General features: G+C 71.6%; 202 protein-coding genes, 1 tRNA gene and 17 pseudogenes (2 of these 220 only partly in view). 107 read left to right on the top strand and 113 right to left on the bottom strand.

Annotation, left to right across the window (positions count from 1 at the left end; genetic code table 11):
• From Prum_RS11055 to Prum_RS11040, 4 genes and pseudogenes are all read right to left on the bottom strand, one after another.
• Positions 1-1,562 carry the 5' portion of an AAA family ATPase gene (locus Prum_RS11055; protein WP_173076181.1) on the bottom strand. 925 nt of this gene lie to the left of the window's left edge, so the window shows 1,562 of its 2,487 coding nt (coding positions 1-1,562); its start codon is at positions 1,560-1,562; its stop codon lies off the left edge, out of view.
• Positions 1,559-2,710, bottom strand: coding sequence for an exonuclease SbcCD subunit D (locus Prum_RS11050; RefSeq protein WP_173076179.1), 1,152 nt, complete (start codon positions 2,708-2,710; stop codon positions 1,559-1,561). The genes Prum_RS11055 and Prum_RS11050 overlap by 4 nt, the downstream gene beginning before the upstream one ends.
• Positions 2,710-4,457, bottom strand: a pseudogene (locus Prum_RS11045) (ATP-binding protein). The gene Prum_RS11050 and the pseudogene Prum_RS11045 overlap by 1 nt, the downstream one beginning before the upstream one ends.
• Positions 4,458-4,723: 266 nt before the next feature.
• Positions 4,724-5,454: pseudogene (locus Prum_RS11040) on the bottom strand (pyrimidine reductase family protein).
• Positions 5,455-5,618: 164 nt separating this feature from the next.
• Here Prum_RS11040 and Prum_RS11035 point away from each other — a divergent pair.
• From Prum_RS11035 to Prum_RS11000, 8 genes are all read left to right on the top strand, one after another.
• Positions 5,619-6,164: a plasmid pRiA4b ORF-3 family protein gene (locus Prum_RS11035; RefSeq protein ID WP_173076177.1), complete on the top strand. Its 546-nt coding sequence runs from the start codon at positions 5,619-5,621 to the stop codon at positions 6,162-6,164.
• 346 nt (positions 6,165-6,510) lie between these two features.
• Positions 6,511-7,803, top strand: coding sequence for an ABC transporter substrate-binding protein (locus Prum_RS11030; RefSeq protein WP_173076175.1), 1,293 nt, complete (start codon positions 6,511-6,513; stop codon positions 7,801-7,803).
• A gap of 115 nt (positions 7,804-7,918) precedes the next feature.
• A complete protein-coding gene (locus Prum_RS11025) occupies positions 7,919-8,890 on the top strand; it encodes a carbohydrate ABC transporter permease (RefSeq protein WP_173076173.1) in 972 nt (323 codons plus the stop codon).
• A 10-nt stretch (positions 8,891-8,900) separates the two neighbouring features.
• Positions 8,901-9,752: a carbohydrate ABC transporter permease gene (locus Prum_RS11020; protein ID WP_371871215.1), complete on the top strand. Its 852-nt coding sequence runs from the start codon at positions 8,901-8,903 to the stop codon at positions 9,750-9,752.
• On the top strand, positions 9,749-11,176 hold the full coding sequence (locus Prum_RS11015; RefSeq protein ID WP_173076172.1) for a GH1 family beta-glucosidase: 1,428 nt from the start codon (positions 9,749-9,751) through the stop codon (positions 11,174-11,176). The genes Prum_RS11020 and Prum_RS11015 overlap by 4 nt, the downstream gene beginning before the upstream one ends.
• Before the next feature lie 29 nt (positions 11,177-11,205).
• The gene (locus tag Prum_RS11010) at positions 11,206-12,252 is read left to right on the top strand and encodes a LacI family DNA-binding transcriptional regulator (protein WP_173076170.1); all 1,047 of its coding nucleotides are present in this window, start codon (positions 11,206-11,208) and stop codon (positions 12,250-12,252) included.
• 111 nt (positions 12,253-12,363) lie between these two features.
• A complete protein-coding gene (locus Prum_RS11005) occupies positions 12,364-13,110 on the top strand; it encodes an ACT domain-containing protein (protein WP_173076168.1) in 747 nt (248 codons plus the stop codon).
• A 10-nt stretch (positions 13,111-13,120) separates the two neighbouring features.
• Positions 13,121-14,167, top strand: a complete 1,047-nt coding sequence (locus Prum_RS11000; protein WP_173076166.1) for a GNAT family N-acetyltransferase — start codon at positions 13,121-13,123, stop codon at positions 14,165-14,167.
• 183 nt (positions 14,168-14,350) lie between these two features.
• On the opposite strand, the gene Prum_RS10995 is transcribed toward Prum_RS11000, so the two are convergent.
• Positions 14,351-15,886 (bottom strand): aldehyde dehydrogenase family protein, encoded by a 1,536-nt coding sequence (locus Prum_RS10995; RefSeq protein WP_173076164.1) that lies wholly within the window; start codon positions 15,884-15,886, stop codon positions 14,351-14,353.
• A 338-nt stretch (positions 15,887-16,224) separates the two neighbouring features.
• Here Prum_RS10995 and Prum_RS10990 point away from each other — a divergent pair, with 338 nt between their 5' ends.
• From Prum_RS10990 to Prum_RS10970, 6 genes are all read left to right on the top strand, one after another.
• The gene (locus Prum_RS10990; protein WP_173076162.1) at positions 16,225-18,582 is read left to right on the top strand and encodes a glycoside hydrolase family 9 protein; all 2,358 of its coding nucleotides are present in this window, start codon (positions 16,225-16,227) and stop codon (positions 18,580-18,582) included.
• Between the two features lie 95 nt (positions 18,583-18,677).
• Positions 18,678-19,904 (top strand): AAA family ATPase, encoded by a 1,227-nt coding sequence (locus Prum_RS10985; protein ID WP_218577204.1) that lies wholly within the window; start codon positions 18,678-18,680, stop codon positions 19,902-19,904.
• 77 nt (positions 19,905-19,981) lie between these two features.
• On the top strand, positions 19,982-20,533 hold the full coding sequence (locus Prum_RS10980) for an RloB family protein (protein WP_218577203.1): 552 nt from the start codon (positions 19,982-19,984) through the stop codon (positions 20,531-20,533).
• A gap of 97 nt (positions 20,534-20,630) precedes the next feature.
• On the top strand, positions 20,631-21,431 hold the full coding sequence (locus Prum_RS10975) for a helix-turn-helix domain-containing protein (protein ID WP_281368886.1): 801 nt from the start codon (positions 20,631-20,633) through the stop codon (positions 21,429-21,431).
• Positions 21,401-21,469, top strand: coding sequence for a hypothetical protein (locus Prum_RS55020; RefSeq protein ID WP_503826941.1), 69 nt, complete (start codon positions 21,401-21,403; stop codon positions 21,467-21,469). Before Prum_RS10975 ends, Prum_RS55020 begins: the two co-directional genes overlap by 31 nt.
• A complete protein-coding gene (locus Prum_RS10970) occupies positions 21,466-22,278 on the top strand; it encodes an SAM-dependent methyltransferase (protein WP_173076156.1) in 813 nt (270 codons plus the stop codon). Before Prum_RS55020 ends, Prum_RS10970 begins: the two co-directional genes overlap by 4 nt.
• Positions 22,279-22,334: 56 nt before the next feature.
• Here the strand turns inward: Prum_RS10970 and Prum_RS10965 are convergent, their stop codons facing one another.
• Complete coding sequence (locus Prum_RS10965; protein ID WP_173076154.1) at positions 22,335-22,541, bottom strand: DUF397 domain-containing protein; 207 nt, start codon at positions 22,539-22,541, stop codon at positions 22,335-22,337.
• Between the two features lie 184 nt (positions 22,542-22,725).
• Between Prum_RS10965 and Prum_RS10960 the strand changes: the two genes are divergently transcribed.
• Positions 22,726-23,574, top strand: a complete 849-nt coding sequence (locus Prum_RS10960; protein ID WP_173076153.1) for a GGDEF domain-containing protein — start codon at positions 22,726-22,728, stop codon at positions 23,572-23,574.
• Between the two features lie 14 nt (positions 23,575-23,588).
• Here the strand turns inward: Prum_RS10960 and bsaP are convergent, their stop codons facing one another.
• Positions 23,589-23,774: a biotin synthase auxiliary protein BsaP gene (bsaP, locus tag Prum_RS10955; protein WP_173072733.1), complete on the bottom strand. Its 186-nt coding sequence runs from the start codon at positions 23,772-23,774 to the stop codon at positions 23,589-23,591.
• Positions 23,775-23,899: 125 nt separating this feature from the next.
• Entirely contained in the window at positions 23,900-24,895 is a 996-nt protein-coding gene (gene bioB, locus Prum_RS10950) for a biotin synthase BioB (protein WP_173076151.1), read from the bottom strand.
• A 56-nt stretch (positions 24,896-24,951) separates the two neighbouring features.
• Here bioB and Prum_RS10945 point away from each other — a divergent pair, with 56 nt between their 5' ends.
• Positions 24,952-26,169: an 8-amino-7-oxononanoate synthase gene (locus tag Prum_RS10945; protein WP_173076149.1), complete on the top strand. Its 1,218-nt coding sequence runs from the start codon at positions 24,952-24,954 to the stop codon at positions 26,167-26,169.
• Positions 26,166-26,890: pseudogene (gene bioD / locus Prum_RS10940) on the top strand (dethiobiotin synthase). Before Prum_RS10945 ends, bioD begins: the two are co-directional and overlap by 4 nt.
• A gap of 14 nt (positions 26,891-26,904) precedes the next feature.
• Here the strand turns inward: bioD and Prum_RS10935 are convergent.
• Positions 26,905-28,116 carry a cytochrome P450 gene (locus tag Prum_RS10935; protein WP_173076147.1) on the bottom strand — a complete coding sequence of 404 codons (1,212 nt, stop codon included), beginning with the start codon at positions 28,114-28,116 and terminating at the stop codon, positions 26,905-26,907.
• Here Prum_RS10935 and Prum_RS10930 point away from each other — a divergent pair.
• Positions 28,115-28,912 (top strand): AAC(3) family N-acetyltransferase, encoded by a 798-nt coding sequence (locus Prum_RS10930; protein WP_173076145.1) that lies wholly within the window; start codon positions 28,115-28,117, stop codon positions 28,910-28,912. The two genes, Prum_RS10935 and Prum_RS10930, sit on opposite strands and share 2 nt — an antisense overlap.
• A gap of 3 nt (positions 28,913-28,915) precedes the next feature.
• Here the strand turns inward: Prum_RS10930 and fxsT are convergent, their stop codons facing one another.
• The 13 genes from fxsT to Prum_RS10865 all read right to left on the bottom strand — a co-directional run bounded on the left by fxsT (position 28,916) and on the right by Prum_RS10865 (position 45,307).
• The gene (gene fxsT / locus Prum_RS10925) at positions 28,916-31,012 is read right to left on the bottom strand and encodes an FxSxx-COOH system tetratricopeptide repeat protein (protein ID WP_173076143.1); all 2,097 of its coding nucleotides are present in this window, start codon (positions 31,010-31,012) and stop codon (positions 28,916-28,918) included.
• Positions 30,988-32,853 (bottom strand): KGGVGR-motif variant AAA ATPase, encoded by a 1,866-nt coding sequence (locus tag Prum_RS10920; protein ID WP_173076142.1) that lies wholly within the window; start codon positions 32,851-32,853, stop codon positions 30,988-30,990. Before Prum_RS10920 ends, fxsT begins: the two co-directional genes overlap by 25 nt.
• Complete coding sequence (locus Prum_RS10915) at positions 32,840-33,532, bottom strand: TIR-like protein FxsC (protein ID WP_173076140.1); 693 nt, start codon at positions 33,530-33,532, stop codon at positions 32,840-32,842. The genes Prum_RS10920 and Prum_RS10915 overlap by 14 nt, the downstream gene beginning before the upstream one ends.
• A gap of 64 nt (positions 33,533-33,596) precedes the next feature.
• Complete coding sequence (gene fsxC / locus Prum_RS10910) at positions 33,597-34,781, bottom strand: FxsC protein (RefSeq protein WP_173076138.1); 1,185 nt, start codon at positions 34,779-34,781, stop codon at positions 33,597-33,599.
• Between the two features lie 90 nt (positions 34,782-34,871).
• Positions 34,872-36,041, bottom strand: a complete 1,170-nt coding sequence (locus Prum_RS10905; RefSeq protein ID WP_173076136.1) for an FxsB family cyclophane-forming radical SAM/SPASM peptide maturase — start codon at positions 36,039-36,041, stop codon at positions 34,872-34,874.
• 4 nt (positions 36,042-36,045) lie between these two features.
• Positions 36,046-36,219, bottom strand: coding sequence for a hypothetical protein (locus tag Prum_RS10900; protein WP_173076134.1), 174 nt, complete (start codon positions 36,217-36,219; stop codon positions 36,046-36,048).
• Positions 36,220-36,314: 95 nt separating this feature from the next.
• Entirely contained in the window at positions 36,315-36,956 is a 642-nt protein-coding gene (locus Prum_RS10895; RefSeq protein ID WP_173076132.1) for a class I SAM-dependent methyltransferase, read from the bottom strand.
• A 1,304-nt stretch (positions 36,957-38,260) separates the two neighbouring features.
• Positions 38,261-39,133 carry a carbohydrate-binding protein gene (locus Prum_RS10890; RefSeq protein WP_173076130.1) on the bottom strand — a complete coding sequence of 291 codons (873 nt, stop codon included), beginning with the start codon at positions 39,131-39,133 and terminating at the stop codon, positions 38,261-38,263.
• A 65-nt stretch (positions 39,134-39,198) separates the two neighbouring features.
• On the bottom strand, positions 39,199-40,644 hold the full coding sequence (locus tag Prum_RS10885; RefSeq protein ID WP_173076128.1) for a rhamnulokinase: 1,446 nt from the start codon (positions 40,642-40,644) through the stop codon (positions 39,199-39,201).
• On the bottom strand, positions 40,641-42,698 hold the full coding sequence (locus tag Prum_RS10880; protein WP_173076126.1) for a bifunctional aldolase/short-chain dehydrogenase: 2,058 nt from the start codon (positions 42,696-42,698) through the stop codon (positions 40,641-40,643). The genes Prum_RS10885 and Prum_RS10880 overlap by 4 nt, the downstream gene beginning before the upstream one ends.
• Before the next feature lies 1 nt (position 42,699).
• Complete coding sequence (gene rhaI / locus Prum_RS10875) at positions 42,700-43,860, bottom strand: L-rhamnose isomerase (protein ID WP_173076124.1); 1,161 nt, start codon at positions 43,858-43,860, stop codon at positions 42,700-42,702.
• Positions 43,853-44,197: an L-rhamnose mutarotase gene (locus Prum_RS10870; protein WP_173076122.1), complete on the bottom strand. Its 345-nt coding sequence runs from the start codon at positions 44,195-44,197 to the stop codon at positions 43,853-43,855. Before Prum_RS10870 ends, rhaI begins: the two co-directional genes overlap by 8 nt.
• Positions 44,198-44,272: 75 nt before the next feature.
• Positions 44,273-45,307, bottom strand: a complete 1,035-nt coding sequence (locus tag Prum_RS10865) for a LacI family DNA-binding transcriptional regulator (RefSeq protein WP_218577202.1) — start codon at positions 45,305-45,307, stop codon at positions 44,273-44,275.
• 77 nt (positions 45,308-45,384) lie between these two features.
• Here Prum_RS10865 and Prum_RS10860 point away from each other — a divergent pair, with 77 nt between their 5' ends.
• A complete protein-coding gene (locus Prum_RS10860; protein ID WP_173076121.1) occupies positions 45,385-46,173 on the top strand; it encodes a DUF6807 domain-containing protein in 789 nt (262 codons plus the stop codon).
• 254 nt (positions 46,174-46,427) lie between these two features.
• Positions 46,428-47,003 carry a TIGR03086 family metal-binding protein gene (locus tag Prum_RS10855; RefSeq protein ID WP_173076119.1) on the top strand — a complete coding sequence of 192 codons (576 nt, stop codon included), beginning with the start codon at positions 46,428-46,430 and terminating at the stop codon, positions 47,001-47,003.
• 261 nt (positions 47,004-47,264) lie between these two features.
• On the opposite strand, the gene Prum_RS10850 is transcribed toward Prum_RS10855, so the two are convergent.
• A complete protein-coding gene (locus Prum_RS10850) occupies positions 47,265-47,606 on the bottom strand; it encodes a type II toxin-antitoxin system PemK/MazF family toxin (protein ID WP_281368884.1) in 342 nt (113 codons plus the stop codon).
• Positions 47,603-47,848, bottom strand: a complete 246-nt coding sequence (locus tag Prum_RS10845) for a ribbon-helix-helix protein, CopG family (protein ID WP_173076115.1) — start codon at positions 47,846-47,848, stop codon at positions 47,603-47,605. Before Prum_RS10845 ends, Prum_RS10850 begins: the two co-directional genes overlap by 4 nt.
• Positions 47,849-47,923: 75 nt before the next feature.
• Between Prum_RS10845 and Prum_RS10840 the strand changes: the two genes are divergently transcribed.
• Positions 47,924-49,315, top strand: a complete 1,392-nt coding sequence (locus Prum_RS10840; RefSeq protein ID WP_173076113.1) for a class II 3-deoxy-7-phosphoheptulonate synthase — start codon at positions 47,924-47,926, stop codon at positions 49,313-49,315.
• Positions 49,308-50,342 carry a threonine aldolase family protein gene (locus tag Prum_RS10835; protein WP_173076111.1) on the top strand — a complete coding sequence of 345 codons (1,035 nt, stop codon included), beginning with the start codon at positions 49,308-49,310 and terminating at the stop codon, positions 50,340-50,342. The genes Prum_RS10840 and Prum_RS10835 overlap by 8 nt, the downstream gene beginning before the upstream one ends.
• Here the strand turns inward: Prum_RS10835 and Prum_RS10830 are convergent.
• Positions 50,317-50,898, bottom strand: coding sequence for a GNAT family N-acetyltransferase (locus tag Prum_RS10830; RefSeq protein WP_173076109.1), 582 nt, complete (start codon positions 50,896-50,898; stop codon positions 50,317-50,319). The genes Prum_RS10835 and Prum_RS10830 overlap by 26 nt on opposite strands.
• Before the next feature lie 77 nt (positions 50,899-50,975).
• On the opposite strand from Prum_RS10830, the gene Prum_RS10825 reads away from it, so the two are divergent.
• Complete coding sequence (locus Prum_RS10825; protein WP_173076107.1) at positions 50,976-51,806, top strand: dioxygenase family protein; 831 nt, start codon at positions 50,976-50,978, stop codon at positions 51,804-51,806.
• Positions 51,807-51,868: 62 nt separating this feature from the next.
• Here Prum_RS10825 and bfr read toward each other — a convergent pair whose 3' ends face one another.
• The 5 genes and pseudogenes from bfr to Prum_RS10800 form a co-directional block, all read right to left on the bottom strand.
• Positions 51,869-52,351 carry a bacterioferritin gene (gene bfr, locus Prum_RS10820; RefSeq protein ID WP_173076105.1) on the bottom strand — a complete coding sequence of 161 codons (483 nt, stop codon included), beginning with the start codon at positions 52,349-52,351 and terminating at the stop codon, positions 51,869-51,871.
• A gap of 53 nt (positions 52,352-52,404) precedes the next feature.
• Complete coding sequence (locus Prum_RS10815; RefSeq protein ID WP_173076103.1) at positions 52,405-52,596, bottom strand: (2Fe-2S)-binding protein; 192 nt, start codon at positions 52,594-52,596, stop codon at positions 52,405-52,407.
• Between the two features lie 58 nt (positions 52,597-52,654).
• Complete coding sequence (locus Prum_RS10810) at positions 52,655-53,518, bottom strand: deoxyribonuclease IV (RefSeq protein WP_173076101.1); 864 nt, start codon at positions 53,516-53,518, stop codon at positions 52,655-52,657.
• Positions 53,509-55,472 (bottom strand): annotated as a pseudogene (gene pknB, locus Prum_RS10805) (Stk1 family PASTA domain-containing Ser/Thr kinase). Before pknB ends, Prum_RS10810 begins: the two are co-directional and overlap by 10 nt.
• Positions 55,473-55,483: 11 nt before the next feature.
• Positions 55,484-56,038, bottom strand: a complete 555-nt coding sequence (locus Prum_RS10800) for a hypothetical protein (protein WP_173076099.1) — start codon at positions 56,036-56,038, stop codon at positions 55,484-55,486.
• 68 nt (positions 56,039-56,106) lie between these two features.
• Between Prum_RS10800 and Prum_RS10795 the strand changes: the two genes are divergently transcribed.
• The 4 genes from Prum_RS10795 (at position 56,107) to Prum_RS10780 (ending at position 57,716) form a co-directional block, all read left to right on the top strand.
• Positions 56,107-56,460 carry an Rv2175c family DNA-binding protein gene (locus tag Prum_RS10795; protein WP_246277805.1) on the top strand — a complete coding sequence of 118 codons (354 nt, stop codon included), beginning with the start codon at positions 56,107-56,109 and terminating at the stop codon, positions 56,458-56,460.
• Positions 56,461-56,471: 11 nt separating this feature from the next.
• Positions 56,472-56,786, top strand: a complete 315-nt coding sequence (locus tag Prum_RS10790) for a lycopene cyclase domain-containing protein (protein WP_173076097.1) — start codon at positions 56,472-56,474, stop codon at positions 56,784-56,786.
• Complete coding sequence (locus tag Prum_RS10785) at positions 56,783-57,082, top strand: lycopene cyclase domain-containing protein (RefSeq protein WP_173076095.1); 300 nt, start codon at positions 56,783-56,785, stop codon at positions 57,080-57,082. Before Prum_RS10790 ends, Prum_RS10785 begins: the two co-directional genes overlap by 4 nt.
• A gap of 172 nt (positions 57,083-57,254) precedes the next feature.
• Positions 57,255-57,716 carry a barstar family protein gene (locus tag Prum_RS10780; protein WP_218577201.1) on the top strand — a complete coding sequence of 154 codons (462 nt, stop codon included), beginning with the start codon at positions 57,255-57,257 and terminating at the stop codon, positions 57,714-57,716.
• Positions 57,717-57,976: 260 nt separating this feature from the next.
• Here Prum_RS10780 and Prum_RS10775 read toward each other — a convergent pair.
• Positions 57,977-58,974: pseudogene (locus Prum_RS10775) on the bottom strand (polyprenyl synthetase family protein).
• A gap of 96 nt (positions 58,975-59,070) precedes the next feature.
• Entirely contained in the window at positions 59,071-60,558 is a 1,488-nt protein-coding gene (locus tag Prum_RS10770) for a helix-turn-helix domain-containing protein (RefSeq protein ID WP_173076093.1), read from the bottom strand.
• A gap of 185 nt (positions 60,559-60,743) precedes the next feature.
• Here Prum_RS10770 and Prum_RS10765 point away from each other — a divergent pair, with 185 nt between their 5' ends.
• Genes Prum_RS10765 through Prum_RS10755 form a run of 3 tightly spaced genes read left to right on the top strand, consistent with a single transcriptional unit; the run spans position 60,744 to position 62,950 of the window.
• Entirely contained in the window at positions 60,744-61,388 is a 645-nt protein-coding gene (locus Prum_RS10765) for a Uma2 family endonuclease (RefSeq protein ID WP_308785348.1), read from the top strand.
• Complete coding sequence (gene metF / locus Prum_RS10760; protein WP_173076089.1) at positions 61,331-62,248, top strand: methylenetetrahydrofolate reductase [NAD(P)H]; 918 nt, start codon at positions 61,331-61,333, stop codon at positions 62,246-62,248. Before Prum_RS10765 ends, metF begins: the two co-directional genes overlap by 58 nt.
• Positions 62,249-62,272: 24 nt before the next feature.
• Entirely contained in the window at positions 62,273-62,950 is a 678-nt protein-coding gene (locus Prum_RS10755) for a CDP-alcohol phosphatidyltransferase family protein (protein WP_173076087.1), read from the top strand.
• Here Prum_RS10755 and Prum_RS10750 read toward each other — a convergent pair.
• The 6 genes and pseudogenes from Prum_RS10750 to Prum_RS10730 form a co-directional block, all read right to left on the bottom strand.
• Complete coding sequence (locus Prum_RS10750; RefSeq protein ID WP_173076085.1) at positions 62,918-64,258, bottom strand: phytoene desaturase family protein; 1,341 nt, start codon at positions 64,256-64,258, stop codon at positions 62,918-62,920. The genes Prum_RS10755 and Prum_RS10750 overlap by 33 nt on opposite strands.
• The gene (locus Prum_RS51275; protein ID WP_246278551.1) at positions 64,255-65,316 is read right to left on the bottom strand and encodes a glycosyltransferase family 2 protein; all 1,062 of its coding nucleotides are present in this window, start codon (positions 65,314-65,316) and stop codon (positions 64,255-64,257) included. Before Prum_RS51275 ends, Prum_RS10750 begins: the two co-directional genes overlap by 4 nt.
• Before the next feature lie 42 nt (positions 65,317-65,358).
• Positions 65,359-66,000: pseudogene (locus tag Prum_RS51270) on the bottom strand (carotenoid biosynthesis protein); the annotation flags it as partial.
• Positions 66,000-66,542, bottom strand: a complete 543-nt coding sequence (locus Prum_RS10740) for a GNAT family N-acetyltransferase (protein ID WP_173076081.1) — start codon at positions 66,540-66,542, stop codon at positions 66,000-66,002. The pseudogene Prum_RS51270 and the gene Prum_RS10740, both read right to left, overlap by 1 nt.
• A 22-nt stretch (positions 66,543-66,564) precedes the next feature.
• Positions 66,565-67,242, bottom strand: coding sequence for a monooxygenase (locus tag Prum_RS10735; protein ID WP_173076079.1), 678 nt, complete (start codon positions 67,240-67,242; stop codon positions 66,565-66,567).
• Positions 67,239-67,727 (bottom strand): YbaK/EbsC family protein, encoded by a 489-nt coding sequence (locus Prum_RS10730; RefSeq protein ID WP_173076077.1) that lies wholly within the window; start codon positions 67,725-67,727, stop codon positions 67,239-67,241. The genes Prum_RS10735 and Prum_RS10730 overlap by 4 nt, the downstream gene beginning before the upstream one ends.
• A gap of 313 nt (positions 67,728-68,040) precedes the next feature.
• On the opposite strand from Prum_RS10730, the gene Prum_RS10725 reads away from it, so the two are divergent.
• The 6 genes and pseudogenes from Prum_RS10725 to Prum_RS10700 all read left to right on the top strand — a co-directional run bounded on the left by Prum_RS10725 (position 68,041) and on the right by Prum_RS10700 (position 76,091).
• Positions 68,041-68,490, top strand: a complete 450-nt coding sequence (locus Prum_RS10725; protein ID WP_173076075.1) for an SAV_6107 family HEPN domain-containing protein — start codon at positions 68,041-68,043, stop codon at positions 68,488-68,490.
• A 40-nt stretch (positions 68,491-68,530) separates the two neighbouring features.
• Entirely contained in the window at positions 68,531-69,373 is an 843-nt protein-coding gene (gene imuA', locus Prum_RS10720; protein ID WP_246277804.1) for a DnaE2-dependent mutagenesis accessory factor ImuA', read from the top strand.
• 223 nt (positions 69,374-69,596) lie between these two features.
• Positions 69,597-70,895 (top strand): hypothetical protein, encoded by a 1,299-nt coding sequence (locus tag Prum_RS10715; protein ID WP_173076073.1) that lies wholly within the window; start codon positions 69,597-69,599, stop codon positions 70,893-70,895.
• A 22-nt stretch (positions 70,896-70,917) separates the two neighbouring features.
• On the top strand, positions 70,918-71,217 hold the full coding sequence (locus Prum_RS10710; RefSeq protein WP_173076071.1) for a hypothetical protein: 300 nt from the start codon (positions 70,918-70,920) through the stop codon (positions 71,215-71,217).
• Between the two features lie 9 nt (positions 71,218-71,226).
• A pseudogene (locus tag Prum_RS10705) lies at positions 71,227-72,761 on the top strand (DNA polymerase Y family protein).
• Positions 72,761-76,091, top strand: a pseudogene (locus tag Prum_RS10700) (error-prone DNA polymerase). Before Prum_RS10705 ends, Prum_RS10700 begins: the two co-directional pseudogenes overlap by 1 nt.
• A 500-nt stretch (positions 76,092-76,591) precedes the next feature.
• Here Prum_RS10700 and Prum_RS10695 read toward each other — a convergent pair.
• The 4 genes from Prum_RS10695 to Prum_RS10680 form a co-directional block, all read right to left on the bottom strand.
• A complete protein-coding gene (locus tag Prum_RS10695) occupies positions 76,592-78,703 on the bottom strand; it encodes an MMPL family transporter (protein ID WP_173076069.1) in 2,112 nt (703 codons plus the stop codon).
• A 131-nt stretch (positions 78,704-78,834) separates the two neighbouring features.
• Entirely contained in the window at positions 78,835-79,251 is a 417-nt protein-coding gene (locus tag Prum_RS10690; RefSeq protein WP_173076067.1) for a hypothetical protein, read from the bottom strand.
• 10 nt (positions 79,252-79,261) lie between these two features.
• Positions 79,262-80,821: a hypothetical protein gene (locus tag Prum_RS10685; protein ID WP_173076065.1), complete on the bottom strand. Its 1,560-nt coding sequence runs from the start codon at positions 80,819-80,821 to the stop codon at positions 79,262-79,264.
• Positions 80,818-81,162: a PadR family transcriptional regulator gene (locus tag Prum_RS10680; protein ID WP_173076063.1), complete on the bottom strand. Its 345-nt coding sequence runs from the start codon at positions 81,160-81,162 to the stop codon at positions 80,818-80,820. Before Prum_RS10680 ends, Prum_RS10685 begins: the two co-directional genes overlap by 4 nt.
• Before the next feature lie 126 nt (positions 81,163-81,288).
• Here Prum_RS10680 and Prum_RS10675 point away from each other — a divergent pair, with 126 nt between their 5' ends.
• From Prum_RS10675 to Prum_RS10660, 4 genes are all read left to right on the top strand, one after another.
• Positions 81,289-81,972 carry a methyltransferase domain-containing protein gene (locus Prum_RS10675; RefSeq protein WP_246277803.1) on the top strand — a complete coding sequence of 228 codons (684 nt, stop codon included), beginning with the start codon at positions 81,289-81,291 and terminating at the stop codon, positions 81,970-81,972.
• The gene (locus tag Prum_RS10670; RefSeq protein ID WP_246277802.1) at positions 81,969-83,114 is read left to right on the top strand and encodes an alkaline phosphatase family protein; all 1,146 of its coding nucleotides are present in this window, start codon (positions 81,969-81,971) and stop codon (positions 83,112-83,114) included. Before Prum_RS10675 ends, Prum_RS10670 begins: the two co-directional genes overlap by 4 nt.
• A gap of 9 nt (positions 83,115-83,123) precedes the next feature.
• Positions 83,124-84,428: a DNA polymerase IV gene (locus Prum_RS10665; RefSeq protein ID WP_173076059.1), complete on the top strand. Its 1,305-nt coding sequence runs from the start codon at positions 83,124-83,126 to the stop codon at positions 84,426-84,428.
• Between the two features lie 80 nt (positions 84,429-84,508).
• Positions 84,509-84,892, top strand: a complete 384-nt coding sequence (locus Prum_RS10660; RefSeq protein ID WP_173076057.1) for an SCO2097 family morphological protein — start codon at positions 84,509-84,511, stop codon at positions 84,890-84,892.
• A gap of 372 nt (positions 84,893-85,264) precedes the next feature.
• On the opposite strand, the gene Prum_RS10655 is transcribed toward Prum_RS10660, so the two are convergent.
• From Prum_RS10655 to Prum_RS10645, 3 genes are read right to left on the bottom strand one after another with little or no spacing between them, the layout of a single operon-like run.
• Positions 85,265-87,739 carry a transglutaminase TgpA family protein gene (locus Prum_RS10655; protein WP_173076055.1) on the bottom strand — a complete coding sequence of 825 codons (2,475 nt, stop codon included), beginning with the start codon at positions 87,737-87,739 and terminating at the stop codon, positions 85,265-85,267.
• A 5-nt stretch (positions 87,740-87,744) separates the two neighbouring features.
• Positions 87,745-89,046, bottom strand: coding sequence for a DUF58 domain-containing protein (locus tag Prum_RS10650; RefSeq protein ID WP_173076053.1), 1,302 nt, complete (start codon positions 89,044-89,046; stop codon positions 87,745-87,747).
• 2 nt (positions 89,047-89,048) lie between these two features.
• Entirely contained in the window at positions 89,049-90,104 is a 1,056-nt protein-coding gene (locus Prum_RS10645; RefSeq protein ID WP_173076051.1) for an AAA family ATPase, read from the bottom strand.
• 294 nt (positions 90,105-90,398) lie between these two features.
• Here Prum_RS10645 and leuS point away from each other — a divergent pair, with 294 nt between their 5' ends.
• Positions 90,399-93,227 (top strand): leucine--tRNA ligase, encoded by a 2,829-nt coding sequence (gene leuS / locus Prum_RS10640; protein WP_173076049.1) that lies wholly within the window; start codon positions 90,399-90,401, stop codon positions 93,225-93,227.
• Between the two features lie 102 nt (positions 93,228-93,329).
• Positions 93,330-93,536 carry a heavy-metal-associated domain-containing protein gene (locus Prum_RS10635; RefSeq protein WP_173076047.1) on the top strand — a complete coding sequence of 69 codons (207 nt, stop codon included), beginning with the start codon at positions 93,330-93,332 and terminating at the stop codon, positions 93,534-93,536.
• On the opposite strand, the gene Prum_RS10630 is transcribed toward Prum_RS10635, so the two are convergent.
• A complete protein-coding gene (locus tag Prum_RS10630) occupies positions 93,533-95,056 on the bottom strand; it encodes an MFS transporter (RefSeq protein ID WP_173076045.1) in 1,524 nt (507 codons plus the stop codon). The two genes, Prum_RS10635 and Prum_RS10630, sit on opposite strands and share 4 nt — an antisense overlap.
• Before the next feature lie 71 nt (positions 95,057-95,127).
• On the opposite strand from Prum_RS10630, the gene dinB reads away from it, so the two are divergent.
• The gene (dinB, locus tag Prum_RS10625; protein ID WP_173076043.1) at positions 95,128-96,309 is read left to right on the top strand and encodes a DNA polymerase IV; all 1,182 of its coding nucleotides are present in this window, start codon (positions 95,128-95,130) and stop codon (positions 96,307-96,309) included.
• Between the two features lie 91 nt (positions 96,310-96,400).
• On the opposite strand, the gene Prum_RS10620 is transcribed toward dinB, so the two are convergent.
• Positions 96,401-97,369 (bottom strand): zinc-binding dehydrogenase, encoded by a 969-nt coding sequence (locus Prum_RS10620; RefSeq protein ID WP_173076037.1) that lies wholly within the window; start codon positions 97,367-97,369, stop codon positions 96,401-96,403.
• Between the two features lie 842 nt (positions 97,370-98,211).
• Between Prum_RS10620 and Prum_RS10615 the strand changes: the two genes are divergently transcribed.
• From Prum_RS10615 to Prum_RS10595, 5 genes are all read left to right on the top strand, one after another.
• Positions 98,212-101,781 (top strand): S8 family serine peptidase, encoded by a 3,570-nt coding sequence (locus Prum_RS10615; protein WP_173076035.1) that lies wholly within the window; start codon positions 98,212-98,214, stop codon positions 101,779-101,781.
• Positions 101,778-102,755, top strand: coding sequence for a transcriptional regulator TrmB (locus Prum_RS10610; RefSeq protein WP_173076033.1), 978 nt, complete (start codon positions 101,778-101,780; stop codon positions 102,753-102,755). Before Prum_RS10615 ends, Prum_RS10610 begins: the two co-directional genes overlap by 4 nt.
• A 165-nt stretch (positions 102,756-102,920) precedes the next feature.
• The gene (locus Prum_RS10605; RefSeq protein WP_173076031.1) at positions 102,921-105,923 is read left to right on the top strand and encodes an AfsR/SARP family transcriptional regulator; all 3,003 of its coding nucleotides are present in this window, start codon (positions 102,921-102,923) and stop codon (positions 105,921-105,923) included.
• Positions 105,924-105,939: 16 nt separating this feature from the next.
• Positions 105,940-106,788 carry an SAM-dependent methyltransferase gene (locus tag Prum_RS10600; RefSeq protein ID WP_371871363.1) on the top strand — a complete coding sequence of 283 codons (849 nt, stop codon included), beginning with the start codon at positions 105,940-105,942 and terminating at the stop codon, positions 106,786-106,788.
• A gap of 948 nt (positions 106,789-107,736) precedes the next feature.
• Entirely contained in the window at positions 107,737-110,553 is a 2,817-nt protein-coding gene (locus Prum_RS10595) for a helix-turn-helix transcriptional regulator (RefSeq protein WP_173076029.1), read from the top strand.
• A gap of 134 nt (positions 110,554-110,687) precedes the next feature.
• Here the strand turns inward: Prum_RS10595 and Prum_RS10590 are convergent, their stop codons facing one another.
• From Prum_RS10590 to Prum_RS10565, 6 genes are all read right to left on the bottom strand, one after another.
• The gene (locus Prum_RS10590) at positions 110,688-110,900 is read right to left on the bottom strand and encodes a hypothetical protein (RefSeq protein WP_173072731.1); all 213 of its coding nucleotides are present in this window, start codon (positions 110,898-110,900) and stop codon (positions 110,688-110,690) included.
• 65 nt (positions 110,901-110,965) lie between these two features.
• Positions 110,966-111,169, bottom strand: a complete 204-nt coding sequence (locus tag Prum_RS10585; protein ID WP_173076027.1) for a hypothetical protein — start codon at positions 111,167-111,169, stop codon at positions 110,966-110,968.
• Entirely contained in the window at positions 111,169-112,044 is an 876-nt protein-coding gene (locus Prum_RS10580; RefSeq protein ID WP_246277800.1) for a substrate-binding domain-containing protein, read from the bottom strand. The genes Prum_RS10585 and Prum_RS10580 overlap by 1 nt, the downstream gene beginning before the upstream one ends.
• A 231-nt stretch (positions 112,045-112,275) precedes the next feature.
• Positions 112,276-112,887, bottom strand: coding sequence for a hypothetical protein (locus Prum_RS10575; RefSeq protein WP_173076025.1), 612 nt, complete (start codon positions 112,885-112,887; stop codon positions 112,276-112,278).
• Positions 112,888-113,259: 372 nt separating this feature from the next.
• Positions 113,260-113,493: a hypothetical protein gene (locus Prum_RS49445; protein ID WP_218577200.1), complete on the bottom strand. Its 234-nt coding sequence runs from the start codon at positions 113,491-113,493 to the stop codon at positions 113,260-113,262.
• A gap of 146 nt (positions 113,494-113,639) precedes the next feature.
• Positions 113,640-113,831 (bottom strand): hypothetical protein, encoded by a 192-nt coding sequence (locus Prum_RS10565; RefSeq protein ID WP_173076023.1) that lies wholly within the window; start codon positions 113,829-113,831, stop codon positions 113,640-113,642.
• A gap of 193 nt (positions 113,832-114,024) precedes the next feature.
• Between Prum_RS10565 and Prum_RS53705 the strand changes: the two genes are divergently transcribed.
• From Prum_RS53705 to Prum_RS10555, 3 genes and pseudogenes are all read left to right on the top strand, one after another.
• Positions 114,025-114,606, top strand: a complete 582-nt coding sequence (locus Prum_RS53705) for a hypothetical protein (protein WP_218577199.1) — start codon at positions 114,025-114,027, stop codon at positions 114,604-114,606.
• Complete coding sequence (locus tag Prum_RS10560; RefSeq protein WP_218577198.1) at positions 114,603-116,303, top strand: sialidase family protein; 1,701 nt, start codon at positions 114,603-114,605, stop codon at positions 116,301-116,303. Before Prum_RS53705 ends, Prum_RS10560 begins: the two co-directional genes overlap by 4 nt.
• Positions 116,304-116,432: 129 nt before the next feature.
• Positions 116,433-118,594, top strand: a pseudogene (locus Prum_RS10555) (HelD family protein).
• Here Prum_RS10555 and Prum_RS10550 read toward each other — a convergent pair.
• Positions 118,551-119,510, bottom strand: a complete 960-nt coding sequence (locus Prum_RS10550; RefSeq protein WP_173076021.1) for a nucleoside hydrolase — start codon at positions 119,508-119,510, stop codon at positions 118,551-118,553. The pseudogene Prum_RS10555 and the gene Prum_RS10550 overlap by 44 nt on opposite strands.
• Before the next feature lie 19 nt (positions 119,511-119,529).
• Here Prum_RS10550 and Prum_RS10545 point away from each other — a divergent pair, with 19 nt between their 5' ends.
• On the top strand, positions 119,530-120,642 hold the full coding sequence (locus tag Prum_RS10545) for a geranylgeranyl reductase family protein (protein ID WP_173076019.1): 1,113 nt from the start codon (positions 119,530-119,532) through the stop codon (positions 120,640-120,642).
• 50 nt (positions 120,643-120,692) lie between these two features.
• On the opposite strand, the gene Prum_RS10540 is transcribed toward Prum_RS10545, so the two are convergent.
• Positions 120,693-122,465: a hypothetical protein gene (locus tag Prum_RS10540; protein ID WP_246277799.1), complete on the bottom strand. Its 1,773-nt coding sequence runs from the start codon at positions 122,463-122,465 to the stop codon at positions 120,693-120,695.
• Between Prum_RS10540 and Prum_RS10535 the strand changes: the two genes are divergently transcribed.
• Entirely contained in the window at positions 122,458-123,741 is a 1,284-nt protein-coding gene (locus Prum_RS10535; RefSeq protein ID WP_308785347.1) for an alpha-L-fucosidase, read from the top strand. The genes Prum_RS10540 and Prum_RS10535 overlap by 8 nt on opposite strands.
• A 162-nt stretch (positions 123,742-123,903) precedes the next feature.
• Here the strand turns inward: Prum_RS10535 and Prum_RS10530 are convergent, their stop codons facing one another.
• Complete coding sequence (locus Prum_RS10530) at positions 123,904-124,491, bottom strand: hypothetical protein (RefSeq protein WP_173076013.1); 588 nt, start codon at positions 124,489-124,491, stop codon at positions 123,904-123,906.
• Positions 124,492-124,562: 71 nt separating this feature from the next.
• Here Prum_RS10530 and Prum_RS10525 point away from each other — a divergent pair, with 71 nt between their 5' ends.
• The 5 genes and pseudogenes from Prum_RS10525 to Prum_RS10505 all read left to right on the top strand — a co-directional run bounded on the left by Prum_RS10525 (position 124,563) and on the right by Prum_RS10505 (position 131,366).
• Complete coding sequence (locus tag Prum_RS10525) at positions 124,563-127,250, top strand: helix-turn-helix transcriptional regulator (protein WP_218577197.1); 2,688 nt, start codon at positions 124,563-124,565, stop codon at positions 127,248-127,250.
• A 95-nt stretch (positions 127,251-127,345) separates the two neighbouring features.
• A pseudogene (locus Prum_RS10520) lies at positions 127,346-128,161 on the top strand (MurR/RpiR family transcriptional regulator); the annotation flags it as partial.
• Between the two features lie 38 nt (positions 128,162-128,199).
• Entirely contained in the window at positions 128,200-129,504 is a 1,305-nt protein-coding gene (locus tag Prum_RS10515; protein ID WP_173076009.1) for an extracellular solute-binding protein, read from the top strand.
• Between the two features lie 66 nt (positions 129,505-129,570).
• Positions 129,571-130,527 carry a carbohydrate ABC transporter permease gene (locus tag Prum_RS10510; protein WP_173076007.1) on the top strand — a complete coding sequence of 319 codons (957 nt, stop codon included), beginning with the start codon at positions 129,571-129,573 and terminating at the stop codon, positions 130,525-130,527.
• Positions 130,527-131,366 (top strand): carbohydrate ABC transporter permease, encoded by an 840-nt coding sequence (locus Prum_RS10505; RefSeq protein WP_173076006.1) that lies wholly within the window; start codon positions 130,527-130,529, stop codon positions 131,364-131,366. Before Prum_RS10510 ends, Prum_RS10505 begins: the two co-directional genes overlap by 1 nt.
• A gap of 289 nt (positions 131,367-131,655) precedes the next feature.
• Here Prum_RS10505 and Prum_RS10500 read toward each other — a convergent pair whose 3' ends face one another.
• On the bottom strand, positions 131,656-132,117 hold the full coding sequence (locus Prum_RS10500) for a group II truncated hemoglobin (RefSeq protein WP_173076004.1): 462 nt from the start codon (positions 132,115-132,117) through the stop codon (positions 131,656-131,658).
• A gap of 64 nt (positions 132,118-132,181) precedes the next feature.
• On the opposite strand from Prum_RS10500, the gene Prum_RS10495 reads away from it, so the two are divergent.
• On the top strand, positions 132,182-132,517 hold the full coding sequence (locus Prum_RS10495; protein WP_173076002.1) for a winged helix-turn-helix transcriptional regulator: 336 nt from the start codon (positions 132,182-132,184) through the stop codon (positions 132,515-132,517).
• Here Prum_RS10495 and Prum_RS10490 read toward each other — a convergent pair.
• From Prum_RS10490 to Prum_RS10480, 3 genes are read right to left on the bottom strand one after another with little or no spacing between them, the layout of a single operon-like run.
• Complete coding sequence (locus Prum_RS10490) at positions 132,507-135,362, bottom strand: ATP-binding protein (protein ID WP_173076000.1); 2,856 nt, start codon at positions 135,360-135,362, stop codon at positions 132,507-132,509. The two genes, Prum_RS10495 and Prum_RS10490, sit on opposite strands and share 11 nt — an antisense overlap.
• A 55-nt stretch (positions 135,363-135,417) precedes the next feature.
• Complete coding sequence (locus Prum_RS10485; RefSeq protein WP_218577196.1) at positions 135,418-136,326, bottom strand: hydroxymethylglutaryl-CoA lyase; 909 nt, start codon at positions 136,324-136,326, stop codon at positions 135,418-135,420.
• A 20-nt stretch (positions 136,327-136,346) separates the two neighbouring features.
• The gene (locus Prum_RS10480; protein ID WP_173075996.1) at positions 136,347-137,111 is read right to left on the bottom strand and encodes an exodeoxyribonuclease III; all 765 of its coding nucleotides are present in this window, start codon (positions 137,109-137,111) and stop codon (positions 136,347-136,349) included.
• A gap of 49 nt (positions 137,112-137,160) precedes the next feature.
• Between Prum_RS10480 and Prum_RS10475 the strand changes: the two genes are divergently transcribed.
• Positions 137,161-138,663: a M1 family metallopeptidase gene (locus tag Prum_RS10475; RefSeq protein ID WP_173075994.1), complete on the top strand. Its 1,503-nt coding sequence runs from the start codon at positions 137,161-137,163 to the stop codon at positions 138,661-138,663.
• Here Prum_RS10475 and Prum_RS10470 read toward each other — a convergent pair.
• Complete coding sequence (locus tag Prum_RS10470; protein ID WP_173075992.1) at positions 138,646-139,056, bottom strand: DUF2000 domain-containing protein; 411 nt, start codon at positions 139,054-139,056, stop codon at positions 138,646-138,648. The genes Prum_RS10475 and Prum_RS10470 overlap by 18 nt on opposite strands.
• A 64-nt stretch (positions 139,057-139,120) precedes the next feature.
• On the opposite strand from Prum_RS10470, the pseudogene Prum_RS55015 reads away from it, so the two are divergent.
• Positions 139,121-139,333: pseudogene (locus Prum_RS55015) on the top strand (AraC family ligand binding domain-containing protein); the annotation flags it as partial.
• A gap of 125 nt (positions 139,334-139,458) precedes the next feature.
• Positions 139,459-142,263: a helix-turn-helix domain-containing protein gene (locus Prum_RS10460; protein WP_246277798.1), complete on the top strand. Its 2,805-nt coding sequence runs from the start codon at positions 139,459-139,461 to the stop codon at positions 142,261-142,263.
• Here Prum_RS10460 and Prum_RS10455 read toward each other — a convergent pair.
• From Prum_RS10455 to srmL, 5 genes are all read right to left on the bottom strand, one after another.
• The gene (locus tag Prum_RS10455; protein ID WP_173075990.1) at positions 142,241-142,795 is read right to left on the bottom strand and encodes a DedA family protein; all 555 of its coding nucleotides are present in this window, start codon (positions 142,793-142,795) and stop codon (positions 142,241-142,243) included. The genes Prum_RS10460 and Prum_RS10455 overlap by 23 nt on opposite strands.
• Positions 142,795-143,559 (bottom strand): MBL fold metallo-hydrolase, encoded by a 765-nt coding sequence (locus Prum_RS10450; RefSeq protein ID WP_173075988.1) that lies wholly within the window; start codon positions 143,557-143,559, stop codon positions 142,795-142,797. The genes Prum_RS10455 and Prum_RS10450 overlap by 1 nt, the downstream gene beginning before the upstream one ends.
• Before the next feature lie 166 nt (positions 143,560-143,725).
• On the bottom strand, positions 143,726-144,148 hold the full coding sequence (locus Prum_RS10445) for a type II toxin-antitoxin system VapC family toxin (protein WP_173075986.1): 423 nt from the start codon (positions 144,146-144,148) through the stop codon (positions 143,726-143,728).
• Complete coding sequence (locus Prum_RS10440) at positions 144,138-144,404, bottom strand: type II toxin-antitoxin system Phd/YefM family antitoxin (protein ID WP_173075984.1); 267 nt, start codon at positions 144,402-144,404, stop codon at positions 144,138-144,140. Before Prum_RS10440 ends, Prum_RS10445 begins: the two co-directional genes overlap by 11 nt.
• A 37-nt stretch (positions 144,405-144,441) precedes the next feature.
• Complete coding sequence (srmL, locus tag Prum_RS10435; protein WP_218577194.1) at positions 144,442-145,353, bottom strand: PheS-related mystery ligase SrmL; 912 nt, start codon at positions 145,351-145,353, stop codon at positions 144,442-144,444.
• Positions 145,354-145,710: 357 nt separating this feature from the next.
• Here srmL and Prum_RS55010 point away from each other — a divergent pair.
• The 4 genes and pseudogenes from Prum_RS55010 to Prum_RS10420 form a co-directional block, all read left to right on the top strand.
• Positions 145,711-145,869: pseudogene (locus Prum_RS55010) on the top strand (nucleoside hydrolase); the annotation flags it as partial.
• Between the two features lie 56 nt (positions 145,870-145,925).
• The gene (locus Prum_RS10430) at positions 145,926-146,576 is read left to right on the top strand and encodes a nucleoside hydrolase (protein WP_218577193.1); all 651 of its coding nucleotides are present in this window, start codon (positions 145,926-145,928) and stop codon (positions 146,574-146,576) included.
• A 51-nt stretch (positions 146,577-146,627) separates the two neighbouring features.
• Entirely contained in the window at positions 146,628-147,533 is a 906-nt protein-coding gene (locus Prum_RS10425) for a diacylglycerol/lipid kinase family protein (protein WP_173075982.1), read from the top strand.
• Positions 147,534-147,693: 160 nt separating this feature from the next.
• Entirely contained in the window at positions 147,694-147,900 is a 207-nt protein-coding gene (locus tag Prum_RS10420) for a hypothetical protein (protein WP_173075981.1), read from the top strand.
• 71 nt (positions 147,901-147,971) lie between these two features.
• Here the strand turns inward: Prum_RS10420 and Prum_RS10415 are convergent, their stop codons facing one another.
• Entirely contained in the window at positions 147,972-148,229 is a 258-nt protein-coding gene (locus tag Prum_RS10415; protein ID WP_173075979.1) for a hypothetical protein, read from the bottom strand.
• A gap of 281 nt (positions 148,230-148,510) precedes the next feature.
• Here Prum_RS10415 and Prum_RS53700 point away from each other — a divergent pair, with 281 nt between their 5' ends.
• The 5 genes from Prum_RS53700 to Prum_RS10395 all read left to right on the top strand — a co-directional run bounded on the left by Prum_RS53700 (position 148,511) and on the right by Prum_RS10395 (position 151,629).
• Positions 148,511-148,774: a cellulase family glycosylhydrolase gene (locus Prum_RS53700; RefSeq protein ID WP_218577192.1), complete on the top strand. Its 264-nt coding sequence runs from the start codon at positions 148,511-148,513 to the stop codon at positions 148,772-148,774.
• Positions 148,771-149,493 carry a glycoside hydrolase family 5 protein gene (locus Prum_RS10410; protein WP_218577191.1) on the top strand — a complete coding sequence of 241 codons (723 nt, stop codon included), beginning with the start codon at positions 148,771-148,773 and terminating at the stop codon, positions 149,491-149,493. Before Prum_RS53700 ends, Prum_RS10410 begins: the two co-directional genes overlap by 4 nt.
• A gap of 166 nt (positions 149,494-149,659) precedes the next feature.
• Positions 149,660-149,884, top strand: a complete 225-nt coding sequence (locus tag Prum_RS10405) for a hypothetical protein (protein WP_246277797.1) — start codon at positions 149,660-149,662, stop codon at positions 149,882-149,884.
• Positions 149,885-149,938: 54 nt separating this feature from the next.
• On the top strand, positions 149,939-151,303 hold the full coding sequence (locus Prum_RS10400) for a DUF4331 domain-containing protein (RefSeq protein WP_173075977.1): 1,365 nt from the start codon (positions 149,939-149,941) through the stop codon (positions 151,301-151,303).
• A complete protein-coding gene (locus tag Prum_RS10395) occupies positions 151,300-151,629 on the top strand; it encodes a phospholipase (RefSeq protein WP_173075975.1) in 330 nt (109 codons plus the stop codon). The genes Prum_RS10400 and Prum_RS10395 overlap by 4 nt, the downstream gene beginning before the upstream one ends.
• A gap of 48 nt (positions 151,630-151,677) precedes the next feature.
• Here Prum_RS10395 and Prum_RS10390 read toward each other — a convergent pair whose 3' ends face one another.
• Together Prum_RS10390 and Prum_RS10385 are read right to left on the bottom strand one after the other, a co-directional pair.
• Complete coding sequence (locus Prum_RS10390; RefSeq protein WP_173075973.1) at positions 151,678-151,896, bottom strand: DUF397 domain-containing protein; 219 nt, start codon at positions 151,894-151,896, stop codon at positions 151,678-151,680.
• Entirely contained in the window at positions 151,893-152,765 is an 873-nt protein-coding gene (locus Prum_RS10385) for a helix-turn-helix domain-containing protein (RefSeq protein ID WP_173075971.1), read from the bottom strand. The genes Prum_RS10390 and Prum_RS10385 overlap by 4 nt, the downstream gene beginning before the upstream one ends.
• 627 nt (positions 152,766-153,392) lie before the next feature.
• On the opposite strand from Prum_RS10385, the gene Prum_RS10380 reads away from it, so the two are divergent.
• Positions 153,393-153,713, top strand: coding sequence for a periplasmic binding family protein (locus tag Prum_RS10380; RefSeq protein ID WP_173075969.1), 321 nt, complete (start codon positions 153,393-153,395; stop codon positions 153,711-153,713).
• Entirely contained in the window at positions 153,710-154,006 is a 297-nt protein-coding gene (locus tag Prum_RS10375) for a hypothetical protein (RefSeq protein WP_173075967.1), read from the top strand. Before Prum_RS10380 ends, Prum_RS10375 begins: the two co-directional genes overlap by 4 nt.
• A gap of 169 nt (positions 154,007-154,175) precedes the next feature.
• On the opposite strand, the gene Prum_RS10370 is transcribed toward Prum_RS10375, so the two are convergent.
• A complete protein-coding gene (locus Prum_RS10370) occupies positions 154,176-154,457 on the bottom strand; it encodes a hypothetical protein (protein ID WP_173075965.1) in 282 nt (93 codons plus the stop codon).
• Between the two features lie 29 nt (positions 154,458-154,486).
• On the opposite strand from Prum_RS10370, the gene Prum_RS10365 reads away from it, so the two are divergent.
• Positions 154,487-154,744, top strand: coding sequence for a DivIVA domain-containing protein (locus Prum_RS10365; RefSeq protein WP_173075963.1), 258 nt, complete (start codon positions 154,487-154,489; stop codon positions 154,742-154,744).
• A 423-nt stretch (positions 154,745-155,167) separates the two neighbouring features.
• On the opposite strand, the gene Prum_RS10360 is transcribed toward Prum_RS10365, so the two are convergent.
• The 3 genes from Prum_RS10360 to Prum_RS10350 are packed head-to-tail and all read right to left on the bottom strand — an operon-like array spanning position 155,168 to position 158,020.
• Positions 155,168-156,010, bottom strand: coding sequence for an ABC transporter permease (locus Prum_RS10360; RefSeq protein ID WP_173075961.1), 843 nt, complete (start codon positions 156,008-156,010; stop codon positions 155,168-155,170).
• Complete coding sequence (locus Prum_RS10355; protein WP_173075957.1) at positions 155,997-156,929, bottom strand: ABC transporter ATP-binding protein; 933 nt, start codon at positions 156,927-156,929, stop codon at positions 155,997-155,999. The genes Prum_RS10360 and Prum_RS10355 overlap by 14 nt, the downstream gene beginning before the upstream one ends.
• Entirely contained in the window at positions 156,926-158,020 is a 1,095-nt protein-coding gene (locus Prum_RS10350; RefSeq protein ID WP_173075955.1) for a LolA family protein, read from the bottom strand. The genes Prum_RS10355 and Prum_RS10350 overlap by 4 nt, the downstream gene beginning before the upstream one ends.
• Before the next feature lie 97 nt (positions 158,021-158,117).
• Between Prum_RS10350 and Prum_RS10345 the strand changes: the two genes are divergently transcribed.
• Positions 158,118-158,774 carry a response regulator transcription factor gene (locus Prum_RS10345; protein ID WP_173075953.1) on the top strand — a complete coding sequence of 219 codons (657 nt, stop codon included), beginning with the start codon at positions 158,118-158,120 and terminating at the stop codon, positions 158,772-158,774.
• A 110-nt stretch (positions 158,775-158,884) separates the two neighbouring features.
• Positions 158,885-160,196: pseudogene (locus Prum_RS10340) on the top strand (sensor histidine kinase).
• A gap of 6 nt (positions 160,197-160,202) precedes the next feature.
• On the opposite strand, the gene Prum_RS51260 reads toward Prum_RS10340, so the two are convergent.
• From Prum_RS51260 to Prum_RS10330, 4 genes are all read right to left on the bottom strand, one after another.
• Entirely contained in the window at positions 160,203-160,457 is a 255-nt protein-coding gene (locus tag Prum_RS51260; protein ID WP_246277796.1) for a hypothetical protein, read from the bottom strand.
• Positions 160,458-160,653: 196 nt separating this feature from the next.
• Positions 160,654-160,908 carry a hypothetical protein gene (locus tag Prum_RS51255; RefSeq protein WP_246277795.1) on the bottom strand — a complete coding sequence of 85 codons (255 nt, stop codon included), beginning with the start codon at positions 160,906-160,908 and terminating at the stop codon, positions 160,654-160,656.
• Positions 160,905-161,543: a tetratricopeptide repeat protein gene (locus tag Prum_RS51250; RefSeq protein WP_246277794.1), complete on the bottom strand. Its 639-nt coding sequence runs from the start codon at positions 161,541-161,543 to the stop codon at positions 160,905-160,907. Before Prum_RS51250 ends, Prum_RS51255 begins: the two co-directional genes overlap by 4 nt.
• A 41-nt stretch (positions 161,544-161,584) precedes the next feature.
• Positions 161,585-162,076 (bottom strand): MarR family winged helix-turn-helix transcriptional regulator, encoded by a 492-nt coding sequence (locus Prum_RS10330; protein WP_173075951.1) that lies wholly within the window; start codon positions 162,074-162,076, stop codon positions 161,585-161,587.
• Here Prum_RS10330 and Prum_RS10325 point away from each other — a divergent pair.
• Positions 162,065-162,586, top strand: a complete 522-nt coding sequence (locus Prum_RS10325) for a VOC family protein (RefSeq protein ID WP_173075949.1) — start codon at positions 162,065-162,067, stop codon at positions 162,584-162,586. The two genes, Prum_RS10330 and Prum_RS10325, sit on opposite strands and share 12 nt — an antisense overlap.
• A gap of 16 nt (positions 162,587-162,602) precedes the next feature.
• Entirely contained in the window at positions 162,603-163,469 is an 867-nt protein-coding gene (locus tag Prum_RS10320) for a hypothetical protein (protein ID WP_173075947.1), read from the top strand.
• A 79-nt stretch (positions 163,470-163,548) separates the two neighbouring features.
• Here Prum_RS10320 and Prum_RS10315 read toward each other — a convergent pair whose 3' ends face one another.
• The 4 genes and pseudogenes from Prum_RS10315 to Prum_RS10300 all read right to left on the bottom strand — a co-directional run bounded on the left by Prum_RS10315 (position 163,549) and on the right by Prum_RS10300 (position 166,966).
• On the bottom strand, positions 163,549-163,920 hold the full coding sequence (locus Prum_RS10315; RefSeq protein ID WP_246277793.1) for an RrF2 family transcriptional regulator: 372 nt from the start codon (positions 163,918-163,920) through the stop codon (positions 163,549-163,551).
• Positions 163,921-163,927: 7 nt separating this feature from the next.
• Positions 163,928-164,785 (bottom strand): helix-turn-helix domain-containing protein, encoded by an 858-nt coding sequence (locus Prum_RS10310; protein ID WP_246277792.1) that lies wholly within the window; start codon positions 164,783-164,785, stop codon positions 163,928-163,930.
• Between the two features lie 46 nt (positions 164,786-164,831).
• Positions 164,832-166,199 (bottom strand): S15 peptidase family protein, encoded by a 1,368-nt coding sequence (locus Prum_RS10305; RefSeq protein ID WP_246277791.1) that lies wholly within the window; start codon positions 166,197-166,199, stop codon positions 164,832-164,834.
• Between the two features lie 336 nt (positions 166,200-166,535).
• A pseudogene (locus Prum_RS10300) lies at positions 166,536-166,966 on the bottom strand (SsgA family sporulation/cell division regulator).
• 278 nt (positions 166,967-167,244) lie between these two features.
• Between Prum_RS10300 and Prum_RS10295 the strand changes: the two are divergent.
• The 3 genes from Prum_RS10295 (at position 167,245) to Prum_RS10285 (ending at position 168,496) form a co-directional block, all read left to right on the top strand.
• A complete protein-coding gene (locus Prum_RS10295; RefSeq protein ID WP_173075945.1) occupies positions 167,245-167,730 on the top strand; it encodes a TIGR02611 family protein in 486 nt (161 codons plus the stop codon).
• 50 nt (positions 167,731-167,780) lie between these two features.
• Positions 167,781-167,852 (top strand) — tRNA-Val (locus tag Prum_RS10290).
• A gap of 104 nt (positions 167,853-167,956) precedes the next feature.
• Complete coding sequence (locus Prum_RS10285; RefSeq protein ID WP_173075943.1) at positions 167,957-168,496, top strand: CchlQ; 540 nt, start codon at positions 167,957-167,959, stop codon at positions 168,494-168,496.
• A 25-nt stretch (positions 168,497-168,521) separates the two neighbouring features.
• On the opposite strand, the gene Prum_RS10280 is transcribed toward Prum_RS10285, so the two are convergent.
• The 7 genes from Prum_RS10280 to Prum_RS10250 form a co-directional block, all read right to left on the bottom strand.
• Entirely contained in the window at positions 168,522-170,144 is a 1,623-nt protein-coding gene (locus Prum_RS10280) for an FAD-dependent oxidoreductase (protein ID WP_173075941.1), read from the bottom strand.
• A gap of 11 nt (positions 170,145-170,155) precedes the next feature.
• Positions 170,156-170,662: a monooxygenase family protein gene (locus Prum_RS10275; RefSeq protein WP_173075939.1), complete on the bottom strand. Its 507-nt coding sequence runs from the start codon at positions 170,660-170,662 to the stop codon at positions 170,156-170,158.
• Between the two features lie 10 nt (positions 170,663-170,672).
• Positions 170,673-172,853, bottom strand: a complete 2,181-nt coding sequence (locus tag Prum_RS10270) for an MMPL family transporter (protein ID WP_173075937.1) — start codon at positions 172,851-172,853, stop codon at positions 170,673-170,675.
• A 21-nt stretch (positions 172,854-172,874) separates the two neighbouring features.
• A complete protein-coding gene (locus Prum_RS10265; RefSeq protein ID WP_173075935.1) occupies positions 172,875-173,672 on the bottom strand; it encodes an alpha/beta fold hydrolase in 798 nt (265 codons plus the stop codon).
• A gap of 149 nt (positions 173,673-173,821) precedes the next feature.
• Positions 173,822-174,712, bottom strand: coding sequence for a carbohydrate ABC transporter permease (locus tag Prum_RS10260; protein WP_173075933.1), 891 nt, complete (start codon positions 174,710-174,712; stop codon positions 173,822-173,824).
• A gap of 1 nt (position 174,713) precedes the next feature.
• Positions 174,714-175,598 (bottom strand): carbohydrate ABC transporter permease, encoded by an 885-nt coding sequence (locus tag Prum_RS10255; RefSeq protein ID WP_173075931.1) that lies wholly within the window; start codon positions 175,596-175,598, stop codon positions 174,714-174,716.
• Positions 175,599-175,614: 16 nt separating this feature from the next.
• Positions 175,615-176,925 (bottom strand): ABC transporter substrate-binding protein, encoded by a 1,311-nt coding sequence (locus Prum_RS10250; RefSeq protein WP_173075929.1) that lies wholly within the window; start codon positions 176,923-176,925, stop codon positions 175,615-175,617.
• A 217-nt stretch (positions 176,926-177,142) separates the two neighbouring features.
• On the opposite strand from Prum_RS10250, the gene Prum_RS10245 reads away from it, so the two are divergent.
• Genes Prum_RS10245 through Prum_RS10230 form a run of 4 tightly spaced genes read left to right on the top strand, consistent with a single transcriptional unit; the run spans position 177,143 to position 181,576 of the window.
• On the top strand, positions 177,143-177,937 hold the full coding sequence (locus Prum_RS10245; protein WP_173075927.1) for a FadR/GntR family transcriptional regulator: 795 nt from the start codon (positions 177,143-177,145) through the stop codon (positions 177,935-177,937).
• Complete coding sequence (locus Prum_RS10240) at positions 177,934-178,986, top strand: enolase C-terminal domain-like protein (protein ID WP_173075925.1); 1,053 nt, start codon at positions 177,934-177,936, stop codon at positions 178,984-178,986. The genes Prum_RS10245 and Prum_RS10240 overlap by 4 nt, the downstream gene beginning before the upstream one ends.
• Positions 178,983-179,408: a hypothetical protein gene (locus Prum_RS10235; protein ID WP_173075923.1), complete on the top strand. Its 426-nt coding sequence runs from the start codon at positions 178,983-178,985 to the stop codon at positions 179,406-179,408. Before Prum_RS10240 ends, Prum_RS10235 begins: the two co-directional genes overlap by 4 nt.
• A gap of 17 nt (positions 179,409-179,425) precedes the next feature.
• Positions 179,426-181,576 carry a discoidin domain-containing protein gene (locus Prum_RS10230; RefSeq protein ID WP_173075921.1) on the top strand — a complete coding sequence of 717 codons (2,151 nt, stop codon included), beginning with the start codon at positions 179,426-179,428 and terminating at the stop codon, positions 181,574-181,576.
• Between the two features lie 17 nt (positions 181,577-181,593).
• On the opposite strand, the gene Prum_RS10225 is transcribed toward Prum_RS10230, so the two are convergent.
• The 4 genes from Prum_RS10225 to Prum_RS10210 are packed head-to-tail and all read right to left on the bottom strand — an operon-like array spanning position 181,594 to position 184,616.
• On the bottom strand, positions 181,594-182,397 hold the full coding sequence (locus Prum_RS10225) for a class I SAM-dependent methyltransferase (protein WP_173075919.1): 804 nt from the start codon (positions 182,395-182,397) through the stop codon (positions 181,594-181,596).
• Positions 182,394-183,254: a TauD/TfdA dioxygenase family protein gene (locus Prum_RS10220; RefSeq protein ID WP_173075917.1), complete on the bottom strand. Its 861-nt coding sequence runs from the start codon at positions 183,252-183,254 to the stop codon at positions 182,394-182,396. The genes Prum_RS10225 and Prum_RS10220 overlap by 4 nt, the downstream gene beginning before the upstream one ends.
• The gene (locus Prum_RS10215) at positions 183,235-184,224 is read right to left on the bottom strand and encodes an L-tyrosine/L-tryptophan isonitrile synthase family protein (RefSeq protein ID WP_173075915.1); all 990 of its coding nucleotides are present in this window, start codon (positions 184,222-184,224) and stop codon (positions 183,235-183,237) included. The genes Prum_RS10220 and Prum_RS10215 overlap by 20 nt, the downstream gene beginning before the upstream one ends.
• Positions 184,225-184,262: 38 nt before the next feature.
• Complete coding sequence (locus tag Prum_RS10210) at positions 184,263-184,616, bottom strand: hypothetical protein (RefSeq protein ID WP_173075913.1); 354 nt, start codon at positions 184,614-184,616, stop codon at positions 184,263-184,265.
• 86 nt (positions 184,617-184,702) lie between these two features.
• On the opposite strand from Prum_RS10210, the gene Prum_RS10205 reads away from it, so the two are divergent.
• Positions 184,703-185,020: a hypothetical protein gene (locus Prum_RS10205; RefSeq protein WP_173075911.1), complete on the top strand. Its 318-nt coding sequence runs from the start codon at positions 184,703-184,705 to the stop codon at positions 185,018-185,020.
• Between the two features lie 555 nt (positions 185,021-185,575).
• Here Prum_RS10205 and Prum_RS10200 read toward each other — a convergent pair.
• Together Prum_RS10200 and Prum_RS10195 are read right to left on the bottom strand one after the other, a co-directional pair.
• A complete protein-coding gene (locus Prum_RS10200) occupies positions 185,576-186,808 on the bottom strand; it encodes an RNA polymerase sigma factor (RefSeq protein ID WP_173075909.1) in 1,233 nt (410 codons plus the stop codon).
• Positions 186,805-187,128, bottom strand: coding sequence for a YciI family protein (locus tag Prum_RS10195; RefSeq protein ID WP_173075907.1), 324 nt, complete (start codon positions 187,126-187,128; stop codon positions 186,805-186,807). The genes Prum_RS10200 and Prum_RS10195 overlap by 4 nt, the downstream gene beginning before the upstream one ends.
• A gap of 398 nt (positions 187,129-187,526) precedes the next feature.
• Between Prum_RS10195 and Prum_RS10190 the strand changes: the two genes are divergently transcribed.
• The 4 genes from Prum_RS10190 (at position 187,527) to Prum_RS10175 (ending at position 189,889) form a co-directional block, all read left to right on the top strand.
• The gene (locus Prum_RS10190) at positions 187,527-187,841 is read left to right on the top strand and encodes a hypothetical protein (protein ID WP_173075905.1); all 315 of its coding nucleotides are present in this window, start codon (positions 187,527-187,529) and stop codon (positions 187,839-187,841) included.
• A gap of 9 nt (positions 187,842-187,850) precedes the next feature.
• The gene (locus Prum_RS10185) at positions 187,851-188,648 is read left to right on the top strand and encodes an SMI1/KNR4 family protein (protein ID WP_173075903.1); all 798 of its coding nucleotides are present in this window, start codon (positions 187,851-187,853) and stop codon (positions 188,646-188,648) included.
• A 149-nt stretch (positions 188,649-188,797) separates the two neighbouring features.
• On the top strand, positions 188,798-189,091 hold the full coding sequence (locus Prum_RS10180) for a putative quinol monooxygenase (RefSeq protein ID WP_246277790.1): 294 nt from the start codon (positions 188,798-188,800) through the stop codon (positions 189,089-189,091).
• Positions 189,092-189,136: 45 nt separating this feature from the next.
• Positions 189,137-189,889: an AraC family transcriptional regulator gene (locus Prum_RS10175; protein WP_173075899.1), complete on the top strand. Its 753-nt coding sequence runs from the start codon at positions 189,137-189,139 to the stop codon at positions 189,887-189,889.
• A gap of 620 nt (positions 189,890-190,509) precedes the next feature.
• On the opposite strand, the gene Prum_RS10170 is transcribed toward Prum_RS10175, so the two are convergent.
• Complete coding sequence (locus Prum_RS10170; RefSeq protein ID WP_246277789.1) at positions 190,510-191,034, bottom strand: DinB family protein; 525 nt, start codon at positions 191,032-191,034, stop codon at positions 190,510-190,512.
• Between the two features lie 254 nt (positions 191,035-191,288).
• On the opposite strand from Prum_RS10170, the gene Prum_RS10165 reads away from it, so the two are divergent.
• The 3 genes from Prum_RS10165 to Prum_RS10155 are packed head-to-tail and all read left to right on the top strand — an operon-like array spanning position 191,289 to position 193,483.
• Positions 191,289-192,371, top strand: a complete 1,083-nt coding sequence (locus tag Prum_RS10165; protein WP_173075897.1) for a hypothetical protein — start codon at positions 191,289-191,291, stop codon at positions 192,369-192,371.
• The gene (gene rnhA, locus Prum_RS10160) at positions 192,361-192,822 is read left to right on the top strand and encodes a ribonuclease HI (protein WP_173075895.1); all 462 of its coding nucleotides are present in this window, start codon (positions 192,361-192,363) and stop codon (positions 192,820-192,822) included. The genes Prum_RS10165 and rnhA overlap by 11 nt, the downstream gene beginning before the upstream one ends.
• Positions 192,823-192,862: 40 nt before the next feature.
• Positions 192,863-193,483, top strand: a complete 621-nt coding sequence (locus Prum_RS10155) for an L-threonylcarbamoyladenylate synthase (RefSeq protein WP_173075893.1) — start codon at positions 192,863-192,865, stop codon at positions 193,481-193,483.
• A 3-nt stretch (positions 193,484-193,486) separates the two neighbouring features.
• Here Prum_RS10155 and Prum_RS10150 read toward each other — a convergent pair whose 3' ends face one another.
• Entirely contained in the window at positions 193,487-194,140 is a 654-nt protein-coding gene (locus Prum_RS10150; RefSeq protein WP_173075891.1) for a hypothetical protein, read from the bottom strand.
• Positions 194,141-194,404: 264 nt separating this feature from the next.
• Here Prum_RS10150 and Prum_RS10145 point away from each other — a divergent pair, with 264 nt between their 5' ends.
• The 4 genes and pseudogenes from Prum_RS10145 to Prum_RS55870 all read left to right on the top strand — a co-directional run.
• Entirely contained in the window at positions 194,405-196,093 is a 1,689-nt protein-coding gene (locus Prum_RS10145) for an ABC transporter ATP-binding protein (RefSeq protein ID WP_246277788.1), read from the top strand.
• Positions 196,090-197,818 (top strand): annotated as a pseudogene (locus Prum_RS10140) (ABC transporter ATP-binding protein). Before Prum_RS10145 ends, Prum_RS10140 begins: the two are co-directional and overlap by 4 nt.
• Positions 197,819-198,208: 390 nt before the next feature.
• Positions 198,209-199,138, top strand: a pseudogene (locus tag Prum_RS55875) (hypothetical protein); the annotation flags it as partial.
• Positions 199,027-200,181 (top strand): annotated as a pseudogene (locus Prum_RS55870) (DUF5005 domain-containing protein); the annotation flags it as partial. The pseudogenes Prum_RS55875 and Prum_RS55870, both read left to right, overlap by 112 nt.
• Positions 200,182-200,385: 204 nt before the next feature.
• On the opposite strand, the gene Prum_RS10125 reads toward Prum_RS55870, so the two are convergent.
• From Prum_RS10125 to Prum_RS10105, 5 genes are all read right to left on the bottom strand, one after another.
• Positions 200,386-201,036 (bottom strand): class I SAM-dependent methyltransferase, encoded by a 651-nt coding sequence (locus Prum_RS10125; RefSeq protein ID WP_173075885.1) that lies wholly within the window; start codon positions 201,034-201,036, stop codon positions 200,386-200,388.
• A gap of 46 nt (positions 201,037-201,082) precedes the next feature.
• Positions 201,083-202,222 (bottom strand): RNA polymerase sigma factor, encoded by a 1,140-nt coding sequence (locus tag Prum_RS10120; RefSeq protein ID WP_173083608.1) that lies wholly within the window; start codon positions 202,220-202,222, stop codon positions 201,083-201,085.
• A complete protein-coding gene (locus Prum_RS10115; RefSeq protein WP_173075883.1) occupies positions 202,215-202,634 on the bottom strand; it encodes a YciI family protein in 420 nt (139 codons plus the stop codon). Before Prum_RS10115 ends, Prum_RS10120 begins: the two co-directional genes overlap by 8 nt.
• Before the next feature lie 95 nt (positions 202,635-202,729).
• Positions 202,730-204,331: a D-glucuronyl C5-epimerase family protein gene (locus Prum_RS10110; RefSeq protein WP_173075881.1), complete on the bottom strand. Its 1,602-nt coding sequence runs from the start codon at positions 204,329-204,331 to the stop codon at positions 202,730-202,732.
• A complete protein-coding gene (locus Prum_RS10105; RefSeq protein WP_173075879.1) occupies positions 204,319-205,611 on the bottom strand; it encodes an MFS transporter in 1,293 nt (430 codons plus the stop codon). Before Prum_RS10105 ends, Prum_RS10110 begins: the two co-directional genes overlap by 13 nt.
• 123 nt (positions 205,612-205,734) lie before the next feature.
• Here Prum_RS10105 and Prum_RS10100 point away from each other — a divergent pair, with 123 nt between their 5' ends.
• Together Prum_RS10100 and Prum_RS10095 are read left to right on the top strand one after the other, a co-directional pair.
• Positions 205,735-206,673: a LysR family transcriptional regulator gene (locus tag Prum_RS10100; protein WP_173075878.1), complete on the top strand. Its 939-nt coding sequence runs from the start codon at positions 205,735-205,737 to the stop codon at positions 206,671-206,673.
• Positions 206,674-206,700: 27 nt separating this feature from the next.
• Positions 206,701-207,897, top strand: coding sequence for a hypothetical protein (locus Prum_RS10095; protein WP_173075876.1), 1,197 nt, complete (start codon positions 206,701-206,703; stop codon positions 207,895-207,897).
• Here the strand turns inward: Prum_RS10095 and Prum_RS10090 are convergent.
• Complete coding sequence (locus Prum_RS10090; RefSeq protein WP_173075874.1) at positions 207,857-208,288, bottom strand: VOC family protein; 432 nt, start codon at positions 208,286-208,288, stop codon at positions 207,857-207,859. The genes Prum_RS10095 and Prum_RS10090 overlap by 41 nt on opposite strands.
• A gap of 109 nt (positions 208,289-208,397) precedes the next feature.
• On the opposite strand from Prum_RS10090, the gene Prum_RS10085 reads away from it, so the two are divergent.
• The 3 genes from Prum_RS10085 to Prum_RS10075 all read left to right on the top strand — a co-directional run bounded on the left by Prum_RS10085 (position 208,398) and on the right by Prum_RS10075 (position 210,906).
• The gene (locus tag Prum_RS10085) at positions 208,398-208,829 is read left to right on the top strand and encodes a cellulose binding domain-containing protein (RefSeq protein WP_173075872.1); all 432 of its coding nucleotides are present in this window, start codon (positions 208,398-208,400) and stop codon (positions 208,827-208,829) included.
• 127 nt (positions 208,830-208,956) lie between these two features.
• The gene (locus Prum_RS10080) at positions 208,957-210,393 is read left to right on the top strand and encodes an FAD-binding oxidoreductase (RefSeq protein WP_173075870.1); all 1,437 of its coding nucleotides are present in this window, start codon (positions 208,957-208,959) and stop codon (positions 210,391-210,393) included.
• A gap of 15 nt (positions 210,394-210,408) precedes the next feature.
• A complete protein-coding gene (locus Prum_RS10075; protein WP_173075868.1) occupies positions 210,409-210,906 on the top strand; it encodes a hypothetical protein in 498 nt (165 codons plus the stop codon).
• A 7-nt stretch (positions 210,907-210,913) separates the two neighbouring features.
• Here Prum_RS10075 and Prum_RS10070 read toward each other — a convergent pair whose 3' ends face one another.
• Together Prum_RS10070 and Prum_RS10065 are read right to left on the bottom strand one after the other, a co-directional pair.
• Complete coding sequence (locus Prum_RS10070) at positions 210,914-211,603, bottom strand: tetratricopeptide repeat protein (RefSeq protein ID WP_173075866.1); 690 nt, start codon at positions 211,601-211,603, stop codon at positions 210,914-210,916.
• Entirely contained in the window at positions 211,600-213,318 is a 1,719-nt protein-coding gene (locus tag Prum_RS10065) for an NB-ARC domain-containing protein (RefSeq protein ID WP_173075864.1), read from the bottom strand. Before Prum_RS10065 ends, Prum_RS10070 begins: the two co-directional genes overlap by 4 nt.
• A 107-nt stretch (positions 213,319-213,425) precedes the next feature.
• On the opposite strand from Prum_RS10065, the gene Prum_RS10060 reads away from it, so the two are divergent.
• Complete coding sequence (locus Prum_RS10060; RefSeq protein WP_173075862.1) at positions 213,426-214,769, top strand: hypothetical protein; 1,344 nt, start codon at positions 213,426-213,428, stop codon at positions 214,767-214,769.
• A 134-nt stretch (positions 214,770-214,903) separates the two neighbouring features.
• Positions 214,904-217,087, top strand: a complete 2,184-nt coding sequence (locus Prum_RS10055; protein WP_173075860.1) for an MMPL family transporter — start codon at positions 214,904-214,906, stop codon at positions 217,085-217,087.
• A gap of 14 nt (positions 217,088-217,101) precedes the next feature.
• On the opposite strand, the gene Prum_RS10050 is transcribed toward Prum_RS10055, so the two are convergent.
• Together Prum_RS10050 and hrpB are read right to left on the bottom strand one after the other, a co-directional pair.
• On the bottom strand, positions 217,102-218,436 hold the full coding sequence (locus tag Prum_RS10050; RefSeq protein WP_218577190.1) for a TolB family protein: 1,335 nt from the start codon (positions 218,434-218,436) through the stop codon (positions 217,102-217,104).
• A gap of 118 nt (positions 218,437-218,554) precedes the next feature.
• Entirely contained in the window at positions 218,555-220,963 is a 2,409-nt protein-coding gene (gene hrpB, locus Prum_RS10045) for an ATP-dependent helicase HrpB (protein WP_246277786.1), read from the bottom strand.
• A 181-nt stretch (positions 220,964-221,144) separates the two neighbouring features.
• On the opposite strand from hrpB, the gene Prum_RS10040 reads away from it, so the two are divergent.
• The 3 genes from Prum_RS10040 to sigJ are packed head-to-tail and all read left to right on the top strand — an operon-like array spanning position 221,145 to position 223,001.
• Positions 221,145-221,666, top strand: coding sequence for a hypothetical protein (locus tag Prum_RS10040; protein WP_173075858.1), 522 nt, complete (start codon positions 221,145-221,147; stop codon positions 221,664-221,666).
• Positions 221,663-222,097 (top strand): DUF1707 SHOCT-like domain-containing protein, encoded by a 435-nt coding sequence (locus tag Prum_RS10035; protein WP_173075856.1) that lies wholly within the window; start codon positions 221,663-221,665, stop codon positions 222,095-222,097. Before Prum_RS10040 ends, Prum_RS10035 begins: the two co-directional genes overlap by 4 nt.
• Before the next feature lie 4 nt (positions 222,098-222,101).
• On the top strand, positions 222,102-223,001 hold the full coding sequence (sigJ, locus tag Prum_RS10030) for an RNA polymerase sigma factor SigJ (RefSeq protein ID WP_173075854.1): 900 nt from the start codon (positions 222,102-222,104) through the stop codon (positions 222,999-223,001).
• Positions 223,002-223,010: 9 nt separating this feature from the next.
• Here sigJ and Prum_RS10025 read toward each other — a convergent pair whose 3' ends face one another.
• The 7 genes from Prum_RS10025 to Prum_RS09995 all read right to left on the bottom strand — a co-directional run.
• A complete protein-coding gene (locus tag Prum_RS10025) occupies positions 223,011-224,180 on the bottom strand; it encodes an MFS transporter (protein WP_173075853.1) in 1,170 nt (389 codons plus the stop codon).
• Positions 224,177-225,595 carry a hypothetical protein gene (locus tag Prum_RS10020; RefSeq protein ID WP_173075851.1) on the bottom strand — a complete coding sequence of 473 codons (1,419 nt, stop codon included), beginning with the start codon at positions 225,593-225,595 and terminating at the stop codon, positions 224,177-224,179. The genes Prum_RS10025 and Prum_RS10020 overlap by 4 nt, the downstream gene beginning before the upstream one ends.
• Positions 225,592-226,674, bottom strand: a complete 1,083-nt coding sequence (locus tag Prum_RS10015; protein ID WP_173075849.1) for a substrate-binding periplasmic protein — start codon at positions 226,672-226,674, stop codon at positions 225,592-225,594. The genes Prum_RS10020 and Prum_RS10015 overlap by 4 nt, the downstream gene beginning before the upstream one ends.
• A 24-nt stretch (positions 226,675-226,698) precedes the next feature.
• Complete coding sequence (locus tag Prum_RS10010; RefSeq protein WP_173075847.1) at positions 226,699-227,583, bottom strand: bile acid:sodium symporter family protein; 885 nt, start codon at positions 227,581-227,583, stop codon at positions 226,699-226,701.
• Between the two features lie 70 nt (positions 227,584-227,653).
• Positions 227,654-229,063, bottom strand: coding sequence for a hypothetical protein (locus Prum_RS10005; RefSeq protein ID WP_173075845.1), 1,410 nt, complete (start codon positions 229,061-229,063; stop codon positions 227,654-227,656).
• A gap of 23 nt (positions 229,064-229,086) precedes the next feature.
• Positions 229,087-229,389 carry a DUF1905 domain-containing protein gene (locus Prum_RS10000; protein WP_173075843.1) on the bottom strand — a complete coding sequence of 101 codons (303 nt, stop codon included), beginning with the start codon at positions 229,387-229,389 and terminating at the stop codon, positions 229,087-229,089.
• Positions 229,390-230,004: 615 nt separating this feature from the next.
• A protein-coding gene (locus Prum_RS09995; RefSeq protein ID WP_173075841.1) for an arabinan endo-1,5-alpha-L-arabinosidase crosses the window boundary here: on the bottom strand, positions 230,005-230,156 show its end. The gene runs 838 nt beyond the window's last position; only the last 152 of its 990 coding nucleotides appear in the window; its start codon lies off the right edge, out of view; the stop codon is at positions 230,005-230,007.

Raw genomic sequence — 230,156 nt, 5'->3', positions numbered from 1 at the left:
GCCCGCCGCTGCGCCTCCCGCGCCGCCCGCACCGCGGCGCCGGCCTCGTCCAGCCGGCCCTGCAGGACATCCAGCGCCTTCAGCTCGCGGCGCAGCGCGGCCGGGCCGGGCGACTCCGCGACCTTGTCTGACAGCTCAGTCAGCCGCGCGCCGAGCTGGTCGTGCTGCGCGCGAGCCCGTTCCAGCACCCGGTCGAGCTCGCGCAGCGCCTTGTCGCGCTGCTCCACGACCGCGGCCGCGCGGTCCGCGGCCCTGCGGGCGGCCTTTCCGGCCGCTTCCGCGTTGGCCACGACCGATTCGACCACCTCGGGCACCGCCGGCACCGCCTGCTCACACACCGGGCAGGGCTTTCCGACAACCAGGTGTACGCGCAGCGAGGCGGCCCGGTCAGCCGCCTGTGCGTCCTGATAGGAGCGTCTGGCCTCCTCCAGCATTTCGGCCGCCCGGGCGGCATCCGCTTTCGCCTCGTCGAGGGACTGTGCCGCGGTGGCATGCTCCCGACCGGCCGCCGTCACCGCGTCGGCGAGCGTGGCGGCCTGGCCGGTCAGCCGGTCGTGCTCGGCGTGCGCCTCCAGCAGCATGCGGAGGGCGGCGGCGTCGGGCGCCCCGGCCACCTCGCCGCGGACCTTCTCCTCGCGCTCCTCGGCGACCGCGACCGCGGCGGTCGCCTCCGCGACGGCGGCTCGGGCGGTCGCCACCGCCCCGGCCACGCCGGCCAGGTCGTCCGGCGGCCGGATCGCGGTGAGGTCTTCGATCTCGCGGCCGAGGTCGTGCAGTGTCGCGGACGCGCCCTCCGCGGCCAGCTCGGCTTCGCGCAGCGCCGGCACGTCGGCCTCGACCGCGGCGGCCAGCTCGCGCATCGCGGTGACCCGGTCGGCGGCCTGGGCCAGCGCGTCGTCGTCGGCGTCGGACATGTCGCCCAGGAGCTTGTCGACGGCGGCGAGCTGGGCGTCCGCCTGCATCGCCCGCCCGGATGCCCTTTTCTGGATCGCCTCGTAGACGTGCAGCCCGAGCAGGTTGACCAGGATCTCCTGGCGGGCGGCCGGCTTGGCGTGCAGGAAGTCGGCGAACTGCCCCTGCGGCAGCACCACACAGCTCGTGAACTGCTCGTACGGCAGGCCGACCGCGTCCAGCACCGCGTCGTCCATCTCGCCGGGTGTGCCGGCCAGCACCTCGCCCAGGTCGTCGGGGGTCAGCCCGGCGTCCAGCTTGGACGGATCGAACCCGGCCGGCATGAGCTGCAGGCCGGCCCCGCCGGTGGAGACCCGCCCCTTGCCGTCCCGGCGCACGACCCGGGTGGCCACGTAGCGCGCCCCCGCGGACTCGAACACCAGCCGCACCCGCGCCTCGGTGGCGGACGGGGCGAGCGCGTTCACGATGCCCCGGCTGCTCGCCCACCTGGGCACCTGGCCGTACAGCGCGAAGCAGATGGCGTCGAGCACCGTCGACTTGCCCGAGCCGGTCGGGCCGACCAGGGCGAAGAAGTCGGCGTCGGTGAAGTCGACCGTGGTCTCGTCGCGGAAGACGGTGAACCCGGCCATGTCCAACCGCAGCGGCCTCATGTCGAAGACACCTCCTCGTACAGCTTGTCGAAGAGGTCCCGCACCCCGTCGTCGGCGTGGCCGCGGCTGTCCAGGTAGTCGGCGAACAGCTCGCGCGGGGAGCGGCCGGACCGCTGGGCGGCGCGGGCGGCGGCATCGCTGCTGGGCAGCATGTCCGGGTCGATGCGCACCTCCAGGGCGCGGGGCAGCAGCGCCTGGACCTCCTCGCGCAGGCCGGCGCGGGGTGCCTCGCGGACGTACACGCGCAGCCAGCCGGGCTGGTCGGGATCCATCGTGGACAGCTCGTCGAGCGTGCCCCGGACGGTGCGCAGCGGGACGGCCGCGGTGATCGGCACGTCGCGCACCTTGGCCGTGGTCTCGGCGGTGACCTCCACCACGGCGACCGAGGGCGTGTTTTCCCCCTCGCCGAAGTCGATGGCCAGCGGGCTCCCGCAGTAGCGGATCGGGCACGGCCCGATCACCTGCTGGGCCCGGTGCAGGTGGCCGAGCGCCACGTAGTGCGCGCTGCCCGGGAAGACGGTCGCGGGCACGGCGTACCCGAGGACGGAGTGCGCCTCGCGCTCGCCGCCGCCCATCGTCGCGCCGACCACCGTGAGGTGGGCGGCGACCAGGTTGACGGTGCCGGACCCGAAGTCCCGGGCGAGCACGCCGATCAGCCGTCCGATGTGGTCGGCGTACGTCTGGGTGGCCTCGGCGGCGGTCAGCTCGTACATCTCGGCGGCCCGTACGGCGTACCGCTGGGACAGGAACGGCAGCGCGACCAGCCGCCACGGCTCGCCGCCGGCGGTCTCGCCGGTCAGCACGTGCTCGGCGGCCGAGTCGCGGACGGTGCCGCGCAGCGTGATGCCGGCGGCCTCGGCCCACGGGCGCAGCGCGTCGAGCGCGGCGCCGTTGTCGTGGTTGCCGCCGATCGCCACCACCTGCGCCCCGGTGCCGCGCAGCGCGGAGAGCGCCCGGGTGACCAGGCGCGTCGCCTCCGGCGTGGGGGCGGCCGTGTCGTACAGGTCGCCGGCCACGATGACCAGGTCGGGCCGCTCGGTGCGGGCCACGTCCACCACCTGGGCGAGCACGGCGATGTGCTCCTCCACCCTGGACTGTCCCTTGAGGACCTTGCCGACGTGCCAGTCGGACGTGTGCAGAATCTTCATCAGAAGGGGATCTCATCCTCGGAGCGCCCGCCGACGACCGCGAACGGGTCGGCGGACTGGACGATCGACCGCAGCGTGGCCGATGGCGCCGGACCGGCCTCGGACGGCCGGGTCGCCCACGCCGGGAACGGGAACTCGATGCACAGCGGCACCGGGATGTCGGGCTGGTTGACGAACATCGTGCCCGGCTTGGCCAGCAGCGCGCGCTGGCGCTGGGCGGGCGGCAGGAAGCCGTACTCCGGTCTGGACGCCTCGGCGGGGTCGAGCCGGCCGACGACCCGGATCGCGGAGTTGGTGACGATCCGCCGCTCCACCTCGCTGGCGGTCTGCTGCGCGCCGATCAGGATCACGCCGAGCGAGCGGCCGCGCTCGGCGATGTCGAGCAGCACCTCCTTGATGGGGGAGGAGCCATCGCGCGGCGCGTACTTGTTGAGCTCGTCGAGCACGACGAAGAGCAGCGGCTTCGCGGTGCCGGCCTTCTCCTTCCGCTCGAACTCGGTCTTGAGGGTCACGCCGACCACGAAGCGCTGCGCGCGGTCCGGCAGGTTGTGCAGGTCGACGACCGTGACCTGGGCGCTCTCCGCCGTCTTGATCGCGTGCGGCCGGCGCGCGGCAAGGTCGCCGCGGATGAGCCGGGCCAGGTCCTTCTTGCTGGCGATGAGCCGCCGGGCGAACGCGTTGACCGTGCCCGTGTTGATCGCGCTGCCGGCCCAGGTGCCGCGGGTCTCCTCGTCGGTGAGCCGCTCGACGATGAAGTCGACCAGGTCGGGGTAGGAGCCCAGCCGCGTGCCGTCGATGCTCACGCCCCCGTCGGCGGGCTGCGCGTAGCGGGCCAGGTGGGCGGCCACCGAGTGGACGACCATCGTGTACTGCTGGCGCTCGTCGTCGGCGTCGGCGAACACGTACGGCAGGAGCCGGTGCTCGCAGAACTCGGCGAGCGTCCAGTAGAAGCTGTCCACCCCGGCGAGCCGGCTGCTCACGTCGGGCGTGCCGGAGGAGTCCCCGGTACGCGGCGGCGCGTACACCCGGACGTCGGGGAACGGGGTGGCGGGCAGGCCGAGTGTCGCGTACGCCGCGGTGGTGGCCTCGTCGAGCCGCGCGTTGGGTGGTCGAGAAACAGCAGGTCCTCGCCCTTGACGTTGAAGATCAGCGCCTTGGCGTTGATCGCGTCGCCGCCGAGGACGCCGGAGCGGAACACGGAGTACAGCAGGAACGTGGCGAAACTGGTCTTGGTGGCCACGCCGGAGATGCCGGAGATCGACACGTGCGCGCCGCGGCTGCCGTCGAGGAAGTCGCCGTTGAGGTAGGCCGGGGCGCCGTCGCGGCCGGTGCCCATGGGTATCCGCTTTTCCATCCGGTCGAAGTGCAGCGCGGCGGCGCGGGCGTCGCCCCGGGCCCGGTGCACGACGGCGCCGGGCGAGGGCGGCACGTACAGCTCCGGGTCGACCCGGGTGGTGGTGATCTCGGCGGCCTCCTGCACCATCGCGGGCAGCGTGCCGTCGGCGATGGCGAAGACGTCGGAGTCGAACTGGGCGCCCTCGTGACGGGCCCGCACCTGGGTCACCACGCCAGCGATCGTGACCGGCCCGCGGTCGGGCAGCTCGCGCCGGGTCACCACGACGTCGTCGAGCTGCAGGTAGCTGCCCGGCGCCACCGCGGTCCAGAACTGCAACGGGGTGGCGTCGGCCGTGCCGAGGACCCGCCCCACCACGTCTACGAGCTCAGCCTCACCGGTCTCATCTGCCACGCCAACATCGTGCCCCACCCCACCGACATCCCGGCAGCCGACTCACCGATATCCACAAGAACTTGTGGTAATCCACAGCTCTATCCACAAGAAGCTGTGGTCGCCGCCCGCCCCGCCTTTGCTTCAAAGGGCGGCCCGGCGGGCTCGCCGATCAAGGATTTTCGCGTCGATCAAGGGCAAATGGCCGTGGTTTGGAGATCAAAGCACGACCATTTGCCCTTGATCGACGCGAAAAGGGGGCCGTGGGCGACGCGAAAAGGGTGCCGTTAGGGGCGGGTGTAGCGGAGGAGGAGGGTGTCGTCCGACTGCAATGCGTGGTGGAGGGCCAAAGGACGGGGAGGGTTGGCGGGCCGGCGGTGATGCGGCCGGCGCCGGGGCCGGTGAGCAGCGGTGACACGGTCAGGCACACCTCGTCGACCAGGTCCGCGGCGGTGAGCGTGCCGAGGAGATGCGGCCCACCCTCGCACAGCAGGTGGCGCAGGCCGCGTTCGCGCAGGCGTACCAGGGCGTCGGTGAGATCGACGGCGTCGGCACCCACGGTCAGCACCTCCGCGACCGGCTCCAGCGCGGCCCGCCGGTCGGCGGGCGCCCGGCCGTGCGTGAGCACGATCGGGCGCACGGGTGCGTCGGCGAACGCGGCCTGCGCCGGGTTGAGGTCGAGCGCGCCGGAGACGACGACCAGCGTCGGGTAGTCCGGGAGCCCGTGCTCCCGGCGCCAGGCGCGCCGCTTCTCGTCCAGGCGCAGCGCGTTGTAGCCCTCGTGGCGCAGCGTGCCGGCGCCGACCAGCAGCCCGTCGCAGAGCATCCGGAGCAGGGCGAAGACCCGCTTGTCCGAGCCGCCGGACAGGCCCGCGGAAAAGCCGTCCAGCTCGACCGCGCCGTCCGCGCTCGTCACGAAGTTGACCCGTACGCCCGGCTCGTCCATGGCGTACAGGTCGGTCAGCGCGGCGTCGTCGAGCGGCTCGCCCGACGAAAGCCGGACCAGTGCGGCGCTCATTCGCCGGCCGGACCAGTGACCGGTGGGGTCGGTGCCGGGGTACGGTGCTGACAGTCGCACCAACTGCCACCCCGGCAGTCCGCGTGTCGCTTCGCCCGGCACGCCCGGCAGATCATGTGGAAACCCTACGGCTCGTAAGTCAAGAACGGGGGACCGTGCCAACCATGCCGCGCCAGATCTTCCAGCTGAGGGTGTCTTTGGCGGACGTCGCGCCGCCGGTGTGGCGGCGGGTGCTCGTGCCGGGCGGCTACACGCTCGACCGCCTGCACCGGGTCATCCAGCTCGCGATGGGCTGGCAGGACTGCCACCTGCATTCGTTCGACATCGACGGGGTGCAGTACGGCGAGCCCGATCCGGACGGTGAGCTGGCCCTGCGCGACGAGCTGGACGTGCGGCTCGACGCGGTGGCGGCGAAGGGCGGCCGGTTCCTCTACACGTACGACTTCGGGGACTGGTGGGAGCACGAGGTCACGGTGGAGGACGTCGTCGGTGCGGAGCCGGACGAGCGCTACCCGGCCTGCGTGGGCGGCGAGCGCGCGTGCCCGCCGGAAGACGTCGGCGGGGCGTTCGGGTACGCCCGGTTCCTCGCCGCGATCGCCGACCCGGAGCACCCGGAGTACGAGGCGATGGTCGGCTGGATGGGCCGTTCGTTCGACCCCGCAGATTTTCCTATGGAGCGGACTTCGACGCTCTTACGCCGGTTGGCGTAGCCGAATTCCCGTGATATAGCCGGTATTCGGCAGTACCTTTTGTGGCTTTTGTACTATTTTCTCGTCCTAGTTTGATCCCATATACCGCGCATATGGCGGTTCATCCCGCTGCGGCGAGTAACGAAATGGGAACGCTCCCACTTGGGCCTTGACACCCCAGAAACGTGCCGGCAATCTCATGGGAGCGCTCCCGGCGGGGTGTGGTGAGAGCCACACACCGGGCACCGTGTGGCGCCAGGCATGCCCCCAGAAACGGTCGCGGGCCCCTTTGTTGTGCGACTGCCGATGGTGGCGTGCATCGGGCACACCCCCACCACACACATCAAAGACCTGAGAGGGGTCAGGGATGAGCGTTTCGACGCGCCGGCGGTTTGCGGCGGTCGCGCTCGCTTCGGTCGCGGTGCTCGCGGTCGCGGCTTGCGGCGATGACGACAACAGCGGATCGAACACCGGACAGAAGCCAGACAAGCTGGTCGTGGACACCTTCGGCGAGGCTGGCTACGACGACCTGGTCAAGCAGTACGAGCAGCAGTCCGGCATCAAGATCGAGCTGCGCAAGGTCGCGCAGTTGAACGAGTTCCGGCCGCGGATCGTGCGCGCACTCGCGACCGGCAAGGGCGCCGCCGACGTGATCATGCTGGAAGAGGGCATCCTCAACGAGCTCAAGTCGAACCCGGCCAACTGGGTCGACCTGGCCCCGCTCGTAGGCGACAAGAGCAAGGACTACCTGTCCTGGAAGTACGAACTGGGCAAGGCCCCCGACGGCCGGCTGATGGGCCTGCCGACCGACGTGGGCAGCCTCGGCATCTGCTACCGCTCCGACCTCTTCAAGGCCGCCGGCCTGCCGACCGAGCGTGACAAGGTCGGCGCGCTGTGGCCGACGTGGGAACAGTTCATCCAGACCGGCAAGGACTACAAGGCCAAGACCGGCAAGGCGTTCGTCGACTCGTCGACGATGGCGGTCAACGCGGTCATGTTCCAGCAGAACGGCGCCGACCTGTTCTACGACAAGGAAAACAACGTCATCGCGGACAAGAGCCCCGCGGTGAAGGCGGCGTGGGATCAGGCGGTCGCGCTTGCCGACGCCGGCATCACGGCCAAGATCACGACGTGGTCGCCGGAGTGGAGCGCCGGCTTCAAGCAGGGCACGTTCGCCGTCACGTCGTGCCCGTCCTGGATGCTCGGCATCGTCGAGAGCAACTCCGGCCCGGAGAACGCCGGCAAGTGGGACCTCGCCGCGGTGCCCGGTGGCTCCGGTAACTGGGGCGGCTCGTGGCTCGGCGTGCCGAACCAGAGCAAGCACCACGCCGAGGCCGCGAAGCTGATCGAGTTCCTGACCAACGCGCAGGGCCAGGTCGCCGCGTTCAAGAAGAGCGGCCCGCTGCCGACGAACCTGAAGGCCCTGGAGGACCCGGCCTTCACGTCGTACACGAACAAGTACTTCAGCGACGCGCCGACCGGCAAGATCTTCGGCGACAGCGTCTTGAAGATCGTGCCGACGTACATGGGCCCGAAGCACCAGGCGGTGAAGGAGAACGCGCTCGAGCCAGCTCTCCGGGCGTACGAGAAGGGTGAAGCCAGCAAGGCCAAGGCATGGGAGCAGTTCACCAAGGACGCCGCTACCCAGGGCGCCTTCTAGCACCCATCAGCGCCAATGACGGCCTCGGTGGCGTCCGGGCACTGCCCGGGCGCCACCGAGCCCCGTGCCCACCCACCCTCCCCTCACGCCGGCCGCACCCGGGAAGGACATCCCCATGAGCCTGTCGGCCACCCAGGCACCGCCCTCCCGCGGCGCACCCCACAGACATGCCCAGCCCAAGCGCCACCGGTTCTCGACCCGGCTGGCCCGCATCGACCTCAAGTACTCGCCGTACCTCTACATCGCCCCCTTCTTCGTGCTCTTCGCGATCTTCGGGTTTTACCCGATGGTGTGGACGCTGTGGATGTCGCTGCACGACTGGGACCTGGTCGGCGCGCACACGTTCATCGGGCTGGACAACTACACGGCCCTGATCAAGGACGAGTACTTCTGGAACGCCGTCCGCAACACGTTCGGCATGTTCTTCCTGGCCACCATCCCGCAGCTGCTGCTGGCGCTCTTCCTGGCCAACCTGCTCAACCGGCCGCTGCTGCGGATGCGGACCTTCTTCCGGATGGCGATCTTCGTGCCGAACGTCGTCTCGGTCGCGGCCGTGGCGATCGTCTTCGGCATGCTCTTCCAGCGCGACTTCGGCGTCATCAACTGGGGGCTCGACCTCGTCGGCATCAGCCCGATCGACTGGCGTCAGGAGCGGTGGTCGTCGTGGACGGCCATCTCGGTGATGGTCGACTGGCGCTGGACCGGCTACAACACGCTGATCCTGCTGGCCGGCATGCAGGCGATCCCGCGCGACCTGTACGAGGCGGCCGCGATCGACGGCGCCGGGCCATGGCGGCAGTTCTGGACCGTCACGCTGCCGATGCTGCGGCCGACGTTCATCTTCGTCGTGATCTTGTCGACGATCGGCGGGCTGCAGCTCTTCGTCGAGCCGCTGATCTTCAACAACGGCAACATCCTCGGCGGCACCCAGCGCGAGTTCCAGACCGTGCAGATGTACATGTTCGAGAAGAGCATCCACAACCTGAGTACGGCCGGCTACGGCGCCGCCGTGGCCTGGGCGCTCTTCCTGATGATCGTGATCGTGTCGGTGCTCAACTTCCTGATCACCCGCCGTTCGGTCAAGTGAGGAGACTGCGATGACCACCATCTCGGCGGGATCGAGGCGGCTGTGGCGTACCAGCCCGCTCACCTACATCGCGCTCATCCTCGCGGTGCTGAGCTCGCTGTACCCGCTCTACTACATGTTCGTGATCGCGACCCGCAGCAACGACGCGATCAACGACACGCCGCCGCCGTTCACCCCGGCCGGCGCGTTCGGCCACAACCTGGGCCGGGCGCTGGACAACGAGACAGCCAACCTGCTCCAGGGCGTCATCAACTCGATCCTGGTCTCCAGCGTGGTGACCGTGTCGGTGGTGCTGACCGGCTCGCTGGCCGGGTTCGCGTTCGCCAAGCTGCGCTTCCGCGGCCGCAACGCGCTGCTGCTGTTCGTCGTCGGCACGATGATGGTGCCCACCCAACTCGGCATCATCCCGCTGTGGAGCCTGATGCAGGACTTCGGCTGGTACGACTCCCTGCTCGCTGTCACCGTGCCGTTCATGACCAGCGCGTTCGGCGTGTTCATGATGCGCCAGTACGCCAGCTCCGCGGTCTCCGACGAGCTGATCGAGGCCGCCCGCATCGACGGCTGCTCCACCTGGCGCGTCTACTGGAACGTCGTGCTCCCCGCCCTGCGGCCGGCCGCCGCGGTGCTGGGCCTGCTCACGTTCATGCAGACCTGGAACGAATTCGTCTGGCCGTTCGCGATCCTGAGTTCGGAGAACCCGACGCTGCAGGTGTCGCTCGCGACGCTCTCCTACGCGTACTACACCGACTACTCGATGGTGTTCGCGGCGACGGCGGTCGGCACGGTGCCACTGATCGTGGTATTCATCCTGTTCGGCCGCCAGATCATCGGCGGCATCATGGAAGGTGCAGTTAAAGCGTGATCAGCCCCAACGGCCATGGTGTGGCCTTCCCGCCGGACTTCCTCTGGGGCGCGGCTACCGCCGCCTACCAGATCGAGGGCGGCGCCACCGAAGGCGGCCGGACGCCGTCGATCTGGGACACGTTCAGCCGTACGCCGGGGAAGGTCACGGGAGGGCACACCGGGGACGTCGCGTGCGACCACTACCACCGGGCGCCCGACGACGTGAAGTTGATGGCCGAGCTGGGCCTCAAGTCGTACCGCTTCTCGCTGGCCTGGCCGCGGATCCAGCCGGACGGGTCGGGCCGCCTCAACTCCGAGGGCCTCGACTTCTACCGGCGGCTGGTCGACGACCTGCTCGAGCACGGCATCGAGCCGTGGGTGACGCTCTACCACTGGGACCTGCCGCAGGCACTGGAGGACGCCGGTGGCTGGCCGGTGCGCGACACCGCCGGCCGGTTCGCCGAGTACGCCGAGCTGGCGCACGGCGCACTGGGTGACCGGGTGCGGTACTGGACCACGCTCAACGAGCCGTGGTGCTCGGCCTTCCTGGGGTACGGCTCGGGCGCGCACGCCCCGGGTCGCAGCGACGGCGCCGACGCGCTGCGTGCGGCGCACCACCTGATGCTCGGCCACGGGCTGGCGGTGCAGGCCATGCGCGCGGCCCGCCCGGACGACCAGCTCGGCATCACGCTCAACCTGTACGCGATCTCGCCGCAGACCGACTCGCCCGGCGACGCCGACGCCGCCCGGCGCATCGACGGGCTCGCCAACCGGTTCTTCCTCGACCCGGTCCTGCGCGGGCAGTACCCGGCCGACGTGCTGCGGGACCTCGCCGAGGTCAGCGACTTCGGGCACGTCCGGGACGGCGACCTGGCGGTGATCTCCACGCCGCTGTCCGTGCTGGGGATCAACTACTACAGCCGGTACGTCGTGGCCGCCCCGGACGGCGGCGCGCCGGAGTCCTACTGGCGGGCCCCGTCGAACTGGCCCGGCAGCGAGGGCGTGCGCTTCGTCACCCGTGGCGCCCCGGTGACCGACATGAACTGGGAGATCGACGCCCCGGGCCTGGTGGAGGTGCTGGAGCGGGTCCACCGCGAATACCCGGCGCTGCCGCTCTATGTGACCGAGAACGGCTCGGCGTTCGTCGACACGGTGGTCGACGGGGAGGTGGACGACCCCGACCGGCTGGCCTACTTCGACTCCCACCTGCGGGCATGCCACGAGGCCATTTCGGCCGGTGTCCCGCTACGCGGTTACTTCGCGTGGTCGCTCATGGATAATTTCGAATGGGCGTGGGGTTATTCGAAGCGCTTCGGCATGGTCTACGTCGACTACGAGAGCCAGCTTCGGATCCCCAAGTCGAGCGCGAAGTGGTATGCCGGGGTGATTCGACAGAACGGGCTGGGCCGCAGCGGCCAAGAACGGCCGCAACGCGCACAATAGGCAAGGTCAGCCGACATGAGGAGCAGCCGATGACTACGCAGCGGACCCGGTCGCTCGGCCGTCCCACTCTGGACGCGGTCGCGGCCCGCGCCGGTGTTGGCCGGGGCACGGTGTCCCGCGTGGTCAACAGCTCTCCGCAGGTCAGCCCGGAGGCCCGCGCCGCCGTCCTACAGGCGATCGAGGAACTCGGATACGTCCCGAACCGGGCGGCGCGGGCGTTGGTTACTCAGCGTACTGATTCGGTGGCGCTGGTCATCTCCGAGTCGGGGGAGCGGCTGTTCGGCGAGCCGTTCTTCGCCGGCATCGTCCGCGGCATCCACGCCGGCCTGCTCGACACGCCGATGCAGCTGTGGCTGGCGCTCGCCCAGTCCCCCGCCGAGCGGGACAAGGTCGAGCACCACCTCACCACGCAGCACGTCGACGGCGTACTCCTGCTGTCGCTGCATGACGCGGACCCGCTGCCGACGCTGCTGGAGCAGCGCGGCCTGCCCACCGTGCTCGGCGGCCGCCCGGCGCGGATGCTGCAGCCCGGGGCGCAGGCGGCCAACTTCGTCGACGTGGACAACGCCGGCGGCGCGCGGCAGGCCGTCGAGTTCCTGATCAACCGGGGGCGCACCCGGGTCGCGACCATCGCCGGCCCGCAGGACATGGGCGTGGGCATGACCCGGCTGGCCGGCTACGAGCAGGCCATCCGCGACCACGGCGGCCAGGTGAGCGAGGACCTCATCGCGTACGGCGACTTCAGCGAGGCCAGCGGCACGGCGGCGATGCGCCGGCTGCTGGAGCACACCCCCGACCTCGACGCGGTGTTCGTGGCGTCCGACCTCATGGCGAGCGGCGCGCTGCGGGCGCTGCGCGAGTCCGGCCGAAGGGTCCCAGACGACGTCGCCGTCGTGGGCTTCGAGGACGCCGAGATCGCCCGCCAGGCCGACCCGCCGCTGACCACGGTCTACCAGCCGGTCGAGGAGATGGGTCAGCACATGGCACACCTGCTCATGTCGCTCATTCGGCGCGATGAGCTAGAAGAGCCATTCGTGCTCCTCAACACCCACATGGTGCAACGCGCCTCCGCTTAACGGCTGGTGAACGCGCCGAGACATGGCTATGCAACAGGGACGAAATGGTCATCAGGCACCCTGGTAGGGGACACCGGCGCTGGACGCCGGCCCACCGACGGGAGGCTTGCCATGTTGTTGCGGGTTCGGGTGACCCTGCCGGACCGGCCTGGTGCGTTGGGGCAGGTGGCGCGCACGCTCGGCGTCGCCGGAGCGGACATCGTCCAGGTCGTCGTCCTGGAACGGCTGGGTGGCCGGGCCGTTGACGACTTCACCGTGGTGTGGCCGGGCGCGTCGCGCATCGACCGCCTGCGGGCCGGCCTCGCCGCGATCCCGGGTGTGCAGGTCGACGGTATCTGGCGGGCCATCGGCGCCCCGGTGACCAGTGGGCACGACGCGGAGCTGCTCGCCCAGGTCGCCGCCAACCCGGCCGACGGGCTCGCCACGCTCGTGGACGCCGTCCCCGGGCTGCTCGCCGCCGACTGGGCCGCCGCTGCCGTCGTACCCGCTGACTGGGCCGCACGGAGCGGGACCGCCCCGCGTGCGCTGGCGAGCGACGACCCGCTCGTGGCCGGTGGCGGTGAGCCCGCGGTGGCGTACGCGAGCTGGCGTGCCCCGGCGCCGCTGCTGCTGCCCGAGGTGACCCCGCTGCGGGCACGGTCGCTGACCGGGCCGGACCGCACCCGGTACGCGGTGGCGCCGTTCGGCCGCGCCGGCCTGGTGCTGATGGTGGCCCGCGGCGAGGTCGAGGACCTGCCGGCGGCCGCGTTCCACGTGACCGAGGTCGACCGGGTCGCGCAGCTCGTACGCGCCGCCGCGGTGATCCTCGGCGATCGGCTCGACCTGGTCACGGCGTCACCGGCGGCAACCACCGGGTAAGGAGGTCCTCATGGGACTGTGGCGGATCAGGGCGACCGTGGACGACCGGCCGGGCTACCTGGCCGTGCTGACGGCGAGCCTGGCACTGAAGTCGGTCAACATCCTGGCGGTGCAGGTGCACACGACGACGGCGGGGGCCGTCGATGACTTCCTGGTGGACGCGCCGGACGCGATGACCGAGGCCGACCTGATCGCCGCGGTGGAGAAGGGCCGCGGCCGTGACCCCTGGGTGAGCCGCACCGAGGCCCGCGAGCTGGCCGATTGGCCGACGAAGACGCTGTCCCTGGCCAGCCGGCTGGTCCGTGACCCGCACTCGCTGGGCGACGTGCTGTCCGCGCTGCTCGGCGCCGAGGCGGTCATCTGGCGGCCCAGGCCCGGCGACGACCGGTACGGCGCGAACCGTGGCCAGATGCGGTTGGTCGACCCGACCGGCGGCACGTACGAGATCAGCCGCCCGGCGCCGGCCTTCACGCCCGCCGAGTACGCCCGCGCCCAGGCCCTGGTCGACCTGGCCGCCACCGTCGTACGCCAGGCGGCCGACCAGGTCACGCTGGTCCTGCCGGACGGCGTCGAGGTGCGGGTACGCCCCGCGGTCCGCGACGACCTGGCCGCCGTGCGCGCGATGCACGAGCGGTGCACGCCGCGCAGCCGGCACCGCCGCTACCTCGCCGGTACGTCCGGCCCGTCGCCCGCCCTGCTCGCCCGCCTGATCGAGCCGGCGCGCGGAGTGACCCTGGTGGCGCTCGCCGAAGACGACCGCGTGGTGGCGGTCGGCAACCTGGTGGCGGAGGGCGCGATCGGCGAGATCGCGCTGCTGGTCGAGGACGCGTGGCAGCGGCGCGGGGTCGGCACGGCCCTGCTGCGCCGGCTGGTGGCCCACGCGAGCCGGGCCGGGTACGCGGCCGTGGTCGCCCACACCCAGGCGGACAACGTTGGCATGCTGGCGACGCTGCGCCGCCTGGACCGCCCCGGCCCGGTGGACCGCGACGGCACGATGCTGAGCGTGACCGTCCCGCTGGCCGCCGCCCGAGCCACCACCACCGCTCCCGCAACGTAGCGCCCCGCCACGCGTGCGCCGCGCCGTGCCCCGTGCCGCGCGCTCGTGCGCCGCGCCGATCAAGGACACTGCCGTCGATCAAGGGCGAACGGTCGTGCTTTGATCTCTGATCCACGACCGTATGCCCTTGATCGGCGCGGAAGTCCTTGATCGCCGCGGGGCGCGGGCGCTAACCCCGGCCGGTCAGGTCGCCGGGTACGAGGAGTAGTCGGGGAAGTTGCCGTACAGGGGAGTGGGACCCTCGGTCACGGCGGACACGAGGAGGTCGCCGCCGACGAAGGCGCCCTTCCAGGAGGCGCCCCGCCCGCCGAACGGCTCCTCGCGGTCGCCCCGGGACCGTGGCTTGTTGATCCCCACCTTGAACGCCTGCAGGTCCACCGCCAGCTTGCCGGCCTCGTCCCCGTCGTCGCAGGCCAGGCTGGCGACCAGCGCGCCGTTGGAGGCGTTCATCTGGGCGAGCAGCTCGTCCTCGGTGTCCACCACCACGATCGTGTCGACCGGGCCGAACGGCTCGGCGTGCATCAGCCGGGACCGGCCGGGCGGGGCGAGGAGCACGGTGGGCGCGACGTACGCCGACCGGTCCTGCCCGTCCAGGAACGGCGCCCCGTCCAGCCGCCCGCGGTAGAGCGGGACGGCGCCGCCGCGTACCGCCTCGTCGACCTTGCGGCGCAGCTCGTCGGCCTTGGCCGCGCTGATCAGCGGCCCGAAGTCCAGGTCGGGTAGCGGGTCGCCGGCCGCGGCCACGGCCAGCGGGTGTCCGAAGCGGACGGAGCGGACCACCGGCAGGTACATGTCCAGGAACGAGTCGACCAGGTCGCGCTGCACCACGAACCGCGGGTACGCGGTGCAGCGCTGCTTGGCGTACTCGAAGCCCTTCTTGAGGTGGGCGGCGAGCGAGTCCCATTGGGAGAAGTTCCAGATGCCCCAGGCGTTGAGGCCCTCCTGCTCGATCATGTGGCGCTTGTTCGTGTCGAGCAGCGCGGCGGCGACCTTGCCGCCGTTGGAGCGCCCGCCGACGAACGCCACCGCGCCGATCTCCGGCGCCCGCACGAGCACCTCGGACAGCTCCTCGCCGCCGCCGGACAGCAGGGTGACGGGCAGCCCGGCGCGGTGCATCAGGGCGTGCGCCACCGTCAGGCAGACCGCGCCGCCCTGCGACGGCGTCTTGGCGATGACCGCGTTGCCGGCCAGCAGCTGCACCAGCTCGGCGTGCACGAGCACGCTCATCGGGTAGTTCCAGCTCGCGATGTTGCTCACCGGCCCGGGCAGTGGCTGCCGGCCGGCGAGCTGGCGGTCGATCTGGTCGACGTACCAGCGGACGCCGTCGAGGGCGCGGTCCACGTCGGCGCAGGCCAGCCGCCACGGCTTGCCGATCTCCCAGACCAGCAGGGTGGCGAGCAGGTCGCGGTGGCGGGCCAGCTCGTCGAGGGCCGCGACGACCCGCGCCTTGCGCTCCGCCAGCGGCGTCGCGGCCCAGGCGCGGTGCGCGGCCGCCGCCGATGCCACCGCCGCACGCGCGGCCGCCGCGTCCACACGGGACAGATTCACGAGTACGCCGTTGTCGATCGGAGTTCGCACAGGGCTGGGCGTGCCGACGGGCTGCCATCCGCCCTCGACCAGGTTTCGCAGGGTCCCACCGGTGAACGCTTCGGGCGTTGTGGCGACCGCGCGGGTGAGTACGTCCTCCCACGCGGTGCCCGGGGCAAGGCGCAAGCCCATCGCTGCCTCCTCGGCTCGGCTGTCGTTGGGGTGAGGGTGGCGGCTACGCGGGGTGTCGGCAACCGTACGCTCGTATGCCAAGACGGCCTGACCTGCACTTTTGTGGGTTACTTAGCGGTAGTTAAGCCTCGTGATCAGGGCTTTTCGAGGCCCATTCGGAGATGGGCGTCGATGGTGTGAGGTTGCCCGCTGTCGATCCCTTCACAAACGCGAAACAGTGTGGGAACATTGCTGTCTATATATGGGAGCGCTCCCATAACGGACATAAATGAGGGGCGGATGCGCCCACATCCACCCCTCGACGCGTGGTTGTGACTCCACGGACAGGAGCGATTCTAATGTCTGCCCGGATCATCTGGTACCGCCGAGCGGTCGCCCTCGTCGTGGCCGCGCTGCTCTTGGCCACCGCCGCGATCTGGGCGGCGGCCCGGTCGGAGGCCGCCGCCGCGTACAACTACGGCGAGGTGCTGCAGAAGTCCCTCCTCTTCTATGAGGCCCAGGTGTCCGGTCGGAAACCGGCGTGGAACAGGGTTTCCTGGCGCGCCGACTCGGCGCTGACCGACGGGTCAGGCACCGGCCTCGACCTCACCGGCGGCTGGTACGACGCCGGCGACCACGTCAAGTTCGGCTTCCCGATGGCGTTCACCACGACGATGCTGGCGTGGGGCGCGGTCGAGTACCGCGACGCGTACGCCGCCTCGGGGCAGCTGACCCACCTGCTCAACAACCTGCGTGTGCCCAATGACTACTTCATCAAGGCGCACCCGTCCGCCAACGTCCTCTACGGGCAGGTGGGCAAGGGCGACGACGACCACAAGTGGTGGGGTCCGGCCGAGGTGCTGCCGATGGCGCGCCCGGCGTACAAGATAGACGCGAGCTGTGGCGGCGCGGACCTGGCCGGCGAGACGGCGGCCGCGATGGCGGCTTCGTCGATGGTCTTCCGGCCGACCGACCCGACATACGCCAACACGCTGCTGACCCACGCGCGGCAGCTCTACACGTTCGCGGACACCGTCCGCCGGATGTACCACGAGTGCATCACCGACGTCACGAACTTCTACAAGTCGTGGAGCGGGTACGCCGACGAGCTCGTGTGGGGCGCGATCTGGCTCTACCGGGCGACCGGCGAGGCGAGCTACCTCGCGAAGGCCGAGGCCGGCTACGACGCGCAGGGCAACGAAAACCAGACCACCACGAAGATGTACAAGTGGACGATCTCGTGGGACAACAAGCAGTACGGCAACTACGTGCTGCTGGCCAACCTGACCGGCAAGCAGAAGTACGTCGACGACGCCAACCGTTGGCTGGACTGGTTCACCGTCGGCGTCAACGGCGAGAAGGTGCGCACGTCGCCCGGCGGCATGGTGGTTGTGGACAGTTGGGGCGCGCTGCGGTACGCGGCCAATACGGCGTTCGTCGCGCTGCTCTACAGTGACCGGACGTCGGATGCCACCCGCAAGGCGCGCTACCACGACTTCGCCGTCCGGCAGGTCGACTACGCGCTCGGCGCCAACCCGCGCAACTCCAGCTACGTCATCGGGTTCGGCAACAACTACCCGAAGAACCCGCACCACCGCACCGCGCACGGCTCGTGGTGGGACAACATGACCGTGCCCACCAACACCCGCCATGTCCTCTATGGAGCGTTGGTCGGCGGTCCGTCGTCGCCGGACGACGCGTACAAGGACGAGCGCAACGACTACGTGATGAACGAGGTCGCCACCGACTACAACGCCGGCTTCACGTCCGCGGTGGCGCGCCTCTACCAGGAGTACGGCGGCACGCCGCTCGCCAACTTCCCGCAGCCCGAGACGCCGGACATCGACGAGTTCACCGTGGAGACCACGGTGATGCAGAACGAGCCGCGCGCCACCGGCATCAAGGCCATCGTCTACAACAAGTCCGCGTTCCCGGCGAAGGCGCTGACCCGCTCGGTGTTCCGCTACTACTTCACCCGCGAGGGCACGCTCGCGCCGGTGGTGACCGCCGGCTACACCCAGGGCTGCCCGTCGCCGACCACCGCCCGCCAGCACTCCGGCGACATCTGGTACGTCGAAATCGACTGCACCGGTTACAGCATCGCGCCGGCGGGGCAGTCGCAGCACCGGATGGAGGTCCAGTTCAAGGTCGGCGTGCCCGAGGGCGGCACGTGGAACCCGGCCAACGACCCGTCGTACCAGACGGCCACGGGGCCGAACCGCGCCGTACCGCTCTACGAGAACGGCGTGAAGCTCTGGGGCGACCCGCCGTCGTCGACCACACCGGGACCCACCACGCCGGCCCCGACGACCCCCGCCCCGACCACGCCCGCTCCGACGACGCCTGCCCCGACGACGCCAGCGCCCACCACCCCGGCCCCGACGACGCCCGCGCCCGGCGGGCCGTGCTCGGTCACCTACACCACGAACGACTGGTCGAACGGCTTCACCGGCAGCGTGACGATCCGGAACACCAGCACGACCGCCTGGACGTCGTGGACGCTCGGGTTCTCGTTCACCGGCGGGCAGCGCGTCACGCAGGGCTGGAGCGCGCGCTGGACCCAGACCGGCACGGCCGTCACGGCGGCGAACGAGTCGTACAACGGCGCGGTGGCGGCCGGTGGCTCGGTCAGCGCCGGCTTCAACGCCACCCACACCGGCACGAACCCGCGCCCGACCACGTTCACCGTGAACGGCGCCACCTGCACCGTCGCCTGACCAATGCGCCGACTTGCTGCGCTCAGGCCGCTGTTTTCGTCAGATCTTGACGTACAGTGGTCTGGGCGTGCGGTCGTGGTGCAGGAAGTGGGCGAATGGTGCTGCTGCGGTTCGAGGTCTCCAACCACCGTTCGATCATGGATCCAGTGGAGCTGTCGATGATCGCCGTCGATGCGGACCGGCCGGCGGTGCGGTCCTTCGACCGGCTCAACGAGGGCGTCCTCACCGTCGCGGGCATCTATGGCTCCAACGCTTCCGGAAAATCCAATGTGCTGGATGCCATCGCCTGGCTTTCGGCGGCGGTGAGCAGGTCGCTGCGGGAGTGGGACCGGACGATCCCGAGGGAGCCCTTCAAGTTCGGCGGCGGGCCCAGCGCCCCGTCGACGTACGAGCTGGAATTGGTGGTCGACGGAGTCAGGTACGAATACCAGGTCGAGGTGGACGACGCCCAGGTCCGGTTCGAGGGCCTCTACGGCTATCCCGAACGCCGGCGGCGCTCGCTCTTCGAGCGCGAAGGCTTGGAGATCAGCTTCAGGCGGGGTCTGGGCGGGCTGTCGGGAACGCGGGAGCTCCTGACGCCGACGACGCTCGCTCTCTCGGCCGCCATGAGACTTGACGAGCCCGAGGTCAGCGGCTTCGCCCGCGCCCTGGCCGGCATCGGTGTGCTCGGCCTTCGCCACAACACGCAGGGTCTGCTGACCACCGGGCGGCTGTTCTTCGACCGCACCGAGGTCGAGCCGGCGCTGGCCCTGTTGCGGTTCGCGGACCTGGGCATCGACGAGGTGCTCGTCGTGGACGAGTTCGCCGGCTCGGCCGGGGAGACGGGGCGCGGGCTGCGGTTCATGCACCAGGTCGAGGGCCAGCAGGTGCCCTTCGGCTTCGACGAGGAGTCCGAGGGCACCCGGACCTGGTTCGGGCTCATCGGGCCGATCCTGCAAGCCCTTCGCGCGGGCCAGGTGCTGCTGTTCGACGAGATCGACGCCAGCCTGCACCCTCGGTTGTCGGCACGGCTCGTGGAGCTCTTCCAGGATCCCGACACGAATCCTCGCGGCGCGCAGCTGATCTTCACCACGCACGACACCAGCCTCCTCAACCACCTCAACCGGGATGAGGTCTGGCTGACGGAGAAGGGCCCGAACGGTGCCACGACGCTAACCGCGCTGGCCGAGTACGGCGGAGACAAGGTGCGTCGCTCCCTGAACCTCGAGAAGGCGTACCTCCAGGGTCGGTTCGGGGCCGTCCCGGAGCTGGATCAGCGGCTGCTGCGAAGCGCCCTGGGCGCGGCGGCCCGCTCACGAGATCGCCGGGCAGGCGAAGGCTGATGGGGCACGGGCGTCGCAAGACCGGAAAGCCGCTTCGGCGCAAGGTAGCTATCCGAGAGCCCCGCAAGACCGTTGTGGTGTTCTGCGAGGGCCGGCGCAGCGAGCCCGAGTACCTCGAAGCGCTGAAGCGCGAGCCCGCGGTCCGCGACGTGGCCGCGGTCGACCTCCGGATCGAGCGGCACGCTGGTGAGTCGGCCCCACTGGCCCTGGTACGGATGGCGGTGGCGGCCAAGGACCGGGCCGACCGCGAAGAGGGCGAGGTCGATGAGGTCTGGTGTGTGTTCGATGTGGAGTGGCCGACGAACCATTCCGGGCTCGTCGAGGCGCTGGAGCTGGCCCGCAAGCACGGCATCGAGGTCGCGGTCTCCAATCCATGCTTTGAGTTGTGGCTCGTCCTTCACTTCCGGGACCACCGGGCTTGGCTGGACAACGACGCGGCGCGCAGGCTTCGGCGTTCCTGCGACGGCCAGGGGGACAAGGGTGTCGACGGCGCGACCTACATGGCGAGCCGGGACGTGGCGACCAGACGGGCCGCCGCGCTGGAGCGGATGCACCTTCTGAACGGCGTCCGCTTCCCGCACGACAACCCGTCGTCCGGTATGTACCACCTGGTTACTGCGGTGTCATAAACTCCTGCTTAGAACCCGACCCCGGGTCGCCTGTTGACGACACCGCGTTGCGGGTACGGTATTCGGCGTCACATTTTTCGTCGGAGCAGACCGGACCATGGGGCGGAGGTGGGGTGTGCCGGTCACAGGGCAGCGCGTCGTAAGGCGGACGCTGGGCCGCCGGTTGACGCGGCTGCGCACAGCCGCTGGGATGAGTCGTCGCGAGGTAGCGGAGCAGCGGCTCGGCATCTCGGAGCCGACGCTGCACCGGATCGAGACCGGAAAGGTCCCGGTGACGGCGGCCAACGTGCGCGCCCTCTGCTGGCTGTACGGCGCCGACCAGAGCATCACCGACGCGCTGGCGGAGTTGGCGTTGGGCACCTCCCAGCCGGAGTGGTGGGACGCCAGCCCGGTCATCCCGGAGTGGTTCAAGCTGTACGTCGGCCTGGAGGCGTCGGCCTCCCGGATGTTCAGCTACGAGGGCGAGGTCGTGCCGGGCGAGCTGCAGACGCCGGACTACGCGCGGGCGCTGTTCGGCGCGGAGCAGCCGCAGGACCCGGAGGTCGGGGAGCGCCACATCAAGCTGCGCATGCAGCGGCAGAAGACGCTGTTCGGGCGCAAGCCGCCGCCCCGGCTGGTGACCGTGCTCGGCGAGGGTGTCCTCGTGCGACCGGTGGGCGGCGAGCAGGTGCTGAAGGCGCAGATCGAGCATCTGCGGCGGCTGTCCCAAGAGGACACGGTGGACGTCCGTGTGCTGCCGTTCGGGGTGGGGGCCCATGCGGCGATGGCGGGCGCGTTCCGGATACTAGAGTTCGATGACCCGACGATCCGGACGTCGTCTATCTGGAGTCCCATGTGGGCGCCCTGTACCTGGAAGAGCAGGCCGAGGTGGACGAGTACCGTCGGATCTTCGACCTGATCAACAAGAACGCCGTGCCGGTGGAGGAGTACCGATGACCGGGGGACCGGGTACCAACCAGAAGCCAGCCACCGCGGCCCGCATCTACGACTACTACCTGGGCGGCATCCACAACTTCACCGCGGACCAGGAGGCGGCCAAGGCCATCCTGGCCAAGGCGCCGTCCATCGTGGCCATTGCGCGCGCCAACCGGGCGTTCCTGGGCCGGGCCATCCGTTACCTGGCCGACTCCGGCGTACGGCAGTACCTGGACATCGGCTCGGGCATCCCGACCGAGGGCAACGTGCACGAGGTGGCGCAGCAGGTCGTCCCCGACGCCCGAGTGGTCTATGTGGACATTGACCCGGTGGCGGTGGCGGAGAGCCAGGAGCTGCTGGAGGGCAACCCGTACGCCACGGCGGTCCGCGGTGACCTGCGCGAGCCGGAAAAGATCATCGAGCACCCGCAGGTCCGCAAGGTGCTCGACTTCACCCAGCCCGTCGCGGTGCTGCTGGTGGGCGTTCTCTACTTCGTGCCGGACGACGCCGAGGCGTACCCCGCGATGGAGCGGCTGCTCGCACCGTGCGTGCCGGGCAGCCACGTGGTGATTTCGCACGGCACGGTCGACGGCGAGCCGGTCGACGAGCGCCAGCTCCAGTCCACGACGGACATCTGGCGCCGGCAGACCGCGACGCCGCTGTCGGTGCGTTCCCGGGCCCAGATCGAGCGGTTCTTCGGCGGCTTCGAGCTGATCGAGCCCGGACTGGCGTGGCTGCCCGAGTGGCGCCCCGAGCCCACCGACCCGGCGGACTTCCGCGACGAGCCTTGGCGTTCGCGGATGCTGGCGGGCGTTGGCCGGCTGCCTTAGCTAGCCGGCCTTTCGCTCCGTTCGAGTGGCCCGCCGTAGCGGGCTGTAACCGCGTCTCAGTCGCCCAGTAGCCGGTCGAACTCGCCGCGCTTGGCGCCGTACAGGAACGAGTCCCACTCCTCAGTGGTGAACTGTACGGTGCCGGCTTGCCGTGCCTTACTGTTGCGGACCTCGATGAGACCGTCGTGCCGCCGGGCCTCGACGCAACTACCGCCGTTGCCGGTTGACCTGCTGGACATGATCCAGCTGGTGTCGCTGCTCATGGTGACTCCCTCGTGCGTCCCAACGTCTTTCTTTCACCACGAAAGATAGACGCACCTAGCGTAGCCGAATCCGGTCGGCATGCACGATGTCATTTTGGAGAGTTGTCGGCATGAAATCTTGCACGAGCCCATGCTTGCTGTCATGATTCAGATGAGGTTCACCACACTCACGAGGGGATGGCCGATGCAGATCCACCACCCCACCGCGGATGGTGGACAGCTGGGGGCCGAGGCCGACGCGGCCCGGCTTCAGGCACGCATCGACCAGCTTGAGGCGCATGTCGCGCGGCTGGAAACCGAGCGGAGCGCGCTGCGCTGGATGGCCGGTCACGATGCGTTAACCGGACTGGCGAACAGGCGCCTCTTCGACGTGCTCGCCCCGACCCTGCTGCGGCAGGACGAGGCGGCCGCGATGGTGGTCCTGGACCTCAACGGCTTCAAGCCCATCAACGACACCTTCGGCCACGACGTCGGCGACGAGGTGCTCTGCACCGTCGGCCGGCGGATCGTCGCGTGTCTGGGCGACAACCTCGTGGCGCGGTTCGGCGGCGACGAGTTCGCCGCGCTGGTGGTCGGCCCGCGGGTGAACTGCGCGGAGATCGCCGCCACGCTGTGCGCCGCGGTCGCGCCGGCGATGGTGGTGGGCGAGCACACGCTGACGGTCACCGCGTCGATCGGTGTCGTACCGGCCGGGTCTCCCGCCGACCTCGCCGACCTGCTGCGCCGGGCGGACCAGGCGATGTACCGGGCGAAGCGGCGGGCGCGAGCCACCGGCCAGGTCGCTACGGCGTGGCTGGTCGGTCCGGGCGACAGCGTGCCGCCCTCGGCCACCTACCGCCGGGGCGACCTCGTCTGGGTCTACCGGAACGGCATCCGGCGGGCCGGCGTGGTCGAAGGCGCGTCGGGCTGGGCCGCATTGGTCCGGTACCGCTGCTCCGACGGTGCCGGCACCGCCGTGGACACGATGTCCGCCGAGTGCCTCGCCGTACGTGTCGAAGCCGACCCGCACCTGGACCGGGCCCCGGCGGCGTAGCCCCGAGGAGCTTGCTACGCGCGTACCGTCCCGTGTTCCACGCACACGGCCGACCAGCCGGCCGGGAGCACCTGCACCTTCATCCGGCGGCGGCAGGCGGGGCAGAAGCGGGGCGGTTCGAGCTGGCGCGCGGCGGCGCAGGCCGCGTGGTCGCCCTCGGCTCGCGGGGCGCCACAGCGGTCACACCACACTTCGTTCACAGAGTCCGATGGTTCGTTCGCTCCGCGGCGCCCCGAAGGTGGCGCGTTCCCAGCCGCGGTGGGGTCCGTGGTTGGCGGGGTTCGTGACGCGGCCGGGAACGCGCCACCGGCGCCGCTCCGCTCGCTCACAGTGTCGCCGACAGGGCCTTGACCGGCATCTTCAGGTCGTCGAGCAGCGCCAGGTCTTCGCCGGCCGGCCGGCCGAGCGTGGTCAGGTAGTTGCCCACGATCACCGCGTTGATCCCGCCGAGGAGGCCGTCACGGGTGCCCAGGTCGCCGAGGGTGATCTCGCGCCCGCCCGCGTACCGGAGAATCGTGCGCGGCATGGCGAGCCGGAACGCGGCGATGGCCCGCAGCGCGTCCTTGCCCTCGACCACCGGCCGGTCGCCCAGCGGCGTGCCCGGCCGCGGGTTGAGGAAGTTGAGCGGCACCTCATGAGGATCCAACGAAGCGAGCTGCGCCGCGAACTCGGCCCGCTGCTCCACCATCTCGCCGAGGCCCAGGATGCCGCCGCAGCACACCTCCATGCCGGACTCGCGCACCATGCGCAGGGTCTCCCAGCGCTCCTCCCAGCTGTGCGTGGTGACCACGTTCGGGAAGTAGGAGCGGCACGTCTCCAGGTTGTGGTTGTAGCGGTGCACGCCCATCTCCACGAGGTCGTCGACCTGCTCCTGGCTGAGCATGCCCAGCGACGCGGCGACCTGGATGTCCACCTCGGCCTTGATGGCGGCGACGCCCTCGCGCATCTGCTTCATCAGCCGGTCGTCCGGACCGCGTACGGCGGCGACGATGCAGAACTCGGTCGCCCCGGTGGCGGCGGTCTGCTTGGCGGCCTCGACCAGCGACGGGATGTCCAGCCACACCGACCGCACGGGCGAGGTGAACAGGCCCGACTGCGAGCAGAAGTGGCAGTCCTCGGGACAGCCGCCGGTCTTCAGCGAGACGATGCCCTCGACTTCGACCTCGGGCCCGCACCACCGCATGCGTACCTCGTGGGCGAGCTGCAGCGCGTCCGGCACGTGCTCGTCGGGCAGCCGCAGCACTTCCAGGACACCGGCCTCGTCGAGACCGACGCCCTGTTCGAGCACCTGGGTACGGGCACGGTCGAGGATCTCTGGCATGGTCGTACCTTACAAGCACGACGTGAGGGGCTAACTCACGCGACCCAGGAGGCAACGTGAGCTGGCTGGAGGCGCTGGACCGGCGCGCGGACCTGCGTGCCAAGGCCGGCCTGTCCCGGCGGCTGCGGCCGCGCGGCGCCGGCGACGCGGTGGTCGACCTCGCCGGCAACGACTACCTGGGCCTGGCCGCGCACCCCGACGTGGTGGCGGCGGCGGGGGAGGCGCTGTCCGCGTACGGCCTGGGCGCCACCGGCTCCCGCCTCGTGCGCGGCTCCACCGATGTGCACCGCGAGCTGGAACGGCGGCTGGCCGACTGGCTGGGCGTCGAGGCGGCGCTGGTGTACTCCTCCGGCTACCTGGCCAACATGGGCGCCGTGCGGGCGCTCACCCGGCCCCGTACCGTGCTCGTCTCCGACGCGTACAACCACGCCTCGCTGATCGACGGTTGCCGGATCAGCGGCGCGCGGACCGAGGTCGTCCCGCACGCCGACGTCGAGGCCGTCGAGAAGGCGGTGCAGGGCGACCCGGCGGTCGTGGTGACCGAGTCGATCTTCTCGGTCGACGGGGACCTGGCCCCGCTCGCCGAGCTGCACGCGGCTGCCCGCCGGCACGGCGCGCTGCTGCTGGTCGACGACGCGCACGCGCTCGGGGTGATCGGTCCGGGCGGGGCGGGCGGCGTCGCGGCCGCGGGGCTGTCCGGCGAACCGGACGTCGTGATCACCGCCACGCTGTCCAAGTCGCTCGGGGCGGCCGGTGGCGTCGTGGCCGGCCCCGCCGCGCTCATCCGCCACCTCGTCGACACCGGCCGGACGTTCATCTACGACACCGCGCCGCCGCCGGCGGTCGCGGCGGGCGCACTCGCCGCGCTGGACCTGGCCCGCGCCTCCGACGGCCGCCGCGCGGAGCTCGCGGACCGCGCCGCCACGCTGGTACGACGGCTGCGTGCCGCCGGGTTCGAGGTGTCCACGCCCGCCGGTGCGGTCGTCTCGGTGATGGTCCCCGGGCCGGCGCCGTCTGGACTGAGGAGCGAAGCGACGAGGGAAGACGGCGCCTCCCTGGATCGGGGACCCGCGCGAGCGGAGCGAGCGCCAGCTGGCTCCGCGGCCGCGGTGGCCTGGGCGGCGGACTGCCTCGACCGCGGTGTGGCCGTAGGCTGTTTCCGTCCACCATCCACTCCGGACAGTCGGGCCCGGCTGCGGTTGACGGTCAACGTCGGCGTGCCGCGGGCCGACTTCGACCGGGCCGTCGACGTAATCGTGGAGTGCGCACCATGACGGAATGGCGCGGTCCCATCGTGGTGACCGGCACCGACACCGACGTCGGCAAGACGATCGTGACCGCGGCGATCACCGCCGCGGCGCAGGCGGCCGGCCTGCGGGTCGCGGTGGTCAAGCCGGGCCAGACGGGTACGGCCGCCGGCGGCACCTCCGACGTCGACGTGGTCAACCACCTGGCCGCCCCGACGACGGCACGGACGCTGGCGTCGTACCCGGATCCGCTGGCGCCGCTCGCGGCGGCCCGGGTGGCGGAGCTGCCTCCGCTGGAGCTGTACACGGTGGTCGACGAGGTGCGGGCCGAGGCGGAAAAGCACGACCTGGTGCTGGTCGAGGGCGCCGGCGGGCTGCTCGTGCCGATGGGGCTGCGCCCGTCCGGCGAGCCATGGACGGTCGCCGACCTGGCGGTGTCGCTGGACGCCCGCGCGATCGTCGTCAACCGTGCCGGCCTGGGCACCCTCAACCACACCGCGCTCACCCTGGAGGCCCTGTCCCGCCGGAGCGTGGCGGCCGGCGTCGTCCTGGGCGCCTGGCCCCCGGAACCCGAGCTGGTCCACTGGGAAAACCTCGCCGAGCTGCTCCCCACCCTGGTCGGCGCCCTGCCGGACGGCGCCGGCTCCATGGACCCGGGCGTCTTCCAGCGGAGCGCCCCGGTTGGCTGACCCCACCGCTGTACGGCGTGCTGGACGACTGGCGCGTCTGGGCCGAGGACGCCGTCTAGCCAGCGTTTCACCCCTACTGGGGGCGGGAGATGACGAAGGCGTCTGGCATGCGGAAGCTCAGGTTGTCGGGGCACCACGGTTCGCGGATCACTACCGCGTCGCGGAGCAGGGGGAACGTCTCCGCCACCACCACGGACGCCTCCATCCGGGACAGCTGGGCGCCGACGCAGCGGTGGGCGCCGGCGCCGAACGCGAGGTGGCGGCGGGATCCGCGTTGACCCGGGCGGAACTCGTCCGGATTCGACACGACCGCCCTGTCGCGACCGGCCCGGGCCAGCCACAACACGATGCTCGTGCCGCGCGCGACCGGCGTACCCCCGATGCTCGTGTCGCGGGCCGCGACCCGGCGCCAGGTGACGATCGGCGGCTCCAGACGGAGGCCCTCCTCGACGACGTCGTCGACGCTGACCGTACCGGCCCGCAGGCCGTCGAGCACCGCCGGCTCGCCGGCCAGCCGGTGCAGCAGCAGGGTCAGGAACTGCGACGTCGTCTCCTGCCCGGCCACCAAGAGGAAGAAGAGCGCGCCGACCACGAGGTCGTCGTCGCCGGCGTACGCCCGCAGGCGCGCCGGCAGCCCCGGAGCCGACGCGGCGAACTCCCGCAGGACCGCGTGGAACCGTCCCACCGCCTCGGCCAGGGCCACCTGCCGGTCGAGGTCGACCGGCGCCCAGAAGAGCTCCAGCGCGGCCCGCGCGAACTCCTTCACCACCGCCGCGTCCGCCTCGGGCAGGTCGACCAGCCGGGCCAGGACCAGCAGCGGCAGGTCGGCTGCCAGCTCCGCGTACACGTCGACGCTCTTGCCGGTGTCGAGGTCGGCGCCGAGGCGGCGGACCCGCTCCCGCACGACGGCGGTCAGCCAGGGTCTCTGCTCCTCGACCCGGTGCGGGTGCAGCGCGTCGGCGACGATCGCGCGGATCGCGGGGTGGCTGGGGTGGCCGTTGTTGGCCAGGGTCGGCGGGAGGCGGAAGCCGTGGTGGGTGAGGATCCGGAGCGCGGCGACCGGGATCGGGCTGACCGCGTCGAGCGCGTTGTCGGGGCGGAACGCCTCCTGATCGGCCAGCACCGCGCGGACCAGCGCGTGCTGGGTGACCACGAGGTGATCGACACCGGTGTGGTCGGCGACGGTCGCGACGTCGGGCCACTCCCGCGCCACCGGCTCGGCCCAGGTCCGGAACAGCACGCCGGCCACGCTACCGCGCCGGTCGCTTGGCAGAATCCGGCCCATGGCTCCTCCCCATACGCGCTCCTCGTTGGCGGCGGATCTGTCGGCGCTGGGCGTGCGGGCGGGCGACACGATCCTGCTCCACTCGTCGCTGCGGGCCGTCGGATGGGTGTGTGGGGGCCCGGCGGCGGTGGTGCACGCGTTCCTGGACGTCCTGGGTGACCGCGGAACGCTCGCCGTCTTCGCCCAGACCTCGGACAATCGCGACCCGTCGCGCTGGTCACACCGCCCGGTGCCGGAAGAGTGGTGGCCGGTGATCCGGGACCATCTGCCCGGGTTCGATCCCGCCATCAGCGACTGCCGGGCGATGGGCCTGGTCGCCGAGACGGTCCGGACCTGGCCAGGCGCCGTCCGCAGCGCTCATCCCCAGACGTCGTTCGTCGCGATAGGGGCGCGGGCCGCCGACCTCATGGCGGTGCACGACCTCGAATCGGAGCTGGGCGAGTCATCCCCACTGGCGGCGCTGGAGGCCGCCGACGCGCGGACGCTGCTGCTCGGCGTCGGGTACGACCGGTGCACCGCCCTGCACCTGGCCGAGTACCGGCTGCCCTGGCAGCGGCGCCGGCCGAACCGATGCGTCGTGCTGGGCCCGGCGGGCCGGCGCTGGCTGGATTACCAGGGCATGGAACTGAACGCGGACGATTTCCCCGTGATCGGAGCGGAACTCGAACGCGGCAACGGATCCGTTGTCAAGGGTGCCGTCGGGGGAGCGGCCGCCCGATTCCTGCGCATCCGCGAAGCGGTGGCTTACGCGGTGACGTGGATGTCGGAGCACCGGCGGCCGCCGGGTACCGGGTGATTTCTACGTCGTCGTCTCGGCCGGCTCGATGTCGCTGTTGATGCGGGCGCCTTCTTCGATGGCGACCGTCCTCGGGTGCTCCGCGCCGAGCACCCGCCGGGAGATCTCCAGGGCCTCGTCGGATCGCACGTCGGCCTCGTGCCGGGCGCCGGTGGCTCGGAGCGAGGCGGCCAGGTTGCCGGTGGCGGCGAGCACGGTGGGGTGCTCCTTCTTGAACTTGCCCGCCAAGTGCCGGTGGCAGTGCTGGTCGAGGCGGAGCGCCTCGGTGATCTCGCCAGCCGCGAAGTGAGCGTTGGCCACGTTCATCTGGCAGACGAGCGTGTACGGGTGGTCGGCGCCGACGGCGTTGGCGAACCTGGTGGCGGTGTCCGCGAGGATGGGCCGGGCCTCCTCGTGGCCTTCGGCGCGCATGAGGAAGATGCCGACGTCGTTGGCGGCGGCGAGGGTGTACGGGTGGTCGGGGCCGAGCTGCTCCCGGCAGCTCTCCAGGACGTCCCGGGCGAGCGTGTGCGCCTCGTCGTGGTCGCCGCGCGCGGACCGGACGCAGGCCGCCTCAAGGGTGCACGCGAGAACGGCCTCCGGCGTCGTCGGCCCCATCGGCGGAATGGTGCGCGCATAGCCCTGCCGTACCGCGGTGATCAGCTCATGGGCCTCGTCGATGCGCCCACGCCGGCGCCGGGTCACGACGAGATTCTTTCCGGCGATCAGGGTGGTCGGGTGGTCGGCGCCGAACTCCTTGTGGCTCAGCTCGAAAGTGGCTTGCAGCCGCTCCTCGGACTTTTCCAGCTCGCCGACTTCACGCAGGTCGCGACCGTACATGGTGGCGACCTGCAGGGTCAGCACATCGGCGGGACCAAACTGCGTGACCCGCCGGCGGAGGGTGTCTTCATCGAGTTCGAGTGCGCGGTCGAAGTCGCCCACCAATCGGCAGGTCACGGCCAGGTTATTCGACGCCTTGAGGGTCTCGTCGTGATCGTCGCCGTGGGTCTCCCGCCAGGTCGGCAAGGTCTTTTCCGCCAGCTCGAATGCCCGGCGGTATTCGCCGAGACCGGCCAGGTCGAAGGCGAGGCCCTGGCGGGCCCGCAGCGCGTACGGATGCTCGGCGCCCAGCCTGCTCTCCAGGCGCGGCAGGATGTCGTTGTCGATCTCGTACGCGTCGCGGCTCTGGCTCAGCGACTTCAGGGTGTTGGCCAGTTCCAACCGGATCCGGAGCACGTCGACGTCGTCGGGACCGAGCCGTGGCTGCCAGCTGGCGACGGCGTGCTCGGCCAGCTCGCGGCTGCCGGCCAGGTCGCCGCGGTAGCGCAGGTAGCGCACCATGTCGATGACCAGCGCGTGGACCTTGGGATCGTCGGATTCGAGCGCTCCGGACGGCTCCAGGTGGATGCGGAGCGACTGGTACGTAGGCCAATTCGCCCGAGTCCTCGGGTCTCCGCGCCGCTCGGCCGCCAAGATCAGCTGCACTTGTCTCCGTCTTTCCTCTTGAACGGTCACCGACAGATCACTCCTGACGACACTCTGCACCAAGCGGTGAATTCGTATCGCCGGAATCGCCGGATCCACCCGGGCCAGGCCGTAACGGTTGATATCCCGGATGAGTGAACCATGCAGGAGCGGATCGCGCAGCCCTGGGTCGAACTTTTCGAGCGTGTCGATCATTCCGGGGCTTTCCAGCAGTTTCGTGGGAATCGGTTCCGGCGCGAAGAAGGCGAACAGTTCTAGCAGTTGAGCAGCGGCTCTGTTCGACTGGCGCAGCCGCTCCTGGGAAAGCCGCCAGGTATTCGCGGCCGGATGCGGATATCCGGGTGGCGGCGGCTCGTTGAGGATGCGGGGCAGGTGCTCGTCGAGTAGCTCCAAGTAGCCGCGCGCGGTCATGGCGGTGGTGGCCAACCAGGTGGCCGCCTGCTCCACCGCGAGGGGCAGGTCGCCCAGCTTCTCGGCGATCGCGTCCGCGTCGGCGGCGGCGAGCGTCTCGACCCGGCGGGCGAGCAGGGCCACGCTTTCGGCGCGCTCGAAGACGTTGACGTCGATGGTCCACGCCTCCCGTACCCACTCCCGTCCGGGCGTCGTGATGATCACGTCGCCCAGCCCGCTGGGCACGAACTCGCGGATCTGATCGGGGTCCCCGCGTTGTCGAAGACCACGATCCAGCGGCTGGACGGCTTGCCCAGCCGCAACGCCTCAAGCACCGCCTGCACCTGCTCCGCGGCGCCGCCGGTGACCGGCAGCTCGAGCTCGATGGCGAGATCCGCCAGGGCGGTACGGATCAGCGTGGGCTGGTCCGCGGAGATCCACCAGACGATGTCGTAGTCGGCGGCGAACCGGTGGACGTACTCGGTCGCGATCTGGGTCTTGCCGACCCCGCCGATGCCCTGCAGCACGGCCGGACCGGTGAGGGCGGTGCTCGCGTTCAGCCGCTCGCGCAGCAACTCCAGGATGGCGTCCCGCCCGGTGAAGGACGAGTTGCGGGCGGGGGCCCGCCAGACCCGGGCCGGCTCGGCCGGGAACCGCGGCTGCGGGCCGCTGCTCATGGACGGGGTCACGGCCAGGGCGGCGTCGCGCAGGTTCAGCTTGGCCAGCAGCGCCTCGCGGGCGTGCCCGGCGGTGATGTTGAACAGGTCGACCGGCTCGCGGTTGTCGAACGGCGGCGGCACCCGGAACCCCTCCAGCCGCAACGGGACCAGGAACCGGCCCGGACCGGGCGTCTCCCGGGCCATCGCGGCCTGCCAGAACAGGCGAGTGTGCGGCAGCCGGACCGACTCGCGGGACAGCAGCACCAGCACCCGGCCGACCTTGTCCAGCACCGGCGGGCTGGAGAGGTCCTGCAGCGTGCTGCGCTGGCCGATCTGCCGGAGCTGGAACGCGATCCACTCCGCCCAGACCCGGTCCCGTGGCGTGTACGCGATCAGGAGCGGCGCCGAGTCCGCGGACCCGCGCTGCTCGAACTCCGCGAGCCAGCCCCGGCGTACGTGCTCGGCCGGTCCGCTGAACTCGATCGGCTCGCCGATCAGCTCACCGGTGAGTCGTTCGTACGCCGCCAGCAGCGAACTCTCCTGCTGTGGCCGGTCGCCGAAGGTCGCCAGCGTCTCCTCGTACGCGTAGAAGACCTTGTACGGGATCTCCACCAGTCCCCAGTACTTCTCCGGGTCGGGGTGCCCCAGCAGGCGGACGAACTCCTCGAAGCGGTGCCGCGCGTAGTTTCGGCCGCGTTCCAGCTTGCCGAGCTCGCCGTCCTCCACCCGGGTCGGCACGGGGTAGATCTGCACGCCGTCGCCGCGCTGGTGGCGGATCGAGTTGGCGACCGCCACCGCGCCGTCGATGCTCTGGTTGTTCATGGTGAAGCAGCTGACGACCGCGTCGGGGAGCTGCACGGTACAGATCCCGGCGTTGTCGCTCAGCCCGGTCCGGCTGTCGATGAGCGTCACGTCGTAGTGCCGCCGCATGTCGTCGGCGAGGGCGTCGAGGAACGCCGCGCCGTCGAGCCGTTCGTAGAAGTCGTCCCAGTTGAACGTGCTCACCGCGGGCGAGTAGGCCCGATCCTGCCGGCCCGCGGGCACGAAGTCGATCGAGCCGCCGTAGGGGAACTCGTACCGTTCCAGGGAGCTGGCGTACCGCTGGATCTGCGCCGCTTCGTGGACGTCCTCCGGGCGCAGGTCGCGCACCACCTCACCGGCGTCCGGGCGGGTGCTGAGCCGGGCGAACTCGCGTACCGCGTCGATGACCCCGGGAGACTCGCGCAGCTGCCGGTCGAGCAGGAACGGCGCGAAGTAGCGGTGCAGCCCGGGAGACTCCAGGTCCCAGTCGACGGTGAGGACCTTGCGGCCGGTGCTGGCGAGGATCCAGGCGACGTTCGCCAGCGCCATCGTCCGTCCTACCCCGCCCTTGAACGAGTAGAAGGTGATGATCCGTCCATTGCGGTCGGCGGACTCAGCGATATCCATCTTCGTCCCTGGTTTCGTCGTAGCTGACAAGGGGGAGCTTCGCCCGTGGACCGCGGGTACTCGCGGGTCTGGTGGCGGACCGGGGCGGCGAGTTTCGCTCGGGTGGCGCGGGGAGGAACGCGTTGACCGCGCTCGCGAACGTCGGCGGCGGGGCGAGCGGCGGCGGGTTGCGGGCATGCGCCGTGGCGGTCACCCGGATCGCGAGGGAGGCGAGGAATTCGAGGTAGTCGTCGCGGTACTTCCGCAGTTGGAGCAGCTTTCGCAGCCCGTGCTCCGCGTAGGGCGCGCCGAACGACCGGTCGCGGTATTGCAGGTCGGAAAGGTGCGCGGGCACCTCGGCGGGCAGCCAGAAAAGCGGGATCAACGCCGGCGACGGCGGGCCGGGCCACGGGTCGGCGGCCAGCCGCCGGGAGAAGACGCCCCATTCCTTTCCACAAGGGACGCTGCGGAAGTACCGCGGCGAGCAGAGCGCGATGAACGTGCGGCAGGTCTGCAGGGCCTCGATGAGCGTGGGCGGCCAGCGGTCGCCGGCGTGGAGGTGGATGCGGTCGAGGAAGCCGACCTCTTCCTGGCGCTCGCGCCCCGCGTGCTCGCGCACCTCGCCGGAGAGATCCGCGAAGAACTCCTCAACCAGGTGGTCGCTCGATCCGTGCGCGTAGCTCAAGAAGAAGTACCGCATCCCTCCTCCTCGCACCGTGGGTAGCTGGCGCGGCACGCCCACAGGGTATCGACGCCAGTCACGCCTAGGGTCCTTCGAGGATGGGGCGGGCGCTGGCCGGGCCACCCGGCGGCCGGCGGAACACCCGGCCCTTCGCGAAGATCCGATTTTGTGCCTCCTCCAGGGCCGCGGCCAGGTCCTCGTCGAACCCGCCGGGCGTCTCGATCTCCGTCCGGAAGAGGGGATCGCGCCGCCGTGCGTAGCGCGGGAACGCGTTCAGCAGGCTGACGTGGAGCGCGGAGCGGTGGTCGGTGGTCTCGGCGTCGTCCCGGCTGGTGGGGACGAGGATCGCGACGGCTGACTCGCCGACCTGGTCGAATGAGGCCAGCGCCGCCCGGAACGGCTCCACGTCGGCGATCCACGCGTCGACCAGGAGGACGATGATCTCGTTTCGCTCCCGGGCGCGTGCGATCCGCTCACCGATCGCTCCGATGGGGATGACCTCCGACTCGAACAGCTGCTCGGCGGCCACCCCGCGTGCCCGGCTGGCCAGCGGCAGCGGGGTCGAGGGCTGGTACGGCGCCCAGTCCTCCTGCCGGTCGCCGTAGAAGCCCACATCCCGGCGCACCACCCGCATCTGGTCGCGGGTGCCGGCGGCCACGACAATGTGGATCTGCTGGGGGCGCTCGGCGCGGGCGACCTTGCTCCGCCACGACGCGAAGGCGTCCCGCGCGGTGGGCAGATCCGCCTCGGGCGGCGCGGCTGGGATGCGGTGCGCGCGGGTGGTCTCGACGATCCGCCGGGCGAGGGAATTCACCAGTTCGCGGTACGCCGGTTGGCGGCTGTGCAGGCGGATCAGCACCCGGACGTCGTCGTCGGTGGGCGGGTACGGCGTCGCCGCGCCCTCCGGGTCCAGGCCCTTCGGCAGTCCGCTGCGGGACCACGTCACGGGGATCAGCGCCGGGGCGCGCCGCCCGGTGGCCCGCTCGTACCGGCGGAGGCGGTCACCGAAGACCGTCCAGACCCGACCGCAGCGCTCGTCCAGGAACAGCTTGGGCGAGTAGAGCACGACGAGCGTCTGGCAGGTGGCCAGCTCGTTGCGCACTTCGTTGGGCCAATGGTCGCTGGTATTGCCGTTGTCGAGAAAGCCGACCGCACGGTCCGGCTCTAGATCGAGTTCGCGTCGAACGGCCGCGGATAGATCCAAAAAGAACCGGGCGACATAGAGATCATCGGTGCCGGGGGAGTAGCTGAGGAAGAAATGTCGCATGAGCCAGCCCCTTCCGGGCCGTCAAGCGCTGCGGATACGGCCAGGTAGGAGTGCCGCTGCATCCCTCTATTAGTACCGCATGGCGGCGTGCTACACGAGCGTCGAATTCAGGTCGGCGGACATCGTGACGGCGATGTGCCGGATCATCGCGAGCAGATCGGCGCAGTACACGGACGGGTTGTCGAATCCATTGTCGATGCGATACCGATGGGCGTACAGGCCGCCGCCGCAGACCGCCACGGCGGGACAGTCCCGGCAGGTCGCGCAGAGTCCGGTCAGGCCGCTCTGCCGGCTGGCGATCGCGGGGTGCGCGAGGGCGCGGTCGAACGAATCCCGGGCGACGTGCAGCCCGGTCGCCGCCATTCCCTCTTCCGTGGTCTTGAGGGCGTCGCCCTGCTCGATGGCGCCGTCGGTCTCGACGGTGATCAGATCGATCTTGCTGAGCCCGACGGCCTCGGTGCCGCTGCGACCGCCGAGGAGCAGGGCCATGATCGACTCGAACAGTCGGATCCTGGTACGGCGTTCGGGCGCGCGGTACCACCGGTCGAAAACGGTGATCAGCCAGTCGGCGTACGGCGTCGCGATCGGGTCGTCCACCCGTCCCGGCGGCGGCTTGGTCCAGTTGCCGTGCGGCAGCAGAAAGTCGATCTCCGGTGGCTCGAAGTCGAGCAGGTGGGCGTAGACGCCTTCCGGGTCGCTCGCGAGGTCCACTGTGCACAGGATCCCGCCGTACAGGTGCCGGTAGCGCTCGTTCCTGAGCAGGTGCAACGCCGGCACGACGCCGTCGTGGCTGCCGCGCCCGTCCGCGTACCGGCGGTGCCGGTCGTTGTCGTCCGAGGGACCGTCGAGGCTCACCCCCACGCCGATCTCGTGCTGGGCGAATAGGTCGAGGAACCGTTCGTCCAGCAGAAGGCCGTTCGTCTGGAGCCCGAAGCGGACCTCGGCGCGGTCGCCCACGGCACGCTTTATCGCGCGGACCGCGTAGTCGATCGTGTGCGCACCGGCCAGCAGCGGCTCGCCGCCGTGCAGGATCACGGCGACGGAGCGCAGGTCATGCTCGATGGCGTGGTCGGCGATCCGGGCCGCTGTGTGATCCAGCGTCCGCTTCGACATCACGAACGGCCGGTGCCGCCAGCTTTGATCGGCGTGCTGGTACATGTAGCAGTGGTCGCACGAGAGGTTGCAGCGACTGTGGATTTTGAGTAACACCTGCCGGAACGGCGCCGGTCTGCCGGCGTCGCCGTACCGCCCGGGGGTCATCGGCCTATAGCGACAGGTAGTTCGAAAAGCGTGCCATCTTGTCGTCGGCCGCGGATTTCTCGATCTCGTCCCGGATTACGTCCGCGAGCACCGGGCGATCAAGCGCGAGTAACTGTCGCGGTGAGAGATCTTCCAATCTCGGGAGGCAGATGACATCGGAATCGTCGTTCTGCGTCATTTGGCTGCCTCCCGGTCACGTTTGCGAAGGGATCCCACAGCGGTGGCGGCATCGTTCAAACGAATGTACCTGGAATCGGCGCCGATGCATATGCGTTATCCGGCCCGGACCTGCCATATAGTCGTGCGCTTCACGGACGCGTCCTCCAAGGTCGCCACCACGGGCACGTCGTACGCCGCCACCTCGTGCAGGCCCACCGGCCGGTAGGCACGGCCGGGGTCGCCGACCAGCACATGCGCGCCGCCCTTGGCGGCCCGCCGCAGGTAGGCCATCATCCGCTCGGCCATCTCGCGGCTGTAGAAGACATCGCCGGCGAGGACCACGTCAGCGTCCGCGTCCTGGTCCAGCACGTCTTCTTCCAGACCATTCACTGGTACGCCGTTCGCCGCGGCATTGGCGGCGACGGCGGCCAGCGAGAGCGGGTCGATGTCGACGGCGGTCACCTCGGCGGCTCCGGCGCGCGCGGCGGCGACCGCGACCAGTCCCGAGCCGGCGGCGAGGTCGAGCACCCGCTCGCCGGCGACCAGGGCGGGGTGGTCCAGGACGTACCGGGCGAGCGCCTGCCCGCCAGCCCACGCGAACCCCCAGAACGGCGGGGGCTGCTGCTCGGCCGAGCCGCTCTCCGTCTGCTCCCAGAGCGCGATCGCCTCTTCGGCCTGGTAAAGCACGACCTCCGGGACGAGCGGGACGGGCGCGAGCCGGGTGTGCGCCCGTACAAAGGCGGCGTGGTCGTTCACCCGCCGATCCTAGTCACGCCCCGCCCCCGCCCCCGCCCGCCCCGCCCGCCCTGCCCGCCCTGCCCGCCCTGCCCGCCCTGCCCGCCCTGCCCGCCCTGCCCGCCCTGCCCGCCCTGCCCGCCCTGCCCGCCCTGCCCGCCCTGCCCGCCCTGCCCGCCCTGCCCGCCCTGCCCGCCCTGCCCGCCCTGCCCGCCCTGCCCGCCCTGCCCGCCCTGCCCGCCCTGCCCGCCCTGCCCGCCCTGCCCGCCCTGCCCGCCCTGCCCGCCCTGCCCGCCCTGCCCGCCCTGCCCGCCCTGCCCGCCCTGCCCGCCCTGCCCGCCCTGCCCGCCCTGCCCGCCCCCGCCCCCGCCCCCGCCCCCGCCCCCGCCCCGCCCCCGCCCCGCCCCCGCCCCCGCCCCCGCCCCGCCCCCGCCCCCGCCCCGCCCCCGCCCCCGCCCCCGCCCCCGCCCCGCCCCCGCCCCGCCCCCGCCCCCGCCCCCGCCCCCGCCCCCGCCCCGCCCCCGCCCCCGCCCCCGCCCCCGCCCCGCCCCGCCCCCGCCCCGCCCCCGCCCCGCCCGCCCCGCCGATCAAGGGCATACGGCCGTGCTTTGATCTCTAAACCACGACCGTTTGCCCTTGATCGGCGCGGGAATCCTTGATCGGCGCGCCGCGCGAGCCCGGCGGGCTGTACGGGCTTGTACGGGACGAACCGGGCCCAGCCTTGCGTGAGTGGGGCGCCCTCAAGGCCGGGTGGTTAAGGGAATCAGGTCCATGTCGAGCGCTGATGTGACGCGGCCATCGCCCTCGACTTTGGCGACTGTGTCGAGAAATTGCCCGCCCAGGGGCAACTGCTCGCCACAGTCACGGCGTAGGTCGGCTCCGCCGTCGAACACATCACCGGCCCGGTGGGTGGACCCAGATCCAGCGGCCGGTTATGTCGGATACATCCGGGTGCGGGCCCGGCCCACCCCCAGCCAGGTCGAAGCTGGCAGTAGATCCAGACGAGTTAGGGCTCGATCTCAGCCGTAACTCGTCTAGATCTACCCCGCCTCGTCGTCGCGGCCTTGACGTCCGCACCGGCCCCTGATGTTGCGGCCATGGAGGGCGCCCCTGTTGTGCGCTGCCAGGTGACCGCGTCGTTCCCGATCACCCGGACGGTGACCCGGCTCCTGCGGTGATCATGAAGTTGGCGCCGGGGAGAGCCCTTTCCCTGCCGCTAACTTCATGATCACCTCAGCGAACGGGGAGCGGCGCGGTCACCGGTGACGCATCTTGCGCTGGACCGGGTTTCCACTAACTTCCCGGCCTTGAGGCGCTCTACTCGCTCACGGTCGGGGGGCGACGATGATGCGGTCGAGGTCGGGGGTCCAGGCGTACGGGTGGCCGAACTGGATGGTGTTGTCGCCGGCCTTCAGGGTCAGCGTGATGGTGTAGGAGCCGACCGAGACCCAGTCCCGCACGGCAGGGAACTCCGCGACGGTCGCGAAGTCGCCGTTCACCTCGACGGTCGCGTACCGGCGCTCGCCGGCGATGTAGAAGATCGTCACCTGGTACTGCCCGGCCTGCGCGGCCTTGATGTCGCCGAACCGCAGCGTGTTCTCCCGCCGGCCGCCCACCCAGCCGACGACCTGTCCGCCGGAGGCTCCGCCGTGCCCGCGCCGGGCCGCCTGCCCGCGCAGCCGGTTCTCCGGGGCTTCCGCCTCGTACGAGATGGGCGCTTGCACCGACGCGGACGGTGACGGCGTGGCGGAGGTCGTGGTGCGGGGTTCGGTGCCGGCCGCGTTCGACCGCGCCGGTCCGGATCCGGCCGGGCCGGGCTGGCCGCCCGGCACGCCGGTGTCCGGGGGCGGCGGGGCGCTCGACTCCGGGGCCAGGACGGTTGGCGGCACCGGCCACTGTGGCGCCAGCACCTCGTTTTGGCTGGGGGCCGAGTCGGACGTCGCGAACAGCGCGATCGGGACGCTGGCCAGGGCGGCCACCGCGGCGGTGACGAGGGCCCAGCGGGCGGGGCGGGGCAGCCGCGACTCACCGTGCGCCGGCACGTCCGCCGGCTGCGTGGTGACAATCGGGATCAGCTCGGTCACGGACTCGTCGACCACGCGGGGCAGCGCCTGCGTCGGCACGTCGCCCGGCCCCATGGGCGGCAGCCAGCCGCCGATGCGCAGCTCAGCGGTCTTCTCGTTCCCCGTTTGGTCCAATCCCGCCTCGCTCTGTCCACTGTGGAAGATCAGCTGCGGTGCCCGGGAAAGGATACGGCTACGGTTTACGACTTGATAAGGCGGGCCTCGGCTTCGCGCCACGCGGCCTCCGCGCCGGCCGCCGGCTCGTATACCCGCAGTTCCTGGGTACGCCGGAGCAGCGCGCGCAGGTCGTCGAGCTCGCCGCCAACCACGCCCAGTGCGCGCGCCTGCACCAGCGCGTTACCAAGTGCGGTCGCCTCCACCGGCCCGGCGACCACGCGCAGCCCGCACGCGTCGGCGGTGAGCTGGCACAGGAGCTCGTTGCGGGCGCCGCCGCCGACGATGTGCACCGTGTCCACGTCGCGGCCGGACAGCTCCTGCGCCTGACGTACGGCGCGGCGGTGGGCCAGCGCGAGACTGTCCACTATGCACCTTGTGTACGCCGCTGGCGAGCCGGGCACGGGCTGGCCGGTCGCGGCACAGGCGGCGGCGATCCGCGCCGGCATGTCGCCCGGCGGCAGGAAGACCGGGTCGTCCACGTCCACCACGGTCGCCAGTGCGGGCTCGCGGGCGGCGTCCGCCAGCAAGGCGGGCAGGTCAACCGGGCCCCACGTGCGGAGCGACTCCTGCAGCACCCACAGGCCCATCACATTGCGCAAATAGCGCACGGTGCCGTCGACGCCGGCCTCGTTGGTGAAGTTGGCCTCCCGGCTCGCCTCGCTGAGCACCGGCTCAGGCAGCTGGACGCCCACCAGCGACCACGTGCCGCAGGAGATGTACGCGAACCGGTCGCCCTCGGCCGGCACCGCGACCACCGCGGAGGCGGTGTCGTGCGAGCCCACGGCGGTCACCGGCACGGCGGCGTCCACCAGTCCGGGCAGCAGCACGCCCGCCGGGTCACCGGGCCGGCGCAGGTCGCCGAAGAGCCGCGCCGGCAGCCCGGCGCGCGCGATCAGGTCGGCGGACCATTCCCTGGTACGCACGTCGAGCAGCTGGGTCGTGGAGGCGTTGGTGACCTCGGTGCCCGCCACCCCGGTGAGCCAGTACGACAGCAGGTCCGGGATCAGCAGCATCCGCTCGGCGACCGCCAGGGCCGGGGTGTCCAGGGCCGCGACGAGCTGGAAGAGCGTGTTGAACGGCAGCAGTTGCAGGCCGGTCGTGTCGTACAGGGACTCGGCGCCGAGCTTGGCGACCACAGTGGACATCACACCGTCGGTCCGGGCGTCGCGGTAGTGGACCGGGTTGCCCAGCAGCGCGCCATCCCGGTCGAGCAGTCCATAGTCGACCGCCCAGGAGTCGATGCCGACACTGGCCAGGTCGGGCCGCCGGGCCACCGCCGCGCGCAGCCCGGTGAGGACCTCGGCGTACAGCCGCGGCGCGTCCCAGTGCAGCGTGCCGAGCAGCCGCACCGGCCCGTTGTCGAACCGGTGCACCTCCTCCAGCGCGACGCCGTCGGGCGACACCGCGGCGAGCATGACCCGGCCGCTCGCGGCGCCCAGGTCGACGGCGGCGACCGGGATCGGGCTCATCGCAGGAACGCCGCTGCCACGCCCGCGTCGACCGGGATGTGCAGCCCGGTCGTGTGCGACAGATCGCCGGCCGTCAGCGCGAACACCGCGTTGGCGACGTGCTCGGGCAGCACCTCGCGCTTGAGGATGGTGCGCTGCGCGTAGTAGGCGCCGAGCTCCTCCTCGGGCACGCCGTACACGGCGGCGCGCTTGGCGCCCCAGCCGCCGGCGAAGATGCCGGAGCCGCGGACCACGCCGTCGGGGTTGACCCCGTTGACCCGGATGCCGTGGCCACCCAGTTCGGCGGCGAGCAGACGTACCTGATGGGCTTGGTCTGCTTTAGCGGCGCCGTAGGCGACGTTGTTGGGCCCGGCGAAGACGGAGTTCTTGCTGGAGATGTAGACGATGTCGCCGCCCATGCCCTGGTCGATGAGGGCCTTCGCGGCGGCCCTCGACACCACGAACGAGCCGCGTGCCATCACGCCGTGCTGCAGGTCCCAGTCGGCGTCGGTGGTCTCCAGCAGCGGCTTGGAGATGGACAGGCCGGCGTTGTTGACGACCAGGTCGACGCCGCCGAAGGCGAGGACCGTGGCCTGGATGGCGGCGCGGACGGCCGCCGAGTCGGTGACGTCCACAGTGACCGGTACGGCGACGTCGGTGCCGCCGATCTCGGCTGCCACGGCCGCGGCGGAGGAGGCGTCGCGGTCGGCCACGACGACGCACGCGCCCTCGGCGGCCAGCCGGTGGGCGATGGCCCGGCCGATGCCGGAGCCGCCGCCGGTGACCAGGGCGATCCGGGTGGCCAGCGGCTTGGGCTTGGGCATCCGCGCCAGCTTGGCCTCTTCCAGGGCCCAGTACTCGATGCGGAACTTCTCCGCCTCGTCGATCGGGGCGTACGAGGAGACGGCCTCGGCGCCGCGCATCACGTTGACGGCGTTGACGTAGAACTCGCCGGCCACCCGCGCGGTCTGCTTGTTGGCGCCGTAGGAGAACATGCCGACGCCGGGGACGAGCACGATGGCCGGGTCGGCGCCGCGCATGGGCGGGCTGTCCGGGGCGGCGAAGCGCTCGTAGTAGGCGGCGTAGTCCGCGCGGTAGGCCGCGTGCAGCTCGCGGAGCCGTTCGACCACATCGGACAGTGGCGCGGTCGGCGGCAGGTCGAGCACGAGCGGGCGCACCTTCGTACGCAGGAAGTGGTCCGGGCACGAGGTGCCCAAGGCGGCCAGGCGCGGGTGCTCGGCGGCGGCGAGGAAGTCCAGCACCACGTCGCTGTCGGTGTAGTGACCCACCTGGGGCCGGTCGGTGCTCGCCAGCCCCCGGATCACCGGAGCGAGGGCGGCCGCCCTTTCCCCGCGTTCGGCGGCCGGCAGTGCGGCGTACCCGTCGATGGCCGGGCCGAAAGGCGCGGACCTGCCGCGTTCGTCGATGAACGCCTGCGCGGTCCGGATGATTTCCAGCGAGTTGGCCTCGCACTCCTCGCTGGTGGCGCCCCAGGCGGTGATGCCGTGCCCGCCCAAAATGACGCCGATCGCGCGCGGGTTTGCCTGCTTGACCGCGGCGATGTCCAGGCCGAGTTGGAAGCCGGGCCGGCGCCAGGGCACCCACACCACCCGGTCGCCGAAGCACTCCTTGGTCAGCGCCTCGCCGTCCGCGGCGGTGGCGAACGCGATGCCCGCGTCCGGGTGCAAGTGGTCCACGTGCGCGGCGTCCACCAGGCCGTGCATCGCGGTGTCGATCGACGGGGCGGCGCCGCCCCGCCCGTGCAGGCAGTGGTCAAGAAGAGGAACCATCTCGTCCTCGCGCGCTGCGCCGCCAGAGCCGGCGGAGCCGGCGAAACCCAGGTAGGTGGCGACCAGCCCTCGCAGCCGGTCCAGCCGCAGCACCGCCAGCCCGGCCGGGGTCAGGGTGCCCAGGTCACCGCCGGAGCCCTTCACCCACACCAGATCCACCGGCTGCCCGGTGACCGGGTCCACATCGGAGCCCTTCGCCGACGTGTTTCCGCCGGCGTAGTTGGTGTTGCGCGGGTCGGCGCCCAGCCGGTTCGAGCGGGCGACGAGCTCTTCCACAGTGGACATCTCAGGCGCCCCATCCGGCCTGCTGGCCGCCGACCCGGTCGGCGGCGATCTTCTCGAAGTACCCGGATCGGGCGTACGCGCCCATCGGGTCCGGGTCCAGGCCCATCTCCTGCCGCACATCGGCGAGCAGCGGCCGCACGTCGGTGTTGTACGCGTCCATCAATACCCCGTTGGAGCCGAGGACGTCACCGGCTAGCTGGGCGGCGTCCAGGGCGGCGGCGTCGACCAGCAGGGCCTTGGCGGTGGCCTCCTGGACGTTCATCACCGAGCGGATCTGGGCCGGGATCTTCGGCTCGATGTTGTGGCACTGGTCCAGCATGAAGTTCACCCCCGAGGAGGCGTCCAGGGCACCCGCGGACACGATCTCGTGCATGATCCGGAAGAGCTGGAACGGGTCGGCCGCGCCCACCATCAGGTCGTCGTCGGCGTAGAACCGCGAGTTGAAGTCGAACGCGCCGAGCTTCTCCTCGCGCAGCAGGAACGCCACGATGAACTCGATGTTCGTCCCCGGCGCGTGATGCCCGGTATCGATCACCACCTGCGCCTTCGGGCCGAGCCGCAGGCAGTGCGCGTACGCCGTGCCCCAGTCCGGTACGTCCATCGTGTAGAAGGCGGGCTCGAACAGCTTGTACTCCAGCAGGATCCGCTGCCCGTCGCCCAGCCGCTCGTACACGGCCTGCAGGGCGTCGGCGAGGCGGTCCTGCCGGGCCCGGATCGAGTCCTGCCCCGGATAGTTGGTGCCGTCGGAGAACCACAGCTTGATGTCCCGCGACCCGGTCAGATCCGCGATGTCCACGCATTCGAGCAGGTGGTCCAGGGCCTTACGGCGTACCGCCGGGTCCGGGTTGGTGACCGAGCCCAGCTTGTAGTCGTCGTCCTGGAACACGTTCGCGTTGATGCCGCCGATCCGCACGCCCAGGTCCTCGGCGTGCTTGGCCAGGGCGGCGTAGTCGTCGACCTTGTCCCACGGGATGTGCAACGACACCACCGGCGCCACACCCGTGTACTTGTGCACCTGCGCGGCGTCGGCGATCTTCTCCTGCGGCGTACGCGGCACCCCCGGCTGGGCGAACACCTTGAACCGGGTACCCGAATTCCCGTACGCCCACGACGGCACCTCGATCCGCTGGGCGCGCAACGCCGCCCGTACCGCGTCAGTCATTGAGGGCCTCCAGTTGCGCGTCGAGGTTGAAGATCTCGTCGAGGACCACGAAGCCCTCGTCGGGGCGCTTGCCATCCAGGTTCTGGAAGAACGGGGCCATCTCGGCCTGCCAGCGCGCGTTGACGCCGGTGCGTTCCATCGCGGCCAGCGACGCCGCCAGGTCGTCGGTGCGGAAGTGGCCGACCAGCAGCCCGTCCTCGTGCAGGAAGAGTGAGTAGTCGTGCCAGCCGGCGTCGCGCAGGGCGATCAGCATCTCCGGCCAGACGGCGGCGTGCCTGTCCTGGTACTCGGCCAGCCGGTCAGGCTTGACCCGCAGGATGAAGCAGACGCGTCGCACGGGCGCCTCCTCGTAAAATGAACCGTTTCAACAGCCTGCCACCTCGGTCGCGCCAGTGTCAAGAATTAGTACGGGTCAGGGGCGGCGGGTGAACTGGCTGGACTCGCGCACGACCAGCTCCGGCTCGAAGATCACCTGCTGGTGGCGGTGGGCCTCCGGCTCGTTCGCCTCCTCCAGCAGCAGGGTGGCGGCGGTCTGGCCGAGGCGCTGGCGCGGTTGGCGTACCGACGAGAGCGGGACGGCGGCCGCGGCGGCGAAGTCGATGTCGTCGTACCCGACCAGGGCGATGTCGTCCGGCACCCGGACCCGCTGCCGGGTCAGGCCCTGCAGGACGCCGAGCGCGAGCAGGTCGTTGGCGCAGAAGACGGCGGTGGCCCGGACGTCGCGGGGCTGGCCGAGGATGCGGGCGGCGGCGTCGCGCCCGGCGGTGACGGTGAGCGCGGGGGTCTCGAAGCGGCGCAGGTGCTGCTCGGCGCCGAGCCCGGCCTCGGTGAGCGCCTGCACCGCGCCGTCGTACCGGTCGCGCACCTGCTCCAGCCGGTGCGGGCCGCCGACGAAGGCGATCCGGCGGTGGCCGTTGTCGACGAGGTGGCGCATGGCCAGTTCGCCGCCCAACCGGTCGTCGACCGAGACCGAGCACAGGTCGGCCTGCGGCGACTTGCGGTCGAGCAACACGACCAGCACGCCGCGGTCGCGCAGCCGGTGCAGGCGCTCGCTGGCGTCGTCGATCGGGGTGATCAGTACGCCCTGGACCCGCTGCTCCTCCAGCAGGTCGAGGTAGGCGTTCTCCTTGCTGAGGTCGCCGTCGCTGTTGCAGAAGATGACGGCCATGCCGGCCTTGCCGGTGGTCTCCTCGACGCCCTTCGCGACGTCGGTGAAGAACGGGTTGGCGACGTCGAGCACGACGAGGCCGAGCGTGCGGCCGCGGCCGCGGCGCAGCTGCCGGGCCGCGTCGTTGGGCACGAAGCCCAGCTCGCTGATGGCGGCAAGGACCCGGGAACGCGTGGTGGGGGCCACGATGTCCGGGCGGTTGAGCACATTGGACACCGTGCCGACGGACACGCCGGCGTGGTTGGCCACGTCGCGGATGCTGACCGTCGGTAGTGCCACTGTCGCCCCCTCGCTCCTTCGCCTTCGCACACCGTAGTCTGTCGGGAGCAGGGGTAAGCGCTTTCCAGGAGGGCCGGATGGTCGAGTTACGGGTGGACGGGCGGACAGTCGCCGAGTACGTGGTGGAGCCGGACCTCGACCCGACCCTGTCGCCCCGGCCGTACCTGCACCCGGTGCGCACGCTCGGTGGCGTGACGGTCACCGACGTCCTGCCCGAGGACCACCGCTGGCACCTCGGCGTGAGCGTCGCCGTCCAGGACGTCTCCGGGACGAACCTGTGGGGCGGGCGCACGTATGTCCGGGACGCGGGCTACACCTGGCTCGACGACCACGGGCGGATCGTGCACGACGAGTGGCTCGAACGCACCGAGTCCCGGCTGGCGCACCGGCTGCGCTGGCTCGACCGGGCGGGGGAGACGCTGCTGACCGAGGAACGGGTCATCGCGGCGGAGCCGGCCGAGGGCGGCTGGGCGCTGGCATTCTCGTACGCGCTGACCGCGCCGGCCGACCGCGACATCGAGCTGGGCAGCCCGGCCACCAACGGGCGCCCCGGCAACGCCGGCTACGGCGGGTTCTTCTGGCGGCTGCCCCCGGGCGAGCCGGCGGTCCGCACCGCCACAGTGGACGGTGAGGAGAAGTGCCACGGCAGCGAAGAGCCCTGGCTGGAGGTACGCACCGACGCGTACACGCTGGTGTTTTCGGGGCTTGGGGAGGGCGACCACTGGTTCGTCCGGGTGAGCGGCTACCCCGGCGTCTGCGCCGCCCTGGCCTGGGAAACGCCGTTGGTGGTCCCCGCGGGGCAAACCCTCCGCCGCGGACACCGCGTCCTGGTCGCCGACAGCCCGATCACCTTGCCGCGCCCGTAACCCATCCGCCGCGCGCCGCGCGCCGCTCGTCGATCAAGGCTTTCCGCGTCGATCAAGGGCAAATGGTCGCGCTTTGATCTCCGATCCACGACCGTATGCCCTTGATCGACGCGGAAAGCCTTGATCCGCGCGCCGTGCGGCTGGCGCGTCCGGGGCGGGGCGGCGTCCGGGGCGGGGCGGTGATCAGGGAAAGGCTCTCTCGGCGCGCCGAGAAACGCGGGACAAACTCCCTGATCAACGGGGACGATCGGCCCATGGACGTGTTGGAGTTGTATCGGCGAAGCCTCGACTGGTACGTCGGGACGGTGCGGGGAGCGGGACGGTGGGACGCGCCGACGCCGTGTGCGGGGTGGGACGTGCGGACGCTGGTCAACCACGTCGCGAGCGAGGACAGGTGGACCGCTCCGCTCTTCGGCGGCCAGACGATCGAGCAGGTGGGCGACCGGTTCGAGGGCGACCTGCTCGGCGCCGACCCGGTGGGCAACGCCGTCGACGCGGCGCAGGAGGCCGGGCGGGCCGTTGCCGAGCCGGGCGCGATCGACCGCACCGTGCGGTTGTCGTTCGGGGCCACGCCGGCGGCGGAGTACGCGTACCAGCTAGCGGCCGAGCACCTGATCCACGGCTGGGACCTGGCCGTGGCCATCGGCGCTGACCGAAATCTGGACCCGGACGCGGTGCACGCCTGCGCCGAGTGGTTCGCCAGCCAGGAGGACCTCTTCCGGAGCTGGGGTGTGATCGGCCCGCGCGTGGAGCTGCCGGCCGGGGCCACCGAGCAGGACCGGCTGCTGTCCTCCTTCGGCCGTGACCCAGCCTGGCGGCCGAACACGTAAGACGATCTTTCCCAACGGGGTATCTGGCGCTTTCGGCGCTTGACGTGGACCGGGGCGCCCTAGTCCTGGGCCGGCCGCACCCCGGGGTCTTGGCCGACCTCGCCGATCAAGGATTTCCGCGTCGATCAAGGGCAAACGGTCGTGGATCGGAGATCAAACCACGACCGTTTGCCCTTGATCGACGCAGAGACGGGCGCGGGCGGGAGGGGCCGCGGGCGGGAGAGGGCGGCAGGGGGCGGAGGGCGGCGGGGCGGAGGGCGGTTAGAGGGCTAGGGCTTGGCGTAGGCCGCGGTCGACCTTGTTCATCAGCTCGTCGGGGGCTTGGCCGACGGGCCCTTGGAGATCGGCCTTGTCGAGGGTGACGAGGGCGGTCACGTTGACGACCGAGTCCTTGGGGAGCCCGGTGGCGACGGACGGCAGGAACACGTTGCCCGGCATGGTGGCCAGCGCGGTGTTGGACGTGATGACCGCGGCCACCACGGTGGCGAGCCGGCTCGCGTTGTAGGGGTGGGACTGGATCACCAGCACCGGGCGGCGGTTGGCCGGCCGGCTGCCCGCCGCGGGACCGAGGTCGACCCAGTAGACGCCGCCACGGCGGATCACCACTCGTCCTGGTCCGCCGCCAGGCGGTGCCAGCCCGCTTCCACGGCGGCGCGGGATGTGTCGTCGTCGCCGGCCAGGTCCAGCGCGGCGTTGATACGGTCGGTCAGCGACTCGGCGTCGAGCTGGTCCAGGTAGCGCTGGGCGGCGCGCACGAAGAACTCCGACCTGCTCATGCCGAGCGCGGTGGCACGCCGCTCGACCCGCTGGAAGGTCTCGTCGGGGATGGAGATCGCCGTCTTCACCCTGTGAGTATAACTTGGTATAACTCAGCTGGCCCCGCTACGTATCCCGCACCGGCCAGCCGTAGGCTTTGGGCCATGCGCCAAGAGTGGCACCAGGTACGTAACCCCGGGCTCGAGATCGGACGCCCGACCGACGACTCTCCCGAGGTCAAGGCGTTGGGCCTGGACCAGTGGCGGTCCCTGCCCCGGGCGCAGATGCCGCCGTGGCCGGACCTGGCCGTCGTCGACGAGGTGTGCGCCGTGCTCGACAGCGTGCCGCCGATCGTCGCGCCGTACGAGGTGGACAGCCTGCGCGAGCGGCTGGCGCTGGTGGCGGCGGGCAAGGCGTTCCTGCTGCAGGGCGGGGACTGTGCTGAGACGTTCGCGGACAACACGGACAGCCACCTGTCCGCCAACGCGCGCACGTTGCTGCAGATGGCGGTCGTTCTCACATACGGGGCGTCGCTGCCGGTGGTCAAGGTGGCCCGGGTGGCCGGCCAGTACACCAAGCCGCGTTCGTCGCCCAACGACTCGCTCGGGCTGCCGGCGTACCGCGGTGACATGATCAACTCGCTGGAGGCGACGCCGGAGGCGCGGGTCGCCGACCCGCAGCGCATGATCCGGGCGTACGCCAACTCGGCCGCCGCCATGAACATGCTGCGCGCCTACCTCGGCGGCGGCCTCGCCGACCTGCACGCCGTGCACGACTGGAACAAGGACTTCGTCCGCCAGTCGGCCGCCGGCGAGCGCTACGAGGCCATCGCCCGTGAGATCGACCGGGCGCTCGCGTTCATCCAGGCGTGCGGGATGACCGACGAAGAGGCCCTGCGCACGGTCACCCTCTACTGCTCGCACGAGGCCCTCGCCCTGGAGTACGACCGCGCGCTCACCCGGGTCGCCGGTGGCAAGGCGTACGGGCTGTCCGGGCACTTCCTGTGGGTCGGCGAGCGCACCCGGCAGATCGACGGCGCACACGTGGACTTCATGTCCCGGCTGGCCAACCCGATCGGCGTCAAGCTCGGCCCCACCACCTCGCCGGAGCAGGCCATCGAGCTGTGCGAGAGGCTCAACCCGGACAACGTCCCGGGCCGCCTCACCCTCGTCGCGCGGATGGGCAACCACAAGGTACGCGACGCGCTGCCGCCGATCGTGGAGAAGGTCACCGCGAGCGGCGCCAAGGTGGTGTGGCAGTGCGACCCGATGCACGGCAACACCATCGAGTCGTCCAACGGCTACAAGACCCGGCACTTCGACCGGATCGTCGACGAGGTGCTCGGGTACTTCGAGGTGCACCGCACCCTCAACACCCACCCGGGCGGCCTGCACATCGAGCTGACCGGCGAAGACGTCACCGAGTGCCTCGGCGGTGCGCAGGCGATCGAAGACGTGCACCTGCCCGACCGGTACGAGACCGCCTGCGACCCGCGCCTCAACACGCAGCAGTCGCTGGAACTGGCCTTCCTGGTGGCGGAGATGCTGCGTGGCTGAGAAACCGGTCGACCTGCGTTCGGACACCGTCACCAAGCCGACGCCGGGCATGTGGCGGGCCATCACCGAGGCCGAGCTGGGCGACGACGTGTACGGCGAGGACCCGTCCGTCAACGCGCTCGAAGCCGAGGTCGCGGCGCTCTTCGGGCACGAGGCGGCGCTGTTCACCCCGACCGGCTCGATGGCCAACCAGATCGCGCTGCAACTGGTCACCCCGCGGGCGACCGAGCTGCTGTGCGACGCCGACGCGCACGTCGTGACGTACGAGATCGGGGCGGCCGCGGCCCTCGGCGGCATCTCCACGCGCACCTGGCCGGCCGTGGGCGCCGACCTCGACCCGGACGCGGTGGCCGCGATGATCCGGCCGGAGGGCTACCACGCGGTGCCGACCCGGGCCATCGCCGTCGAGCAGACCCACAACCGCCGCGGCGGCGGGGTCATCCCGTTCGCCACCCTCCGGCAGCTGCGCCGGGTCGCCGGCGACGCCGGGGTCGCGCTGCACTGCGACGGCGCCCGGATCTGGAACGCCTACGTGGCCGACGGCGTGCCGTTCGCCGAGTATGGGGCGCTCTTCGACACGCTGTCGGTCTGCCTGTCGAAGGGGCTCGGCGCGCCCGCCGGCTCCCTGGTGATCGGCAGCGCGGAGCGGATCGCCGAGGGGCGGGTCATCCGCAAGCGGCTCGGCGGTGGCATGCGCCAGGCCGGCATCCTCGCCGCCGCCGGCCGGTACGCCGTCGCCCACCACGTCGAGCGGCTCGCCGACGACCACGCCCGCGCCGCCCGGCTCGCCGAAGCGCTGGCACCCTTCGGGATCGTGGCCGGCGCCGTGCGTACCAACATCGTGCCGCTGGACCTTTCCAAAGCGGCGTTGGACGCGGGGAGGCTGGGTAAGGCGGCTCAGGCGGACGGCGTACTCATATCTGTATTGGGACCGCGGACCGCGCGTTTGGTCACGCACCTGGACGTCGACGACGCCGGCATCGATCGGGCGATCGAGGTGCTCACCCGGGTATTGGCCGCCGCATGATCACCCGCCGGCCGGTCGGCGGCCGGCGGTGTTCGGTGAAGCCGGCGCGCTCGAAGAGCGCGACCGTGCCGGTGTAGAGCTCGGCGGGCGGCGGCACGCGGCCCTGGCCGGTGTCGACCGGGTAGCCCTCCAGCGCCGACGCGCCCTGGGCTCGCGCGTGGGCGACGGCCGCCTCCAGCATCGCGGCCGCGACGCCGCCGCCGCGCTGCCCGCGCCGGGTGAAGAAGCACGGCACCGACCACACGCCGGCGTCCGCGGGCACCTCGGGCTTGAGCGCGGGCGAGCGCAAGATTCGCGGGTACGCGGGGCGGGGCGCGACCGTGCACCAGCCGACCGGCTGCCCGTCGGCGTAGCCGAGGAGGCCGATCGGTTCGCCGTCCGCGACGAGGGATTCGAGGGCGGCGCGGTTGCCGGCGTTGCCATTGCGGCTGAACTCGCCGCTCGGGATCCGGAACCACATGCACCAGCAGCCGGAGTACGCGCCGCTGGGCCCGAACAGGTCGACCAGGTCGTCCCACCGGTCCTTGTCGACCGCATGCACCTCGATGCCGGTCACGGGGCCAGCCTAATCGTCACATGGAGTGGACAGCTCGCATTGATGGTTCTTGGAGGCGTCGTTCATACCTTCTGTCGATGCATACAGACGATGAGCAAGTTGGTCGGGTACTCAACCGGCGGCATGCCCTGGCCCTGCTGGGCCTGGCGGGCGTGGCCGCGACCACGGCGGCGGGCACCGGCATCGCGTCCGCCGGCTCGGCGGGCACCGGCGGCACCGCCAGGACCGCTGGCGTGGTCGACTGCGTCGCCAAGCCCGAGATGACCGAGGGGCCGTACTTCCTGGACGAGGTGCTGAACCGGTCCGATATCCGGATTGAGCCGTCCGACGGTTCGGTGGTCGCCGGCACCCCGCTGCGGCTCAACCTCACCGTCACCCAGATCACCAACGGCAGGTGTACGCCGTTGCCGGGTGCCACCGTGGACATCTGGCAGTGCGACGCGCTCGGCGTCTACTCCGGGATCGAGCAGCAGGACACGGTCGGCAAGCAGTTCCTGCGCGGGTACCAGGTCAGCAACCGGGCCGGGCGGGCCGTGTTCACCACGATCCTGCCGGGCTGGTACCAGGGCCGGACCGTGCACATCCACGTCAAGATCCAGACGACGGGCACGGACGGAAACGCGTACGAGTTCACCTCGCAGCTGTACCTGCCGGAGGCGTTCACCGCCGCGTATCTGGCGACGGAGCCGTATGCGAGCAAGGGCACGCCGGACACGACCAACTCCACCGACATGCACTACGCGGACATCGGCGACCAGATGCTGCTCAACCCGACCCGGCAAGGTCCCGGGTACGCGGCGAACTTCGGGATCGCGCTCGACCTGTCCGACACGGCGGTGGGTGCGGACGACTCGTTCCAGATGCCCGGCGGCGGGACCCCGCCGGAGGGCACGCCGCCCCCCGCCTAGGGTGCAAGGAAGGGCCCCTTGTTATGCAAAAAGCGATAACAAGGGGCCCTTCCTTGCAGTGGCTAGGAGGCTTCTGGGTGCTCCGTGACGTTCTGGAGGTAGAGGGGCTCGCCCAGCTTTTCGATCAGGCCGAGCTGCGTCTCCAGGTAGTCGACGTGGTGCTCCTCGTCCTCGAGGATGGACTCGAAGATGTTGGCCGAGGTCACGTCGCCGATCGAGCGCATGTACTCGATGCCGCGGCGCAGGCGCTCAACTGCCTCCAGCTCGATCTTCATGTCGCACTCGAACTGCTCCTTGACGGTCTCGCCGATCCGAAGCGCTAGGAGCTTCTGGTAGTTCGGCAGGCCCTCGAGGAAGAGGATGCGGTCGGTCAGCACCTCGGCGTGCCGCATCTCGTCGATCGACTCGTGCTTGGTGTACTTCGCCAGCTTCGTGTAGCCCCAGTTCTCCTGCATCTTGGCGTGCAGGAAGTACTGGTTGATCGCGGTTAGCTCCGCGGTGAGCTGTTCGTTGAGAAACTCGATGACCCGAGCGTCGCCTTGCATGCCGAAGACCCCCACAGTGAACGTGTGGGGGTGAGCCTACGCTCCTGCGCAGGTCAGGCAGCCATCGGGAGCAGCGTGTCGGCTGGCTTCTCCTCTTCGATCAGGTCACTGATGCGGTCCAGGCAGCTGCCACAGCCGGTGCCGGCGCCGCACGCGTCGCCGATGGTCTCCTCGCAACGCGCCCCGGCGCGGATGGCGGTGCGAACCTCGCACTCGCGGACCCGAGCGCAGATGCAGACGTACATGAGGGGTGCCCTTACTGTGCTTAGCCTGGCCTCAGTAAGGGTGCCCTAAAGCTCCTGCTCACGCAAGTGTTCGAAGTCTCTTCAGGGTGGCTATGTCGCGGTCATGGCCCACAAATCCCTCGGTGGGCGTTTCCACGATCACGGGCACGCCGGCCATCGCGGGATGCCGCATCAGCTCGCCGAAGGCGGCCTCGCCGATGGTGCCCTTGCCGATCGTCTCGTGCCGGTCGCGGGTCGACCCGCACGGGTCGCGCGAGTCGTTCGCGTGCACCAGCCACAGCCGGTCCGGGCCGACCGCGGCCACGAGGGCGTCCAGCGTCGCCGACATGCCGCCCGGCGTCGCGAGGTCGTGACCGGCCGCCCAGGCGTGGCAGGTGTCGAGGCAGACGCCCATCCAGGGGTGCCAGTCCACCGCCGCCAGGTACGGCGTGAGGTCCTCCACCCGGGCCGCCAGCGAGCGGCCGCCGCCCGCGCTCGGCTCCACCAGGAGCTTCGGGCCGCCGGTCGCCGCGGCCCGGTCGAGCAGCGGCAGCAGCGCCTCGCGTACCTGCTTCATGGCCGCCTCGGCGTACGTGGCGTCGACGGCGCTGCCGGCGTGGTAGACCACTCCGCGCGAGCCGATGACCGCACCCCGCTCCAGGGCGTGCGCCAGGGTGGCCGTCGAGCGCTCGACCGTGGCCGGCGTCGGCGAGCCGAGGTTGACCAGGAGCGACGCGTGGACGTACACGGGAATGTCGCGCTCGGCGCAACCGGCGACGAAGGCCGCGTCCTGCGCGGGGATGCCCGGCGACAGGGTCCAGCCGCGCGGGTTGGACACGAAGATCTGCGCGACCTCCGACCCGGCGCCGTCGAGGTACGGCAGTCCCGCCTTCGCCATGCCGCCCGCGGTCGGAGTGTGCGAACCGACCCGGCTTAGAGGCACGTGAGCACAACCTCGGTGTTCGGCGGCACCTGGCTGTTTTCCCCCGGGTTCTGGATCCGGACCACGCCCTGCGGGTTGAGGTCGACGCGCACCCGGAAGCCCTGGCCCTCCAGCACCTGCTGGGCCTGCTGGCAGGGCAGGTCGACGACGCGCGGCACGATCACCTGCTGCGGGCCCTTGCTGACCTCGAGCTTGATCTCGGCGTTCTGCTCCACACCGGAGCCGCTGGCCGGGCTCTGCCCGATGACCTCGTCCTTGGGCTTGTCGGGGAGTCCTTGTACTGCTCGACCACCGTCAGGCCCAGGCCCTGCAGGATGCTGCGCGCCTCGTTGATGTTCTTGCCGACCACCTCGGGCACGGTGATCGGCGCCCGGCCCTTGCTGACCGTCAGGGTCACCTGGGTGCCCGGCTTGACCTGCGTGCCGGCCTTCGGGTCGACCGCGATCACCACGCCGGCCGGCAGCCGGTCGTCGAACCGCTGGCCGCCGTCCTTGACGACCAGCTTCGCGCCCTCCAGGTCGGCGCGGGCCTGCGCGAGGTCCTTGCCCACCACGTCCGGCACCGGGTACCGCTCCGGGCCGAGGGACAGCGTCAGCGTGATCGTGCCGCCCTTGACGATCCGCTCCGTCGAGGGCGGGTCCTGCGCGAGGACGACGTCCTTGGCGACCTGCTCGTCGTACCGGCCGCTGGCGTACTCGATGGTGAAGCCGTCCCGCGCGGCTTGGGCCTCCGCCTCGGCCTTGGGCATGCTGACGAACTGCGGCGCGGTCGTGTACCGGCCGAGGCTGAGCCACCAGATGCCGACCACGGCGAGCAGCAGCAGGACCGCGGCGCCGGCCACGACCGCGATGCGGGAGCGCGGGTCGCCGAGGAGGCGGTGGCGCAGGCCGCCCAGCGGGCCGCCGGTGCTCCCGGACGGCGGTGGCGCCGCGGCCCGTCGCCGCCCCGGCGCCGGGCGGTCCTTCTGCTCGGGCAGCCGGGCCCAGGACGGCCGGGCCGTGGGTGCGACCGCCGGGACCACCTGGGTCGGCTGTGCCACCTGGCGGAGCACGGCGGTGCTGGCGTTGGCGGAGGTGCCGAGATCGTCGCGGACCTGCTGCACCTCGGCCAGCATCGCGCCGGCGTCGGTCGGGCGCGCGCCGGGATCGCGGCGGGTGGCGCGGGCGACCAGGTCGTCGAGCGCCCCGGACAGGGTGGGCACGAACGACGAGGGCGCCGGCACGTCCTGGTCGACGTGCTGCCAGGCGACCTCGACGGGCTGGTCGCCGTCGTACGGCACGCGGCCGGTGAGCATCTCGAAGAGCACGATGCCCGCCGAGTACACGTCGGTGCGCGCGTCGGCGTGGCCGTTCGTGACCAGCTCGGGAGCCACGTACGCCACGGTCGCCATCAGCTGGCCGCCGGCCTCGTCTTCGGCGCTCGCCTCCACGGCCTGCGCCAGGCCGAAGTCGGCGACCTTCACCACGCTGTCGATCAGGTTGCCCGAGCCGCCGCTGGGCGCCTCGGCGACCAGCACGTTTTCCGGCTTGACGTCGCGGTGCACCAAGCCGGCCCGGTGCGCGGCGGCGATCGCGGCCAGCATCTGCTCCAGGATCGCGAGCGCCTCGCCCGGATTGAGCCGGCCGCGCTCGGCCAGCACGTCCCGCAGCGTGCGGCCGCGGACGTACTCCATGACGAGGTACGGCAGGCCGCCGTGGGTGCCCTGGTCGTAGACGGCTACCACGTTCGGGTGAGTGAGCAGGGCGATGGTCTTGGCCTCGTCGGTGAAGCGCTCGACGAAGCGCGGCTCGCGCACCTGGGTCTGGTTGATGATCTTCAGGGCGACCGTGCGCTCGAGCCGCTCGTCGACGCCCATGTACACGGTCGCCATGCCACCACGGGCCACGCGACCACGGATGCGGTAGCGCCCGTCGATCAGCGAGCCCAGTAGCGTGTCGGCGACCTGTATCTCCATCGGCAGGCAGTCTATGTCTTCGCAGCGCCAGGTGGGTCACTTGGTGCTTCAGTCGGCTCCGGGGTCGGGTCCGGCGACGGCGGCGCGGTGCTCGGCTCCGGGTCCGGCGGCTGCGTCACCGGCGGCGCCGAGGTCGGTCGCGGCACCGGGGGAGTCACACACGCGCAGGTCGGTGTGGGGGCCGGCGGGCGTACCGTCGCCCGGCCCAGGACCGCGCGGTGGCTGGGTGTCGGCTTCGGCTTGACCCTCGGTGGACTCGTGACCGGGGCCGGCGTGCTCGCCTCGGGCGCCGGCGCGGGCGTCATCGCGGGCAGCCGCGCCGGCGGCACCGTCTCCTCACTCGCCAGCGCGCTCAGGCCGCTGACCACGGCGAAGTACGTGCCGCCCGCCCCGGTCAGCGCCAGCACCCCGAACGTGGTCGCGGCCAGCAGCCGGCGCCGCGGCCGGTGGGCCGGCTCGTACTCCGGGTAGATCAGGTCGGTCGGGTCGTCCGGAGCCGGCCGACGGGCCAGGTCGTACCGCAGCGAGCGCCAAGCGCCCGCCACCTCACGGCCTACGTTTCTCACGACAGGGTCCTTCCGGCGTAAGTCGGGGGTGCTGGTGCTGATCCGGCCCGCCATGGGAGGGTGATCGGGTGACCGATTCGCCGCCGGCCTCCGAGCCATCGTCCTGGCTGACCCTGCCGGAGGTCGCCGAGCGTCTCGACGTACCTATCAGCAAGGTGCACCAGATGGTCCGTGATCACACGTTGCTCGCCGTGCGCCGCGACGGAGTCCAGCGGGTGCCTGCCGAGCTGGTGGCCAATCGCACCGTGCTCAAGCACCTTCCCGGCGTACTCACGTTGCTGCACGACGCTGGGTACAACGACGAAGAAGCCCTCCGGTGGCTGTACGAGGCGGACGACACCCTTCCGGGGGTTCCCGCGGCGGCGCTGGGCACCGGCCGGGCCACCGAGGTCAAGCGGCGGGCGCAGGCACTGGGCTTCTAGGTGCATTTGTCGTGGAGCGGTTGACCTACCTGGCTGTCCTCGCCGGGTGCCTGGCCGGCGCGCTGTGGCTCGAACCGGTGCTGCGGGTGGGCGTACTGCGCCGGTGGCGGCGGCTGTTGCTGACCCTGGTGCCCGTCGTCGTGGTGTTCGCCGCGTGGGACATCGCGGCGATCGCGGCCGGCCACTGGACCTTCGATCCGGCGCAGACCACCGGCGTCGTCCTGCCCGGCGGGCTGCCCCTGGACGAGCTGCTCTTCTTCATCGTGGTGCCGGTGTGCGCGGTGCTCGGCTTCGAGGCGGTACGCAAGGTGCTGCGCGACCCATGACGTACACGGTGGCTGCCCTGCTGGGTGTGGCCGGGGCGGTGACGGTGGACCTGTTCGTCCTGCGTACGCGCCTGCTGCGCCGGCGGGTCTTCTGGGCGACGTACCCGATCGTGTTGTTTTTCCAACTCCTCGCCAACGGCATCCTCACCGGCCGCAAGATCGTCCGCTACAACCCGGACGCCATCCTGGGCATCCGCCTCGTGTACGCCCCGCTGGAAGACGTTTTCTTCGGCTTCGCCCTGATCCTGCTGACCCTGTCGGTGTGGGTACGGCTCGCCTCGGTGATCAGGGAGTGACTCTGGCGTGTTGCGGCGTGGCGGGGGAGGAGGTCCCTGATCAACAGTGTCGGGGACCGGCTTGCAGAGGAGCCGCCGTCCGGGGACACTGCGCCAACAGGCGTGCGTACCGGTGGGTCGGGGGCCCGATAGCCGGTACGGCGTGGGGGTGAGGCTCAGGAGGGGGAGCCTTGTGACGACGGCTCGTCTTGCCGTGGTGCTCGATGGCGCCCGGCCAACGGGGGTCTACCGCTGGCTGTCCCGGGCCCATCCGAGCGCGGTCCGGCGCGAGTTGGCGGGCGCCGGGTGGGCCACCCACCTGGTCGACGGCCGCACCATGAACGGGCGGATGGACCTCTTCGACCGGTGCGCCGAGGAGCTGGCGTTTCCCGGCTGGTTCGGGCGCACGTGGGAGGCGTTCACCGACTGCCTCGGCGACCTGTCCTGGCTGCCCGGGGCGGGTCACGTGCTGCTGTGGGAGCAGTACGGCGTACTGGCCCGCGCGGACGCGAAGGCGTGGCGCCTGGCGTACCAGGCGTTCGGGCAGGCCATCGAGGCGCGCCGGGCGGCGGGGGCGGCCCCGCTGTACGTCCTGCTCCGCGGCTCCGGCCCGGCGGACGAGCCAGACGGCTCCGGCCTGATCCCGACCCTCTGACGTCCCGCCCTCGCCGTGCGCGGCCCACCGCCCGCGCGGCCTCGCGCGGCCCCGCGGCCCGCGGCCTCGCGCCCGCGGCCCGGCGCCGTGCGTCGATCAAGGACTTTTCCGCCGATCAAGGGCGAATGGTCGTGGATTAGAGATCGAACCACGGCCGTTTGCCCTTGATCGACGCGAGAGTCCTTGATCGACGCGAGCCCGCGAGCCCGCGAGCACGCGAGCCGCAAGGCCGCGCACGGCGTGGGGGCGGGAGCGGAGGGCTACTCGGTGCGGGTGGTGGCGGCGGCGGCCAGGGTGACTAGGACCTCGCGCGCCTCGGGCTCGATGGGGGCGGTGGACAGGGCGGTCAGGGCGCTGCTGGTCAGTTCGGCGATGCGCTCCTCGGTACGCGCGAGCGCCCCGCTGGCCGTGATGATGTCGCGGAGTTCGGCCACGCCGGCCGCGTCCAGGGTGGGGTCGCCGAGGCTGGCGGCCAGTACGGCGCGCCGCGCTTCGTCGGCGGCGGCGAAGGCGGCCGCCACCAGGTAGGTGCGCTTGCCCTCGCGCAGGTCGTCGCCGGCGGGCTTGCCGGTCTGGGCCGGGTCGCCGAAGACGCCCAGTACGTCGTCGCGCAGCTGGAACGCCTCGCCCAGGGGCAGGCCGTACGCGGAGTAGGCCGCGGGTACGCCGGCGGGCGCGTCGGCCAGCGCGGCGCCCAGCAGCAGTGGCCGCTCGACCGTGTACTTGCCGGCCTTGTAGCGGGCCACCTTGCCGGCCCGCTCGACCGAGGTGTCCCGGTGGCCTGGGTGAGCACGTCGAGATACTGGCCGACGGTCACCTCGGTGCGCATCTCGTCGAAGACCGGCCGGGCGCGGGCGATCGTGTCCGCGGGCAGGCCGCCGGTGTGCAGCAGCTCGTCGGACCAGACCAGGCACAGGTCGCCGAGCAGGATCGCCGCCGAGTCGCCGAACGCGTCGGGGTCGCCCCGCCACCCGGCCGTACGGTGGCGGGCCGCGAAGCGCCGGTGCACCGCCGGCTCGCCGCGCCGGGTGTCGGAGCGGTCCATGAGGTCGTCGTGGATCAGCGCGCTGGCCTGCACCAGCTCCAGGGCGGCGACGGTCGTGACCACTCGGTCCGAGTCGGCGCCGCCGGCTCCCCGGTAGCCCCAGTACGCGAACGCGGGCCGCAACCGCTTGCCGCCCCCGAGCACGAAGTCTTCGACGGCGTCGGCGACCGGCAGCAGTGCCTCGTCGACGGTCGCCAACCAGGCCCGCCGCATCCCGAGGAACTCGGCGAGCGCCTTGTCGACCCGGGACCGCAGGTCGGCGCGGTCGAGCGGCGTCGCTGAGGGTACGTCTGCTGGCACGTCATGACGCTAGTCGCTGCCCACCTCCCCGGCGGCCGGGCCCCCACCTACCGCAACTTCCGGCAGATAGGGGCGGCACGCGGCGGCCAGCTCGGCGTACCGCCGGACCTCGGGCAGGTCGCGGTGGGCGGCCAGCCGCGACCGCACGGCATCGACCTCCGTGGCCGCCCGCGCCGACCCGGCGCGCACCGCGTCGAGCAGGGCGGCCTCGGCCACCTCGCAGGCCCGCTCCACCTCGCCGAGGTCGAGGCACACCCGGGCGAGCCAGGCCCCGTACAGCGCGGCGGTGCGTGGCTGGTCGGTGCGCCCGGTCGCGGCCGTGAGCAGGGGCTCCGCCCGTAGCGGCCGGCCCAGGGCGGCGAGGCAACGGCCGGTCATCGCCGTCAGCTCCGCCTCGTCGAGCCAGTACAGCCAGGGCGGGTCGTTGCTCGGGTCGCGGTGGGCGGCCGCCTCGCCGGCCTCGCCCAGCGCGGCGTGTGCTGCCCGCCGCTCCCCGCACCGGGCGGCCGCGAACGCCACCCGGTGCAGCAGCAGCGCCCGCAGCGTGGCGGACGCCGAGCGCCGGGCCCCGGCCAGCCCGGTGCGCGCCAGCAGGAGCGCGCCCCGCGGGTCGCCCTGCCCGACGAGCAGGTGGCTGGCGGAGCCCAGCACGTGGGCGGCGAGCGGACGGTCGCCGGCGCCGGCCGCGGCGGCCAGCGCCGTCCGGTACGCCGCGAGCGCCGTGTCCGCGTCGCCCGCGTCGGCGGCCACCCACCCGGTGAGCTGGGCCGCCTCGGCGACCAGCCCGAGCAGCCGGCGCCGGGCGCGCGCCGGCGCACCGGCCGGTGACCCGAGCGCCGCGTCTAGCGCCCGCTCGGCCGGGCCGGCCAGGTCGGCGCCGCCGACCAGGTCGTCCTGCCGGCGCAGCACGCCGACGGCCGCGGCCACCGCGTCCAGGTCGGTCGCCGTCGCGTCGCGGTCCTGCTCGGCCTTCGGGCACGGCCCACCGCCGGCCAACCAGGCCGCCAGCGTGTCGAGGCGGGAGACGGCCGGACCGGGTGCTCCGCCGGCCCGGGGCGCGCCCGGTGGTCCGCCACCGGACCGGCCGGCCGAGGCGCGGCCGGCGCGGCCCAGGCTGCCCGCGGGCTCGGCGAGCCACGCGTGGGCGAGCTGGAGCAGGTCGGCCGGGCCGGTGGCGAGCACCGCCGGAGCCGCCGGGCGGGCCGGACCCCGCCGGGCGGCCTCGGCGGCCACCGCCAGCTCGTCGCGCGGCACGTCGAGCACCGCGGCCAGCCAGCCGAGCCAGAAGTCGCCGGGAACCCGCTCGCCCCGCTCCCAGCGGGAGATCTCGTGCCGGCTCACGGTGGACAGGCCGGTGGCCGCCGAGAGCTGCTCGGCGACCCGCAACTGGGACCAGCCGCGCGCCAAGCGGAGCGCGGCCAACAGGGTGCCCAGCGAACCGGGCGGGTTGAGCGGTGGTGCGCTGCCCGGGTCCTGGGCAGATCGTGTTTCGGACACGGTGTCTCCAGCCCCTCTTCAGTCGCGACCCCCCACGACGCGCGGTGCTGACCCCACGGCCGTCCGGCGGCGCCCCCTACCCAGGCGCCGCCGGGCGCCCCCGTTTCCCACCGTGTGTCCGCCTCCGGCCCCAACTGGCCCCGGGGCCAGGAGCGGGCACACCGTGTTGGCTCTTTCTCTACCGCATGGGTACGACGTTTTCTGGCGGCATGGCATCCCCCGATTTCGCCGGCCTCCGGTGTCAAGTGATCGACGGCTGTCTCGTCCTCACCCCGGCCCCGCCACCCGAGCACCGGCGGATCCGCGACCGCCTCCGTGAGCTGCTGACCGCCGCCCTCCCCGCCACCGCACGGGCGATCGCCCCGGTCGTCGTACTCCTGCCGGACGGCGACCGGCCGGCGTCGGACCTGGCGGTGTGCGACGCGGCCGGTGTGGTGGTGCCGGCGCGGCGGGTGCACACGGTCGTGGACGTCGTGGCGCCGCGGACCCGGCGGTTTACCCGCGGCCGCAAACGCGACCTGTACGCCGAAGCGGGCATTCCGTGCTTCTGGCGCATCGAGCCGGAGGCGTGGCCGGGCTACGACGGCCCACTGCCGGTCATCGCCGTACGTGTCAGGGAGCGCGGCCGCTGGCGGGAGCTCGTCGTGCCGGCCGGACGGGAGCGGGACGTGCCCGTGGTGGTCGGGCGGTCACCCGGGCGTGCGGAGGTGGTGACTGTCCGGTTTGACCCGGCCGTACTGACTGCCGATGGGTCAGCCGTTACAGTCGCACCATGGCGCTCGGTCTCCCCTCCGTCTTCCCCGGCTCACAGCCGTCGATCGGTGACCTGATCCGCGGGCCGGCGCCGACGTTCTCGTTCGAGTTCTTCCCGCCGAAGACGGCGGAGGGCGAGCGGCTGCTGTGGCAGGCGATCCGGGAGCTGGAGTCGCTGCGGCCGACGTTCGTGTCCATCACGTACGGAGCGGGCGGCTCGACCCGCGACACCACGGTGGCCTTGACCGAGCGGGTCGCCACCGAGACCACGCTGCTGCCGATGGCCCACCTGACCGCGGTCAACCACTCGGTGGCCGAGCTGCGGCACGTGATCGGCCGGCTGGCCGCCGTGGGCGTGCGCAACGTGCTGGCCGTGCGCGGTGACCCGCCGGGCAACCCGATGGGCGAGTGGGTGCGCCACCCGGAGGGCGTGCTGTACGCCGACGAGCTGGTCCGGCTGGTGAAGGCGTCCGGCGACTTCAGCGTCGGGGTGGCCGCGTTCCCGTACAAGCACCCGCGGTCGGCGGACGTGGCGACCGACACGGCCCGGTTCATCGACAAGTGCCGCGCCGGCGCCGACTTCGCGATCACGCAGATGTTCTTCGACGCGGACGACTACCTGCGCCTGCGCGACCGGGTCGCGGCGGCCGGCTGTGACACGCCGATCGTGCCGGGCGTCATGCCGGTGACCAAGATGGCGACGATCGAGCGCTCGGAGCAGCTGTCCGGTGCGCCGTTCCCGCCCGCGCTGGCGGCCCGCTTCGAGCAGGTCGCGGACGACCCGGAGGCGGTGCGCCGGCTGGGCATCGAGCAGTGCAGCCAGATGTGCCAGCGGCTGCTCGACGAGGGCGTGCCGGGCATCCACTTCATCACGCTCAACCGCTCGACGGCGACCCGGGAAGTCTGGCAGAACCTTCCGGTGACCGCCCGCGTCTGAAGCGCCCGCTCGACGGTTGATCCAGTGGTGGGCACCCGGCAGCTGTTGAACTGGGACGAGTACGCGGTCGCGTGGGCCCGGCTGCACGGCGGGTTCGACCCGCGGCGCGCCGGGCCGGCGGTCGGCGGCTGGCTGCGCCTGGCGTACGGGATCGGCGCCGGCCTCGCCCGCGCGCGGGTGGCACCGGCCATGGTCACGCTGGTCGGCCTGGGGCTGTCGGTGGCGGTGCCGCTGCTGGCCGACCGGCCGGCCGTGGCGGGGGTGTTCGTGCTGCTCGCCGCGATGGCGGACAGCGTGGACGGCGCCGTCGCCGTGGTCTCCGGGCGCGCCACCCGGCTCGGCTACCTGTACGACTCGCTGGTCGACCGGCTGGGCGAGGGCTGCTGGCTGATCGCGTTCTGGCTGGTCGGGGCGCCGGGGTCGCTCGTGGTGGCGGCGGGCGCGCTGTCCTGGCTGCACGAGTACATCCGGGCCCGGGTCACGGCGGCCGGCATGAAGGACATCGCGGTGGTCACCGTCGGCGAGCGCCCGACCCGGGTGTCCGTCGCCGTGGTGGGGTTGGTGCTGGCCGGCTGGGTCGGCGCGCTCCAGTCCGACCTCCCGGCGGGCACGATCACCGTCGTGTGCGCGGTGTGGGTCCTGCTCGCCGTCGTGGGCGTGGCGCAGCTCCTAGCCGCCGTCCATCGCGGCCTTCGCGACTAGCTCCGCGCCCAGCGTCACCATGGGTAGGCCGCCTCCGGGGTGGACCGAGCCGCCCACGAGGTACAGGCCCGCCACGGGGCCGCGGTTCGACGGGCGCAGCAGGCTCCCCGCGGTGCCGTAGATCGGCTCGCCGGGCGGGCGGACCTCGCGGAAGAGCACCCGCTCCCGCACGTCCAGCCCGCGCGCGGCCAGCACGTCGAGGAGGTGGTCGGCGTACGCCTCGGCCAGGTCGGGGCGGCGCCAGTGGGGGGCCGCGTTCACCAGCACGGTCCACGCCTCGTGCCCCGCGGGAGCGGTGTCCGGCGGCACCGTCACATAGATCGCCGGATCCACCGCGGGACGACCCCCGAACACCGCGTCGAACTCGGCGTCGTAGTCGGCCGGGAAGTACACGGTGTGGTGGGCCAGGCCGGAGCGCCCGCGCACGCCGAGCAGCAGCACGAAGCCGGACAGGCTCCGGTCGGCCAGCCGGGCGAGCCGCCGCGGCGTGGGCAGCAGGTCCCGGTAGACGGTGGCGGCGTCCACATCGGTCACCACGAGGTCGGCGGCGACGCGCGCGCCGCCGACGCGTACCCCTTGGACACGGCCGCCCGCCGCGTCGATCGCGGTGACCGCGGACCCGGTCCGGACGACCACGCCGAGGTCCTGGCAGCGCGCGAGCAGCGCGTCGGCCAGCGTGGCCAGCCCACCGCGCAGGTACCAGCCGCCGAAGGCCAGCTCCGCGTACGCGACGGCGAGCAGCGCGGCGGGCGCCCGGCGGGGATCGGCGCCCGCGTACGTGGCGTACCGGTCCACGAACATCCGCAGCCGCGGGTCGCGCACCCCCACCCCGCGCAGCGTCTGCCCGGGACGCACCGCCCACAGGTCGCGCAGCCGCCACGCCAGCGGCGCCAGCGACCGCACGCCCGCGATCTCCCGGCGCAGCACGTGGCGCCAGGACGTCTCCCACACCCGCGCCGCGCGCCGCCACAGCCCGTCCCACTCGGCGGCCGCGGCGGGCCCCAGCGCGAGGCGCACCCGCGAAGCGAACTCCGCCGGGTCGCGGCACGAGTCGAGCGTCGCGCCGTCCGGAAAGACGTGCCGCACGATCGGGTCGAGCGGCACCGGCATGAGCCCTTCGAAGACCTGCGGCAGCGTCAACAGGCTCGGGCCGGTGTCGAAGACGAAGCCGTCCCGCGCGTACCGGGCCAGCTTTCCGCCCACCACGCCGGCGCGCTCGAAGACGGTCACCCGGTGCCCGCGCGCGGCCAGCCGCGCGGCCACGGTCAGCCCGCCGACACCCGCGCCAACCACCACCACCCTGCTCACGGCACACTCCTCCCGCGCCAGGTCAGCCGGCCCTGCCGGTGCAGCCGCCGGGACCGCGCCACCAGCCACGCGAAGGCAACGACCGACGCCGGCTGGGCCAGCGCGTCCGGCCAGGCCCGACCGCCGGTCGCGGCCGCGCTGATCACCCTTCCCGCAACACCCAGGAGGTACGCCGTGAGCCCGGCCGCCGGCGCGACGGTGACCAGGAGCGGCGGCAGGGCGTACAGGGCGAGCAGGAGCAACACGACCGGCCAGCCGACCGCGGCCCACAGCGACTTGGCGTAGCCGTCCGCCAGCTCCCGCCAGCCCGCGTACATCCGGCAGCTGGCCAGGGCGGACGCGTCCGCGAGCGCGATCCGCCCGCCGGCGCGCTTGACCGCCCGGGCCAGCGCCACGTCTTCGAGCACCTGGTCGTGGACGGCCGCGTGGCCGCCCGCGCGGTCGTACCCGGCCCGGTCGGCCACCAGGAACTGCCCGCCCGCCGCCGCGAGCGACGGCCGCGCCGAGCGCTCCATCGCCCGCAGCGGCAGGAACGTCAGCCACGACCACTGCAACAACGGCTGGATCAGCCGCTCACCCGCCGTCCGCGCCACCATCCGGGGGTACGGCGAGAGCAGGTCGGCGCGGGCGGCACGCAGACCCGCGACGGCGGCGGCCACCGCGTCCGGGGCGAGGACCACGTCCGCGTCGACGAAGACCAGCACGGACGCGTCCGGCACGAGGTCGGCGAGCTGCTGGCAGGCGTACGGCTTGCCGAGCCAGCCGGCCGGCGGTGGCGCGCCTTCGACCACCCGGATTCCGTGTTCCTCGATCATGCCGGCGGTCCCGTCCGTCGAGCCGTCGTCGAGCGCGACGATCCGCAGCCGGGGTACGCCCCGCTGGGCCAGCAGGGCGCGCAGGCAGGGCTCCACCCGGCCGGCCTCGTTGCGTACCGGCAGCAGCACGGCGACCGGCTCGTCCACCGCTTCGCCCGGTGCGCGGAGGCGGCGCAGAAGCAGCGCGTTGACGGCGGTGTGCAGGGTGAGCGCGCCGACCGTGGCGGCCAGGAGCCAGCTCAGCGGCGTGAGCACGGTGCCGGGGAGGTCGAGGAAGACCGCCTGCGCTACGGCGCTGCTGGCGTATGCCCATGTAAGTGCAAGGAAGGGCACCCTGTTATCGCTTTTTGCATAGCAAGGGTCCCTTCCTAACAGCTGGGAGAGCGCCGACATCATCAGCAGGGCTACTAGCAGCCAGGCGAGGTAGTTGGTCAGGGGGACGCCGGGTACACCGGGCAAGGCCGGATGGGGGTCGGACCAGGTCCAGTAGCCCTCGGCCACCATCTGCGGGTCGAGGAAGAGGTCCCATCCGGCGAGCGCGATCGCGGCGAGCGGTACCCGCCATCTCGTCGTGACCCGGCCGGCCACCACCCACGCCGGCCAGGCCATCCAGGTCCACGCCAGCGGTATGACCAGCGGCACCCCGGCCAGCTTCGGCCCGAGGTCGCCGGCGTACGCGTACGCGCCGAACGGGAAGCCGGTCGCCACACCGAGCGCCTCGACCGCCAGCCCGCCGCCGGTGGTCACCGCCACCAGCACGGCGGTGACCCGTACGCCCCGGCTGACGAGCGCGTGGGTCACCGATGTGGCGTACCCGATGAGGACGGTGACCACCGTCAACCCGGCGCGGCCGGACCCGCTCGTGAGCGGGTAGCCGATCTGGGCCAGCACCAGCGCGCCCAGCAGCAGCCAGGGCAACCGTCGCATTACTGAGGCAGTGGCAGCTGCCGCCCGAGCACCGCGAAGGCCCGCTCGTCGCCCGGGAAGCGGAAGTCCCGCAGCACGTCCACGAACTCGAACCGGCGGTAGAGGCGCCAGGCCCGGGACGCCTGCTCGTTGGCCTCCGGTGTGGACAGCAGGGTGGTGGCCCCGCTCGCCATCCGCAGCAGCGCGCGGAGCTGGCGGGCGCCCACGCCGTGCCCCTGCGCGGGCGGGCGCACGTGCAGCTCGACCACCTCGAAGCAGTCGGTGAGCCAGGTCTTGCGGGACTCCTCGCTCAGCGCACCGCGCACCTGGTCGTGCCACCACTGCCCGCCGGCGGAGGTGTAGCCGTATCCGAAGCCGGCCAGGTGCCCGTCGCGGGTGAGCGTGGCGACCGCCCGGAACCCGGGCCGGCGGGCGTGCGTGGCGATGTAGCCGCGCCGCGCCTCCAGCAGCTCGGCACGGTAGCCCATCGCCTCGCCGTACACCGCGACCACGTCGTCCAGCCGCCTGGTGAGGTCGTCAGGCATCCACGGCACCAACCTCATGCGCGCCCGCGCTCCCCTCCGGTCACCAGCCCACGACCCTACGGTCGCCCACCACGTCCAGCACCGCGAACCGGGCGAACAGCTCCTCCGCGTACCACCCTTCGGCCGGTGTGCGCAGGATCGCGGCCCGGTGCTCCGGGTGACGGTACGCGAACTCAACCAGGTCTGCGTCGTTGCGCCACACGGTGATCGTGCCTTGCCAGCCGATCGGTGCTTCGCCGATGCCGAAGCGGGTGAGGAGCCCCGGCGCGCCCGCCACGGCCGTCGCGATCGGCGGGATCGCGCGCCAGAACGTCACCGCCTTGCGCGGGCGCAGGCGGGCCCGGGTGAGCGCGAGGACGGGGCCTTCGGCCGGGTCGGCCGTGCTCTCGAACGGCTCCACGCCGGCCCAGCGCCCCCGGCTGGCCAGCGGGCGCAGGACGATGCGGGCGTGTGCCGTGGCGATCCGGGCCCACCCCCGCCCGACCGGGGTGTCGTCGAGGCCCTTGTTTGGCTCGGCCCAGACCGCCAGGGCCGCGTACCGGGTGAGGTCGGCGTCGGCGGGTCCGAAGCTCGTGCCCGTACCGGTCCCGAGCAGCTTCGCGAAGCGCACGCCGGGCGCGGCCCGCAGCCGCCGCCGATCAAGGGCCATCCGGGCCAGGGCGCGCGGGACCGCGCGGCGCCGCACCCGCCACACATCCAGCGTCACGAGTACGCTCACGCCACTTCGGCGGCCGTGCCTGCCGTGATCCGGAGCAGCTCGGCGTACGTGGTGGGAAAAACCGCCTGGGGTACGCCGCCGGCGGCCCAGATCTCGCCGTACTGGGCCAGGGCGGTGTCGACGAGCGTGCGGACCGGCTTGGGGTGGCCGAGCGGGGCGACGCCGCCGATGACCTGGCCGGTGTGCGTCTTGACGAAGTCGGGCGTGGCCCGCTTCAGCGTGCCGAGGCCGAGGTCGGCGGCCACCCGGGCGGTGTCGACCCGGTGCGCGCCGGACGTCAGGATCAGCAGCGGCTCGCCGTCCGCGTTGAAGATCAACGAGTTGGCGATCTGGCCCACCTCGATGCCGAGCGCCGCAGCCGCCGCGACGGCGGTGTGTACGGCGTCGGGCAGCAGCCGTACCTCGGAGGGCCGGCCGGAGCCGTCGACGGAGCCGGCGTTCTCCAAGGCGTCCTGGACGGCTTGCACGTTGGGGTGAGCTGGCATGCCGACCATTCTGCCCCGGACGCGCGCGGCGTTTTTGTCGTAGGGGAGGTGTACAGTTCTCCGTAATCGAACTACTGTTCGAATAGCTCGGGTGGAGCGGTTCGCGACGCGGCACCCGAGAGCGGTTCGCGGAAACCGCGTGCGGGTCCGGGCATTCGCGGGTTCGGGCCCACAGGCAGGACCGTTGCCCGCTGCCCCCGACCCCCGGGTGGCGGGCAACGGACCGGCCGGCTGAGCCGGTCGGGTGTGAGGAGGGGAAGCATTCACGCCCGGCCGGCACCGTCGAACTGGACAACGCCGAGGAGACAGTTCCATGCCGACCAGTACGGCTCAGGCACCCACCGTGCCGGCCCACGTGATGCCGCACCGCACACCTGCTGAGCTGCTCGTGCTCGCCCGGCACGGGCTCGCCGAAGCGGCCGAGACCCGCGCCGACGGCCTGCGCTACGCGGCCGCCCACCTGTCCGCCCTGCGCGCCGCGGCCGCCATGCTCGCCGCCCGGGCGCAGCCCTCGCCCACCCGGCGCAACCGGGTCACCAGCGTCTGGGCGCTGCTGCTGATGGTGGCCCCCGAGCTGCGCGAGTGGGCCAACTACTTCGCCGCCGGGGCGAGCAAGCGCGCCGCCGCCCAGGCCGGCATCCCCCGCGTGGTGACCGCCCGGGAGGCCGACGACCTGCTGCGCGCGGCCGAGCAGTTCGTGGCGGTGGTCGAGGTCGCGCTCGGCGTGGCCCACCAGCCCGCCCTCGACGGGCTGGCCGCCTGACCCTCCGTAGTAGTTAGTACACACAGGAAAGCGAGAGGCCATGGCGGGCCTGGCGACGCTGCGGTCCGCCGCCGTAACAGGGCTGGTCCGACCGGCGAGTGACCCGGAGTCGACCGGGCGGCACCGGGTGCTCCCGGTGCTGCCCGAGCTGGGCGTGCTGCTGCCGGGCGGAGGGCTGCGCCGGGGCACCACGATCGCGGTGGTCGCCACCCCGCCAGTCGCGGCCCTGGGGCCGGCGCCGTCTGGACTGAGGAGCGAAGCGACGAGGGAAGACGGCGCCTCCCAGGCCCCTGGGCCCGCGCGAGCGGAGCGAGCGCCAGCCAACTCAGCCGGTGGCTCCTCGCTGGTGCTCGCCCTGATCGCCGAGGCGTCCCGGGCCGGCTCCTGGTGCGCGCTGGTCGGCATCCCCACGTTCGGTGCGCTCGCCGCCGCCGACGCGGGCATCGCGCTCGACCGGCTCGCCGTGGTGCCCAACCCCGGGCCGGAGTGGGCCGCGGTGGTCGCCGCCCTCATCGACGGGCTCGACGTGGTGGTCGCCGCCGTCCCCGGCACGGTGTCCGCCACGGTCGCCGGCCGCCTGGCCGCCCGGGCGCGCCAGCGGGGGAGCGTGCTCGTGCCGTACGGCCGGTGGGAGGGAGCCGACGTCACGCTGCAGGTGACCCGGAGCGTGTGGGAGGGGCTGGAGCAGGGCCGGGGGCGACTGCGCCAGCGCAGGGTCACCATCGTCGCGCGCGGCCGAGGAGCAGCCGCCCGCCCCAAAGAGATCACCGTCTGGATGCCCGGCTCCGGCGGCCGACCGGTCGTGGCCATCGTCGACCTCGAGCCGCCGAGCCGTACGACCGCCCGCCGAGCCACCCTCACCCTCCTCCGCCAGGTCTCCTGACCCCGCCCATGTGGTGATCATGGAGTTAGCGGCGCAGGAAGCGCTCTCCGCGACGCTAACTCCATGATCACCACATGGGCGGGGTCAATGATCCGTGCAGTGCCCGACTCACGGACGTGCTGGCCCGGGAGCCGGAGTGACATCTGGGTGGTCGCGTGCGCGGGGTTTCTATGGTGGGCACGTGTCCGAATATCGGCCCGGCGACCGCGGTTGACGAGGCGCCATGTCGCTGGTCGACGACCTTCGCAACGGGGGCGATTGGGCCCGGCTCCAGGCCGCGCGCGCGGCACACGCGGCGACCGAGGGTGATGAGCCCGGCCTGGTGCCGGTGCTGCTGGAGGTCGCGCTGACCGACGACACCGAGGTGCGTACCGCCTTCGGGCTCAACGACGACACGGAGCACATCGGCGACACGGCGGCCAGCTCGCTGATGCGGGTTCTGGAGCGCGTGGACGGCATCGACCCGCGGGTACGCGCCGCCGTGACCGATCCCGGGGCGGACGACGATCGGGTGGGCCGCCTGCTGCACCATCTCGGGCCGCGCTACGAGCCGCTGCGGCGGGAGCTGGCGGCGAGTCCCGAGGGCCGGCTGCGGCTGCGGGCGCTCAAGGCCGACCCGGACCGTACGGCCGACGTGAGCATGCGCTTCCTCAGTGACCCGTCGCCGGCTGTACGGGCGGAGGCGGTCCTGCGGGTGCCGAAGGGCCTGGACGTCGAGGTGTTGCAGCGCGTGCTGGCGACGGATGCCGCCGCCGAGGTACGCCGCGCGGCGGCCTCGTGCCTCGTGTTCACCCCCGCCGGCAGCGCGCCATTTCTGGCCGCCCTCCGGGTGGAGACCGACCTGCTGACCAAGGGCAGGCTGCTGTCCGGCCTGCAGCGTCGCATCCAGGAACCTGGCGTCCTGCCGGCCGTCGTCGGACTCCTCGCCGACGAACCGCTGCTGCAACAGTGGACGTCCAGCGTGCTTTACAACCTGGCCGACGCCGGAGTGGCCGCCGCGTTCGCCTCACGCATTCTGGTCGAGGACGACTACCAGGTCCTGTCGTCGATGCTGCGCTACCAGCACCTGATGGCGTACGTCCCCGAGCTGCGCGGCCTGCTGGAGCGCATGCTGCGTAACACCGACCGCGACGGCCATGTCTTCCACCTGACCCGGGCGCTCGCCAAGCCGGACGGCCGGCCGGTCGCCGTGGACCCGGCCGCCGGTCTGGACTCCGGGCAGCGGGACCGCTTGCTCAGGGAGGTGGTGGGGTGGGCGGTCGCGGCGCTCGAACCGTACTCGCCGGACGAGGCCGCGGACCTGCGCCGCTGGCTGGCCAGCCCGCCCGGCGACCTGCGTCAGACGATGGACGAGGGGTCCGGGTGGCCGTGGCGGCAGCGGGTGGGGACCCGGCGGCCGGCTGGGCGGCTGAGCAGACCCGGCTCGCACACCTGTTTACCGCCGCCCAGATCCGGGCCGGCCTCGAACCGCTGCCACCGGGTCCGCTGCGCCACCTGTTTCTGGAAGGCGAGCCGTTGGTGATCCACCACTCCGGCGGGGTTCGGTGCTGCTGGAGCTGGGCGATCCCGCCCCGCTGGCGGCTGGCGTCCGGCCCGAGCGTGCCGAGGTGCGCGCGCCTTGCCTGAACTGTGGCATCCAGCGTCGCGTCGCGGCGGCGTTGACCTGGCAATACCGCGACGACGACCGCTACGCCGAATCCGAGGACGGCTTCGTGGGCGAGCTCACCGGCGCCTGCCCGGTGTGCCGTACGCCCGGGCGGGCGGACGTCCGCGTCTCGCTGACCAGGAGCCGTGCGGACGGCGCCGGACAGATCACCTGGGACGCGATCGAACAAGTGTACTAAGATCCAGGGATGCGTACGCTGCTGGTCTGGTGTCCGGACTGGCCGGTGCTCGCCGTCGACATCGTCGAGGGCATTCCGGCGTCCGGGCGGGTGGCCGTGGTGCACGCCAACCGGGTGATCGCCTGCTCCGAGGCGGCGCGCGCCGAGGGGGTACGGCGCGGGCTGCGCAAGCGGGAGGCGCAGAGCCGGTGCCCGCGGCTGACCGTGGTGGAGCACGATCCGGACCGGGACGCGCGGGCGTTCGAGCCGGTGGTCGCGGCGGTCGAGGAGATGGCGGTCGGGGTCGAGGTGATCCGCCCCGGCTCCTGCGCGCTGGCGGCCCGCGGCCCGGCGCGCTACTTCGGCGGCGAGGAGCGGGCCGCGGAGCAGATCGTCGAGCGGATCGCCGAGGCGTGCGCGGTGGAGAGCCAGGCCGGTGTCGCCGACGGGGTGTTCGCCGCCGGGCTCGCGGCGCGCGCCGGGCAGATCGTCCCGCCCGGTGGTACGCCGGAGTTCCTCGCCGGCCAGCCCGTCGAGACGCTCGACCGTCCACAGTTGACAGACCTGCTGCGGCGCCTCGGCGTGCGTACCCTCGGAGATTTTGCGGCATTGCCCGCCGCGGACGTCCTGTCCCGGTTCGGGTTTGACGCGTCGCTGGCGCACCGCCTGGCCGCGGGCCGCGACCACCGCGGGCTGGCGGTCCGGCGGCCGCCGCCCGACCTGGACGTCGCCGAGACGTACGACGAACCGCTCGACCGGGTCGACGTGGCCGCGTTCGCCGCCCGGTCGCTCGCCGAACGGCTGCACGCCACGCTCGCCGGGCACGGTCTGGCCTGCACCCGGGTGGCGATCGAGGCGGTGACCGCGGACGGGCAGGAGCTGCACCGGGTCTGGCGGCACGACGGGCTGCTCACCGCGGTGGCGATCGCCGACCGGGTGCGCTGGCAGCTCGACGGGTGGATCTCCGGGCGCAGGGACCGGCCGGTCTCGGGCATCATGCGCCTGCGGCTGATCCCGGAGGGAGTGCTCGCGCACGCCGGGTTGCAGCCGGGACTGTGGGGCGAGACCGGCGAGGAGCGCGAGCGGGCGCACCGGGCGCTGAACCGGGTGCAGGGCATCCTCGGGCCGGAGGCGGTGCTCACCGCGGTGCTCGGGGCGGGCGTTCGCCGGGCGACCAGGTGCGCTTCGCCCCTTGGGGCGACGAGCGGACCCCGGCCCGGCCCGCGCCGCCGCCGTGGCCCGGCCGGCTGCCGGCACCGGCGCCCGCCGCGGTGCTGCCGGCGCCGCTGCCCATCAGCGTGTACGACGCGACCGGCGCGCCGGTGAGCGTGAGCGCCCGGCTGGAGGTGAGCGCGCCGCCGGCCCGGATCGTGATCGGCTCGACCCGGCGGGCGCGGACCGTCGAGGTCACCGGGTGGAGCGGCCCGTGGCCCGTCGAAGAGCGCTGGTGGGCGATGGAGGAGGCGTCCCGGCGGGCCCGGTTCCAGATCGGCCTGCCACACGGCTGGGCGATGCTGCTGTCCCTGTCCGGCGGCGTCTGGGTCATAGAGGCGGTGTACGACTGATGGGGTGGCATAACCCGCCGGTGCCGTGGGCGGATTTAGAGCGGGCGATGTCGGGGAAGCCGCACGTCGTCGACCCGTTGGCGATCGACGCCGACGGTGGGGACTCGCCGGCCTGGACCCGCAAGCGGCCGCCGTACGAGGCGCCGGCCTTCGTCCGCACCGAGGGCGCCGTGCCGTACGCGGAGCTGCACTGCCACACCAACTTCAGCTTCCTGGACGGGGCGAGCCACCCGGAGGAACTGGCCGAGGAGGCGGCCCGGCTGGGGCTCACCGCGCTGGCGGTGACCGACCACGACGGGTTCTACGGCGTCGTGCGCTTCGCCGAGGCGGCTAGGGCGATCAAGCTGCCCACGATCTTCGGCGCCGAGCTGTCCCTCGGCCTGCCCCGCCCGCAGAACGGCGAGCCCGACCCGGTCGGCCGCCACCTGCTGGTGCTCGCCCGCAACCCCGACGGGTACGCCCAGATCGCGCGCACGGTCAGCAAGGCGCAGCTGGCCGGAAAGGAGAAGGGCCGCCCGGTCTACCCGTCGCTCCCGGAACTGGGCGAGGCGCTCAAAGACGTCGTAGTCCTCACCGGCTGTCGCAAGGGGACGGTGCCGGCGGCGCTGCGGATCGGCGGGTCGGCCGCGGCGGCCGAGGAACTGGACCGGCTCGTCGACGCCTTCGACCGCGACCGGGTGGTGGTGGAGCTGATCGACCACGCCGACCCGTACGACGGCGACCGCAACGACGCGCTCGCCGACCTCGCCGACGCGGCCGGACTGTCCATTGTGGCCACCAACAACGTGCACTACGCCAAGCCCAGCCGGCGGCGGCTGGCCACCGCGCTGGCGGCGGTACGGGCCCGGCGCAGCCTCGACGAGATCGACGGCTGGCTGCCCGCCGCGGCCACCGCGCACCTGCGCAGCGGCGAGGAGATGGCGGCCCGGTTCGCCGCGTACCCGGGGCGGTGGCGCGGGCCGCGGAGCTCGGCAAGGAGCTGGCCTTCGACCTCCAGCTCGTCGCGCCCAACCTGCCCGACTGGGAGGTCCCCGCCGGCCACACCGAGATGAGCTGGCTGCGCGAGCTGACCATGAAGGGCGCGCTGCGGCGGTACGGCCCGCGTGCGGCGGCGACAAAGGCGTACGACCAGCTCGACCGAGAGCTGAAGATGATCGATGAGCTGGGTTTCCCCGGCTACTTCCTGATCGTCCACGACATCGTCTCGTTCTGTCACCGGGAGCGGATCTTCTGCCAGGGCCGGGGCTCGGCGGCCAACTCCGCGGTCTGCTACGCCCTGGGCATCACCAACGTCGACGCGGTGGAGCACGGGTTGCTCTTCGAGCGCTTTCTCGCGCCCGAGCGTGACGGCCCACCGGACATCGACGTCGACATCGAGTCCGACGAGCGCGAGCGGGTCATCCAGCACGTCTACGAGAAGTACGGCCGGGAGCACACCGCGCAGGTCGCCAACGTGATCTCGTACCGGCCGCGGTCGGCGGTGCGCGACATCGCCAAGGCGTTCGGCTTCTCACCCGGCCAGCAGGACGCGTGGAGCAAGCAGATCGACCGCTGGGGAGCGTCGCGGCCGTCGACGTCGACGACATCCCGGGCCACGTCATCGAGTTCGCCAACGAACTGCAGACGTTCCCCCGGCACCTGGGCATCCACTCCGGCGGCATGGTGATCTGCGACCGGCCGGTCATCGACGTGTGCCCGGTCGAGTGGGCGCGGATGGAGAACCGCACCGTCCTGCAGTGGGACAAAGACGACTGCGCCGCCGTCGCGCTGGTCAAGTTCGACCTGCTCGGGCTGGGGATGCTGTCCGCGCTGCGGTACGCGTACGACATGATCGAGGACGACCTGGAGCTGAGCGAGATGCCCCTGGACGACACCGAGATCTACGCGATGCTGCAGAAGGCCGACTCGGTGGGCGTGTTTCAGGTCGAATCGCGTGCCCAGATGGCCACGCTGCCGCGGCTGAAGCCCGAATGCTTCTACGACCTGGTCGTCGAGGTGGCGCTGATCCGGCCCGGCCCGATCCAGGGCGGCTCGGTGCACCCGTACATCCGGCGCAAGAAAGGGCTGGAGGCCGCGGAGCCGCCACACCCGGCGATGGCCAACGCGCTGTCCAAGACCCTGGGCGTGCCACTCTTCCAGGAGCAGCTCATGCAGCTCGCCATCGACGTGGCCGGCTTCAACGGCGCCGAGGCCGACCAGCTGCGCCGGGCCATGGGGTCCAAGCGCTCCGACGAGCGGATGGCCGCGCTCAAGGAACGGCTCTACGCCGGCATGGCCGAGCGCGGCATCACCGGCGCGGTCGCCGACGACGTGTATCTCAAGCTGTCGTCGTTCGCCAGCTTCGGCTTTCCGGAGAGCCACGCGATCAGCTTCGCCTACCTGGTGTACGCCAGCTCGTGGCTCAAGCGGTACTACCCGGCGCCGTTCCTCGCCGCACTGCTCAACGCCCAACCGATGGGCTTCTACTCGCCGCAGACCCTGGTCGACGACGCCCGGCGGCACGGCGTGGAGGTGCGCCGGCCCGACATCAACCTCAGCGACGCCAAGGCGACCCTGGAGCACACGCCGGACACCCGCTGGGGCAGCGAGCGGGACGAGCCGCCGCACCAGTGGGGGCAAGGCGGGCCCGCCGTCCGGTTAGGACTGTCCTATGTGCGCACCATCGGCGACGACCTCGCCAAGCGCATCGCGGAGCACCGGGCCGGCGGTGGGCCGTACCGGGACATGGCGGACCTCGCCCGCCGGATAGGTCTCACGACCGCGCAGCTGGAGGCGCTGGCCACCGCGGACGCCTTCGCCAGCCTCGGGCTGTCCCGGCGCGCGGCGCTGTGGGCGGCCGGCGCCGCCGCCCAGGAACGGCGCGGCCGCCTTCCGGGTACGGCCACCAGCCCCAATCCGCCGCCCACGCTGCCCGGCATGGACGCCGTCGACCGCCTCGTCGCCGACGTGTGGGCGACCGGGCTGTCCCCGGAAAGCCACCCCGCGCAGTTCATCCGGCCGCGGCTCGACGACGCCGGCGCGGTGCCGATCGCGCGGCTCGGCCTCCTCGACGACGGCACCCGGGTACGCGTCGGCGGCATCGTCACCCACCGGCAGCGGCCCGCGACGGCCGGCGGCATCACGTTCCTGAACCTCGAAGACGAGACCGGCATGCTCAACGTCACCTGCTCACCGGGCCTGTGGCAGCGCTACCGCAAGGTGGCGCGCACAAGCGCCGCCCTCATCGTGCGGGGGCGACTCGAAAAGCACGACGGCGTCATCAACGTGACCGCCGACCGGCTCGACCCGATCACCCCGCCGGTGAGCCCGGCATCCCGCGACTTCCGCTGACCCCGCGGCGTGCGTCGCGCCGGCGGCGTGCGTCGATCAAGGGATTTTGCGTCGATCAAGGGCATATGGCCGTGGTTTGGAGATCGAAGCACGGCCATTCGCCCTTGATCGACGGCAAAGTCCTTGATCGCGCGCAACGCGGGCCGGCATGGGGTGCCCTGCCGCCGCGTGGATGTGCGTGCGGCCTACGCCGCGTCGCGTTCCCGCGGCCGTGCGCCGCGCTTCGCGGCGTGCGTCGCGCCGGCTGCGTGCGTCGCGCCGGCGGCGTGCGTCGATCAAGGGATTTTGCGTCGATCAAGGGCATATGGCCGTGGTTTGGAGATCGAAGCACGACCATTCGCCCTTGATCGACGGCAAAGTCCTTGATCGACAGCGAGGTCCTTGATCGACGCACACCCCGGCGGCGGGGTGTGCGGCGGCGGGGCGTGCGGCAGGCGAGCCGGGGGTGGGTGTGGCCCGGCGCGCTGCCGGGGGCGGCGCGCCGGGCTACCGGGGAGGGACTATGCGGGGACTTCGGTGGGTTCGCGGGCTGCCTCGGCGGGCGACTCGTCGGGGACCTTCGCCAGGCGGCTGGGGTGCCACATGTGGCGGCCGATGTCGAGGTTGAGGGAGGTCACCAGGACCGCTCGTACGACGATCGTGTCGAGCAGCACGCCGAACGCCACCGCGAACCCGATCTCGGCGAACGCGGTCAGCGGGAGCGTGGCCAGCACCGCGAACGTGCCGGCGAGCACCAGACCCGCCGACGTGATCACGCCACCGGTCGCGGCGAGGCCGATGAGCGCGGCCCGCTTGGTGCCGTGTCTCGCCGCTTCCTCGCGTACCCGGGTCATCAGGAAGATGTTGTAGTCGATGCCCAGGGCGACCAGGAAGACGAACACGAACAGCGGCAGCGAGCTGTCGGCCCCGCCGAAGCCGAATAGGTGCTTGAACACCAGGGCGCTCACGCCCAGCGCGGCTCCGAAGGACAGCACCACGGTCGCGACCAGCACCAGCGGGGCGACGATGGCTCGCAGGAGCAGGCACAGGATCACGAGCACCACGAGCAGCACGATCGGGATGATCAGGTTGCGGTCGTGCCGGGCCGCCCGTTGCAGGTCCAGGTTGATCGCGGTGTTGCCGCCGACCAGGGCGTCCGCTCCGGATACGTCGTGCACACGGTCGCGTACCCGGTCGACCGTGTCGTACCCCGCCTGGCTGTCCGCGGGCGCGGTGAGGGTGCCCTCCAGGTAGGCGACGTCGCCCTTGACGACGGGCTGCGGCACGGACGCCGCGTCGATGCCCTCGGTGGAAGCCAGCACCGCACGGACCTCTGGTGCCTGGGCGGCGTTGCTGATCACGACGACCGGGTTGCCGGAGCCGGCCGGGAAGTGCTGGGCCAGCACCTCCTCGCCCACGATCGAGTCGGGGTTGCCGCGGAACGACTCCTTGTTGGTCAGGCCGGTCGCGTCGAGCTGCACGATGCCGATGGCCAGCACGGCCAGCACCAGCGACGTGGTGACCCACGTGGTGCGCGGCCGCTGGGCGATCCGGTTGCCGATCTTCGCCCACACGCCGGTGGCGGTCGGCTCGGCGGAGCCCTCCTTGGGGCGTACCGGCCAGAAGATCCAGCGGCCGACGGTCACCAGCAGCGCGGGGAGCAGGGTCAGCATGACGGCGAGGGCAACCACGACGCCGATCGCGGCGACCGGGCCGAGTCCGCGGGTGGAGTTGGTCTCGGCGAAGAGCAGGCAGATCATGCCGATCGCGACGGTCGCCGCGCTCGCGATGATCGCCGGGCCGGCGCGGTGCAGCGCCACGCCCATCGCCTCGTGCCGGTCGTGGTGGCGGCGCAGTTCTTCCCGATATCGCGCGACCAGCAGCAGGGCATAGTCCGTCCCCGCGCCGAACACCAGCACGGTGAGGATGCCGGCGCTCTGCGCGTTGACCGTGAGGCCGGCGTGCTTGGCCAGCAGGTAGATCACGCCCTGGGCGGTGGTCAGCGCCACGCCGGCCGAGATGACCGGGAGCAGCCACAGGATCGGGCTGCGGTACGTGAACAGCAGGATCACCACAACCACGCCGATGGTGGCGAACAGCAGTGTGCTGTCGATGCCCTCGAACGCCTCCGCCGAGTCGGCCGCGGTGCCGGCGGGCCCGGTGATGTGCACGTTCATGCCGTTGGCGTTGGTGGTCGCCGTCTCCTTCATGGAGTCGACGATGGTGCCGGCCTTGTCCCAGCCCTCGGGGCCGAGGTTCAGCGGTACGAGGATCTGGGCGGCCTGCCCGTCGTCGGACGGGATCGGGCCGGTGATCTGCCCGTCGAGCTCGGAGAGGCCGGCGTACTGCCGTGCGTCCTCTGCGATCTTGGCCTGGTCGGCCGGGGTGAGCCCGGATGTGCGCTGGTAGACGACGATCGCCGGGATCGTGTCGGGCGACGCGAATTCGGCCTGTTTGTCCAGTGCCTGCGTCGACTCCGCGCTGCCCGGCAGCCAGGACTTCGCCTCGTTGTCTTCGACGCTGGTGAGCTTGCCGGCGAGTGGGCCGGCGAGCGCGACGACTATGAGCCAGAAGACGATAATGAGGTACTTTGTCCGACGCCCGGTTATCAACCCAGCAAATGACCTGGTCATGAGGCCCCCCGCATGCATGCTCTCTGCCGATCGGGTACATGCTGCGCCGTCCCGACCACTCTGCGCATCCTCAATACGCACCCTGTTACCACCCCGAAACCCCTAAGGGACGCCGGGCGTAGGTGTCCGTTTTACGAAAGCGCCCGATCCAGTAGCACCGTTAGGGGGATGGATTCGCCATCCTTTCCGCCCCGGCCGACCACCAGCGGTGGGTCCTGTGGGACCAGCGTGACGCCGGTGAACCGGGCCCAGAAGCTCGGCGCCACGCTGAGCAGGTAGAACGAGCCGTCCGCGGCGACGGCCATCGACCGGTCGGCCTTCAGGTACCAGCCGTGCAGTCCCGTCCGGTATCGCGCCCGGCCGGTGTAGGCGCGGGCGACCAGAGCCGCGGTGGGTACGCCGGCCGCCCGCGCCCGGCGTACAAAGTCGTCGACAAGTTGGCGTGCCTCGGCGGCCTCGGCGGCCCGGCGGCGCTCATCGGCAGCGGCGTGGGCGGCGACCGCGAGGCGCCGGCGTTCGCGCCAGGCCGCCTGGTCGTCCGTGTCCATGCCGCCGACTCTACGATCCCAGCCGGAGGCGGCGGAGGCCGCGAACGGCCAGCCCGCCGAGCGGGATCAGGATGGCGGCGCCCCCGAGCAGGACGATGAGGCCGTAGCTGCTGAAGTACGCCGGAGCGACGGCGCTGAGGTTGGCCGCGGCGATCCAGACAGCGACGAGCGCGGCCCGGCGGTGCCGGCCCGGCTGGCGCAGGCTGAGCCCGGCGGCCGCCGCGGCGACGGCCATCGGCAGCGCGGTGATCGCCGTGACCGTCGTGCTGACCTCCAGGTACTCGATCGCCTCCGGCCGCCGGGTGAGCAGCAGGCCGATCGCGGCGACGGCGACGGCACCGGCCGCGACGGGCACCGGCCGTGGCCGCGCGGCCGTGCCGGTCATGGCGGCAGTGGCCAGGAGCCCGAGGGCGAGCAGCGGCGCGAGCAGGATGAGGCCCGGCGTCGGGCCGCCGAACGCGGGCAACACGACCGCCGTCACGATGGCCAGGATGGTCGCCGGCAGGGCGAGCCGGCGCCCGGCCAGGGGATAGAGGAGCGCGGCGAGCAGGAACGCCGCGTACGCGACCGGGCCGGTCGTCCGGACGCCGATGAGTGCCTCCATGCCCCAGTACGCCAAGCCCAGCCCTGCCGCGCCGGCCAGCGCCGCCGCCGCGGCGGCCCCGAGCAGCTGATCCGGGCCGGGTATGCCGCCGGGACGCCCTTGGTGCTGGCCGGCCCACCAGATCGCCACCGCCGCGCCGAGCCCGAGCGCCCCCAGCAGCAGCCAGGTCGGCGTGCCCCAGGGCGGCGACACCGGGTCCGAACTGGTCAGCAGGAGCGCCTGCTGCGCCTGCGGTCCGGTCGGCACCAGTATGAGGAGCGCCGCCCAGCCCCAGCGACCACGCCGGACCGCCGCGACGACAGCCAGCCCGACCAGCACCAGGAGCAAGGGAAGCGCGGCCGCCCACGGGTCGAACGGCGGGTCGCCGGGGTCGAGCATCCCCGGCACCGGGAACGGCGCGTACGTGCCGTACGGGTACGCGGCGCCGACCGCGTACGTCGTGGTGGCTAGTGCGGTCGCGCCGAGGACCAGCGCGGCGCGGGCCCGGCCGGGCGCACCCGACCGCCAGCCCAGCAGCGCGAGGAGCCCGAACGACAGCACGGTCGCCATCGCCAGCGGCGAGTTGCCGTCCGCAACGACCGTCCACACGAGACCGGTGAGCACCGCCACCGCGATGGCCACCCGGCCGCGGCGCGGATACGCCGCCGCGGTGACGGCGGCCAGCGGCCACACGGCGAAGACCGGGTCGCCCACCACGGCGCAGTAGGCCCCCAGGCCGCCCGCGATCGCCAGCGCGACCACGGCCGCGATGCCGGCACCGGCGGACAGGTCCCGGACGTACCCGAATCGGAGCCGGCACAGGAGGCCGGACCCGACGATGTCGGCGGCCTCGGCGAGCGTGGGCCGGGTCTGGTCGGGTCGAGCCCCGTCCAGCAGCGTGCCCAGCAACTCCTCGCCCCGCTCGGCCCGGTAGTGCGCGGGATAGGCGCGCATCAGCAGCAGATAACGCCGGCTCAGCGCGGTCACGCGGTCACCGGCCGCGTGGTGCCGGTGGTCCGCGGGGCGCGCGCCCGGAGCCGGGCGGCGACGGCGTCGGCCTGCGACCGCATCCGCTCCGCCTCGGCGGCCAGGGCCGCGGCGCCGTCGTCGGTGAGCTCGTAGTAGCGCCGCAGCCGCCCGGCCACGACCTCCTCGCCCGCCACGGCCACCAGCCCTTCGCCGGTCAGCCGGTCGAGCGCGCGGTAGAGCGTGCCGGCGCTGAGCCGCAACCGGCCGCCGGACAACTCCTCGACGTCGCCGATCACGCCGTAGCCATGCCGTGGACCGCCGGCCAGCGCGGTGAGGATGAGCAACGTGGGCTCCTGCATGCGAACCAATATAGCCGCAGTCGCTATATAGCGTCCAGCGCTCGGCGCGCGAAACGGTTAGGCTGCGTCGGTGGAGTTGACACGCCCCACCGCAGCGGGCCGCGCACCGCCGTCGTCTGGGCGGCATTGCGCCGCGAGGTCGAGCGACAGGGCGGGCGCGCGCTCACCGTGCTCGACGTGGGCGGGGGGACCGGCGGATTCGCGGTCCCGCTCGCCGAGGACGGCCACCGGGTGACGGTGGTCGACGCCAGCCCCGACGCGCTCGCCGCGCTGACCCGCCGGGCCGCCGAGGCCGGTGTCGCCGATCGGGTACGCGCGGTGCAGGGCGACGGCGACGCCCTCGCCGGGTTGGTCGAGCCGGCCGCCGTCGACCTGGTGCTCTGCCACGCCGTGCTCGAAGTCGTGGACGATCCGGCCAGCGTGGTGGCGGCGGTGGCGACCGCGTTGCGTCCGGGCGGCGCGGCGAGCGTGCTCGTCGCGGGCAAGGCGGCCGCGGTACTGACCCGCGCGGTCAACGGTCACCTGGCCGACGCCGCCGCGCTCCTCGCCGACCCGCACGGCTGCGCCGGCCCCCGCGACACGCTGCGGCGGCGCTACGACGCCGACACCGCCGCCGCGCTCCTGCGCGCCGCCGGGCTCGTCGTGTCCGAGATCCACGGGGTACGCGTGCTCGCCGACCTCCTGCCGGCCGCGGTCGCCGACGGGGACCCGCAGGCGGTGGTGGACCTGGAGATGGCGGCGGCCGCCCACCCGCCGTACCGGGACATCGCGGCCCAGTTGCACCTCTTCGCGCGCCGCCCGCTGCCGTGACAGCGCCCTTCGACGTCGTCCGGCCGGCGTACGGCACGGGCAGCCTCGCCGAGGTCATGCCGAGCGTGCTGGCCACCCTCGGCGTGCCCGGGGCGCCCGACCCGCTCGGGCTCGCCGCGCGGCTCGACGGTGTACGGCGGGTCGCCGTGCTGCTCGTTGACGGGCTCGGCGCGTACCAGATCCCGCTGGCGGCCCCACATGCGCCGACGCTGGCGGACGTCGCTCGCGGAGCGACGGACCTGACCTGTGGTTTTCCGTCCACGACGCCGGCGGGTCTCGCGAGCCTCGGCACGGGAGCCGTGCCCGGGGCGCATGGGCTGCTCGCGTTCACCGTGAACGTGCCGGGCACCGACCGGGTGCTCAACCACGGCGAGTGGTGGGACGACCCCGACCCGGTCCACTGGCAGCCGGTGCCCACGCAGCTGGAGGCGGCGCGCGCGGCCGGCGTGGTGGCGACGATGGTGAGCCGGCCGGAGTTCGCCGGGAGCGGGATGACCAAGGCCGCCTGGCGCGGCGGCGCCTATCGCGGGGCGGCCGACGCGGACGCGCTCGCCACCGAGATGCTCGCCGCCCTGCGTGCGGGGCCCGGGCTGGTCGGCGGCTACCACCCGGACGTGGACAAGGCCGGCCATATCTACGGCCTGGACTCCCCGCAGTGGCGGGCCGCGGTGTCCGAGGTGGACACGCTGATCGCCCGCCTGGTGGCCGGGCTGCCGGCGGACGCCGCGCTGCTCGTCACGGCCGACCACGGGCAGCTCGACGTGCCGCTCGACCGGCGCTGGGACATCGACACCGACCCGCGCCTGTCCGCCGGCGTGCGGGTGGTGGCCGGCGAGCCCCGGGTGCGCTACCTGCACACGCTGCCGGGCGCGCGCGACGACGTGCTGGCCGCGTGGCGGGCGGTGCTCGGCGACACCTCCTGGGTGGTGCCGCGCGAGGAGGCGGTCGCGGCGGGCTGGTTCGGGCCGGTGCGCGAAGAGCACCTGGCGCGGATCGGTGACGTGGTGGTCGCCTGTCACGCGCCGGTCGCCGTGCTCGCCACCGCCCACGAGCCGCCGTCGGTGGCCAACCTGATCGCGTACCACGGCTCCTACACGGCCGTGGAGATGACGGTGCCGCTGATTGTCGTACGTGGTGGTTAGCCTGCGGGAGTGGGTAGGAGCCAGGTAGTTCCCCGGGGTGACTCCGGCTTCGGGGCGGACGGTGACGACAGCGGCTCCCCGATCCTGCACGTCGACATGGACGCGTTCTTCGCCTCCGTCGAGGTGCGCCGCGACCCGTCGCTGCGCGGCAGGCCCGTCGTGGTCGGCGGGGTCGGCCCGCGCGGCGTCGTCAGCTCCGCCAGCTACGAGGCCCGGGAGTACGGCGTACGCAGCGCGATGCCGATGATGCGCGCCCGAGCGCTCTGTCCCGCCGCCGTGATCATCCCGCCCGACTTCGCCGCCTACTCGGCCGCGTCCCGCACGGTCATGGGCATCTTCCACGACGTCACCCCGCTGGTGGAGCCGCTGTCGCTGGACGAGGCGTTCCTCGACGTGGCCGGCGCGCGGCGGCTCCTCGGCCGGCCCGCCGAGATCGCCGAGCTGATCCGCTCCCGGGTGCTCGCGGAGGTGGGGCTGACCTGCTCGGTGGGGGTGGCGCCGACCAAGTTCGTGGCGAAGCTGGGCTCCACCCGGGCCAAGCCCGACGGGCTGCTCGTCGTCCCCGCCGACCGGGTGCTCGACTTCCTGCACCCGCTGCCGGTGGCGGCGCTGTGGGGCGTGGGGGAGCGGGCCGCCGAGACGCTCGCCCGCCTCGGCCTGCGTACCGTCCGGGACGTCGCCCAGGCGCCCACCGGCATGCTGCGCGGCGCGCTCGGCGAGGCGGCCTCCGCGCACCTGCACGAGCTGTCCTGGGGCCGCGATCCGCGCCGGGTCTCACCCGAGCAGGTAGACAAGTCGATCGGGGCGGAGGTGACGTTCGACACAGACGTGGCCGAAGAGGCAGTGATCCGGCGCTCGCTGCTCGCCCTCTCCGACAAGGTGGCCATCCGGCTGCGCCGCTCGGGGCAGGTCGGCCGCACCGTGACGATCAAGGTGCGGCTCGCCGACTTCCGCACTGTCAACCGGTCCCGTACCCTGCCCGGCCCCACCGACGTCGCGCGGGAGGTGTTCGACACCGCTTGGTCCCTTTACGAGGCGCTTCGCCCCGGTGACCGTATCCGCCTCGTGGGCGTACGGGTCGAGGGGCTGGCCGTAGCCGGGGCCACCCCACGCCAGCTGACCCTGGGGGAGCCCGAGCACGGCTGGCGGGACGCCGAGGCGGCCGCCGACGCCGCGGCCGTCCGATTCGGGCGCTCTGTCGTGGGCCCGGCGAGCCTTCTGGAGAGCTCTTCTGAGCGGCGTGAGCTGCGGCGGACGGAAAATCCCGGAGGGCCGTGGGTCGTCCCGCTTTCCGAGCCGCGACGCCCCTCGTAGACTGGCGGGTAAGCAGTCGGTTTGGCTGCCACGGTCTGTCAGTCCGCCCGGGCTGACCTACGTGACCGGGGAGGAGTGCCGTGCCGCTCTCAGAGCATGAGCAGCGGCTGTTCGAGCAGATCGAGCAGTCGCTAGCCGAGGACCCGAAGTTCGCCTCGGCTGTGCGCGCCAGCGACCCGCGCTTCCACGCGCGTCGTCGGCTGCTCGTCGCTGTCGGCGTCATCGCCGTCGGCCTCGCGTTGGTTGTCTACGGCACGGTTACACAGCTAACCCTGCTCGGCGTGGCGGGGTTCGTGGTTATGCTCGGCGCGGCGGCGTTCGCCATGCGGTCGCACCGCAAAGGACAGACGCCCGACCTGCGAGTCGTCGGAGGCAGCACCTCCCGACGTGCGCGTGGACGTCGAATGGGCCTGCTCGACCGCCTAGAGGAAAGGTGGCGTCAGCGCCCCGAAGGCCACCGCTGACGTTTCTCCCTCCCGCTCCACCTACGCGCGTGCGCCCCTTCGCGGTGCTCCGCGCGCCCCTTCCTTGCTCCCGCCTCCGTGCGCCCGCTCCGTGCGGCGCTTCTTGCGCGTGCGGCGCTTCTTGCGGCGCTTCTTGCGCGTCGATCAAGGACCTCCCCGCCGATCAAGGGCGAACGGTCGTGGATCGGAGATCAAAGCACGACCGTTCGCCCTTGATCGACGCGAAAGTCCCTGATCGACGGTGCGGCCTGGGTGCGCTGGCGCGGGCTGCGGTGCGCCCTACTCACGCCCCGAGCGCCGCCCACCCCTCAGCCTGCGGTGATCATGGGCTGTGCAGCGAGATGAAGCTCGAATCTGCTGCACAGCCCATGATCAACGGGAGGAGTCGGGCCGGGCCGGGCGGGAGGAGGTGAGGAGGCGGCGAGGGCTCCAGCGGAGCATCGTGTCGCGGAGCCGGCCGGAGCGGAGCACCGTACGGATGGAGCTCTCCACGATCGCCTGGCGCCAGCGCATCAGCACCGACGGCGGTAGCAGGAAGGCGGCCAGCCGGGTACGGCGGTTGGCGCGGCCGGCCAGGGAACGGCGTACCGCGCGGAGCCCGTCGCCGAGCCGCCCGGCCTGGAGGGGGTCGCGGGCGTACCGGGCGCGCTCCTCGGCCCGGCCCAGCAACTGGGCCGCCTCGGCGGACGAGCCGTCCACCAGGCCGTCCTTCTGGAGGCGGTCGGCGGTGGCCCGGGGCGTCTCGGTCGGGTCGATCGGCACCCGGAAGTCGACCATCGTGTCGAGCAGCTCGGCCCAGGCGGCGTGGGCGTCCTCGCGGGCCCGCCCGGCGGCCGCCACGTCGGTGACGATGATCCGGGGTGCGTCCGGCCCGCCGACGTCGACGGCGGCTCCCGCCCCGGCGAACGCGGTCCGCCGTTGCCGGCGCAGCAGGCTGCGCCGCATCGCGGGTACGCACAGCAGCGCGAGCAGCAGGATGACGGCCGAGATGGTGAACCACGGCCACTTCGGGCTGGTCGGGGTCGACGAGCCGACGCCGGCGCCGAGGTCGGACTGGTCACCGAGGTCTTCCTGCGGGCCGGTGGTGCCGCCGGTGGCGCCCGGCACCGGGCCGGTGCTGCCGCTGGCCGAGGGAGCCGGGGTCTCGGGGGCGTCGACGTCGGGCGCGTAGTCGGTGCGGATCGAGCCGGCCACCCCGGCGGCCGGGGTCGCGTCGAACGGGATCCAGCCCAGGTCGGCGCCGAAGTAGACCTCGGTCCACGCGTGCAGGTTCTTGTTGGTCAGCGTGAACGTGTTGCCGCTGCGCTTGTTGCTGCCGCTGCTGAAGCCGAACGCGACCCGGGCCGGGATGCCCGCGGCGCGGACCATCCACGCCATGGCGGCGGCGTACTGCTGGCAGAAGCCCTTCCGGTCTGTCAGGAAGTCGACAATCGCGTTGCCGCTGGTGCCGTCGCCGGCCTGCAGGCTGTACGTGAAGCCGTTGTCGGCGGAGAAGAAGTCGTAGATCGCGCGGACCTTGTCGTACGCGTTGGTCTTGCCCCTGACCAGCTGGTCGACCCGGTCCTGGACCTGCTGGTTCTCGGGCATGGTGGTGAACTGCTCGGCCGGGTCGGTGCTCGGCACCGGGTCGGCGTTGCGCAGGGCGGCGGCGCTGTACGACGTTCGGACGAAGTTGAACGTGTACTTCTGGCCCTTCGAGCGGGTCCGGCTGGAGGTGGAGTAGACGATGCCGCGGCCCGGGTCGTAGAACCACGTGCCCTTGATGCCGTCGGCGTCGACGGGTGCCGCGTAGACCGGCAGCAGCCCCATGTCGAAGTCGTCGGTGATCTCGACCTGCGCGGTGTGCCGCTGGTTGCTCACGCCGGTGATGCCCTGCTTGTCGGCGGCCGGCAGCCCGTCGTCGATCGGCTGGCCGACGGACCGGCCGCCGCTGCGGAAGCCGTCGTTGGTGAGCTGGTCGGCCACGCCGAAGCGCAGGTACTGCGGGTTCGGGTCGTCGGTGGTGACCTTGACGAGGTCCTTCTCCTCGGACTGGAGCAGCTCGCCGCTGAGGTTGGCGAAGAGGTCGACCCGGCCGCCGGTGCCCCGGCCGGTGCCCGGCCCGGTGCCGCCCTGGCCGAAGTTGGCGAGCAGGCCGTTGGTCATGCCCGGTACGGCGAGCGGCAGCAGCACGGCCAGCGCCACGCCGACCACGGCGAGCCGCCGCCCGGCGGCCGCGAGCGGGGACGGCTCCCACACGTCGACGTCCCGCCCGTCGCCGGTGAACCGGCGGCCGAAGCGGCGTACCCGGTCGACGTTGTCGGCGACGAGCAGCCACAGGAAGCCGACCGCGCCGATCACGAACGGCAGCGGGTGCACGCTCTCGGTGTAGACGGCCACCGGCACGGAGTAGATCGCCAGCATGGGCAGCCCGGCGAGGGCGGGGCGGCGCAGGCCCACGGTGAGCAGGTCGACGAGGATGCCGACCGAGCCGACCCCGAGCACGGTGATGAACTGCAGGCCGGGGCGGTCCGGCACCGGTACGCCGAAGGACCGCATGTCCTCCACGGCGAAGCTGAGCATCGAGCCGAAGTGCGAGAACGTGCCCGGCGTCGGGATGACGGCGAGCAACTCCTCGCCGCTGGAGAACATCAGCGTCAGCACCATCACGAGCGTGCCGACCATGGCGAGGAACTGCGCCCATACCGGACCGCGCAGCGTGCGGGTCAGGGTGGCGGCGCCGGCGATCAGGGCGACGGCGACCGCGCACTGGATCAGCCAGGTCCACCGCTCGTAGATGGTCGACAGCGGAGCCGCGGCGAGCAGGGTGGCCGCCGCCGCGACAAACCCGAGATGCCGATCACGCACGCTAATTAACTCCTCCCGGGCGCGATGCCCACGGTCTCAGCCATCGCCGCCCGCCAGGTGAAGCCCTGCGAGCCGCGGGCCGCCTGCGGCCAGAGCGTGGGCAGCTTCGTGCCGTGCGTGACGCCGACCACCCGCCAGCCGCTGCGCATCAGGCCGAGCGCGGCGGCGCCATGTGCCCGGCCGGCCTCGGCGCGGGCCTCCGGCGGCAGGGTCAGCCAGGTCGACGAGTCGATCAGGAACGCCACGCAGGTCGCGTTGTTGGCGCGCAACCCGGACAGCAACTCCGACTCGGCCGGGGTCAGCGCGCCCAGCATCGCGATCACCAGGCCGCCGTCGTTGCGCCGGCGCACCCCCTCGACGAGCTGTCCGATGTCGCCCCGCTTGTCCAGGCGTACGTCGGCCAGGTGGTCGAGCAGCAGGCCCTCGCCGGCCTCGACCGCCTCGGTGTCGACGCCGACGTCGGTGACGAGGCGCAGCTTGTAGCCGGCCTGGCTCAGGTGGACGGCCACGCTCGCCGCCGCCGAGACGGCCCACTCGAAGCTGGCCGTCGGCCCTTCGCCGCGGTGGGCGTACGCCCGGGTGTCCAGGACCACCGTCGCCCGGCTCTCCCAGGGCTGCTCCTCGCGGCGCACCATCAGCTCGCCGGTGCGGGCGGTGGACTTCCAGTGCACCCGGCGCAGGTCGTCGCCGCGCCGGTACTCGCGGGTCGCCGCGTCGTCCTCACCGTGTACGGCCACCGAGCGGGCCCGGCTGTCACCCGCGCCCGCGTACTCGCCGGCGAGGCGGACGGTGGGCAGCGGGTGCACCTGCGGGATCACGGTGAGCCGGTCGACGCTGGGGAACGACCGGGTCAGCTCGCACAGCCCGAACGGGTCGGTCAGGCGTACCACCAGGGGGCCGACCTCGTACTTGCCGCGCACGTCGGCCCGCACCGTGTACGCCACGGAGCTGGCCTGGCGGGCGCCGAGCCGTTCGAGGACGACCCTCGGGCGGCTGCCCAGGGCGTACGGCAGCCGGTCTTCCAGCAGCAGGGTGCCGGTGGGCAGCCGGGACATGTTCTGCAGGCGGAGCACCACCCGCGCGCTCGCCCCGACCGGGGCGCGCTGCGGCTGGAGCGACCGGCTGCAGGCCAGCCGGTAGCGGCTCCGGCCCACGTAGGCGGCCGCCAGGATGGGCAGGATCGCCAACAGGATCGCGACCCTGAGCAGGTCTTTCTCGCCGAGGATGAGCGCGGACACGGCGGCGGCCGCGGCCGCCGCCAGGAACGAGCGACCGCGCGTGGTCAGCCCGCGCAGTGCCTCGCGCACGCTCATCCCCTCCGGGGGTCGTACTGGGCCCGACCGTCGCCGGTCGCCGGTCGGTTGTCGTACGGCGAACTGCGCTGGCGGTCGTGTGGCAGCGGCAGCCGGTGCACGATGTCCGCCATGATCGCGTCGGTGGTGCGCCGGGCGAGCTGGGCGTCGGCGGTCGGGATGATGCGGTGGGCCATCACCGGCACGGCGAGGGTCTGCAGGTCGTCGGGGAGCACGTAGTCGCGGCCCTCCAGCGCGGCGACCGCCCGGGCGGTGCGCAGCAGCTGCAGGGTCGACCGTGGCGACGCGCCGAGCCGCAGGTCCGGGGCCTCACGGGTGGCGGTGACCAGGTTGACCGCGTACTGCTTGACGGCGTCGGCGACGTGCACCTCACGTACCGTCGAAATCAGGCGGCGGACGGTGGCGGCGTCCGAGACCGGCTTGAGCGCGACGATCGGGTCCCTGGTGCCGTGGACGTCGAGCATCGCGAGCTCGGAACGCGGATCGGGGTAGCCCATCGCGATCCGGGCGGTGAACCGGTCGCGCTGCGCCTCGGGCAGCGGGTAGGTGCCCTCCATCTCGATCGGGTTCTGGGTCGCGATCACCATGAACGGCGTCTGCAGCTCGTAGGTGACACCGTCGACCGTGACCTGCCGTTCCTCCATGCTTTCCAGCAGGGCGGACTGCGTCTTCGGCGAGGCCCGGTTGATCTCGTCGCCGACCACCAGGTTGGCGAAGACCGCGCCCGGCTTGAACTCGAAGTCGTGGGTCTCCTGGTTGTAGACACTGACCCCGGTCACGTCGCTCGGCAGCAGGTCGGGGGTGAACTGGATCCGGCGGACGGAACAGTCGATCGACCGAGCGAGGGCCTTGGCGAGCTTGGTTTTGCCGACACCAGGCACGTCCTCGATCAGGAGGTGACCCTCGGCCAGCAGGACCGCCAACGCGAGCCGTACCGTCGCGGTTTTGCCCTCGATGACCTGCTCGATGTTGGCCACGATGGCGTCGCTGGCGGCACGGAACTCGGCGCTGGACAGGGCCCCGCCAAGCTCGTCCCAGGATTGCTGTGTCACTGGCCTCCTCCTCGAGGTACCGCGGCTTTCCCTAATAGATACGTAGGGGCGGCCGGAAGGTTCGCGGGAGTGCAGGCCGGGGTTTGTGACGGACCACCCGCATGACCACAGGCTAGCCCGGACGGTGGAATTCGCCGAGTCGGTCTTGAAGCGGGCGTTGTACACTGTGCGACATGGCCAGGGCCTTCCTGCTTCTTGGAGGGCCGCGCTGACATCGACGCATCAGCGCGGCCGACCCCTCCTGCGTGAGGGGTTTTTTCATGCCTGAACGAGAATGGCCCTGGAGGGTGAAAGATGACCGAAGAACCTGACGTCCCGCGGCACCGATACACCGCCGCGCTGGCCGATGAGATAGAAGTGCGCTGGCAGGACTTTTGGGACGAGCACGGAACATTCAACGCGCCCAACCCGGGCGGCGAACTGGCCGACCCGACGCACCCCCGCGCGGGCGCCCCCAAGCTGCACGTGCAGGACATGTTTCCGTACCCGTCCGGCGCCGGGCTGCACGTCGGCCACCCGCTGGGCTACATAGGCACCGACTGTTACACCCGGTACAAGCGCATGGCCGGGTACAACGTGCTGCACCCGATGGGCTTCGACGCGTTCGGCCTGCCGGCCGAGCAGTACGCGGTGCAGACCGGCACCCACCCACGGGTGACCACCGAGGCGAACGTCGAGCGCTACCGCGCCCAGCTGCGGCGCCTGGGCCTGGGCTACGACAACCGGCGCAGCGTCGCCACCACCGACGTCGGCTACTACCGCTGGACCCAGTGGATCTTCCTGCAGATCTTCAACTCCTGGTTCGACCCCGCCGTGGGCAAGGCCCGTCCGATCGCGGACCTGATCGCTTCCTTTGAATCAGGGGTACGCCCAACACCCGACCTGCGTCCTTGGTCTTCACTGTCCGCCGTCGAGCGCCGGCGGATCATCGACGACCACCGGCTGGCGTACGTGTCCGAGGCGCCGGTGAACTGGTGTCCCGGGCTGGGCACCGTGCTGGCGAACGAGGAGGTCACGCCCGACGGGCGCAGCGAGCGCGGCAACTTCCCGGTCTTCAAGCGCAGCCTGAAGCAGTGGATGATGCGGATTACCTTGTACGGCGACCGCCTGGTCGAGGACCTGGACACGCTGGACTGGCCGGAGCCGGTCAAGCTGATGCAGCGCAACTGGATCGGCCGCTCCACGGGTGCGCACATCGACTTCCCGACGTCCGCCGCGCCGATCCGGGTCTTCACCACCCGGCCGGACACCGTCTTCGGGGCGACGTACATGGTGCTGGCGCCCGAGCACGAGCTGGTCGACACGCTGGTGCCCCCGTCGTGGCCCGCTGACGCGCGACCGGCCTGGACCGGCGGGCACGCGACCCCGGCCGAGGCCGTGGCCTCATATAGGGCCTCCATCGCGGATGAGACGGAAGAAGAGCGCACCGCGGAATCGCGGAAGAAGACCGGCGTCTTCATCGGGGCGTATGCCACGAACCCGGTCAACGGCGCGCAGATCCCGGTATTCATCGCCGACTACGTGCTGGCCGGCTACGGCACCGGCGCCATCATGGCGGTGCCCGGTCAGGACGAGCGGGACTGGGAGTTCGCCGAGGTCTTCGACCTGCCCATCATCCGTACCGTCCAGCCGTCCCCGGACTTCGACGGCAGGGCGTACACCGGCGAAGGCCCGGCGATCAACAGTGCCGATCCTGAAAGCGGGCTCAGCTTGGACGGGCTGAACATCCCGGACGCCAAGGCCCGGATCATCGAGTGGCTGGAGGCTCATTCGGCGGGCACCGGCGCGGTCACGTACCGGCTGCGCGACTGGCTGTTCAGCCGGCAGCGCTACTGGGGCGAGCCGTTCCCGATCGTGTACGACGAGACCGGCCTGCCGATCGCGCTGCCGGACGCGATGCTGCCGGTGGAGCTGCCGGAGGTGGACGACTTCTCGCCGCGCACGTTCGACCCGGACGACGCCGACACCGAACCCGAGACCCCGCTGTCCCGGGCCAAGGAGTGGGTCGAGGTCGAGCTGGACCTGGGCGACGGCCCCAAGCGCTACACCCGCGAGACCAACACGATGCCGCAGTGGGCCGGCTCCTGCTGGTACGAGCTGCGTTACCTGGACCCGCACAACGCCAAGGCGCTGGTCGACCCGGAAAACGAGCGGTACTGGATGGGCCCGCAGTTCCCCGGCGACTGCGGCGGAGTGGACCTGTACGTGGGCGGCGTCGAGCACGCCGTGCTGCACCTGCTGTACGCCCGCTTCTGGCACAAGGTGCTGTTCGACCTGGGCCACATCTCGTCGTTCGAGCCGTTCCGCAAGCTGTTCAACCAGGGCTACATCCAGGCGTACGCCTACCGCGACGCCCGCGGTGTGATCGTGCCCGCGGAGGAGGTCTCCGAGCAGGACGGCCGCTACGTCTACGAGGGTCAGGAGGTCTTCCGCGAGTACGGCAAGATGGGCAAGTCGCTGAAGAACGTGGTGACCCCGGACGAGATGTGCGAACGCTACGGCGCCGACACGTTCCGGGTGTACGAGATGGCGATGGGCCCGCTGGACGTCTCCCGCCCGTGGGAGACGCGCGCCGTGGTGGGCTCGCAGCGGTTCCTGCAGCGGGTGTGGCGGCTGGTCGTCGACGAGGAGACCGGTGCGTCGCGGGTGGTGGACGAGCCCGCCTCCGAGCCCGTACGCCGGCTGCTGCACCGGATCATCGACGGCGTCCGCGGCGACCTGGACGAGCTGCGCTTCAACACCGCGATCGCCAAGCTGATCGAGCTGACCAACGCGGCGACCCCGCTGCCGGCCACGCCCCGCGAGGTGGCCGAGCCGCTGGTGCTGATGCTGTCCCCGTTCGCCCCGCACGTGGCCGAGGAGCTGTGGCAGAAGCTGGGCCACACCGGCACGCTGGCGTACGCCGACTTCCCGGTGGCCGACCCGGCGCTGCTGGTGGCGGAGTCCGTGACGTACCCGGTCCAGGTCAACGGCAAGGTCCGCGGCCGGGTGGAGGTCGCGGCCGACGCGGCCGAGGACTCGGTACGCGAGGCGGCCCTGTCCGAGGTCACCGACCACCTGGCCGGCCGCGTCCCGCGCAAGGTCATCGTGGTGCCCGGCCGCATGGTAAGCATCGTCGTCTAAGTTGCAAGGAAGGGCCCCTTGTTATCGCTTTCTGCATAGCAAGGGGCCCTTCCTAACGCGCCGTTGCTTGATACCCCTCGGGGGTACGGGTATAGTCAACGCATGCAGACGAAGACGTACGCCGTTACCGGAATGACCTGCTCGCACTGCGTCAGCTCGGTCAGCACCGAGGTCGGGCAGATCCCCGGCGTCACCGACGTACAGGTCGACCTCGCCAACGGCGCGGTGACCGTGACCAGCGCGCAGGCCGTCGACGACGACGCGGTGCGCGCCGCCGTCGACGAGGCCGGCTATGAGTTGGTCGGCTAGCCCTTCGTCGGTTCCGTGCCCAGCGGGGGCACGTGCCGTAGCAGCGTGATGGCGGCGACCGCGACGCCGGCCAGCATGACCGCGCTGATCGCGGCGACCACGTGCAACCCACTGGTGAAGGCATCCCTCGCCGCGGTGAGCAGCGCCTCGGCGAGGGGGCCCGGCAGTTCCCTCGCGGTCGCCGCGGCGCCGGCCAACGTGTCGTTCGCGGGGCCGGCCGGCACCCCGGCGGGCAGGGTGTCCGCGAGTTGGCCGCGGTAGATGGCGGCGCCGACGCTGCCCATGGTGGCGATGCCGAGCGCGAAGCCGAACTCGTTGCTGGTCTGCGAGATCGCCGCGGCCGAGCCGGCCTTCTCCGGCGGGACCGAGCCGACCACGAGGTTGGTGCCCAGGGTGATCAGCGGTCCGGCCCCCAGGTTGATCAGTGAGAACCCGGTGATGAGCCCGGCCGCGCCACCCGACGCAGTGATCACCAGCAGCCCCGAGACGGCGACCGCCATGCCGGCGGCGATGAGGTACGCGGGCCGGATCCGGCGCGCGGCCAGCGGCGCGACCTGGACGCTGACGATGCCGGTCAGCACGGCGGGCAGCATCCACACGCCCGCGTCCAGCGGGGACAGGCCCTCGACGAGCTGCAGGTGCTGGGTGATGAGCACCATCGTGGCGCCCGGCAGCATGGTGTTGACCAGCATGCTCACCAGCGCCGTGCTGAACCCGCGGTCGGCGAAGAGGCGCAGGTCCAGCAGCGGATGGGGCAAGTTTCGCTGCCGGCGCACGAACGCGACGCCGACCGCGATCCCGGTCACGAGCACGGCGGCGGGGACCGGCTCCCAGCCGTCCCGGGCCAGCTCCTTGAGGCCGTAGATCGCCGGCAGGATGGCGGCCAGCGAGAGGGCGACGCTGACCAGGTCGAGCCGGCCCGGGGTGGGGTCGCGGTGCTCGGGCAGCAGCGCCGGACCGACCAGGAGCAGCAGCGCCATGGCCGGCACGGCGAGCAGGAAGACCGAGCCCCACCAGAAGTGCGCCAGCATCACGCCGCCGACCAGCGGACCGACCGCGATCCCGCCCATGAGGCACACCAGCCATACGCCGATCGCCATGGCCCGCTGTTTCGGGTCGGGGAACATGCTGCCGATCAGCGCCAGGGTCGACGGGCCCAGCGTGGCGCCCGCGATGCCGAGCAGGGCCCGGGCCGCGATCAGCATCTCCGGGCTGGTGGCGTACGCGGCCAGCACCGACGCGGCGCCGAACGCGACCGCCCCGATGAGGAGCAGCCGCCGGCGCCCGATGCGGTCGCCGACCGTACCCATCGTGATCAGGAACCCGGATAGGAGAAAGCCGTAGATATCCAGGATCCAAAGTTGTTGATTATTTGTCGGCGCCAGGTCGGCGCTCAGCTCCGGCAGCGCCAGGAGCAGGACGAAGAGGTCGACGGAGACGAGCAGGCTGGGCAGGGCGAGCACCGCCAGGCCGACCCACTCGCGCGTCCCGGCTCGGGTCCTTGTTTCTTCGCGTCTCATGACTGGGGGTCGGAGCCGCCGTCGGCGTTTCGACATCGCGTTCAATCGAACATGTGTGCGAAAATGCGTGGGTGGCCAGCATCCTCCACGCCGACCTGGACGCGTTCTACGCGTCGGTCGAGCAGCGGGACAACCCCCGGCTGCGCGGCCGCCCGGTGATCGTCGGCGGCGGCGTCGTCCTCGCGTGCAGCTACGAGGCCAAGGCGTGCGGCGTGCGCACCGCGATGGGCGGGCGGCAGGCCCGCCGCCTGTGCCCGCAGGCGATCGTGGTGCAGCCGCGCATGTCGGCGTACTCCGCCGCGAGCAAGGCCGTCTTCGAGGTCTTCCGGGACACGACGCCGCTGGTGGAGGGCCTGTCCATCGACGAGGCATTCCTCGACGTGAGCGGCCTCCGCAAGATCTCGGGTACGCCCACCGAGATCGCGATCCAGCTGCGCTCCGACGTACGGGAGCGGGTCGGGCTGCCCATCACGGTCGGGGTGGCCCGGACGAAGTTCCTCGCCAAGGTGGCCAGCGGCGTGGCCAAGCCGGACGGACTGCTGGTGGTGCCGTCCGGCGGCGAGCTGGCGTTCCTGCACCCCCTGCCAGTCGAACGGCTCTGGGGCGTCGGGCCGGTCACCGCCCTCAAGCTGCGTGACCGCGGCATCCGTACGGTCGGCGCGGTGGCCCGGATCGGCGAGGCCGCACTGGTCTCCATGCTCGGCAAGCACGCCGGCCGGCACCTGCACGCGCTCGCGCACAACCACGACCCGCGCGCCGTCCAGGTGGGCCGGCGGCGCGGCTCGATCGGCGCCCAACGGGCCCTGGGCCGTACGCCACGCACACCCGCCGACCTCGACACCGTCCTCGTCGGCCTGGTCGACCGGGTGACCCGGCGGATGCGGGCCGCCGGGCGGGTCGGGCGCACCGTCGTCCTGCGGCTGCGCTTCGACGACTTCACCCGCGCGGCCCGCTCGCACACCCTGCTCCGCGCGACCGCGCACACCCGTACGATCCTCGACGCGCTGCGCGGCCTGCTGGCGACCGCGCTGCCGATGATCGAGGAGCGCGGCGTCACGCTCGTCGGCATCGCCGTGTCCAACCTGGACAACGGCAAGGCCATCCAGCTCCCGCTGCCCTTCGAGCCCAACAGCTCCGGCACCCTCGACGAGGCAGTGGACGCCGTCCGCGACCGCTTCGGCACCAAGTCCGTCACGCGAGCCGTCCTCCTAGGCCGCGCCGAGTCCCTAGAGATGCCCCTACTCCCCGACTAGCCCCCGCCCCGCCCTCGCCGCCCCGCCCGCGCCCCGGTGATCAGGGAATGGCTCGGGCGTGTTGCGGCGTGTCAGGGGAGAGGGTCCCTGATCACCGCGATCTTGGGGCGACCTCCAGCAGCGTCTTGCCCACCGTCGCCCGCGACTCGATGGCCGCGTGCGCGTCGGCCGCCCGCTCCAGCGGGAAGCGCTGCCCGATCACCGGGTGCAGCCGGCCGGCGGCGGCCTCGGCGAGGGCACCCTTCACCCACGCGCGCAGGTCCTCGGGGGTCGGCCGCGGGCGCAACAGTGTCACCTTGCGGTCCGCCGCGTCCTGCTCCGGCACGTCCGCCCACGTGCCGCTCGCCAGCCCGTAGCTGATCATGCGGCCGCCCGGGTCGAGCAGCTCGAACGCGGCCCGCCCGATCGCGCCACCCACCCCGTCCAGCACGACGTCGAGGCCGCCGACCGCGGCGCGTACTCGATCGGTCCAGTCCGGGTCCCGGTAGTCGACCGCGACGTCCGCACCCAGCTCGCGCGCGACGGCGAGCTTGCGCTCGCCCCCGGCGGCCGCGACCACACGGGCGCCGGCCGCCCGCGCGAGCTGGACCGCGAGGCTCCCCACGCCACCCGCGGCGGCCTCCACGAGCACGCGCTCTCCGGCGCGCGGCGCGGCCATCGTGGCCAGCATCATCGCGGTACGACCATCGGCCAGCAGTGCCACCGCGGTGTCCAGCCCGACGCCCTCCGGCACCTCGAACGGCGCGGCGGCGTCCACGACGACGCGTTCCGCGTACCCGCCGGAGCCGTTGAGGCTGCTGACCACCCGCCTGCCGACCAGCCCCGGATCGGTGCCCGGCCCGACCGCCGTGATCACGCCGCCCACGCCGTTGCCCGGGACGATCGGCGGCTGAACCGGAAACGGCCCCATGCCGGTCGCCCGGAACTGCGTCTCCACGAACGTGATGTTCGCGAACTCAACGTCGATCAGCACCTGCCCCGGCACGGGCGTGGGATCGGGCGCCTCGCCCGCGACCAACACGTCCGGCCCACCAAACTCCGTCAACCACACCACACGCATGCCCCTACCCTCCAACCTCAACCCCACTCAAGGTCAACCCATCTCCCTCCCCTTCCCCTCCGCGCTCGCTCCGCGCTCGCTCCGCGCTCGCCCGCTCGCCCCGCGCCGCGGTGTGTGCGCGCGGCCTCGGTCTCCTCGTCGATCAAGGGCATATGGTCGTGCTTTGATCTCCAATCCACGACCGTTTGCCCTTGATCGGCGTCGAAGTCCTTGATCGGCGGGAGCGGGTTGGGTGTGGGGCGCGTGGGTGGGGTTGAGCCCCAGTAGGGGTCCCCTGTTGGTGGCTGCGACGTGAGTAGGGCGCCCCTATACCCGCGCTGAGCTGTATAGGGGCGCCCTACTCACGGCCGGGTCCCCAGTAAGGGGACCCCTACTCACGGGTCACCCGCGGCGCGGCACTCGCCGGATAGGGCGAAGTCGGGGACATCGCCCACGATCTTGGTGGTGGCGACTTGGGGGATAAGCGACCCGGCCTGAGTTGGGCGGGCGCCGGCAGGTAGGCGTCGACGCGCAGGTCGGCGGCGCGGTGCATGGACGCCGCCGCGGGCGCCGCGCCCCGAAGCCCGCAGCCGTCGAGCCCCGTCCGCGCTGAGCCCCACCCGCGCTGAGCCGCGCGGGCCTTGCGCCGCGCCTCGTCGATCAAGGACTTCACCGTCGATCAAGGGCAAACGGTCGTGGTTTAGAGATCAAAGCACGACCATATGCCCTTGATCGACGCGGAGAGCGCGGAGAGCGCGGAGGAGCGGGGAGGGGAGCGGGGAGGGTGGCGGGATTGTGTCATGGCGCGATTCCGCCAAGGTCAGCTATTCACCTGGTGGTGGGCGGCACGGTAGACCTCTGCCATGCCCCGCACAAAGCTCCTCACCTGCGTCGCTGCGCTCACCATCGTGGCGGCGACCGCAAGCGCGCCCGCGTACGCCGCGCCCGCGCGCCCATCGGTGGTCCAAGGAAGGGCGCAGGCGGTCACCCACACCGTCACGCTGGTCACCGGCGACGTCGTCACCGTCACCACGCTTGCCGGGGGTGAGCAGACCGCCGAGGTGGACCGGCCCGATGACGCGACCGGCGGGGTGCACGTCCAGGAGAGCGGCGGCGACCTCTACGTACTGCCGGACGAGGTCTTTCCGCTGCTGTCCACGAACCGGCTGGACCGGCGGCTCTTCAACGTCACCGACCTCATCGAGATGGGGTACGACGACGCGAAGACCAGTGCCGTACCCCTCATCGCGACCTACGCCACGAAGGCGAAGACCAAGGCCGCGCCGGTCGGCAGCCGGGTCGTACGCCAGTTGGCCAGTGTCGGCGGCGCCGCGCTGACCGCGGACAAGAAGCAGGTGCGGGCCTTCTGGGCCGAGGCGGAGCAGAACGCGGGGATTACCAAGTTGTGGCTCGACGGCCGGGTCGAGGCGGCGCTGGCGGAGAGCGTGCCGCAGGTGGGCGCGCCGCAGGCGTGGGTCGCCGGGTACGACGGGTCGGGCGTGACGGTGGCCGTGCTGGACACCGGCGTGGACGCCACCCACCCGGACCTGGTGGGCCAGATCGGGGAGAAGGTCAGCTTCGTACCGGGGGAGGACACCTCGGACGTCAACGGGCACGGAACCCACGTGGCCTCGACGGTCGCCGGCACGGGAGCGGCGAGCGGCGGGACGCTGAAGGGGGTGGCGCCCGGCGCCGACCTCATCGTGGGCAAGGTGCTCGGCAACGACGGCTACGGGGCGGACTCGTGGGTGCTGGCGGGCATGCAGTGGGCGGCCGAGTCGGGCGCGGACGTGGTCAGCATGAGCCTCGGCGACAACGTGCCCACGGACGGCACCGATCCGATGTCGGCGGCGGTGGACGCGCTGTCCACCAAGTACGGCACGCTCTTCGTCGTCGCGGCCGGCAACGACGGTCCGGAGACGATCGGGACGCCCGCGGCCGCCGCGAGCGCGCTGACTGTCGGCGCAGTCGACAAGCAGGACGCGCTGGCGTACTTCTCCAGCACCGGCCCGGTCTTCGGGTCGGGGGCCATCAAGCCGGACATCGCCGCGCCCGGTGTGGACATCAACGCCGCCCGCTCGCAGCAGGCGGCCGAGGGCAGCGGGATGTACCAGGCTCTGAGCGGTACGTCGATGGCCACCCCGCACGTGTCCGGCGCGGCGGCGATCCTGGCGCAGCAGCATCCGGACTGGTCCGGGCAGCGTCTCAAGGACGCCCTGATGAGCAGCGCCAAGGGCCTGGACAACTCGCCGTACGAGGTGGGTGCCGGGCGGCTCGACGTCGCGGCGGCGGTGACGGGCACGGTGACCGCCACCGGATCCGTCTACTTCGGAGCGTTCGACTGGCCGCACGAGCCCGGTGACGGGCCGGTCGCGCGGACGGTCCGGTTCACCAACGACGGGGCCACCGCGCGCACGCTCGCGCTCGCGACGCAGGAGCCCTTCGCGGCGCCGGCTCAGGTGACCGTGCCGGCCAAGGGCTCCGCGGACGTCACCGTCACCGGCGATCCCACCACAGTGGACCCGGGTCGGCACGCCGGCTATCTGGTGGCCACGGACGCCGGCACGGGTACGCCGGTCACCCGTACGGCCCTGGGGCTGGTCAAGGAGGACGAGCGCTACAACCTCACCATCAAGCTGGTGGACCGGGTCGGCAAGCCGGCGCGGGACCGGGTGGTCGTCAACCGGGCCGGCGACGTCTGGCCCGGGGTGTACGAGGTGAACGGCGCGCTGACCCTGCGGCTGCCCCCGGGGACGTACTCGCTGGCGTCCTATCTGGACGTCCCCGGTGAGCGGGCCGACTCGCTCGGCCTGGCCCTGTTGGTCGCGCCCGAGACCGTCCTGGGCGGCACCACCGAGGTCACGCTCGACGCACGGAAGGCGCGCCGGCTGGACACCGCCGCACCGGGCCGTACGCAGGACCGCCAGCGCCGCCTTGACTTCTCCGTCGGGTACGCCGACGGCGGCGAGTACCGCGACGCGTACGTGATCCCGCTGTGGTACGACGACCTGTATGTCCTACCGACGAAGAAGGTCACCCGGTCGACGTTCGAGCTGGCGACCCGGTGGCGCAAGGGCGAGCCGCCGCTGTCGGTGAGCTGGTTCGACACGATCGTGCAGGCGGGCAGCTCGCTGACTGAGGGCTCAGACAGGCGCAAGGTGGTGTACGCGGGCGACGGCGCGGACTACGCCGGAGTCAACGCCAAGGGAAAGATCGTCGTGGTGACCCGAAGTGACGCGGTGAGCCCGGAGGAGCGTGCGGCCAAGGCCGTCGAGGCCGGTGCCAAGCTTCTCCTCGTCGTGCACGACGCCCCCGGCGGCCTCAGCGAGTACGTCGGGGAGCAGCCGATCCCGGTAGCCTCGGTGCACCGGGACGCGGGCGCCGCGCTCGTCGCCCTGGCGAAGACCGGCCGGCTGACCCTGGGCGTCACCCAGCGGCCGGCCACGGCGGTCATCTACGACCTCACCCGCAACTACGCGGGTGCGGTGCCGGACCGGCCCCTTCAATACCGGCCGAGCCATCGGGATCTGGCTCGGATCGACGCGCGCTACTACGCCGTCAGGGACGTCGATGGGGCCGGCTTCCGGTACGACATGACGTTCACGCCGTCCGTCGGCTTCCGGGAGCGGGAGTGGTACCCGGGCACCCGCACGGAGTGGGTCACGCCCGGCCAGGTCTGGCATGAGCAGCATCAGCAGGGCGTCTGGATGGACGCCGCGCACCGCAACGCGTACGCCAAGGGCAGCACCACGCGGCTGGACTGGTTCGCCCCGGCCACCCGGCCGGCGTTCAGCCGCACCTACGCGGTCCAGAATGGACGGTACCGGGACTTCATGACGGTCAACGTGCAGACGTGGAGCCCGTCGGGGGAGACGCTGGAGCACGGCGGCTACATCGACTGGGGCGAGGTGCCGACCAACATGAAGCTCTACCAGGGCGGCAAGCTCCTGCACGAGAACGAGTTCGGCGCCGACCTGCAGTGGGCGGAGGTGCCGGCCGGCCGGCTGCCGTACCGGCTGGTGCTGGACGCGTCCCGCCCGGCGGAGCAGTGGCGGCTCTCGACGCGTACGCACACCGAGTGGGACTTCGTCTCCGGCTCCAACGAGGCCGAGGACTTTGTGCCGTTCGCGCTGCTGCAGCTCGACTACCGGCTGGAGACCGACCTGCGCGGCGACGTGAAGGGCGGGACCACCCAGCGGATCGGTGTGCGGGCTGGCCCGCAGCCCGGCGGCACCGGCACCGGCCGGGTCACCTCGCTGACCCTCGACGTGTCGTACGACGACGGCGCCACCTGGCAGAAGGTCTCCCTCCACAATGGAGTTGGCAGCCTGAAGCTCCCGAAGCGCGGCTACGTCTCGGTACGCGCGTCGGCGGCCACCGACGCTGGCTGGCGGATCAGTCAGGAAGTCATCCGGGCGTACGGCCTGCGATGAGGCCCTTCGAGGATGGGTGGAGCAGCCGGCCGGCGTTGGCCGCGCTGGGCCTGAGCCACGAGGAGGAGTCGGCGTACCGCACCCTGCTGGGCCGGCCCCACGCACACGCCGGCGAGCTCGGTGACACCGCCATCCTGGCCCGGCTCGTCGACCTCGGCCTCGCCATTCCCGCCGGCGGGGACGGGTACGCCGCCGCGCCGCCCGCGATGGCGCTCGGCACGCTGATCGGGGCGCGCCGCGACGAGTTGCGGGCGGCCGAGCAGGCGCTGGTGGTCCTCGCCGAGGAGCATCGGGCGGCGGTGGCCGGGCGTTCGATCGGCGAGCTCTTCGAGGTGGTCACCGGCGTCGATGCCATCCGGCACCGGTTCCTGCAGGTGCAGGCGGCGGCGCGTACTCAGATAAGAACTTTTGTCACCGCGCCGTTTGTCGCGGTGCGGCCGGGCGACAACCCCGCGGAGGACGCGGCCATCGGCCGCGGGGTGCGGTTTCGCGCGGTCGTGGAACGGACGGTGCTCGGGCAGCCGGGCGCCGTCGCCGAGACGGCGTCGTCGCTGCGCAACGGCGTCGGGGTACGGGTGGTGGACGCGCTGCCGATGAAGCTGGTGCTGGCCGACGACGACCTTGGCCTGGTGCCGCTGGCGGCTGAGCCGGACGGCGAGCCGGGCGCCGTCCTGCTGCACCGCAGTGGGCTGCTGGCCGCCCTGGAGGCGTTGTTCGAGCAGGTGTGGCGGCACGCGTACCCGTTGGAGCTGGCCGGAAACGGCGTCGTGGAGCGCGACGGCGGCGGACCTACCGAGCTGGATCGCCGGATCCTGGCCCTGCTGCTGGCCGGACTGACCGATCAGGCAGTGGCGACCCAACTCGGCCTGTCGCTGCGGACGCTACAGCGGCGGGTGCGCCATCTGCTCGACCTCGCGGGCGTGGAGACGCGGATGCAGCTCGGCTGGCATGCGGCCCGCAACGGCTGGGCCTGAGAATCACAGGGCTCCCGCGCCCCCCGGGTTTGCATGCCACACAGGAACACTGTCGGTTCGCACTCCCCCCGGTGTACGTCACCGACAGTGACCGTTGGCATGCGCGCGGGAACCCCATGGGCATTTTCCAGCCTGCCAGCGCCCGTGATACAAACGCTCATACACGTGGCACACACAGCTCACACTCAGTTCACGGTGCTCGGACCCGTCACGGTTGTGACCGGCGGGCGCCAGCATCGGATTCCCCGCGCACAGACCCGCGGGCTCCTCGCGCTCATGCTGCTGAACCTCGGCCGGCGGGTGTCCCGGGAGGCGGTGATCGAGGCGATGTGGGGCGGCACCCCGCCGTCCACCGCGCGCTCGCAGGTGCACAACGCGGTCACGGTGATCCGCGGGCGGCTGGCCGAGATCGGCGCGCCGGAGGTGTTCGCGAGCGACCCGTCCGGCTACGAACTTCTCGTGGAGCCGCACCAGGTCGACGCGGCCCGGTTCGACGAGCGCGTGCGGCTGGCCCGCGACGCGGCCGCGCGAGGCGAGGCCAAAGAGGCGGTACGGCTGCTGCGCGGCGCGCTGGACCTGTGGACCGGGGAGCCGCTCGCCGACGCCACCGGATCCTTCGTGGACGCCGCTCGGGCCCGGCTGGTCGAGCGCCGGCTCACCGCGGTCGAGGACCTCGCCGACCTGGAGCTGGACCTCGGCCGCGCCGAGGCCATCGCCGCGGAGTTGGCCCCGCTCGTGGACGCGCACCCGATGCGGGAGCGGCTGCGGGTCCGCCAGATGACCGCGCTCTACCGCTCCGGGCGGCAGGTCGAGGCGCTGCAGACCTACCGGGTGTACCGGAACCTGCTGGCCGAGCACGAAGGGCTCGACCCGGGGCGGGAGATCGCCGAACTGGAGCGCCTGATCCTGCGCGCCGACTCAGGGCTGGCGACACCGCAGACCGTGGCGGCGCCGGCGCTCCTGCCGCCCGACATCCCGGACTTCACCGGACGGGACGCCGCGGTCGACGACCTCCGCAAGCTGCTCACCGACGGGCGCCCGGCCGCCGCGCTCGCGATCGCCGGCGTGGCGGGCATGGGCGGCGTCGGCAAGACCACGCTCGCCGTGCACGTGGCGCACCAGGCCGCGCCCGCGTACCCGGACGGGCAGCTCTACGCCAACCTGCGCGGCGCCGAAGCGGTCCCGCTGGACGCCGCGGACGTGCTGGCCCGCTTCCTGCGCGCGCTGGGCGTGGACAGCCGGGCGATCCCGGAGGACGTGGTCGAGCGGGCCGAGCTCTATCGCACCCGGCTGGCCGGGCGCCGGGTGCTCGTCGTGCTGGACAACGCGGCGTCCGAGGAGCAGGTGCGCCCGCTGCTGCCGGGCGCCGCGTCGTGCGCGGTCCTGGTGACCAGCCGGGCCCGGCTCACCGGCGTCGAGGGCGCCCGCTGGATCGATTTAGAGGTCTTCGCCAGCGGCGAGGCCATCCGGCTGCTCGGCCGGGTCACCGGGGACGACCGGGTCGCGACCCAGCCGGCGGACGCGGCCGAGATCGTTCGGCTCTGCGGCGGCCTCCCGCTGGCGGTGCGCGTCGCCGGGGCCCGGCTGACCGCCCGGCCCAGCTGGCGGCTGGCCCACCTCGCCGGCATGCTGCGGGACGAGCGCCGCCGGCTGGACCGGCTCGCGACCGGCGACCTCGAGGTGCGCGCCTCGCTCGCACTGAGCTATGACGGGCTGGACGGCGCGACCCGGCTGCTCTTTCGCAGGCTGGGACTCTTCGACGTACCCGATTTCCCGGGATGGCTGGCCGGCGCCGTGCTCGACGGCCCGGCGGACGCCGCCGCGCACCTGGAGGCGCTGTTCGACGCGCAGCTATTGGCCGCCGCGGGGGTCGATGCCGCGGGCCAGATCCGCTACCGGTTCCATGACCTGGTCCGCTTGTACGCCCAGGAGCGCGCCGAGATCGAAGATCCGTCGCAGGAGCGCACTCATGCGCTGGAGCGCGGCTTCGCGGCCTGGCTCGGGGTGGCGGAGCGGATGGCGGCGCAGGTGCCCGGGCCGTGTTACGCGGCGATCGGCGGCTCGGTCCCGCGGCCGCCGGTCGACTGGCCGCTGGACGACGTCGACCCGCTGCAGTGGTTCGACGCGGAACGGGCGGCGCTGCTGCCGGCGGTGCGGCAGGCGTGCGAACTGGGCCTGGACGAGTTGGCGTTCGACCTGGCGGGGCGGCTGGAGAAGTACTTCGACATCCGCGGCATGTACGCCGACTGGAACGCCATCAACACGCTGGTCCTCGGCGCGTGCCGGCGGGCGGGCAACCGGCTCGGCGCGGCGGTCATGCTGCGCGGCCTCATCGACGTGGTCACCTGGAACACCACGCCCGAGGGCGGCGACGCGACGACCCGCTTCCACACGGACGCGTTCCAACTGCTGGAGATGTTCACCGAGCTGGCCGAGCCGCGCGGGATGTCCGACGCGGCGGTCATGTGCTCGTGGGCGCTGACCGCGCAAGCCGCGTACCCGGAAGCGGTGGACTACGGGACGCGGGCGCTGCGGCTGGCCGAGGAGTCCGGCCACAAGGGCGGCGAGGCCCGTGCGCACGTGGCGCTGGCGCTCGCCCGCGGCGAGCAATTGGATATAGTCTCCGCGATCCAGCATCTACACCACGCGCTCGCCGCCGCCCGCGCGCTCGGCAATCCCCGGTACGAGTCCGCGGTGCTGCAGTTCCTCGGCATCGCGCACCGGGAAGCGGGTGACCTCGACGCGAGCGAGCAGCGGCTGGGCGAGTCGCTGGCCATCTCGCACCGCTACCGGGACAACTACACCAAGGTGCTCACCATGCTCGCGCTGGCCCGGCTGCACCTGCGCCGCGGCGACCCGCAGGCCCGGTCGGCGGCGGAGTCGTCGCTCGCGCTCGGCCGCGAATACAACATGACCCATCACGTCGCCGACGCGCTCGGCGTGCTGGGCGAGATCGAGCTGGCCGGCGGCGACCCGGAGCGCGCGGTCGCGTACCTGGAGGAGTCGGTGGCGATGTGGCGCACCCGCGGCTGGCTGTCATTCCTGGCGGCGGCGCTGGTGAGTCTCGGGCGGGCGTACGCCGCGGCGGGCTCGCCGGCCGCGGACGGTGCTTTCGCCGAGGCGCAGGAGATCGCTACTCGGTTGGGGAGGAACGGCAGTGGTCAGTAGTGGACAGTACGGCGAGGTGGACGAGCGCAACTGGGCGCAGGCCCGCGAGCGGCTCGGCGACGACGTCAACACGGCCACCGCGGCCCGCATGTACGACTACTACCTGGGCGGGGTGCACAACTTCGCGGCCGACCGGCAGGCGGCCGAGAACGTGATCGCGTCGATGCCGCTGGTGCCGTCAATCGCGCGGGCCAACCGGGAGTTCCTGGGCCGGGCCGTGCGGCACCTGGTCGCGCAGGGCGTACATCAGTTCCTGGATATTGGATCCGGGATGCCGACGCAAGGGAACGTGCACCAGGTCGCGCAGGCGGCCAACCCGGACGCCCGGGTGGTCTACGTGGACATCGACCCGGTGGCGGTCATGCACAGCCGGGGCCTGCTGGAGGGCAACGAGCGGGCGGCCGCCGTCCTCGGCGACCTGTGCCGCCCGGACGACCTGCTGGAGCTGCTGGACCACCCCGACCTGCGCGCCGTCATCGACCTGGACCGGCCGGTCGCCGTGCTGCTGGTCGCGGTGCTCCACTTCGTACCCGACGACGCCCTCGCCTACACGGCCGTCCGGAAGGTCCGCGAGCGGCTGGCGCCGGGCAGCTGGCTGGTGCTGTCACACGGGGCGGCCGAGGGGTTCCTGGCGAGCCAGGCACAGGCCGTGCAGGGTGTCTACAAGCAACGGACGGCGACCCCGGGCGGTCTGCGTACGGCGGACGAGGTGCTTCGATTCTTCGGCGACGACTTCGAGGTCGTACCGCCAGGGCTCGTGTGGGCGCCGGCCTGGCGTCCCGAGTCGGGCCACGAGTCCGACCCCTTCGACGGCCACCCAGAGCGCTCCGGCATGCACGCCGCCGTAGCCCAAAAGCCGCTCTAACCCCCACCCCGCCGCGTCCCGCGCCGCCCCCGTCCCCGCGTCCCGCGTCCCGCGTCCCGCGTCCCGCGCCTTCCGCGCCGGCCCCGTCTCCGCGCCCGCGCCGCGTGCTGGCCCCGTCGCCGCGTCCCGCGCCGTGCGTCGGCCCCGCCGCCGCGTCCCGCGCCGTGCGTCGGCCCCGCCGCCGCGTCGATCAAGGGCAAATGGTCGTGCTTTGATCTCTGATCCGCGACCATTTGCCCTTGATCGACGCGAAAATCCTTGATCGGGGAGGGTCTCCGCCGGTGCGGCGGTGCCTAAGATTCCTGGTCAGAGCGGCGGACGTGCCGGGCGACCGTGTCGACCCATGTCGCCCGGGTCGTACCGCCGCTCTCTTCAGGACCGGGGGGATGCAAGGTCCCTTGCGCAGATGCTCTCTGCAATTTGCAAAATTGGCGGCCGTGAAACCTTCCCATCCGGCTCCCGAGGCGGCATCATTACTTCTCGTTGGTGTTGCTCTGAAGCCGCTTCGGAGAGGGGATCTACCAGGGCGGTGATGGCCCTAGGGTTCACGGGTGGTAAACGGCTGCCAGTGCGACCGTGCCAGCGGTCGCGGCTGCTGCTGCCAGTGCGCTAATGGCCATCACCGTTACGGCGATGGCTGTCCTTCTGAATTTATACATTGCACGCTCCTGCCAAGCGTACGGGTAAACCAGACATTGGGCGACGGCCACGTCGCCCGTGCGGTTTTCCCTGCCTCCAAATACACCCAGCTAGGTATTGATTACGGTCGGGTAGGCGGGTGAACGGCAGGTTAACAGCAGTGAAACGATTGCCTAATCGCAGGCAAGCGGACACTGTCGATTATTCATGTTCATCGGATCTTTGGCTCAGGGGTGGGCGCGATTGTTGCAGGCATACGGCGGGTGAACGACGGGTTCGTGGCGGCGGACGAAAGGTGAGGTTCACGAGATGGTCGAGACGCGGTTTGCCCCATCGCTAATCGGGCGTCAGCGTCATCTCGATCGGACGCGGAGCTGGATTTCGGACCTCGCCGCCGGGCGCGGTCGGGCCGTCCTTGTCGAGGGCGAGCCGGGTATCGGTAAGTCGTCGCTGATGCGCGCCGCTGCGGACGAGGCGAAGTCGGCCGGCTGCCAGGTCTTCTGGGCGTCCTGCGACGAGCTGAGCCACGCGTTCCCGTTGCTTCCCCTGCTCGACGCCCTGGAGTCCGCGCCCGTCGACAGCGGCGGTCAGGCCGAGATCCTGGAGCTGCTCCGCATCGAGTCCGCGCCGGGCAACGGCGTCGATCACGTCGCCGCCGCCACCGAGCGATTGCTGGCGCTGGTCGACGAGCTGTGCACGGACATCCCGGTCATGCTGGTCGTTGACGACCTCCAGTGGGCCGACCCCGCCACCGTGCAGATGTTGGGCCGGCTGGTGCGGTCGGTGCGCCAGCTTCCCCTGTTCGTGGTCGGCGTCATGCGCCCGGTACCGCGGCGGGAAGACCTGAAGGCGCTGGGTCGCACGATCGAGCCGGCGTCCCGCATGCGGCTGCACAGCCTCTCCGAAGTCGAGGTTGGCGAGCTGGTCGCCAACGCAGCCGGCAGCACGCCGGGCCCCCGCCTGCTCCGGTTGGCCGCTGGCGCTGCCGGCAACCCGCTGTACATCACCGAGCTGGTCGCGGCACTGGATCGGGCAGGCGCGCTGACCACCGACAACGGCACGATCGAGGCAACCGGTACGAAGACGCCGGGCTCGCTGGCCGCCGTCATCGCCGACCGGCTCGAGTTCCTCTCCCCGGCCGGGCGCGGCACGCTGCGCGCCGCGGCGCTGCTGGGCGTGGACTTCTCGGTGTCCGAGCTCGCGATGGCGTCGGGCCAGACGGTGACCGAGCTGATGCCGGTCCTCGACGAGGCGATCCTCGCGGGCGTCCTGCGGGAAAACGACTTCGCCCTGGCGTTCCGGCACCCGCTGATCCGCACCGCCCTCTACGAGGAGCTGCCGATCGCCGTCCGGGCTGCCTGGCACCGCGACGCCGCTCGCGCACTCGCCGACAATGGTGCCCCGGCCGAGCGGGTGGCCCGGCAGTTGCTGCCCGCGTTCCAGGATGAGGGCACCGCCGGCGTGGCCGACGAGTGGATGGTGCAGTGGCTGGTCGACACCGGCCAGCGGCTGGTGGCTCGTGCGCCGGGTGCCGCGATCCCGCTCCTGCGCCGAGCGGTGGCGGCGATACCCGCCGGGGTGGCACCGCACGACCTGCTTGCCTGCCGCCTCGCCGATGCCCTCTACCGGACGGGCGACGCCGCCAGTGCGGCTGAGGTGGCGACGAGCGCGCTCGAATACGTGACCCGCCCGGACTACCTCGTCGACCTGCACTGGACGTTGACGCAATGCCGCAGCATGCAGGGTAGGGCTGAGGAGGCGCTCGCCGCGCTGGACCGTGCGCTGGACGGGCCCATGGTGGGCCGGCAGCACCGCACCCGGCTGCTGGTGCTGAAGGCGCGTACCCAGTGCCTCCTTGGCCGTGTGGACACGGCCGGCCAGGTCGCGACCACCGCGCTCGCCGCGGCCACCGAGTCCGGGGATCGGTGGGCCACCGGGTGGGCGCTCGGGTTGCAGACCGTCGTGCAGGGCATGCGTGGCGAGGCGGCCCGAAGCCTGCCGCTCTTCGACAGGGCCCTCGCCGTCGCCGAGGGACACCCGGGCCTGGCCGACCTCCGGCTGTCGCTGCATATCAACCACGCCGTTGCTCTCGTCCATCTCGATCGCTTGGACGCGGCCATCGGCGCGGCCGAGCACGGGCGTCAGCTGGCCGACGAGGCCGGAAACATGGTCCGGCTCGGGCAGGCGCAGAGCGTTCTCGGCGAGCTCCTATTCCTGGCCGGGCGCTGGGACGACGCGCTGGTGGAGATCGAGCCCGCGCCGGGCGCTTCCAAGAGCCCAGTGGTGGAGTGCTGCGACCGGGGCGTGGCCGCCGTCATTCGGCTCCATCGTGGGGACCCGACGGCCGGGCAGGATCTCGCGGACGCCGAGCGATACGCCGCGCAACTCGGCGATCGGGTCATCGGTGTGCTGGCGCTAGCCAAGAGCCTCAACCGGGAGCAGGCCGACGATCCGGTCGAGGCGCTCGCGGTGCTCATGGCCGGGCTGTCCGAGACCGAGGACACCGAGACAACCGCCGACCTGCTTGCCGACGCCGTCCGGCTCGCCATCGAGGTCGGCGACTTCGAGGCCGCCCGCACGGTCGTCAAGCAGGCCGAGGAAGTCGCGCGTACGTCCGACGTGCCGCACCACATCGCACTGCCGCCGCACTGCCGTGGCCTGCTCGACCGCGACCCAGAGCTGTTGCTCAGCGCCGCCCAGCACTACGAGGCCGCCGGCCGGCCGCTGCCGCGGGCACAGGCGCTGGAGGCCGCCGGCGCGGCGCTGGCCGAGCGCGGTGACGTCGCCGGCGCGCGAGCCCACTTCACCACCGCGTTCTCCCTCTACAGCGACCTGGGCGCCGAGTGGGATCTGGCCCGTACGCAGGCCAAATTCCGGTCGTACGGCATCCGGCGCGGGCCGCACGTGCGGCACCGTCGGGCCGACCACGGCTGGAGCAGCCTTACCCCGACCGAGATCAAGGTTGCCGGGCTGGTCGCGGACGGAATGTCGAACCCGCAGATCGCGGCCCACCTTTTCCTGAGCCGGCGCACCGTCCAGACGCACGTATCGCACATCCTCGCCAAGCTCAACCTGCATTCGCGCACCGAGATTGCGCGCGAGGTGAGCCTGCGCGCCACCGCTTAGCGTTCGTTAAGGGCGGGTGGCAAGGTTAACGGACGGCAAACAGGGCGAATCGCTCTGCATTTTGCATAATGCAAAACGCAGAGCGCGGCAGGCCCTGGAAATCCAAGACCTGCCGCTGCGTGACTGACGACTGGTTAAGCTGCCCGCTGCCGCGGAATGCGCCGCGGAGGCGGCACCTCTATCAGCTCGTTGATGTTGAAGGGGCCACCCATTGTCGAACGGTGCTGGGCCATGTGCGCCCGGAGACCCGCCTCCCAGATGGCCTGGTCGATCTCCGGCGGGGCGATCCAGCGGTGGGAGTTGTCGCTGTAGTGGAGGTCCTCGTCGCCTCGATGCATAACGCTCACATGACCTAGCGTCGCGGAGCGGGACGTACGAGAAATCCGCCACCTTAGTGACTTACGAAGGCCGCCTACGACGCGGGTACGCAGGTCTCCACGCGGCGCGGCTCAACCCGGTCGGCCAGCCGGCGCAGCACCACGGCGGCGGCGAGACGCATGCCCTCGGCGCGCTGCCGCGGCGGGCGTTCGGGCGCGGTAGGCGCTGCCGGCCGGGCGGACATGACGTGGTGCCGGGTCGCCTTGTCAGCGAGGATCATGGCGGTTGGATCCAACATCAGATACCCCTTGTCGGTGCCGGACCGGTGGAGGCCCGGACGATGAGTTCGGTGGGCAGGACGACGTGCCGGCCAGCCGGGTCGGTCGGCGGTTCGAGCAACAGTGCTCCGGCGATGCGGCCCCGCTCGAAGGCCGGCTGCCGGACGGTGGTCAGGTGAGCGCCATCCGCATCCGGGATGTCGTCGAAGCCGACGACCGACACGTCCCGCCCCGGTTGCAGGCCCCGCGCGGCGACCGCGTCCAGGACCCCCAGCGCGAGGATGTCGGTCAGCGCCACCACCGCCGTGGGGCGCGGTGCGCGATCGAGCGCGTACGCCGCGGCGGCCGCACCCTCCTCGCGACTGTTGCCGTGGGCGTTGACGGTGACGATCTCCGTCCACTCCAGACCACCGGCGCGAAACGCGTCGCGGTAGCCACGCAGCCGCTCGCGACTCACGTACGACGGCAGGTCCTCGGGCGCCGGCACACTCAGCAGGCGGGTCGCGCGGTCGGTGCTCAGGTAGTCGCCGATCACCGCGATGCGCCGGTGTCCGAGGTGGACGATGTGCTCGCCTGCCACGCGGGTGGCTGCCACCTCGTCGACGCCGACGAAGTACGCGTCCGGCCAGCTCTCGCCCGGCTGCTCGGAGCTCACCACCGGCAGGCCGCGTGCCTGGGCGGCGGCCATCGCCCGGTACCACTCCGGGACGCAGTAGAAGCAGAAGCCGTCGACAGCCGCGTTCTGCACGGCGCTCAGGGCGCCCTCGGGGTCGGCAGCCAGCGGCACGAGCAGCAGCCCTGTCTCGTGACGCTCGGCGACCTCGGCCAGCCCGCGCAGATACTGCACCGCGTACGGGTCGGTGAACGCGTACGACAGGGCTGGTGTGAACAGCACTCCAATCGCCCCGGCGCGACCCCGGCGCAGCGAGCGGGCCGTCGGGTTGGGCCCCGAGTAGCCCAGCTCCCGAGCCGCCGCGAAGATCCGCTCGCGCAGCTCGGGGAGAGCTGGTCCGGCCGGCCGTACGCGTTGGAGACGGTGCTGCGCGATACGCCGACGGCATCGGCGATGGTCTGCAGCGTGGGCTTCATGGCGTCGGGCCGGTCCTTCTGTATCGATCCAGTGCTTCTAAATCGATACAGTACTCCGATCCGGCCGGAGCGCAACCCCCTCCGCGCGTACCCGCTCGTCCTGCGGCAGCCGGTTGGTGAGCGCGAGCAGGACGAGGGCGACGACGACCGCGGCGATCCTGCGCCGGCGCCGGTGTGTCTCGCAGGCGTGCCACCACGCCACCGCCGCCTCGCCCAGCGGCCCAGCCCTGGGGCGCTGCGTCGGGTCCAGGTGCGGCGCGAGCCGGAGGGCGACGCTCGACAGGGCCGGGCGCAGCGGCGGTCCCGGCGGCTCGACCGTGCCGGCGGACCACACCTGCACCTCCACCGGCCACACGTCGGCGTCGAGCGGCAGCAACTCGGGCGCCTGCCAGTGCTCCGCCCGGCGGCTGAACGCACGCCGCAGGTACAGATCGGTGGCCCCCGGCTGGCGCAGGCGGGTGCGCTGCAACTCCAGCCAGCGCCACCGGGTCGCGACATCGGTCAGCACGTCGGGATAGAGGTGGTCGGCGTCCCGCTCGGTACCCACGACCCGGGCCGCGTCGCGCCGGAGCGCGTCGAGATGGTGCTCGACGAACGCCACGTACTCCGGCGGCGGCTCGGGCGAGATGCGCGGCAACAGACGCGGCATGCTGCCTCCCTTGGCCTGACCTTTCCATCGTGGACCCGAAACCCCCGTCCCGCGACCCCATCACCCCGTCCGCCCGCCTCCGCGGCCCGCCGACCTCGCGGCGCCGCCGCGGCTCGCGGCGCGATGCGCCGCGCATGGCGCGACACCGCGCCGCCTCCCGCCGCGTCGATCAAGGATTTGTGCGTCGATCAAGGGCATACGGTCGTGGATCGGAGATCAAACCGCGGCCATATGCCCTTGATCGGCGAGGGAGCCCTTGATCGACGCGGCCAGCGCGAGGAGGGCGCGGCCCGCGCGAGGAGGGCGCGGCCCGCGCGAGAAGAGCCCGCGAGGAGAGCTCGCGGGGAGGGCGCGGCGAGCGAGCGGGAGTGGTCAGGCGGGGCGGAAGCGGAGCGCGGACCAGACTGGATCGATCGAGACCTGGCGTACCGGCCGGACGCCGCGGCCGGCGAGCGTCGCCGCGAGCCGGTCGCGGTTGAGGTCGGTGCCGAGCTGGCCGGCCTTCGGGTACGCGATCCAGGCCAGCCGGTCGGCGCGGGCGGCGTCGAGGGTGGCGGCGGTGGCCTGGCCGGCCAGTCCGGCGTTGTCCAGGACGAACGCGATCACCGCGTCGGCCTCGCCGGCCTCGGTGACTCGGGTGGCGCCGTCCGGCAGCGCGACCGCGACCTCGGCGGGGCGTCCAGCACGGCTACCCGCTGGCCGGTACGGATCTGCAGCTTGGCGCCGACCTCCACGCCGACACCCTACCGCCGTCAGACGTACGCGGGCTGGGCCGGCAGCGACATCGGCTCGCCGGTGTTGGGGTCGTAGCAGAGGTACTGGCCGTTCTTGTGGACCCAGCCCCAGATGTCGTCCAGGGCCAGGGACAGGCCGCAGTGCTGGCAGGTCGCTTCCGTCGGGGTGGTGGCCGCGGGGTCGTTCACCGACGGTGTCGCATCTGTCACAGCGTTTCCCTCCGTTTGACAGCCTCTGAGCAGGGCTTCCGTCCCATCATCGGCCACCTTGGCAAGCTTTCGCATTCGGCGGTACGGCCACTAGGTTACCGCCGAGTCGGTTAACCCCACCGAGCTCAGTCCGGAGTTGGTTTACCGTCCCAACTATTGACGGCACCTCCATCGAGGATGTCGAATCTGGCCCATGACAGGTGCGCACATCTCCCGCCGCGGCCTGCTGGCGGCGGGGGCCGCCGGGGCGGCGGCTCAGGCCCTCATATCCGAACCAGCAAAGGCCGGATCCAGCGGCTACACATGGCGAAACGTCGAGATCGTCGGTGGCGGGTTCGTGCCCGGCATCGTCTTCAACCAGACCGAGCCCGGCCTGGTGTACGCCCGTACCGACATCGGCGGCGCGTACCGCTGGAGTCGGGCGAAGAAGCGGTGGGTCCCGCTGCTCGACTGGGTGGGCTGGGACCAGTGGGGCTACACCGGCGTGGTCAGCCTCGCCACCGACCCGGTCGACCCCGATCGGGTGTACGCGGCCGTCGGCACATACACGAATGATTGGGATCCGAACAACGGCGCCATCCTGCGCTCCCGCGACCGGGGTGCGACGTGGCGGGCGAGCCCGCTGCCGTTCAAGCTGGGCGGCAACATGCCGGGGCGCGGCATGGGGGAGCGGCTGGCCGTGGACCCGCACCGCAACAACGTGCTCTACCTGGGCGTACGCGGGGGAACGGGCTGTGGCGGAGCACCAACTTCGGGGCGACCTGGCAACCGGTGAGCAGCTTCCCGAACCCGGGCAACTACGTACCGGACCCGAACGACACCAGCGGCTACTCCAGCGACAACCAGGGCATCCTCTGGGTGACGCCCGATCCGACGAGGCGCACCATCTACGTCGGCGTCGCGGACAAGGAGAACATCCTCTACCGCTCCACCGACGCCGGCGCGACCTGGGAGCGGGTGCCCGGTCAGCCAACCGGCTACCTCCCGCACAAGGGCGTCCTGGACCACGTGGGCGGCTTCCTCTACCTCGCGACGAGCGACACCGCCGGGCCGTACGACGGGGGCAGGGGCGAGGTGTGGCGGCTGAACACGGGCACGGGCGAGTGGGCGCGGATCACCCCAGATCCAAACGGCGGATGGGGCTACAGCGGACTCACCATCGACCGGCAGAACCCCACCACCCTCATGGTGGCGACGCAGATCTCCTGGTGGCCGGACACCGTCTTCTTCCGCAGCACGGACCGCGGCGCGACGTGGACCCGGGCCTGGGACTTCCTCGGCTGGCCGGACCGGGCCAACCGGTACGACATCGACATCTCCGAGTCGCCCTGGCTGACCTGGAACAGCACGCCCGCGCCGCCCGAGCAGGCGCCGAAGCTGGGCTGGATGACCGAGTCGGTGGAGATCGACCCGTTCGACTCCGACCACCTGCTCTACGGCACCGGCGCGACCGTCTACGGCACCGACAACCTCACCGACTGGGACGCCGGCGGGACGGTGCACATCTCCGTACGGGCGCGCGGGCTGGAGGAGACCGCGGTGCAGGACCTGATCAGCCCGCCGGAGGGCGCGCACCTGCTGTCGGCCGTCCTCGACGTGGGCGGCTTCGTGCACACGGACTTCACCCGGCCGGGCACCATGTACGCCAACCCGACCATCAGCAGCACCACGAGCCTGGACTTCGCCGGGCTCGCCCCCGCCGTCATCGTCCGGTCCGGCAACGGCAACGCGCCGCGGTTCGGTATCTCCACCGACGGGGGTACGACGTGGACTCCGGCCGCCACCGAGCCGCCCGGGGTCAGCGGTGGCGGGACGGTCGCGGTGGGCGCGGACGGCAGCCGTACCGTGTGGGCGCCCGGCGGTGCTCCGGTGAGCTGGTCCGCCGACGGCGGCGCGACGTGGACGGCCGCGGCGGGCGTGCCGCAGGGCGCGACCGTCGAGTCCGACCGGGTCGACCCGGCCCGCTTCTACGCGGTGGCGGGCGGAGTGTTCTACGCCAGCGCGGACGGCGGTGCGACGTTCGCGGCCACGCCCGCAACGGGCCTGCCGGCCGAGGGCAACGTGCGCTTCAAGGCGCTGCCCGGCAAGGCCGGTGACGTCTGGCTGGCTGGCGGCAACGCGACGAGCGGCGTCTACGGCCTGTGGCACTCCACCGACGGGGGCGCGTCCTTCACCCGACTGTCCAACGTAGACGAGGCCGACGCTGTCGGCTTTGGCAAGGGCGGAAACATCTTCATCACCGCGAAGGTCCGCGGCGTCCGCGGCATCTTCCGCTCGGCCGACGCCGGCCGGCGCTGGCAGCGCATCAACGACGACCGCCACCAGTACGCCTGGACCGGCGCCGCCATCACCGGCGACCCCCGCGTGTACGGCCGCGTGTACCTGGCCACCAACGGAAGGGGATCATCTACGGCGAGCCGTAGGATGTATCTTTGTCGGTTGAACAACAAAAAAGAGGGCAGCGAAAACTGACCTCTTGACCGACAAAGTATAGACCACCAGGGAGCGGCTTTGTCAAGCAATTCCGCGGATATCGGCCGGGAGCAGGATATCGGCCAGGAGCAGGAGTACGTCTCGGCGCTCTACGAGCGGCTGGACGAGATGCGCGAGCAGTCCGCGAACCGGTTGGCCAGGGTGTTGCGGCAGACCGGTGGCACGCCGCAGGCCCGGTCGGAACGGGAGAGCGGGGTCGCCCTCTACACCGACCAGGTGGCCCAGTACGGCGCGGTGGAGCACGGGCTGTGCTTCGGCCGCCTGGACTTCCACAAAAGCGACACCGACGACGGCGACACCCGGTACATCGGGCGGATCGGCATCTTCGACGAGCGCCACGACTACCGGGCGATGCTGCTGGACTGGCGGGCGCCGGCGGCCCGCCCGTTCTACCTGGCGACCGCGGCGTCCCCGGACGGAGTGCGGCGGCGGCGACACATCCGGACCCGCCGCCGCACCGTCGTCGGCCTCGACGACGAGGTGCTCGACCTGGAGGAGGCGCACGAGGTCCACGAGGGACTGACCGGCGAGGCAGCCCTGCTGTCGGCGCTGAACGCGAGTCGCACCGGCCGGATGCGGGACATCGTCGAGACGATCCAGGCCGAGCAGGACCAGGTGATCCGGGCGCCGCTGGACGGCGTACTCGTGGTCCAAGGTGGACCCGGCACCGGCAAGACGGCGGTGGCCCTGCACCGGGCCGCGTATCTGCTCTACACCCACCGGCGCGAGCTGACCACGCGGGCCGTGCTGGTGGTGGGTCCTAATGAGACGTTCCTGCGGTACATCTCCCAGGTGTTGCCGTCGCTCGCCGAGACGGGCGTGTTGCTGGGCACGGTCGGCGACCTCTTTCCGGGCGTGACGGCGCGCCGCGCCGAGGCGGCCGAGGTCGCCGAGCTCAAGGGCCGGCTGTCCATGGTGGACGTGTTGGCGGCGGCGGTGCGGGACCGGCAGCGGGTGCCGGACGAGCCGCTGCCCGTCGCGGTCGAGCAGGAGACGCTGTGGCTCGACCCGGAGACGGTACGCCGGGCGCGGGAGCGGGCGCGCCGCTCGGGCAAGCCGCACAACCTGGCCCGGCCGGTGTTCGACACCGAGATCGTGCACGCGCTCGCGGCCCAGCTCGCCGAGAAGATCGGGTTCGACCCGTACGCGCACGACCCGCTCGGTGAGGGTGACGCGCCCGGCGAGGAGATCATTTTCGACGACGCCGACATGGCCGAGATCCGCCGCGAACTGCGCAAGGAGCCCGAACTGCTGGGCACGCTGGACTGGCTCTGGCCGATCCTCACGCCGGAGCAGCTGGTGGCCGGGCTGTTCGCGTCGCCCGAGCGGTTGGCCAGAGCCGCGGGCGACGCGCGGCTACAAAGGGAGCCGAGAGGTGGCTGGAGCCCCGCCGACGTGCCCCTGCTGGACGAGGCCGCGGAGCTGCTCGGCGAGGACGAGGCCAGCGCGGCGGCGCGGGTCGAGCGGCTGCGCCGGGCCCGGATCGAGTACGCCGAGGGGTGCTGGACATCACCCGCGGCTCCGCGGCCACCGACTCCGAGGACGAGGTCGAAAACGAGATCCTGGCCGCGGCCGACCTGGTCCAGGCGAGCGAACTGGCCGAGCGCCACGTCGACGGCGACCGCCTGACCGCGGCGCAACGGGCGGCGGCCGACCGCTCCTGGGCGTTCGGTCATGTGATCGTCGACGAGGCGCAGGAGCTGTCGCCGATGGCGTGGCGGCTGCTGATGCGGCGCTGCCCGAGCCGGTCGATGACCGTGGTCGGCGACGTGGCCCAGACCGGCGACCTGGCCGGCACGTCCTCGTGGGGCGAGGTGTTCGAGCCGTACGTCGGCGGCCGGTGGCGGCTGGCCGAGCTGCGGGTCAACTACCGCACGCCCGCCGAGATCATGGCGGTGGCCGCGGAGGTCCTCGCCAAGATCGACCCGACGCTCGAACCGCCCCGGTCGGTACGGCAGTCCGGCGTCGAGCCGTGGACCCGGCCGCTGGAGCCGGGGCTGCTCACCAAGCTCATGCGAGAGCAGGAGGCCGAGGGCAAGCTCGGCGTGATCGTCCCGGCCGGGCGCCTCGACGAGCTGGGCGGCGAGCGGTCCGACCTGGAGGGCGACGTCGCCGTCCTGACCGTCAAGCAGGCCAAGGGGCTGGAGTTCGACTCGGTCATCGTGGTCGACCCGGATGCGATCGTCGCCGAGTCCCCGCGCGGCCAGAACGACCTCTACGTCGCCCTCACCCGGGCGACCCAGCGGTTGGGGATCCTGACAGCCGGCTGACCGCGTCGACCACCAGGTCCCAGAACGGCGCGGCCCGCAGCCGCACCGCCACCCGGGCGTTGGGCGCGAGACCCGTCTTGTGGTGCAGGTCGACCACCGTGGCGCCGCGCGTGTGCGTGCCGGTCAGCTCCACCACGACCGGCACGTCCACGCACTCCACCAGCGATGGGTCGATCACGCGGGCGATCGCCACCGGGTCGTGCAGCGGCGGGTCGGGCAGTCCGAAAACCCGCTCGTACGCCGACGCGAAGAACGTCATCAGCTCGACACATGCGTCGGCGAGCGGCGTGCCCAGCGCCCGGAACCGCGCCACGACGTCCGGCGTCACGAGTGCCTGATGGGTGACGTTCAGGCCGACGACCGTCACCGGCAGGCCCGACCGGAGCACAAGGTCGGCGGCCTCCGGGTCCACCGCGATGTTGAACTCCGCGTACGGCGTCACGTTCCCGCGCTCCGTCGAGCCGCCCATGAGCACGATTTCGCGGACCTTCGGTCGTACCTCGGGATGGTCCCGCAGCAGCACCGCGACGTTGGTCAGCGGTCCGGTCGGCACCAGCGTGACCGGCTCCGGATGCGCGAGCAGCAGGCGGCGCATGAGCGCGACGGCGTGCTCGTCCGCCAGCGGCACGGTCGGCTCGCCGAACGCCGGCCCGTCCAGGCCGGTCGAGCCGTGGATGTCGTCGGCGACATGCAGCTCGCCGACCAGCGGCCGGTCGTACCCGGCCGCGACCGGCACGCCGGTGATGCCGGCGATCGTGCAGACCCGCCGCGCGTTCAGCGTGGTCTTGTCCAGTGTCTGGTTGCCGGCCACCGTGGTGATCGCCAGCAGGTTGAGTCGCGGGTCAGCCGCCGCCAGCATGATGGCCAGCGCGTCGTCGTGCCCGGGGTCGCAGTCGAGGATGATCGGGAAAGCCACGGTGGCTATTCTGCTCGTGGTGGAAACATGGGATGTCGCCGTTGTCGGCGGAGGGCCGGCCGGGCTGTCCGCCGCGCACGCCGCGGCCCGGGCCGGGGCGCGAACGGTCGTACTCGAAAAGGCCACGCATCCCCGCTACAAGACCTGCGGCGGCGGCCTGATCGGCACGTCGCTCGCCGCCGTCGCGGACCGCATCGACGTGCCGGCCGACGACCGCGTCGGCCGGGCCACGTTCACCTGCGACGGCCGGCGCGAGTTCACCCGCCGTCACGACGGGCTGCTCACGATGGTCCGCCGGGAGGAGTTCGACCACGCGCTGCGCAAGGCCGCGGCCGACGCCGGCGCCGAGGTCCGCGAGCGGGTCACCGTCCGTGGCCTGCACGAATCCGCCGGCCACGTCGAGGTCCGACTAGCTTCTGGTACGCCGATGCGGGCCCGCGCCGTGGTCGGAGCGGATGGCTCATCGGGCATCACGGCCCGTCACGTCGGTGTCCGCTACACCCAGGTCGACCTCGGCCTGGAGGTGGAACTGCCGATCCCGCCGGCCCAGCAAGCGCGGTGGCGCGGGCGGCTCCTGCTCGACTGGGGCCCGATCCCCGGCTCGTACGCGTGGGTCTTCCCCAAGGGCGACCGGCTCACCGTGGGCGTGATCGCCTCGCGCGGGCAGGGCGAGGAGACAAAGGGCTACCTGCGGCGCTTCGTCGAGCGGCTGGGCCTGTCCGGCATCGAGCCGGTGCACGACTCGGGCCACCTGACCCGCTGCCGGGCCGACGACTCCCCGCTCCGCCAGGGCCGCGTGGTGGTCGCCGGCGACGCGGCCGGCCTGCTGGAACCGTGGACGCGCGAGGGCATCAGCTTCGCGCTGCGCTCGGGCGAGCTCGCCGGGGCGGCCGCGGCGGCCGGCGACCTCGGCGCGTACCCGGTCGCCGTGCAGGAGACGCTCGCCCCGGAGATGCACGCCGGCCGGCGGCTGCTCGCGGCGTTCGCCAAGCACCCGGGGACGTTCCACACCGTGCTGGCGACCCCGGTGGGCTGGCACCTCTTCAAGCGCTTCTGCGCCGGCGAACCCGCCCTGGTCGACGCCGTCCGTCGCCGCGGCGTCCGCGCCGCCCTCTCCGCCCTGGGAGGTTAGGAAGGGCCCCCTGCTATGCAAAAAGCGTTAACAGGGTGCCCTTCCTTGCACTAGAGGTGGAAGAGGATGGCGCCGTCGATTTCCTCGCGGGTGATGCCTAGGCCGTCCACCGGGCGGGTGGGCACCGCCTCCCACGGCGTACCAGTGATGAGGTGGGGCAGGACCAGGACGTCCTTGATGCCGATCCCGCGCAGGTACGCGATGCTCGTCGGGTCCGGGAAGGACACCGTGGCGGCCCGGGTCTGGCTCTGCGTGGTGGGCTCGAAGCCGGCCAACCCGTTCGCGATGCGGGGGAAGCCGTCGGTCGTCCAGAGCATGAAGTGGAGCTCCAGGAGCCCGTCGCTGGGCAGGATGAGCAGCGGCTCGCGGGCGGCGCTCATGGCGGCCGGGGCGGTCGGTACGACGGGGTGCGGGGTCCGGTTGATGCCCTCGACGAAGACGAGCGCCAGCGGGACCACCAGGGCGGCGCGGAGCACCAACGCGGCCGGCTGTTTGATCAAGGACGCCTGGCGGGCGGCCGCGCACACGGCGCCCGCGGCGAGGATGGCCAGCAGCAGGCTGATCCAGATCATCAGCCGCCCGGGCGTGCGCAGCGCGTCCCAGCCGGGCAGGTGCCTGGACAGCGTGATGTAGCCGGGGTCGCCGTCGTCGCCCAGGTTGGCGCCGAGCCCGAGCAGGCCGGTGCCGACGACGCCGGCGCCGAGCAGGATCCGGTGCCGCAGCTTGAAGACCGAGAAGAACAGCCCGGCGCTGGCCAGCACGATCAGCGTGATGCCGGGCAGCAGCGCCATCTCGGCGGCCCAGCCCAGCTGCTCGCGGGCGACGGTATGGCGGTCGCCCCAGAACCAGTTCTCCCACGGCGCGGTGAAGTAGCCCTTGAGCGGCGGCGAGAACAGCACCGTCCACTCCAGACCGCGCTTGCCCTGCGGGTTCAGCTCGACGACCTTCAGGTAGGCCAGCGCCATCCAGACCGTGACGACACTGAAGACCGCGCCACCGATGATGTTCGCGACGAGCAGGCGCCGTCCGAACGGCGGCCGGGCCTTCTTCCGCCACCAGCTGATCGCGTACGTCGCGGCGGCCAACAGGCAGGCGGCGATCAGGAAGTACGCGAACGGCAGGCCGATGCCGAAGCCGAGGCTGATCTGCCAAGTGGCGGTGAGCCAGCCGGCCACCACCCAGCCGGGCTTGCGCAGTTCGGGACGGTAGCCGTGGGTCAGCGACCAGCCGTGGCCGCGCGCCAGCATGGCCAGGGACAGTGCGATGCCGCCGGTGGACAGGATGTTCATGTGCCCGCCGTGGGCCAGCCGCCAGGGGGAGAACGCCCAGGCGATGCCGCCGACCGCCGCCCCGACCCGGCCCACGCCGAGCTGGCGGATCAGGGCGTACGCGCCGATGAACGCGAGCGCGTAGAGCAGGACGTACATGATGTTGTAGCGGATGATGGCGGCCTCGACACCGGAGCCGATCATGCCCGCCGGGGCGTACCCGAGCAGGGTGTCGGTGTACACGTACGTGTACGTCTCCGGGTAGAAGGTGTTCGAGTCCCACAGGTGCAGCGGGTCGGTGAGCAGCGCGTGCCCGGCCCAGGCCATCTGCCACGCCTGCACGGTCGGGTCGCCGAGGTCGCCCGGGATGGTGGTGGCCGGGTGGCGCATGGTCGGCCAGGTCAGCACGACCGCGAGCAGGAGCCCGCCGAGCACCGCGAGGGTCCACTCGTGGCGCAGGACGCGCCAGATCGCGGCGCTCACCCCGGACCGTGCCGGTGGCGGGGCTGGACTGGGTTCCCGGTCGACGGTGGGCGCCGCACTTTCCATGGGCATCGATACTGCCTTAGCCAAATACATCGGATGTATGGTGGTGCGCGTGACGGCAGATTGGTTCCGCGATGCCAAGTTCGGCATCATGATCCACTGGGGTCTTTACTCGATCCCGGCGTGGGCACCCCTGGATGACGCGGTCGTTCGGGTGTTGTCGCAGGGTGGTCACAGCCCCGACGGAGACCCGGAAAGTGACCCACTATTCCGAAACTGTTACGCGGAGTGGTATCAAAACTCCTACCTTTTGACGGGCAGTCCCACCTGGCACCACCACAAGGAGGTGTACGGCGACCGGCCGTACGAGGACTTCGCCGGCGACTTCCGGGCGGCCGTCGAGGGGTGGGACGCGGCCGGCTGGGCCGACCTGTTCGCCGCGGCCGGCGCCCGGTACGTCGTACCCGTGACCAAGCACCACGACGGGTTCGCGCTGTGGCCGTCGCGTACGCCCAACCCGTACCGGGACGGCTGGTCGACGGAGCGCGACGTGGTCGGCGAACTGGGCGCCGCGGTCCGGGCCCAGGGCATGCGGTACGGGCTGTACTACTCCGGCGGCCTGGACTGGACCTTCGGCAACGTGCCGATCCACCGCCAGATCGACGTGGAGTTCAGCATCCCGAACACCCCCGAGTACGCCCGCTACGTCAACGCGCACTGGCGCGAGCTGATCGACCGGTACGAGCCGAGCATGCTCTGGAACGACATCGGCTACCCGGCCGGCGGCGACCCGGAGCGGCTGTTCGCGGAGTACTACGCGCGCGTGCCGGACGGCGTCGTCAACGACCGGTTCATGTCCGAGCACAGCGACATCCGCAGCCCCGAGTACGAGATCCGGCCCGACATCGACCCGCATGTGTGGGAGACGGTGCGCGGGCTGGGCCTGTCGTTCGGCTGGAACAGGCAGGAGACCGCGGCGCAGCTGCTGTCGGCGACCGAGCTGGTGCACCTGCTCGTCGACGTGGTGAGCAAGAACGGAAACCTGCTGCTCGGCGTGGCCCCGGACGACCGCGGCGAGATCCCGGCCGGGCAGGCGGACGTGCTGCGCGAGGTGGGGCGGTGGCTGGCGGCCAACGGCGAGGCGATCTACGGCACCCGGCCGTGGACCACCGCCGAGGCCACCACGGCGGACGGCCTGCCGGTGCGGTTCACCCGGCGCGGCGACACCCGCTACGCGATCGTCCTGGGGGCGGCGGAGCAGTTGCACGGCGTACCCGGAATTGACCCGGAAGACGCACGGCGCCTGGGCGACGGCGAAGGACCCGCGACGGCCTTTGTCCTTTAGGGCGCGTCTGGCGGATCTTTGTGGGGCTGCGGCGGGCCCAGACGACGACCGGCGGCACCGGTCGAAAGGCCGCATACAACACCGGTATGCGACCTTCCGCCCAGCACCACCGGACCGCCGCCTGGACCTCGCCTCGCACCCACAAGATCCACCAGACACGCCCTAGGCCAAGCGGTACATGATCGACTGGGCCGGGGCGGTCTGGCCGCCCGGCCGCAGGTAGCGGTGCAGCTCGCGGTTGAGGAGCAGGTCGGTCCAGAGGTGCCGGCGGTATGTCCAGCCCCAGCCCGGCACGACCTCGCGCTCGTCGCCGAGGACGTAGCGCATCAGCACATAGATGCGGGGCAGCCGGGGGCCGTACTCGCAGGCGTTGCGGCGGGCGTTGTAGGTGACCACGACGCGGGTGGACCGGGCCGGCTCGTGCACCCGCTGGTAGAGGGCGGCGAACGCGGGGTCGCCCTTGAGCCAATGCGCGGATTCGACCGTAGGGGCTTGTATGAGGACGCCGACGTCGTACCGGGGCAGCAGGCCCGGGTCGGCGCGCAGGTGGCAGGCCGTGAAGATCAGGACGTTCGCGAACATGTCCCGGCGCAGCTGGGACGCGCGGCCCTTGAGGTCGGCGACGAGCCGGCGCTTGGCCTCGCTCGGCGGGCCGCTGTGGCCGTCCACTTCGGCCGCGAGCAGCAGGTACCCGGTGGTGTCGAGCACAGGTGGGGCAACCGCGGTCGAAGGCGCACCCGGTATGTTCATGATTTTCATTGTGCGATCTTCGTCATCGCCGCTCGTCAGTCACTTGACTACACTTTGCCCTGGTAGAGCCATTGAGACATGAAATCGCCTCGTTTTCCGCGGTCATCGTGGGCCGGGAACGAGAGCTGGACGCCGTACTCCGGCTCCTCGGCGGCGACGCGGACGCCGCGCGGGCGCTGGTGGTCCTCGGCGACGCCGGGATAGGCAAGAGCACGCTGCTGGAGGCGGCGGCCGCGCACGCCCGCGCGTGCGGGTGGCGGGTGCTCCGCGCGGACGGCAGCGAGCGCGAGACCGGGCTCGCCTTCGCCGCGCTGCACCAGCTGCTCGGGCCGGTGCTGAAGGCCGCGACCCGGCTGCCGGACCGGCAACGCGCCGCACTGCTGGGCGCGTTCGGGCTCGAAGGCGACGGGTTGCGGGCGCCCGACCAGCTGCTGATCGGCGCCGCCCTGCTGACCCTGCTGTCCGACCTGGCCGAGGAACGGCCGGTGCTCGTGGTCGTCGACGATGCACAGTGGATCGACCGGGGCTCGCTGGACGCCCTCGCGTACGCGGCGCGGCGGCTCGACGCCTCGCCCAGCGCGGCGCTCCTGGCGGCCCGCGGCACGGCGGCGCCGGCGGGCCTGGACCGGGGTCTGCCCGCGCTCACGCTCGAACCGCTGGCCCGGGACGCCTCCAACCAACTGCTGGACCGGCAGCCGCGCCCGCCGGCCGGCGGGGCCCGGCTGCGGGTGCTCACCGAGGCCGGCGGCAACCCCCTCGCGCTGGTCGAGTTCGCGAAGACGGCGGCGGAGATCGAGGCGGACGCGCTCCCGCTGACCGAGCGGCTCGAACGGATCTTCGCCGCCCAGGTGGCCGCCCTGCCCGCGCCGACCCGCCGGCTGCTCCTGCTGGCCGCCGCCGCGGACGGCGGTGACCTGGCCGGTCTGGAGTGGAACGTGGAGGACTGGGCGGCCGCGGAAGAGGCCGGGCTGGTGCGCCTCGACGGCCAGCGGGTCCGCTTCCGGCACCCGCTCATGCGCTCCGGCGTCTACCACGCGGCGCCCCTCGTGGCGCGGCGCGAGGCTCACCTCGCCCTGGCCATGGCGCTGCGCGACGAGCCCGACCGGCGCGCATGGCACCTCGCCGCGGCCAGCGCCGGGCCGGACGAGCCGGTCGCCGCGGCCCTGGAGGCCAGCGCGCAGCGGGCCCGGCAGCGCGGCGGCTACGCGGCCGCGGCCCGCGCGCTGGAACGGGCGGCCCAGCTCAGCCCGGACCCGGCGCAGCGGGCCCGGCGGCTCGCGCTGGGCGCCGACGCGGCCACGTTCGCCGGGCAGGTGGAGTGGGTCCAGGAGCTGGCCGGGCAGGCCGCCGCCGGCACCGACGACCCCGGCGTACGCGCGCTGGCGTCGCACTCGCGCGGCTGGGCGCTGTCCCAGACCACCCGGCACCGCGCCGCCCTCATGGTGCTGCTGCGCACCGCCGACCTCGGCACCCCGCACGCCGCCGTGGCGCTGGTCAACGCCGCCCTCGTCGCGTACCACGTGGGCGAGGAGGAGGACCGGCACCGGGTGCGCGACGCGGCCGCCCGGCTCGGGCTGCCGGCCGGCAACCCGTGGCGCACCTGGATCCTGGCGGCCACCGACCCGTTCGGCAGCCGGGCCGAGGTGCTCGCCGACCTCGACGGCGCGGTCGGGGTGCGCGACTCGCTGCAACTCGGCGCGCTCGGCGCCGCCGCGTGGGCCATCGACCACACCGCCTGCGCGGTCGACCTGCTCACCGCCGCGCTGGACGGCCGCCGCGCCGAGGGCGCGCTGGGCGGGAGCGCATCGACGTACCTGTGCCTCGGGTGGGCGTACGCCGATCAGGGGCGCTGGGCGGAGGCACAGGTGGCCGCCGCGGCGGCGGGCGCGATCGCCGCCGAGGGCCGGCTTGAGCTCGTCACCGCGGCCACCCACGCCCTGGAGGCAGAGCTTTCCGGGGTACGCGGGGACACCGCCGCCGGCCGGCGACAGGCGGCCGCCGCGCTCGCCGCCATCGACCCGCAGGAGAGCCGGGCCATCGCGGTACGCGCGCGGCACGCCGCCGGGTTGGCCGCGGTGGCGGACGGCGACCACGAGCTGGCGTACGAGCAGCTCCGGATGCTCTTCCACGCGGACGGCACGCCGGTGCACTTCCACGCGTCCTGCTACGGGCTGGCCGGGCTGGCCGCCGCGGCGGCGCGTACCGGCCGGCGGGACCGGGCCCGGCAGGTGGTGGACCTGGTGGCCGCGCGCCTGGACGGCACCGCCTCGCCGCGGCTCGCCCTGCTGGTCGAGCGCGGCCGCGCCCTGCTCGCCGACCCGGACGCCGCCGAACGCCACTTCGCCGGCGCGCTGGCCGACCCGGAGGGCCGGCAGTGGCCGTTCGAGCGGGCGCAGACCGAGCTGGAGTACGCCCAGTGGCTGCGCCGGCAGCGCCGCCGGGCCGCCGACGCCCGGCCGTACCTGCTCGCCGCGCTGGAGACGTTTCACCGGCTGGGCGCGCGGCCGTGGGAGGAGCTGGCCCAGGCCGAGCTGCGCGCCTCGGGCGTCAGCCTGGCGCCGGCCGAGCCCGACGCGTTCGCCGAGCTGACGCCGCAACAGCAGCAGATCATCCGGCTCGCCGCCCGGGGCCTGACCAACCGCGAGATCGCCGAACGGCTCTTCGTCTCCCCCCGGACCGTGGCAACCCACCTGTACCGGTCGTTTCCCAAGCTCGGCATCACGAACCGGGCGCAACTGCGCGACATCCTGCCGCAGTAAATAACGTTTCGAGTTCCGCCTCTTGACAAGAGCGCGCCCTTCAGTAAGAAATATTACCACTATTAGTTAACTTTCTTTTCTGAAGGGCGTTGCCCATGGTCGAGACGCCGGTGGTCGTGGACGGGGTGGTGCCGACCCTCCGCGCCAAGCTGCCGGAGCTCACCGGGGCGGTACGCCGGGTGGCCGAGCACGTGCTCGCCGACCCGGGCGGCGCCGCCCGGTCCACGATCGTCGAGTTGGGCGAGCGCAGCGGCACCTCCGCGGCGACGGTCACCCGGTTCTGCCGGGCGCTCGGCTTCGAGGGCTACGCCGAACTCCGGCTCGCCATCGCCGCCGAGACCGGACGCGCGCGGGCCGCCGGCTGGGCCGTCGACATCGGCCGGGCGATCGAGCCCAGCGACCCCATCGAAAAAGTGCTCGAGCAGGTGATGGCCGCCGACACGCGGGCCATGCACGACACCGTCGCCCTGCTCGATCTGTCCGAAGTGGAACGCGCTGCCGACGCGCTCGCGGGTGCTTCCCGGGTGAGCATCTTCGGCGCCAGCGGTAGCGCGCTGGTCGGTGAGGAGATGCAGTTCAGTCTGCACCGCATCGGCGTGGCGGCGTGGGCCTGGACCGACGTACACAATGGACTCGCCAGCGCCGCCCTCTCCCGTCCCGGCGACGTCGCGCTCGCGATCTCCCACAGTGGACAGACGCGGGAGACCATCGAAACCCTTGCCGAGGCGGGCTGCCACGGCGCCACCACCATCGCGTTGACCAGCTTTCCGCATTCCACGCTGGCCGAGTTGGCGGACATCGTCCTGCTGACGGCCAGCCAGGCCACCACGTTCCGGCCCGACGCACTCTCCGCCCGCCACCCGCAGCTGGTCGTGCTCGACCTGCTGTACGTGGCGGTCGCCCACCGCACATCCCCCTGAAACACCCTCACCCCCCTTTGGAGGATCCAGTGAAACGCAGGATCGCGATTGCCGCGGCGCTCGCCGCGACGCTGCTGGGTGCGGCCGCGTGTGGCGGCTCGGACGACAGTGGCGCCAACGACACGTCGGCACAGGCACTCGACGGCACCGGCAAGACCATCAAGGTCTGGCTCATGGTCGACGCGCAGTCGAGCTGGAAGGAGGTCGTCGAGGACGCCAACGCGCGCTTCACCGCGGCCACCAAGGCGAACGTGCAGGTCGAGTACCAGCAGTGGGCCAACCACCTGACCAAGCTGGACGCGACCCTGGCCGGCAGCGACGTGCCGGACGTCGTCGAGCTGGGCAACACCGAGATGCCCAAGTACGTCTTCAGCGGCGCGTTCGCCGAGCTCGACAAGAGCCGCTTCGAGAACTCGGCCACCTGGCTCAAGGGCCTTTCCGGCCCGTGCGAGCTGGACAGCAAGACGTACTGCGTGCCCTACTACGCCGGCGCGCGCGTGCTGATCTACCGCACGGACCTCTTCGAGGCCGCCGGGATCAAGCCGCCGACCAGCTACGCCGAGCTGACCGCCGCGGCCGACTCGCTCAAGGCCAAGAACGGCAGCAACGCCAAGTTCGCCGCGTTCTACATGCCCGGCGCGTACTGGTACGCCGCGATGTCCTGGGTGTACGGCGAGGGCGGCCAGATCGCCAAGAAGGACGGCGACAAGTGGGCCGGCACCCTGTCCGAGCCGACCGCGCAGGCCGGCTTGCAGAAGTGGGCCGACCTGGTCAAGAAGTACTCGTCCGGCGACGTGACCAAGGACGAGAACGACCAGGCCGCCATCTTCGCCCAGGGCCAGTCGGCGATGTTCTACGGCAACGGCTGGGAGGCCGGCGCGGCGCAGGAGCAGCGCAAGGACCCCAACGACCCGAACTCCGCCCTGGTGGCCACCAAGGTCAAGGGCAAGGTCGCGTCGGCGCCGATGCCGGGCATCCCGTCCTTCCTCGGCGGCTCCGACCTGGGCGTGACCGCCAAGAGCCAGAACCAGGCCCTCGCCGCTGAGTGGATCAAGTACTTCACCGACGCGAAGGCCCAGGAGGCGCTGCTGGCCAAGGGCGTACTGCCCAACGCCACCTCGCTGCTGGACAAGGCCGCGGCCGTGAAGGGCAACGAGGCCACCGCGCTGGCCGCGAAGAGCAGCTGGTTCGTGCCGATGGCCGAGAAGTGGGCCGACGTCGAGAAGGCGGGCGTGTTGCAGCAGGCGCTGCGGGACATCGTCACCGGCAAGAAGACGGTGGCCGAGGCCGCGCAGTGGGCCGACGCCGAGATAACCAAGACCCTCAACGGCTGAGTCCGGTTTGGCCGCGCCGCCGCTCTGTGCGGCGGCGCGGCCCCTACCTCTGGTGAAAGGAGTGCGATGCAGGCCGTCGACGAACGGGTTGTGCAGACACCGCGCTTGGGTGACCCCATTCGGGTGCGCCGTCGACGGCCGAACCGGATGCCGCTGCTGCTCACCATGCCCGCGCTCGTGCTGCTGGCGGGCCTGCTGGCGTACCCGCTCGCCCGCATGCTCGTACTGTCCTTTCAGGACATGCAGCTGCGCAACCTCTTCGCCGGCACGTCCCCGCCGTGGGTGGGCTTCGAGAACTACAAAGAGATCCTCACCGACGGCGTCTTCTGGAGCGTGGTACGGCGCACCGCGATCTTCACGGTCGTGTCGGTGGCGATCTCGGTGGTGCTCGGCATGGCGGTCGCGCTGCTCATGCGCCGGGTGAGCAAGCCCGTACGGCTGGCCATGATGGTCGCCATGATGTTCGTCTGGGCGATCCCGCAGCTCGTCTCCGCGCAGATCTTCAAGTGGATGGTCGACGCCGACTTCGGCGTGGTCAACTACATGATCGACCAGATCCCCGGCGTGGACTTCGCCAACCACAGCTGGTTCGCCGACCCGATCCAGGGCTGGGCGGTCATCACCACGCTGGTCGTGTGGGCCGGCATCCCGTTCCTCGCGATCACCCTGAACGCCGGCCTCACCCAGGTGCCGCGCGAGCTGACCGAGGCGGCCACCGTCGACGGGGCCGGCCCGTGGCAGACGCTGCGCCACATCACCCTGCCGATCCTGCGACCCCTGATCATCATCGTCACCACGCTGTCGGTGATCTGGAACTTCGGCCTCTTCACCCAGGTGTGGGTGGTCCGCGACAGCAAGCCCGAGCAGGAGTACCAGACGCTCGCCACGTACGCGTTCACGCAGGCGTTCGGGCGCAACGAGTACAGCCTCGGCTCGGCGATCTCGGTGATCACCGTGCTGCTGATGCTGGGCGTGATGGCCTTCTACGTACGCCAGATGTTCATGATTGGAGACGTGGACTGATGAGCGCTACCTCGCACCGCTCCCGGGCGGGCACCATCCTGGCCAACACGGTCGGCGTCGTCTTCGTCGTGCTCATGGCGTTTCCGGTCTACTGGGTGCTCAACACCGCGTTCAAGCCGGCCTCCGAGGTGCTGTCGTTCACCCCGTCGTTCCTGCCGGAGCACCCGACCCTCGACAACTTCAGGTCCGCCATCAAGGCGCCATACTTCCTGGTGGACCTGCGCAACGGGATGATCGTCACCGCGTTCGCGGTCGCCGGCGCGCTGGTCGTCGGCTTCCTCGCGGCGCTGGCGATCGCGCGCTTCCGGTTCTACGGGCGGCGCGCGTTCATCATGGTGATCCTCGGCGTGCAGCTCGTGCCGCTGCTCGCCCTGCTCATCCCGCTCTACCTGATGCTCAACCGGGTCGACCTCACCAACAGCCTCATCGGCGTCAGCATCACGTACCTGGTGCTGATCCTGCCGTACACGGTGTGGACGCTGCGCGGCTTCATCGCCGCGGTGCCCCGCGAACTCGACGAGGCCGCCCTGGTCGACGGCTGCAGCCGGTGGCAGACGTTCTACCGGATCATCCTGCCGCTGACCGGGCCGGGGCTGGTGGCCACGTCGATCTACGGGTTCATCCAGGCGTGGAACGAGTTCATCATCATCAACACGCTCAACAACCCGGAGAAGCAGAACCTGATGGCCTGGCTCCTGCAGAACCAGACCAACCGCGGCACCGCCTGGGGCCCGTTGATGGCCGGCGCCATCATCACGGCGCTACCCGTGGTCGCCTTCTTCCTCATGATCCAACGCCACATAGCCGTGGGCCTAACCGCCGGCGCCGTAAAGGGCTAACCCCCTCCCGCCCGCTCCGCCCGCTCTTGTCGCCCGCTCGCGCCGCCCGCCGGCTCTTGTCGTCGATCAAGGGCAAACGGTCGTGCTTTGATCTCCGATCCACGACCGTTTGCCCTTGATCGACGCGAAAGTCCTTGATCGGCGCGCCGTGGCGGGCTCGCCCCGGTAGGCGTCGCGCGCCCTCAAATCGCTGCGGTGATCATGGAGTTAGCGTCCGGGAGAGCGCTCCCTCTGACGCTAACTCCATGATCACCGCAGGTCGATGTGGACCCCGGCGTCGCGGGCCGAGTCATGGCTGGTACGGCGGGGCGACGCCCCAACCCCAGCGCGGTACGGGGGCTTCGCGCACGACGTCGGCGTCAGGCTGGGAGTTTTGCACCGCGAGTCGGGTGCCCCACTCGATGTAGCTGGCGAACGCGGACCGGAACTCCGGGTCGGCCGGCAGGTCGACCTCGTCGGCGGCGTCCATCATCAGGTTGACCCAGCGCCGCCGTTGCGGCTCGGTGATCGCCTTGCCGACATGCCGGCGCACCATGGTCGGATAGCCGCCCCGCTCCTGCGAGTACGCCGCCGGGCCGCCGAAGACCTCGGCGAGCCAGAGTGCCACGTACCGGGCGTGCTCGGGATCCATGTGCGCGAACAGGGGTGCCAGCAGGTCGTCCGCGACGACTCGCCGGTAGAAGGCGTCGCACAGCCGGACGAACGCGTCCGTGCCGCCGGCCCATTCGTACAGCGTCGGTGGGTGCACCATGGGTACAGCCCAACATGCCCGATCCACTTGATCAAGTACGCACCATTTGGTAAGGAGCCCACGGATGGCCAAGCGCTACCACTGCCCGGTCGAGCTGGCGGTCGACGTGGTCGGCGGGAAGTGGCGGCCGGTGATCCTGGCGCATCTGAAGCAGGGCGTGCACCGGTACGGCGAGCTGCGCAAACTCATGCCGGACGTGAGCGAGAAGATGCTGGTCCAGCGGCTGCGCGAGCTGGAGGCGGACGGGCTGGTGAGCCGGCAGGAGCGGGACGCCTCGACGCCGTGGGTCGAGTACCGCCTTACCGACGAGGGTCGGAGCCTGGCGCCGGTGTTGCAAGCGCTCTACGACTGGGGTGCAGCGCGTGCCGAGCGCACGGGCGTCCCGCTCGTTACAAGCTGATGCCGTACCCGCGGATCCGGGCGTGGACCCGGCCGAGGTCCCAGTCGGCGTGCAGGACCGTGTAGAGGAACAGCGCGTTGGTGAAGTGGGAACGCGCGGCTGCCATGTCGCCGGCGTCAGCCGCGGCCGCGGCGGCCGCTTCAAGGGCCTGCGCGCGGGGTAGGACCTGGCTGCCGACCTGGTAGTAGCGGGCGGCCTGAAGAAGAAGGGCTTGGTCGTTGCCGACCAGGCCACGGCAGTACGCCAGGATCGCCTGCCGGCGCGGCATATCCGACCGACCCGCCACGGTCACGGCCCGGTCCGCGGCGGATCGAGCGGTCGCCTTGTCGCCGACCGCGACGGCGAGCCGAGCGGCGTTTGCCAGCACCGCGACGACCGTCTCCACGTCCTCGGTCCTGGCGAGCGTGGCGAGCAGGACACCGAGGGCCGCCTCGGGCGCACCTGAACGTTCGTGTGCCAGGCTCTTGGCCAGCACGTACGGGCCGAGGACCCGATCGCCGAGCCGGCTTGCGTACCGATCGGCGCTCGCCAGGCGTTGGGCCGCCGACGCGTCGCCGCGATGCAGCCCGATCAAGGCAGCGAGGCTCAGGCTGACGCACAGGGTCACCGGCTCATTCGACTGGTGGCGTTCGATGTCGGTCTCGACAAGGGCGTCGTCCCACTGGCCGGTCTCGAACAGCAGCTCACTCAGGACGGACTGCGCCTGGAGCCGCCGGACGGCGTTTCCGGCGTCGTCGGCCAGCTGGCGCACCTGTTCCGCCGCCTTGATGGCATCGCCATGGCGGTCGAGGTTACCCAGCGCCACGGCACGGTTGATGCCCAGTACGAGGCGGAGATCGGCGAGTGCGGGATCGCCGCCGGCCAGTGCGAGTGCGCGGTCGTACAGCGGCAACGACGCCGCTGAATCACCCTTCATCCCGAGTACGACGGTCTGGGCGGCCAGCGCCCAACTGGTGGCCCACCGGTCGTTGGCGGCCAGCGCCGTGGCCAAGGCGGCGTCGGCGAGCCGGCCGGCGGCGTCGACGCGGCCGGCGAAGCAGTGTGTGCGTGCGGCGAGGACGAGCAGGCGGGCTCGGTGACGGGGCGCGATCGACGGCGAGTCGAGCGCGCTTTCCAGCGTGGCCAGGGAGTCCGCATGCCGGCCATGCACGGCACGGCTCTGGGTCAGCGTCCACAGCAGGCTGACCAACAGGTCAGGATCAGACACGTGGTCGAGCGCGTCGCCGGCCACCCGGGCCGCCTCGGCGGCGTCGCCCACCCGGTAGAGGGCGTCAGCGAGCGTGGCGGTCAGCCGGTCGCGCGGGCGTACGCCGGCGGGCATCCCGCGCATGGCCACGCGCAGTAGGGATATCGCCGCCTGGGGAGCCCGGTTGACCAGCGACTGCCCGACCTCGGCGAGCCACCGCACGATCCACTCGTCAGACGGCCCGTCGCCGCCGGCGGCCTCCAGCGACGGTAGTAGCTGCCGGGCGACGCGGTCCGCCGACGCGCCCGTTTCGGCCAGCTTGCGTGCGGCGTCGCGGTGCCAGGCCGCCCGCGTCGGGACGGATGTCTCCTCGTAGAGCGCCGCCCGGATGAGCGGGTGGTGGAACGCCAGCTCGTGGCCGTCGTCGCGGAGCACGCCGGCGTCGGACGCCTCGTTCAGGAGGGGGACCAACTCGCCGAGGCTCTTGCCGGACACCACCGCGAGTTCGGCCACCGAGAAGCTCACGCCCTGCAGGGCCGCCGTCCGCAGCACGGTACGGACCAGCGGCGACAAGAACTCCAGCCGGCTGGCGATGGCTGCAGACAGGGACTCGGGCGGCCGGCCGGCGGCGAACTCGACTTGGCCCATGTCGGTGGTCACGGTGCCGCCCCGGACGAGCGCGTCGACAAGTTCGGTCAGGTACAGCGGGTTGCCGCCGGCGTCAGAGGCCAGCTTGAGCAGCCGCGGGCCCGGGACCCCGCCCACCGTTCCCGCGACGAACTCGGTCACCTCCGCTTCGGTGAGGCCGTGCAGGCGGACGCGGGCGGCCGGTTCGATCGAGCGGCGCAGCGCGCGCAGGTCGGCCCGCTGCGGGACGGTACGCGTCACCGCCGCGACCAGGAGCGGAAGTCGCTGGGTGGTATGCGTGAGCCGGCCCAGGCACCGGACGGTCGCCGGGTCCGCCCACTGCAGGTCGTCGACCACGAGCAGCACCGACGAGGCCGTACACAGCTCGTCGATCAGCGCGAGGAGCCGCTCCGTGGCCGCGGCGACGAGGTCCATCTGGTTGCCCGGGGCGGACTCGGCGCGGAAGATGTCCGCGATCCTGGCCCTGCCCCGGCCGGCGGCGGCTGCGGGAGAGTCGATGGTGCTGAGCAGCGGCAACAGCGGGAACGCCTGGCTCAGCTCGTCGCACGCGGTCCAGAACACCTGGCAGCCGGCGGCCACCGCCTCCGAGGCGGCGGTCCGCAGCAGCGCCGATTTGCCGATGCCAGGTGCGCCCTCCACCAGGACGGCACGCCCCTGCCCGGTCGTCAGGTCGGTGACCCAGTCCTGCATGAGCCGGAGCTCTTGCCGCCGGCCGATCAACGAAGCGGGCGAGGCCATCCGCGGTGGTGGCACGGCGGCGGGCGAGTCGGAGGCGCCGCGGGCCTCCAGCCACAGCTCCTTGAAGCGCTCGACATCCCCGCCGAGTGCCTGGACGACGAGTTCCAGCGGCCCCCAGTGCGGCACGCGGGACCCTCGGAGCACCGCGTTGACGGTGGTGTGGCTCAGCACGCCTCGCCCGAGGCTACGCGCGATCGTGCGCGTGCTCGGCTCGCCGGCCCGCCGATGAAGCAGCCGGATCTCCTCAAACAGGGTCTCAATGGGGTCACGCATCGTCCTTCAGCATGAACCCGCAGGCAGGATGATCGGCACTGCCGCATACAAAGCTTTACACCTCGGTGGCGAGGGCGCGGACGACGGCGGAGGGGCTCTGGCGGCCCAGTCGCTGCGCCATCCACAGGCTCGTACGCACCAGCGCGCGCAGGTCCACGCCCGTCTCCACGCCCAGCCCGTTCAGCTGCCAGACGAGGTCTTCGGTGGCGAGGTTGCCGGTGGCGCTCTTGGCGTACGGGCAGCCGCCCAGGCCACCCGCCGAGGCGTCCACTGTGCTCACTCCAGCCTGGAGGGCGGCGAGGGTGTTGGCCAGCGCCTGCCCGTACGTGTCGTGGAAGTGGACGGCCAGCCGGTCGGGGGCCACCCCGGCCGCGTCGAGGGCGCGGATGAGGGCGCTGACGTGGCCGGGTGTGCCGACGCCGATGGTGTCGCCGAGCGAGAGCTGGTCGCAGCCGAGGTCGATAAGGCGGCGGGCTACCGAGACCACCTGCTCGATGGGGACCTCGCCTTCCCAGGGGTCGCCGAAGCACATGGACAGGTACCCACGTACCCGCAAACCGGAGGAGCGGGCGCGGCGCACGACCGGGTCGAACATCCGCAGCGACTCGTCCACGGTCCGGTTGAGGTTGTTCTTCGCGAACGTCTCGGTGGCGCTGCCGAAGATGGCGATCTCGCGGACGCCGAGCGCGAGCGCGCGGTCGAGGCCGCGGTCGTTGGGGACGAGCACGGGGTAGCGCACGCCGGGGGCGGGTTGCAGCCGGGTGAGGAGGTCTTCGGCGTCGGCGAGCTGCGGCACCCAGGACGGGTGCACGAAGCTGGTCGCCTCGATGACGCGCAGGCCGGCGGCGGCGAGCCGGTCGATGAACTCGACCTTGACGTCGACGGGCACGATCGTCGACTCGTTCTGCAGGCCGTCGCGCGGGCCGACCTCCCAGATCGTTACGGATGACGGCAGGCCAGGCATGGGCACTCGCTGCGGGTTCATCATGACAAGTCAACCACGATCGGGGCGTGGTCGGACGGGGCCTTGCCCTTGCGGGCCTCCCGGTCGATGTACGCGGATTCGACGGTCACGCCCGCGCTCGCGTACACGAGGTCGATGCGCATGCCCATGTTCTGGTGGAACATCCCGGCACGATAATCCCAGTACGTGAAGGGGTGCGGCCCCTTCATCGGCCGCGGTACGACGTCGGTGAAGCCGGCGGCCAGGATCTGGGCCAGCGCCTCCCGCTCGGGCACGGTCACGTGGGTGGCGCCGGCGAACGCGGCCGGGTCCCAGACGTCGGCGTCGGTCGGCGCGACGTTGAAGTCGCCGCACACGACCACGGGCCCGGCGGCCAGCGCGGGGGTGAGCGCGTCGCGCAGGGCGGCCAGCCAGCTCAGCTTGTACGCGTAGTGGGGCGAGTCGGGCGTGCGCCCGTTCGGCACGTACACGGACCAGACCCGCAGGCCGTCGCAGGTGGCGGAGATCGCGCGCGCCTCGGGGTCGGGGAAGCCCGGCTCCTTGTCGAATCCCGTGGTCACGTCGGTGATGCCGACCCGGGAGAGGATCGCGACCCCGTTCCACCGGCCCTCGCTGTGGGCGGCCGACTCGTACCCCGCGGCGCGGAGCTCGTCCGTCGGGAACGCGCCCGCGGCGGTCTTGGTCTCTTGTAGGCAGACGATGTCCGGATGCGTCTCGGCCAGCCACGGGAGCAGCCGGGGGAGCCGGCTGCGCAGCGAGTTGACGTTCCACGTCGCTAGGCGCATGTCCATGACTTTACTGTCGGCTGGCGGCGCAGCACCTAGGGTCAGCTGCATGAAGCCACTCAGGAGTCTGCTCGCCGCGGCCGTGGGCGTCCTCGTCCTCGTGCCGGTGAGCGCGGTCCCCGCCAGCGCGGGAGGATCGTTCCGTCCCGGCGCCCCGGGTGTCGGCGACCCGTACTTCCCGGGCTATGGCAACGGGGGATACGACGTCAAGCACTACGACCTCAACGTCCGCTACCAACCGAGCACCGACCTGCTCACCGGGCACGCGGTGATCTACGCGCGGGCCACGCAAAACCTGTCCAGCTTCAACCTGGACTTCCTCGGTCTGACGATCGACAAGCTGGCCGTCAACGGCCGCGCGGCGTCCTACACGCGGTCCGGCCAGGAGCTCAGCATCAAGCGGAAGATCCGCAAGGGCAGCGCGTTCCGCGTCGACGTGCGCTACCACGGCGTGCCGCAGACCTTGCAGATCCCGGTTCCCGGCATCGTGCTGGAGGCCGGGTTCATCCACACCGACGACGGCGCGGTGGTGGCCGGCCAGCCCGAGGTGGCCGCGAGCTGGTTCCCGGTCAACGACCACCCGAAGGACAAGGCCAGCTACAGCTTCGCGGTGACGGTGCCGGCCGGGCTGGCGGCGATCTCGAACGGCGTGCCGAAGGGCCACAAGACCCGGGGCAACTGGACCACATGGAAGTGGGAGCAGCGCACGCCGATGATCAGCTACCTGGCCACGGCGACCATCGGTGAGTTCCGGATCAGCACCACGAAGCACAACGGCAAGCCGACCATCATCGCGATCGACCCCGACCTGCCGCCGGACCTGGCGGACGACGCTGTCGGTCGTACCAACGAGATCACCGACTTCCTGGCCAGCAAGTTCGGGCCGTACCCGTTCGAGGCGAACGGCGCGATCGTCGACGACTACGACAACCTGTTCTTCGCGCTGGAGAACCAGACCCGCTCGATCTACTCGAAGTTCTTCTTCGACTCGGGCGCGACCACCGGCGAGACGTACGTGGTGGCGCACGAACTGGCGCACCAGTGGTTCGGCGACAGCGTGGCCGTCGAGCAGTGGGACGACATCTGGCTCAACGAGGGCTTCGCCACGTACGCGGAGTGGCTGTGGAGCGAGAAGCTCGGCGAGGGCACCCCGCAGGAGATCTTCGACTTCCTGTACGCCCAGCCGCTGACCGCGCCGTACTGGGCCCCGCCGCCGGGTGACCCGGGCCCGGTGGACCTGTTCGACGACTCGGTCTACACCCGGGGCGCGATGACGCTGCAGGCGCTGCGGGTCACCGTGGGCGACGCGGACTTCTGGAAGATCGTCCGGCAGTGGTACGCCCGGAACCGCAACGGCCACGGCTCGACCGCCGAGTTCGTCCGGCTGGCCGAGCGGGTCTCCGGCGAGCAGCTCGACGCCCTGTTCCAGGCGTGGCTGTTCACCGACACCAAGCCCGCCCACCCGGGCGGTGCGGCCACGCTCAGCGCCGCGGCGGCGGACAAGCCGAACGCGGTCAAGAGCCTCGACCAGCGGCTACGGATGAAGCGGTAGCCCCTTCAGCACCTTGTCCACGGCATTGCGCGGGCCGTGCACCGAGAGGCCGACCAGACGGAGCTTCTCGGCCGGCACGGCCCGCACCGCCGCCCGGTTGTCGTCGTCGTTGTTGCTGGTGAAGAGCTCCTCGGTGTAGACGCCGACGGCCAGTTCGCGCGCCGCCGCCTTGGCCCGGACCTCGGCGAGCCCGGCCAGATCGGCGGCGTACACCAGCACCGGCTGGCCGAACATCGGCAGGTAGGGGGTGCCGGAGCCGTCCTCGTACGGCTGTCCCACCGTCTCGGGCAGGGCGCCGGCCACGCCGGAGGCGAGGAAGGCGGTCACGTTCAGCTTCTGCCAGGTGGCCAGGTCATCGCGTACCACGATGGCGATCTTGGTGGTTGGGCGCATGCGGCCATGATCACGCCGCGCCGCGACGAGCGTCTTGAACGCATGTGCGGGGATACTGGACCGTGTGGGGGAGTGGGCGAGGTACTGGCGCGCGGCCGATCGGCCGGTGGAGGCGCTACATGCGCACTTCGAGCGGCACGTCTATCACCGGCACAGCCACGAGACGTACTCCTTCGGGGTGACCGAGGCCGGCGCGCAGTCCTTCCGGTGCCGGGGCGGGGCGCACACCAGCAGCGCCGGCATGGTGATGGCCTTCAACCCGGACGATCCGCACGACGGGCACGCCGCCGACGAGCGCGGCTTCACGTACCGGATCGTGCACATCCCCCTGACCTGGTCCGCGACCTGCTCGCCGACCGGGCGGGACGCCCGGTCGGGCTGCCGCTCTTCGACGATCCGGTGGTGTCCGACCCGGTCCTGGGCCGGGCGGTGTCCGCGCTGCACGCGGCGCTGGTTGGCTCCGGAGCCGGCGCTGTCTGGACTGAGGAGCGAAGCGACGAGGGAAGACGGCGCCTCCCAGGCGCCGGAGCCCGCGCGAGCGGAGCGAGCGCCAACTGGCAGAGCCCGGCCACCGCGCTCGCCCGGGACGAGCGGCTGGCCGCCGCGGTGGCGGCCATGTCCAGCTACGCCGGGCCGGTCGCGGCGCGGCCGCCGCGCGGCAAGCAGGCGGCGCGGCGGGTCCGCGACATGATCGACGAGGGGTACGCCCGCGACCTCACCGCCGACGACCTGGCCGCCGCCGCGGGCACCAGCCGGTACGCGGTGTACCGGGCGTTCCGGGAGGCGTACGGTCTCTCGCCGAGCGACTACCAGCGGCAACTGCGGCTGCGGTCGGCGCGGCGGATGCTCGTCGCCGGGCACGGGATCGCCGAGTCGGCCGCGCTGGCCGGGTTCGCCGACCAAAGCCACCTGACCAGGTGGTTTCTTCGCTGCTATGGGGTGACGCCGGGGCGTACCGCCAGGCCCTTGACGCCCCAAATCGGACAAAGTGATACGAGATATGCCGCGACCCGGCGTGACCGCCTATGCCATGGTTTGCTGGTGGCCATCGTGAAGCCGGTGCCGGAAACGACCGCGGCCCGGCCCGGGCGGATCCGCGTCGGGCTGCGGGCCCTGCGCGACTGGCGGCCGACCTTACGCCGGCTGCGGTCGCTCGTCCGCAACGCGGTGACCTCGTTCATCGTGCTGGCCGGCACGTTCTGGCTGCTGCCCGGCGTGACCGCGAGCGGGCTGGTCGCGCTGCTCGGCCTGGTCGTGCTCGTGGCCGGCGTCGGCGCGCTGCTGCGGCCGCTGCTGATGGCCCTGGCGACGATGCTCGGCGGGTTCGGCGCGCTGGTGCTGGGCGCGCTGGTGCAGGCCATCGTCCTGTACGTGGCGCTGTGGTTCGCCCCCGACACCGAGGTCGCCAACCTGCCGGTGGTGTTCGGCGCCTCGTGGGTGGCGGTGGCGCTGGCCGCGCTGGTCAACTGGTTCGCCGACGCCGGCACCGACGACACGTTCATCAGCGAGACGATCCGGCTGATGGCCCGGGTGCGCCGCATCGAGGAGCGCGGCGGCCGGGGGCAGAACGTGCCCTGCCCCGATGGCCTGCTGGTGGTCCAGCTCGACGGGGTGCCCGCGCCGCTGCTGCGCTGGGCGGTACGCGCCGGCAACCTGCCGAACATCGGCCGCTGGCTGCGGACCCGCAGCCACCGGTTGGGCGCGTGGCACACCGGGCTACCCGCCACCACCCCCGCGGCCCAGGCCGGCATCCTGTACGGCGACACCCGCCGGGTGCCCGCGTTCCGCTGGTACGAGAAGGACACCCGGCGCCTGCTGGTGACCAGCCGCCCGCGCGACGCCGCCGAGGTGGAGCGGCGCCTGGCCGGCGACCGGGGGCTGCTGCGCGACGGCGGGGTCAGCATCAGCAACGTCTTCTCCGGCGACGCGGAGAGCTGCCTGCTCACGGTCAGCCACGCCGCCCTGCCCGGCCGCTCCGCCCGGGGCTACGCCGCGTTCATGACCAGCCCGTACGGCTTCACGCGCGCCGTCGTACTCGGGATCGGGGAATTGATCCGCGAGCTGCACCAGGCGCGCGTGCAGCGGCGCCGCGACGTCCGCCCGCGGGTCAGCCGCGGCGGCGCGTTCCTGGCGCTGCGGCCCGCGACGACGCTGCTGCGCGACCTGAACGTCACGCTCATCGCCGAGCAGATGGCCCGCGGCGCGCCGATCATCTACTGCGACTTCGTGGACTACGACGAGGTGGCCCACCACGCCGGCCCGGCCCGGCCGGAGGCGCTGGACGCCCTGGAGTCGCTCGACCAGACGCTCGGCATCCTGGAGCGGCTGTCGAAGGAGGCGGCCCGCCGCTACCACCTGGTCGTGCTGTCCGACCACGGGCAGAGCCAGGGGGCGACGTTCCGGCAGCGGTTCGACGAGTCGCTGGAGGAGGTGGTCGGAAAGCTGGTCCGCGGCGGCGCCGAGAACGGCCACCGGCACGGCGCCGCGACCGGCACCGTGGAGGAGTGGGGCCGGGTCAACGCCCTGCTCACCGAGGCCGTACGCCGGCAGGGCCCGACCGCTGCGGCCACCCGGGCCGCGATCCGCAAGCACACCACCGACGGTGAGGTGACGCTCGGCCCGGCGGACGAGGAGGCCAAGGCCATCGCAGAAGGCGACCCGGAGACCGTGGTGATCGCCTCCGGCAACCTCGGCATGGTCTATCTCACCCGCGCCCCCGAGAAGCTGACCCGCGACCGCATCGACGCGGCGTACCCGGATCTGGTGGACGGCCTGGTCGCGCACCCGGGCATCGGCATCGTGGTGGTCGACGAGGACGGCGGCCCGGTGGCGCTCGGCCGGCGCGGCCGGCACCGGCTGTGCGACGGGCACGTCGAGGGCGAGGACCCGCTCGCCCCGTACGGCCCGCTGGCCGCCGCCGACCTGCTGCGCCACCAGCAGATGGACCACGTGGGCGACCTGGTGCTGCTCAGCATGGTCGAGCCGGGCACCGACGAGGTGGCCGCGTTCGAGGAACTGGTCGGCAGCCACGGCGGGCTCGGCGGCTGGCAGACCGAGGCGGTGCTGCTGTACCCGTCCGGCTGGACACCCGCCCCCGACCCTCTCATCGGGCCGGACGCCGTGCACGCCACGCTGGTGGAGTGGCTGGTCCAGCTGGGGCTGCGCAAGCGCGACGACGAACGGGTCACGCTTCCCGTCGCCGGCTGACCACCGCCGCCACCTGCGAGATCACCAGCACCAGGAGCACCGCGGCGAGCACGCTCTGCCACGGCTCGGGGAAGATGGCGTACCCGAAGATGCCGATGCCCGCGTAGACGGCCGACCACAGCAGGCAGGCCGGCGCGTTGGTGATCGCGAAGCGGCGCCAGTCCAGGCCCATCAGCGCCGCCGCCAGCAGCACCGGCACCCGCCCGCCCGGCAGCAGCCGGGAGACCAGCAGCACCGAGATCTGCCGTTCGCGCAGCTTCTTGCCCATCTTCTCCATCCGCTCCGGGTCGCGCAGCCAGCGCACCCGCCGGGCGAACTGCTCCCCGCCCCACCGGCAGATCGCGTACATGGCCAGGTCGCCGACGTACGCCCCGGCCGCGCCGAAGAGCACCACGAGCAGGACGTGCAGCGGGTTCTGGTGCGCCGCGTACGCCGCCGCGCCGCTGACCGCCGCCCCGGTCGGCACGATCGGCACCACCGCGCCGAACGTCACGACGACGGTCAGCCAGACCAGCGTGCTTACCGTGGCCATTACGGGGTGACCGTCATCGACTCGCCCGGAGCGAGCACCGTGACGCGGGTGCCCGTCCCCTTGGCGAGCCGGGCGAAGTCCGGGCCCGGGTTGTGGAACCGGTCCGGCCGTACCCGGCCAAACCCCACCGGCCAGAACGTCCCGAAATGCACCGGCACCGCCTCCCGCGGCGCGGCCCGCCGCATCGCCTCCGCCGCCGTGTGCGGATCCAGGTGCCCCCGCCCCAGCGTTGGCCCCCAGCCGCCGACCGGCACCAGCGCCAGGTCCAGCGGCCCCAGGTCGGACATGCCCTCGAAGAGCCCGGTGTCCCCGGCGAACCAGGTGTTCGCCGCCCCGTGCACGGTGTAGCCGACCGCCGGCGCCCGGTGCCGCGACCACGGCCCGCGCGCGCCGTCATGGGCCGCCGGGACCGCCTTGATCCGTACCCCGTTGAGGGTGAAGCCCTCGCCGGCGGCGAGCTCCACGCAGTTCCGGGCGAAGGCCGGCCCGAGCCGCTGCCGCACGAACGCGCCGGCCCCGGCCGGCACGACCAGCGCGGCCTCCGGCCCCACCCGGCGCAGCGACGCGACATCCAGGTGGTCGGCGTGCAGATGCGACACGAGTACGGCGTCCGGCGTGCCCGGCAAGCGCGGAGTGCCGCCACGCATGCGGCGCAGGTGAGCGATCCGGTCGCCGAGAATCGGGTCGGTGACGAGCCGCACGCCGGAGTCCTCGACCCAGACGGTGCTGTGCCCCCACCAGGTGACCTGGACCTTGAACGTCACTGCGACACCGTACTCGACGCCCTCCGCCCCTCTCCGCGCCCTTCTCCGCCCGTCTCTGCGTCGATCAAGGGCGTATGGCCGTGGTTTGATCTCCGATCCACGACCCTTTGCCCTTGATCGGCGTGGAATTCCTTGATCGGCGCCGGCGCCGCGCTGGTCAACGCCGCTAAGACGTAGGCCGGCGAACGGCCACCACCGTGACCAGATCCCCCAGTCCGGCGAAGTCGGCGGGATTGGTCGTGTACACGGGTAGCCGATTCACGATCGCGATGGAAGCGATCATCAGATCCGCGATGCGGCTACGCGGCTTTCGGCCAGCGGCGAGCACGGCGGCGGACACCAGCCCGAACGCGCGAGCCGCCTCCGCGTCGAACGGCAGCGGATCGAACGTCGCCTCGACGTGTTGGAGGACCGCGGTGCGGCGGGCGCGTTCCGCCGGGCCGTCGGCGTGGTGCGGCCCGGCCGACAACTCCGCGAGCGTGACCGCACTGATGACCATCTCGTCAGGCAGTTGTACTGCTTCGAGCACCGGCAGCTGGATGACGATGTTGGTGTCGATCAAACCGCGAGTGCCCCGGTCACCACTCACGGTCGAAGGGGTCCTGGTCGGCGATCGCGTCGATGTCGCGGCGGAACGCTTCGGGGTCGACGATCGGAGCCGTCGAGAACGCCGCCAGGACCTCCTCGCGTGGCACGAACGTGCGTCGCCGCAGTGGGATCAGCCGCCCGATCGGCGTGCCATTGCGGGTGATCGTGAATGACTCGCCCCGCTCGACGCCGCGCATGATGGCGCCAGAGTCGTTGCGGAGTTCGCGCTGGCTGATTTCGCGGGCATGCTCGGCCATGGAGCCATCCTATCGACAGGTGCTACGAAGTGCTACGCTACGGCGCCGCCCACTCGTACGCGGAGCCCTCGTGCAGGCCGGCGTAGATCCGGTCGCGCAGCGCGTTGGCCTCCTCGGCCGTCAGCGTGCGCCGCAGGTCGCGCAGGACGACCCGGAGCAGCACGTTCTTCTGCCCAGGGCGCAGGCCCATCCGGGTACGCGCCGCCTCCGGCAGGTCCGGGTACCCGGTCTCGGCGCGTACCGCTACCTCCTCGACCGCCTCGGCGTCCGGGCCGAGCAGTTCGCGAACCCGGTCGCCGAGCAACTCGGCGTCGAGGCCGGCGGCCACGGCGAGGGACAGGTCGCGGTGGACGGCCGGCATGGCGGACACCGGCCGGTACGGCGCCAGGTCGCGCATCTGCGCGGCCACCCGGAGGTCGGGCGAGCGCAGCAGCCGGATGTCGTCGATGCCCTTGGCCAGCATGGCCAAGCGGTCCAGCCCGAGGCCCATCGCGAGCCCGCTGCCGCCGCCCACGACCTCGGGGTGGCCCAGCCCGCACTCGCCGATCTCGACGTCGCCGACGTAGATCTCCCGCCCGGCGATCGTGTACGGGTGGACGTTGGGCACGGTGTGCCACCGCTGGCCGGGCAGCACCGCCTCGACCACCATGCCGATCATGTCGACGAGGTCGACCTCGGTCAGCGGCGGGTCGTCGCGGCGGATCCGCCACACGTCCATCTGGTGCGGCTCGCCGACGTGGTGCCGGCCGATCGCGTCCCGGCGGTAGGTGATGCCCGGGACGCTGAGCAGCACGTCGCGCTCGTGGATGACGTCCAGCAGGGCGGGGATCCGGGCGGTGGTGTGCGAGCGCAGCATCCGGTCGACGTCGACGTACCGGCTGTAGCGGCGGTCGCGGGTGACCGCCTCGGCGTCGTACCGCAGCCGGTCGTAGTTGTGGGCGACGGGCACGATCCGGGGCCGGGGTCGCGGCGTACCGGGATCGCCCACGCCTGGGCGAGCGCGCCCTCGATGGCGGCGACCACGTGCTGGACGGCGTGTTCGCCGCTGGAGGGGTCGGTCAGGTCGCGCAGGCTCAGGGCCGCGCGCAGTTCGTCGGGTGACATGTTCTTGGCCTTCGCGGGAGTAGGGCGAAATAGGGACAGGGCCCCGGCCATGGCCGGGGGCCCTGCTCACGCCATCTCCATCAGCGCAGCGGCGATCGCCCACCGGTCATCCGGGGGCGGCTAAATCGCGGCGCGCGATAGGTCACATGTGCAGCATGCATCGGGGTACGCGGGGTCGGCAAACCCATTTACCCCTGGCACCATGGGCGACGTGCGCCACAAGATCTTGCTCGATACAGATATCGGATCCGATATCGACGATGCGGTATGCCTGGCGTACCTGCTGGCGCAGCCCCGATGCGAGCTGCTCGGCGTCACCACGGTCACCGGCGAGGCGACCCGGCGGGCGATGATGGCCAGCGCGCTGTGCCGGGCCGCGGGCGTCGACGTGCCGATCCATCCGGGGCGGAGGCGACGGTGGCCGGCGACCTGTCACCGCAGGCGCGCGCCCCGCAGGCCGAACGGCTGGCCGGCTGGGACCACGAGACGCGCTTCCCGGAGGGCGGCGCCGTCGAGTTCCTGCGCCGGACGATCCGCGCGCACCCGGGTGAGGTCACGCTGCTCGCGATCGGCCCGCTCACCAACGTGGCGCTGCTCTTCGCCCGTGACCCCTCGCTGCCGGCACTCTTGAAGGCACTGGTTCTGATGGGCGGCCGCTACGCGACCGCCGGCAAGCCCGAGTGGAACATCCGCTGCGACCCACTGGCCGCCAGAGCGGTGTACGGCGTACCGGTGCGCCGCCACCGCTCGGTCGGCCTGGACGTGACGACCCAGGTGGCCATGGACCCGGCGGAGTTCCGGCGGCGGTGCGCCGGCGTACCGCTGCTGCGCCCGGTGCTGGACTTCGCCGAGGTGTGGTTCGCCGAGAAGGAGCGCTTGTACTTCCACGATCCGCTGGCCGCGGTCACGCTGTTCGCCGACGACGTGTGCGGCTTCGAGGCCGGCGCCGTCACGGTCGACGCGGCCACCGGGACCACCGCATGGCGGCCGGCGCCGGGCGGCCCGCACGAGGTGGCCACGCGGGTGTCGCCGGACCGCTTCTTCGACGAGTTCTTCGGCGTTTTCTAGCGGAGCTACACCGCGTCACCGCGGTGATCCGGGGTCGTGCAGACTCATGCCGTGACCGTGCCCTCCGCCGTGGTGGTCAACCCCTCGAAGGTCTTCGACCCCGTCGAGCTGCGCCAGACCGTCTCGGCCCTGCTCGCCGGCGCGGGCTGGCCGGCCCCGATGTGGTTCGAGACCACGCGGGAGGACCCCGGGCGCGGCCAGACCCGCCAGGCGGTCGAGGCCGGCGCGCAGGTCGTCTTCGCGTGCGGGGGCGACGGCACCGTACGCTCCTGCGCCGGCGCGCTGGTCGGCACCGAGGTCGCCCTCGCCGTGCTGCCGAGCGGCACGGGCAACCTGCTCGCGGTCAACCTCGGCCTGACCCACGACCTCGTCGCCGGGGTGGAGATCGCGCTCCAGGGCGGGCTGCGCCGGATCGACGTCGGTGTGGTGGGCGACGAGTGCTTCACGGTGATGGCCGGCATGGGCTTCGACGCGGAGATGCTCGCCGCCACGTCGGAGGCGACCAAGGCGCGGATCGGCTGGCTGGCGTACGTCCTCGGGGCGCTGCGCCACCTCGGGGACCGCCCGATGCGGGTGTCCATCCGGATCGACGACCACCCGCCGATGCGCCGCCGCGCGCGTACCGTCCTGATCGGGAACGTCGGCCGGCTCAAGGGCGGGCTCCGGCTGCTGCTCGACGCCGAGCCCGACGACGGCACGTTCGACATCGCGGTACTGACCCCGCGCACCCTCGGGCACTGGGCCTCGCTGGCCTGGGCGGTGGCGCGGCGCCGCCGGCGGGTGCCGCGGATGGAGGTCTTCCAGGGCCGCAGCGTCCAGGTCACCAGCAACCGCCCGCAGTCCCGGGAGTTGGACGGGGACCTCATCGAGCCGGGCCGGACGCTGCGCGCCGAGCTGCGGCCGAAGGCGCTGTGGCTGTGCGTACCGGAGCCGGACGTCGCCGAGGGCGCCTCGTAAATCGGTGGCGGCCCGCGGCGACCGGGGTTACCGTGGTCGCATGATCTCCTGACGCCCTTGCTGAGACCGCGTATCCGCTTGTCTCGGGCGTCCTCTTGCCTCCGTTTCGGCCCTGGTTGTGGCACGCCCGAGGCTCCCTCGCTTTTGGAAGGAGTCATCCATGCCTGTCGAATCATTCTCCGTACACGCCGACCCCGACGAGCTGGAAGCACAGCGGCTGGCCGCCGCCGTGCACGGGTCCGAGGCGACCTCCGGGTCCGCGCGGCGCGCGGACAAGCCCGCACCGGCCACGTCCGGCCGCGGCAAGGTGACGGCGCGCGGCCAAGGCGGCCCCCAACAGCGCCGCTACGCCTTCCGCCGCAGCTGATGCAAGGAAGGGCCCCTTGTTAGCGCTTTTTGCATAGCAGGGGGCCCTTCCTAACGCCCCAAATCACAGCGCTACGCGTCGGGGTCCTGCTGGCCCGGCGCGTCCGGGGTTGGGCCGGCATCGCGGCCGCGGCTCTGTGCGGCGGCGAGGGCACCCACGGCGACGAGCATGAGCAGGCCCGCGCCGGCGACGAAGAGCGTGTCGCCATGGCCGCCCGAGGCGGAGGCGGCGGTGCCGTAGGCCGCCGCGGCGGCGACCGCCGGCGGGTCGAGGATCGCGAGTACGACGACGGCCAGCGCGGCCAGCCGGCAGATCAGCCTGATGCCCATGGTGCAGCCCCCTCCCGTGCGCCGAACCCGGACTGCCATAGGCCGGAAACACGAAGGTAGCGCCAGGTACCCGAAAAATCCGGATTATTCGCCTCGGCGAATCCGGGTCGTGTCGACGCCTTCCATGGACAGTGATTTGGTTCTATTCTTGCCGAAGCGCTCCCATCGACGATTCTCTTCGACCGCCGTCGCCGTTCCTTCGCGTCGGCGGTCGTTGCGTGTGTGCACCAGCAGGCGGTAGCGTCCGATGACTTAACCGGTTCATGGCTGTGGGGTGAGTCATGCCGCACTACGGTTTCAACCTCCAATGGCTCTTCATGCGCCCGGCTGGGCCGGCCGAGCCGGATCTCCACGTGCTGGACACCATCGCCGGCTGGGGGTTCAATTTCGTCCGCCTGCCGTGCGACTACCGCTTCTTCACCACGGCGCCGGACTACCCGCGGGCCACCGAGGAGGCCCTGGACCGGGTCGACCGCTGCCTGATGGCGTGCCGCGAGCGCGGGCTGCACCTGTCCCTCAACCTGCACCGGGCCCCGGGTACGTGATCACCGGCTGGGACAGTGAGCCGCACAACCTGTGGGTGGACGGCCCGGCGCAGGACGCCTTCGCCGCGCTGTGGCGCACCTTCGCTGCCCGCTACCGGGGCCTCCCTCCCAATGCGCTCTCCTTCGACCTGGTCAACGAGCCACCCGCGCTCGGCCTGCGCGGCTTCACGCGGGAGGCGCACGAGGCGGTCATCCGGCGCACCGTGGCCGAGATCCGGCGGGCCGACCCGAGCCGGCCGATCGCGATCGACGGTCTCGACGGCGGCCACCTCGCCATGCCGGAGCTGGCCGACCTCCGCGTCATCCACAGTGGACGCGGTTACCAGCCGATGTCGGTCAGTCACTACCGGGCGAGCTGGTGGCCCGAGCACGAGCATCTACCCGAGCCGGAATACCCGGTCGACTACGATGGTCGCCGGTGGGACGCGGTCGCGCTGCGCGAGTTCTACCAGCCGTGGCGGGACCTCGCGGGCGCTGGCGTACCGGTCCACATTGGCGAGTTCGGCTGCTACGACTACACGCCGGACGACGTGGCGCAGCGGTGGTTCACCGACCTGCTGGGCATATTCGCGCAGGAGCGGTGGGGTTACGCACTGTGGGAGTTCGCCGGCGCGTTCGGCGTCGTGGGCCATCGCCGCCCGGGCGCCCGCTTCGAGTCCCGCGACGGCTGGATGGTGGACGTACGACTTCTGGAGCTCTTACGCGCACACCGCGTTTGAACTTTCCTACGCCGGCTTCCGTATGCATGGTTGCCGGCGACAGGGGCGGGTAGCCGGCGGAAATCCTGTGTGTCAGGCGGCGCTAGGCCGTGCCCTCGTTCGGGAAAGGACGACCGTGAGAAACGCCCACCGGGCAAATGCGATACCGAGGCTGTCTCGCCGCAAGGTGCTGCTCGGCGCGGCCACCGTGGGGGTCGGCGGCGCCGTTGTCAGCGTGGCCAGCCTGAGCGAGGCATTCGAGGACGCCGGTGCAGCTGCCGACGATGCGATCGTGGTCCACGTCAAGGATGTCAAGAACGGCCGGCTGGACGTGTTCGTCGGAGAGCGGCGCATCGAGGTACGCGATCGCGACCTGGCCGCGAAGCTGGCCAAGGCGGCGCGCAAGAAGTAGCGCGCGCGTACGGACCTCGATTCCTTTCCAGCCCCCTTGTGAGGTGGTTCAACCATGTCTTCTCATCGTGAGGCCCCGGAGATCTCCAAGGATCCGGTGGCCGACAGCACCGACCTATATGCGTTCGTGAGCCCGGACCACCCAGACACGGTCACGCTCATCGCGAACTACGTGCCGTTGCAGACGCCCGCCGCCGGGCCGAACTTCTTCGAGTTCGGCGACGACGTGCTGTACGAGATCCACGTCGACAACGACGGCGACGGGCACCCGGACGTGACGTACCAGTTCCGCTTCGAGACGAAGCTGAACAACAACAACACGTTCCTCTACAACACCGGCCCGATCGAGTCGCTGGACAGCGAGAACTGGAACCGCCGCCAGTTCTACAGCATCACCAAAGTGGACGGTAACGGCAAGGCCAAGGTGCTGGCCCGCAACGTTCCCTGCCCGCCGTGCAACGTCGGCCCACTGTCCATTCCGGACTACAAGGGGCTCGCGGCGGACGCGACGTTCAAGCTGAAGTCCGGGGAGAAGGTCTTCGCCGGCCAGCGCGCCGAGGGCTTCTTCGTCGACCTGGGGTCCATCTTCGACCTGGGTACGCTGCGCCCGTTCCAGAACCTGCACCTGCTGGGCCAGAAGGTCTTCCAGGAGGCCGGCGAGGCGGTCAACGCGGCCGACCGGGTCAACGTGCACAGCATCGCGCTCCAGGTGCCCATCAAGGACCTGCGCGGCAAGAGCAGCCCGGTCATCGGCGTGTGGACCTCGGCCAGCCGCCGGCAGGTACGGGTGCTGCACGGCCACAGCTCCGACGACGTCTACGTCGGACCCAACGTCCAGGTCTCCCGGCTCGGCAACCCCCTCTTCAACGAGGTCATCGTGCCGATGTCCAAAAAGGACCTGTGGAACAGCCTGCCGCCGACCGAGGACAAGAACTTCGCCGCCTTCGTCGAGCACCCGGAGCTGGCCCAGCTGCTGCCGGTCCTGTACCCGGGCGTCTTCGACAACCTGGCCAAGCTCAACGAGGCCAAGACGGCCCGTGCGGACCTGGTGGCGGTCCTGCTGACCGGCATTCCGGAGGGTCTCATCGACGGCTTCGAGAACAACACCGGTGAGGTGCAGGCCGACATGCTGCGGCTGAACACGCACATCCCGCCGTCGAAGAAGGAGAACAAGTTCGGCGTACTGGCCGGCGACCTGGCCGGCTTCCCGAACGGGCGGCGGGTGCGGGACGACGTGGTCTCCATCGCGCTGCGCGCGGTCGCCGGCGCCACGTTCGCCTTGGTGGACAAGAACTTCACGCCCGACGAGGCGGTTGCCGCCCTGGAGCAGGGGCTGAGCGCGGAAGACGTGACCTCGCCGTTCCTCAACCACTTCCCGTACCTGGGGATCCCCTACGACGGCTTCAACAACCCGTCATGAGCGGTCACCACCACACCTATGGACCGTCCGGCATGGGCACCGTCGTGCTGGACATCGGCGGCAACACCGGGGCGCTGGTCATCGTCACCGGTCCGGAGTGGCACGGCCACGAGATCGAGATCAGCCCCAAGGGGCAGGACCCGTCCGTACGGCAGCACGTGGCCGTACGTGACCGGCACGTCGCCGACGGGGTGCGGTACACCGCCGTGTTTCCGGCGCTGCCGGCCGGCGCGTACGTCATCTGGCGCAACGAGACCGAAGAGGCCGGCACGGTGGTGGTCGCGGGCGCGACCGTCACCGAAATCGAGTGGTGGCCGCGTCCTTGACGGTGTGCTGGTGGGGCAGGCTCGCCTGCCCCACCAGCGCCGGATCCGTCAGGCGATGAAGTCGAACTCACCGTCCTTCACGCCACCGATGAACGCCTCCCACTCGCCGCGGGTGTAGACGATCACCGCGCCGTCGGGGGCCTTGCTGTGTCGCACCGCGACCCGGTTGCTGCCGTCGGCCAGCGGGCCGGCCTCGACGCAGTTGCCGCCGATGCCGTCGCTCCGGGTGCTGACGTGCCAGGCAACGCCTGGCATTGACTCGCTCATGACAACTCCTCTGCGAGTGTTGCGATGAGCGCCATGGACTCAGCCGTGCTGAGTGCCACCTCCCGCAGGCCATCGTACGCCTTCGAGTAGCGCTCCGCGCGGCTCGCCTCCATGAACAATCGGCCGCCGAGGTGCTCCACATAGGCCACCTCCGGATACGGCCGCTGCATCTTGAAGAGCGTGAAGGTGCCGGCCAGCCCTGCGTGCAGCCCGCTCCCGGTGGGGATCACCCGCAGCTCGACGTGGGGCCGCTCCACCGCCCGGGCCAGGTGCTCCAGTTGGGCGCGCAGCACCAGGCGGCCGCCGATCGGCCGGCGTAGCACCGAATCCTCCACCAGCGCGGCGAGCCGCTTGGGCGGCTTCTCGTCCAGGATCAGCTGCCGCTCCATCCGCAGCCGGACCCAGCGGTCGATCTTCTGCGGGCTGGATTGCGCGCCCTCGGCGTGCCGAATGATGGCCTCGGCGTAGTCCCGGGTCTGCAGCAGCCCGGGAAACACCATCGTGCTGTAGGTGCAGATCTCCTCGGCGCGCGACTCCAGCCACGGATAGTCCACGAACGTCGCGTCGTAGACGGTGCCCTCGAAATCGTCATCCCAGCGGTTGACCCGCCAGGCGTCCTGGGCGAGCTGCACGAGCTGCGTCCGCTCGCGCTCCTCGTACACGCCGTAGACGTCCAGCAGGGCGATCACGTGGTCGCGCCGGAACGGCCACTCGGCCCGCTCGTACCGGGCGAGCGTGGAGAACTCGACCCCGAGGTACGCGGCGATGTACTTGAGCGTCAGGCCGCGCTCTTCCCGTAGCTCGCGCATTCGCTGGCCGAGCCATTGGGCGCGAATGGTCTGCACGAACTGCTCTCGCTTGGTTGGCATTTCTACCTCTCGACAAGCCCGATGTGGGGGCTAATCCACGGTGATGGTGCGGCGGGCGCACCATCGGTGGCGTCGTCGACGCTGTCCTGCGCCCATTCAAAGGACAGCGGAAAGGCTCTGGCGGAGGCCCGTATTGCACGATCGGGATCGCTCCCGATCGCCGACATTGGGACCGGACGGATGCGGCCGCCCGGTCCGTCGATGTTCTACCACGACTTGGTCGGCGCGTGCCACCCCATACCGCGTGGATGACGTGTCGAATAGTTTTTTGGTATTCCGCAAATGGGCGCCGCGAGTTGGTGCGACCGAGCCAAGCAAATGGGCGCCATCCACATTCCCATCGCTGTGCTTGCTCCAACGAACTCCTGTTGGCAGCGTTGTTTTCCAGTGAAGACGTCGACGTGATCGGTGCCGATAAGGAGCGGCGGAAAGGCTCCGGCGGAAGCCCGTATTGCCCGGCGCGCGCGGGTGCGAGCCGCGCCGCCACCCCTATTGACCAGACCTCCCCGGCGGTGTGACGACGCAAGCTCCGCGCCGTCGGGTGAGACCGGCGGGCGTGCTCGCGTGCGCCTCCCGCAAACGCGCCACAAGCGCGGGCACGCCCGCCCTCTATATCCGGAGGAACACATGAGATTCCTTTTGGCCCTGCTGCTGGTGCTGCCCGTCGGCGCCTGTAGCCGTGACGAGGAGAAGGGCTTTTTCGCGGCGGCCAACATCGAGGTGGAGATCCGCCCCGGCTCCCTGTCGACCCTGATGATCGTGTTGGGGAATGGCAAATCCCGCGCGGACGTAGGCGCCGTCGGGGCCATCCAACAAACCACGCTCAATTCCGTCACCGTGCCGTGGCTGCTCTTTTCCGCGTACGCCAAGCTCGCCGGCGTGGTTACCGGCGCCCCGAAGCCGGAGGACCTGGTGGCGCCCGGCATCGTGACCCGGGGAGTCCAATGAGGACCATCAGCCCGCTGGAGTGCGACGTGCGGCACGAGGTCTATCTCGCGGCGACGCTCGACCCGTTCAGCGTCGGGCGGCTCACCGGGCTGCCAGACCTGGCCGGCGCGCGCTGCCTGGAACTGGGTGCGGGCGGAAGCGCCGTACCGGTATGGCTGGCCGATCGGGTAGGGCCGATGGGAGAGGTAGTCGCCGCGGGGGCGACCCGCGCCGGGTGGCCGCGCACCCGCGGATCCGGACCCTGGCCCACGACGCGCGCGTCGACCCGGTGCCGACCGGGCCGTTCCGGCTGATCCGGGCCCGGCTGCTGCTGATGGGCCTGCCCAACCGGGAAGTGCTGCTGCGCCGGCTCGCCGACGCGCTGCCGGCCGGCGGGACCCTGGTGGTCGAGGACTGGTACCTGTGGCTCGACGACGCGATCCTGGCCGCGCCGAGCGCGCGGGACGCGCGACTGTTCGCCCGCTACCGGCGCCTGCTCATCGAGGAAATCCTGCCGGAGCACGGCGTCGATCCGGCCTGGGCCGCCCGGCTGCACGCCGCCATGCGCGCGGCCGGCCTGACCACAGTGGACACGACGATCCACGCTCCAGTATGGACGGCCGGCGATCCCGGCGCGCTGCTGGTTACCGTGGACCTCGCCCGGTTCCGCAGCAGCTTCCTGGACGCCGGACTGACCCCGGCGAACTGGACCGGCTGCACCAACTCGTCGCAGATCCGGACTCCGGCCTGGTGCTGCGCGGACATCTGCTCTTCTCGACGATGGGGCACAAACCATGAGTACCGGACAAGTGGACCTGCGACTCGGGCCGCACCAGGTGCGCAACGCCGTCTTCGCCCGCGCTCCGCGCCGCCGCGGCGGGGTGGACGCCGACGAGGTGCGGACGTTCCTCGACCGCGTGGCCGACGAGATGGCCCGGCTGTACGGCGAGGTCGCCTCCGCGCGCGGCGAAACCGAGCGGATCAAGGCGGCCCTGTACGCATGGCAGAGCGCACACGCCGCCACCTGCACCCGCGCGACCGCCCGCGTGTGAGCGCGAGCCCCCTCCGCGCTTGGGCCGTGTGCGCGGCGACGGCTTGCGGCCCGCGCGGCGACGGCTTGCGGCCCGCGCGACGCCCCAGGCCGAAGGCCGTGCGTCGATCAAGGACTTTTGCGTCGATCAAGGGCGAACGGTCGTGGTTTGGAGATCAAAGCGCGGCCGTATGCCCTTGATCGACGTCGCGCGCGAGGGGCCGCTCCCGCGCCAAGCGCCAGGCCGCGCGGCGGCCCGGCGCCCGCACGCGGCGGCCCGGCGCCCGCGCCCCCGGGCCTGCACGCGCGCCCGGCCCACGCCGCGCGTCGATCAAGGACTTTTGCGTCGATCAAGGGCGAACGGTCGTGGTTTGGAGATCAAAGCACGGCCGTATGCCCTTGATCGACGCAAAAGTCCTTGATCCCCGCCCGCCAGCGGGCGGGGTCAGGAGGTGATGTCGCGGGAGCCGAACCTGGCCCACGCGGCGGTCAGGAAGATCAGGGTGTACGCGCCGGCCGAGAGCAGGCCGCGGAGGATGGGGTCCCAGGCGACCGGGTCGCGCAGCAGGTCGCCGAAGTTGTTCCACCAGTACGTGACCAGGTACGGGTGGAGCCAGTCGATCTGCGGGATCACGCCCAGGATCCAGCTCGTCAGGGTCAGCATCGTGATGGCGATCGTGGCGCCCATCGGCTGCTCGGTCAGGGTCGAGATGAAGAGCCCGATCGCGCCGAGCGCCGCCAGGCACACGGTCAGGTACGCGCAGATGGCCAGCAGCCGCAGCAGTGCCTCGCCCATGCCCACGGTGGAGCCGGACAGCATGGTCACCTCGCCGCCGCCGAAGAGCAGCAGCCCCGCGCCGAGCCCGGTGATCGCCACCGTCAGGACCGCCACGAACGCGCCCCACACGATGCCCACGTACTTGACCGCGAGCAGGCGGGTCCGGTGTACCGGCACGGTGAGCAGGTAGCGCAGCGTGCCCACGTTGGCCTCGCCCGCGATCGCGTCGCCGGCGACGGCCGCGACCGCGATGGGCAGGAAGAGTTGGAGTTCGACGGCCAGGGCGGCGAGCGCCACGAAGAAGCCGTTGCCGGTGATCGACGAGATGAACTCCGGCCCGCCTTCGCCGCCGCCGGATGAGGAGGGGTTGGATACCCGTACGGCGATGGCGATGATGACCGGGATCGCGGCGAGGACGGCGAGCCCGGCCTGGTTGCGCCTGCGGCGGGCGATCAGGCCGAGTTCCGAGCCCAGGAAGCGGAGCGGCAGGACGGCGTCAGCCACTGACATCGAAGCCCTCCCCGGTCAGCGAGACGAAGACGTCCTCCAGGTCGGGGGCGACGACGGCGAACCCGCGTACCGGCACGCCGTCGTGGACCAGCGCCGCCACCACTTTCTCCGGTGCGATCTGCCCGAGCGCCCCGGTCGCCTCCCCAATATCCGCTGCCACGTCGTCCAGCCCGAGCTCGCGCAGCACCCGAGCCGCGTCGTCGGCCCGGTCGGTCTCCACCCGCACCCGAGGCGCCGAATCGGCCCGCATATCCTCCAGTGTGGACTGTGCCACGAGCTGGCCGCGGTGCATGACACCGACGTGGCTGCAGATCTGCTCCACTTCGGACAGTAGGTGCGTGGAGAGCAGGATCGTGGAGCCCTCCGACGCGAGCGCCGTCACCAGGGCGCGGACCTCGCGGGTGCCCTGCGGGTCCAGCCCGTTGGTCGGCTCGTCGAGGATCAGCAGTTCGCGCGGGGTGAGCATGGCCGCGGCGAGCGCGAGCCGCTGCCGCATCCCCAGGGAGTACGCCCGGTACCGCTTGCCGGCCGCCGCGCCGAGCCCGACCCGGTCCAGCGCCGCGCGGATGCGGGCGTCCGCGGTGGCGGCTTTCACGGTACGGTCCGCCGCGTCGACCCGGCGCAGGTTGTCCATTCCCGACAGGTACGGGTGGAAGCCCGGCCCCTCGACCAGCGCCCCCACCCGGGGCAGCACCGCGGCGGCGCCACCCGGCATCCGCTCGCCGAGCAGCGCGTGGCCGCCGGCGGTCGGCCGGATCAGGCCGAGCAGCATGCGGATCGTGGTGGTCTTGCCCGAGCCGTTCGGGCCCAGGAACCCGTAGACCGCCCCACGGGGGACCGCCAGGTCGACGGCGTCAACCGCGACCTGGCGTCCGAACCGCTTCGTGAGCCCGCTGCTCTCGACCGCGAAGGCGGTCACTTACCCGCCTTGGTGGCCGCCACCTCGTACAGCCGTTCGGGGCTGACCAGGCCGGCGAGGACCCGCCCGTCGTCGGTGACCAGTACGGTGAAGAGCCGGCCGGTCAGCACGTGTCCGCTGCCCCACGCGCCGCTGACCTTGGGCAGGGCCTGCAGCACGCCGGCGGCCTGCTCGCTCTCTTCGCCGTTGCCGGCCGGCGCCTTGGCCACCAGCACGGTCGTCCAGCCCTCGCCCACGGTGGTGAAGCCGGAGGTGTCGGTGGAATCCTTCTGCCGCTCGCCGGTGGCCGGCGGCTTCGCGCCCTCCTCGACCTTGGCGCCGGGCGGCGGGTTGAACGTGAACTGCTGGTCGTCCGGCCGGTCGAAGTTGACCTGGGTGAAGGAGACCTGGAACGCCGTCTGGTCCGACCCCTTCGGGAAGACCTCGAACCGCAGCGGCACGTGCTCGGTGGCGTCGATCGCGATACGGATCTGGCCCACCAGCGACGTCTTGTCGCGCGGGGCGAGCACGAGCTCGTACGCGTCCCGCCCGGCGATCGTCGCGGACCGCCCGACGGTGACCTCCGTGCTCGGGCTGACCGCCGCCAAGGCCCGGTCCGCCGCCTCTTGCGGGGTGGTCGGCAGGCCGTCGGGCAGCTGGTGCTGCTCGGTGTCGTCCAGGGACAGCGTGGTGTGGGTGGCCTTGTTGGCGCGGCTCTCCCACATCCAAACGTCCTTGCCGTTCCGGATCACGTCGGTCTCGCCCAGCGTCCCCATCAGGGCGACCCGGGCCTTGTCCGGACCGGAGTACCAGACCCGCAGCGTGTTGGAGCCGGAGATCAGGGACGCCAGGTCGGCGCTGCCGCTGCCGCCGCCGGTGAGACTGGCCAGGGCGGGCAGTCCGAGGTCGGCCGACTGGACCACCGTGCCGGACAGCCCTTCGAGCCGGGCGGTCTGCAGGTCGACCAGCAGCTGCTCGGCGCTGCGCTCCGGCAGGCTTGGCTCGGCCGTCGCCGCGAGCGTGCCGACCGCGGCGCCCCCGCCGATCACCACGGCCACGGCCGCTGCCGGCACCAGCCACCGCAGGGCGGGCCGGGAGCTCATTACTGACATGTTTCGCACCTCCTGACCCTCATCGTGCGCAACCACCGCTGTGACCGCGCTGAGAGTCGCTGTGGGCGTACTCAGTCAGGATGGCACGCTTGGTGACGTGCGGTTGCTGGTGGTAGAGGATGAGGCCAGGCTGGCGACGGCGCTGCAGCGCGGGCTGCAGGGCGAGGGCTTCGCCGTCGACGTGGCCGCCGACGGCCCCACCGGGCTGGAGATGGCCCGCCACGGCGGGTACGACGCGATGATCCTCGACGTGATGCTGCCCGGCCTGTCCGGCTACCGGGTGGTGCGCCAGCTGCGGGCCGAGGAGATCTGGCTGCCCGTGCTCATGCTCTCCGCCAAGGACGGCGAGTACGACCAGGCGGACGGACTGGACTGCGGGGCCGACGATTACCTGACGAAGCCGTTCTCGTATGTCGTGCTCCTGGCCCGCTTGCGGGCGCTCTTGCGGCGGGGCGCGCCGCAGCGCCCGACGGTGCTCGCCGCGGGCGGCCTGCGGCTCGACCCCGCCGAGCGGCGGGTGACCCTGGACGGCGCCGAGATCGGGCTGACCGCGCGGGAGTTCGCCCTGCTGGAGTACCTGATGCGCCGGGCCGGCGAGGTGGTCTCCAAGACCGAGCTGCTCGACCACGTGTGGGACGCGAGCATCGAGACCGCGCCCAACGCGGTCGAGGTGTACGTCGGATACCTGCGCCGCAAGATCGGCCGCGATGTCCTGGAGACGGTCCGCGGCGCCGGTTACCGTCTCTCGTCGTGAGCGGCGTGCAAGGAAGGGCCCCTTCCTATTCAAAAAGCGATAGGAAGGGGCCCTTCCTTGCACGCCAGCGGATGGGGTGGTGGCGTCGCATCAGCCTGCGTGCGCGGCTGATGTTGATCGGCGTCGCGGGGCTGGCGGTCGGCCTGACGGTGGGCGGTGTCGGGATGGTGTTCGCGCTCGGGCTGGCCCTGCAGGCCACCGCGGACAGCGAGGCGCTGCAGAGCGCCCGGGGCGTGGCCGCGATGGTCAACGAGAACGAGGTGCCCGAGCCGCTGCCCGTCGTCGGGGACGTCCGGGTGCAGGTCGTCGACGCCGACCACCGGGTGCTGGCCGCCTCGATCGACGCCGACCGGCTGGTGCCGGTGCTCTACCGGGACGAGATGCCGCGGGCCCGGGACGGGGAGCACCTTTTCATCCCCGGTGACCGGCTCGGCATCCGCGGGCCGGTGCGGGTCGTCGCGGTGCCCGCCGGCCCGGACAACGCGCAGACCGTGCTCGTGGCGAAGTCGATGGGCGACCTCACGCAGAGCGTGCGGCTGCTGCGCAACATCCTGCTCGTCGCGTTCCCGCTGTTGTTGATCGCTCTGGCGGCGGTGGCCTGGCGGGTCGTCGGGCTCACCCTGCGCCCGGTGGAGGGGCTGCGCACCGGGGCCGAGGAGATCACCGGCGGGGGCCGGCCGGGTCAGCTGCCGGTGCCGGACTCGCGGGACGAGATCCACCGGCTGGCCGTGACGCTCAACGACATGCTCGACCGGCTGGAGGCGGCGCGGGCCAAGCAGCGGGCGTTCGTGGCCGACGCCGCGCACGAGCTGCGCAGCCCGCTGGCCAACATGCGTACCCAACTGGAGGTGGCGCAGCGGCTCGGCGACCGCACCGACTGGCCGGCCGTGGGGAGGACCTGCTCGCCGACACGCAGCGGCTCAGCCGCCTGGTCGACGACCTGCTGCTGCTGGCGCGCGCCGACGACGCGGGCGCGCGGGCGGTCCGCTCGATGCCGGTGGAACTGGGTGAGCTGGTCACCACGCTGGCCGAGCGGTACCCGTCGGTCGCGGTGGCGGCCCCGACGATCCACTGTGGACGACCGGGGAGCCGGACGCGCTGGCCCGGGCAGTCGCCAACCTGCTCGACAACGCGCTGCGGCACACCCGTACCCGGGTCGAGGTCGCCGTCCAGCCGGACGGGGCGTACCACTTGATCACCGTGACCGACGACGGACCCGGCATCCCGGTCGCGGACCGGGACCGGGTCTTCGACCGCTTCACCCGCCTGGACGACGCGCGGGCCCGCGACGCCGGCGGCGCCGGGCTGGGGCTCGCGATCGTCCGCGAGCTGGTCCGGCGGTACGGCGGCACGGTGCGCCTCGCGGACGCTGGTCCCGGCCTGCGCGCCGAGGTCCGCCTCCCCGCGACGGACGGTGCCTAGCCCTCCCTAGCCCTCGCGGGCCGTGCAGACCGGCTTGGCGCGGCCCACGCTTTGGGCGGAGTAGACGACGGCCACTGTGAAGCAGAAGTCGATGTCCTGGTCCAGGCCGTGCACGACGTAGCTGGTGGCACCGGCCGGGAGCTCCTGGAAGGGGCGCTGCTGCTGGCCTTCCGGGGCGCCCGAGACCAGCACCCGCCCCTTGGCACCGGCCGGGTACGCCCACGCGAGCGAGATGCTGTCCCGGTTGTCGCGCAGGGTCACCTTGCTGGGCGGGGTGCCGGGCTGGGCGGCGGCCGGCGTGGGGCTCGGCGTCGGGCTCGGCGTCGGGCTGGGGGCGGGCGCGCTCGTGGGGCTGGCGTCGTGGGGGAGGGCGCACCGGACTGCCGATCCTCGACGGCGGAGAGCCCGGCGATGACGGCCACCGCGCCGATGGTGGCCGCGACCAGGGCGCCGGTGATCAGTGGCGCGCGGCGCGGTCCGGTCCGCCGGTGCGCCCGGGGCGGGGGCGCTCCACCAGCACGGGGAGGTTGGGTGCCGGCTTGTCGTCGGCGGGCTGCCAGGTGTCGGCCACGTCCGGCGGGATCGGCGACTGCGGCGGGTCGAAGGGTACGTGGATCCCCGAGCCCTCTACCCCAGCAGGGAGCGCATTCCCGCCGCAGAGGTGGTTGGGGTTGGCGGGGGCGCGGGACAGGGAGGCGACCTGCGCGGTCATCGGGTCGTCGGGGTGAGGTAGGCGCGGCACAGCTCGCGGGCGTGGGCCAGGTGCTGGTGGGCCTCGGTGAAGTGGCCGCAGTCGCGTTCCATCGCGCCGAGGCGGGCCAGCATCTTGATGCCGGCGGGGTTCGCGTCGCCGTGCGCCTCCCGGGTCATGTCCCACGCCTCGGCCAGCCGGGCGCGGGCGGTGTCGCAGTCGCCGCGGGCGTACTCGACGGTCGCCAGGTCGGCGTGCGCGGCCAGCACCTGCGGCGAGTCGGGTCCTTCGAGCGCGGTCAGGCCCTCGATCACCACGCCGTACAGGCCGGCCGAATCGGCGAGGCTGCCGGTGCGGTGCAGGACGGCGGCGAGCGTGGCGGCCGCCCGGATGGTGCGCTCGTGGCCGCGGCCGTAGAGCCGGCTCTCCGCCTCGTACGCGAAGGTGGCCCAGGCCCGCGCGGAGTGCGGCTCACCCAGCCCGACCAGGACGCGCGAGTGCAGGCTGGCGGCGTCGGCGAGGGCCTCGGACGCGTTGCGCGGATCGGTGTCGACGCTGGCCAGGGCGTCGCCGAGCAGTAGTTGCGCCGCGGACAGGTCGCCGGCCTCGACGAGGTCGTACGCCCGCGCGGTCAATTCAGCCAGACCAGTCGACACGTGCCCCATGGTGCTCGACTGTGCACGATCAGTACAAGGCCCTAGGGATCGAGATGGTTCAGCATCGCCTCGCTGATCGTCCGTAATTGCCTCACCTGTTCGGGTGTCAGTTGATCGAACAGGTGCGTCCGTACCCCCTCGACGTGCCCCGGCGCCGCGTCCGCCAGCACCTGAAAGCCCAGGTCGGTGAGGACAGCGAGCTGGCCGCGGCGGTCGGTGGGGCAGTCTTCCCGGCGTACCCAGCCGGACTCCTCCAGGCGGGCCACGGCGTGCGAGAGCCGGCTGCGTGAGGACGACGTGGCCTCCGCCAGGTCGCTCATCCGCAGGGTGCGGGCCGGCGCCTCGGACAGGCGTACCAGGATCTCGTAGTAGGCGTGTGGCATCCCGGCGTCCCGCTGCAGCTCGCGATCCAGGGTGTCCAGCAGCGCCCGGGACGCGGACAGGAACGCCCGCCAGGTGCGCTGCTCATCACCGTTCAGCCACCTTGTTGAACTCTCAACAACTGCGCTACCGTCGTTCGTATGGGTGTTCATCGGCTCAACCATGCCGTTCTCTTCGTCCGCGACGTCAACCGTAGCGTTGCCTTCTACCGTGACGTCCTCGGCTTTCGCCCGATCGCGATGACCCCGGACGGCTTCCGCGGCGCCGCGTTCCTGCAGGCGCCGGACTCCACCAACGACCACGACCTGGGCCTGTTCGAGATCGGGGCGGACGCCGCGGCGTCCCCGGCGGGCCGGACCGCGGTCGGCCTCTACCACCTCGCGTGGGAGGTCGACACGCTCGCCGAGCTGGAACGCGTCGCCGCCCGCCTGGTCGAGGCCGGCGCGCTCGTCGGCACGTCCGACCACGGGACCACCAAGAGCCTCTACGCCAAGGACCCGGACGGGCTGGAGTTCGAGGTCGTGTGGCTCATCCCGGCCGACCTGCTCGACCAAGGCGCCATCGACGCCCGCAAGCGGATCGGCCCGCTCGACATCCAGCGCGAAAAGCAGCGGTACGGCGCCCAGACCCGGGGCGGAGTGGGTATCTCGATACCCGCGTAGCGGGTACAACTAAGCCATGACCGCGATCGCCGGCGTCGTGCGTGAGTTGTTGGTGCGCTACCTCGACGCCTGGACGCCCGGCGCGCTGCACGGGGCCCGGGGCGCCACGTTCGCGCACGGCTGGACCGGCGCGCCGGACGCCGCGGCTCCCGAGGCCGCGCTGCGGGTATTCGCCGAGTTCGCCGACCGGCTGCGCGGTCGCCGGCTGGCCGTGCTCCTGGTCGGGCCGACCGCCGTCGAGGTCGCCCGCCCGCTCGCCGCCATCCAGGCCGAGCTGGGCACGCCGCCCGAGCTGAGCGTCCACGCCGTCGAGGGCGAGCTGGACGGCAAGCTGCCCGTCGCGCTCAAGGCCGCGGGCGCCGCCGGCGCGCCGCTGCTGGCCCACCTGGACGGAGCCGGGCCCGCGGCGCTCGCGGCCGTCGCCACCGGCAAGCCCGCCGAGGTCCTGCTTGTCTCGAGTACGCGGGAGCTCCCCGACCCGCCGTTCCCATTGACGGCTCACGTGGAGCTGGTCAACGACGAAGCCCGGTTGGTCACGTTCGCCACGCGGCAGGGCAAGAGCCTGGAGGCTTTCAAGAACGCGCTCTGGGCCGTGGACGAGTACGCCGGCGTGCGCTACCGCGACCCCCGCGACCCCGAGGGGCACCTGCTCGACATCTCGCTCAACCCGCACCCCGGCCCGCTGCGCCGCGAGCTGCTGGCCCACCTGGCGGCGGCCGGCGAGCGCTCGGTGACCGACCTGCGCGAGTTCACCCTGACCCACACCGTCTACCGCGCCGCCGACACGGTCCGCGTGCTGACCGCCCTGCTGTCCGCGGGCGCCGTACGCCGTACCCCCGAGCGAGGCCGCCTCTCCGGCGACGTCCTCATCAGCCCGCGTTAGCGGGGTTCCCAGGCGTCGGGGCGGGTGGTCAGCTTGCGGACGTGGGCCGGCATCTTGCCGCTCAGCATCTCCGCCAGGGTCACCTCGTCGACGACCTCGCGGACCGCGGCCCGGACGGCCACCCAGAGGCGGGGAGGTTTTCGGCGGCGCCCTCGTACTTGGTCTCCTCGGGGCGCAGCCCGCGCACCCCGGCCAGCGGGCCGTCGACCGCGCGCAGGATCGCCCCGATCGTCACCTCGCGTGGCGGATTGGCCAGCGTGTATCCGCCCTCGGCCCCGCGCTGGGCGCGCACGATGCCGGCCCGGCGCAGGTCGGCCAGGACCGCCTCCAGGAACTTTCGCGGCATGTCCTGGTCCTGCGCGATGGCCTGGGCCGACATCAAGGACGGGTAGGCGGATGCGAGGCTGAGGGCGGCTCGCACCGCGTAGTCGCCGCGGGCGGAGATTTGCACGCCTCCATCATGCCTGTATGCGACTGTGGATGGTGTCCAGGGGTTGCCGTGGCGCGGGCACGACCGCCAATGGCTGGTCGGCCAACCCCTGCCGGAACGAACCCGGGCTCTGCCCCACCTCGCGCTGGAAGTACCGGCCGAAGTTGGTCGGCTCGGGAAAGCCCAGCCGCCGTCCGATCTCGGCCACCGGCAGGTCGGTGCCGGCCAGCAGGCGCTTGGCCTGCAACGCCACCCGGTCGTCGATCACCTGCTTGGCGCTGCGCCCGGTGGCGGCCAGGCTGGCCCTGGTGAGCGTGCGCACGCAACACCCCAGGTGCGCGGCGTAGTCATCCACGCGACGGGTCCTGGCGTACTCCTGCTCAATATGCGCGCGGAACCGCCGGAATGTCTCGGCCTCGCCCTCGGCGGCGGCCCGGCTGTCCGGGTTGGACGTGCCGAGCAGCGCGATCCGCAGCAGGAGCACGGCGAGCTGCTGGCGCAGGAGGACGGCGGAGAGCCGGCGCTCGCAGTCGACGACGAGCTGGCTGACCTCGTTGATGACGGCGTCTTCGTCCTCGCCGGCGGGCAGCCAGTGGGTGGGGCCGTCGGGCGGCGTGTCCAGGTCGGGGGACCAGCACACGAGGACGGCGTCGAGGCCCACCTGGCCGCCGAACCGGACGACCTGCCCGGGGCGGGCCCAGAAGAGGACGCCGGGCCGGCAGGGGTACGCCACGAAGTCCACCTCGTGCGTGCCGTGGCCCTTGGTGACGAGCATGAGCTGGTGATGGTCCAGAATGTACGGACCGTCGGGTGCAAGGTCACGCAGGGTGAGTGTGGTCATCCCGGCGTCGCCCGTGTGCCAGGGGGCGTGACCGATACGGACCATCCCACCGACCGTAACCCGAGCCGCGTGACCTTGCACGCCTAACGCTCTAACGCAGTGGTACGTCGACCCAACTGGATCCAGTAACCGATATCGCTGATCCTGGAGCATTTGTGTCGATGTAGAGCGGATCTTCGGTGTCCACGACCAGGGCGAGCCGGTGCCCGGCCGGTACGTCCCAGGCGGTGGCCGGCAGCGCCAGGTCGATCGCCTGCGTCCCGCCGGACAGCCACGTGTACGGCGCGTGGGTGATCAGCCGGCCGGTGCCGAGCAGGTCCACGTCGTACAGGTAGGCGACCACCGTGCCGGTCGCGGCGTCGGGCTGGATGGTGAGGTGCACCCGCGGGATGCCGCGCACCGCGGCGCCGCCGGACAGCAGGCCGGTCTGCCAGACCGCGGCCCGCGACCGGTCGACGGCCGGCAGCCAGGCCAGCGGGGGTATGCCGGTCAGCGCCTCCAGGCCGTTGGTGAGCAGCACGACGCCCGCCGTCGCCACGGTGTCGCCATTGGCCCGGAACGCCTTCTCACTCAGCGGGTAGCGGGTCGTCCCGCCGGTCACGTCCGCCCAGTCCACGTAGGACTCGACGGTGTTGTTGGCGTTGCGGACGCGCAGGACGACCTGATCGGCTGTCTGCCGGGAGTTGGCGACGTGGTCGTCGAACCACTGGCGCGCGCTCGTCCAGACGTGGTTGGGCAGGCCGGCGAGCCCGGTCAGCTCCGGGATGGCATGGTCGCCGGCCGCGAACTCCAGCCGCTTCGGCCCGGTCAGCTGCCCGAAGAAGTCGACCAACTGGTTGGGCCCGAAGATGCTGTCGCCGTACGCGTTGGCAATGAGGATGGCCGGCCTGCTGGCCCGGATGGCGTCCAGATAGGTCTCCGCCGAGCGGATCCGGCCCCACTCGGTGATGGCGCCGACGTTCCGGTTGGCGAAGTAGTCGTCGAGCATCTGGTCGAACTCGGCGCTGGGCCGGCCCAGCAGCTCCGCCGTGATCCGCAGCAGCCAGACCGCCTGCGGGTGCCGGGTCTGGTCGGCGTACAGCGACTCGACCAGGTCGGTCCACGCGGACAGCGCGACGACCGCGCGGATCCGCGGGTCGTGCCCGGCGGCGATCAGCCCGATGCCGGCGCCGTACGAGACGCCCCCGACACCGACCCGCGCCGGGTCTGCCGTGGTATTGGCGTCCAGCCAGTCGATGGCGGCCGAGACGTCGGCGATGTCGGCCGGGCCGCCGGTATCGATGAAGCCGCCGGAGCCCCAGAAGCCGCGCGCGGTGTAGGACAGCACGACGTACCCGGCCTCGGCGAGCGCTTTGGCCTGCGCCAGGTACTCGGCGTCGTTCAGTCCCCAGCTGGAGATGAAGACGATGGCCGGATGCGGTCCGGCGGTGGTGGGGGAGATGACGTTGGCCTTGAGCACGGCACCGTCGTGGCTGGTGAGGTCAACGCGTTGGAAGCCGGTTGTGGGGCTGCCGCCGCTTGCGCGGGTGCGGCCGTGACCAGCGTGAGAGTGATGAGGGCGGCGGTGAACACGCGGTGGGAGATCGCCATGCGAACCTCGCGGAGTTTCGGCCGGACCCGGAGGACGGCCGGGTCCGGCGAGCCTGCCGCGGTGGCGCCACCACGTCTAAGTTACTGAACGGTAGCGTAATTGTTACCGCGTTCACAAGATGCATTTCGATGTGTTCACGTGCGCTTCGCATGGAGACGCCGCGCGGAGTACGGCGGCTCCGCGCGGCGTTCGTGTGTGCTGTCGCTACCGGCCCGCGAGTAGCCGGTTGACCGCCGCGTCCACGTCGAGGTGGTCGGTTTCCCGACCACGCGGCACCACGACGTACGTCCGGCGCAGGAACCGGACCAGCACGCTCCGCGGCACCTCGAACAGCGCGTTGCCGTCTGGCGACGACAGCGCGAGCGCGACGAAGTCCCCCGCGGCGTGGCCCACGGCCACACCCGCACGTCGCCGATCCCGGCCGGCTCGTCCAACCCCGTGACGAGCAACTCCCGGGCGAACGACCAACTGACCGCCTCGCCGCCGGCCGACTCCGCGTGGAACAGGACATGGACCGCGTACGGGTCAGCCGGGTCGTACCGCAGGCTGGCTCGTACCGGCAGCGCCGTCGCATCCGGTGCGACGAGCCGCAGCGACGTCTCGACCTCGACGGTCGTCGGTCGGATGACACTCATTGACGTTCTCCCCCCGGCACCGCTGCGGGACGCACGTGTCCCGCGTCTCCCATACTCAGTGGATACTCCTGATTACGCTCCGCCATACGCTGATCTCACCCAGTAGTGGGAAGACGGCCCCAATTTGCCACTCGATTGAACCGCTTTCATATAGGATGTCCGGTTCTTTTTTAGTGGTGGTTGCCGCCCGGCGTCGGGTGTGGTTCAGACGTCGACTCACTCCGGTAACGTCCAGTGGTCCGGATGAGTGACGGGCAGGTCGAGACTGTGGAGGCGAAATGGCCGCAAACCAGGCCAGATCGGACACCCGAACGCCTTCGCTGGAGGTGCAAGTGGGCGACACCACAGAACCCGATAGCTTGCGCAAGCCCCGCTGGCGCGACCGGATCGGCACCACCCTCGACGTCATCCGCGCCAACCCCACCGGCCGGATCGCGCTGAAGGTCTTCGTCGGCCTGGCCGGCCTCCTGGTGGTAGCCGTCGGCGCCCTGCTGATCCCGTTGCCCGGCCCCGGCTGGCTGATCGTCCTGGGTGGACTCGGCATCTGGGCCATCGAGTTCTCGTGGGCCCGCAAGCTCCTCCAGTTCACCCGGCGCAACCTGCAGATCTGGACCCGCTGGGTCACCCGCCAGTCCTGGTCCGTCCGGATCATGCTCGGCCTCGTGGGGATGGTCTTCGTCGGCGTGGTCGTGTGGCTGTCGGTGCTGGTGAGCTTCGACCTCAACCTGGTGACCACGGTCCTGGACTACTTCGCGACGCACTGACCCCAAAGGTGCGCCCCGGGGACCGGATCAGGTACAGTCGTCCGCGCTGAGGGCGATTAGCTCAGCGGGAGAGCGCTTCGTTCACACCGAAGAGGTCACTGGTTCGATCCCAGTATCGCCCACCCAGGTCAGAGGGCATTGTCCATCGACGGATATGCCCTCTCTTTGTCTCGTTCGGGATCTACAGCCACCATCGCTTGTGGCGGGGCTGTCGCACCATCGACGCGTGACCTGGCTACCCCTCGTGGCGACCATCGGCGGCGCCGCAATCGCCTTCACCGGGACCGTCCTTGCAGACCGACTCCGGCATCGCAACGAGGTCGACAGCAGCCGGCGACAGCGTCGCCGGGACCTCTATGTCGACTTCATCGTGGCCGCTGGCCTCTGCCACACGAGGCTGAGGCAGCTCGCCGAGCACAACGACTCAGGTACCGACCAGGAACAGCGCAGCCGGGCGGCACTTACCGAGGCCGGCATCTACGAAGCCCGGGAGCGGCTGTTCATCGACGGCACGCCTGCGGTGACTGCGACCGGGCAAACCATGTTTGAGCGCCTTCGCGCGCTCCGTCGTGCAGTCGGCAACGGTGCCAAGATGACCTCCGCCGAGTTCCACGAGGCGTACCACCCTTACCTGGCCGCCGTATGGGCTTACCGGGCGGCGGTACGGCGAGAACTTGGTTCTACCGCCCTTGCCCCATCAACCTTTGGCTGGCCTGGCTGGGACGGCTCCGAAACCTGTTCGGTCTGCACGCCGGACAGCCCTTGATGCGCACCCGAGCTTCGCCTAGATGTCAGTCGGTGGCGAGTGCGGCGTGGACGGAGGAGACTGCGCTCGCGCCGTCGCCGACTGCGGTGGCCACCCGTTTCGTCGAGCCTGAGCGGAGGTCGCCGGCGGCGAAGACTCGGGGTGCGCTTGTTTGGAACGGTAGGGGAGTGCCGGAGGATCTGGCGGGCAGCCGGCTGTCGGTGAGGATGAAGCGGTCGTTGTCCTTGGCCACGCCGGCGAGCCAGTCCGAGACCGGGTCGGCGCCGATGAAGCAGAACAGTGCGCGGCTGTCCAGCCGGTGCTGGCGCCCGCCGGATCGCTCGGCGACGATTGACGTGAGGGTGTCGTCGCCGGCCAGTTCGCGGACCGTGCTGCTGGTGTGGACCTGGATCCGGGTATGTGCCTGGATCCGGTCGGTGAGGTAGGACGACATCCGGACTCCGAGGTCGGTGCCGCGGATGATCAGATCGACCGTCGCGCCGCGGGCTGCGAGGGATAGCGCCGCCTGCCCGGCCGAGTTGGCTCCTCCGACGACTGTCACCGGCTGATTTTCGTAGCCTCGGACGTCCAGTTCGGTTGCCGCGTACCGGATGCAGCCGGACTTTTCGAAGGTTGTCCATTGTGGGATGTCGAGGCGTCGGTAGTGCGCGCCGGTCGCGGCGATCACCGCGCGGCACTGGATACGTGTGCCGTCTTCCAGCAGGACGGCTGGCCGTTGGTCGTCGGAGAGGTCGAGGCCGGCTACGGCGCAGGGCGAGTGGATTCGTACGCCGAATTTGAGCGCTTGGATCATCGCCAGCCGGGTGAGGTTTTCGCCGCTGATCCCGTGCGGGAAGCCTAGGTAGTTTTCGATGCGGGCGCTCTTGGCGGCTTGGCCGCCGAGCCCGGTGCGGTCCAGCAGGACGGTGGCGAGGCCCTCGGACGCCCCGTACACGGCGGCGGCCAGACCTGCCGGGCCGGCGCCGACGACGACGAGATCGACCGGGCGTCCGTCGGCCCGGTAGGTGAGACCGAGCGCCTCGGCAACGGTTCTGGGTGTGGCGCGCGGCAGCACCGAACTGTTGACCATCGCGGCCGGAAGGTCGTCCTCGCCGAGCCCGGCCAGTCTCATCAGCGAGCGGCCGGAGTGCGAGGCGGCGTCGAACCAGGTGTGCGGCAGGAGCAGTTGCGTCACGTAGGTGCGCAACTCCAGCGTCTGCGCGGCGTCCGGCCGGCCGACGAGTTCCAGGGCGTTGCCGGCCGCCGCGCGGATGACCTCGCGCCGTTCCCGGAACGCCTCGATGAGGATGTCGGCGATGTCGACCTGCTCGGCCAGGGCCCGGCGCAGCATCGACGCGCCGATCCGGACGACTGTCCCGGCGGACACGACCCGGGCGGTCAGGTAGACGTGCTGGCCGGTCAGCAGGTTGAGCTCGCCGAGGAAGTCGCCGGGGCCACCGTGGTAGATCAGACGCTCCGGCTCGATCGCCGTCGCGTCCCGGACGATGTCCACAGTGGCCGACTGGAGCAGGAAGAAGTCGTAGGAGTCGTCGCCGGACGTGAACAGGTCCCGGCCGACCTCGGCGTGCTCCACCTCGCCGTACTCGGCGAGCCGGCGGAACTGCTCGTCGTCCAGGACCGGCCCGCGCGGCGCCGCACCGTCGTTCACGTGGCTGCCCTTTAGGACCCGTAGAGGTCCGTCTCGGAGACGGCTGGGATGCCACCGTCGGAGCGTCCCAGGCGGGCCGCGGAGCCGAACATGGGTCCACGAGCGCGCTGGATCCCAGCGAACCGTCCAAAGCCGAGCGGCTTGGGTACGTCGTCGTAGACGGCCTCCATTCCGCCCCTGGCTGAGTACGTCTCGTGCCAGAAGCCGGTGCCGCCGGAGTCCTGTAGGAAGCCCAGCCACCATTGCCGATGCGGCTCCGACCGGGCGTAGGCGAGCAGCGAGGGCAGGTCGCGCCAGTACTGGCGCATGCCCATGTTCATCGGGAAGATCGAGTAGTACACGGGCTCGTGCAGCAGCAGCCCGTCGGGTTTGTCCGCGACCGACTCACGGATCTTCCGTCCGAAACTCATGAAGGTCCGGATCCCATACAGGCGGTTCACCCGCATGCCGAGGTACAGGACCAGCAGGTCTGGGTAGGCGGACAGGTCCACGGTCTGCCGGGTCACTCGGGTCGGCATCTCAGGCTCCTCAAGTATGGGCTCGGGAGAGACGGAGGTCTGGCGCCGGCGGGGGCGGGTCCTCCGTTTCACGGAGCCCGTGGCGGGCGTAGAAGCGTCGCAGTGGCGCCGGTGCCCACCAGTTCGCGTTGCCGAGCAGGCGCATGGTGGCCGGTACCAGCAAGGCCCGGACGACGGTGGCGTCGACCAGGATCGCGATGAGCAGGGCCACGCCGATGAGTTTGATGAACGTGATTCCGGAGATGGAGAACAGCCCGATGACGACCAGGATGAGCAGGGCGGCGCTGGTGATGATCCGGCCGCTGCGTTGCAGTCCGACCGCGACCGCCGCGGTGTTGTCGCCGGTGCGGTCGTACTCTTCGCGGATCCGGGACATCAGGAAGACCTCGTAGTCCATCGACAGTCCGAACACGACGGCGAGCACGAGGATCGGTTGGGTCGCCTCCAGCGTTCCGGTGGAGGTGAAGTTCAGCAGGCCGGACAGGTGGCCGTCCTGGAAGATCAGGACCAGCGCGCCGAACGAGGCGCCGAGCGACAGGATGTTCATCACGATCGCCTTGATCGGCAGTACGACCGAGCCGAAGGCGAGGAACAGCAGGACCAACGTGGCGCCGACGATGATCAGCGCCATCCAGGGCAGTAGATCGCCCACGGTGTCGAGCTGGTCGGCCAGCCGGGCGGTCAGGCCACCGACCAGCACCTCGCCGCCGGGTGGTGCCGGTACGGCCCGGACCCGGCTCACCAGGTCGCGCGCCTGCGCCGATATGGGGTCGCTCTGGTAGGTGATCGTGACCCGGGCGGCGTCGCCGGACTGGCCGGTGACCTCGGCCCCGGTCACCCCGTCGACGGTCCGGACGGCGGCGACGTAGCGCTCCAGACCGGCCGGGTCGGACGAGGTCACGATCGCCTCGATCGGTAGCTGGCTGTTCTGGACGAAGTCGCGGTCGACGGTTTCGGAGACCACGCGGCTCTGCGTGCCGGCCGGGAGCACTCTGGGGTCGATGCCGCCGAACTCGACGCGCAGGAACGGCGCGGCGGCCAGCAGCAGGATCGCGAGTACCCCGACCGTGTAGAGGATCGGGCGGCGCATGATGCTGTGCGCGAGGCGGTACCAGAATCCGTGCGCGATCTCGCCCGCTACGGGAGCCGACCGCGGCGGGCGGCGGAGCAGTCGCCGCACCGAGAGTGCCTCCACCCGGGGGCCGAGGATGGCGAGCAGGGCGGGTAGCACGGTCAGCGCGGCCACCATCGCCACCACGACCGCGGACAGGCCGCCGAGGCCCATCGAGCGCAGGAAGGTCATCGGGAAGATCAGCAGTCCTGCGAGGGAGACCGCGACGGTGACGCCGGAGACCGCGACGGTACGACCGGCGGTGGCCATCGTGCGGGCGACCGCGTCCTCGACGCCGAGCCCGCGGGCGATCTCTTCCCGGAACCGGCCGACCATGAACAGGCCGTAGTCGATCGCGAGGCCCAGCCCGAGGATCGTCACCACGTTGATGGAGAAGACCGAGACGTCGGTCAGGTAGCTCATCCCGCGTAGCGCGGTGAACGCCCCGAGGATGGCCAGGCCGCCGATCGCGAGCGGCAGGCTGGCCGCGGCCAAGCTGCCGAAGACGAGCACCAGGAGCACGAGCAGGACCGGTATGGAGATCGTCTCGGCGAGGGCGATGTCCGCCGCGACCTGCTCGCCGATGTCGCGGCTGACCGCGGTGATGCCGCCGACCTGGGTCTGCAGGCCGGGTGCGGCCAGTTCGTCCTCGATCTGCTCCAGTGCTTCGCCGCGCTGCGTCTCGTCGTCGCCGGCCAGGGTCAGCACCGCGTAGGTGGCGTGCCGGTCGTGGCTGATCAGGGCCGGGCTGGTGGTGCTCCAATAGGTGACGGCCCCGGCCACCACGCCGTCCGGGAGCGCGTCGAGCGTCTCGGTGACGGCCCGCTGGAACGCCGGGTCGTCGACGGTCATGGTAGGGCTGCTGTAGAGCACCACCACGTCGTTGCCGGTCCGGCCCAGTGTCGCCTCGGCGCGTTCGACCGCACGGGAACTCTCGCTGGCCGGGTCGTCGAACCCTTCGGTGGTCAACGCGCCGAAGACCTGCGTACCCCAGACGCCGCCGAACGCCATGAAGGCCAGGGCCAGGCTGACGACCCACCACCGGCGGCGGACCATCGTCCGCCCCAACCGCTCGAACATCGCTGCCCCTCCACGGTCTCGTCAGCGCGCGGCGCGCTTGATGAGCTCGGCTGTCACGGCGGGCTGCGAGATCATCGCGATGTGCGAGGCACCGACCTCCCGGACCTGGGCGCCGGCGCGCTGTGCCATGAACCGCTGCGCCGCGGCGGGCAGCACCTGGTCGTTGCGGGCCACGAGGTACCAGGACGGAATGGTCTTCCAGGCCGGGGCGCCGGACGGCTCCCCGAGGGTTCGGGCGTCGGCCGGCCGCTGGCCGGCCCACATCAGGTCGGTGGTCGACCTGGGCACGTCGCCGGCGAATACATCGCGGAAGACCTCACGCTTGATGTAGCCATCCACGAGGCCCGCACCGTAGGGACGAAAGTCCAGCGCCGCCTCGTTCAGCCTGCTTCCCGGGTACGTCGTCTGCAGGCCCAGCAACGTCTCACCCTGATCCGGTGCGAACGCGGCCACGTAGACCAGCGCCTTGACGTTCGCGTTGCCGGTCGCGGCGTTCGTGACGACGATGCCGCCGTAGGAGTGCGCGGCGAGGATGAGCGGGCCGCCCAGCGTGGCCAGGATGCTGGCCAGGTAGGCGGAGTCGGCGGCCACGCCGCGCAGCGGGTTCGGCGGGGCGATGACCGGGTAGCCGTCGCGGATGAGCTGTGCGGCGACGCCGTTCCAGCCGGAGGCGTCGGCGAACGCGCCGTGCACGAGTACCACAGTGGGCTTTTGCTTGCCGCCAGATCGGTTGTGTGCCTGCGCGGCGGGCGCTTCGAGTGCGGCGCCAGCCGCGATCGCCGCGGATCCGGCCAGCAACGTGCGGCGAGTCGTCGTCATCAACGTATACCCTTCAACATCTGGCCTGCTCAACAGTGATCGCGGTCAGCGTAGATCTGGGTACTTGACGGCCACTGAACGAAAGCCGGGCGCACGATTCACAAACAGTTCCGTCGACGCGCCCGAGGACTGTCGGGTGACCGGGACGATCAGCCCTTCACGGCGCCGCGAACCTGGCCGGCCCGCAGGTAGCGCTGGGCGACGACGAAGACGACGAGCGTCGGGGCCACGGTCAGGATGGCGGCCAGCGCCGCCTCCGGCTGGTAGATCGGCAGGGTGGTGGCGCCGTAGGACGGGTTGACCGCCCCGGTCGAGCTGATCAGCGTCTGCAGCCCCAGTTGCAGGTTGTACAGGTGGTCGCTGGAGAACATCACGAACGGCAGGAAGTACTGGTTCCACGCCTGCACGAAGCAGAAGAAGCCGATGAGCCCGAGGGCGGGCCGGCCCAGCGGCAGCCCGAGCGACCAGAAGATCCGCAGCTCGCCCGCGCCGTCCATGCGGGCGGCCTCGAGCAGGCTGCGGGGCACGCTCTCGTTGTAGTAGAGGTAGCTGAGGTAGACCCCGAACGGGAAGAAGGCGCTGGGCAGGATCACCGACCACACGGTGCCGACGAGGCCGAACTGCACCATCTCCAGGTACAGCGGGAGGATCAGCGCCGCCTGCGGGATGATCATCGTGAGCAGGGTGGCGTTGAGCACGGCCCGGCGCCCCGGAAAGTCGTACATCGCCAGGGCGTAGCCCGCCGGGGCGGCCATGAGCAGTGCGAGCAGTACCGCGCCTGCCGAGTAGCCCACCGAGTTGAGCAGCCAGCGCAGCACCTGACCGTCCTGATAGGACATCAGGTTGGTCCAGGCCCGGCCGAGGTCGTCCAGGGAGCCGAAGCTCAGCGACGAGCCGGCGGTCAGCCGGGCCCGGCTGTGGGTCGGCGCCAGCAGCAGCCAGATCACCGGGATTACGAAGGCGGTGGCGGTGACCAGCAGCACCACCGTGCCCACCGCCGAGCCGGCCCGCCGGGTCACGGGGGATCGCCGTACGGTCATGTCAGCCCTTCCGTGCTTCGGTGGCGTAGAGGTCGGTGCGGGCGACGACCAGCACCGCCACCAGCAGGCCGGCCGCGAGCAGCAGCAGCGAGAGGGCGGCGGCCATGCCGAAGTCGCCGCGCTCCGTGGCGAAGAAGTAGGCGAGTTGGTTCACCGACCAGGTCTGGCTGACCTGGCTGGGGAAGGCCGACCGCAGCACCTGGGGCTCCACGAAGATCTGGGTGCCGTACGCGAAGCTGGAGATGAGCATCAGCGCCAACTGCGGGCGGATGTGCGGCACCTTGACCCGCCAGGCGACCTGCCACGGCCCGGCGCCGTCGACGCGCGCCGCCTCGATCACCTCCTCGGGCACGCTGTTGAGCGCCGCGTAGACCACCACGATCCAGCCGCCCGCGGTGATCATCGTGCCCATCAGGGTCAGCACCATCGACAGGCCCTGCCCGGCCAGCAGGTCGGAGCCGGACGTCACGCCGGCCAGGTCCAGCAGCGGGGAGAACGGGCTGATCCCGGGGCTGAGCATGAACAGCCACAGCAGAGCCGCGGCCGCGCCGGTGACGGCACCCGGCACGTACCAGAGAAAGCGGCTGACCTGAGAGACCCGCCCGCCGCGCTGGTGTGCCAGCAGGGACAGTCCGGTTACCAGCAGGAGCATCGTGGGCAGCCACATTCCCAGGTACGACCCGACGTTCTGCACCGACGGCAGGAGGCGCTCGTCGGTGAACACCGCGACCCAGTTGCGGGCGCCGGCGAACGTGTCCTCCTGGGTTCGCAGGGACACCCAGACGGCGTACGCGGCGGGTACCACACCGAACAGCACGAGGAACAGCACGTACGGCGCGATCAGCAGGTAGGGGGCGGTGCGGTCGGGCCGTACCCGGGAATGCATTTTGATCGACGTCCTTCTATTGGATGACGGTGTAGCCGGTGTCCTCGGCGGCCTGGCCCAGCGTCTTGGCGAAGGCCGGCAGCAGATCGGACAGCTTGCCGCGGTCCTGGATGCCCTTGGCGACGGATTCGTTGTATCCGTTGGTCAGGGTCGACGCGAAGCGGGTGTAGTTCCAGTTGTCGCGAATCAGTTCGGCCTGGGTGGCGAACACCGGCGTGGGGTCGGCCGCGTAGTAGGGGTCGGTCGCCTTGGCCGCGGCCCACGCCTTCGCGGCCGGCTGGTAGGCGGGGTACGTCGGCTGGGCCTTCTGCAGCTCGATGTCGGTCGTCAGCCAGGTGATGAGGTCGGCAGCGCCCTGCGGGTTGGCCGCGTGCCGGCCCATCACCCACACCCCACCGCCTACGGCGCCCGAATACCCGACCGTCTCGCCCGGCCAGGTCGGCATCGGCGCGGCGGAGAGCTGCCCCGGCGGCGTCTTGAACGTCGGCTTGAACGCGAAGTTCCCTGCCCAGGAGGCGAACGGCAGCATGAGCAGCTTCCGGTCCGTGCCGAGCTTGACGAAGGCCGGGTCGAACGGATCGAGGCGGGACACCGAACCGTTGTCCAGCATGGGCTGGAGCAGGTCGTTGACCCGGGTGCACTCGGGGGCGCGCGCGTCGATGCGTACCTCGGTGTCGGACCTGACCTCGCTGAGCGGGCAGCCGCTGGCCTGGTAGTAGGTGTACATCATGCCGTGCGCGCCCAGCGCGCCGACGACGTAGCCCGGGTGCTCGGCGGCGACCTTGGCACCCAGTTGCTGGTACTCCGCCCAGGTCTTCGGCACGGTGTAGCCGAACTGGTCCAGCAGGCCCTTGTCGTACCAGAGCACGGTCTGCGCGATGTCGTTCTGCAGGCAGTAGAGGTGGCCGTCGATGGTGCAGTTGGTGGTGGAGCTGGCGGCGAAGCCGTCGACGACATCCTTCTTGACGTAGTCGTCCAGCGGTGCCGCCCAGTTGTAGGGCTTGGCCTGTAGCGCCGCGACGTCGGCGCCGGTGAACACGACGTCCGGCCAGCCCTGCCCGGAGCGGTTGGCGAGCTGGACCTTGGTCTGGACGTAGCCGGCCTCGTTGGGGATGGTCGTCAGGTCGATCTTCGCGTCGGGGTGGGACTTCTGGTACGCCTCGACCATGGGCAGCCGGGTGGCGTCGGCCCAGACGACGACCTTCGCGTGCGGGTCGGGGGCGGATGGCTTCTCGCCGCTGTCGTTGCCGCAGCCGGTCAGGGCCAGTGCGGCGACGAGCGCCAGGCTGACCGTGCCGGCGGCACGGCGGCGCGCGTGACGGTTCATGGGGGAGCCCTTCGTGGGGCCGGGGAGACGTCACCCGGCAACTGAAGTATCAGATCTATCGGTGGCGGCTTTCGGAGTGGCGGCCAGTATTGGCTGGAGATTTCCGCGCTGTCAAGGCTCGACGTGACGAGAAGAGTCAGATCTATACTCGCCTGACACCCTGGTGTAACGTCGGGGATCGAGATAGATCTGAAGCTTCTGTTGGTTGGAGAGCGGCTTGACGACCTCACCAGGCACCCCGGGCGACGGGGCGCGTGACACCGCGACGCCCGCACCGGCCACCGCCTACCAGCCGGGCTACGTGCTCGCCGCGGAGCGCCTGCTGGAGTACATCGCCGAGCAGCAGTTGCGGCCCGGCGACCGGCTGCCCACCGAGCGCGGCCTCGCCGAGATCCTGCAGACCGGCCGGACGGTCACCCGGGAGGCGGTGAAGGTGCTGGCCGCGGTCGGGCGCATCAGCGTACGCAAGGGCGCCGGCCTCTTCGTCGCGGCGCCCGCCAACCCGATCGCCGGCCGGCGGATCGCCTACTTCCAGCCGACCGACCTGGTACAGGTCCGCATGATGTTCGAGTACCGGCGCCTGATCGAGGCGGATTCCGCCCGCCGGGCCGCCAACCTGGCCACCCCGATCCAGGTACGGGCGGTCCGGGAGGCCGCGGAGGGCACGATGGCGGTGTGGGCCGAGGCCGACCCCAGCGAGTTCGCCCGCTTCGACGCCCTCTTCCACGACGCCGTCGCCGTGGCCGCCGGCAATGTCTTCCTCGAAGCCGCCGTCAGCGACATCCGGGACTTCGCCGCGCAGTCCGACCGGCTGCTGTTCCTCGGCGAGCTTCCGGGCTCGCTGGAGGTCGCGGCGCACCAGCACCTCGCGATCGCCGCCGCGATCGCCGAGGGGCGGCCGGACGCGGCGGCGGCCGCCATGATCGAGCACGTCGACACCACCCAGGCCCAGTTCGAGGAACGCATCCACAACCGGCTGCTCAAGGCCGACCCCACCCCGGACGCGGGATGAGGGGCTCGCGGATCCAGGACGTCTGGGTCGACGTGGTGGAGCTGCCGGCACAGCCCGGATACCGGTGGCGCGACGGGCTGCCCGGCGCGGAGCCGGCCCGCCAGGCCGGCGTCCTGCGCATCCGCACCCGCGACGGCGTCGTCGGCAGCGCACCCACCCCGCGCGGCGTCATCGCCGCCGACCTGGTCGGCCGGCGCATCCGCGACGAGCTGCTGGGCCAGGACGCGCTGCGCCGGGAATGGCTGTGGCACCGGATGTGGGAGCTGGACCGCATCGAGGAGTTCCCGCTCTACTTCCTCGGCCTCGTCGACGTCGCCCTGTGGGACATCGCCGGACGGATCGCCGGCGCCCCGGTCCACGAGCTGCTCGGCAACTTCCGCCAGTCGATCCCGGCGTACGCCTCGACGGTCACCTACGACTCGATCGAGGAGTACCTCGACGTCGCCGACCAGTGCATCGCCCGGGGTTTCCGGGCCATCAAGCTGCACGCCTGGGGCGACGCCCGCCGCGATGCCAAGCTCGCCGTCGCGCTGCGCGCGCACGTCGGCGACGACTTCCCGCTCATGTACGACGGTTCGGCCGGCTTCGACCTCGCCGACGCGGTGTCCCTTGGCCGGGTCCTGTCCGAGTCGGACTTCCTCTGGTACGAGGAGCCGATGCGCGAGTTCAACATCACCAGCCATCGCTGGCTCGCCGAGCGGGTGGGCGTGCCGCTGCTGGTCGGGGAGACCAGCGACGGCGCACACCGGAACATCGCCGACTTCATCGCCCTCGGCACGGCCACCCGGGTGCGGACCTCCGCCATCTTCAAGGGCGGCATCACGGGGGCCATACGCGTCGCCCACCTGGCGGAGAGCTTCGGCCTGCGCGCCGAGGTGCACGGCATGGGCGTGGTCAACCAGCACCTCTGCATGGCCATCCCGAACACCACGTACTACGAGGCCCTCGTGTGGGGCAACCCGATCCGCACCGACGACTCGGTCGACAGCGGCGGGCTGGTCCAGGCCGCCACCGAGCCGGGCCTCGCCGAGGACGGAGGAACTCGTTGAAGACACCCGACCGGCGGCGTGGCACCAGGATCCTCGCCCTCGCCCTCACCGCCACCCTCCTGCCCCTCCCGGGCGCCGCCTCGGCCAGCTCGTCGACCGCCCAGATCTACGTGGCACCGAGCGGCGCCGACACCGCGCCCGGCACGAAGGCCCGCCCGTTCCGGACGCTCGAACGCGCTCGCGACGAGGCGCGCAAGCTCACCGGCCGTGGCGGCGACGTGTTCGTCAACCTCCAGGGCGGCACGTACGTCCTGGACCGCACCCTCGAACTGACCGGCGCCGACTCGGGCGCCGACGGGCACCGCGTGACGTACCGCGCGATCGCCGGCCAGCGCCCGGTGATCAGCGGGGGCAGCGCATCACCGGCTGGTCGAGGTACGACGCGGCCAGCGGCATCTACCGGGCTCCGGTCGGCGACCTGAAGACCCGCCAGCTCTTCGTGGACGGCCGGCGCGCCACCCGGGCCCGCACCCAGGCCCCGCTGACCGGCTTCACCAAGGCCGACAACGGGTTCACCGCACCGGACAGCACCCGCGCCGGGTGGCGAAACCAGTCCGACGTCGAGGTGGTCACCCAGATCGCCTGGAAGCTCATCCGCTGCCCGGTCGCGTCGATCGCCGGCACCGCCGTCGCCGTGCAGCAGCCGTGCTGGCACAACGCCAACCTGCACACCGGCATCGGCATGGAGGCGCCGACCTGGTTCGAGAACGCCTACGAACTGCTCGACGAGCCCGGCGAGTGGTATCTCGACCGGACCGCCGGCTACCTGTACTACAAGCCGCTCACCGGGCAGGACATGGCGACGGCGAACGTCGTGGCGCCCAGGCTGGAGACGCTGATCCGGGGCCACGGCACGCCCGGCGACCCGGTGCGCAACCTCCGGTTCCAAGGGCTGACCTTCTCGTACGCCACCTGGCTCGCACCCGACACCGACGAGGGCTATGCCGACGTGCAGGCCGGGTTCCACATCGTCGGCGCCGTCGCCACCAACCCCGACTTCGACTCCACCCGTGCGGCCTGGGCCAAGACCCCGGCCGCGGTGAGCTTCGAGAACGATCGCGACCTCGCCTTCGACCGCAACGTCTTCACCCGGCTGGGCGCCGCCGGGCTCAACCTGGGCACCGGCAGCCAGCGCGGCACCGTCATCGGCAACCGGTTCGAGGACATCTCCTCCGCCGGCATCCAGCTCGGCGGCATCGACGAGGCCGACCACCACCCCGCCGACCCGCGCCTGATCACCAGCGACAACACCCTCGCCAACAACCTGGTCACCCGGATCGGCACCGAGTACGCGGACGCCGTCGCGATCTTCGTCGGGTACACCACCCGCAGCGCGGTGCACCACAACACCCTGCACAACCTGCCCTACAGCGGCATCTCGATCGGCTGGGGCTTCGGGTTGACCGATCCGGGCGGCAACCCCGCCTATCCCGGCAACCTCGGCGTCACCATGTACGACACCGCCACGACGAGCCTGGACAACGCGGTCTACGCCAACCACATCTACGACCTGATGAACACGCTCGCCGACGGCGGCGGCATCTACCACCTGGGCGCCGACCCCGGCACCGTCATCCACCGGAACTACGTCCACGACCTCGGGCCGACCGGGTACGGCCCGGTCTACCTCGACGAGGGCAGCCGCTTCGTGCACGTCACCGAGAACGCCTTCTGCCGTACCGACGTACGGTGGCTGCTCATCAACGGAGGCGGAGCGCGGTACAACGCCGCCGACCACAACGTCACCACCAACCCAGATGTCGCCGTGCAGGGCAGCCCCAACAACGTGATCGCCGACAACGCCGTCGTGCCGTCCTGCGACGCCCTGCCCGCCTCCGTCACGACCGGCGCCGGGCTCGAACCCGCCTACCGCGACCTCGACCCGCCGGCACCGATCGCCGACCGGACCGCGCCGGGCCGGGCCGAGGGGGTGTCCGCCGTCGCCGTCCTGCCCTCGGTCGCGGACCTGAGCTGGACCACGGCCCGCGACAACGTGGCGGTGACCGGCTACGAGATCTTCGCCGACGGGCGCCTGGTCAGTGCCTCCGCGACCACGAAGGTGCGGATCGGCGGCCTCGTCCCGGGCACCACCTACCCCCTCACGGTCCGGGCCCGCGACGCGGCGGGCAACCTCGGCGCGCCGAGCGCGACGGTGACGGTCACCCAACCCCAGTTGGACAACCTCGCCCGCCACGCGAAGGCCACAAGCTCCTCGCGGTACTCCGCCGAGTACGCACCGGAGAAGGCCGTCGACGGCGCCCCCGGCACCCGTTGGGCACAGGGAGCCGGCCTGCCGGACCCGTCCTGGTTGCAGGTCGACCTCGGTGCGGTCCGGCAGGTGACGGCGGTGGTGACGACCTTCGAGAAGGCGAGCGGCTACCGGTACCGGGTCGAGGTCTCCGCCGACGCCGGCGACACGCCCACCACCTGGACCCTGCTCGACGACCACACCGGGTCGCTGACCACCGGGGCGACCAACTATTCGCTCGCCACGGGCGGTGTGCCGGCCCGCCACGTCCGGCTGACGGTCACCGATTCCAGCGGCTCGGGCGGCAGCGTGTCCGAGCTACAGGTCTTCGGCGAGCGCTGATGGAGCCCGACGGACTCTCACTCCTCCGGGCGGCGGCCGACCGTCGTGTACAGCCAGTACGAGTGGATCAACGTGTCGGGGTGGGCCATCGCCGCGCGTACCCGCTCGATCTGCTCGACGGTCAACCCCCACCGGCGCAACGGGTCGGCCAGTTGGTGAGTGTTCGCGGCGTGCAGCAGGCAGCCGGCGTCGCCGCCGGCGTGCAGCCGGTTGTGCCCGACCCCGGTGATGCCGACCAGCCCGGTGGAGCGCATCGCCAGCGGTACGCGGCTGGCCCACGCGAGGTCGCCGCCGTTGCTGACCACGAGGTTGGCCAGCGCGTCCTGGTAGGCGTCGAACGCGCCGGCCGCGGCTGGGTCGCTGGCCGCGATGAGCAGCCCCCGGCGCCAGGTGGTGTCCCAATCGGAGACGACCAGCAGCCCGCCCGGGCGCAGCGCACCGGCCAAGCGGCGCAGCACCTCGTCGCGCTCCGGCAGGTGCATCAGCACGAGCCGGGCGTGGATCAGATCGAAGTGGGCATCGGGCAGGGCGGCGGTGCGCACGTCGTCCTGGCGTACCTCGATGGTCGGGCCGCCCGGTACGTGCCGCGGGTCGAGGTCCAGCGCGGTGACTCGGCCGCGCGGACCGACCCGGGCGGCCAGCCAGGCGGTGATTGTGCCGGCGCCCGGACCCACCTCCAGGCACCGCCAGCCCTGTGCGATGCCCAGCCCGGCGAGCACTTCGGTGGTGTGCCCGTCGATCGACTCGGCGAGCAGCCGAACCCGCTGGGCCGCCGTGGGGGCGGCGTTGTCGAAGGTGTACCGATCCTGGGACGCGGTCACGGGCGCGGCAGCGCGGGGTTGGTCAACGGCGGATCGCCCATCACGTGCACCCGGCGGAGGTGTCGGTTGCAGTGCCTGGTGTAGGACTCGCGGGCGTGTAGCAGTGTGTAGTTGTCGGCGATGACGACGTCTCCGGTGTGCCAGTCGTGGGTGTAGGCGTGCCGGGGGTGGTACAGCGCCTCGCGTACCGTCTGTTCGACCCGCGGTACCTCGTCGGGGCGAATGCCCTCGTACCGCAGCGTGACCGGGTTCGGGTAGGCCATCTCCGCCGGTACCGGCTCGTGGTATCGCAAGGTCGGGAAGCTGCGGTCCGGATGCGGTACGACCAGCGGGGAGCGCACCAGCCCGCCGTAGTGGGCTTTCTTGGCGACCGTGTAGACCACCTCGGTCGCCTCCCAGACGGAACGCGAGTCCGCCGGGAGGTCCGCCAGGACCAGCGTGGTGTCCGAGAAGACGGTGCGCCCGCCCTGGCCATCGCCCGGTGCGTAGATGCATTGGAATACTTGAAATTCCGGGATCCGATCGAGGAACATGCCGTCCCAGTGGAACGGCAGCCAGTTGTTGCCGAACACCCCGTCCGCCGGGTGCTCGTGCTCGACCAACTCCAGGATCGGGCCGAAGGACCAGATGGGTACGTCGCCCAGGTACTCGCCGAACGCGGTCAACTGCCGCGCGTCGGCGAAGGGGACGAACCCGCGCAGCAGCAGTAGCCGGTGCTCGCGGGCCTTGTCCAGCAAGAGCTTCGCCGGGAGCTCGTCGAGCCGGGCATCCCCGGTGCGTGCCTCGACGAGCAGCCCGAACGGGGCCTGGGGCCGTAGTTCCACGTGATCGAGCAGGCTAGGCGGCGGTGGTCTCATGCTGGATCTCCTTCGAGGGCGGCAGGCTGGACGGATCCGCGAGCCGGAAGTGAGAGGGGCGCCCGTCGCGGTGGACCAGCTCCGCGCCGAGGCTTTCCGCGTGGTACCGCTTCATGAGCAGGAAGCGACCGCCGACGTCCACGGCAACCCCGTGCCAGGCGGTCAGCCAGTTCTCGGTGGCGTCCATCAGGCTGATGCCGAGCTTCTTCGCGCCGCATGCCTGGGGGTGGATGGACAGCCGCAGCGCGTCGGGGAAGTGCCGCCCGACCAGTTCGCCCCACGCCCGGCTGCGCTGGATGACCACGTAGGCGCGGGCCCGGCTGTCGCGTTGCCGGGCGGCCCGGCTGTCCTGCCGGTCCGGGCGGTCGGCGTCCTCGAACAGGAACCGGGTGATTCCCCGGTACAGCGCCAGCAACTCGCCGCCCTCGCTGATCCACTGCTTGAGCAGGGTCAGATCCTCGCCGTACCGGGCGGTCAGCGTCGCGCGCATGTCCTCGTGGCTCGCCTGGGGGTACACGTCGTCGAGGTGGTAGAGCGCGAGTGTGTTCGGACCGATGCGCCCGGCCATCTCGCGCAGGGCGCGCTGGTACGCGGTGATGGCCTCATCCCGGATGCCGACCGCGTCGCTGAACACCCGCCCGTCGGAGCAGATGACGACCTGCGCGCCGGGAGCGTAGACGGCGCCGATACGCCGGCACATTTCATCGAGGCGACCCAGCGAGACGGCCTCGGCCATGTCCGGCAGGACGCCGAGGACCTTGCGCGGGTTCGGTGACTTGCCGGGGAAGGCGGGCAGCAGGAAGCACAGCGGCTCACCGCGCGCCATCTGTTGCTGGATCTTCGCCCCGTGCACGTCGGCGCAGCGCGGGCAGGGCCGCACGGCGCACTCGTTGCCGGGCGTGAACCGCTGCTGGGCCGTGATGATATGAAGAATCCGGTCGACAGCGGTCGAAGGGGCGTCCGCGGTCACGGCATCCGCCTTTCGCATCGCGTGCGTTGCGGCCAGCGTCAGGCATAGACGCTGCGCACGATGTCCTTTCTCGGCATGGGTCGGTGGCCGAGCAGGTCGGTGGTCAGCTCGTAGGGGCTGACGTATCCCTGCCGGGCGAAGCGGCGCAGCGCGGCGGTAACGTCCCCGCCGCCCGCAATCCGGCACAGCAGCCGGTCTGCCCGGCCGATCCATCTGTGTAACAGGCCCGGGTGGAAACGGTGCGGCTCGTCGCGTCCCAGTACGGCGAGGAAGTACAGCCGGACGCCCAGTTGGGTCGCCTGGTCGCCGAGTGCCTGGCGGGCTGATTCGACGACGCGTTCGAGGTCGGACAGGGACGCCGAGTCGCCGCCACCGGGCATGTCGTCGTGCAAGCGGCGCAGCGCCAGCCGGGACAGGGCCGGGACCCACCCGCGCAGCGTCCGCTCCAGGCGCTTGTAGTCCCCGTACGGCGGACGTCGTGCAGAATCACCGCGGGCTCCTGCCGGTCGATGGCCGGCGCCAGATCGAGGACGGTTCGGGTCAGGTGCCTGGGCAGGGCGCCGCCGTAGGCGTGCGCCAGCGTGGTGGCGGTGCCGTTCCCGGCTGCCGCCGCCGAACCCGCCGCGTCCGGCAGCGCGTCAAAACCAGCCAGCCGAAGCAGCCGCGCGTATCGCGTGAAGAGGTCGACAGTGCGCCGGCCGGCCGGATGCAGCCAACCGAAAGCGACCGCCTGCGCATAGGAAATGAGTCGTTTGTGCGGCGGCTGCCAGGGCTGCCGGCGGTACCGGTGATATAGCGCCGCCAGGTCGGCAGAGTCGAGTCCGGGATAGTGCCGGTCGCCGGCGACCCGGTCCAAGAATTCCCAGAACCCCAACGTGTCGACGTCCACGTGCGCGCGATAGGTGATCGTCGCCGGCCTGATCTGACGGGTCGCCTTGGTCAGCACATCCGCCCACAACATGGCCTTCAGCGCGCTGAGCGTCGGGGGTCGCAGTAGCACCACATTGGCGGTGATGACGTGCAGCTTGGTCTTTGCCGTCACGGGTCGGCCGGCGGTCGAGGGCGCCACATCAATCGTTACGCTCACGCCGTACACCTATTCCCGGTCCGCCTATCCTGACCTACGAAGTATCGGTTGCCGTCGGTGGCAACGGCTTCTTCCCATGTGCCCCTTCTCTATTACTCCCGCGGCCTTACCCTCCGCGGTCCACAACCCGCCCCGGTCCGGCGCGCCGCGCGCTCTGTCGATTGTGGACCGCGCAGGGCGAGGCCGCGGGAGCAACAGCATGGACCGCGACGGACATCGCGGCAGCTCAGAACTCGATCCTGATCCTGAGCCCAACCTCAAGATCTAGCCCAGCTGGTCGCGGCGGCGGGTCAGGTAGGCGATCTCGGCGGCGTTGCCCGCCAGCTCGATGGCTTTGTCGTACGCCGCGCGCGACTTCTGACTGCGCCCCAGCCGGCGCAGCAGGTCGGCGCGGGTCGCATGGAAGGCGTGATAGCCGGCCAACCTGTCCTCAAGGCGGTCGACGGCTGCCAGTGCGACCTCTGGGCCGTCAAGCTCGGCGACCGCGATGGCCCGGTTGAGGGCGATGATCGGTGAGGTGTCGATGCGGACGAGCTGGTCGTAGAGGGCGACGACCTGCGACCAGTCGGTGTCACGTACATCGCGGGCGGAGGTGTGTACGGCGTTGATCGCTGCGAGGATCTGGTAGCGACCCGGAGCCACCCCGGCGGCCAGGCGCTCGCGCACCAGCCGATGACCCTCGGCGACCAGTGCCGCGTCCCAGGCCCCGCGGTCCTGCTCGTCGAGGGTGACCAGTTCGCCGGTCGCCGAAACCCGGGCGGTGCGGCGGGCCTCGGTGAGGAGCATCAGCGCCAGCAGCCCGGCCACCTCGCCGTCCTGCGGCATGAGGTCACGGATCAGGTGGGTGAGCCGGATCGCCTCGGCGGTCAGGTCGTGACGCACGGGGTCGGTGTCCGGGCCGGTCGCCAGGTAGCCCTCGTTGAAGACGAGGAAGAGGACGGCGAGCACGCCGGAGACGCGTGCCGGCAGATCCTCCGCGGAGGGCACCCGATAGGGGATGCGAGCCGCCTTGATCTTGGTCTTCGCGCGGGTGATCCGCTGCCCCATGGCGGTCTCCTGCACCAGGAAGGCACGGGCGATCTCGGGCACGGTCAGACCGCCGACCATGCGCAGCGTCAGCGCCACGCGGGTCTCCAGCGCGAGCGCCGGGTGACAGCAGGTGAAGATCAGGCGGAGCCGCTCGTCGTCGATGGCGCCGAGAGGCTCGGGCGGGTCGTCGTCGTACAACATCTGAGCCTCCTTCTGCTTGTCGTCGCGCTTGTTCTCGCGCCGGATCCGGTCGATGGCCTTGCGGTTGGCGGTGGTGGTCAGCCAGGCGCCGGGGTTGGGGGGCACGCCGTCGGCCGGCCACCGCTCGACGGCGGTCGCGAACGCATCGGCCGCCGCCTCCTCGGCGATGTCCAGGTCACCGAAACGCCTGGTCAGGGCGGCGACCACCCGCGCCCACTCCCGCGTGTGCGCCTGGGTGATCGCCTCCGGGACGTCGACCTCGCTCACCGGAACGGCCGCACCTCGACCTTCCGATTGCAGGCCCTCGACCCCTCGGCGGCGAGCCTGTGCGCCACGTCGAGGCCGGCGGCCTCGATGATCCAGAAGCCGGCGAGGTACTCCTTGGACTCGAGGAACGGCCCGTCGGTGAACAGCGCCTCCCCACCGCGGTTGTCGATGACGGTGGCCGCGCCTGGCTCCGCGAGGCCACCGGCGAAGACCCAGTGACCGTCCGCGTTGAGCTGGTCGTTGAAGACGTCGATCGCAGCCATCTCGTCCGGGGTGGCGAGGTCGGGCTTGTCAAAGATCACGGAAATCAGGTACTGCATCTCGGCTCATCTCCTGTGGTCTGGGACCGACACCTCCGACTGCGCCGCGCCGTGGCCAGAATGCGCCTATTAGGGACATGTTTTGAGATCATTCGCAAATGAGTATTAACGCCCCAAAACCCCTGCGCTCGGACGAGTGCCGATACTGCGGTGGTCCGGTGGTCTGGGGAGCCCTTCAAAACGGACGCAACCGCTGCTTCGACCGCGATCCGCAGCCATGTGCCGCGGTAGCGCCCGCCGACCGGTACGCCTACAGCCGCCGTTTCCGGGCCGTCGTCTGCCTCGATGGCGAGCGCCATCTCCCGCCGTTGGTGCTCCGCAGCCACGACTGCACACGGTACAAGCAGGCGCGGGTCGACGTTTAGGATCTGCGTGATCGGGTTCGATACGTTGTGCGGGTGACCGCTTCGGATCGGGTTGCCGCGGCCCGGTTGGGCATCGACTTCGGTACCTCCAGCACGGTCGCGGTCCTCCGCCTGCCGGATCGGGACGCGCGGCCGTTGCTGTTCGACGGCTCGCCGCTGCTGCCGTCGGCGGTCTGTGTCGACCCGACCGGGCGGATTCTGGTCGGCCGGGACGCGCTGCACACGGCGATGTCCACACCGGACGCGTTCGAGCCGCACCCCAAGCAGCGCGTGGATGATGGCATGGTGCTGCTCGGCGGTGAGAGCCCCGGCCTGCTCGCGATGGTCACCGCCCCGGACCGAGGCTAAGGTGACCCGGTGCGCCGGGTCACCCTGATCGCCGTCCTCGCTGTCCTCGCCATCGTGGCCGCCGGCTGTCAGACCGGCGGGCCCGAGGTCCGGGTCGAGCTGACCACCCGGCCGCGGCCTGCGCTGCCGACGGCGATACCCACGTACGTCCACAGTGAACCGCCGCGTACGCCGCACCCGCCGGGCGCGCTCTGCCCGACCGGCCGCCCGCCGGAGCCGCCGCGCGCCACCGGCCAGCCGGATGTCACCGCGCGGGTCAACCGGGCGTGGGACCGCATCGAGCGGTGGCTCCGCGCGCACGCGCCCGCCACGCTGGCAACGCTGAAGGCGCCGGCCTCGGCGCGTCGGGTACGGGCCGCCGAGGCGGCGATGTCGGTCGGCTTCCCCGCCGATCTGGTCGCGTCGTTGCGCCGGCATGACGGGGCGCGCACGACCAACTTGTCCACGGTGTTCCAGCTGCCGCCGATGTACGGGCTGATGTCCCTGGACGAGGTGCGGCAGGACTGGCGTACCCGGTGCGGCATCATCGAGCGGGCGGGCGACCAGCCGGGCTGGTGGTGGCACGCCAAGTTCGTCCCGTTCGCGCAGGACTTCGGCGGTGACGTACTGGTGGTCGACCAGCGCCCCGAGGGCGGTGGCCGGGTTGGCCTGCACAGCCACGAAGACGGCATGCATTTCGAGGGTGAGCCGGACTCGCTGGCGACGCTGCTGGAGCAGACCGCGCGGGCGCTGGACAGCGGCCAGCCGTGCGGCGGCTACCGGGCTGAGGTGAACGAGGTGGGCGGCCTCGACTGGGTGCCCGCGTAGCGCAGGTTCCTCCGGTGCCGGGCGGGTGTGTCCGTTGGAAGCGTGAACGCGTCCGGCTCAGGGAGGTTGGCCGGGTAGGCGCGGCGTGAGGATCGGGGTATTCGGTCAGCGGCGATCGCCGCGCGTTCCAGGAGGTCCCTGTGTTTATCGTGATTCTCGACTTCAGTACCGCTGCTGCCGACCGGCCGGCTGCCCTGGCCCAGCTCGACGGGGAACGTGAGCAGGTGCGTGCGATGCCGGGCAATGTCGCCTTCCGGGTTTACGCCGACCGCGAGGACGAGAACAGGGTTGGCGTGATCCACGAGTGGGACGATGAGGAGTCGTTCGTCGGCTACCAGCAGTCGGATTCCTTCGCCCGCTCCGGCGAGGTGCTTCGGCCGATGATGATCGGGGCGCCGGTGAGCCGGCGCTTTCACGCGGAGCTGCGGGAGACCCTTGCCTGAGCGGCGGCACGGCGGCTCCTACGATCGGGTGGTGCGAGGCCGTCGATGACCCGGAAGGCGTACAGCTTCGTCCGCACCTTCGCGCGGGAGCCGGCCCGCGTTCTCAATGTGGACCGGCACTACCTGCTCTGCGCCTCAGCCGGCGTCCTGCGGCTGGAAGCGCAGGGCCAGGCATGGCTGCTGCCGCCGGCACGGGCCGCCCTGATCGAGGCGGGCCGGGCGATCCAGGTGAGCATCCCGCAGCCGGTCACCACCGCATCGGTCCTGTTCGATACCGGGTTCACGCCGGGCCCGCCCGCGCCGTTGACCGTGTTCGACCTCACCCCCTTGGCGCGCGTACTGGTGAGCGAGTGCGGCGCGTGGGGCGACAGCGACGAACCCCTCACGGCGTACGCCGAGACGCTGTTCGCGGCCCTCGCCGCGGTGACCTGGCGGCTGGCCGAGCAGCCGAGTCCAGTCGTCGTGCCGGCCGGGCGGTCACCGGAACTACGCCGAGCCCTGCACCTGACCGCGCAGCGGCTCGGCAGCCAGATCAGCTTCGAGGACGTGGCGGACGAGGTGGGCCTGGCACCGCGGTCGCTGGCGCGGCGTTTCGAGGACGAGACCGGCATGACATGGCGGGCAGTCCTGCGCCGCATGCGGGTGCTACGCGCGATCGAAGAACTCGCTGCGGGCGACACACCGATCACCAAGATCGCATTCATGGTCGGCTACACCTCGCTGTCAGCCTTCAACGCCGCGTTCCGACAGCTGACCGCACGTACACCCACGGATTACCGAGCCAGCTTCCGGCCCTGACCACGGCGAGCACGAGCACCTCCCACACCCGGCACAGGCGGCCGTCGGCCCTTGATCCACGCGAAAGTCCTTGATCGACGTAGGGGCCCTCCTGGGGCGAGCGGCGTGAGTGGGGTGCCCCTATGCCCGTCCGGACAGGTATAGGGGCGCCCTACTCACGTCGCGACGCCCCGTAGGGGTCCCCTACTGGGGCGGGGCGTAGCGCCACCAACGAGGCAGTCGCCAGAGCAACGCCGAGCCCGGCGGCGGTGGCTGCTCGGGTCGTCTGTGGCGAATTTCTGCCCTTGGAGAGCCTGGCGCGCAATTCATGATCGCGGCTTGTCAAGCTGATCCCCACGGAGCCGTTTGATCTCACTTGGTGGGCCGAACCGGGATCTTGCGTCCGGTTATGTCGGGCATTTCCGCCCTCAAAATCCCGCCCTGCCCCACCAAGAAAGATCAAGAGGCGCAACGTGCTCGCTCGACGCCTTGTCGACCGCGCCGACAACGAATTGCGCGCCACGCTCTGGAGGGGCAGTTCCTCGCCACGATCACATCGCGACACGGCCGCCGCGCCGCTCGTGCTCGACCAGAACGCGGTTGCCGGCCGCGAGAGACCGCCTTGTGGGCGACGTGTACGGCTACCCGCGCGCGATCCGTAGCAACCGGAGTTGGCCGATCTCGGCGCAGTTCTTCATCAGCTCGGCGTTCACCCAGGCGATCATGTGGGCGACGGTGTGTTCGGGGTCGTCCTGCCACGGGAACGGCGCGGTCTCATCGAGGTCGGCGTCGCTGAGCCGGCCGAGCACCGCCAACCACTCGGTACGCAGGTCACGCAGCCACGCCACGGTCCTGATGCCGTCCCCGGGCCAGTGGATGTCGGTGCGTTCCCGCGGGGTCCGCCCCTGGGCGTGGTCGATCGTGACGCTCCACCACCAGCCGATGTGCCAGGTGATCCAGCCGATCGTCGGGACGGGGACAGGGTCGGGCTCGGCGTCCGCCCAGTCCGGCGTCCATCCGCCCTCGGCACCCGGTCGTACCGTCCAGCAGTGCGCGGCGGGTTCCCAGAGCACATCGGCCGGTGCCAGCCGCTCGAGGTGGTACTCGAACAGCGACCAGGTCATGTCGAATTGCCAACGCAGCAGGTCGCAACGGGATTTCGGCACCGGGTGATCATGCCCTACCGCGTGCGAGACGGGTGCTGTGGCAGGATTGCGCGCGTGTCGCAGCCGCTCGACCGATTCCGTACGCGTCGTGAGCTTCTGCTGGCCGGGGTGTCCGCCCGATTGCGCGAGCTGGGCATCGAGGCCGCTTTCGGCGTGCTGGTGCCGTACTACGACCTCTACGGCGCGATACCTGATGGGCTGACCGGCCTTTCCGTCCGCGACGCGGCCGACACGGGCGGATGCAGGTCACCGTGGTGGCCGCGCGCCGAGACGGCGATACCTGGGTGCGCGACGTGGAGCTGGAGTACGACATCGACGGCGAGGTCGTCTTCGAGGTCAGCACCCTGGAAGGGCGCGGCGATGGCCCCGGGAATCCGCCTGCCGTCTGGGCGCCGCGGCGACTGGTCCGGGAGCCGGAGGCGGTGGTCGACGCGATCCGGCTGTGGCACGGGTATCGGGACATGCTGCGCGCCACCGCGCCCCGTGCCGACCCGGCCCGCAGGCAGGCGGAGCTCGCCCGTCAGGTCGAGGCCCGCCGCTCGGCGGCCGCGGCCGCCCGGGTCCGGCTGGCGGTGGACGCCTCGGCGGTCCCGCCGCAGCAGAGTCGGGCCCTCGCCCGGCACCTGGCCGAGCTGGACCAGGCCCAGCTCTGCTTCCACTTTCCCCGCGACAGGTTCGGCCGCTACGCCAAGAGCGCCGTTGTCGCGCTCACCGGGTACCAGGCTGGCCTGAGCAAGCGTGGACCGTGGCTCGCCGTGCGGGCGGACGGCGACGAGCTCGCGGTCAGCGTCGAGGCGTTGATCGGTGCGAACCAGGACCATCGGTGGGATCGGCTGCCGTGGCTGTGGAGCACGGCCCACCGCGACGTCACCGCCGAGCAACGGTGGCAGGTACCGGACGCCGACCAGGCGCGCCCCATCCTCGCCCTGCTCGACCGGCACGCGCTGGCAGACGCGCTCACCCGGTGCGGCGTCGACGTCGACACCCGTCTCGCCGCGCTACTCGACGGCTATCCGATCAGCTATCAGTACGCCCGATACACCGACACCTGGGTCAAGACGCTGTACGAGCAGTTGCGAACCTGCGCACCTTGGCGGCTGGCCGCCGCGTACCAGGTCTGGCAGGACGAGCGGCAGACGGCCCGCCGGCCCGCGGCCGAACCGATCGCCCTGTTCGGACTGAAGGGGCTGAGCCAATCGGTCAAACCCATGGTCGCGCTCGACACCCGTGACGGCGCCTGCCGCCTCACGATGACGTGGAGCGGGAGCAACGCACGCCTCACCCGCGCACTCTGGGAATGCCCAGCCGACCTAAAAGCCGAACTCCATGCCGCGTGATGACCGGCCTCGGGCGGTGGACATCTACACCGACGGCGCGTGCAGCGGAAATCCGGGGCCGGGCGGTTGGGGCGCGCTGCTGCGGTACGGCGCGTACGAGAAGGAACTCTGCGGTGGTGAGGCGACCGCGACAACCAACAACCGGATGGAGCTGATGGCCCCGATCGTGGCGCTGGAGAGTCTGACCCGGCCTTCGGTGGTTCGGGTACACACCGACAGCACCTATGTGCGGGACGGCATCACGAAGTGGGTCCTGCGCTGGAAGCAGAACGGCTGGCAGACCACGGGCAAGCAGCCGGTCAAGAACGCCGACCTGTGGCGGCGCCTGGACGCCGCGGTCGGCCGGCATCAGGTGGAGTGGCACTGGGTCAAGGGCCACGCCGGCCATCCGGAGAACGAGCGTGCTGATCAACTGGCGGCCAAAGGCATGCGGGAGGCGCGAAAGGCGTAACCGCATTTTGTCGCCCCAAGGTGCGAACTACGCTCACCCGGTGGCGACCTATTTCGAGGTGCATCCGGACAACCCGCAGCCGCGTTCGATCCGGCAGGTCGTCGACGTGGTGCGCGCGGGCGGGCTGATCGCATATCCGACGGACTCGTGCTTCGCTCTCGGCTGCCAAATGGGCAACACGGCCAGCCTGGAGCGCATCCGCGACATCCGCAAGCTCGACCCGAGCCACCATTTCACGCTCGTCTGCCGGGACTTCGCCCAACTCGGCCAGCTCGTCAAGATTACTAACTCGATGTTCCGGCTGATCAAGGCCGCCACACCCGGCCCGTACACGTTCGTGCTGCCGGCGACCCGGGACGTGCCGCGTCGGCTGATGCACCCGCGCAAGCGCACGGTCGGCGTGCGTATTCCCGACCACCGCGTCGCGCAGGCACTACTGGCCGAACTCGGCGAACCGATGCTGTCCAGCACCCTGCTGCTGCCCGGGGAGGACGACCCCATGACGAACGGCCAGCAGATCAAGCAGCGACTCGAACACGAGATCGACGCCGTGATCGACTCCGGCGACTGCGGGACCGAGCCCACCACCGTCGTCGACCTGTCCCAGGACGAGCCGCAGATCGTACGCGTCGGCGCCGGCGATCCATCGCGATTCGAATAGCGCTCAGCCGGTGGTCAGCGGCTGGCTGGCCGTGATGATCGCCCCGCCGATGAGGCCGAGGGCCGCGATCCCCAAGAGCACCGCCCGGTATGGCCGGTGGGAGAACCGTTCGGAGACGGCGGCGAAGAACAGCACGGCCGCGAAGAACAGCGTCGCGAGCGTAAAGGCATCCGAATACGAGTTCGCGTCCTGGCCGGCGGCGAAGGTGGACTCCGCCCGCGCCGTCAGGTCACGCGCCTGCTGTTCGACAGCCAACTGGTAGTCCGGCATGGCCAGCGGGCTCGGCGGCGCGTCGGGGTTGGTCCGTGGCTGCAGCGACTCCCACGCGTTGAACGCGATCTCGAACTCCTCCCGGAATCGCACCCGGTAGAACCGAGCCAGTTCATCGGCGCCGATGGCCTGCGCCTCCAGGTAGCTCTCAAAGACGCTCAGATCGGCCAGGCGCAGTTGGTTCGCCTCGGTGTGCTTCTGCGCGGCCTCGGTTCGCAGCGCCGACGCCTTCGAGTAGTCGGTCGACTGGATGCCGTCCCACAGCGACGCCTGGTAGCCGCTGAACGTCGTGGCCAGCGCCGCCACGGCGAGGATCACCGTAGCGACGAGCTCGAGCCGCTGCTTCGTCAGGCGCCGATCCCAACCGGACTGCGCTTGATCACCCACTGCCACCCACCCAAATCCCGTGGAAAGGTACGTATCGCCACGATAGGTGGTGGGTGAGGAAATCGAAAAGATGTTGAGCTGCCGCGATGCCCGTCGTGGTCCGGGCCGTTGCTCCCGCGGCCGCACCCTCCGCGGTCCACAACCCGCCCCGGCCGGCAGGGGCCGGAATATTGGATTTATCCGCGTCTGGGCGATCGGTAGCCTGTCGCTCATGCCGCTGAAGCTCCCTCATCCGGATCCTGGCTGTCCGGATACCAGGGGCCGATGCGGTACATGTGGTGGTTGGTCCGCAGCCAGCCGGTGCGCGTGCTGCGCGGCAGCCTGATCGGCACGGCGTGGATGATCGGGCTGTCGGTGCGGCCATACCTGATCTCCCGGGCCATCGACGATGGGCTTCGTGCGCACGACCGGCGGGCCTTGGCGCTGTGGGTGGGTGCGATCACGGTCGCCGGGTTCGGGCTGGCGTACCTGGGCATCATGCGGCACCGCACGATGACGTTCGTCCGGGAAGACGCGACCGCCAGGTCCGCCGGTGTCCTGCTGCGTCAGCTGTCCCGCATCGGCGCCGTGCTGCCGCGCAAGCTGGCCGCGGGCGAGATCGCCACCGTGGGCGGCGCCGACATCGGGAATGTGTCGGCGGTACTGACGATGACCGGGCCGGGCGTGGGCGCCGTCCTCGCGTACGCGGTCGTCGCCGTCCTGCTGTGGTCGGTGTCCCCGTTCCTCGCGCTGTGTGTGCTGCTCGGAGTGCCGGCGATGGCGGTCCTCGTCGGGCCGCTGTTGCGCCGCCTGGAGAGTGCCGAGCATGTTTACCGGCGACAGCAGGGCGCGCTGACAGCCCGGGCGGGCGACATCGTGGCGGGGCTGCGGGTGCTCGCCGGCGTTGGCGGGCGGGGCCTGTTCGCCCGGCGGTATGCGGCTCACTCCGAGCAGTTGCTGGCCCTGGGTTATCGGGTCGGCGCGGTCCGGAGCTGGATCGACGCGCTGGCGATCGTGATACCTGGGCTGTTCCTCTCAGCCGTGGTGTGGCTCGCGGCCCGGATGGCGGTGCAGGGCGACATCACGATCGGGCAGATGGTGGCCGTGTACGGCTATGTGACGGTGCTGATCGTGCCGGTCTGGTTCCTGTTGGAAAGCGCCTACCAGATGATTCGCGGTCGGGTCGCCGCCCGGCGGATCGTCACCCTGCTGAGCCTGACGCCGGACGACGCCGGTGGCCCCGGCACCCGGCCCGTTCCGGCGCGTCCCGCCGACCTCCACGATCCCGGCAGCGGGCTGCTGGTGCCCGCCGGCCGGCTGGTCGGCGTGGCGGCCGACGACCCGGCCGAGGCGACCGCGCTCGGTGACCGGCTCGGGCGGTTCATCCGCAGCGACGTCACCTGGGGTGGCGTTCCGATCAGGGAGATGGCGCTCGACGAGGTGCGGGCCCGGATCCTCGTCGCCGACCACGACTCCTACCTTTTCGCGGGCACGCTGCGCGAGATCTTGCGGATCCGGGACGGCGTCGGCGATGCCGAGATCCGGTCGGCGATGCGGGCCGCGTCCGCCGAGGACGTCGTCGACGCGCTGCCCGACGGATTGGCCACCTCGGTCACCGCGCGCGCCCGCACCCTCTCCGGCGGCCAGCGGCAGCGGGTACGCCTGGCGCGAGCCTTGCTGGCCGAACCCGACGTGCTGATTCTGGTCGACCCGACCTCCGCGGTCGACGCGCACACCGAGGCGCGCATCGGGCAGCGACTGCGTGACGCGCGGGCCGGCCATACCACGGTCGTCATCTCCACGTCGCCGTTGCTGCTTGGCTGCGCCGACACGGTGGCGCACGTACGCGACGGGCGGGTCCTCGCCGCCGGACGCCATGCCGAGCTGCTCGAACAAGACCCGAGCTACCGGGCATTGGTGGCGCGGGACGCCGACATCGAAGACGAAGCGGGCCACGGCAGGGTGCGGCGATGAAGCAGCTCCCGGTCGCGGATCGGGCCGCCGTACGCCATGCCACGCTCGGCCTGATCGCCCGTGACCGTCGCGCGGTCGCGATCGTGCTGATCCTGCAAAGCGCTGCCGCGATCGCCGGCCTCGCGACACCGTGGCTGGTCGGTCGCATCGTCGACGAGGTGTCGGCCGGCGCGGACGTCGGCACGGTCGACCGGCTGGCGTTGGCCATCGGCGGATGCGTGCTCGTACAGGGCTGGTGACCCGGTACGCGCAGTACGCCGGCCACCGCTTCGGCGAGCGGGCCGTCGCGCGGCTACGGGAACAGTTCGTCCGGCAGACACTCCGGCTTCCCGTGTCCGTGGTCGAGCACGCCGGCACCGGCGACCTGGCCACGCGCAGCTCGGTCGACGTGGGCACGGTGGGCACCACCGTCCGGGACGTGCTGCCGATCATCGTGCTCGCGTCGGCCGAGCTGGCTCTGCTATTTGGGGCGATCTTCCTGCTGCATCCCATGCTCGGCCTGGCGGCGCTGGTTGGCCTCCCGTCGATCGTCGCGGTCGCCCGCTGGTACCTGCGTCGAGCCAGCGCCGCGTACCTCGCCGAGGGCGCCGCGACCGCGGAGCTCACGGACGCGCTCACCACGACCGCCGAGGGCGCACGCACCGTCGAAGCGCTCGGCCTGCGCGGCGAGCGCATCGGGTACGGCACAGAGCGCATCGGCCAGGTGTGGGCGACCCGGCGGGCCACGCTCGCGCTGCGGTCGGTGTTCTTTCCGGTGATCGAAGCGAGCTATGCGCTTCCCATCGCCGCTGTCCTGCTGCTCGGCGGCTTCTTCCTGGCCGACGGCTGGTTCTCGCTCGGCGAGGTGGTCGCCGCCGCGCTGTACCTCCAGCGTGCGATCGAGCCGCTCGACCGGCTGCTGCAATGGATCGAGCAGGGCAGCGCGGCATCGCCTCTTTCGCCCGCGTGCTGGGCGTCGGTCTGGTGCCGCCGCAGCCGCGTGGCGCGACGTCCGAACCACGCGGCGAGCGGCTCGTCGTGCACGGTGCGCGGTTCGCCTACCCGGAGGGCGTTGACGTGCTGCACGGCATCGACCTGGAGGTGTATCCCGGCGAGCGGCTAGCCATCGTTGGCCCGTCCGGCGCCGGCAAGTCGACGCTCGCCCGGCTGCTCGCCGGCATCGACGCACCGCGCGAAGGCACGGTCAGCGTTGGCGGCTGCCCGGTCACCGACCTCGACCCGGCCGAGCGTCGCCGCCGGATCGCGCTCGTCACCCAGGAGCACCACGTCTTCATGGGCTCGCTTCGTGACAACCTGGCTCTGGCCGCGCCGGGCGCGGCCGACGAGCAGATGCGCTCCGCGCTGGCCGCGGTGGGCGTGGACTGGTCCACCGACCTTCCCGAAGGGCTCGACACGCAACTCGGCGACGGCGCCCTGGAACTCAACGCGGCGCAGGCGCAGCAGCTCGCACTGGCACGCCTCGTGCTCGCCGACCCGCACACGCTGATCCTCGACGAGGCCACCGCCGCGCTCGACCCGACAACCGCCCGCCGTACCGAACGCGCGCTCGCCGCGGTCCTGGAGGGGCGCACCGTCGTGGCCATCGCGCACCGGCTCAACACCGCACACGACGCCGACCGGGTCGCCGTACTCGAAGACGGCCGGATCGCCGAACTCGGCAGCCACGACGAACTGGTACGCGCCGGCGGCACCTACGCCGCCCTGTGGCGCTCATGGCACGGCTAGCGATGTTCAGCGGAGTTTCAGTACTGCTTCAGCGCTCATCGATACGGTCCCTTCGCCCCCTGGCCAGGCATCGGACCGGGGGACTGGGGAGTCCACGTTCGAAAGGCAGCGCTGTTGCGAGCATCGAGATCCGTTGCGGCGGCGATCGTCGCGGCCGTCGTTCTGCTGGCGCCGGCATCACCGGCCGCCGCGGCACCGGCCGAGAAGCAGTCCTACACCAGGCTGACCGTCACCACGCCCGAAGGAAAGGCACTGCCGAAAACACCGCGGGCGCCGAAGTCGGACAAGGAGAAGAGACGGATAACGCCGGAGACACCACAGCGAGCCAAGCTGCGTACGGATTACCTGGCCACGCTGGAGGACCGCGTACAGGCGACCGACTTCGTCAACATGACCGAGTGCTGGGGCGCCTTCGGGGCCGGTCTCGGCGGTCAAGTCACGCTCAACCACTTCACCTGGTGCAGCCTGGGCTACCTGACCATCGAGGACGTGCTCTGTAGCAACGGATCGTGCAAGGTCCAGGGCTCGATCGTGTTCCGCCTGTCCGTACAAGGGATGGGGCATCAGGGCTCGCACAGCACCGACGACCGCAAGACGCGGGTGTGGGTCCTGCTGGACGAGCCGGTCGTCACCGGCGCGCCCAGGATGGACCGCAGGCTCAAGCTCAACGGGACCTGCTCCAGCTCGACCGCGGGCACCTCGTGCGACGTCACCGAGGACGGCGACACAGCGACCCTCACCCAATGGATGCTCGCGGGCAGCACCTACTTCACGTTCGTGCTGCCGGCCGGCAACGTCGATGGCGCCGACCGGATCGCGTACGGCGACTTCATGATCAAGGCGAACATCCTCGACAACCCGATCGGGTACGAGAGCTGGATCATGGGCCCGGAGAGCGGGTTCCGCTGCGACTCCTCCTCGAAGGTCAGCTACTACGGGTGTGTCTACCCCGACGTCATCGAGCAGTTCTGGCTCAAGGCCACGCCCGACGTCGCCCAGGAAGCGGCTCACGTGTGGCGGGCACAGAATCAGCCGAACACGACGCTTCCGCTGCCGATGGCGGGCAAGTCCATTCCCGGCTCACGCAACAGCGGCAGCCCGCTGGAACGCCTCACCGACGAGACCACGAAGAAGGCGAACAACGACAAGTCCCGCCGGTTCTGCCAGCGATACTGGGGCAGGGGCTACAGCCAGAACAACACGAAGCAGTGCGACGAGTACCCGTTCCAGTCGACCTGGCAGGGGTCGTCGATCGGCGGCGACGGCACGTCCCACTTCTCGGTCGACGTGATCGACACGAGCCACAACCGGGTGGGCGGAGAGCACCTCAACAAGTTCTACAACGAGCGGCGAATCATCGAGCAGGACAAGTTCTACGTCGACGTGCTGACCGCGGACGGAAAGCCGTACGGGCGCACGGACGCCTTCCCGACCGGCCCGATCACACCCATCGAATACCCGCAGTGCGAGAACAGCGCCCTTCCCGAGATCGAGGAGGTCGAAACGAAGGCGGCACCGCAGGACCTGTTCAACAACTACGCCGAGAACACGCCGGACGGCTGGACCGGGGCGACTCCACCTACTCCGTCACGCTGCCCGACGGCCGACGCCTGTGGATCTTCTCGGACACCTTCCTGGGGCCGCTCAACTCGGACGGCACACGACCGACGAGCGCGGGGTTCGTCAACAGCACATTCGTCATCCAGAACGGTGACAGCCTCACCACGATCACGGGCGGCACCAAGGCCGCACCCACCGCGATCATGCCACCCGCCGCGGAGAACCACTGGTACTGGGCGGGCGACGGGATGCTCGCCAACGTGGGCGGCGAGCAGAAGCTCCAGGTCATGTACTACGAGTATCGACGGTTCGGCCTCGGCGCCTGGGACTGGGAATTCAACCGGAACGTCGTCGCCACCTTCTCGCTCGACGACCTCACCGAGCCGGAACGCGTCGACCAGTTGCCGTCCGCGGCGCGGGTGGCCTGGGGCTCCGCCCTGCTCGAAGCCAGCAGGAGCGGCGACGGATACACCTACATCTATGGTGTATCCGACGCCCCCATCAACAAGAAGATGCGCGTCGCCCGGGTCAAGGGGAGCGACCTGAGCAAGGTCGAGGACTGGCAGTTCTTCGACACGGCCGAGGGCTACTGGGTGCGCGACGAGCGGGACGGGACCACCTCCCTCACCGGCATCGCCAACGAATACAGCGTGACACCGTGGAATGGCGGATTCGTGCTGATCAGCCAGGACAGCACCGAGGCGTTCAGCGGGAAGATCCGCATCTGGCACAGCTGCTCGCCGTATGGACCGTTCGGCTACTGGGTGGATCACGACCTGGTGTACCGCATGCCTGAGCCCGGCCCGTACGGCAGCTATTGGGACGGCGACATCATCGGCTACAACGCGCACGTCCATCCGGGCTGCGGGTCGGCGACCGATGGACCCTGTCCTACAACGTCAACAGCATGGACAGTCGGGTCTCCGCGGAAGGTGATCACTACCGCGACCCGAGCATCTACCGGCCCAGGTTCGTGTCGTTCCGGATCGTGCCCAAGTAACCCCGGACTAGGAGGTGCGGCGGGCGAGCAGTATGGAGTCCTGAATGTCGACCGTTACGCCGCCACGGATCACCGTTCGCGGCCGTTGCTCGACCACGATGGCGTCGAAGCCGTCCGGCAGGGCGGGCAGCAACTGCTCGGCGAGGAACATCGCCCGGTGCTGGCTCGCGGACAGCTGGGTGAACGCCTCCGACGGCGCGTGACCAACGATGAGCAGGTGGCCACCGGCCGCGACAGCCTCGGCCAACCGGCCGGCCACCTGCACCATCCCGCCCTCCGGCGGGTGCAGGTAGTGGGTGGTGACCAGGTCGTAGGAGCGTCCGTCCGCCGCGAAGGTCCGCGCGTCGACCTGCCACCAGTCGACGCGGTCGGCGACCCCGGCCTGCTCGGCATGCCGGGCGGCACGTGCCAGACCGTTGGCGGAGAAGTCGGCGCCGGTGACCGTCCAACCATGGCGAGCCAGCCAGATCACGTCACCGCCCTCGCCGCAGCCGACGTCCAACGCGGTGCCCGGCCGCAGTCCGGCCGCCTCCGCGACCAGTTGTGGATTGGGGTTCCCGCTCCACACCTTCTCCTGGCCGGAATACCGCTCGTCCCAACCCGGTGGCTCGAACAGGTCGGCGTGGTCCCCGGCGAGTTGGTGTTCATGTGCGCTCATGCCCACCAGCCTTCTCCAGGACCTCCGATCCCGACAAAGAAGCTTGCTACTTCAGCAAATTGAGCCGGGCGGCCTGTCGCGTGAGGTGCTCGCGTTCGGGGAGGTTGGGCGCCGACCGGGCGGCTTCGGCGTAGAGCCGCGCGGCGGTGACGAGGTCACCGTCACGCTCGTGCAGGTACGCCGCGACGGCGGTGTAGCGGGGCAGGGCGGGATCGAGCTCCGCCAGGGCGGCCAGGCCGGCCCGCGGGCCGTCGGCCTCGCCGACCGCGACGGCCCGGTTGAGGCGGGCCACCGGGCTGTCGGTGAGGCGCACCAGTTCGTCGTACCACTCGACGATCTGCACCCAGTCGGTCTCCTCGGCCTTCCGGGCGTCGGCGTGCAGCGCGGCGATGGCCGCCTGGGCCTGGAACTCACCCAGGCGGTCGCTGGCGAGGGCGATCTGGAGCACGTCGACGCCCTCGGCGATCAGGCGGGTGTTCCACCGGCCGCGGTCCTGCTCGGCGAGGGGCACGAGCCTGCCGTCGGGCCCGGTCCGTGCCGGGCGCCGGGCGTGGTGGAGCAGCATGAGCGAGAGCAGGCCCGCGACCTCCGCATGGTTGATCTTGGCCGCCAGTTGGCGGGTGAGCCGGATCGCCTCGGCGGCGAGGTCGACGTCGCCGGAGTAGCCCTCGTTGAAGACCAGGTAGAGCACGCGCAGCACGGTGGCGACGTCACCGGGCTGGTTGAACTGGACGCCGGAGACGGTCCGCTTGGCCCGGCTGATGCGCTGGGCCATGGTCGCCTCCGGCACGAGGTACGCCTGCGCGATCTGCCGCGTGGTCAGGCCGCCGACCGCGCGCAGCGTGAGTGCGACGGCCGAGGCCGGTGTCAGGGACGGGTGCGCGCACAGGAAGTACAGCTGGAGCGTGTCGTCCACCGCCTCGCCCGGACCGGCCACGGGCTCGGCCTCGACGAGCACCTCGCGCCGCTGCCGGGAGGTATCGGCGCGGGTGGCGTCGAGGAACTTCCGCCAGGCCACGGTGACCAGCCAGCCCTGCGGGTCCCGCGGCGGGCCGCCCGGCCACACGCGCACCGCCTCGACCAGGGCGTCCTGCACGGCATCCTCGGCCGCCGCGAAGTCAGCTCCGCGACGGACGAGGATCCCGATCACTGTGGGGGTGAGGGTGCGCAGCAGGGCCTCATCCACCATGGCACTCCGAGATGGTCGGGGGTGCGGTCAGGAAGGGGCGCACCTCGAGCCACTCGTGGATCGGCTTCCCACCCGCACCCGGAGCCGCGGACAGCTCGCCGGCCAGCTCGACCGCCCGCTCGTAGGTCTCGACGTCGATCACCATCCAGCCGGCGATCAGGTCCTTGGTCTCCGCGAACGGGCCGTCGGTGACCGGTGGCTGCCCCTCGCCGTCGTAGCGGACGAACGTGCCCTCCGGGGAGAGCGCCTCACCGCCGACGTACTCGCCGGTGCCCTCCAGCCGGGTGGCGAAATCCCGCATGTACTGGATGTGGGCCGAGACCTCCTCCGGCGTCCACTGGTCCATCGGCACGTCGTTGACCGCTGCCGGCGCGCCCCGGTAGTGCTTGAGCAGCAGGTACTTGGCCATCATGTTCTCCCTTGATGCGGTACGGCCCATTGTTGCCGTGTTCACCTCGGGGACGGAGCCGCACTCGGGTTCTCGACATCCCACCGCGACTTCTTTTATCGCTGGTCGCTGTCGAGCTGGACCTTCGAGGTCACCGGCAGCCAGTACCCCGTGTACGGCCCCGCCGACACCCGTACGGCCAGCCTGCCGTCGACGATCGCCGACGCGGTGAACGGTGCCCCGGACGGCGCCGCGAACGTGGTGTTACGCGAACCGGTCGGCCTGCTGTTCGCGTCGTAGCGGTAGAAGGAGTGCGCGCCCGGCAGAATGGTGAGCCACCGGCCCGGCAGGTACGACAGCACGACGAGCGGACCGACGAGGTAGCGAGCCGGCCGCGACTCCGCGACCCACCACCCCTGGTAGGGCCCGGCGGACACGCGAAGGAAGATGCCGCGGCCCTCGATGCGTTGCCGGTGGCTGGCCGGTGCCGCGGTGGCGCGGCCGAACGAGGCGTACCGGGTGCCGGTGATCCGACCGCTGGTGTCGAAGGTGCGGAACGTGTGGTCGCCGGCGGCGAACCGCAGCGTCCGGTCGAACCGCGGCGCGGGATAGTCCGCCCGGAGCGTCTCGGCGAACCGGGCGAAGCGCAGGTCCCAGGTCTGGCGTTGCACGGCGAGCAGTTCGCTGATGTGCACTTGGTGGTAGTTGCGGCTCGGGATGCGGTGGAACAGCGAGTACAAGCTGGCCCAGTTGGGGCGGCGGAACCCGGTCGGCAGGGTGTTCAGCACGGTCGTCAACGCGCCGTCGTAGAGCTCGGCGGCTCGCGGGGCAGCGGTGATCCGGTGGTAGTCGAACAGGCCGAACGCGGCGAACAGGTGGCCGTTGAGCACGCGCTCGCTGTTCGCCGCGGGCAAGCGCGGATACTCCTCCAGCCACAGGTTGCCGGAGCTGTCGACCCAGCTGCCCCACGGCTGCGCCGGGTCGACGTCGAGCGACAGGCTCAGGAACGTGGCGTCCGCGGCCGCCTTCCACGCGCTGGCGCCGGTGGCCTCGAAGAGCATCACGTACAGGCTCAGCGCCTGCCCCTGCGCCATGTCGGAGTACCACGGCGCGGTGAGCAGGTGGGCGGTGTCGCCGTGGACGGCGAAGTCGAAGTCGTACGGGTACCACCACGCGCCGGCCGACTCCACCCGGGTGTCGATCAACCGCTGCGCCTGGAGCCCGGCGCGATCGAGGTAGAACCGGTCCTTGGTCAACCGGTAGGCGTTCATGTTGATCAGCCCGTACTGCGCCTGGGCCACCGGGTGGTTGTAGAGCTGGCCGTTGACGACGAACATCCGCACGCCGGTCGCGTCGTGCACGCCGGGGTCGACCCGCGGCGTGATCTTCTCGTTCGCGTACGGCAACAGGGCCGCGGGCACGTCCCTCAGCGTGAACCCGGTGGTCCGGAATCCGGTGACGGGAGCTGCCGCGGCCGCCGTGGCCGCCGCACCGACACGCCGCTGCCTGGCCTTTGCCGCGGCCACGTCGGCGCGCGGCGGCAGCGCCGTGCCCTCCATGGGAACGTCGGTGAGATCCACGTCCCCGATCGGGGCGTCCGGCGCCGGCGCGGCCACCACGCGCTCGCTTGCGACCGCCACCCGATCGTGGAGAACCGTCGGACCGGCGGCGGTCATGGCCATGACCAGCGCGACTCCGGCCGCACTCAGCGCATACATCGAGCACCTCCATCGGGGCGTCGCGGCACGCTGCTCAGCGTATCGGTCAGGTGCACTGTGGAACGTACGCGACGCAATGGCGACCTAACCCGTTCGGGTAGCAGGAGTGGGGTGGCGAGCAGGAGGACGCCGGAGATGGTGATCGCGGCCAGCGGGCTGGTGAGTGTGGCGAGGATGCCCCAGATCATCATCAGGGCGGCCTGGAGGAGCTTGCTGCTGACACTCCATGTCGTCAGGACCCGGGCGGCATGGTCCGCGGGAGTCCGTTGCAGGCGTTCGGTCGCGTAGATCGGATTGAAGACGCCCATGCAGGTGATCAGCAGGCCCTCGACGATGATCACTGTGAGGAGTCCGGGGATGCCGGGCCGGATGAACGCGAGACCGAGCGGGAAGAGCGAGCGCAGCCAGCCGGAGACGGCCATGACCCGGTGCCGGCCGTAGCGGGTCACGAGGCGTGCGCAGAGGCGGGCGCCCACGAAGCCGCCGAGTGCCGGGACGCCGAAGGCAAGACCGTATTGCCACGCCGGGAACCGGTACTGGCCCAGCAGGAGCACGGACAGGAGCGGGACGGTGGCCATGATCAGGCCGCTGACCAGGATTGAGTTGAGGAACAGGCGCCATAGTGCGCGGTCGCGGCGGATGAACCGCCAGCCGGCCAGAAGGTCGGCTCCGCGCCACCTGGCGGCCGGGTCGCGGGGTGCCGCGACATCGCCCCCGCGGATGCGGAGCACCCCGAGCGCCGACAGCAGGTAGCTGAGGGCGTCGGCCAGGACGGTGACGACCGGGCCGAGCAACCCGATGAGCGCGCCGCCGAGGGGCGGTCCCGCCGCGGTCGCCACCCAACTCGTACCCTCGAATCTTCGGTTCGCGACAAGGAGCTGATCGCCGCGGACGAGGTATTTCAGATACGCGCCGGACGCGGCGGCGAAGGCGATGCTCGCGGTCCCGGAGACGACCGAGACGACCAGCAGTTGGCCGTAGGACAGCACGCCGAGGACGTACGCGATCGGAACGCTCGCCATCGCGAGGAACCGGACCAGGTCCATCGCGATCATCACCGGACGCTTGGCCCGGTGCTCGATCCACGGCCCGAGCGGGAACGCAACGATCGCCGCGACCGCAAGCCCGGCCGCCCCCAGAAGCGAAACGGCGAACGCCGGCGAGTGCAGCACTCGAACCGCGATGAGCGGGAACGCGCCGAAGGCGATCCACGTGCCGTAGGTGCTGACCGCGTAGGCCGACCACAGCCAGCCGAAACTGCGTCCCATTTGCACGCGCATACGACTCCCTCGCACAACCGATGTTCGGGTCCCCGAAATCGCATCAGCCGCACCGGAGCAGAAACAAACAACTCGGGCCTCGGCGAGCCACAACGTTCAGTTGTGCGTACGTATGCTGGGTCGATGGACTCCGAGGCAGTGCGATCGTTCGTCCGCGCGGCCGAGCTCGGACAGCTGCAACACGCGGCCGACGAGCTCGGCGTGACGCAACAGGCCGTGTCGAAGCGGATCGCCACCCTCGAGCGCGAGGTCGGCGTCCGCTTGTTCACCCGTACCGCCCGCGGGGTCGAGCTGACCCTCGACGGCCAGGCGTTTCTTCCGCACGCCCGGAGCATCGTCACGGGCGTCGATCGCGCCATCACCGCGATCAGACCGGGGTCACGGGCCCTTCGGATCGACGTCCTCGGCCTGCGATCCGCGCAGGCCGTCGTCCTGCATGACTACTGGCGGTCGCATCCCGAAACCGACCTCGACGTGGTGACCCTCCGGGTCAACGACCCGCGCGTGGCGGTCGCCGCCGTCCAGGCGGGCGATGTCGACGCCTCGTTCCGCACGGTCACCGACCCGGCCACGCTGCCGCGCGACGTGCAAATGATCCACGCGTTCGACTCCCCGCTGGAACTCCTCGTCGGCCCCAGGCATCCGCTCGCCGCCGCGCGCACACTGACACCACCCCAGTTGCGCAAGCATCGGATCTGGGTGCCGGGCATCGCGCCGCGAAGCGAATGGGCGGAGTTCTACGACGAGCTCGCCACCGACTTCGATCTCCGCATCGACGCCGCGGGCCCGAACTTCGGCAACGAGGTACTCCTCGACGCCCTCGCGGACTCCACGGACGTGGCGACCCTCGTGGGCTCGCGCGACCGGTACATCTGGCCGACGAACCACGACCTACGCCGCATCCCGATCGTGAACCCGACGCTCGCGTACCCGCTCTCGCTCATCTTCCGCAGAACGGATCCGCACCCGGGACTGCGGGCGATCATCAACCATTTCGGAAACCTGACACCGCTCCCCGAGACCGTCTGGCTCCCGTCCTGGGCGCGAGCGCGGGTGCGCTAGCGTGGTCGGCGGATCGAGGTGGGGACGATGGCGGATCCGCTGCGGCCGACCCTGATGGCGCGGCTCCGGGCCAGTTTCGGCGGGGAGCAGGACGCCCGGGTTCTTGAGGCGCTGCGCCAGGCGGGCGGGGTGGCCTACCAGGAGTGGATGCTGGCCGAGCGGCTCCGCGACCAACTGTCCGCCGATGGCGCGACGGTGTGGACGGCGCCGGCCGCGGCCAACAGCCAGATCCTGGCGGCATGGAGCGCGATGGTGCTGCAGACCCTCGGCGAGACGATCCTGGACTCCGCGTACGCCGCGAACCCGGGCACCGTCGGGTATGTCCCTCCGGTGACCTTCAACCAGGCATGGCACTGGCTGTCCGCTGTGGACGGTTGGACCATCCGGGCCCGGGAAGCGCGCAACAACCCCAGGTACGACATCTCGGCCGAGCTGGCGCTGCCGGCACCGCTGACCGTCGGCCCGGTGATGCGCGGCTGCCCGCAGGAGCATCGGGAGGCGATGCTGCACGCCGCCGAATCAATCCGTCACCACGCCGAGCTGGCTCTGTTCACGCTCCAGGAACACGCGCCGCCGCAGGCTCAGCCGGCGGTGGACGGCGTACAGCAGTTGGCCGCCCTGGCCGCGGCCGGAGCCGACTATGTCACCGGCCTGCGGGCCGGCTACGACGACGAGCGCCTACACGACCTGATCGACCACAAGACCCGCAGCACGGTGGCTCTGTGGTTTCATATCGGCCAGCTCGCGGCGATGCCCAAGCTCCTGGCCGGGTACCACGCACCGCGCTCCGCCCTGCTGCTCGATCCCGGGCTCCTGCCGGGCGGGGCCAGATTTGATCCGTGGTGCCTGACCGACCCGATCAGCCTCCCGCGCTGGCGGGCGGACGCAGCAGCTGTCCAGGCGATCGAGCGCCTGTGGCGCAGCGATCCCAATCCGGCCGCGACCTTGGCGATCAAGATGGACATCGACCGCGCACTGGCCGCCGGCCGCATCGTCCACCACCGCACCCCGCGCGGCTGGACCTGCTACTACTCCTGTCCGTGGTCGGCGCTCTACGAGGTACGTCACCCGGTGCGCATCGGCGTACGCGACCTGCGGGTGCTCGACCAATTCACGTACGACGTAGGACCGGGCCGGGTCCACGGCCGCCCGCACTTCCGGCGTGCGATCGTCACCGGTCCGTTCACGCCGGCGCGGCCGGATGGGTCCGCGCCGCGGCGTTAGGCGCGTAGACGATCAGTTCCAGCAGCGAACCGTCCGGGTCGCGAAAGTAGATACTCGTGCCCTGGCCGCGCCCGCCCCAGCGGACGACCGGTCCCTGCTCCACCGGCACTCGGTGGTGGCGTAGGCGGGCCATGGCTTCCTCGACGGTGCCCGGCCACACGAAGCAGAGATCGCTACCGCCCGGCACCACCGGCGGGCTCGCCACCAGCGTGCCGATGTCCAAACCGGGTCCGTGGACGTTGAGTTGCTGATCGCCGAACCGGTATGCGACGCGACCGTCGGGGTGGTCGACGACCTCCGCTCCCAGCACGTCCCGGTAGAAGTTCGTCGACCGCTCCCAGTCGCTCACCGCGATCACGCAGTGGTCGAGCCTGACCTTGATCTCCGCCATCAACGAAAGGTACCGGCGGCGATCCAGTGTTCATCGAGTTTCCCTCCAGGCGCATCAACCAGACTGTCCGCAGGAACAAATCACCGGATACGTCTTAGGGGAGGAAGAAGTGCGTAATAACGCAATGCGGTGGCGATCACGGCTCGGCGCATTGGCCGGGCTGCTGGCTCTGCTTATCGGGGGAGCGGTGCTGGTCGCGCCTGGCGCGGCCTTCGCGGACACGGCGACCCTGAGCCGGCGGCCACTCGGCCCACATTCGTACATCCTTAACTTCACGATCACAAACGATACGAGCGCTCCAATAAACGGCTGGCGGATGGAGTTCGACCTTCCCCCGGGAGAGCTCGTCCAAGGGCTTTTCGCGTTCGATATCCGCGTCACCAGGGCCGACCCGCATTTCATCCTCGAGAACGCGAGGCAGATCGTGCTGGCCCCGGGCCAGTCGGCCAGCTACGGCATCGCCATCCTCGGCGACAGTTGGCCAATCAACTGCGTCACCCGCGGCACGCCGTGCAGCATCACGACGGCCGTGTCCTCCTGACGGGGCCTGGGGCCCCGCGCGCGGCGCGGGGCCCGTAGGGAGCTCCCGCACGCTTCGTGTACGCGAAACGCCGCCATCGCGTCGACGACGTGCGTAGCGTCGGTAGTGGCAGGTGAGGAGCGCGATCATGACCATCACCACGGCGACGCTCAGCGGCACGCGGACAGAGCTTCCGGACGACGTGCTCGACCAGTTCCGGGCGCAACTGCGCGGCGAGGTGCTGACCGCGAGCGACCCGGGCTTCGACCAGGTCCGCCCGGTGTTCAACGCCATGCACCAGGAAAAACCCGCGCTCGCCATCGAGTGCAGCGGCACGGCAGACGTCATCGACGCGGTGAACTTCGCCCGCGATCGCCAGCTCGCCGTGACGGTACGCGGCGGCGGGCACTCGGTCGCCGGCCTGTCCAGCCAGGAGGGCGGCGTCCTGATCGACCTGTCCCAGATGCGCGCCGTGGACGTGGACGTCGAGGAACGGGTCGCGCACGTACAGGGCGGCGCGCTCTGGGGCGACGTGGACCGGGAAACCCAGGCGTTCGGCCTGGCCACCCCGGGTGGAGTGGTCTCCGATACCGGCGTCGCCGGCCTGACCCTCGGCGGCGGCTACGGCTGGCTGCGCCGCAAGTACGGGCTCTCCTGCGACAACGTGCTGTCCGCGAAGGTCGTCTGCGCCGACGGGGTGCTGCGGACCGCGTCACCCGCCACCAATCCCGACCTGTTCTGGGCGATCCGCGGCGGCGGCGGAAACTTCGGCATCATCACCTCGTTCACGTTCCGGCTCCATGAGCTCGGGCCGATCGTCGCGGCCGCCACGGTCTTCTACCCGATGGACGCGGCCGAGCAGGTCCTCCGGCGCTGGCGGGACCACGTGGCGACGGTCCCGGACGAGGTGACCACCGAACTGGTCTGCGTCACCATGCCGGCTGCGCCGGAGCTGCCACCCGAGATCCACGACCAGCCGTGCGTCGTCGTCGCCGGCGTATACGCCGGAAAGGATCTCGACGCGGGCATGCGCGCCCTGCAACCCCTGCGCGAGTTGGGCACCCCGCTGGCCGACGCCTCACAACCGATGCCGTACTCCGTCATCCAGTCGGACTTCGACGCCTTCTTCCCCCGCGCCGCGTTTCAGGCGTACTGGAAGTCTGTCTACCTGCCGGACCTGACCGACGGGGCGATCGACGTCGTCGCGGCCAAGGCACGGCACCGGCCCACGCCGCTCACCCTGGTCAACCTCCTGCACATGGGCGGAGCCGTTGCCCGCGTCGGCGAGGAGGAGACCGCTTTCGCGCAGCGGCGGGCGCCGTTCATGGTGTCGATCGACGGACACTGGCCCGACCCGGCCCAGAACGCCGAAAAGATCGCCTGGGTCCGCTCGGCGTGGGACGACGTCGCCAGGTTCGGCACCGGCGAGGTCTATCTCAACTTCATGGGACTGGCCGACGAGGCACCGAGCACCAATGTGGACACCGCCTTCGGCCGCAATCTGGCCCGCCTCGCCCAGATCAAAGCGACGTACGACCCGGGCAACTTCTTCCGCAACAACAACAACATCACGCCCGCCAGCTGACTGGGGGATTGGTGCATGAACGCTCTGCTGAACTCGCTCACCGAAGCCGAGCTGGCCGTGGTGCGAGAGACCGACCGCGAGCGATTGGCCGAGCTGGACGAGGACGCGCTGGTGGAACTGCACACGCGGGTGCGGCGGACCCGAAACAAGTACGTCAAGCTCTACCGCCGCCAGGCGAGCACCCGGGTCGCCGAGGTGGGCGCGCGGGGCAAGGCGCGGCCGAAGAACCGCCGCAGCGCGCAGAAGGCGGAGGTCTTCGAGGACGCGCTGGCCCGGGTGAGCCGGGCACTCGCGACCGCGGCGCGGCGCAGCGCCGCGGAGTTGCGGGCCGAGCGGATCGCGGCGGCGCGGGAGCAACGGGGTACGGCGCCGCGGCCGGCTGCCCGGCCCCGATCGGAAACGGTGGCACCGCAGCGCACCGACCTCAGCCCGATGTCACCGGCGCTGCGCAAGCGTCAAGCGTCCACGTTGGCGAAGGGAGCACGCCGCCAGGCCCGCCGCGATACCCGCTGACCGTGCTTCATGGGCGGGCCGTCGGTTCAGCGTCGATGGCTGCCAGTTCGTCGCGGGCTTTGGCGGCGAGAGCGAGGCCCAGTTCGCGATAGATAGTCAACGCCTGGGTGCAGAGGCGCCGGGCGGTTTCCATGTCTCCGGCGGCTCGGGCGACCTTGCCGAGACCGAGCAGGTTGTGCGCTTGGCCGCGACGGTAGCCGATCTTGGAGGACAACTCGTACGCGTTGTGGAACCGGATTCGGGCGGCGTCCAGGTCCCCCGCGTGGAGCGCCACCTTGCCGAGCCCGCGTTCGTCTTCCGCCTGTCCGAACTCGTAGCCGAGGCGGATGTCGTGGGCGAGGGCCCGCTCGAACAGTTCCCGCGCGCGATCGAGGTCGCCGAGACGGTTGTGGATGGCCGCCATTCCCCACGTCGCGTAGGCGTGACCACGAGGATCACGCAGGCGGGCGAACGCGCCGGCGGCCTCCTGGTAGCGGTGGAGGGCGGACCGGTTATCGCCGGTGATCCGCGCGATGTGGGCGATACCCAGTACCGCGGTGGCTTCGCCAGCCTCGTCACCGACCGCGGCGTACCGGTCGCGAGCCTCCTGGTAGTGCGCGAGCGCGTACTCGAGTTCGCCGAAGGTGAGCCGGGCGAGGTCGGCCAGCCCGAACGCGGCCTTGGCCTGCTCGGCCAGGTCGCCGCGGGCCTTGCTCACCCGATGCGCGTGGGCGTACAGGCGGCGGGCGTGCTCGTAGAAACCGAGGACGGAGAGCTTGCCGGCGGCGTCCAGCCCGACGGAGATCGCATCCTTCGCGTGGGAGTCGACGCAAAAGGCCACGAGGTTGTCGCGTTCCGCGGCGAGCCAGTCCGGTGTCTTCTCGTCGACCACGTGCTGGTACCAACCGTTGAGCCGCCGGTTGGCCGCCTCCCGGGCCGCCGGGTCGACGTGCCGCAGGGCCTGTGCACGGGCGAAGTCCCGCACCAGGTCATGGCACTCGAACCCGGCCTCGACGTCGGTGCCGGCCACCGGCGCGAGGAGGTGATGCTCGGCCAGCGCCCGAAGCAGCGCCCGCGCGGCCGTTTCCCCGGAATCGGCGAGACGGGCCAGCGCCGGCGGGCGATAGCACGGGCCGGGATGCAGACCCAGCAGGTGTACGGCACGCACCTGCGCGGCGTCCAGGCGGGCCATCGAAAGGTGTAGCGCCCCTCCACTCCGGCGCCCTCGGGGCTCAACTCGGCCAGCCGGTTGGTTTGACCGAGCTCGGCGACGAGGGCGCTCAGTGGGGCGGCCGGCTCCCGGCGGAGGCGGGCGGCGACGATCCGTATCGCCAGGGGCAGGTGGCCACACAGCCGGACGATCCGCCGTACCTCCTCCGGGTCCTCGGCGCGGTGTGTACCCGCGACGCGCAGGAGCAGTTCCTCCGCCTCGACGGGGCTCAACACGTTCAGGAAGATTTCTTCGGCCTCGGGCAGTGCGGTCAGCCGGCGCCGGCTCGTGACGATGACCAGGCTGCCGGGCGCGCCCGGCAGCAGCGGGCGGACCTGGGCGCTGTCCACGGCGTTGTCGAGTACCACGATCGCCTTGCGGCTCGCCATGTGCGAACGCCAGCGCGCCTGCCGGGCCGCCACGCCGAGCGGGATCGCGCCGGCCGGCAATCCGGCGTCGCGCAGCAACTGCTCCAGGGCGGCCTCCGGCGACAACGGCGCGATACCGGCCGTGAACCCGTGCAGGTCGATGAAGAAGCCACCGTCCGGATACCGTTCCGCGACGTCCCAGGCCGCTTGGATGGCGAGCGTCGTCTTGCCGACGCCGCCCATCCCGCTGATCGCGTAGACGGCTGCGAACCGGCCGTCGGGATCGTGCCGAGCCAGCCGCGCGTGAAGGTCGGCCAGGGCCGCGTCCCTACCCGTGAAGTCCGGGATGCCGCCGGGGAGTCCGCGCCGCGCATGGTCGGCACCGGGCGGTTCCCAGGCCGCGAACCGCCCGTCGATCGCCTCCAGAAGCCGGGTGGCATCGTCGCGCCAAAGCCAGTCCGCCACGTGTCTGAGCGGCCCGCCGGTACGCGCGTCCGCCTCGATACCGTCAAGGATCCGGGTGACCAATTCGTCGGACAGCTCGCCGCAACTCACACCCCGCGGCGCCAGCGGCCGTACCCATTCCGCGACCGCGGCCCGCAGCTCCGTGGCTGTCGCCGCGCGGATTCGCCGCACCGGGCCGCTGGCCGCCAGTAGCGCGGTGCGCAGCCGCGCGGCTTCGTGCTTGGGTAGCCCGGCGCCCCCGACGGTGTCGGCCACCGCCTGCCGCACGACGCGACGCAGCGCCCGTCGCTGCGCATCACCCAGTACCAGCCGCCGGCCACCCGCGACCGTCCGGGTCGCGGCCTCGGCGGTCAACCATCCGACGACCGCGCCAACCAGATCTACCGCCACGACATCGCACCTCAGCACCCCGGCGACGGCACGCCGACCTCAGAGTAGGACGTGCCACCCAGGACCGAGGCTCGTCCGCCACGCGTTGGGTGGCGGATGATGTAGGCATGTCAGTCGGACAGCCTCGACGGGCTGCCGCGGGTGCGGTGATCGACCTCGGGGCGGTGCGGGATCCGCCGGTCCTGCCGGGCCGATCCTTGGCCAGCAGGCTGGAACGCTGGCGTACGGCCGCGGTGCTGGGCGCCGCGGCTGCGGTATTGGCCACGGCCGTGGCGGCGTCGCCGGTACGGGTCGCGCTGCTCGAGCAGACATTTCCCGGCGTGCCGGCCCGGACCGACCAGCCCATCGTCGCGGCCAGCGCCGACGGCCTCTACCTGGTGCGGGCGAGGGGCGCACAGGCCGGGCCGGGCGAGCGGACGGTCATCAGGTACGGCGTGGCCGGCGCCGTGCCGGCGTGGCAGGTCTCGGTGCTGACGTCCGGTGCGGTGTACGGCGCCAACGTCGTCGAGGGCACGCTGCTGTTGCACACCGGCGAATTCCAGCCGCAGACGATCGCGTTACGCGCCGCGGACGGCCGGTTTCTGTGGCGGCGTTCCGGCTCGTGGGTCCAGGCCGGCGCCGGTGAGCTCCTGCTGTCGTCCCGGGCACCCGGCGGGCGGATGGACACCTATCAGGCTGTCGCGTTGACCACCGGGCAGGCGCGGTGGGCGATGTCGGTGCCCTCGGGTGAGTGGGTGCTACCCGACCGGAGTCGCCTGGTCAGGTGGTCGGACCGCGGTCGGGCCGAGGTACGCGATGTGCGCACCGGTGCCGTGGTGAGCAGCGGCACGCTGTCGCGGGGCGAGAACGGGGCCGCGCCCGGCAGCGCGCCCGGGGTGCAGGTCGCCGGCGGGCTGCTGCTGGTCGCCGGCTGGGCCGGTGACCGGCCGGTGGCCACGGCGTACGGCCTCGATCGACTGGACCGGCGTTGGCAGGCGGACATCGACCTGTCCAGCGAGGCCGTCGACGGCTGTGGCGCTGAGTTGTGCGTCAGCGGGCGGAAGGGCCGCAGCGGCGTACGGATGCTGGAACGGGACACCGGGCGCACCCGGTGGGCCGACGACCGGTGGGAACAACTGAGCTATGCCGGATCCACCCTGCTCGGGTTCGGCAAGGCGCCCGGGCCCGCGCAGATCGCGGTTCTCGACGCGAACAGTGGCCGGCAGATCGCCGACCTCGGGCGGTGGGAGACGTCGCGGTCGATCGCCCCGGACGGGCGCATGTTAGGGGTGCGGACGGAGCCCGGCACCAGCCGTACCTGGATCGCGGAGCTGGATCCGGCCGCCTGGACCACCCGGGTGCTGGGGGTCGCCCGCGACGCCGTCGGCTGCCAGGCCGGTCCTGCCGCGGTCACCTGCCGCCGCACCGGGGGAGCCATCGGAGTGTGGTACCCCCGGCGCTTCGCGGCGTAGGGGCGTACGTCGAGGGGCGTAGTCGGGGTGTGGCGCGGGTAGGCGCCGGTACGTAGGCGGTGCCGCTCGTGGGCGGACGACGCGGGGCCGGCCGCCCGGAAGCATCGGATCCGTTATCCATGAAGGAGGATCCGATGACCGTCACCCTGCCCAGAACCCAGGAACGCCCGGCGCCGGCCCGTGCGCGGCCGGGCGTGCTCGGCCGTCTTGGCGGGTTAGCCTTCCGCCGGCGCGGGCGGGTGTTGCTGGCCTGGTTGGTGGGCCTCGCGATCGCGTTCGGGCTGTCGTCCATATTGGGCGGTGACTTCGCGGCCGACTACTCGGCGCCCGGCTCCGACTCGAAGCTGGCCCAGGATCGGCTGGCGCAGCGGTTCCCGGCGCGCGCCGGCGACAGCGTCGACGTCGTGGTACGCGCGAACACCCCCGTGACCGACGTGGCCGTACGCGAAGAGGTGGCCGCCCTGCTCGCCAAGCTGGCCGGCCTGCCTCATGTGGCCGGCGTGGACGACCCGTACGCGTCGCCCGGCGGCGTATCCGCGGACGGCCGGACGCTGCTGGCCAGGCTGAACCTCGACGTGGCGAACCCGGCGGACATGCCGGTCGCCGACACCGAGCGCCTCCTCGGGGCGGCCGAGGAGGCCAGCCGCCCGGGGCTGGAGGTCGCGCTTGGCGGGCGTTCCATCCAGGTGGCCGAGGGAAACGAGGTCGGGTCCGAGGGCATCGGCCTGCTGGTGGCGGCCGTCATCCTGCTGGTCATGTTCGGCACCGTGGTCGCGGCGGGGCTGCCGCTCGGCGTGGCGATCGCCGGGCTGGCGGTCAGCGGAACGCTCACCGGACTCGTCGCCGCGCTGCTCGACGTGCCCGATTGGGCGCCGGTGCTGGCCTCGATGCTGGGGATCGCGCTGGGCATCGACTACGCCCTGCTGATGGTGACCCGCTTCCGGGAGTGGCGCGCCAAAGGCCTGAACCCGGAGGACGCCACGGTGGCCACAATGGACACAGCCGGCCGGGCGGTGCTCGTGGCCGGCGGCACCGTGCTGGTGAGCATGCTGGGGCTGTTCGCGATGGGGCTGTCCTTCATGAGCGGGGCGGCCGCCGTCACGATGGTGGCCGTCTTCGTGGTGTTGGCCGCGGCGGTCACGCTCTTCCCCGCGCTGCTGGGCTACCTGGGCAAGTGGATCGATCGCTTGCGGGTACCGCTGGTAACCCGCAAGGCCACGCGGATGGGGCCGGCCCGCGGCTGGACGTGGTGGAACCGGTTGGTACGCCGGTACCGCGTCGTGGGCATGCTGGCCGGGGTGGCGGCGCTGCTCGCCTTGGCTGTGCCGTTCCTCAGCGTCAACTTCGGCTTCCCGGACGCGGGCAACGACGGCGCGGGCACGTCCAGCCGGCGGTCGTACGACGCGGTGGCCGAGGGCTTCGGGCCGGGTGCCAACGGGCCGCTGTTGCTGGTCGCCGACGTGGCCGTCGCCGCCCGCCTGGGTGCCGAGCTCTCCGAAACGCCCGGCGTCGCGGCGGTGTCGCCAGCCCAGCTCAACCCGGCCGGTGACACCGCGCTGATGACCGTGGTGCCGGCAACCGGGCCGCAGGACGCCGCCACCGAGGAACTCGTCCGCACCATCCGGGAGCGGGTGATCCCGGCCGCCACCGCCGGCACCGACGCCGAGGCGTACGTGGGCGGGGTGACCGCGACCGCGATCGACACCAACACCAACATCGCCAAGCGGCTCCCACTGCTCATCGGCGGCGTGGTGCTGCTGTCGATGCTTCTGCTGATGCTGGCGTTCCGCAGCGTCGTGATCCCGCTGACCGCGGCGGCGCTCAACCTGCTGTCGGTCGCGGCGGCGTACGGCGTGGTGGCGCTCGCGCTGCAGGGAGGCTGGCTCGGTCAGCTGATCGGCATCGACACCGCGACGCCGCTCGCCGCGTTCATCCCGGTACTGATGTTCGCGATCCTCTTTGGACTGTCCATGGACTACGAGGTGTTCTTGCTCAGCCGCATGCGCGAAGGCTGGGTCCGCACCCGGGACAACGGTCGCGCGGTGGGCGACGGACTCGCCAGTACCGGACGGGTGATCACCGCGGCGGCGGCCATCATGCTCGCGGTATTCGCGGCGTTCGTGCCCAGCTCGGACATCGCGGTCAAGGTCTTCGGCTTCGGCATGGCGGTGGCCATCCTCATCGACGTCACCGTGGTGCGGATGCTGCTGGTGCCGGCCGCCATGCACCTGCTCGGCCGGGCCAACTGGTGGCTGCCCGCGCCGCTGGAGCGCGTGCTGCCGCAGCTCCACGTCGAGGGCCGGCCGGACACCACATAGAAGCCGGGCCGCTGTCAGCCGATGTCCCGGGCGAACACGTCGTACCGGTCGTTGGTGTCGTCCGGGACAAGGTTGGCGGCGGCGGTGGTGAACACAATGGACCGGCCGTCCGCGCTGATCTTGGCCAGGTAGATGCTCTCCGTCTCGGATTCCCAGCCGGGGTTCAACGGAGTGACCCGGGTGGTGGTGCCGGCTAGCCGGTCCCGGACGAAGGCGCCCGCCAGCCCGTCGCCGCCGGCTGGGGTCAGGTTCGAGGCGTCGGAGTAGAACAGCACCCATCGGCCGTTGGCGCTGATGCTTGCCCCGCCGGCGAATCTGTCCGGTTGCTCGCCGGTGCTCGACACGCTGACCCGGGTGGTACTGCGAGCCCATCGGTCGTGTACGTAGATGTCTGGGGTGTCGTTGGTGTCGCCGCCAGCGAGATTCGCAGCGTACGACTCGAACGCAATGTACCGGCCGTCGGCGCTGATCACCGGGTCCACGTTGTAGGCGTTGGCCTGCCCGCCAGAGCTTGAGACGCTGACCCGGGTGGTCGTGCCGGCCAGCCGGTCCCGCACGAGGACGTCGGTGTTGTCGTTCGTGTCACCCCGGACCAGGTTGGCCGCGTCGGTGGCGAAGGTGACGAACCGGCCGTTGGCGCTGATCGCCGCGTCGTCGCTGATGCCGTCGGCCTGCCCGCCGGTGCTGGACACGCTGACCCGGGTGGTCGTGCCGGCCAGCCGGTCCCGCACGAAGACGTCCATGGCCTCGTTCGTGTCACCCCGGACCAGGTTGCCCGCGGAGGAGGAGAACGTTATGTACCGGCCGTCGGCGCTGATCGCTGGGAATCGGCTTTCGTAGTCCGCGGGTACTTCGGAGCTCGAGACGCTGACCTGGGTCGTGGTGCCGGCCAGCCGGTCTCGCACGAAGATGTCCGGAATGCCGTTGATGTCCCCAGGTACCAAATCGGCGAAGGAGCCGAAGGCGACGTAGCGGCCGTCGGCACTGATCGCCGGACCGTAGCTGTCCCCGCCGCCCTGCTGGCCGGTGCCGGACACGCTGACCCGTTCGGTGGTGCCGGCCCGCCGGTCCCGCACGAAAACGTCCAACGCGCCGTTGGTGTCCTGCGGTACGAGGTTCGATCCGAAGGAATCGAAGGCCACGAACCGCCCGTTCGCGCTGATCGCCTGGAACGCGCTGTCACCGTCGGCCTGCCCGCCGCCGGTGGAGACACTGACCCGCTCGATCCCGGCGCCGCGCGGCGATGCAACCACCGCGGAGTTGCCGCCCGCCACCACGGCGATCACGCTGGCCGCCGCCAGCGCCGGACCCATCCTGCTCCGCGTGCACAGCATCGGACTTCCCTTCACGTTCGACAACGTGACCAGGGTCCGGAGCCACCGCAACAGATTCACCGTCCTCTACGGCGCAGGCGCGGAACAAGGCATGCACAGTGCCGCGCTTGCCCGCGCGCAATCCGACATCCGATCAGCGCGCGGTGGTGGGATCCTCGGGCCACGCGTGACGGGGGTACCGGCCGCGCAGCTCGGCGCGTACCCGCGGATATCCCGTACGCCAGAAGGATTCCAGGTCGTTGGTGATCGCGACCGGACGGCCCGCGGGCGACAGCAGATGCAGCAGCACGGGCACCCGTCCATCCGCGATCACGGGTGCCTGCTGCCAGCCGAACGCCTCCTGCACCCGCAGCGCCAGCACGGGCGCCTGCGGATCGGCGTAGTCCACCCGCAGCCGCGAACCGCCGGGCACCGGGAGGCGCTCCGGCGCCACCCGGTCCAGCGCGGCGGCCTGCGGCCACGGCAGCAGCCTGCGCAGCGCGGTGACGATGTCGGCGCGTTCCAGATCGGCCCGGCGCCGTGCCGCGTGCAGCTCCGGACCCAGCCACTGCTCGGCCGTGCCGAGCAGGGCGTCGTCGGACACGTCCGGCCACGGCGCGCCCAGCGCGTGCCGGCAGAACGCCAGCCGCTCGCGCAGCGCACGCGCGTCGCGGCCCCACCGCAGCAGCGCGAGGCCCTCGCGGCGCAGGCCGTCGGCCAGGGCGCGGTCGAGCGCGTCGCGGTCCGGGTCGCGCAGCGGCCGTTCGACCAGCGTCACCGCACCGAGCCGCTCGAATGCGCGGGCCACGACGTCGCCGCCGGACCAGGCCACCTCCTGGCCCCGTGTCAGGTGGTCGGCGCCCGCCACCCGGGCGGTCGCCTCGTCGATCGCGGCGGCCACCCGGATCCGCGCCGCGGGCCGACTCTGGTCGCGGTCCGCGGCGGCGATCGCCAGCCACGCCGCGCCCGCCAGCGCCGACCCCGGCGTCAGGTCCGCCGCGGTCCCACTCACCATGAGGTACGCCGTGCCGCCCGGCTGCCGTGCCCGGGCCAGCCTTTCCGGGTACGCCAGACCGACCACCAGCCCGGCGGCCAGATCGTCGGGCAGGTCGGTCCTCGACCCGTCGCCGGCTTCGGCGCGCAGCCGGCGTACCTCCGTCTTCCAGTGGTGGTCGGCGCTGGAGCGCTGCTGGCGCCACGCCGCGACCAGATCCTCGCCCGGGACCTGGTCGGTGAGCAGCGCGACGACCTGCGCGGCGCGGTCCGCGCCGACCATGGGGGCGCCGTCGAGCAGTGCCCGCGCCAGCCGCGGGTGCGCGCCGACGGCGGCGATGGCCCGCCCGCGCGCGGTGACCCGGCCGCCGGCGTCGACGGCGCCGAGCGCGCGCAGCGTCTGGAACGCGACCTGCATCGCGCCCGCCGGGGGTGGGTCCGGCAGCGCCAGCCCGGCCCCGTCCGGATGCCCCCAGCAGGCCAGGTCGAGCGCGAAGCCGGTCAGGTCGGCCACCGCGATCTCGGGCTCGGGCTGGGCCGGCAGCCGGTCGTGCTGGGCCGGCGACCAGCAGCGGTAGACCGCACCGGGCGCCTCCCGCCCGGCCCGGCCGGCGCGCTGATCCGCCGTCGACCGGGACACCGGCACGGTGACCAGCGTGCCCAGCCCGCGGGCGTGGTCGGTGCGCGGCACCCGGCTGAGGCCGGCGTCGACGACGACCCGGACGCCCGGCACGGTCAGGCTGCTCTCCGCGACCGCGCTGGCCAGCACGACCCGCCGGCCCGTGCCCGGCCGCAGCACGGCGTCCTGGGCGGCCGCGTCCTGGCGGCCGTGCAGGGTCAGCACGGTGGCCCCGCGCAGCCTGGACGCGACCGCGGCGATCTCGCCGGCTCCGGGCAGGAAGACCAGCACGTCGCCGTCGTGGTCGGCCAGCGCCCGCCGTACCGTGGCGGCGACATGGTCGAGCAGCCGCGGGTCGACGCGCAGGCCGTGCGGCGCGTTGACCGGCCGGGGCGGCGGTGCCCACACCACGTCGACCGGATACAGCGCCTCGTCGGCGGTGATGATCTCCTCGGTCCGCAGTGCCCGGGCCAGCGCCGCGGTGTCGGCGGTCGCCGAGGCGGCGAGCAGCCGCAGGTCGGGCCGGAGCGTGGCGCGTACGTCGACGCAGAACGCGAGGGCGAGATCCGAGTCCAGGTGCCGCTCGTGGCACTCGTCCAGGATCACGGCGCCGACGCCGGGCAGCTCCGGGTCGCGTTGCAACCGCCGGACCAGCACACCGGTCGTGACCACCTCCACCCGGGTGGCCGCGCCGACCCGGCGATCCCCGCGTACGGCGTAGCCGACCCGCCCGCCGACCCGGTCGCCCAGCAGGGCCGCCATCCGGCGCGCCGCCGCGCGGGCGGCGACCCGGCGCGGCTCGGCGACCACGATGCGGCCGGGTATGCGGTCCATGAGCGCCAGCGGCACGATCGTGGTCTTTCCGGTGCCCGGCGGCGCCACGAGGACGGCGGCACCTGCGTTCCGCAGGGCGTCGCCGATCGCGGGCAGGACCTTTTCGACGGGCAGCACCCCGCCATCCTGCCGCACCAGGGCCGGCGGGTCGGCGACTCGAAGCGGAATCGAAGGGGAATCGAAGCGGGTCGTTCTATGTTTGCCTCGGTCTCCGGAGCCACTCCACCCATCGAGACGAGTACGGAGTTACAGACAACGGCCAAGCAGCCCTTCATGCGCCTGCGCCAAGTGTTCGTGGTTGCCGTCGTCACGCTCGGCAGCGTGTTGGTCGCCCCGCGTCGGCGGCGCATGCGACACCGTTCCCGGAGACCTACCTGGCGGACAGCGCCGGCCACGCGCGGCCCTGACCGAGCGGGAGGCAGACGACTACGCGACCTTCGTCGTCGCGGTCGACAAGGTGCTGGACGGCGATGCCCGCCGGGTCGTGGACGGCAAGGTCTACGTCGCGGTGCTGGTCGGCAGCGAGGCGACCCCGCGGCGGCTCGCGGAGCTGAACCCGCAGGCCACGATCGTCGCTGTGCTGGACGACATCACCACGTGGCGGCCTGTTCCGGAGGCGACTGTCGTGCGACCGGCCGCCATACCGGCGGCGGCCCCGCTGTACTACGCCTACCATGACGGGCTCTGGCTGCAGGGCGCGCAGGACAGCCAGATGTACGGCATCGACGTCGAGCACACCGTACTGGCCCCTGCCTGGGGCGGAGTGCGCGACGTCGAAGGTCTGGCCACCACCCTGCAGGAGGCTACGCTCGGCGGGTGAGTCTTCAGGACCTGCCGCCGGCCCGGCTGGCGCTGCGGATCGGCACGCCGGAGATCCGCGCGGCCGAGCAGGCGCTGAGGACCCACGTCGCCGAAAACCGCATCGACTCCGCCGAGTTCGAGCGGCGGATGGAAACCGCCAAGGTGGCGAAGACCCAGGCCGAGCTGCTGCGGGTCTTCGCCGACCTGCCGGCACCGCACCCCGAGCTTCCGGAGCCACCCCCGCCGCTGCCGCTGCGCAAGGTGGGGTCCGGCGGCGACGACATGCCGCTCTACGGGGTGGCCTGCATCCTGGCGATGCTGTTCGGCCTGCCGGTCGCGGTGGTGCTCGGCTTCACCGACGATGCCTGGTGGGCACTCGCGGTGCCGGTGGCCTTCTGCGTGCTCCTGGTGGTGATCATTGACCTCATCGAGCGCTTCCGTGGGAGGTGATGGTATGAGCACCCAACTGAGCGTGATCATGGGTGAGCGGCGTCACCTGATCAATCTCGCGTACCGGCTCCTCGGCTCGCTGGCCGATGCGGAGGACGTCGTGCAGGAGACGTACGCCCGCTGGTACGCCATGTCCGAGCCGCAGCGCGAAGCCATCGAAGCCCCCGCCGGCTGGCTGACCACGGTCGCCAGTCGCATCTGCCTCGACCTGCTCCGCTCGGCGCGGGTCCGGCGGGAGCGCTACGTCGGCGAGTGGATCCCGGAGCCGCTGCCCGACCATACGGAGTGGCTCGACGAGCGGTCCGCCGCCGTCGCCGTCGACCCGGCCGACCGGGTAACCCTCGACGAGTCGGTCAACATGGCGTTCCTCGTCGTACTCGAATCGATGACCCCAGCCGAGCGCGTCACGTTCATCCTGCACGACGTCTTCCGCTACTCCTTTCCCGAGGTGGCCGAGATCGTCGGCCGTACGCCGGCGGCATGTCGCCAGTTGGCGACGTCGGCCCGCCGCCGCATCCGCGCGTCGGATGCGCCCGCGGCGGCGACGGCCCAGCGCGCCGACCTGGTCCGGGATTTCAAACGGGCATGGGAAGCCAAGGACATCGAAGCCCTCATCGGCCTCCTCGACCCCGCCGCCACCGCGATCGGCGACGGCGGCGGCCTCGTCACCGCCGAACTCCGCCCGGTCGAAGGCGGCGAGCGGGTGGCGCGCTACTTCGCCGGTCTGGCTGACCGGAAACCCGACGCGACGCTGCTGGAGCGCACGGTCAATGGTCAGCTCGGCCTGGTGGTTCAGGAGGACGGCGTCGTCACCACGGTGATCGCGTTCGACGTCGCGGGCGACCGGATCACGCACATCTGGGCGATACGCAATCCCGAGAAGCTCCGGCCCTGGCTGAGCTGACCCGCCGGCTCACGAGGGCGGGCGCATCCGGCGGATCGCGGGCGCGGCCAGGGCGAGGAGGATGACGCCCGCGGCGGCCCACAGGCCGAACGCGAACGGGACGGACCGGTCGCCGGACAGGATCCCGAGCCCCGGGCGGGCAACGGCTATGCCGATCCCGCCCAGGCAGGCGATCAGCCCGAAGATCGTGGCCCGTACCGGCGGCGGGGTGACCTCGTTGGTGAAGACCTCCAGCACCGTCGTGCCCAGGGTGTAAGCGAAGCCGAGCAGTGGCAGGAACACGAACGGGCCGAGCCAGATCGCCTGGCTGGTGGCCACGAGCCCGACGAAGGTGAGCAGGAACGCCGCTGCCGTGGCCGCCCAGCGGCGCGGCGCGGTGACGTATCCGGCGGCGAGCCCGCCCACCAGCGAGGCGGCCGCGAACACGGCGTACATCCAGCCGGTGGCCTGCGCCGACATGTCCAGGTCCAGGGCCAGCGGCTGGAACAGGATGCGCGCGCTCCAGCCGAAGAGCAGCAGCAGCGCGCCGAGCCACACGGCGCGGCGTATCCGGGCGTCGGCCACCGCGCCCCGCAGGTCCGCCGCCACGGAGGACAGCGTGGTCGCCACCCGCGAGGCCCGGATCTCCGGCAGGGTCAGGGCGAGCAGGAAGGCCGCGGCGGCCAGGGCAGAGGTGACCGCGAACGGCAGTCGCGGGTCCACCTCGTACAGGTACCCCGCGGCCAGCAGGGAAACCAGCACGGAGCCGCTGCCCACGGCCCGTACCAGCCCGAACGCCCGGGTCGGGCTGACCTCGGGCGCCTGTTGGGCGCACAGCTCGTACAGGTAGGTGCTGGCCGCTCCGGAGGACAGCGCCCACAGCACGGCCCACAGCACCCACACGGCGAAGAGCGCGCCGACGGACCGGATCTGTGTGATCGCCGCGAACGTCAGCACGGAGCCGCCGGCCAGGGCGAGGTACGTGCGGCGCCGGCCGATCCGGTCGGCGATAACCCCCACCGGAAACTCGCACGCCACCGAGGCGATCCGGAAGACCCCGTCGGCGAGCACCGCCGTGGTCAGCGAGAAGCCCATGTCCAACAGGTAGATCAGCCAGATCGGGAACCAGAACTGCACCTCGAGCAGGAACTGGGCGATCGCGAAGGTGCGGATGATACGGCTGCGCAGCGCGGCTCTCATGCGTTGTTGTCGCGCCGGAAGAACAGGTACAGGGCCACCATCAGCACCGACATCACGCCGGAGGCGATGAGGATCGCGTCCGCCGGCTGCGCGGCCACCCACTCCACAATGGACGAACGGCCGAGGTCGTACACGGTCGAGTCCGGGTCGCTGGCGATCGACCGGCCGAACTCGGTCAGCGCCAACGCCGTACCCAGAATGGAGGTGACGCCGATGCCGAGCAGGATGAGGTCGGTGAACATCGCCGACCGGGCCGTGCGCCGGGCGGCGAGCTCGGCGAGGCGGCGGTCGCAGGTCTCTATCTTGAACCGCACCGGCTGCTCCAGGACCGTCTCGTAGTCCCAGAACGCCAGGATCGCGTCCATCTCCATGCGTACCGCGCGCTTGAGGTACTTGGACAGGTCCCGGCGTTCCATGATGATCAGCTCGGCCCGCTGGCTCAGCGCCATCAGGTGGCCCTTGAGCTGTTCGAGCTCCCACCGCGTGTCCGCCGCCGCCGAATCCGCGAGGATCTTCGACAGCCGGGTGTCGATCCGGTCCAGCACGCCGTAATACACCTGGGCGTAGCGCAGCGCGTCCCACTGGTCGCGGAACGGGTCGCCGCGCCGCATCCCGCCTCCCGCGCCGGTCCGGTCCATGAAGAGGTAGTTCAGCCAGCGGACCAGGTGGTCGATGCTGCCGTCCAGCAACCGCTCCGCCGGCGGGCGGTCGTCCTCGGCGGTCACCACGTCCTTGACCCAGTGGCGTACGACCTCGTCCGCGCCCGGCTCGGTCGGCACCACCAAGAGGCTGCGGGTGACCCACAGCGCCTCGCCGAACTCCGCCGTCACTGGGTCGTCCGCGGACGTCGCCGCCACGATGATCCGCTCGTCCCGGTCCGCCCGGCGCAGCACCTCCAGCACCGGCACCAGGTACCGCCGGACCGTCTCGCGCGCGACGCGTTCGCCCAGCGCCACGGCCCGTGCCTGCAGGTCGTCGAGGCGCGCCGCCAGATCCGGGGCCGGCTTGGTGAACGACGGCGCCACGTCCGCCAGCAGCTCCAGCAGCATGACGCCGTGGTCGTACAGCCGAAAGCTGATCTCGGTGACGCCGAGCTTGAGGGCGTCGGTGGTCCCGGCGAACTCCTCGGGCAGATGCTCCGGGCGCAGCACGCCGGTGAGGACGTGCAGGGTGCGCTCCACCGCGTGGTCGCTGATGGTCCGGTACAGGTTGAGCGAGCTGGTGACCCGGGTGTGCTGCAGGGTGACGGCCGGGGGCGGCCCGGCGGGATCGGAGGCGAGCCGCCCGAGCAGCTCGTCCACGGCGGCCTGCTGCTCGGCCCAGAACGACGCGTACCCCGTGGGGTCACGCAGCGTCGCGCCGGGCACGGCGTAATAGTCCACGACCACCGGGGCGAGGATCCGCAGCTGCGTCATGATCCGGCCGCCTCCAGCCGTACGGCGCGGGCGTCGACGTACAGGACGCGACCCTGCGCGGGGCCGTTGGTGACCTTCACCTTGACGAGGAGGCGCCCCGGAGGCTTGCTGGCGGCGCCGGTGAACTCCGCCGGCCAGGTGAGCACCCGCGCCCGCGTGCCCTGCGGTGCGAGCAGCACCGGTCTGCCCGCCTCGTCGAGCAGTTCCACCAGGCCCGATCCGCCGGTCGGGGTCAGGGCCACCTCCGGGGATCCGGACGGTTCGAGGTCCGCGACGATCCGTTCGTACTCGTCGCTCTGGCGCATCGTCGCCAGCTCGCGGTTGAAGCTCTCCATCACCGCGGCGGCCGCCGCGGTGTCCGCCATCATGAAGTACAGGCCCTCCACCGAGTGCACCAGCGGGTTGTCCTCCCGCAGGTAGTCGAAGTCACCGGCGTCACCGGCGAAGGCCGGGTCGGCCAGCACCGCCCGACCGGACAACAGCCCTTCGGCGAGTACGTCGACGGTGCCCTCGGCCAGCGCCCGGAAGCCGGCCATGGCGGAGTCGAACTCGACGAACGCGCCGACCGCGGACTCCAGCTCGTCCCAGTAGTCGTACCCCGCGATCCCGCCCACCCGCATCGCGCCCAGGTCCTGCGCGGAGGAGACTCGCGGCGCACCCGTGGTGCGGTTGTAGAACAGCACATACTCGAAGTCGACGAGCGGGTCCGACAGCAACAGCTTGGCGCGCCGCGAATCGCTGCCCACCAGCGGAAACACCCCCAACGAGGCGCCCGAGGTGACCTGGCCCTCGGCCAGCGCCCACGACGTATAACTGACCTCGGGGGAGTACCCGGCCCGCCGCAGCGTCTCCACGACCAGCTCGGTGACCGGCCCGCCGTCCGGCAGATCCGGCCCGACGAACGGCGCCCACGACCCGCTCGACACCGGCACGGGCCGGGACGGCGAGACCGGAGACGCGCGCAACCCCAGTGCCACGACCATCGCCGAGACGGCGACCACCACGGAGAGGACCAGCACCGGCCCCCAGGTCCGCAACGGCCTGAGCAGGTTGGACAACCGGCGCGGGTACGGCGACATGATCGATCACTGTAGCCGCACGGCTCAACCCATGATCGTCGCCGGTGACGGGCCGGACGTGGTCCGGGGGCGGATGAGGTAGCCGAACCCGGCCGCGGTGAAGAACATGATCAGGCTGTAGACCGCCGCCGGAACGGCGATCTCCGTGCTGTTCAGCAGGCTCGTCGCGATGACGATGGCCAACGTTCCATTGTGGATCCCGACCTCCATGGCCGCCGCCACCGACTCGGCCCGGCCGACCCTGGCCAGCCGCGGCGCGAAGTAGCCGACCGCGAGGCTGATGAGGTTGAACGCCAGCGCGGCCACTCCCGCCGCCTCGAAGGAGTCGGCCACGTTGTCCCGTTCCTTGATGATCGCGCCCGCGATCACCAGCACCAGGACGATGACCGACAGGATCCGCACCGGGCGGTGCATGCGCTCGGCGAACGCGCGCCGGCGCGCCCTGATCAGCATGCCCAGCGCGACCGGCACCAACACGATCGCGAAGACCTGCACGACCTTGTCGAATTGCAGGCCGATCTGGCCCGTACCCGCGAGGAAGTGGTCCAGGGAGAGGTTGACCACGATGGGCAGCGTGAAGACCGCGAGCACCGAGTTGACCGCGGTCAGGGTGACGTTGAGCGCCACGTTGCCGCCGAAGAGGTGGCTGTAGAGGTTGGCCGTGGTGCCGCCGGGCGAGGCGGCCAGCAGCATCATGCCCACCGCGAGCACGGGCGGTAGATCCAGCGCCAGCACCAGGCCGAAACACACCACGGGGAGTAGCAACACCTGGCAGGCCAGCGCGACCAGGACGGCCTTCGGGAACACCACGACGCGCTTGAAGTCGGCCACGGCGAGACCGAGCCCCAGCCCGAGCATGACGATCCCGAGGGCGACGGGCAGGAGGACCTGGGTCAGGACCGAATCCATAGCCGAGGATTCTTCACGTAAGGTCCAAGTGATGCCCATCGACCGAAGAGGTGGACCTTCGCGCCTGGCCTCAGAGCGCGCGCAGGGTCCACGGACCGTCGGCGTCGACCTCGATGGCGAAGGTGTCCTCGGGCAGGAGCACCTCCTCGGTGCAGGGGCCCGCGTCGCTGATCAGCGCCCTGACGTACTCCGCGTACGCGGTGACGCCGACGTAGCGGTGGCCGCTGTGGCTGAACCGGAGGAGGGTCATGCCGGAGGCGGATCCGCGCGCCACGCGCAGCACCGCCGCGCCGTCGCCAGCGGCCGTGCCGGTCCACTCGGGCGCGTGCCGCAGCGGGCGTACGACGATCCGCCATCCGCCCTTCGTGTTGATCCTCAGCGCGCTCGGGACTTCGACGAAGTTCAGCGCACACTCGCCTCGGTACGCGCCGATCCGGTTCACCAGGAGGTCCAGGTCCTCGTCGGTCTCGGTCAGGGACCACACGCTGAAGGTGCCCGAGCCGTCATGGCTGATGATCGCCGTGTGCGGCGTCTGCGGGAGGGCGAGCGGAACGAGCGCGTCGCCGCGCCCCTCGAAGGTCTCCTCGTCGGGGACCTGCGCCGCGGCCGGGTCCGGTGCCGGCGGCGCCTGCGGCAGCCAGGAGCCACGGGAAACCGGCAGGACCGCGTGGACCGCCGCGGGACCGGGTGCGCCGGGCTCCAGCAGCCGGGCGGCGGACGGCACCCGGTACGCGGTCAGCAGGCGCGGCAGCGCGGCCAGCTGTCCAATGTGGAACCACAGGTTCAGCGCCACCCGCACCCGGTCGTCGATGACGGCGTGCAGCCGTACGTCGTCGTGCGCGACGTGCAGCCCGGCGACGTAGTCGGCGCTCGTTGCGGCCAGGCCGGCCATCCGTTTCACCATGCCGACAGACTTCCGGGCGTCGGCCGGCGCGTCCGCCTCCAGTTGGTGCATTGCCGTCTCGGCGTGCTGCCGCAGCACCGCCATGGCCAGCAGCATCGCGTCACGGTGCTCCGCCGGGCAGTCGCGCGCGACCGGGCCGACCGGCAGTGACACCGGCACCCTCAGCGCGGCGGAGATGTCGTAGCCGGGGTTGTCCCGCGCCTCACCGGCCAAGGACAGCCAACCCTCCACAGCGGACAGCCAATGCCAGACCTGCTGGAACGTGACCGGGTAGACGTACCCGACGGTGCCCGGATCGGCGGCGTACACGGAGTCCAGCATCGTCTCGCCGAGCCGCTGGACCGTCACCGCGGCCCAGGCGGCCAGCAGGTGGCTGCCGACCCCCGGCGGGGCGGTCCACACCGAGTAGCCGTCGACGGTCAGCCGGTCGCGGGCCTGGTCGGCCACCATAAGCTCGTGGTACGCGCCCATGCCCGCCTGGCGTAGGGCCTCCAGTACCCGCCCGTCCTGCTCGCCGCCCAGGCCGGCGCGCAGTCGGGTCATCAGGGTGGGCCGCAGCGGATCGGCCGTCGCCATGCCTCGCCTCCCGGGTCCACTCGTCAATAGTCGACGAGTTCGACGGTAACGGTCGCGACATCACCCGTGTCGAGATCCTCCGCCTTGCGGACGGCGCGCTTGACGGGCAGCACGTAACAGCCGCGGGCGCCGTCCGGGAAGATCGATGTCGTCCAGGTGCTGCCGCCGACCGTGACCCGCACCTTCACCGCACCGAAACCGCGACGCGGCCCGCCGGCCCGTTCGCGGATCTCCTCGGACGCCTCGACCGGCAGGCTGACGAACGTCCAACTCTCGTCGCGCCGGGCGTCCCAGATCCACAGCTCGGCGTCGAAAACGAAATCCACGCCCCAGCATCGCACCCGCGCGGCCCCCTGACATCGCCCACCCCAGGGCGGGTATAGGGGCGCCCTACTCACGGCGCGACCCCCACAGAGACCTTTCGGGGTCGGGGTGCACACGTATAGATCTTTGTGGCTTGGCGTTGCGCTGGTGCTTGCCTTGGAAATCAAAAGCTGGTGAGCTGCCGCGACGCCCGTCGTGGTGCAGGCCGTCGCTCCCGCGGCCTCACCCTCCGCGGTCCACAACCCCACGAGGCAGCAATGTCAGGGAACTTGCTGCTTCCCGCGGGCCGTGAGGCAGCAGGTTCCCTGACATTGCTGCCTGACCGGGGATGCGGGTCGCCGGGTCCGCTGACAGCGGCGCGCAACCAGGCATCGTCCGGCGGGGTTGATTGTGGATCGCGGAGGGTGCGGCCGCGGGAGCGACGGCCTGGACCGCGTCGGACGTCGCGGTAGCTCAGAACTCGATCTTGAACCTGACCCTGATCTCAATCGCGTCGATCAAGGACTTTCCCGTCGATCAAGGGCAAACGGCCGTGGAAAAGAGATCCAACCACGACCCTTTGCCCTTGATCGACGCGCAAGCCCTTGATCGACGGGGAAGGGGGAAAGGGAAGGGGGTTAGTAGGCGTAGGGCCAGGCGGTGGGGTCCCAGGCTAGGAGGTTGATGCCTAGGCGGGCGGCGCCGGTGTCGGTGTAGTAGTGGTAGAAGAGCACGTCGGCGTCGACGTCGGGCAGTACCGCCGGGTGGCCCGGTCCGTGTACCGAGCCGT

Origin of the sequence: Phytohabitans rumicis, assembly GCF_011764445.1 — a bacterium.
Taxonomy (GTDB): Bacteria; Actinomycetota; Actinomycetes; order Mycobacteriales; family Micromonosporaceae; genus Phytohabitans; species Phytohabitans rumicis.
Note: the sequence above shows the minus strand (reverse complement) of the source record. Positions and strands in the feature narration are given on the sequence as shown.

Excerpts from the sequence above, each read along its gene's own strand:
- Prum_RS10930 (WP_173076145.1), top strand. The coding sequence starts at position 28,115 with ATGGCTCCTCCCCATACGCGCTCCTCGTTGGCGGCGGATCTGTCGGCG.
- Prum_RS10260 (WP_173075933.1), bottom strand. The coding sequence starts at position 174,712 with ATGACCGTACGGCGATCCCCCGTGACCCGGCGGGCCGGCTCGGCGGTG.
- metF (WP_173076089.1), top strand. The coding sequence starts at position 61,331 with ATGGCGCTCGGTCTCCCCTCCGTCTTCCCCGGCTCACAGCCGTCGATC.
- Prum_RS10965 (WP_173076154.1), bottom strand. The coding sequence starts at position 22,541 with ATGAGCAGCGACACCAGCTGGATCATGTCCAGCAGGTCAACCGGCAAC.
- Prum_RS10935 (WP_173076147.1), bottom strand. The coding sequence starts at position 28,116 with ATGGGCCGGATTCTGCCAAGCGACCGGCGCGGTAGCGTGGCCGGCGTG.
- Prum_RS10375 (WP_173075967.1), top strand. The coding sequence starts at position 153,710 with ATGAGGACCATCAGCCCGCTGGAGTGCGACGTGCGGCACGAGGTCTAT.
- Prum_RS10855 (WP_173076119.1), top strand. The coding sequence starts at position 46,428 with ATGGACGTGTTGGAGTTGTATCGGCGAAGCCTCGACTGGTACGTCGGG.
- Prum_RS10250 (WP_173075929.1), bottom strand. The coding sequence starts at position 176,925 with ATGAACCGTCACGCGCGCCGCCGTGCCGCCGGCACGGTCAGCCTGGCG.
- Prum_RS10275 (WP_173075939.1), bottom strand. The coding sequence starts at position 170,662 with ATGCCGACCCGAGTGACCCGGCAGACCGTGGACCTGTCCGCCTACCCA.
- Prum_RS10385 (WP_173075971.1), bottom strand. The coding sequence starts at position 152,765 with ATGCCAACCAAGCGAGAGCAGTTCGTGCAGACCATTCGCGCCCAATGG.
- Prum_RS10475 (WP_173075994.1), top strand. The coding sequence starts at position 137,161 with ATGAAGCCACTCAGGAGTCTGCTCGCCGCGGCCGTGGGCGTCCTCGTC.
- Prum_RS10115 (WP_173075883.1), bottom strand. The coding sequence starts at position 202,634 with ATGGCCAAGTACCTGCTGCTCAAGCACTACCGGGGCGCGCCGGCAGCG.
- Prum_RS10825 (WP_173076107.1), top strand. The coding sequence starts at position 50,976 with ATGCATACAGACGATGAGCAAGTTGGTCGGGTACTCAACCGGCGGCAT.
- Prum_RS10005 (WP_173075845.1), bottom strand. The coding sequence starts at position 229,063 with ATGGCGACGGCCGATCCGCTGCGGCCCACCCTGATGACCCGACTGCGC.
- Prum_RS51255 (WP_246277795.1), bottom strand. The coding sequence starts at position 160,908 with ATGACCGCGCAGGTCGCCTCCCTGTCCCGCGCCCCCGCCAACCCCAAC.
- Prum_RS10320 (WP_173075947.1), top strand. The coding sequence starts at position 162,603 with ATGACCGCGATCGCCGGCGTCGTGCGTGAGTTGTTGGTGCGCTACCTC.
- Prum_RS10480 (WP_173075996.1), bottom strand. The coding sequence starts at position 137,111 with ATGCGCCTAGCGACGTGGAACGTCAACTCGCTGCGCAGCCGGCTCCCC.
- Prum_RS10125 (WP_173075885.1), bottom strand. The coding sequence starts at position 201,036 with ATGAGCGCACATGAACACCAACTCGCCGGGGACCACGCCGACCTGTTC.
- Prum_RS10110 (WP_173075881.1), bottom strand. The coding sequence starts at position 204,331 with ATGTATGCGCTGAGTGCGGCCGGAGTCGCGCTGGTCATGGCCATGACC.
- Prum_RS11050 (WP_173076179.1), bottom strand. The coding sequence starts at position 2,710 with ATGAAGATTCTGCACACGTCCGACTGGCACGTCGGCAAGGTCCTCAAG.
- Prum_RS10380 (WP_173075969.1), top strand. The coding sequence starts at position 153,393 with ATGAGATTCCTTTTGGCCCTGCTGCTGGTGCTGCCCGTCGGCGCCTGT.
- Prum_RS10905 (WP_173076136.1), bottom strand. The coding sequence starts at position 36,041 with ATGACCCCCGGGCGGTACGGCGACGCCGGCAGACCGGCGCCGTTCCGG.
- Prum_RS10440 (WP_173075984.1), bottom strand. The coding sequence starts at position 144,404 with ATGGCCGAGCATGCCCGCGAAATCAGCCAGCGCGAACTCCGCAACGAC.
- Prum_RS10995 (WP_173076164.1), bottom strand. The coding sequence starts at position 15,886 with ATGGGCTTGCGCCTTGCCCCGGGCACCGCGTGGGAGGACGTACTCACC.
- Prum_RS10075 (WP_173075868.1), top strand. The coding sequence starts at position 210,409 with ATGAACGCTCTGCTGAACTCGCTCACCGAAGCCGAGCTGGCCGTGGTG.
- Prum_RS10785 (WP_173076095.1), top strand. The coding sequence starts at position 56,783 with ATGACGTACACGGTGGCTGCCCTGCTGGGTGTGGCCGGGGCGGTGACG.
- imuA' (WP_246277804.1), top strand. The coding sequence starts at position 68,531 with ATGGCGGGCCTGGCGACGCTGCGGTCCGCCGCCGTAACAGGGCTGGTC.
- Prum_RS10725 (WP_173076075.1), top strand. The coding sequence starts at position 68,041 with ATGCCGACCAGTACGGCTCAGGCACCCACCGTGCCGGCCCACGTGATG.
- Prum_RS10105 (WP_173075879.1), bottom strand. The coding sequence starts at position 205,611 with ATGCGCGTGCAAATGGGACGCAGTTTCGGCTGGCTGTGGTCGGCCTAC.
- Prum_RS10455 (WP_173075990.1), bottom strand. The coding sequence starts at position 142,795 with ATGGCCACGGTAAGCACGCTGGTCTGGCTGACCGTCGTCGTGACGTTC.
- Prum_RS10595 (WP_173076029.1), top strand. The coding sequence starts at position 107,737 with ATGGTCGAGACGCGGTTTGCCCCATCGCTAATCGGGCGTCAGCGTCAT.
- Prum_RS10860 (WP_173076121.1), top strand. The coding sequence starts at position 45,385 with ATGGTCGAGTTACGGGTGGACGGGCGGACAGTCGCCGAGTACGTGGTG.
- Prum_RS10495 (WP_173076002.1), top strand. The coding sequence starts at position 132,182 with ATGGCCAAGCGCTACCACTGCCCGGTCGAGCTGGCGGTCGACGTGGTC.
- Prum_RS10195 (WP_173075907.1), bottom strand. The coding sequence starts at position 187,128 with ATGCAGTACCTGATTTCCGTGATCTTTGACAAGCCCGACCTCGCCACC.
- Prum_RS11000 (WP_173076166.1), top strand. The coding sequence starts at position 13,121 with ATGGGACTGTGGCGGATCAGGGCGACCGTGGACGACCGGCCGGGCTAC.
- Prum_RS10395 (WP_173075975.1), top strand. The coding sequence starts at position 151,300 with ATGAGCGGTCACCACCACACCTATGGACCGTCCGGCATGGGCACCGTC.
- Prum_RS10270 (WP_173075937.1), bottom strand. The coding sequence starts at position 172,853 with ATGTTCGAGCGGTTGGGGCGGACGATGGTCCGCCGCCGGTGGTGGGTC.
- Prum_RS10500 (WP_173076004.1), bottom strand. The coding sequence starts at position 132,117 with ATGGTGCACCCACCGACGCTGTACGAATGGGCCGGCGGCACGGACGCG.
- Prum_RS10575 (WP_173076025.1), bottom strand. The coding sequence starts at position 112,887 with ATGCCGCGTCTGTTGCCGCGCATCTCGCCCGAGCCGCCGCCGGAGTAC.
- Prum_RS10420 (WP_173075981.1), top strand. The coding sequence starts at position 147,694 with ATGCCTGTCGAATCATTCTCCGTACACGCCGACCCCGACGAGCTGGAA.
- Prum_RS10255 (WP_173075931.1), bottom strand. The coding sequence starts at position 175,598 with ATGCATTCCCGGGTACGGCCCGACCGCACCGCCCCCTACCTGCTGATC.
- Prum_RS10145 (WP_246277788.1), top strand. The coding sequence starts at position 194,405 with ATGCGGTACATGTGGTGGTTGGTCCGCAGCCAGCCGGTGCGCGTGCTG.
- Prum_RS10010 (WP_173075847.1), bottom strand. The coding sequence starts at position 227,583 with ATGGATTCGGTCCTGACCCAGGTCCTCCTGCCCGTCGCCCTCGGGATC.
- Prum_RS10095 (WP_173075876.1), top strand. The coding sequence starts at position 206,701 with ATGGCGGATCCGCTGCGGCCGACCCTGATGGCGCGGCTCCGGGCCAGT.
- Prum_RS10915 (WP_173076140.1), bottom strand. The coding sequence starts at position 33,532 with ATGCGGTACTTCTTCTTGAGCTACGCGCACGGATCGAGCGACCACCTG.
- Prum_RS10015 (WP_173075849.1), bottom strand. The coding sequence starts at position 226,674 with ATGTCGCCGTACCCGCGCCGGTTGTCCAACCTGCTCAGGCCGTTGCGG.
- Prum_RS10080 (WP_173075870.1), top strand. The coding sequence starts at position 208,957 with ATGACCATCACCACGGCGACGCTCAGCGGCACGCGGACAGAGCTTCCG.
- Prum_RS10505 (WP_173076006.1), top strand. The coding sequence starts at position 130,527 with ATGAGCGCTACCTCGCACCGCTCCCGGGCGGGCACCATCCTGGCCAAC.
- Prum_RS10620 (WP_173076037.1), bottom strand. The coding sequence starts at position 97,369 with ATGCGTGTGGTGTGGTTGACGGAGTTTGGTGGGCCGGACGTGTTGGTC.
- Prum_RS10880 (WP_173076126.1), bottom strand. The coding sequence starts at position 42,698 with ATGTCCACTGTGGAAGAGCTCGTCGCCCGCTCGAACCGGCTGGGCGCC.
- Prum_RS11010 (WP_173076170.1), top strand. The coding sequence starts at position 11,206 with ATGACTACGCAGCGGACCCGGTCGCTCGGCCGTCCCACTCTGGACGCG.
- Prum_RS10530 (WP_173076013.1), bottom strand. The coding sequence starts at position 124,491 with ATGAACATACCGGGTGCGCCTTCGACCGCGGTTGCCCCACCTGTGCTC.
- Prum_RS10920 (WP_173076142.1), bottom strand. The coding sequence starts at position 32,853 with ATGGATATCGCTGAGTCCGCCGACCGCAATGGACGGATCATCACCTTC.
- Prum_RS10990 (WP_173076162.1), top strand. The coding sequence starts at position 16,225 with ATGTCTGCCCGGATCATCTGGTACCGCCGAGCGGTCGCCCTCGTCGTG.
- Prum_RS10510 (WP_173076007.1), top strand. The coding sequence starts at position 129,571 with ATGCAGGCCGTCGACGAACGGGTTGTGCAGACACCGCGCTTGGGTGAC.
- Prum_RS10610 (WP_173076033.1), top strand. The coding sequence starts at position 101,778 with ATGAGGCCCTTCGAGGATGGGTGGAGCAGCCGGCCGGCGTTGGCCGCG.
- bfr (WP_173076105.1), bottom strand. The coding sequence starts at position 52,351 with ATGCAAGGCGACGCTCGGGTCATCGAGTTTCTCAACGAACAGCTCACC.
- Prum_RS10325 (WP_173075949.1), top strand. The coding sequence starts at position 162,065 with ATGGGTGTTCATCGGCTCAACCATGCCGTTCTCTTCGTCCGCGACGTC.
- Prum_RS10680 (WP_173076063.1), bottom strand. The coding sequence starts at position 81,162 with ATGCAGGAGCCCACGTTGCTCATCCTCACCGCGCTGGCCGGCGGTCCA.
- Prum_RS10220 (WP_173075917.1), bottom strand. The coding sequence starts at position 183,254 with ATGAGACCACCGCCGCCTAGCCTGCTCGATCACGTGGAACTACGGCCC.
- Prum_RS10055 (WP_173075860.1), top strand. The coding sequence starts at position 214,904 with ATGACCGTCACCCTGCCCAGAACCCAGGAACGCCCGGCGCCGGCCCGT.
- Prum_RS10100 (WP_173075878.1), top strand. The coding sequence starts at position 205,735 with ATGGACTCCGAGGCAGTGCGATCGTTCGTCCGCGCGGCCGAGCTCGGA.
- leuS (WP_173076049.1), top strand. The coding sequence starts at position 90,399 with ATGACCGAAGAACCTGACGTCCCGCGGCACCGATACACCGCCGCGCTG.
- Prum_RS11035 (WP_173076177.1), top strand. The coding sequence starts at position 5,619 with ATGCCGCGCCAGATCTTCCAGCTGAGGGTGTCTTTGGCGGACGTCGCG.
- Prum_RS10730 (WP_173076077.1), bottom strand. The coding sequence starts at position 67,727 with ATGCCAGCTCACCCCAACGTGCAAGCCGTCCAGGACGCCTTGGAGAAC.
- Prum_RS10485 (WP_218577196.1), bottom strand. The coding sequence starts at position 136,326 with ATGCCTGGCCTGCCGTCATCCGTAACGATCTGGGAGGTCGGCCCGCGC.
- Prum_RS11005 (WP_173076168.1), top strand. The coding sequence starts at position 12,364 with ATGTTGTTGCGGGTTCGGGTGACCCTGCCGGACCGGCCTGGTGCGTTG.
- Prum_RS10330 (WP_173075951.1), bottom strand. The coding sequence starts at position 162,076 with ATGAACACCCATACGAACGACGGTAGCGCAGTTGTTGAGAGTTCAACA.
- Prum_RS10240 (WP_173075925.1), top strand. The coding sequence starts at position 177,934 with ATGAGGGGCTCGCGGATCCAGGACGTCTGGGTCGACGTGGTGGAGCTG.
- Prum_RS10265 (WP_173075935.1), bottom strand. The coding sequence starts at position 173,672 with ATGACGACGACTCGCCGCACGTTGCTGGCCGGATCCGCGGCGATCGCG.
- Prum_RS10615 (WP_173076035.1), top strand. The coding sequence starts at position 98,212 with ATGCCCCGCACAAAGCTCCTCACCTGCGTCGCTGCGCTCACCATCGTG.
- Prum_RS11030 (WP_173076175.1), top strand. The coding sequence starts at position 6,511 with ATGAGCGTTTCGACGCGCCGGCGGTTTGCGGCGGTCGCGCTCGCTTCG.
- Prum_RS10365 (WP_173075963.1), top strand. The coding sequence starts at position 154,487 with ATGAGTACCGGACAAGTGGACCTGCGACTCGGGCCGCACCAGGTGCGC.
- Prum_RS10975 (WP_281368886.1), top strand. The coding sequence starts at position 20,631 with ATGGGGCGGAGGTGGGGTGTGCCGGTCACAGGGCAGCGCGTCGTAAGG.
- Prum_RS10090 (WP_173075874.1), bottom strand. The coding sequence starts at position 208,288 with ATGGCGGAGATCAAGGTCAGGCTCGACCACTGCGTGATCGCGGTGAGC.
- Prum_RS10490 (WP_173076000.1), bottom strand. The coding sequence starts at position 135,362 with ATGCGTGACCCCATTGAGACCCTGTTTGAGGAGATCCGGCTGCTTCAT.
- Prum_RS10400 (WP_173075977.1), top strand. The coding sequence starts at position 149,939 with ATGTCTTCTCATCGTGAGGCCCCGGAGATCTCCAAGGATCCGGTGGCC.
- Prum_RS10960 (WP_173076153.1), top strand. The coding sequence starts at position 22,726 with ATGCAGATCCACCACCCCACCGCGGATGGTGGACAGCTGGGGGCCGAG.
- fsxC (WP_173076138.1), bottom strand. The coding sequence starts at position 34,781 with ATGCGACATTTCTTCCTCAGCTACTCCCCCGGCACCGATGATCTCTAT.
- Prum_RS53705 (WP_218577199.1), top strand. The coding sequence starts at position 114,025 with ATGACAGGTGCGCACATCTCCCGCCGCGGCCTGCTGGCGGCGGGGGCC.
- Prum_RS53700 (WP_218577192.1), top strand. The coding sequence starts at position 148,511 with ATGCCGCACTACGGTTTCAACCTCCAATGGCTCTTCATGCGCCCGGCT.
- Prum_RS10630 (WP_173076045.1), bottom strand. The coding sequence starts at position 95,056 with ATGAGACGCGAAGAAACAAGGACCCGAGCCGGGACGCGCGAGTGGGTC.
- Prum_RS10360 (WP_173075961.1), bottom strand. The coding sequence starts at position 156,010 with ATGTCAGTGGCTGACGCCGTCCTGCCGCTCCGCTTCCTGGGCTCGGAA.
- Prum_RS10985 (WP_218577204.1), top strand. The coding sequence starts at position 18,678 with ATGGTGCTGCTGCGGTTCGAGGTCTCCAACCACCGTTCGATCATGGAT.
- Prum_RS10900 (WP_173076134.1), bottom strand. The coding sequence starts at position 36,219 with ATGACGCAGAACGACGATTCCGATGTCATCTGCCTCCCGAGATTGGAA.
- Prum_RS10585 (WP_173076027.1), bottom strand. The coding sequence starts at position 111,169 with ATGTTGGATCCAACCGCCATGATCCTCGCTGACAAGGCGACCCGGCAC.
- rhaI (WP_173076124.1), bottom strand. The coding sequence starts at position 43,860 with ATGACTGACGCGGTACGGGCGGCGTTGCGCGCCCAGCGGATCGAGGTG.
- Prum_RS10540 (WP_246277799.1), bottom strand. The coding sequence starts at position 122,465 with ATGCCCATGGAAAGTGCGGCGCCCACCGTCGACCGGGAACCCAGTCCA.
- Prum_RS11020 (WP_371871215.1), top strand. The coding sequence starts at position 8,901 with ATGACCACCATCTCGGCGGGATCGAGGCGGCTGTGGCGTACCAGCCCG.
- Prum_RS10840 (WP_173076113.1), top strand. The coding sequence starts at position 47,924 with ATGCGCCAAGAGTGGCACCAGGTACGTAACCCCGGGCTCGAGATCGGA.
- Prum_RS10535 (WP_308785347.1), top strand. The coding sequence starts at position 122,458 with ATGGGCATCGATACTGCCTTAGCCAAATACATCGGATGTATGGTGGTG.
- Prum_RS10740 (WP_173076081.1), bottom strand. The coding sequence starts at position 66,542 with ATGAGGTTGGTGCCGTGGATGCCTGACGACCTCACCAGGCGGCTGGAC.
- Prum_RS10295 (WP_173075945.1), top strand. The coding sequence starts at position 167,245 with ATGGCCGCAAACCAGGCCAGATCGGACACCCGAACGCCTTCGCTGGAG.
- sigJ (WP_173075854.1), top strand. The coding sequence starts at position 222,102 with ATGAGCACCCAACTGAGCGTGATCATGGGTGAGCGGCGTCACCTGATC.
- Prum_RS10635 (WP_173076047.1), top strand. The coding sequence starts at position 93,330 with ATGCAGACGAAGACGTACGCCGTTACCGGAATGACCTGCTCGCACTGC.
- Prum_RS10020 (WP_173075851.1), bottom strand. The coding sequence starts at position 225,595 with ATGACGCAGCTGCGGATCCTCGCCCCGGTGGTCGTGGACTATTACGCC.
- Prum_RS10025 (WP_173075853.1), bottom strand. The coding sequence starts at position 224,180 with ATGAGAGCCGCGCTGCGCAGCCGTATCATCCGCACCTTCGCGATCGCC.
- Prum_RS10370 (WP_173075965.1), bottom strand. The coding sequence starts at position 154,457 with ATGTCCGCGCAGCACCAGGCCGGAGTCCGGATCTGCGACGAGTTGGTG.
- Prum_RS10765 (WP_308785348.1), top strand. The coding sequence starts at position 60,744 with ATGGGTACGACGTTTTCTGGCGGCATGGCATCCCCCGATTTCGCCGGC.
- Prum_RS10815 (WP_173076103.1), bottom strand. The coding sequence starts at position 52,596 with ATGTACGTCTGCATCTGCGCTCGGGTCCGCGAGTGCGAGGTTCGCACC.
- Prum_RS11025 (WP_173076173.1), top strand. The coding sequence starts at position 7,919 with ATGAGCCTGTCGGCCACCCAGGCACCGCCCTCCCGCGGCGCACCCCAC.
- Prum_RS10390 (WP_173075973.1), bottom strand. The coding sequence starts at position 151,896 with ATGAGCGAGTCAATGCCAGGCGTTGCCTGGCACGTCAGCACCCGGAGC.
- Prum_RS10690 (WP_173076067.1), bottom strand. The coding sequence starts at position 79,251 with ATGGACACGGACGACCAGGCGGCCTGGCGCGAACGCCGGCGCCTCGCG.
- Prum_RS10175 (WP_173075899.1), top strand. The coding sequence starts at position 189,137 with ATGACCCGGAAGGCGTACAGCTTCGTCCGCACCTTCGCGCGGGAGCCG.
- Prum_RS10310 (WP_246277792.1), bottom strand. The coding sequence starts at position 164,785 with ATGGTCCGTATCGGTCACGCCCCCTGGCACACGGGCGACGCCGGGATG.
- Prum_RS10470 (WP_173075992.1), bottom strand. The coding sequence starts at position 139,056 with ATGCGCCCAACCACCAAGATCGCCATCGTGGTACGCGATGACCTGGCC.
- Prum_RS10885 (WP_173076128.1), bottom strand. The coding sequence starts at position 40,644 with ATGAGCCCGATCCCGGTCGCCGCCGTCGACCTGGGCGCCGCGAGCGGC.
- Prum_RS10060 (WP_173075862.1), top strand. The coding sequence starts at position 213,426 with ATGTCAGTCGGACAGCCTCGACGGGCTGCCGCGGGTGCGGTGATCGAC.
- Prum_RS10415 (WP_173075979.1), bottom strand. The coding sequence starts at position 148,229 with ATGGGCATCAGGCTGATCTGCCGGCTGGCCGCGCTGGCCGTCGTCGTA.
- Prum_RS10350 (WP_173075955.1), bottom strand. The coding sequence starts at position 158,020 with ATGTCAGTAATGAGCTCCCGGCCCGCCCTGCGGTGGCTGGTGCCGGCA.
- rnhA (WP_173075895.1), top strand. The coding sequence starts at position 192,361 with ATGCCGCGTGATGACCGGCCTCGGGCGGTGGACATCTACACCGACGGC.
- Prum_RS10695 (WP_173076069.1), bottom strand. The coding sequence starts at position 78,703 with ATGACCAGGTCATTTGCTGGGTTGATAACCGGGCGTCGGACAAAGTAC.
- Prum_RS10970 (WP_173076156.1), top strand. The coding sequence starts at position 21,466 with ATGACCGGGGGACCGGGTACCAACCAGAAGCCAGCCACCGCGGCCCGC.
- Prum_RS10715 (WP_173076073.1), top strand. The coding sequence starts at position 69,597 with ATGTCGCTGGTCGACGACCTTCGCAACGGGGGCGATTGGGCCCGGCTC.
- bioB (WP_173076151.1), bottom strand. The coding sequence starts at position 24,895 with ATGCCAGAGATCCTCGACCGTGCCCGTACCCAGGTGCTCGAACAGGGC.